This window comes from Pyramidobacter porci (genome assembly GCF_009695745.1).
Lineage (GTDB): Bacteria > Synergistota > Synergistia > Synergistales > Dethiosulfovibrionaceae > Pyramidobacter > Pyramidobacter porci.
In genome coordinates, this window is sequence record NZ_VUNH01000006.1 from 1 (window position 1) to 172301 (window position 172301).

At 57.2% G+C, this 172301-nt stretch carries 150 protein-coding genes, 3 tRNA genes, 2 pseudogenes and 1 riboswitch; of the genes and pseudogenes, 77 read left to right on the forward strand and 78 right to left on the reverse strand.

The annotated features are described in order from the left end of the window. Positions 1-307, reverse strand: a pseudogene (locus FYJ74_RS06265) (hypothetical protein); the annotation flags it as partial. A 311-nt stretch (positions 308-618) separates the two neighbouring features. Here FYJ74_RS06265 and FYJ74_RS06270 point away from each other — a divergent pair. Next, positions 619-810: a hypothetical protein gene (locus tag FYJ74_RS06270; protein WP_229769384.1), complete on the forward strand. Its 192-nt coding sequence runs from the start codon at positions 619-621 to the stop codon at positions 808-810. A gap of 345 nt (positions 811-1155) precedes the next feature. Then, positions 1156-1965 (forward strand): putative hydro-lyase, encoded by an 810-nt coding sequence (locus FYJ74_RS06275; protein WP_154528734.1) that lies wholly within the window; start codon positions 1156-1158, stop codon positions 1963-1965. Between the two features lie 186 nt (positions 1966-2151). Here the strand turns inward: FYJ74_RS06275 and FYJ74_RS06280 are convergent, their stop codons facing one another. The 13 genes from FYJ74_RS06280 to FYJ74_RS06340 form a co-directional block, all read right to left on the reverse strand. After that, positions 2152-3573: a YfcC family protein gene (locus FYJ74_RS06280; RefSeq protein WP_154528735.1), complete on the reverse strand. Its 1422-nt coding sequence runs from the start codon at positions 3571-3573 to the stop codon at positions 2152-2154. 76 nt (positions 3574-3649) lie between these two features. Next, positions 3650-4834: a trans-sulfuration enzyme family protein gene (locus tag FYJ74_RS06285; protein ID WP_154528736.1), complete on the reverse strand. Its 1185-nt coding sequence runs from the start codon at positions 4832-4834 to the stop codon at positions 3650-3652. 124 nt (positions 4835-4958) lie between these two features. Beyond that, positions 4959-5798, reverse strand: a complete 840-nt coding sequence (locus FYJ74_RS06290; RefSeq protein ID WP_195838828.1) for an MBL fold metallo-hydrolase — start codon at positions 5796-5798, stop codon at positions 4959-4961. 176 nt (positions 5799-5974) lie between these two features. After that, complete coding sequence (locus tag FYJ74_RS06295; protein ID WP_154528738.1) at positions 5975-7708, reverse strand: NADH-dependent [FeFe] hydrogenase, group A6; 1734 nt, start codon at positions 7706-7708, stop codon at positions 5975-5977. Continuing rightward, positions 7702-9534 carry an NAD(P)-binding protein gene (locus FYJ74_RS06300; RefSeq protein WP_326830893.1) on the reverse strand — a complete coding sequence of 611 codons (1833 nt, stop codon included), beginning with the start codon at positions 9532-9534 and terminating at the stop codon, positions 7702-7704. The genes FYJ74_RS06295 and FYJ74_RS06300 overlap by 7 nt, the downstream gene beginning before the upstream one ends. Before the next feature lie 409 nt (positions 9535-9943). Beyond that, positions 9944-10663, reverse strand: a complete 720-nt coding sequence (locus FYJ74_RS06305; protein WP_154528739.1) for an ABC transporter ATP-binding protein — start codon at positions 10661-10663, stop codon at positions 9944-9946. A 2-nt stretch (positions 10664-10665) separates the two neighbouring features. Beyond that, positions 10666-11499 (reverse strand): ABC transporter ATP-binding protein, encoded by an 834-nt coding sequence (locus FYJ74_RS06310; protein WP_154528740.1) that lies wholly within the window; start codon positions 11497-11499, stop codon positions 10666-10668. Beyond that, positions 11489-12559 carry a branched-chain amino acid ABC transporter permease gene (locus FYJ74_RS06315; protein WP_154528741.1) on the reverse strand — a complete coding sequence of 357 codons (1071 nt, stop codon included), beginning with the start codon at positions 12557-12559 and terminating at the stop codon, positions 11489-11491. The genes FYJ74_RS06310 and FYJ74_RS06315 overlap by 11 nt, the downstream gene beginning before the upstream one ends. Before the next feature lie 2 nt (positions 12560-12561). After that, a complete protein-coding gene (locus FYJ74_RS06320; RefSeq protein ID WP_154528742.1) occupies positions 12562-13443 on the reverse strand; it encodes a branched-chain amino acid ABC transporter permease in 882 nt (293 codons plus the stop codon). Positions 13444-13614: 171 nt separating this feature from the next. Beyond that, the gene (locus tag FYJ74_RS06325) at positions 13615-14739 is read right to left on the reverse strand and encodes an ABC transporter substrate-binding protein (protein WP_154528743.1); all 1125 of its coding nucleotides are present in this window, start codon (positions 14737-14739) and stop codon (positions 13615-13617) included. Positions 14740-15109: 370 nt separating this feature from the next. Further along, a complete protein-coding gene (gene nudC, locus FYJ74_RS06330; RefSeq protein ID WP_154528744.1) occupies positions 15110-15901 on the reverse strand; it encodes an NAD(+) diphosphatase in 792 nt (263 codons plus the stop codon). Positions 15902-16016: 115 nt separating this feature from the next. Beyond that, on the reverse strand, positions 16017-17396 hold the full coding sequence (locus FYJ74_RS06335; protein WP_154528745.1) for an NAD(P)/FAD-dependent oxidoreductase: 1380 nt from the start codon (positions 17394-17396) through the stop codon (positions 16017-16019). 209 nt (positions 17397-17605) lie between these two features. Next, positions 17606-19324, reverse strand: a complete 1719-nt coding sequence (locus FYJ74_RS06340) for a phosphodiester glycosidase family protein (RefSeq protein ID WP_154528746.1) — start codon at positions 19322-19324, stop codon at positions 17606-17608. A 373-nt stretch (positions 19325-19697) separates the two neighbouring features. Here FYJ74_RS06340 and FYJ74_RS06345 point away from each other — a divergent pair, with 373 nt between their 5' ends. From FYJ74_RS06345 to thiC, 26 genes and pseudogenes are all read left to right on the forward strand, one after another. Beyond that, positions 19698-20648, forward strand: a complete 951-nt coding sequence (locus FYJ74_RS06345) for an alpha/beta fold hydrolase (RefSeq protein ID WP_229769385.1) — start codon at positions 19698-19700, stop codon at positions 20646-20648. A gap of 282 nt (positions 20649-20930) precedes the next feature. Further along, positions 20931-21245 (forward strand): DUF4236 domain-containing protein, encoded by a 315-nt coding sequence (locus tag FYJ74_RS06350; RefSeq protein ID WP_154528747.1) that lies wholly within the window; start codon positions 20931-20933, stop codon positions 21243-21245. A gap of 202 nt (positions 21246-21447) precedes the next feature. Continuing rightward, positions 21448-21657, forward strand: a complete 210-nt coding sequence (locus FYJ74_RS06355; protein ID WP_154528748.1) for a TOBE domain-containing protein — start codon at positions 21448-21450, stop codon at positions 21655-21657. Positions 21658-22089: 432 nt separating this feature from the next. Continuing rightward, a pseudogene (locus FYJ74_RS11950) lies at positions 22090-22596 on the forward strand (M20/M25/M40 family metallo-hydrolase); the annotation flags it as partial. Between the two features lie 94 nt (positions 22597-22690). Further along, positions 22691-23854 carry an AbgT family transporter gene (locus tag FYJ74_RS06360; protein ID WP_195838829.1) on the forward strand — a complete coding sequence of 388 codons (1164 nt, stop codon included), beginning with the start codon at positions 22691-22693 and terminating at the stop codon, positions 23852-23854. 160 nt (positions 23855-24014) lie between these two features. Then, complete coding sequence (locus tag FYJ74_RS06365; RefSeq protein WP_154528750.1) at positions 24015-25226, forward strand: DUF3798 domain-containing protein; 1212 nt, start codon at positions 24015-24017, stop codon at positions 25224-25226. Positions 25227-25341: 115 nt separating this feature from the next. Next, positions 25342-25417 (forward strand) — tRNA-Ala (locus tag FYJ74_RS06370). Between the two features lie 394 nt (positions 25418-25811). Beyond that, positions 25812-26192 carry a DUF6876 family protein gene (locus FYJ74_RS06375; protein WP_326830894.1) on the forward strand — a complete coding sequence of 127 codons (381 nt, stop codon included), beginning with the start codon at positions 25812-25814 and terminating at the stop codon, positions 26190-26192. 175 nt (positions 26193-26367) lie between these two features. Next, the gene (locus FYJ74_RS06380; RefSeq protein WP_154528752.1) at positions 26368-26739 is read left to right on the forward strand and encodes a DUF6876 family protein; all 372 of its coding nucleotides are present in this window, start codon (positions 26368-26370) and stop codon (positions 26737-26739) included. Positions 26740-26791: 52 nt separating this feature from the next. Next, complete coding sequence (locus FYJ74_RS06385; protein WP_154528753.1) at positions 26792-27484, forward strand: DUF1643 domain-containing protein; 693 nt, start codon at positions 26792-26794, stop codon at positions 27482-27484. Further along, on the forward strand, positions 27481-27831 hold the full coding sequence (locus FYJ74_RS06390) for a hypothetical protein (RefSeq protein WP_154528754.1): 351 nt from the start codon (positions 27481-27483) through the stop codon (positions 27829-27831). The genes FYJ74_RS06385 and FYJ74_RS06390 overlap by 4 nt, the downstream gene beginning before the upstream one ends. 75 nt (positions 27832-27906) lie before the next feature. Then, a complete protein-coding gene (locus FYJ74_RS06395) occupies positions 27907-28053 on the forward strand; it encodes a hypothetical protein (protein WP_154528755.1) in 147 nt (48 codons plus the stop codon). Positions 28054-29035: 982 nt separating this feature from the next. Further along, complete coding sequence (locus FYJ74_RS06400) at positions 29036-31156, forward strand: DNA primase family protein (RefSeq protein WP_154528756.1); 2121 nt, start codon at positions 29036-29038, stop codon at positions 31154-31156. Positions 31157-31237: 81 nt separating this feature from the next. Continuing rightward, positions 31238-31444, forward strand: coding sequence for a hypothetical protein (locus FYJ74_RS06405; RefSeq protein WP_154528757.1), 207 nt, complete (start codon positions 31238-31240; stop codon positions 31442-31444). Between the two features lie 4 nt (positions 31445-31448). Continuing rightward, on the forward strand, positions 31449-32975 hold the full coding sequence (locus tag FYJ74_RS06410) for a recombinase family protein (RefSeq protein ID WP_154528758.1): 1527 nt from the start codon (positions 31449-31451) through the stop codon (positions 32973-32975). A 610-nt stretch (positions 32976-33585) separates the two neighbouring features. Further along, on the forward strand, positions 33586-35196 hold the full coding sequence (locus FYJ74_RS06415; protein WP_195838830.1) for a DNA cytosine methyltransferase: 1611 nt from the start codon (positions 33586-33588) through the stop codon (positions 35194-35196). Positions 35197-35254: 58 nt separating this feature from the next. Next, positions 35255-36568 carry a hypothetical protein gene (locus tag FYJ74_RS06420; RefSeq protein WP_154528760.1) on the forward strand — a complete coding sequence of 438 codons (1314 nt, stop codon included), beginning with the start codon at positions 35255-35257 and terminating at the stop codon, positions 36566-36568. Positions 36569-36577: 9 nt separating this feature from the next. After that, complete coding sequence (locus tag FYJ74_RS06425; protein WP_154528761.1) at positions 36578-38521, forward strand: DEAD/DEAH box helicase; 1944 nt, start codon at positions 36578-36580, stop codon at positions 38519-38521. Next, positions 38496-39395: a DUF3883 domain-containing protein gene (locus FYJ74_RS06430; protein WP_195838831.1), complete on the forward strand. Its 900-nt coding sequence runs from the start codon at positions 38496-38498 to the stop codon at positions 39393-39395. Before FYJ74_RS06425 ends, FYJ74_RS06430 begins: the two co-directional genes overlap by 26 nt. A 20-nt stretch (positions 39396-39415) precedes the next feature. Beyond that, entirely contained in the window at positions 39416-39835 is a 420-nt protein-coding gene (locus FYJ74_RS06435; protein WP_154528763.1) for a very short patch repair endonuclease, read from the forward strand. Between the two features lie 70 nt (positions 39836-39905). Further along, positions 39906-40229 (forward strand): hypothetical protein, encoded by a 324-nt coding sequence (locus FYJ74_RS06440; protein ID WP_154528764.1) that lies wholly within the window; start codon positions 39906-39908, stop codon positions 40227-40229. A 622-nt stretch (positions 40230-40851) separates the two neighbouring features. Beyond that, a complete protein-coding gene (locus FYJ74_RS06445; RefSeq protein WP_154528765.1) occupies positions 40852-42465 on the forward strand; it encodes a recombinase family protein in 1614 nt (537 codons plus the stop codon). A gap of 360 nt (positions 42466-42825) precedes the next feature. Continuing rightward, on the forward strand, positions 42826-43059 hold the full coding sequence (locus FYJ74_RS11630; RefSeq protein WP_195838832.1) for a hypothetical protein: 234 nt from the start codon (positions 42826-42828) through the stop codon (positions 43057-43059). 324 nt (positions 43060-43383) lie between these two features. Then, positions 43384-44550 (forward strand): hypothetical protein, encoded by a 1167-nt coding sequence (locus FYJ74_RS06455; RefSeq protein WP_154528767.1) that lies wholly within the window; start codon positions 43384-43386, stop codon positions 44548-44550. 71 nt (positions 44551-44621) lie between these two features. Then, positions 44622-45803: a M20 metallopeptidase family protein gene (locus FYJ74_RS06460; RefSeq protein ID WP_154528768.1), complete on the forward strand. Its 1182-nt coding sequence runs from the start codon at positions 44622-44624 to the stop codon at positions 45801-45803. A 292-nt stretch (positions 45804-46095) separates the two neighbouring features. After that, positions 46096-47409, forward strand: a complete 1314-nt coding sequence (gene thiC / locus FYJ74_RS06465) for a phosphomethylpyrimidine synthase ThiC (RefSeq protein WP_154528769.1) — start codon at positions 46096-46098, stop codon at positions 47407-47409. A gap of 457 nt (positions 47410-47866) precedes the next feature. On the opposite strand, the gene FYJ74_RS06470 is transcribed toward thiC, so the two are convergent. Further along, the gene (locus tag FYJ74_RS06470) at positions 47867-48481 is read right to left on the reverse strand and encodes a cytidylate kinase-like family protein (protein ID WP_154528770.1); all 615 of its coding nucleotides are present in this window, start codon (positions 48479-48481) and stop codon (positions 47867-47869) included. Positions 48482-49188: 707 nt separating this feature from the next. On the opposite strand from FYJ74_RS06470, the gene lysA reads away from it, so the two are divergent. The 13 genes from lysA to FYJ74_RS06530 all read left to right on the forward strand — a co-directional run bounded on the left by lysA (position 49189) and on the right by FYJ74_RS06530 (position 63293). Continuing rightward, positions 49189-50442, forward strand: a complete 1254-nt coding sequence (lysA, locus tag FYJ74_RS06475; RefSeq protein ID WP_154528869.1) for a diaminopimelate decarboxylase — start codon at positions 49189-49191, stop codon at positions 50440-50442. 82 nt (positions 50443-50524) lie between these two features. After that, positions 50525-52198 carry a Na+/H+ antiporter NhaC family protein gene (locus FYJ74_RS06480; protein ID WP_229769386.1) on the forward strand — a complete coding sequence of 558 codons (1674 nt, stop codon included), beginning with the start codon at positions 50525-50527 and terminating at the stop codon, positions 52196-52198. Positions 52199-52465: 267 nt separating this feature from the next. Continuing rightward, on the forward strand, positions 52466-53215 hold the full coding sequence (locus FYJ74_RS06485; protein ID WP_154528772.1) for an acyl-[acyl-carrier-protein] thioesterase: 750 nt from the start codon (positions 52466-52468) through the stop codon (positions 53213-53215). Continuing rightward, entirely contained in the window at positions 53212-54084 is an 873-nt protein-coding gene (locus FYJ74_RS06490; RefSeq protein ID WP_154528773.1) for an ROK family protein, read from the forward strand. The genes FYJ74_RS06485 and FYJ74_RS06490 overlap by 4 nt, the downstream gene beginning before the upstream one ends. 96 nt (positions 54085-54180) lie before the next feature. Beyond that, positions 54181-54990 (forward strand): vWA domain-containing protein, encoded by an 810-nt coding sequence (locus FYJ74_RS06495; protein ID WP_154528774.1) that lies wholly within the window; start codon positions 54181-54183, stop codon positions 54988-54990. A gap of 80 nt (positions 54991-55070) precedes the next feature. Further along, positions 55071-55559, forward strand: coding sequence for a CreA family protein (locus FYJ74_RS06500; RefSeq protein WP_154528775.1), 489 nt, complete (start codon positions 55071-55073; stop codon positions 55557-55559). 97 nt (positions 55560-55656) lie between these two features. Next, entirely contained in the window at positions 55657-55962 is a 306-nt protein-coding gene (locus tag FYJ74_RS06505) for a metal-sensing transcriptional repressor (RefSeq protein WP_154528776.1), read from the forward strand. A gap of 34 nt (positions 55963-55996) precedes the next feature. Then, positions 55997-58330, forward strand: a complete 2334-nt coding sequence (locus tag FYJ74_RS06510) for a heavy metal translocating P-type ATPase (RefSeq protein ID WP_229769387.1) — start codon at positions 55997-55999, stop codon at positions 58328-58330. After that, positions 58327-58536, forward strand: a complete 210-nt coding sequence (locus FYJ74_RS11955) for a heavy-metal-associated domain-containing protein (protein ID WP_326830895.1) — start codon at positions 58327-58329, stop codon at positions 58534-58536. The genes FYJ74_RS06510 and FYJ74_RS11955 overlap by 4 nt, the downstream gene beginning before the upstream one ends. Before the next feature lie 762 nt (positions 58537-59298). After that, positions 59299-60117: a glutamate racemase gene (gene murI / locus FYJ74_RS06515; protein WP_154528777.1), complete on the forward strand. Its 819-nt coding sequence runs from the start codon at positions 59299-59301 to the stop codon at positions 60115-60117. An 87-nt stretch (positions 60118-60204) separates the two neighbouring features. Continuing rightward, positions 60205-61185, forward strand: coding sequence for a Bug family tripartite tricarboxylate transporter substrate binding protein (locus FYJ74_RS06520; RefSeq protein WP_195838833.1), 981 nt, complete (start codon positions 60205-60207; stop codon positions 61183-61185). Between the two features lie 74 nt (positions 61186-61259). Next, a complete protein-coding gene (locus tag FYJ74_RS06525) occupies positions 61260-61736 on the forward strand; it encodes a tripartite tricarboxylate transporter TctB family protein (RefSeq protein ID WP_154528779.1) in 477 nt (158 codons plus the stop codon). Between the two features lie 12 nt (positions 61737-61748). Then, positions 61749-63293 carry a tripartite tricarboxylate transporter permease gene (locus FYJ74_RS06530; protein ID WP_154528780.1) on the forward strand — a complete coding sequence of 515 codons (1545 nt, stop codon included), beginning with the start codon at positions 61749-61751 and terminating at the stop codon, positions 63291-63293. Between the two features lie 32 nt (positions 63294-63325). Here the strand turns inward: FYJ74_RS06530 and FYJ74_RS06535 are convergent, their stop codons facing one another. Beyond that, positions 63326-64228 carry a LysR family transcriptional regulator gene (locus tag FYJ74_RS06535; protein WP_154528781.1) on the reverse strand — a complete coding sequence of 301 codons (903 nt, stop codon included), beginning with the start codon at positions 64226-64228 and terminating at the stop codon, positions 63326-63328. Between the two features lie 164 nt (positions 64229-64392). Here FYJ74_RS06535 and FYJ74_RS06540 point away from each other — a divergent pair, with 164 nt between their 5' ends. Then, positions 64393-65937, forward strand: a complete 1545-nt coding sequence (locus FYJ74_RS06540; protein WP_154528782.1) for an N-acyl-D-amino-acid deacylase family protein — start codon at positions 64393-64395, stop codon at positions 65935-65937. Positions 65938-66045: 108 nt separating this feature from the next. Here the strand turns inward: FYJ74_RS06540 and FYJ74_RS06545 are convergent, their stop codons facing one another. Beyond that, complete coding sequence (locus tag FYJ74_RS06545) at positions 66046-66900, reverse strand: MurR/RpiR family transcriptional regulator (protein WP_195838834.1); 855 nt, start codon at positions 66898-66900, stop codon at positions 66046-66048. Between the two features lie 249 nt (positions 66901-67149). On the opposite strand from FYJ74_RS06545, the gene FYJ74_RS06550 reads away from it, so the two are divergent. From FYJ74_RS06550 to FYJ74_RS06560, 3 genes are all read left to right on the forward strand, one after another. After that, complete coding sequence (locus FYJ74_RS06550) at positions 67150-68178, forward strand: ornithine cyclodeaminase family protein (protein ID WP_154528784.1); 1029 nt, start codon at positions 67150-67152, stop codon at positions 68176-68178. Between the two features lie 238 nt (positions 68179-68416). After that, the gene (locus FYJ74_RS06555; RefSeq protein ID WP_154528785.1) at positions 68417-69799 is read left to right on the forward strand and encodes a sodium/glutamate symporter; all 1383 of its coding nucleotides are present in this window, start codon (positions 68417-68419) and stop codon (positions 69797-69799) included. Between the two features lie 29 nt (positions 69800-69828). Continuing rightward, the gene (locus FYJ74_RS06560; protein WP_154528786.1) at positions 69829-70944 is read left to right on the forward strand and encodes an NAD/NADP-dependent octopine/nopaline dehydrogenase family protein; all 1116 of its coding nucleotides are present in this window, start codon (positions 69829-69831) and stop codon (positions 70942-70944) included. A 618-nt stretch (positions 70945-71562) separates the two neighbouring features. Here the strand turns inward: FYJ74_RS06560 and FYJ74_RS06565 are convergent. The 4 genes from FYJ74_RS06565 to FYJ74_RS06580 form a co-directional block, all read right to left on the reverse strand. Further along, positions 71563-71832, reverse strand: a complete 270-nt coding sequence (locus FYJ74_RS06565) for a hypothetical protein (RefSeq protein WP_154528787.1) — start codon at positions 71830-71832, stop codon at positions 71563-71565. Between the two features lie 99 nt (positions 71833-71931). Then, positions 71932-72816, reverse strand: a complete 885-nt coding sequence (locus FYJ74_RS06570; RefSeq protein WP_154528788.1) for a YitT family protein — start codon at positions 72814-72816, stop codon at positions 71932-71934. Positions 72817-73010: 194 nt separating this feature from the next. Beyond that, a tRNA-Gly gene (locus FYJ74_RS06575) sits at positions 73011-73085 on the reverse strand. Positions 73086-73093: 8 nt separating this feature from the next. After that, positions 73094-73170 (reverse strand) — tRNA-Asp (locus FYJ74_RS06580). A 204-nt stretch (positions 73171-73374) separates the two neighbouring features. Between FYJ74_RS06580 and FYJ74_RS06585 the strand changes: the two genes are divergently transcribed. The 8 genes from FYJ74_RS06585 (at position 73375) to FYJ74_RS06620 (ending at position 81049) form a co-directional block, all read left to right on the forward strand. Continuing rightward, positions 73375-73641: a hypothetical protein gene (locus FYJ74_RS06585; RefSeq protein WP_154528789.1), complete on the forward strand. Its 267-nt coding sequence runs from the start codon at positions 73375-73377 to the stop codon at positions 73639-73641. 63 nt (positions 73642-73704) lie between these two features. Further along, the gene (locus FYJ74_RS06590; protein ID WP_154528790.1) at positions 73705-74559 is read left to right on the forward strand and encodes a hypothetical protein; all 855 of its coding nucleotides are present in this window, start codon (positions 73705-73707) and stop codon (positions 74557-74559) included. A 10-nt stretch (positions 74560-74569) separates the two neighbouring features. After that, a complete protein-coding gene (locus tag FYJ74_RS06595) occupies positions 74570-75682 on the forward strand; it encodes a PucR family transcriptional regulator (protein WP_154528791.1) in 1113 nt (370 codons plus the stop codon). Positions 75683-75912: 230 nt separating this feature from the next. Beyond that, entirely contained in the window at positions 75913-77544 is a 1632-nt protein-coding gene (locus tag FYJ74_RS06600) for an OPT/YSL family transporter (RefSeq protein WP_154528792.1), read from the forward strand. A 44-nt stretch (positions 77545-77588) separates the two neighbouring features. Continuing rightward, entirely contained in the window at positions 77589-78239 is a 651-nt protein-coding gene (locus FYJ74_RS06605; RefSeq protein WP_154528793.1) for an aspartate/glutamate racemase family protein, read from the forward strand. Positions 78240-78252: 13 nt separating this feature from the next. Continuing rightward, on the forward strand, positions 78253-79332 hold the full coding sequence (locus FYJ74_RS06610; protein ID WP_154528794.1) for a DUF917 domain-containing protein: 1080 nt from the start codon (positions 78253-78255) through the stop codon (positions 79330-79332). 67 nt (positions 79333-79399) lie between these two features. Beyond that, positions 79400-80362 (forward strand): DUF1177 domain-containing protein, encoded by a 963-nt coding sequence (locus tag FYJ74_RS06615; RefSeq protein WP_154528795.1) that lies wholly within the window; start codon positions 79400-79402, stop codon positions 80360-80362. Positions 80363-80374: 12 nt separating this feature from the next. Next, complete coding sequence (locus FYJ74_RS06620; RefSeq protein WP_154528796.1) at positions 80375-81049, forward strand: AroM family protein; 675 nt, start codon at positions 80375-80377, stop codon at positions 81047-81049. Positions 81050-81362: 313 nt separating this feature from the next. On the opposite strand, the gene FYJ74_RS06625 is transcribed toward FYJ74_RS06620, so the two are convergent. From FYJ74_RS06625 to FYJ74_RS06645, 5 genes are all read right to left on the reverse strand, one after another. Then, a complete protein-coding gene (locus FYJ74_RS06625) occupies positions 81363-82847 on the reverse strand; it encodes an efflux transporter outer membrane subunit (protein ID WP_154528797.1) in 1485 nt (494 codons plus the stop codon). Next, positions 82844-85996 carry an efflux RND transporter permease subunit gene (locus tag FYJ74_RS06630; protein WP_154528798.1) on the reverse strand — a complete coding sequence of 1051 codons (3153 nt, stop codon included), beginning with the start codon at positions 85994-85996 and terminating at the stop codon, positions 82844-82846. Before FYJ74_RS06630 ends, FYJ74_RS06625 begins: the two co-directional genes overlap by 4 nt. A gap of 7 nt (positions 85997-86003) precedes the next feature. Continuing rightward, complete coding sequence (locus FYJ74_RS06635) at positions 86004-87176, reverse strand: efflux RND transporter periplasmic adaptor subunit (RefSeq protein ID WP_154528799.1); 1173 nt, start codon at positions 87174-87176, stop codon at positions 86004-86006. A gap of 194 nt (positions 87177-87370) precedes the next feature. Further along, a complete protein-coding gene (locus FYJ74_RS06640) occupies positions 87371-87766 on the reverse strand; it encodes a MarR family winged helix-turn-helix transcriptional regulator (protein WP_229769388.1) in 396 nt (131 codons plus the stop codon). A 321-nt stretch (positions 87767-88087) separates the two neighbouring features. After that, positions 88088-88999 carry a LysR family transcriptional regulator gene (locus tag FYJ74_RS06645; protein ID WP_154528801.1) on the reverse strand — a complete coding sequence of 304 codons (912 nt, stop codon included), beginning with the start codon at positions 88997-88999 and terminating at the stop codon, positions 88088-88090. Between the two features lie 396 nt (positions 89000-89395). On the opposite strand from FYJ74_RS06645, the gene speB reads away from it, so the two are divergent. Then, positions 89396-90349, forward strand: coding sequence for an agmatinase (gene speB, locus FYJ74_RS06650; RefSeq protein ID WP_154528802.1), 954 nt, complete (start codon positions 89396-89398; stop codon positions 90347-90349). Positions 90350-90367: 18 nt separating this feature from the next. After that, positions 90368-91831: a YjiH family protein gene (locus tag FYJ74_RS06655; protein WP_154528803.1), complete on the forward strand. Its 1464-nt coding sequence runs from the start codon at positions 90368-90370 to the stop codon at positions 91829-91831. A 707-nt stretch (positions 91832-92538) separates the two neighbouring features. On the opposite strand, the gene FYJ74_RS06660 is transcribed toward FYJ74_RS06655, so the two are convergent. From FYJ74_RS06660 to FYJ74_RS06700, 9 genes are all read right to left on the reverse strand, one after another. Beyond that, positions 92539-93891, reverse strand: coding sequence for an APC family permease (locus FYJ74_RS06660; RefSeq protein WP_154528804.1), 1353 nt, complete (start codon positions 93889-93891; stop codon positions 92539-92541). A 75-nt stretch (positions 93892-93966) separates the two neighbouring features. Beyond that, on the reverse strand, positions 93967-95190 hold the full coding sequence (locus FYJ74_RS06665) for an amidohydrolase (RefSeq protein ID WP_154528805.1): 1224 nt from the start codon (positions 95188-95190) through the stop codon (positions 93967-93969). A gap of 199 nt (positions 95191-95389) precedes the next feature. After that, positions 95390-97318, reverse strand: a complete 1929-nt coding sequence (locus FYJ74_RS06670; RefSeq protein ID WP_154528806.1) for an AAA family ATPase — start codon at positions 97316-97318, stop codon at positions 95390-95392. A gap of 974 nt (positions 97319-98292) precedes the next feature. Beyond that, entirely contained in the window at positions 98293-101160 is a 2868-nt protein-coding gene (locus FYJ74_RS06675) for a UPF0182 family membrane protein (protein ID WP_154528807.1), read from the reverse strand. Between the two features lie 28 nt (positions 101161-101188). Next, complete coding sequence (locus FYJ74_RS06680; RefSeq protein ID WP_154528808.1) at positions 101189-101995, reverse strand: LmeA family phospholipid-binding protein; 807 nt, start codon at positions 101993-101995, stop codon at positions 101189-101191. Between the two features lie 30 nt (positions 101996-102025). Further along, positions 102026-103105: a transaldolase gene (tal, locus tag FYJ74_RS06685; protein ID WP_154528809.1), complete on the reverse strand. Its 1080-nt coding sequence runs from the start codon at positions 103103-103105 to the stop codon at positions 102026-102028. A 32-nt stretch (positions 103106-103137) separates the two neighbouring features. Beyond that, positions 103138-103854 carry a sulfite exporter TauE/SafE family protein gene (locus FYJ74_RS06690; protein ID WP_154528810.1) on the reverse strand — a complete coding sequence of 239 codons (717 nt, stop codon included), beginning with the start codon at positions 103852-103854 and terminating at the stop codon, positions 103138-103140. Between the two features lie 9 nt (positions 103855-103863). Further along, the gene (locus tag FYJ74_RS06695; protein ID WP_154528811.1) at positions 103864-104355 is read right to left on the reverse strand and encodes a hypothetical protein; all 492 of its coding nucleotides are present in this window, start codon (positions 104353-104355) and stop codon (positions 103864-103866) included. Between the two features lie 605 nt (positions 104356-104960). Further along, positions 104961-106145 carry a MalY/PatB family protein gene (locus FYJ74_RS06700; protein WP_154528812.1) on the reverse strand — a complete coding sequence of 395 codons (1185 nt, stop codon included), beginning with the start codon at positions 106143-106145 and terminating at the stop codon, positions 104961-104963. A gap of 920 nt (positions 106146-107065) precedes the next feature. Here FYJ74_RS06700 and FYJ74_RS06705 point away from each other — a divergent pair. The 6 genes from FYJ74_RS06705 (at position 107066) to FYJ74_RS06730 (ending at position 114753) form a co-directional block, all read left to right on the forward strand. After that, a complete protein-coding gene (locus FYJ74_RS06705; RefSeq protein WP_154528813.1) occupies positions 107066-108409 on the forward strand; it encodes an APC family permease in 1344 nt (447 codons plus the stop codon). Positions 108410-108564: 155 nt separating this feature from the next. After that, the gene (locus FYJ74_RS06710) at positions 108565-109782 is read left to right on the forward strand and encodes a DUF401 family protein (RefSeq protein ID WP_154528814.1); all 1218 of its coding nucleotides are present in this window, start codon (positions 108565-108567) and stop codon (positions 109780-109782) included. Positions 109783-109870: 88 nt separating this feature from the next. Beyond that, positions 109871-111070, forward strand: coding sequence for a MalY/PatB family protein (locus tag FYJ74_RS06715; RefSeq protein ID WP_244388688.1), 1200 nt, complete (start codon positions 109871-109873; stop codon positions 111068-111070). 290 nt (positions 111071-111360) lie between these two features. After that, complete coding sequence (locus tag FYJ74_RS06720) at positions 111361-112617, forward strand: amidohydrolase (RefSeq protein ID WP_195838835.1); 1257 nt, start codon at positions 111361-111363, stop codon at positions 112615-112617. A 67-nt stretch (positions 112618-112684) separates the two neighbouring features. Then, positions 112685-114061 (forward strand): AbgT family transporter, encoded by a 1377-nt coding sequence (locus FYJ74_RS06725; RefSeq protein ID WP_229769389.1) that lies wholly within the window; start codon positions 112685-112687, stop codon positions 114059-114061. 35 nt (positions 114062-114096) lie between these two features. Next, entirely contained in the window at positions 114097-114753 is a 657-nt protein-coding gene (locus FYJ74_RS06730; protein ID WP_229769390.1) for a redoxin domain-containing protein, read from the forward strand. A 298-nt stretch (positions 114754-115051) separates the two neighbouring features. Here FYJ74_RS06730 and FYJ74_RS06735 read toward each other — a convergent pair whose 3' ends face one another. Then, complete coding sequence (locus FYJ74_RS06735; protein ID WP_154528817.1) at positions 115052-115600, reverse strand: MarR family winged helix-turn-helix transcriptional regulator; 549 nt, start codon at positions 115598-115600, stop codon at positions 115052-115054. 493 nt (positions 115601-116093) lie between these two features. On the opposite strand from FYJ74_RS06735, the gene FYJ74_RS06740 reads away from it, so the two are divergent. Further along, positions 116094-116735, forward strand: coding sequence for an HAD family hydrolase (locus FYJ74_RS06740; protein ID WP_195838836.1), 642 nt, complete (start codon positions 116094-116096; stop codon positions 116733-116735). A 54-nt stretch (positions 116736-116789) separates the two neighbouring features. Here FYJ74_RS06740 and FYJ74_RS06745 read toward each other — a convergent pair whose 3' ends face one another. The 12 genes from FYJ74_RS06745 to FYJ74_RS06800 all read right to left on the reverse strand — a co-directional run bounded on the left by FYJ74_RS06745 (position 116790) and on the right by FYJ74_RS06800 (position 130262). Further along, positions 116790-117923 carry an MmcQ/YjbR family DNA-binding protein gene (locus tag FYJ74_RS06745; protein ID WP_154528819.1) on the reverse strand — a complete coding sequence of 378 codons (1134 nt, stop codon included), beginning with the start codon at positions 117921-117923 and terminating at the stop codon, positions 116790-116792. A gap of 13 nt (positions 117924-117936) precedes the next feature. Further along, positions 117937-118482, reverse strand: a complete 546-nt coding sequence (locus tag FYJ74_RS06750; RefSeq protein ID WP_154528820.1) for a GNAT family N-acetyltransferase — start codon at positions 118480-118482, stop codon at positions 117937-117939. 77 nt (positions 118483-118559) lie between these two features. After that, positions 118560-119702, reverse strand: coding sequence for a M20 family metallopeptidase (locus FYJ74_RS06755; RefSeq protein ID WP_229769391.1), 1143 nt, complete (start codon positions 119700-119702; stop codon positions 118560-118562). A gap of 70 nt (positions 119703-119772) precedes the next feature. Beyond that, positions 119773-120666, reverse strand: coding sequence for a DMT family transporter (locus FYJ74_RS06760; protein WP_320633647.1), 894 nt, complete (start codon positions 120664-120666; stop codon positions 119773-119775). A gap of 280 nt (positions 120667-120946) precedes the next feature. Beyond that, on the reverse strand, positions 120947-122881 hold the full coding sequence (locus tag FYJ74_RS06765; protein WP_154528821.1) for an alpha/beta hydrolase family protein: 1935 nt from the start codon (positions 122879-122881) through the stop codon (positions 120947-120949). Between the two features lie 58 nt (positions 122882-122939). Further along, positions 122940-123974, reverse strand: coding sequence for a dipeptidase (locus tag FYJ74_RS06770; protein WP_154528822.1), 1035 nt, complete (start codon positions 123972-123974; stop codon positions 122940-122942). Between the two features lie 257 nt (positions 123975-124231). Beyond that, complete coding sequence (citF, locus tag FYJ74_RS06775) at positions 124232-125785, reverse strand: citrate lyase subunit alpha (RefSeq protein WP_154528823.1); 1554 nt, start codon at positions 125783-125785, stop codon at positions 124232-124234. A 1-nt stretch (position 125786) separates the two neighbouring features. Beyond that, entirely contained in the window at positions 125787-126698 is a 912-nt protein-coding gene (locus FYJ74_RS06780; protein WP_154528824.1) for an aldolase/citrate lyase family protein, read from the reverse strand. After that, the gene (gene citD / locus FYJ74_RS06785) at positions 126695-127000 is read right to left on the reverse strand and encodes a citrate lyase acyl carrier protein (RefSeq protein WP_154528825.1); all 306 of its coding nucleotides are present in this window, start codon (positions 126998-127000) and stop codon (positions 126695-126697) included. Before citD ends, FYJ74_RS06780 begins: the two co-directional genes overlap by 4 nt. A gap of 82 nt (positions 127001-127082) precedes the next feature. Then, complete coding sequence (locus tag FYJ74_RS06790; protein ID WP_154528826.1) at positions 127083-128594, reverse strand: tripartite tricarboxylate transporter permease; 1512 nt, start codon at positions 128592-128594, stop codon at positions 127083-127085. Between the two features lie 12 nt (positions 128595-128606). Then, complete coding sequence (locus FYJ74_RS06795; protein WP_195838837.1) at positions 128607-129149, reverse strand: tripartite tricarboxylate transporter TctB family protein; 543 nt, start codon at positions 129147-129149, stop codon at positions 128607-128609. 120 nt (positions 129150-129269) lie between these two features. Next, entirely contained in the window at positions 129270-130262 is a 993-nt protein-coding gene (locus FYJ74_RS06800; RefSeq protein WP_154528828.1) for a Bug family tripartite tricarboxylate transporter substrate binding protein, read from the reverse strand. A 160-nt stretch (positions 130263-130422) separates the two neighbouring features. Here FYJ74_RS06800 and FYJ74_RS06805 point away from each other — a divergent pair, with 160 nt between their 5' ends. Next, positions 130423-131334 carry a LysR family transcriptional regulator gene (locus tag FYJ74_RS06805; protein WP_154528829.1) on the forward strand — a complete coding sequence of 304 codons (912 nt, stop codon included), beginning with the start codon at positions 130423-130425 and terminating at the stop codon, positions 131332-131334. A 96-nt stretch (positions 131335-131430) separates the two neighbouring features. On the opposite strand, the gene FYJ74_RS12005 is transcribed toward FYJ74_RS06805, so the two are convergent. Both FYJ74_RS12005 and FYJ74_RS06815 read right to left on the reverse strand, forming a co-directional pair. Continuing rightward, positions 131431-131622 carry an IS3 family transposase gene (locus tag FYJ74_RS12005; protein ID WP_154528830.1) on the reverse strand — a complete coding sequence of 64 codons (192 nt, stop codon included), beginning with the start codon at positions 131620-131622 and terminating at the stop codon, positions 131431-131433. After that, on the reverse strand, positions 131537-132178 hold the full coding sequence (locus FYJ74_RS06815) for an IS3 family transposase (RefSeq protein ID WP_326830900.1): 642 nt from the start codon (positions 132176-132178) through the stop codon (positions 131537-131539). Before FYJ74_RS06815 ends, FYJ74_RS12005 begins: the two co-directional genes overlap by 86 nt. On the opposite strand from FYJ74_RS06815, the gene FYJ74_RS11790 reads away from it, so the two are divergent. Continuing rightward, entirely contained in the window at positions 132065-132424 is a 360-nt protein-coding gene (locus FYJ74_RS11790) for a hypothetical protein (protein ID WP_229769392.1), read from the forward strand. The two genes, FYJ74_RS06815 and FYJ74_RS11790, sit on opposite strands and share 114 nt — an antisense overlap. Here FYJ74_RS11790 and FYJ74_RS11795 read toward each other — a convergent pair. Continuing rightward, the gene (locus tag FYJ74_RS11795) at positions 132378-132872 is read right to left on the reverse strand and encodes a helix-turn-helix domain-containing protein (protein ID WP_229769393.1); all 495 of its coding nucleotides are present in this window, start codon (positions 132870-132872) and stop codon (positions 132378-132380) included. The two genes, FYJ74_RS11790 and FYJ74_RS11795, sit on opposite strands and share 47 nt — an antisense overlap. A 632-nt stretch (positions 132873-133504) precedes the next feature. Between FYJ74_RS11795 and FYJ74_RS06825 the strand changes: the two genes are divergently transcribed. From FYJ74_RS06825 to FYJ74_RS06835, 3 genes are read left to right on the forward strand one after another with little or no spacing between them, the layout of a single operon-like run. Further along, positions 133505-134209, forward strand: coding sequence for a DUF5058 family protein (locus FYJ74_RS06825; RefSeq protein ID WP_154528831.1), 705 nt, complete (start codon positions 133505-133507; stop codon positions 134207-134209). A gap of 16 nt (positions 134210-134225) precedes the next feature. After that, entirely contained in the window at positions 134226-134909 is a 684-nt protein-coding gene (locus tag FYJ74_RS06830) for a hypothetical protein (RefSeq protein ID WP_154528832.1), read from the forward strand. A gap of 30 nt (positions 134910-134939) precedes the next feature. After that, the gene (locus FYJ74_RS06835) at positions 134940-136562 is read left to right on the forward strand and encodes an N-acyl-D-amino-acid deacylase family protein (RefSeq protein WP_154528833.1); all 1623 of its coding nucleotides are present in this window, start codon (positions 134940-134942) and stop codon (positions 136560-136562) included. Between the two features lie 107 nt (positions 136563-136669). On the opposite strand, the gene FYJ74_RS06840 is transcribed toward FYJ74_RS06835, so the two are convergent. Together FYJ74_RS06840 and FYJ74_RS06845 are read right to left on the reverse strand one after the other, a co-directional pair. Further along, positions 136670-137269 (reverse strand): TetR/AcrR family transcriptional regulator, encoded by a 600-nt coding sequence (locus FYJ74_RS06840; protein ID WP_154528834.1) that lies wholly within the window; start codon positions 137267-137269, stop codon positions 136670-136672. Positions 137270-137500: 231 nt separating this feature from the next. Beyond that, positions 137501-138775, reverse strand: a complete 1275-nt coding sequence (locus FYJ74_RS06845) for a DNA recombination protein RmuC (RefSeq protein WP_154528835.1) — start codon at positions 138773-138775, stop codon at positions 137501-137503. Positions 138776-139196: 421 nt separating this feature from the next. Here FYJ74_RS06845 and FYJ74_RS06850 point away from each other — a divergent pair, with 421 nt between their 5' ends. Then, entirely contained in the window at positions 139197-140225 is a 1029-nt protein-coding gene (locus FYJ74_RS06850; RefSeq protein WP_195838839.1) for an aminotransferase class I/II-fold pyridoxal phosphate-dependent enzyme, read from the forward strand. A gap of 94 nt (positions 140226-140319) precedes the next feature. Here FYJ74_RS06850 and FYJ74_RS06855 read toward each other — a convergent pair whose 3' ends face one another. From FYJ74_RS06855 to FYJ74_RS06900, 10 genes are all read right to left on the reverse strand, one after another. Continuing rightward, the gene (locus FYJ74_RS06855) at positions 140320-140688 is read right to left on the reverse strand and encodes a nuclear transport factor 2 family protein (RefSeq protein ID WP_326830896.1); all 369 of its coding nucleotides are present in this window, start codon (positions 140686-140688) and stop codon (positions 140320-140322) included. Positions 140689-140806: 118 nt separating this feature from the next. Beyond that, a complete protein-coding gene (locus FYJ74_RS06860; protein WP_229769394.1) occupies positions 140807-141058 on the reverse strand; it encodes a nucleotide pyrophosphohydrolase in 252 nt (83 codons plus the stop codon). Positions 141059-141200: 142 nt separating this feature from the next. Next, complete coding sequence (locus tag FYJ74_RS06865; RefSeq protein ID WP_154528837.1) at positions 141201-141347, reverse strand: hypothetical protein; 147 nt, start codon at positions 141345-141347, stop codon at positions 141201-141203. 255 nt (positions 141348-141602) lie between these two features. Then, the gene (locus FYJ74_RS06870; RefSeq protein ID WP_154528838.1) at positions 141603-142883 is read right to left on the reverse strand and encodes a TRAP transporter large permease; all 1281 of its coding nucleotides are present in this window, start codon (positions 142881-142883) and stop codon (positions 141603-141605) included. Continuing rightward, positions 142884-143378, reverse strand: coding sequence for a TRAP transporter small permease (locus FYJ74_RS06875; protein WP_154528839.1), 495 nt, complete (start codon positions 143376-143378; stop codon positions 142884-142886). It lies immediately after the preceding gene. Positions 143379-143470: 92 nt separating this feature from the next. Further along, on the reverse strand, positions 143471-144463 hold the full coding sequence (locus FYJ74_RS06880; protein ID WP_154528840.1) for a TRAP transporter substrate-binding protein: 993 nt from the start codon (positions 144461-144463) through the stop codon (positions 143471-143473). Between the two features lie 78 nt (positions 144464-144541). Then, a complete protein-coding gene (locus FYJ74_RS06885) occupies positions 144542-145369 on the reverse strand; it encodes a carbon-nitrogen hydrolase family protein (protein WP_154528841.1) in 828 nt (275 codons plus the stop codon). Positions 145370-145383: 14 nt separating this feature from the next. Further along, positions 145384-146055, reverse strand: a complete 672-nt coding sequence (locus FYJ74_RS06890) for an RraA family protein (RefSeq protein ID WP_195838840.1) — start codon at positions 146053-146055, stop codon at positions 145384-145386. A 222-nt stretch (positions 146056-146277) separates the two neighbouring features. Beyond that, the gene (locus FYJ74_RS06895; protein WP_154528843.1) at positions 146278-147030 is read right to left on the reverse strand and encodes a transporter substrate-binding domain-containing protein; all 753 of its coding nucleotides are present in this window, start codon (positions 147028-147030) and stop codon (positions 146278-146280) included. Between the two features lie 216 nt (positions 147031-147246). Beyond that, positions 147247-148644, reverse strand: a complete 1398-nt coding sequence (locus FYJ74_RS06900; RefSeq protein ID WP_154528844.1) for an aminotransferase-like domain-containing protein — start codon at positions 148642-148644, stop codon at positions 147247-147249. Positions 148645-148954: 310 nt separating this feature from the next. Between FYJ74_RS06900 and FYJ74_RS06905 the strand changes: the two genes are divergently transcribed. The 5 genes from FYJ74_RS06905 to FYJ74_RS06925 all read left to right on the forward strand — a co-directional run bounded on the left by FYJ74_RS06905 (position 148955) and on the right by FYJ74_RS06925 (position 152584). Beyond that, positions 148955-149251, forward strand: coding sequence for a hypothetical protein (locus FYJ74_RS06905; RefSeq protein WP_154528845.1), 297 nt, complete (start codon positions 148955-148957; stop codon positions 149249-149251). A gap of 74 nt (positions 149252-149325) precedes the next feature. Beyond that, on the forward strand, positions 149326-150369 hold the full coding sequence (locus FYJ74_RS06910) for a metal ABC transporter substrate-binding protein (RefSeq protein WP_154528846.1): 1044 nt from the start codon (positions 149326-149328) through the stop codon (positions 150367-150369). A 1-nt stretch (position 150370) separates the two neighbouring features. Next, positions 150371-151126 (forward strand): metal ABC transporter ATP-binding protein, encoded by a 756-nt coding sequence (locus FYJ74_RS06915; protein ID WP_154528847.1) that lies wholly within the window; start codon positions 150371-150373, stop codon positions 151124-151126. Next, positions 151120-151950, forward strand: coding sequence for a metal ABC transporter permease (locus FYJ74_RS06920; protein WP_154528848.1), 831 nt, complete (start codon positions 151120-151122; stop codon positions 151948-151950). The genes FYJ74_RS06915 and FYJ74_RS06920 overlap by 7 nt, the downstream gene beginning before the upstream one ends. 31 nt (positions 151951-151981) lie before the next feature. Further along, complete coding sequence (locus FYJ74_RS06925; protein WP_154528849.1) at positions 151982-152584, forward strand: energy transducer TonB; 603 nt, start codon at positions 151982-151984, stop codon at positions 152582-152584. Positions 152585-152675: 91 nt separating this feature from the next. On the opposite strand, the gene FYJ74_RS06930 is transcribed toward FYJ74_RS06925, so the two are convergent. From FYJ74_RS06930 to FYJ74_RS06985, 12 genes are all read right to left on the reverse strand, one after another. Continuing rightward, positions 152676-153521, reverse strand: a complete 846-nt coding sequence (locus FYJ74_RS06930) for a DUF6282 family protein (protein ID WP_154528850.1) — start codon at positions 153519-153521, stop codon at positions 152676-152678. A gap of 92 nt (positions 153522-153613) precedes the next feature. Beyond that, positions 153614-154867 carry an SLC13 family permease gene (locus tag FYJ74_RS06935; protein ID WP_154528851.1) on the reverse strand — a complete coding sequence of 418 codons (1254 nt, stop codon included), beginning with the start codon at positions 154865-154867 and terminating at the stop codon, positions 153614-153616. Between the two features lie 32 nt (positions 154868-154899). Then, on the reverse strand, positions 154900-155598 hold the full coding sequence (locus tag FYJ74_RS06940; protein WP_154528852.1) for an RraA family protein: 699 nt from the start codon (positions 155596-155598) through the stop codon (positions 154900-154902). Between the two features lie 65 nt (positions 155599-155663). Next, positions 155664-157184, reverse strand: a complete 1521-nt coding sequence (locus FYJ74_RS06945) for a tripartite tricarboxylate transporter permease (RefSeq protein ID WP_154528853.1) — start codon at positions 157182-157184, stop codon at positions 155664-155666. 15 nt (positions 157185-157199) lie between these two features. Further along, complete coding sequence (locus FYJ74_RS06950; protein WP_154528854.1) at positions 157200-157634, reverse strand: tripartite tricarboxylate transporter TctB family protein; 435 nt, start codon at positions 157632-157634, stop codon at positions 157200-157202. 72 nt (positions 157635-157706) lie between these two features. Beyond that, on the reverse strand, positions 157707-158675 hold the full coding sequence (locus tag FYJ74_RS06955) for a Bug family tripartite tricarboxylate transporter substrate binding protein (RefSeq protein WP_154528855.1): 969 nt from the start codon (positions 158673-158675) through the stop codon (positions 157707-157709). 75 nt (positions 158676-158750) lie between these two features. Next, complete coding sequence (locus FYJ74_RS06960) at positions 158751-159650, reverse strand: NAD(P)-binding domain-containing protein (protein WP_154528856.1); 900 nt, start codon at positions 159648-159650, stop codon at positions 158751-158753. Between the two features lie 253 nt (positions 159651-159903). Beyond that, positions 159904-160197 (reverse strand): DUF4491 family protein, encoded by a 294-nt coding sequence (locus FYJ74_RS06965; RefSeq protein ID WP_326830897.1) that lies wholly within the window; start codon positions 160195-160197, stop codon positions 159904-159906. After that, positions 160194-160889 carry a DUF4405 domain-containing protein gene (locus tag FYJ74_RS06970; RefSeq protein ID WP_154528857.1) on the reverse strand — a complete coding sequence of 232 codons (696 nt, stop codon included), beginning with the start codon at positions 160887-160889 and terminating at the stop codon, positions 160194-160196. The genes FYJ74_RS06965 and FYJ74_RS06970 overlap by 4 nt, the downstream gene beginning before the upstream one ends. A 37-nt stretch (positions 160890-160926) precedes the next feature. Next, the gene (locus tag FYJ74_RS06975) at positions 160927-161457 is read right to left on the reverse strand and encodes a Gx transporter family protein (RefSeq protein WP_154528858.1); all 531 of its coding nucleotides are present in this window, start codon (positions 161455-161457) and stop codon (positions 160927-160929) included. Positions 161458-161466: 9 nt separating this feature from the next. After that, the gene (locus FYJ74_RS06980; RefSeq protein WP_154528859.1) at positions 161467-161826 is read right to left on the reverse strand and encodes a NusG domain II-containing protein; all 360 of its coding nucleotides are present in this window, start codon (positions 161824-161826) and stop codon (positions 161467-161469) included. Then, on the reverse strand, positions 161823-162851 hold the full coding sequence (locus tag FYJ74_RS06985) for an FAD:protein FMN transferase (protein ID WP_154528860.1): 1029 nt from the start codon (positions 162849-162851) through the stop codon (positions 161823-161825). Before FYJ74_RS06985 ends, FYJ74_RS06980 begins: the two co-directional genes overlap by 4 nt. A 144-nt stretch (positions 162852-162995) precedes the next feature. Continuing rightward, positions 162996-163097: riboswitch (THF riboswitch) on the forward strand. Between the two features lie 66 nt (positions 163098-163163). On the opposite strand from FYJ74_RS06985, the gene FYJ74_RS06990 reads away from it, so the two are divergent. Together FYJ74_RS06990 and FYJ74_RS06995 are read left to right on the forward strand one after the other, a co-directional pair. Further along, positions 163164-163760 carry a folate family ECF transporter S component gene (locus tag FYJ74_RS06990; RefSeq protein ID WP_154528861.1) on the forward strand — a complete coding sequence of 199 codons (597 nt, stop codon included), beginning with the start codon at positions 163164-163166 and terminating at the stop codon, positions 163758-163760. A 373-nt stretch (positions 163761-164133) separates the two neighbouring features. After that, positions 164134-165597, forward strand: a complete 1464-nt coding sequence (locus FYJ74_RS06995) for a sodium-dependent transporter (RefSeq protein ID WP_229769395.1) — start codon at positions 164134-164136, stop codon at positions 165595-165597. Positions 165598-165691: 94 nt separating this feature from the next. Here the strand turns inward: FYJ74_RS06995 and FYJ74_RS07000 are convergent, their stop codons facing one another. After that, positions 165692-165991: a DUF4491 family protein gene (locus FYJ74_RS07000; protein ID WP_154528863.1), complete on the reverse strand. Its 300-nt coding sequence runs from the start codon at positions 165989-165991 to the stop codon at positions 165692-165694. 102 nt (positions 165992-166093) lie between these two features. Here FYJ74_RS07000 and FYJ74_RS07005 point away from each other — a divergent pair, with 102 nt between their 5' ends. Further along, entirely contained in the window at positions 166094-167203 is a 1110-nt protein-coding gene (locus tag FYJ74_RS07005; RefSeq protein WP_326830898.1) for an alanine racemase, read from the forward strand. Between the two features lie 536 nt (positions 167204-167739). Here FYJ74_RS07005 and FYJ74_RS07010 read toward each other — a convergent pair. Together FYJ74_RS07010 and feoB are read right to left on the reverse strand one after the other, a co-directional pair. Further along, entirely contained in the window at positions 167740-168366 is a 627-nt protein-coding gene (locus FYJ74_RS07010) for an SHOCT domain-containing protein (protein WP_195838841.1), read from the reverse strand. A 292-nt stretch (positions 168367-168658) separates the two neighbouring features. Next, positions 168659-171016 carry a ferrous iron transport protein B gene (gene feoB, locus FYJ74_RS07015; protein ID WP_154528865.1) on the reverse strand — a complete coding sequence of 786 codons (2358 nt, stop codon included), beginning with the start codon at positions 171014-171016 and terminating at the stop codon, positions 168659-168661. Between the two features lie 316 nt (positions 171017-171332). On the opposite strand from feoB, the gene FYJ74_RS07020 reads away from it, so the two are divergent. Then, positions 171333-172124 carry a M15 family metallopeptidase gene (locus FYJ74_RS07020; protein WP_326830899.1) on the forward strand — a complete coding sequence of 264 codons (792 nt, stop codon included), beginning with the start codon at positions 171333-171335 and terminating at the stop codon, positions 172122-172124. Positions 172125-172301: the final 177 nt, after the last annotated feature.

Genomic DNA, 172301 nt, shown 5'->3' on the forward strand with positions numbered 1-172301 from the left:
TGTCCCATAAAGCGATGTCAATTGCCGAAATACCAGCAAAAACTACGGGGCCTCCGTTTTGTCCCCAGAATGTGCACTTATAGAGCTTGTCCCAGATGACTTCATTATCCAGAGGGTTCATGCCAATAATCAATGTAGCCAAGTCTTTGATCATGCCAAAAGCAGCAGGCGCTGCTATACCATAGCAGAGGGCTGCCTCGCCATCGCCGTAAACGCCCTCATCTGTATGAATACGGCAAAACACTGGGCGCCATGAAGCTCTGTCAGGATTCTGCTGTTGATAGACATCTACCTTTGTGATCTTCATCGTAGAAATTCCTCCTAAAATAGCTCTATATTTAACCTGTCATGTGTTTCACTACTTACTGCTCCATCCTGCTATCCCGTAGATAAATGGATATGTAAAGTGAGAATCCTTTTTGTTCACCTCCTTTTTATATTCAAACATTTCGTTTGGGCAACGTGAATATTAAGCTACTTAGCAACTTGTATAACAACCTATTAGGTAGTATATTATATTGACTGCAAAAAGTCAAGGTTGCTTGAGCGACCTGACTCAATTTTGTAAAAATTAAATTTACCTAGTTTAAAATAATAAAAAAGTATCTGTGTCTAGCATTGGGCATCGCCACGTCGGTGTATCCGCTGGCGGCCGACACGCTGACGGTGATGGGCGTGATCACGCACAACTATTTCGCCTGGGTCGCCGTGGTCTCGATGCTGGTTCTGACGATCACCGGCTGGGATCGTTTCATCCCGCTGTTCAGCATCCCCCGCGAGCCGGAGGTCAGTCTGAAGAAGGAGGCTTAACGCGAGATGCTTCATGCGAGCCGTCCGAAAAAAATGAGCGGAACGGCGATGTTCCACGTGGAACATCGCCGCTGAAAAATGCCCGGCAGCTGCTGAGCTGCCGGGCGTTGCGTTAGGTCCGAAAGGGACTCGCCCCAAATGGAGTGGTGATGCCGTTTCTTTGTTGTCAGCGCACCGGACCGGCGTCTCCGCATTTCAGCCAGCGCCGTCGAGTGGCGCTTGTCCCGTTTTCTTGATATAATCCAAACGGAAACGCGCGGTCAATCCCCTACGGAAAATGGAACGACTCAAGGAGCTGGATATCTTGGGTTGTTATAATAACCATCAAAGGAGGTTTGTTGCCGAATGACGTTGCCGTTTGATGTCGCGCCCTTTCGTTCCGCGCATCCGCGGGAAATGCGCCGGCTGATCCGCGAGGAAAAATGGATCTATCCCACGTCGGGGCTCTGCCATTGTCACGTGCAGGCGAACCTGATCGTTTTGCCCAAGGAGTGGGCCTACGATTTCCTCGTGTTTGCCCAGCGCAATCCCAAGCCCTGTCCGATCCTCGACGTCACCGAACCCGGAGATGGCGAGGCAAAGCTCATCGCTCCCGGATCGGACGTTCGCACCGACATCCCCAGATACCGGGTCTGGAAAGACGGCGAGCTGATCGACGAACCGACGAGCGTCGCAAAATACTGGCGGGAGGATTTGGTCGCCTTCCTGCTCGGCTGTTCCTTCAGCTTCGAGGGGGCGCTGCTGGAAGCGGGGATCCCCATCCGTCATATCGACATGAACTGCAACGTGCCTATGTACGTCACCAACATTCAGAACAGGCCGGCGGGACGTCTCTCGGGGCCGATGGTGGTCAGCATGCGCCCGGTAAAGCACAAGCAGGTGCCCAAAGCGGTGCTGGCGACGGGAAGGTTTCCGGCTGTTCATGGCGCGCCCGTTCACATCGGAGACCCTGCTGCCATCGGCATCAAGAACATCGACAAACCTGAATTCGGCGATCCGGTGGAGATCCGCGAGGGCGAAACGCCGGTCTTCTGGGCCTGCGGCGTCACGCCGCAGGCGGTGCTGATGAAGAGCAAGCCGCCCTTCGCCATCACTCACGCCCCCGGACATATGTTCATCGGCGACCCGAAGGACGTGGATTACGCCGTTTTCTAGGAACGAAGCGCTGAAAGCAGAGCTCCTCGTGAAAATCGGTATGAAAAAATGTTTCAGCGGCGGTGTTCCACGTGGAACATCGCCGCTGAAAAACGCCCGGCAGCTGTTAAGCTGCCGGGCGTTGCGTTATGTCAGAGGTATGATGTTTTTTTCGCTTTTCGGCGTTTTGCCGCGGCGGCGTTTGCGTTACCAGCCCATCAGCACGGCGATCTCGATCATGATCATCTGCGCGAGAAAGAGCATGGCGAAGAGCTTGGCGAACCATTTCAGCCACAGGTCGTAACGGATGTCGGCGAGGCCGCAGATGACGACGATGCCGCAGGTCGGCCAGAGGATGTTGGAGAGCCCGTCGCCGAACTGATAGGCCAGGCAGGCTACCTGGCGGCTGACGCCCAGCGCGTCGGCCAGCGGCGCCATGATCGGCATGGTCACGGCCGCCTGTCCGGAGGCTGACGGCACGAGGAAGTTGATGATCGTCTGCGTGACGAACATCAGCTGCGCGGAGATGGCCGAGGGCGCGTTTTTGAGCAGATCGGCGAGCGCGTTGATGATCGTGTCCATGATCATGGCGTCCTTCATGATCACGACGATGCTTTTGGCCAGTCCGGTAAGGATGCAGCCCCAGAGTACGCTTTTTGCCCCCGCCAGCATTTCGGCGCAGTACCTGTTGGGATTCCATCCGGAGATCAGCGCGGCCGCGGCCGACATGACGATGAACAGGCCGCAGAGCTCTTTGTAGCCCCAGCTCCATCGCGTCAGGCCGACCATCAGCGCGGCCAGCGTGACGAGCACGTCGAGCAGGATCAGCCCGTGCCGCCAGGTGAAGTCGTATTGGTCGAGTTCGCCGCGGTCGAAGGAATGGAGGCAGGGTTCGCCGTACATCACCGAGGACTGGGGCGATCTTTTCACTTTCGCGGCGTAGCGCATCACGTAGGCGATGCAGATCCCCATGAACACGGCGAAGCAGACGGCGCGGTAGACGACGCCGGAGTAGAGCGGCACGCCGGCGATGGACTGGGCGACGGCGACCGAGTAGGGATTCAGCGTCGCGGCCATGAAACCCACGTATTCGCCGAGGGCGAGGATGGCAAATCCCGTCATCGCGTCGTAGCCGATGGCAACGCCTAGGCCGACGATCAGCGGGTAGAAGCCGTAAAACTCGCTGAGCATGCCGAAGACCGAGCCGCCCAGGCCGAAGAGGACCATGAGAATGGGGATGAGCAGCTTTTCGCGGCGGCCGACCTTTTTCATGACCTTGCCGATGCCGGCGTGGAACGCGCCGGTCTTGACCATGACGCCGAACGTGGCCGCGCAGGCGAGGATGACGAAGATGATGTCGGCGGCCTCGTAGCAGCCCTGATAGAGCGAGGCGAAAAGGCCGATGAAGCCGGTGGGCTTCGTCTGCGCCTTGGGGATGGCGTGGTACGATCCGGCGACGGCGACGTTGCGCATCGTGCCGTTGACGTCGACCTTCTGGTAGTCGAAGCTGCCCGACGGAATCACCCAGGACAGCGCGGCCATGACCGCGACGATGGCGAAGACGACCAGCCAGGTGTCGGGCATGTGCAGTTTCCTTTTTGCCGCCGCTTGGGCGGTTGGTTCGCTCATGATGAAAGCCTCCTCGAAAACGTTTTTGAAGGCGCGCTTTTGCCGCGGCCTGTCAGTCCTTTTCGTCCCGCGCCAACTACGCTTTCAGCGCGCCGCTGGCCTCGAGGGCCTGCTGCAGGTCGGCGATCAGGTCGGCGGGGTCTTCAAGCCCGACGCTGAAGCGGAAGAAGCCCTCGCGGTAGACGGGCGGATAGTGGGGCAGCTTGTCGCTGTTCTTGTCGTAGTAGACGATCAGGCTTTCGATATCGCCGAGCGACACGGCGTGCGTGATCAGGCGCAGGCTGTCGAGGAACTTTTGATGGACCCTCTCGTCGCCCTTGATGTCGAACGAGATCATGCCCGAGTACTGGCCGCCCATGAGGCGCTTGGCCAGTTCGTGCTGAGGATGGCTCGCCAGTCCCGGGTACCAGATGAAGCGCACGGCCGGACTCCGTTCGAGGAATTCCGCCACCGCCTGCGCGGCGCGGCAGTGCTGAGCCATGCGCAGCGGCGCCGTCGCCAGCCCGCGCGCCACCAGCCAGGCGTTGAACGGGCTGAGGATGCCGCCATAGTTGACCATGGCCTCTTCCTTGATCTTCGTCAGCAGCTCGCGGCGCCCCAGCACGCAGCCGCCGAGCGAATCACCGTGGCCGTTGATGTACTTGGTCATGCTGTGGATCTCGAGGTCGGTCCCATGCTCGAGCGGGCGCAGGCAGAGCGGCCCGGCGAACGTAGCGTCGACGGAAAGCAGCGCCCCCGCTTCGTGAGCGGTCCGCGCCAGCGCGTCGAGGTCGGCGATGCCCGTGGTCGGGTTGCCGGGCGTTTCGGCGTGGATCAGCTTCGTGTTGGGGCGCACGGCGCGGCGCACCGCCTCCGCATCGGTAATGTCGACGAAGGTCACCTGGATGCCGTACTTTTTCGGCAAAAACTCGCGGAACTGCAGGTTCGTGGCGCTGTAGCAGACCTCGGAAATGACGGCGTGATCGCCCGAGTTGAGAAACGTGGTGAACACGCTCATCAGCGCCGCCACGCCGCTGGCGAACACCGCGCCGTCCTCCGCGCCGGTGAGGGCACAGAGCCGGTCCTGCAGCACCATCTGGTTGACGTTGCGGTTGCGCTGGTAGATGTTGCTGTTGATGCCGCTCCAGTCGACGGGCGTGCCGTCGGTGGGAATGCGGTAGTTGGACGTCATGTAGACCGGCGTGTTGATCGCGCCGAAAGCATCGTCCCTGCGCGCGCCGGCGTGAACCGCCAGCGTGTTGACGCTCAGTTTCCGTTCCATGAAAAAACGCCCCTTTTCTGTCGCTGAGATTGTGGTCGCGAAACTGCCGGAGTGCAGCTTGATTTTATGCCGGAATTCCGAATTTGTAAAATTGTTCTTCACAAGCGGCTGCCCTGCGAGGTTTTCAGCGCAGGCGGCGGAGCGAGACAATCAGGTTGCCGAAGCCGCCGTCCAGCCTTTTCCACGTGGCATCGACAGGGTAGACGAAGCGGTAGTCGTCGTTGCCGCGAAAGGCGGGGCCGTTCGCGTTGCCGGCGAGCGCGTCCCGACAGCCCCGGATCAGATCGTCGAGGATCGAGGCCGGCATTTCCGTGTAGTTGTGAAAGTTATACCATTGGCTGATCTGGCACTCGCGCATGCGTTTGAGACGCAGCAGCCCGCTCAAGCAGGCCGCTGCCGTGGCGGAACAGTCGAGAAACAGGAAGGTGCTGCGGCTGCCCGCGTCGCCGGAGAAGAAAACACCCGTTTTGGAGTCGAGAAAGCCCATGGAGCCGCGCGTGTGCCCGGGGACGTCGACGGCGGTGACAATGCGGCGGCCAAGATCGAAACGTCCGCCATCGTACAGCGGCCGCCATTTGATGGGATGGGGCGGCGTGAAATCGTCCCGCGTGAACTGCAGGGGAACTCTGCGCAGCGAGCAAAGACGGCTTTCGAACTGGAATTTGCGTTCCACGGCGTTCTGCTCGGCGATCATGCCGGCGTCGCGCGCCGGAATCCAGACTTCTTCGAAGTCGAGCGCGCCGCCGATGTGGTCGAAGTGGCCGTGCGTGCATACGACGGTGAGAGGCAGGCGGGTCAGTTTTTTCACGAAGGCGCGCAGGTTGCCGAGGCCGGTCATCGTGTCGATCAGCAACGCACCCTGGCGCCCCTCGACAAGATAACAATAAACGCTGCCGCTGCCCTCGAGGCGCAGGATGCCGTCGCCGAAGTCGACAACTTTGAAAAAATCGCTCCGTTCGTTCACGTTCACCGCTCCTCTCGCGCCGCGAAAAATGTCATATCGCCAAAGATACAACAAAGGCGCCGCCCTGTCCACTGGAAAGAGCGGCGCCTTTCGGTCTTTGCGGGGCGCGCAAAAAAAAACTCCGCCCCGGGCGAACGGGGCGGAACTCCACGTCTGCCGCGGCGGGAAACGGCCCGCTACTTTTCGCCGGGCATCTTCCAGCCGTGGTATGTCGTGTGAAGCAGATGGTGCGCTTTTTCCGACAGCGGCGCGCCGAGGAACTGTTTGTAGCACGCGAGGATGGACGGGTTCTCGTGCGAAAAGCGCAGCTCCATGCCGCGGTCGATGTCGTAGAGCGTAGGGGCGCGTTGAGGCGCCATCTCCACGCGGTCGTGGATCGGCTGCCCGCCGCCGCCGACGCAGCCGCCGGGGCAGGCCATGACTTCGACGAAATCGTAACGCACGTCGCCGCGGTCGAGCGCGGCCAGCAGCTTGTCGGCGTTGCCGAGGCCGTTGACGACGGCCACTTTGAGCGCGGTCCCGGCGATGTCGAACGTGGCTTCCTTCCAACCGTCCATGCCGCGCACCGACTTGAAGGCGTCGGGCTCGGGATTTTTGCCGGTGACGAGGAAGAACGCGCTGCGCAGCGCCGCTTCCATGACGCCGCCAGTGGCGCCGAAGATCGCGCCCGCGCCGCTGCCGACGCCGAGCGGCATGTCGAGCTCTTCGTCTTCGAGGTCCTGCGGCTGGATCTGCAGCGAACGGATCAGACGCGATACTTCGCGCGTGGTCAGAGCAACGTCCACGTCCTGCCCCGCGCCGGCTCCGTCCATGCCGGGCAGCGCGCACTCGGCCTTTTTGGCCAGGCAGGGCATGATGGAGACGGAAAAGATCCTGGACGGATCGACGCCGAGCGTCTGCGCGTACCAGCTCTTGGCGACGGCGCCGAACATCTGCTGCGGCGACTTGGCCGACGACAGCTGGCCGACGAACTGCGGCCAGTGGCTCTTGACGAAGCGAATCCAGCCGGGGCAGCAGGAGGTGAACATCGGGAATTTCTCGTGGTCGCGGTGCTTGAGACGCTCCACGAACTCGCTGCCTTCCTCCATGATCGTGAGGTCGGCGGAGAAGTTGGTATCGAACACGTAGTCGAAGCCGACGAGGCGCAGCGCCGCGGCCAGACGTGTGACGGTGGCCTCCCCGGGCTTCATGCCGAACTCTTCGCCCCAGGCGGTGCGGATGGCCGGCGCGATCTGGACGAGCACGATCTTTTCGGGATCGTCGATGGCGTCGAGCACTTTCTGCGTGTCGTCGCGTTCGTGCAGCGCGCCCACGGGGCAGTGAGTGATGCACTGGCCGCACAGAGCACAGTCGGCGTCTTCGAGGCGGTAGACGCGGGCCACGTCGACGGTGGTTTTGGCCCCGGTGTTGACCACGTCCCAGACGTTGGCGTGCTGAATCTTGTCGCAGACCTGCACGCAGCGCATGCACTTGATGCAGAGCGAAAAGTCTCGGATGAGCGGAAAATCGGGACTGGTTCGCCGGTTGACGTAATGCTTTTCAAACGGAGTGTCGTGGATGTTGAGCTCGTTGGCGATGCGCTGCAGCTCGCAGTTGCCGCTGCGCACGCACGTCGGACAGTGGTTGTCGTGCTCGGAGAGGATCATGCGCACGTTGGCGCGGCGGGCCTCGCGGGCCTTCTTGCTGTTGGTGCGGATGACCATGCCCTCTTCAACGGGATTGTTGCAGGCCGTGAAGAGCCGCTCGTACCCTTCCACTTCGACGACGCAGACGCGGCAGGCGCCGATCTCGTTGACGCCGGCGAGGAAGCAGAGCGTGGGGATCCTGATCCCCGCGGCCTTGGCGGCGTCGAGGATCGTCGTTCTTTCCTGAACCTGAATGTGTTTCCCATCGATGACGACATTTACCATTTTTCCACACGCCCCCCCTTGAACACGCCATAGCCGAAGTGATCGCAGCGCAGGCAGCGTCCGGATTCCTGGCACGCTTCCTGGTCGCTCATCGGCAGTTCCATCAGATCGAAATCGCGGATCCGCTCCGCAGCGGGGCGTTCCACCATGTTCACGCGACCGCAGGACGTGTGGTCGTCGAAGCGCACCTGCGGCACTTCGATGCCGCTCGTGATCACGTGGTCGAAGCCCAGATACTCGTCGATATTGGCCGCCGCGACCTTGCCGCCGGCGATGGCGCGGATGACCGTGGCGGGGCCGGTGACGCAGTCGCCGCCGGCGAAGATGCCGTCGGCATTCCTGATGCCGGTGGTGTCCATGCTCTCGATCGCGCCGCGCTTGACGGGGATGCCGTACTGTTCGAACTTGCGCGACTCGATGCCCTGGCCGATGGCCACCAGTACGCGGTCGCAGCGGAAGCAGATCTCCGGCGCGTCCGCGTCGACCGGCGCCGGCCGGCCGTTTTTGAACTCGCCGATGATCTGCGGCTGCGTGCAGAGCGAAACGACCTTGTTGTTTTCGTCCCTGATGACGCGGAGCGGCGCGTGCAGCTCGACGATCTCCACGCCGTCGGCGATGGCGCCTTCCACCTCCTCGGGCAGGGCGGTCATGTCCTCTTTGCGGCGGCGGTAGACGAGGCGCACCGACTTGGCGTGGCACCTTACCGCCGAGCGGGCCACGTCCATGGCGACGTTGCCGCCGCCGACGACGATCACGTCGAGCCCGGTGAAGTCGGGATAATGGCCGTCGCCGATGGCGCGCAGCATCTCCACGGCGGAGATGACGCCCTCGGCCTCTTCGCCTTCGATGCCCAGCTTCTTGTCGATGTGGGCGCCGATGGAGAGGTACAGCGCGTCGTACCGGTCGTACAATTCCTTGACGGAGACGTCGTTGCCGACGCTGATTCCGGTTTTGACGTGGATCCCTGCCGAAAGGAGGCCGGCAATCTCGCGGTCGAGCACTTCGCGGGGCAGGCGGTAGGCGGGGATGCCGTAGCGAAGCATTCCGCCCAGCTGCTGACGCTGCTCGTAAACGGTCACGTCGTGCCCCATGATGGACAGATAATAGGCGGCGCTCAATCCGCCGGGGCCGCCGCCGACGACGGCGATTTTTTTGCCCGTGGCGGGGGCGCGCTTCGGCACGGGGATTGTCTCCTCGTGCTCCACGGCGTAGCGCTTGAGCCCGCGGATGTTGATGGGATTGTCCACCAGCGTGCGGCGGCAGCGGGTCTCGCACGGATGCTCGCAGATCATGCCGCACACGGCGGGCAGCGGATTGTCCTTGCGGATCAGCTGCACGGCGTCGCCGTAACGGCCGGCGTGGATCAGGGCGATGTAGCCGGGAATGTCCACGTGCGCCGGGCACAGCGAGACGCAGGGCACGGGCTGGTTCTGCAGGCACATGCAGCGGCCGTGCTGAATGTGTTCGACAAAGTCGTCGCGGAAGCCGCGCACGCCTTTGAGCACCATGCGGGCGGCTTCCTGCCCGATGGCGCAGTCCGAGGTGAGGTAGACGCTCTCGGCCGTTCGCTCGATGGTGTCGATGGTGCTCATGTCGGCGCGGCCGTCCAGCACGGAATTGAGAAGTTCTTCCAGACGGCTGAGGCCGACGCGGCAGGGCACGCACTTGCCGCACGACTGCGAGTGGCAGATGTGCAGGAACGAAACGGCCAGATCGACCGGACACAGTTCGGGAGGACTGGCCTGAATGCGGCGCTCCATGTCCTTGTACAGGCCTTCGACGGTCGTCTGCGCCTGATTTTTTGTGACGATGCTGAGTCTGCTCACGATTCTTCCCCCTATTTTGAAAAATATACCTTTCCGCCGGCCCCCTTCGAATCTCCGGTTCAAGGCATGCTGTTTTTGCGAAAATTCCATTTTTCTCCGTCTCTGTAAAAGACAGTAATATAAGCTTATTCTAGACAATATGGGGAAAAGTTTCAATAGGGAATTATTTTTCTCAAATTGATTTGATAGGACTAACTTGATCTGGGCTTATAAAACGCAAACGGCATTTTACATCATAATAATGTAAAATGTCGTTTGTTTTTTTGGCTTTCGGGCCGGTTCGATTTCATGCAAATCCTCAATAGAACGGCTTCGCGGTGAGTGCCTCGCGCCCCGAGGAAATTCAGCAGATCGGAACTATCTTGCCTGTGCGGTCTGCGCAATTCGTTTTGCGAATCTCACCCGCTTGTCAGCCGCCCAGGTAGGCTTTTTTGATGGCGGGGGAGTCGAGCAGCTCACGCCCGGTGCCGGTGGCGACGATGCGGCCGGTTTCCAGCACGTAGCCGCGGTCAGCGATGGACAGCGCCATGCGCGCGTTCTGCTCGACGAGCAGGATCGTGGCGCCGTTCGCGTGCAGATTGCCGATGATGTCGAAAATGGCTTCGACGAGCAGCGGCGCCAACCCCATGGACGGCTCGTCCAGCATGAGCAGCTTGGGACGGCTCATCAGCGCGCGTCCCATGGCGAGCATCTGCTGCTCGCCGCCGGAGAGCGTGCCGGCGATTTGACGGCGGCGTTCCTTTAGGCGCGGAAAAAGCGCGAAGACCGTTTCCAGATCGGCGGCGAGGCTCTGTGCGCCGGCGGCATGGCGCGTGTAGGCCCCCATTTCCAGATTTTCCTGCACCGACATGTGCAGAAAGATGCGTCGGCCTTCGGGCACCTGGGCAAGCCCGAGTTCAACCACTTTGTAGGGCGGCACTTTCGCCAGCTTCCGGCCGAAAAAAGAGACGCCGCCCGTGCGCGGCAGCAGGCCGGAGATGGCGTTCAGCGTCGTGGACTTGCCGGCGCCGTTGGCGCCGATCAGCGTGACGGTCTCGCCCTGAAAGACTTCGAAGGAAATGCCCTTGACGGCGTGGATGCTGCCGTAAAAGACGTGGACGTCGTCGACTTTGAGAATCGCTTCGGCCATGGTTAGCCCTCCTTCTGCCGGCCGAGGTAGGCCTCGATGACGGCGGGATCGCTCTGGATGTCCGCCGGCGCGCCCTTGGCGATGACGCGCCCGAAGTTGAGCACGCAGATGCCCTCGCACAGGTTCATGACCAGATTCATGTCGTGTTCGATGAGCATGATGGCGATCGGGAACATCTCGTGCACGCGGCGGATGCTGTCGGCCAGCTCGCGCGTCTCCGAGGGGTTCATGCCGGCGGCCGGCTCGTCGAGCAGCAGCAGCGATGGATAGGTGGCCAGCGCGCGCACGATCTCGAGGCGGCGCTGCGCGCCGTAGGGCAGCGAGCCGGCCTTGACGTCGGCCAGACCCTGCATGTCGAAAATGGACAACAGTTTCAGGGCGCGATGATGCGCGGCCAGTTCCTGGCGTCGGTAGCGCGGCAGGCGCAGGATGGCGCCGAACAGGCCGTAGTGGATGTCGTTGGTCATGGCGGCCTTGACGTTGTCGGCGACGCTGAGGTTCTTGAAAAGCCGAACGTTCTGGAACGTGCGGGCGATGCCGAGGCGGTTGGCCTGCGCCGGCGTCATGCCGGCGGTGTCCTGGCCGTCGAGCAGCACGGTGCCCGTGGTGGGGTGGTAGACCTTGGTGAGCAGATTGAAGACCGTCGTCTTGCCGGCGCCGTTGGGGCCGATCAGCCCGGCGATCTCCGTGCGGCCGATGGTGAGGTTGAAGTTCTCGACGATCTTCAGACCGCCGATCGTCAGCCCAAGGTTGACGCACTCCAGGATCGGGGCGCGCCCGGCGTCGCGCTCGGGAACCAACGCGCGCGAAGGGACGGGAACGAGCTTAGTGGCCATGGGGCATTTCCTCCTTCGCTTTTCTGCCGAAGCGCTTCAGCCGCGCGAAGAAATTCCTCACGGAGGCGCTGTTGGAGCCCAGCATGATGGCGATCAGCAGCACCGCGTAGATCAGCATGCGGTAGTCGCGGAACTCGCGCAGTTTTTCCGGCAGGATCGTCAGCGCCGCGGCGGCGGCGATCGAGCCGAGCATGTTGCCCTGTCCGCCCAGCACCACGAAAACGAGGATCAGGATCGAAGTGTTGAAGTCGAACTTGTTGGCGACGATGGTGGAGTAGTTCATGGCGAACAGGCAGCCGGCCGCGCCTGCCAGCGCCGCGGAAACGACGAAGGCGGTCATCTTGTAGCGGGCGACGTCGATGCCGACGCTCTCGGCGGCGATACGGTCGTCGCGGACGGCCTGGAAAGCGCGCCCCAGACGGCTGTTGATGAGGTTGTAGACGACGACCAGCGCGATCATCACCAGCGCGAAGCCGGCGCCGAACGTGGCGATCTTGCGGATGCCGCCGATGCCCATCGGGCCGCCGACGATCAGACGGCCGCCGGGCAGCAGCCCCGTTGTGTCGGCCAGCATGCTGAAGTGCAGCCCCGCCCTGTCGACGCCCATGTAAAAGTTGTTCAGCACGCTTTTGATGATCTCGCCGAAGGCCAGCGTGACGATGGCCAGGTAGTCGCCCTTGAGCCGCAGCACGGGAATGCCGATCAAAAAACCGGCCAGCGCCGCGAACGCCGCCCCTGCCGCCATGGAAACGGACAGGCGCAGCGGCACGAAAGGCACGAGATCTTGCAGCAGGATGGCGCAGGCGACGCCCGAGAACGCGCCCACAGACATAAAACCGGCGTGTCCCAGCGACAGCTCGCCGAGCACGCCGACCACCAGATTCAACGCCACGGCCATGACCATGTAGGCGCAGATCGGCACCAGCATCCCCTTCATGGACGAACTGAGCGTCCGCGTCGAGATCATCACTTGCAGGACGGCGTACGCCAGCGTCACGAGAGCGTAAGTGCCGTAAACGCGGCGCGCTTCCGCCCGTTTGAGGTTGATCAGCCGCTTCATGGCTACACCTTCTCCTGCGCCTGACGGCCCAGCAGTCCCGCTGGCTTGACCAGCAGCACTACGATCAGCACGGCGAAGACCACGGCGTCGGAGAGCTGCGTGGAAATGTACGCCTTGGCGAAAATCTCGATCACGCCCAGCAGCAGCCCACCCAAAAAGGCGCCGGGAATGGAGCCGATGCCGCCGAACACCGCAGCCGTGAACGCCTTGATGCCCGGCAGCGAGCCCGTCGTCGGCATCAGCGTCGGATAGGCCGAGCACAGCAGCACGCCGGCCACGGCCGCCAGCCCGGAACCGATGGCGAACGTCAGGGAAATGGCGGCGTTGACGTTGATGCCCATCAGCAGCGCCGCGCCCTTGTCCTCCGAGCAGGCGCGCATCGCTTTGCCCATGCGCGTGCGGCCGACGAACCACGACAGCGCCGTCATGATGACGAGGCAGGAAGCGATCGTCACGATCGTCACGTGCGAGATGGAAAGCCGGCCGCCGAACAGCTTGACCGCGCCGTGTCCGACCACCGAGGGGAATACCTTGGGATTCGACGTCCACAGCAGCAGGGCCGTGTTCTGCAAAAAGTAACTGACGCCGATGGCCGTGATCAGCACCGCCAGCGACGGCGCCTGACGCAGCGGCTTGTAGGCCAGCTTTTCCACGACGACGCCCAGCAGCGTGCAGACTCCCATGGCCAAAGCGACGCCGGCGAGCGCCGGCAGATGGAAACGGAACACGGCGTAAAAGCACACGTAGGCACCGACCATGATCACGTCGCCGTGGGCGAAGTTGAGCATCTTGGCGATGCCGTAGACCATGGTGTAGCCCAGCGCGATGATCGCGTAAATGCTGCCCAGGCTGATGCCGCTGATGAAGAAGTTCAAAAAGGTCATGAGTTCACCTCGAAAGATCTCGCAAAAAAAATGGAAAAACGGCGAACGGCAGGATAGAGCCGTTCGGAAGAGAAAAGCGAGAGCGCCGCCGAAAGGACCGGTCAGGCCGGCCTTCCGGCGACGCTCTCAGGCAAGGCGGAACGGCGCGCCGTCCGCTTGCGCCCGTGAAGTTTAATCGAGCCCGACGTAAGCGCCGTTTCTGATGATCATGGCCTTGGGATCCTTGGAGATCTCGCCGTTGGGCTTCCACGTCATGTTGCCGCCCGTCAGTCCGTTGAACGTCATCGTCGTGAACTGCCCGATCATCAGTTCGCAGAGCTTCTCGGCATCCATGTCGGGCGCGGCCTTGGCGTTTTCGAGCGCCTGCTTGTAAGCGTAAACGCAGTCGTACGCGTCGGCGGCAAACTGATTGGGCACTTCGCCGAAGCGTTTCCGGTACTCGGCCACGAAAGCGGCCGTGCGCTCATCCGTGGAGTCGGCGTTGAACGGCGTCAGAAGCATGACGCCTTCGGCCAGATCCTTGTTGAAACCTTCCATGGTCAGGATGCCGTCCATGCCGTCCACGCCGAACCACTTGGGCGCGAAGTTCATGGCCGCCGCCTGAGCGAGGATCAGCGAGGCGTGCTGGTAGTACATGGGGAGGAACACCAGCTCCGCGCCGCTCTTCTTGGCGTCGGCCAGCTGCACCGAGAAGTCGGTGTCGTTGCCGTCGGCAAACGTGGTGTCGCTGACCACTTCCAGACCGGCTTCGGCCGCCTTGGTCGCGAACGTGTCATGAATGCCCTTGGAGTACACGTCGTCGTTCTTCCAGATCACGGCGACTTTCTTGGCCAAAGCTTTGCCGGCGATGTACTGCGCGGAGGCGGAGCCCTGATTGGGATCGACGAAGCACATCTGGAACACGTTGTCCTTGCCGGCGGTCACGGCGACGGCCGAAGCGGAAGGCGTGAGCGCGAAGATACGGTCGGCAAAATTCTCCGCGGCCGTCGCCTCGCAGGGTTTGGACGTGACCGATCCGAGCGAGAGCTGCATGCCCCAGTCCTTGAGGGCGTTGTAGGCGTTGACGGCCTTTTCGGCGTCGTGCGTGTCGTCCTCGTAATTCAGCTCGAATTTGATGCCGCCGGCCGCGTTGATCTCGTCGACGGCGATCTGCGCGCCGTTCTTGGCGGCGTTGCCGTAAATGGCGGCGCCTCCCGTCAGAGGAGCCGTGCCGCCCAGCTTGAAGGCCCCGGCGCCGAAGGCGCAGCCGGCCGTCATGGAGACGGCGAAAACGAATGCGAATACGTTCTTTTTCATCGTGCAAAACATCCTTTCAGCGAGAATTTGCAGAGCATGCGCTTTCAGGCAGGTCTGCCAACGCGAAAGAAGCATGAGCTTTCCCCGACGGTTTGGGGGAGAGGCGCAGCGCCTTTCCCGTCGATATGAAAATGAATTATATGAGCGGCTCAGCGAAAAGTAAACTGTCGACGCCGTTAAAATAAGTAATATTGCAATTATTCCGTTAATTCAAGTCTAAAAATTAGACGGCAAATAATAAAATAATCAGAACATTCATTTTCGTTTCGTTGAACGACGGCGGGCAGAAAAAACGGGGGCTGACCGATTGTTTTCGGTCAGCCCCCGTTTTTTCGAATGAATTTCGCGCGGCAAAGCGCGGCAAAAAACGTCAGCGGCGTTCCGCCGCGCCGCCGTGGCGCGCGAGAAAATCGCGGATCAGCCAGCCGGCCACGGTGATCGAGCCGGGAATGTTGGCGGGGATCTCGTCGGGGGCGAACCAGTGCGCCTCGCCGATCTCCACGCCGTCGGGGCGAAGTTCGCCGCTCTTCCAGCGGGCGCGGCAGGCCAGCATCAGCGAGCGGGGAAACGGCCAGTACTGGCTGTACAGGTACTGAATGCTGTTCCGGTCCACTTCGACGTTCACTTCCTCGCGCACTTCGCGGACAACGGCGTCCTCGATCGACTCGCCGACTTCGAGGAATCCCGCCAGCACGCTGAAGCGGTTGAGTCGGTTCCGCCGGTTCATGGCCAGCAGCAGCTTGCCGTCGCGCTCGACGGCCACGATCATGGCCGGGCAGATGACGGGAAAGAGCGTGTGTCCGCAGTTGGGGCACTTCATGGCGTGCTGCTCGCCGGGCGCGGGCTCCATCTTCGCGCCGCAGCAGCCGCAGTAGCGGGCTTGACGATGCCAGTCGGCCAAGCCCCAGGCGGCGCTCATGGCCTGAAAATCTTCTCTGCCGAACTGCTCGCCGAAGGCGCGGCGGCTGACGGCGCTCCAGCCCGCGGGGAGCTTGGCGCCCTCTTCGACGCGCCCCCAGACGCAGCCGGCCGGGCCGAGACTGCCGAAGGGCCCCGAGTCGCTCAACGGCAATTGCCCCGCCTCGGCGGCGTCGGGCAGGCGCCCCTGAAAGAGCAGGACCGAATCGCCCTGAAAAAGTACGGCCGTGTTTTCGTCAAGCATTCAGCGCGCCCCCGGCTTTCACGGCCCGAATGGGCATGACGCGGGACGCGCTGAGCGTAACGCGTTTTTCTTCCATGAAGAATCAGCCTCCTGCGAAAGAAAATTTGAAATGCTCTCAGGCGCCGAGAACGGCCCTTCCGGCCACAAGGCCGCTGGCCGCCGCCTGGATGATGCCGCGGCTGACGCCGGCTCCGTCGCCGGCCATGTACAGATGTTTGACGTTCGGCACGGCGAGGTTGTTTCTCAGCTCGAGACGCAGCGAATAAAGCTTGATCTCCACGCCGTAAAGCAGCGTGTCGTTCTGGTTGACGCCGGGCATGATTGCGTTCAGCGCGTCGAGGAACTCGACGATGTCGGTCATGTGGCGATGGGGCAGCACGAGGCTGAGATCGCCGGGGACGGCTGGGCCCGTCTGCTCGATCATGCCGCGGGCGATGCGGTCGGGCGTGGAGCGGCGGCCGTCGCGCAGGTCGCCGAGACGCTGCACCAGCAGCCCGCCGCCGGCCAGCATGTTGGCGAGGCGGGCAATGTGCGTGGCGTAACCGATCGGGTCGGTGAACGGGCGCGTAAAATTCTTGGTGACGAGCACGGCGAAGTTCGTGTTGTGCGACTTGGTGTTCTTGAGGCTGTGCCCGTTGACGGTGACGAGGCCGTGCGTGCGGTTGAACTCGGAAACGACGAAGCCCGACGGGTTCATGCAGAAGGTGCGCACGCGGTCGTCGAACGTGGGCGTGTTGTAGAGACACTTGACCTCGTAAAAGTCGCGGGTCAGCTCCTCGCAGGCGCTGTCGGGCACTTCGACGCGCACGCCGATGTCCACCGGCATCGAGGCGATCGGCAGCTTCAGGCGCCTGACGATTCCCTCCAGCCACGAAGCGCCGTCGCGCCCCGGCGCGGCGATGACGTCGGCGGCGCGGTATTCCGTGCCGTCGCTCGTGACCACGCCGACGGCGGCGCCGTTTTCGACGAGGATGTCCTGAACGAACGTGTTCATGAGGATGTCGCATTTGTCGCGCAGGGAGCGGTACATGGCGTCGAGCACTTCGCGCGAGGCGTCGGTGCCGATGTGGCGGATCCTGGCCGGCAGCACCTTGATGCCCTTCGCGGCGGCGCGGCGGATCGTGTCGTGCACGTTCTGCCCGCTTGGCTCGTACAGATGGGGATCCGCTCCGTCGGCGACGAAGCGGTCGTCCACGGCTTTCATCAAGCGTTCCAGCTCCGCCGTGCCAATGTACTCTTCGAGGTTGCCGCCGTAGCCGGTCGTGATCGTCAGCTTGCCGTCGGAAGCCGACCCCGCGCCGCCCCAGCCGGACACCACGGCACAGGACGGGCAGTTGACGCACTGATCGGCCTTGCCCGCCATGATCGGACAGATTCGCTCCCTGATCAGCTGCCCCTTGTCGACGATCAGCACTTTTTTGCCCGCGCCGGTCAGTTCCAGCGCCGCGAAAATCCCCGCCGGCCCCGCGCCGACGATGATCGCATCGTAGTTCATGGAAATTTCCCCCTGCGTTCCCAGCAGGAACGTTCGTTTTCATCGTTTGAGACACGGCTGAATTATAGCATGACGCCAAAATAAAAACGCAGCGCGAAGATGTTCCACATAGAGTAGCTTCGCTGAACGAAAAAATCCGGCGGTCGGAGGACCGCCGGACGTTGGGGGATTTTCATTTTTAGTAAGGAGTGAACAGCGAATGCCCGTCCTTACTTTTTCAGCACCATCAGGCCGTAGGGCATTCGGCGTTCGCGACCGTCGCTGACGGCGTTGACGACATGACCGTCCCACCACATTTCCGACGAGCCGCCGCCGTCGAGATTGAGCAGGGCGGTCAGCCCCAGCTGACGGCCGAGCTGTTCGGCCTCGTTCAGGAACAGGCCGCGGCTGTGCCACGACGAGCGGCCGTCCGCCACGATCCAGACCATGCGCTTGCCGTCCCAGCCAAGCAGCGTGCGCGGATGGCGCAGGGCGAGGATGCTCAGGCTCAGCATTTCGTCCCAGAACTGGTGCCCGGGCGCGTACAGCAGCGGCCCCGCCTGCACGGCGCTGGCGACGTCGATGGGCGGAGTTTCGCGCCACTGCGTTTCAAGCGCGACGCGGTCGCCTTTTTGCAGCGCGAACGCGGGATCGCGGCTGACGATCAGCCACTCGTCGGGATTCATATCGCGGCTGAATTGGAGCGCCGGCACCGCCTCCTGCACCAGTCCGTCGTGCACGCGGGCCACGAAGCCGTTGTTGCCGGCGCGGGCTTCGGACGCGCCCAGCGCGGGCGTGAGGATCGCCGTCGAGCCGTAATCGACTTTGGAATTGAGCAGCACGGGCACAAACGGCCCGCCGTTGACCGACAGGCGCATGCGGAATTCGCCGCCGCCGAAGTACATCGTGCCCCGTTTGTCCCATGCCGCCATGGAGCGGTTGTAATAGGGCAGCGTCACCGGCAGTCCGCCGGCGAACAGCGTGCCGATAGGGCCGTTGCCGCCGAAATAGCCGCCGTTCATGGCCGCGAGCGCCTTGTGGGCGGCGGCGATCTCCGACAGCTTGGCGAGCGTTTGAGAACTGACGGCGCGGTTCATGCCGATCACGGCGTCGGCCGGATCGGCCGGCGTGAAAGACGTCCAGAACAGGGCGCTGCTGTCGCCGGACTCCGGCAGGATCACGGCGCCGAATCCCTTGCCGAGGCGAGTTGCCCATTCGTGGGCCTGGCTGCGGTCGGCCACCAGCGGCGTGAAAACGCCGTAGCTGAAATCGACTTCCTGCACGCTCAGCGGACAAGCTTCGCTCGTCTTCTTCCGCGCGAAAGCGCTGGCCTGCGCCTCCGTGTCGAAAATGCCCAGCTGCACGCGCCAGCCCTGCGGCGGGCGGCCGACGTTTTCGCGGTGGATGCGCAGCGCGCCTTCGGGGCGTTTGATCTCATAGTCCCAGACCAAACCGGCGCGGCAGCGCCCGGCCCATTCCAAAACTTCGCTCAGCTGTGTTTCGGTGATGCTGTCCCACGGTTTGGAGAACACGCTCCGCGGCGCCGCCGGCTGAACCGACTTGGCCAGAGCCACGTAGCCGGAAATGTAGGCCGGCAGACTTTTGTCCTCCGGCGGCAGCGCCCAGGCCGCCGTTTCCGCCTCGTGGCGGAACCCCATGGCCTGAAACGCAAACATCAGCGCTTCGGCGTTCGTGCAGGCGATCTCCGGCGAGAAGTCATCGGCCGGGTAGAGGATCCCCAGCGAAAGTGCCGACAGCAGCGCCGGCCCGTAAGGCGTCGTCTCGTCCACGTCGCCGAACGTCTTGCCCGTCTTCAGCGGCAGGTCGAGGACCTGCATCAGCTCGCCCAACACCTTCCCGCGCGGCACTTCCGCGCCGGCCGTTCCCGCGGCCGCAACCAGCAAAGCCAGAGCCAAAACGGCGATTTTTTTCAACGACATGAATGACATGTTCTCAGTCTCCTTTTTCCAAAACAGATGACGCCTTATTTTATCACCTTCCGTATTTTCCGTCAGGATTCGCGCGTTGACGGCGCGGCGGTCCGCCACTCTAAGGCAACACATCCCCGCGAAGCCCCCGGCATCGCGGCGGTACAGGCCGGCTGGGAGAGCGCTTGCATGGCATGCGAGAGGTCAGGAGGCGAATCCCTTTACATCCTCCATAAGATCGGGAAAATCTAAACCTTTCGCCAGTCAGCGATGGAGTCGGGTTTATTTTTTAGGTAAGGCGCCTTTGAAATATTTGTGATTGAATCGTTGACATCGTCATTTTGCAGTTATAATATATTTGCATTGTATATTTAATATTTAAGGAGGCGTTTTTATGAAGAAGCGGGTTACGCGTATTCTTGCATTATTCGGCGCAGTTTCCCTTGCCATGGGGACGATGATCTGTCAGGGGACGGCGGCGGAGCTTGCGAGGGAGATTGTGCCGCTGGAGCGCGCGGGGGTAAAACTTTATCTGGAGTCTTTCCGGACACGGGACGCCCAGGAAAAGGATCCCATCCTGCTGGTGCATGGCCTGACGTATTCTTCTCACGAGTTCGACGTGAACTATGGGGACTATAGTCTGCTCCGCTTCCTCGTCGCCAACGGCTACGAGGTCTGGCTGCTCGACATCGCCGGTTATGGCAACTCGCAGCCGGTGGCGGACGGCTTCACGCCGAATTCGGACTACGCCGCCGAAGACATCGCCGCCGCTGTCAGGCTTATTCTTGCCAGATGCGGCAGGAAAGAGATGGATGTCCTCGGCTGGAGCTGGGGAACCGTTACCAGTGGACGCTTTGCCGCCAAGTATCCGGGACTGGTGCGCAGGCTGGTACTTTACGCTCCGATCGTGGCGGGGCTGGCTGACGTCAACGTCACGTCGCCTTTCAATGAAAACACGTGGGTTCATGCTGCCGGAGATTTTCAGGTGAAGGCGGACAAGACCATCGATTATGACATCGTTGAGCCGGCTGTGGCCGACACGTTCCTGTCGAACTGCTGGCGCTACGACAAGAACAGCAGCCCGAACGGCGGCCGTCGGGACCTGCTGGTCGCTCCGGACAAGCGTTTGATTCCTACGGCGGACATCAAAGCGCCGGTGCTGATTATCGCCGGTTCGAAAGACGACTATGTCTCGCCGGCGCTCTGCAAAGAGGCGTTTGCCACTTTGTCCAACAAGGATTCACGAATCGAGATCATTGTCGGCGCGGCGCATGCGATGATGATGGAGAAACCGTACTACAAAGTTTTCCGCGCCAAGGTTTTGGAATTCCTGAAGGCCAAATAAAACCTGTAGCGACCAAGCATGAGAGGGCAGTCCGCTTACCGCGGGGAGCGAGGCGGCCCTTTTGCTGCGGGGCGACGGGAAAAGCGGAACAGTTTTTATGGTCGTTTGCCTTTGGGATCTACATGATTTTTCTTGTCACCAACAAGCAGACCTTCGCAGAATTTATTTGACAGAACCTGCCTCCAAGCTATAATTTACGTATAATGATAGGAATGGAGATGAACTGTTTCGTGACGGCGTGTTTTTGCGTCGGTGCGGATCTTTTAAAGGAGGCTGGACAATATGGGGTTGCGCTTTAAAAAGAGCATCAAAATTCTGCCCGGCGTCAGCATCAACATCAGCAAAACCGGCGTGAGCGCCACGATCGGCCCGAAGGGGAAGAGCGTCAACGTCGGCACGAACGGCATCTTCGGCAATCTCGGCCTGGGCAAGGGCGTTTCCTATCGCAAGAAGCTGGGCGACGTGATGCCCAAGAACGCGGGCACGGCCGGCTTTAAAAGGATCCTCAAGATCGTCATGCTGGTCGTGATCGCGGTCTATCTGATCTGGCAGTACGCTGGGCCGTTTATCGGCGGATTTTTGGGCGGCGCGAAATGATTTTTTCGGAGAGACGGGTTCCGGTTCGAAAGAGCCGGAACTTTTTTGTCCGGAGGCGGCCGGTTGAACTGCAAGAATGTTTGTCGGCGTTTGGATATCTCTTCAAAGAATAATATTTATAGTGGATTCATTGACAATCGGGCGAGGCGATGATAGTTTAATATCGATTCATGGTCAAAATAAAATTGAAGGAGGTCTTTTTATGAAATACGGCGTTCGCAACGATCTGATGGCGACGGTCCAGGCGGTGAAAAAGGGCGAGATCATGTCGCAGATCGAATGCACTCTTGATGCCGCAGGCAAACTCAGCTCCGTGCTGACGACAGATTCCGTGGCCGAGCTGGATCTTAAGCCCGGCGACAAAGTGCATCTGTTGATCAAGGCGATTCACGTGATTCCCGCCAAGGACTGATTCCCGTATTCGCTGCAACGAGGCGGCCGAGCTTACGGAGGGCTTGTTTCCCGGAACACGGGGGCGTTTTGCGCCGATCGGGGCTAAGGGGCCGGCCTGATAGCCTCGAGTAGGATACGGTTCTCCCCGCAAGGACGGAGCTTCCGTTCCGCAAGACAGGACGGGAGTCTTTATTGTTTTCTCAATCGGAGGAGTTCGGCTTGAGAGCCGGGCTCCTTCTTTTTCTTTGTGACCGGCACGGCGTCGATTCGAGATTCCCGGGACGAGTCGGTTTGCAAAACAAGCGTCATTTCGTTCGAAGAGAAAAATTTCTTTGATAAAGAGCGATCGTTGACTTTGGAAAGATGAGGATTTATATTCTATGCACTGGCCTCGCTTTTCTGTGTGCGAGGCGCTGTTTGAGGCGGCGTTTTTCATGAGGAGGGAACGGCGATGGACGAGCGGCTGAAGGCGATTCTCAAATCGCACGAGAAGGAATTCGAGGCGGTCAGCGACCAGATCTGGGATTTTGCGGAATGTCGTTTTCAAGAGGTGAAGTCGGCCGAGCTGCAGGCAAAGTTTCTCGAAGCGCGCGACTTCAAGGTGACTCGCGGCATCGGCGGCATTCCCACGGCTTTCAGGGCCGAGTGGGGAGACGGCGGCCCGGTGATCGGATTTCTCGGCGAATACGACGCGCTGCCCGGTCTGAGCCAGAAGGCCGACTGCACCGAAGAGTCGCCGCTGATCCCGGGAGCTTGCGGGCACGGCTGCGGCCATCATCTGCTCGGCAGCGGCAATATGGAAGCGGCTTGCGCGCTGGCCGAATATCTGCGGGAGAGCGGCGAACCGGGAACCGTCGTTTACTTCGGCTGTCCCGCCGAAGAAAGCGGCGCCGGCAAGGCCTTCATGGTGCGCGAGGGGTGTTTCGACGGCGTCGATTTCTGCCTGACGTGGCATCCCAACGTTTACAACGGCCTGATGTACCGTTCGCTGGCCAACGCGCGCGTGATCTTCAAGTTCAGCGGGCGGCGTCAACGGCGCGATCCTGCCCTACGTGATCGCCCTGATCGGCACCTGCGGCAATCTTGCCTCCGATACGTGCTCGGTGCTTGTGCCGCCGCTGGGAGCGCTGGCTTTTATGGGCGCCGGGCGCAGCCCGATTGTCGGCATGTTCTGCGGCTGGCTGAGCGCCAACCTCGGCTTCTCGGCCAACCTTTTCATCGCCGGCACCGACTCGCTGCTGGCGGGCATCACCAACACTTCGATCAAGGTCCTGCTCGGGCCGGACGCCACGTTCGAGGTCGACAGCGCCTGCAACTGGTATTTCATGTTCTGTTCCACGATCCTGATCACGCTGATCGTGGGCTGGTGCACGAACCATCTGATCGAAAAGCGCGTCGGCCCTTATAAAGGGGAAACGATGCTCGACACGACCAAGCCGCTGACCGATCTCGAGCGCAAGGGACTGCGCAAAGCCGGCGTCGCCCTGCTCGTTTACGCTGTCGTGATTGTGGCGGGCATTTACGCCGGGCCGCTGGCCAACCCTCAGACGGGCGGCGTTATCGGCAGTTTGTTCCTGAAAGGCTTGATTCCGCTGATCCTGTTCATGTTCCTGATCTGCGGCATCGTTTACGGCAAGACCGTGGGCGTCATCAAGAGCGAACGCGATCTCTCCAAGATTTTCACCAAGGCCATGGCCAGCATGGCTTCCTTTGTGGCGTTCTGCTTTACGGCCGGCCAGTTCACGGCGCTGTTCGGCTGGACGAACTTGGGCGTGCTGCTGGCGATCGCCGGGGCCGATTTCCTCAAGGCCGTCAACTTTACCGGCATTCCCATGTTCGTAGCCCTTGTGATCCTGGTGATCTTCATCAACCTGTTCATGACCTCGGGGTCGGCCAAGTGGACGTTTCTCGGGCCCGTGTTCGTGCCCATGCTCATGCTGATGAACTATCACCCCGCATGGATCCAGCTGCTGTACCGCATCGGCGACTCGCCCACCAACGCGCTCTCGCCGGTCAGCCCGTATCTGTACATGTGCTTGGCGGTGGTCAACGAGAAGTATGACAAGGACATGAAACTGGGCACTTTCATCGCCAACTGCATCCCGACGATCTTCATCGCCCAGGTGGCGTGGATCGTCTTCGCCATCGCCTGGTTCCTCGCCGGACTGCCGGTGGGGCCCGGCGCGCCTCTGCACCTGCCCGCCGGGATTCTGTAATTCGGGCGGCGAAAGTTCGGCCCCGGCGTCTCAAGCGCAGGGCCCGTTTCTATGGAAGAACGTGCGGATCTTTACTTCTTGACTGCTGATTTAAAATATAATAAAATTCAGCGTGGTTTGTTACACACATCGAATCAATTGATAAAAGGAGGCAGAAAGTATGAAAAAGTACCATCTGGCGGCGTTGTTTTTGGGCGCGGCGTTGTTCGCGGGGGCGGCCTGCGCGGCGGAGCCGGCGAAGTTCCACATCGGCATCTGCACGGGCACGGTCTCGCAGTCGGAGGACGACCTTCGCGGCGCCGAAGCGCTGATCCAGAAATACGGCGACGTGACGAACGGCGGCATGATCAAGCACGTGACGTATCCCGACAGTTTCATGACCGAGCAGGAGACGACGATCTCCCAGATCGCGTCGTTTGCCGACGATCCGCTGATGAAGGCGGTCATCGTCAACCAGGGCATCCCCGGCACGACCGAGGCGTTCCGCCGCATCCGCGAGAAGCGTCCCGAGATGCTGCTCTTCGTCGGCGAAGCTCATGAGGATCCCAGCGTCATCGACAGCATCTCCGACCTCACCGTCGGCAACGACAACCTGTCGCGCGGCTATCTGAACATCGTCCTGGCCAAGCGCCTGGGCTGCAAGAACTTCGTGCACATCTCCTTCCCCCGCCACATGAGCTACGAGCTTCTTTCCCGCCGCCGCATGATCATGGAGCAGACCTGCAAGGACATCGGCCTCGGCTTCCACTTCGAGACCGCTCCCGATCCCACCAGCGACGTGGGCGTGGCCGGCGCGCAGCAGTTCATCCTCGAAAAGATGCCCACCTGGATCGACAAGTACGGCAAGGATACGGCCTTCTTCTGCACCAACGACGCGCAGACCGAACCGATGCTGAAGAGCATCGTCGAGCACGGCGGCTACTTCATCGAAGCCGACCTGCCCTCGCCGCTGATGGGCTATCCCGGAGCGCTGGGGCTTGACCTGGCCGACGTGAGCGGCAACTTCGAAGCGATCCTCAAGCGCGTCGAAGACACCGTGGTCGCGCGCGGCGCCGGCGGACGCATGGGCGTCTGGGCCTACTCTCTGGGCTTCACCACCTCCAAGGCGCTGGGCGAGTTCGCCGTCGACTGCATCAATCAGGGCGTCACGCACCAGAAGTTCCGCCGTTACTTCGAGATCCCCAAAGTCATCAAATTCTTCGACGCCGAGTCGCCGAACTCCTCCTGGAAGGGACGTTACTACGCCGACGCGCAGACCGACGTGGAGTCGAAGAACCATATCCTCATCCTTCAGGACACCTACATGCTCGGCGCCGGCCCGCAGCACATGACCGACATCGAAGTGCCCGAAAAGTACCTGAAGATCCACTAGGGAGCGTCGGGGCGATCCCGCCTGCGGGACGGGAAATAAAAAACCGTGGCTCTTGCAATTTTGATGAAGTCGTGCTAATATGCACGAGTCGTCCGGGAACATGGGCGGCGCATCTGGGGGTATAGCTCAGCTGGGAGAGCGTTTGAATGGCATTCAAAAGGTCAGGGGTTCGAATCCCCTTACCTCCACCATGTGATACCTAGACCGAAAGGTCTAACAAATAGAAGGCCTTCCTGAAGAGGAAGGCCTTTTTTGTATCTCGATGCAAACAGGCGGGACGCGGTGGATACCTCGGAGCATCCAGAGCCGTGAGTGTCATGTACAGGAGAAAAAATCTATTTCGTCTCGGCTCAGTGGCGTGTCATGAGAAAAAAGAACTCAAAAAAGGTTACCCTAGTGCCCCTCGCAAGTCTGTGACAGCATTTGCGAAGGGTGGCCGGGGTGACCTTTTTGTAAACGCGCACGGATGCGATAGGCGGGACGCGGGGGATACGCGGATACATTCAGAACCGTCCAGGTAATGTATAATAGACACGACAGTCATGCCAGCATATCGACGCGGGACACTGGGACACTCAGAAAGGAATGAACACAGTGAAACACCAGCCTGCTTATATAAGAACGATACTGAGCTTCAGAACAGGAAGCAGCCAGTGCTATAAAGTGAGTTTGCTCGATAAAGCGCCCGTGATAACCGAGGGTGTCAAGGACATGGCCGAGCTTTGCGAGGCATTTTGGCTCGTGGACAAGATCTGCACGGTACAGCAAACGGAACCTTACAGCAAAGAGTATTTCCAGGTGTGGCGTCTCATCATGAAAGAAAACCATCATGCAACGCTTATCTGCGACGACGGCAACGGCAAGATCATCTCGCAGGAAGAAATAAACTACACCGATTTCCCGCTGTCCGAGGGAATCACGCTTTACATGACGAACGACGTTATCATGCTGCCGACAGAATACTAGTGCAATCGCAGTCAGCAATCAGTCCATGGAAGTTCGCGGCATGAGCATCACAGGAAACTGCCGCGCACGGCAAAACCTATCGTAACAAGCAGCCGAACAGCAAAACAACAAACAGAGAGCGAGCTATCCCGAAATGGGATAGCTCGCTTTTTCTATTCAAAAAGGAGGAATAACCATGAAGCACAGCGCAGAAGACATCAAATCAGCATTAGCCATGCAGACAGGGACCTCTCATTATTGGAAAGTCTGCCCGTTCAAAAACGCTCCGGTCATCACCGACGGAGTGAAAGTCATGATCGACATGTGCGAAGCCTATTGGCTCGTCAATCATATCGCATCCTATCAAATGGAAGAGAAAATCCGCAACGAAGAATTTCAGGTCTGGACACTGGAACGCCGTCAGGACGACACGGCGACGCTGACCTGCGACGACGGCAACGGGCATGTGCTGTTGAGCGACGCGATCAGCTATACCGATTTCCCGCTGCCCGAGGGAATCAAACTCTATCTGGACAACGGCGTCCTGCTGCTGCCCAGTGAATACTAGATAAATGCAGTCACAGTCAAACCCAGCTTAAACTATCAAGGAGGAAAATACCATGCAGACCGAGAAAATGCTTGTAAGAACAGAAGCAGTCTATTCAGACGACAGGACGCGCAGATATCTTCTGCACCGCGAGTGGGATGTGAAAAAGCCCAAGGCCCTCATCATCATGACCAATCCAAGCACAGCCGGAACCATTGCCCTCGATTTTACGACCATGTACATCCTCAACAATATCACGGCGCTCGGCTACGGTTCCGTAACCACAGCAAACCTTGTCTCGAAAATCACGCTGAGACTCAGCGTCAAAGACGATATCGAAGCTGAGGACGAGAACTTCGACCAGATCGTCAAAGCCGCGCAGAAAGCCGACAAAGTCATCATTGCGTGGGGACGAATCGGCGAGACCAGCGTCAAAGTCAGAGCCGTGCAGGACAAACTGCTTGCCAGACTGGAACCGTTTAAGGAAAAGCTGTGCGAAATCGGCAACGAGAGCGGAGAGTCAGGATTCCATCCACTTGCGCCTCAGATTCGCTCGCACTGGATATTGAACCCGTATGAAATTCCAGAGCCGATCGCATCCAAGGAAGAAAAGCAGCCTAAGCCCAAAGTAAAACGCAAGTCGAAATCACAGGAAGCTAAAGCCGCAGATACCGACGATCCCTGCAAGAGCGAACAGGACCGCAGTATCCCAAGTGTCCCTGATAACATTACCGATCAGCAACCGCAGAAGGAGGCGGCAAAGTGATTGTCATCAGCAAAACAGCAGATATCGAACAGCAAAATCTCAAAGCCAAGCTGCCTTATGAAGTCTATGATGAAATCGAAAGACTCAGTAATCAAATTGACGAATTATATGGGGAATCGAGGGGCACTAACAGCGATGGAGGAATCATCATCGTAGCCGAGCGAAAATCCGACTTGAAAACTATCAAATCGCGATATGCCAGCCTGAATGAATCCGACTGTGAGGGTGAGGACACTATAACGACACCGAAAGGCGACTACGTGAATCAGCTCTATCTCAACAACAACGAGTTCGGAGTGAACGTTATCATGCCGGTGCGTTTTATAAGGAAGGCGACGAAGGAATGATCTACCTCATGGCGGGATTAGCGGCAAGCCTTGGCGTGCTCATCGCCATGGAAGACGAAAAGGAAGAGAACGACGATGATTAGCGCATTGACAGCGGCAGCCACGGGAGCGGCAGTGAAACTCTTTACCAAAGGCGTCATGCTCGGAATCGCCATTTACACGGCGCATAAGACGAACGGCAAAGGCGGCAAGGAGGGGCGGGACCGTCCCAGGCGCAAATAGATTGGATTACAGCTATAGCGTCCGGCAGAAATGTCGGGCGCTATTTTTTTCTATGAATGAATCTGAAAAATATAAAATTGTCGTTCGGACGATAAAATGCATTTTGAGTCATGTTGATTTGTTGTCTTTTTGTTGCATTGATAATCAAATATAAAATATACTGACTGGAAAAGAAGGCGGCTTTTTGAAAAAGAGATGAAATGCCATTGAAAAAAGATAACAAAAAGTAGTCATATGTAAACAGCGTTAATTTTATCGCGTTGTGGATAAGTTTTGCCATTAGCGATATTATCAAGAAGAAAAGATTGACAGGAAAGGTCAGACATGTTATCATTCGCTCATTCAAAACGCAGACGGCCGCCTCCACAGGAGGTGTGAAAAGGCCAACTACGTATTGATTAAATTTTTTAAAGGGCAACCCGCCGAGATTAGTTCCGCTCTTGAACGCAGCACTGCAATGCATGAGTCGGACCTAAGACCGAAAGTGATTTCAGCGGAGACCCGTATTATATGAACAGGGCAACCCGCCGAGATTCGTCCCGCTTTCGGACGCAGCAGAGCGTAAGACGGACCTAATGCCGGAATTGATTTCAGCGGGGACCCACATTATATGAGCAGGGCACCCCTGGCAATCCCTTTCAACGCTTGAACGCTGTGTAACCGGTTGCGCAGGCAGAACTCAATAACCGACAAGGCGTCAGGCTGCGGTGCTCAGGAAATTGACAAGGACCACTTGCTAAAGCCGTTTCTTAGACGTCCGCCGCGTTGCAGCGCGTAAGCCGATCACACTGATACAGGTCATAAGAACCTGGACGGCTTTCAGCGGTCCGTATAATAATAGCAGTCTATGGAGTGACGGAACCTCGCTAGTCGAGACCGCGCTAAAGAACCACGCACCATAGAGAAAATGAAAGACATATTATATATAATCTACGGCCTCCGTCTGCGTTTTGAGTAATTTTATAGATGGAGGAGTACAAATATGTACCACGATTCCGATTTTTCAGCTGACGAAAGAAACCGCTTGTGCAATCGCTGCCCGAAGTTCAAAGAGCTCTGCGAGCAGCAAAAGCAGGGTGAGCTCGACAAGAAACTGGCCAAGCTTGTTATAATGATGCTGGTCAGCGCCGGGAGATACCCGCTGGCTATCGAGTTCGCCAAAAAGGCTCACGACAAGAAGCTGGCGCCTAAGTACTACAGATACTACCAAGGCCTGATCTTCAACAAAGAGTCGGCCCTTGTCGATGGTTTCGACTGCACGGACTTTGGCTGTACGGCAGAGGAGATCAAAAAATGCTTCTCACGTCAAGAGCTCGAAAGGCTGTACCCAAACGAGGACTTCTCGTTTCGAAAGGACAAAGAGACGGACGAACCTTTGAACTCGCCTCTGGAAATGCTCAGGTTCTTCAGGAGCGAACTGCCCGAGATCGGCATTTTCACCCGCTGGAACAAGGCCAACAACGTCTGGTGTCCTGACACGGGGAACTTCAACCCTAATCTTTATCTGGATTATGTGATGAGTTCTCTCCCGATCGTCTTGACTGAAGACAATCCGCCGCAGCTCAGTGTGTACTGCAACGGAATTTGGAAGCAGCAGGATCTGCATTTGCGTGAAATCAATCAACTGCTCAGGATACACTACAATCGTGCCGCTCCCCACATGTGGAAGGGGTTCCCAAAGGAACTATGGCAAATGCTTCCGCAGGAATCCCCTTCATGCACGACCCTGAAGAGCGGTAAAAAATACGTGAATGTACAGAACGGCCTTGTCTATTTCATGGACGGCGAACTGTATAAACGCTCTCATACTGACGAGGTGTACACGACCCGTCAGGTTCCAGTGCCGATCAAGGAGGACTGCGAATGTCCGAACTTCGAATACTACCTTCAAAGCACGTTCCGTAACGACGAGGACCTCATCAAGGTCGTACAGGAAATGTGCGGCTATCTCTTGCTTGACACCTGCAAGGCTGAAAAGATATTTTATCTCATAGGCCCGGGCGGCAACGGTAAGTCAGTGCTTTTGGGTGTTTTGGAAGCGCTTTTGGGGCACGCACAAGGCACTATCGGCTTGTCGCTGGAGGAAATCAACACCAATAAATTTGCCCGCTTCAAGTTGATTGGAAAGTTCGCCAACCTCAGCAATGAGAGCGAGGCCAGCGGCAAAGACGCTGTGAACCTCAAAGTTTCCAGGGCTCTTGCAAGCGGAAACTCCGTTTGGGTTGAGGATAAAGGGAAGCCAGGCTTCATGGCAAAGCTGACTGCGAAGCAAGTTTATTGCATGAACGAGATTATGCCCGTCAAAAACGGCACCTCTCAAGGAAACCTGCGCAGAGCGCTAATCATACCTTTTGAGCAGGTATTCTCGTCGAATCCGGCAGAAGGCGAGCTGGCCAAGGACGTCAACCTTCTGGACAAGCTCCTTGGTGAGCTGCCCGCAATCCTCAGATGGGCGCTCGAAGGAGCCATGCGCCTGATTGAGAACAACTTCGAATTCTCGCATTCGGACAAGGTCGAGGAGTATTTCAAAATCTATGCGAACGCGGTCGATGAGCTGCAGATGAAGCGATTCGTCGAGGAGAAGATGATCCGCACCACCGGCAAGCCGACTAGCACAACTGAAATTTATAATGCGCATAGGCTCTGGTGCGAACAAAACGGCATAGAACTGCCGGACAAGGTTTCCGGAAACAAGTACTGGGATGCTCTTAAAAGCGCACTAAAAAGCCTCGGCGAGAAGAAAATCGAGAAGGTCGGCTGTAACGGAAACAGGGTCCATCTGAAAGGCTGGCGCTTGCGCACCGAAGACGATATCGACATCGATATCGAAATCGGCGAGGATACCAAGGAGGCTTCGACTCTCGACCAGATCATGGCTGAGATGCAGAAGTTGAGCCCCGAGAGGCAGCAAAGATACCTTGACAAACTGCGTACCCGCAATGCCGAAAAGGCCGCCAAAAAGGCGCAGTCGGACGAGGAAGTCGCCGAGGCCGAATCCAAGCCTAAAAAGGCCCAAAAGGCCGCCAAAAAGGCGCAGTCTGACGAGGAAGTCGATGAGGCCGAATCCCAGTCCAAGTCCAAGAAGGCCAAAAAGGTAAAGTAGCCGCGGGATAATATATAGGAGGGCATGGGGCGTGACTCCATGCCCTCCTATTTCCAGTGATACGGATTGAGGTGCCCGTGCATGAAGATTGAGCCAGTGAAGACCAAAAAAATAAAAAGGAGCTCTTTGGAAGATTACGAAAGCATTAAAATCAAAGATCTCCGACAGATGATGCGAGAAAACGACGGTTCAGAAAGTGCCAGAACTTTGAACGATCTGACACCTGCAATCAACCTGCTGTACTTCATTCATCAGCGTCTGATGGACGAGAACGAGGAAGAGGATTAGGGCGATGGACCGTCAAGAGAAGAAAAAGCTCCTTGCCAAGTTTGGAAAAATACCGCTCGACAAGAGAGCCGTCATCTACGCCAGATATTCGACGGATGTTCAAACCCCTGAAAGTATCGAACGCCAGGTTCAGCTCTGCAGCGATTACGCGCAGGAAAACGGCCTGACGGTTCCCAAGGCTTATTGCGACAAAGCGAAAAGCGGCACTCAGACAACTACCCGCTACAACTATAACCAAATGCTGGAAGACAGCGCCGAAGGACTGTTCTCGAAGATCATCGTATTCAAACTCGACCGTTTTTCTCGGAATCTAAGAGATTTCTTAAACGATCAGTACACATTAAATGAAAACGGCGTACAAATTCTATCGACACTGGAAATTTTGCCCGACGGCATATCAGGAAAGCTCGTCAAGTATAGCCTCATAATTGGCGCGGAACTGTACTCGGATTCGGTAGCGGATCATACGTCCTCGGAAATGTACCGCAATGCCAGGCAGGGCAACTATAACGGCGGAAAAATCCCACTCGGCTACAGAGCAGTAGAGGCTGAAGGCCGCAAGAAGTATGTCATAGATGACAAGGAGTCCGAGATTGCCGCCTTCATCTTTGAGCAGTATGCCCAGGGAAAATCCTACAGCGACCTTGTGAAACTGCTTGACCAGCGGGGCTGGAGGACGAAAAACGGCGACCGGTTCAGTACCGGCAGTTTCAACAGCATCTTCAATAACCGTATTTATATCGGCGAGTATGGCTACGGCAAAGGCACAAGCAAGGCCGTCGTTACTAAGATACCAGAGCTGCAGATCGTGCCTGACAAGATTTTTGAGAAAGTCCAGAAAAGAATGGCCCAGAACAAGGTCCTCGCCGGACGCCGGAGGGCCAAACGCGGATACATCCTCTCAGGATTTGTCAAATGTGGCGTATGCGACAGTAATATGCACCACGAGCCGATCAGGTCAAAGGGTAAAGCAGCGTATGATTGCTACCGTTGCCCGAATACAAAGAAAAATGACGAGCACGGGGAAAAGCTGTGCGACAATCTCAGAATCAGAAGGAAGTATCTGGAACGGTATGTCATGGACAAGATCTTCCGTGATCTGTTCGGCAACGCTTCGCTTCAGGACGTGACCGAGAGACTGAATGCGCTCATACTCGAACAGGCTCAGGACAGTGAACGTGAGCTTGCGGAAAAGGAAAAGCTGCTGAAAAAGAACCAGCAGGCCTTAAAGCGTCTGAAGACACAGAAAGCTGACGGAAAGCACGGCCTTGACTGGGATGATGAGGTCGAAAAAACTAATGCGAATATCAGGGAGCTCAGGGAGGCAATAAGTAAGCTCGAAAACAAACGCGACAGCATGACCTGCAAGCCGAACGATGTTATGAGGCTGATTGGACTTATCCGAAGCGCGGAAATCAAGAAACTTCAAGCGCCTGAGATTTACGAGTTTATGGAAGCCTATCTCGATTCAGTGACAGTCGATAAGGAACATGTGCGAGTCAAGCTGAATCTCAACAAGATCGTGGAGTAGGGGCGCGTCTGTATCGAGAGGGGCCTCCTAGGTCTCACAGGGCTCGTTCCTGAGCTGCATACTAACACAGCCGGATATGTCCGATATGGGCATATCCGGCTGTCGTGTATGAAAGAGTGATACGGGGGACACCTTGTGATATGAGCGCAGAGTGAACGTAATGAGTGCAGGTATTTCTATCTTGAGATCAATATATATTCAAAAATAATCAATTACAACCCGATTTTCGCCCTGCGGTCGAAAATCAGGACCCGCTTGACGCTGTTAGATTATGGCGGGCGTAACAGGAAGCATGGGGAAGAAGATGTTGGTGATAAATTATCCTCCCAGTACACCCAGTACTGATTTGTGAGTAAGCCGAATCACATAGCTAGAATACACACATTAGAATATAGCGGCGAATGTGTTTTTAGTGTATTTAGTAAGTGTGGGAATATAACTAAAGAGTTTTTGTCTAGAAAATGAGGTGGCATAATAATATGAGAAAAGAATATCAGGGGAAGTGAAAATATATTGGGTGACTGTATGTAATGAGAGCATAAGTCAATGCCAGAGGCATAATTGTTGAAACTGAAAGATTTATAGAAGTGAGGGCGGGAAGGCAATGAGGGTGGCTGATTTTTTCTGCGGTGGGGGAGGTTTTTCAGAAGGCTTCCGCCAAGCGGGATTTGAAATCGTATTTGCCGTCGACAAATGGGAGCCGGCAGTCAAAACATATAGAGGTAATAAGCCGGGAGTAAATGTGATTCAGGATGATGTTATCCGTATCGCCAATCTTCCGGATGAAGAATTTGAAGCATTGGTGCCAGATTCTGAAGTCATCATTGGTTCACCCCCATGTCAGTCCTTTTCGCACTCGAACAAGTCAGGAACTGCGGACAAGTCGATTGGCATCCAGTTGATTGAAGCATACCTGAAAATTGTCGCTCGAAAGAAGTTTAAACAAGGATCATGCTTAAAATACTGGGTGTTGGAGAATGTTCCGGCAGTCAAGGATTACATCAAAGAGGAATACACTGCTGCAGACTTTGAACTAGACGGTGATTTCGTTTTACGGCCTCATGATGGGGCATCAGGAAAATACAATGCGAAATACTACGGTGCTCCAACAAATAGGGAGCGTTATCTATGTGGGGAGTTCCCTGAACCAATAAAAACGAAAAGTAATCAAGACGTAACGACTTTGCGGCAAGTCCTTGATTCACTAGGTGACCCATTGAGGATGGATGATGCCCCAATAACAGACATCAATTATCCGAACCTTACTTTGGAATCAAATCAAGTTACCGACCAGCATTACATTTATGAACTGGCAGAGTTTGAGTACAAAACTGCAAAGCGTCTGAAACAAGACAAAGGCTATATGGGAAAGATGTCTTTCCCAGAAAACCTTGATAAACCTGCGCGAACCGTCATGGCGACTATGACTGCAAGTGCTAGAGAAGCCATGATCTTGGGATATGGTGTTGGGCGATATCGATTGCCAACAGTCAGAGAAACGGCATGTATGATGAGCTTCCCAATAGATTTTTGGTTCTATGGGGAATCAAAGGGCGTTAAGCACACCCTTGTCGGAAATGCTGTTCCGCCAAAACTCTCATATGCAGTCGCAGTAGCAATTGCAGCAGCAGAAAATGAGCCTGTTCCCAAAGAGTACATCCCGATCCAGCACGAACAGAATAATGAACAGCTTCAATTTTTTAATTTGAACGGTGCCAAATTTGAAATCCGGAAAGAACAACCCAAAAAGAAAACGGCAAAATTCAAATATCATATTCCATACTTGATTTATTCAGCATACCGGGTCGAATTAACAAATTACCATTCGAGCTTTGAGTCTGGTGCGTTTAAGTGGAATTCAGAAATTCACTATAGTCAAGGAAAAGATAAAGCGAAAGTACTAACGCCCCGTATAACAAAAAGAGATATTCCAAGTGTACTCTTTGTAAAAATCGAGTCATTTATTCATGAAATATCTCGCAGTTTGCCAACAACAAATCGAAGATTTCAGAAGCTATATTGCATGACAACAGAGGATCGAAAAGCCGCAGAGAGACTTGGCCCATATGAACTGCTAGAGAGTATCAGGCAATTCATAGATGACACTATTCCAAAAGAGGACCAGAGCAAGGAAGTTGAAGTGATCCACGGTACTAATCTGCCGTTTGCCATCCTGGTTGGATACTACACCATGTCAAGGATAGTAAACAAAATGCAGTAGCAGAAAAACGAAATGAACGATTTGCAGTCGACAATAGTCCAGGAAAGGAATGAAAACAATGCCTGTAATTAACAGAGATTTCCCGCTTTCTGCTGAGGCAAGAAAGGCGCATCTCAAAGCGATATTGGAAGATAGTAAACCTATCAGTTCAGTTAAAGTCCCTGGCCATGGTTCTCAAAACGTATATAGAATACCACTTCAGTTTTTGTCATATAACCCATATAACACTCGGTTTTTGTCACAGGCGAAAACGTGGCAGAAACGGCTTGGCCGTCGACTTAGCAACGAAAATCCTCGGGATGTGGAGAAAATAGAGGAGTTCTTATGGTCATATAAAAAAGACAAGAATGAAAACACGATCAATTCACTGATCAAGGAAGGACAGCTTCAACCAGGAGTTGTAACCATTGATGGCTTGATTCTTGCGGGTAACCGTAGATTTAGATTGCTGAATGAAATCGATAGGAATCCGGATAAGTACAATACACAGCATGCAAATATCGAAGGGTTAAAGTGCTTTGAGGCGGCAATACTTGGCACAGTACTTACGGAAAAAGAGATTGTTAGATATGAGTCGTTTTACCAATACGGGGCAGAAGATAAAGTCGATTACGACCCTATTCAAAAGTATATTGCTGCACATGACCAGAAAGACTATGGATTTGAATTGAGCGAGATAGCTGCTAATTTCGCTGCATTAACAAACGGTGATATAAAAATCGTTCAAAGATGGTTAGATGTTTATGCATTGATGGCGGAGTACTTGGAATATATTGGTGAGCCAGAAATCTATACTGCATTATTTGGGAATGAGGAGTCTTTCCTAAACTTACTAGACACAAAAAAGAGTCTGGAACGAGGAAGGACAAAGAATGAAAGTTGGGACTATGACGATATGGATATTGCCGATTTACAGCTGAGGTATTTTGACTATATCCGGGTGGGAAAGAGTACTCATGATTTTAGAATTTTCAAAAAAATATTCTTGAACAAGAGTAGGTGGAAAGATTTCAACAAAAGCGTCGATGAAACTGTTGGGAAAGCATCGGAAGAAATATTTAGTATTGATGAATACCGCAGCAAGTATCCTGATGAAACCGAAGATACTATTTCGGAGATACGAAATAATGATTTTCGTGAAAAAGCCGAAAAGCCGTTGAATCAGCTTTATGGCACTGAAAACGCGTATTTAGTGAGCAAAGCAGACGAAGAAACGCCATATAAAACTGCACAACAGGCTTATCAGAAACTCGAAAAACTTTCAACTTTTCTAGATCTTGGTTTAGACAGGATATCTGATCTTGATAAATTGTTAGATAAGGTCAGAGAAATCCAGAAGTTGGTTGGAAAAATCAAAATGAAAATTGATTAGGGACATGAGATGAGAATAAAAATCGGTATTCTTGGAGATAACGAATCGTTTGTAATAACCCCTATTGATTTTAACGTGACGGATATAAGAGGGATTAAAGTCTATTTGAAGAATTTGAACGGTGGGCATGTGGATAATGACAAAATAATCATTCCCATCGTCAATGTCGATGTCCTAGACCTATATCATAAGACCGTTGAATTGTTTGAAGGAAGGTTTAAATGTCATATTGAGAAAGATGCCGATGCTGGTTCATTGCTAGGCAATGCAGTAAACGAGGAAGAACGATTCCGGGCTTTTTCAGCTAAAGCATATGCTATTAGGAATAATAATATTGATAGCAGCGAATTGACTGCTTTTTTGGACTGTGTTAAACAGGATAGCTTTATTCGAACCCTGAAGCCGTTTCAAATCTTATCTGCGTATCATCTTGCGTTTTCTCACAACGCTTGCAATTTCTCAGTCCCTGGTGCGGGAAAAACATCCACAGTATTAGCGGCTTATGCTTATTTAGCTAGCTGCAATGAAATCGAAAAACTATTGGTAGTTGGACCACTTGCTTCATTTTTAGCATGGAAAAAAGAGTATTTCTACTGTTTCGGAACCGCCCCAAAAGTGCTTGAAATCATGGGGAATACCCCTGACAAGCGTATTGAAAAAGAACTAATGCGTTCAAGCATTGATTTAGATCTGATTCTGGTTAGCTATGGGAGTGTTAGCCGTCAACTTGATAAATTATTGTTCTTCCTCAGAAACAACAGGACCATGGTAGTTCTCGATGAAGCCCATAGAATAAAAAACGTCGAAGACGGGGTTCAGAGCAATGCAACACTTCAGCTATCTCCTTTTGCGAGGTCAAGAGCGGTTTTGACGGGGACTCCTGCACCGAACAGTTATGTTGATTTGTTTAACCTCTATAAGTTCATCTGGCCATCACATAATATAATCGGGTTTTCAGTTCCTCAACTTGCAAACATGAGCAAGCGTGAAGGCGATCCTAGGATTAGTGAATTGATTTCTAGGATTTCTCCTTTCTATATTCGAATTAGGAAAAGCGACTTGGGGCTACCTGAACCGTGGTTTCTTCCCCCAAAGAGTGTTCAAATGTCTCCTATTCAAGATAGGATTTACGATGCTATTTCCAGAATGGCTGTTGGAAGACTAGAAGATGGAGTATCGTCTCCCACAAATAGACTATCGGCGATCATTAGGTTGAGACAAGCTGCTTCGAACCCAGCTTTACTAAATCGCGGGCTTGATGATTATTATGATGGATTAGATGAATCTGTTCCAAGAGTGGCACTTGATAGTAATCTCAATGTAAGTGATGAGATCATGGATCTTATAAGGACTTACAAAGAGACAGAAATCCCCAGCAAATTCATTGAGGCCGGAGAACTGGCTAAGAGAGTTATAGCAGAAGGCGGCAAGCTAGTGATTTGGTGTGAGTTTGTTGGCACGTGTGATGACCTAAGCGATTACCTAAGTAAGTCTGGCGTCGAGAATAGGATCCTTTATGGAAAAACTGATTACCTAGACCGCGAAAGAATAATAAATGAATTTACTGACAAAGAGAAGCCGTCCGCCTTCAATGTCGTTATAGCAAATCCTCACGCAGTTGGTGAATCGATTTCACTCCATGTAACTTGTCACAATGCTTTATATCTTGAGCAGAGCTTCAACGCTGGAACCTATATGCAGTCAAAGGATAGAATTCATCGTGTTGGCTTACTGCAGAGTGATATAACACGGTATTATTACATTCATTCTGCAAATACTATCGATGGTGTTGTGTTTGAACGTGTCAACACAAAAGAGAAAAGAATGCTTGAGCTAATCGAGAGTCAGGATATACCGCTGATTGCGAATAATCAAGACTTCCTTGAAGACAATGAAGACGATATCAAGGCAATTATACGAGGGTATTATGAGTACCGATCTAAACATATTTGATTGTCTGCTAGATCCTTCAGAAATGTTCACCTTTTTTCAAAAAATCGGAACAGTTTTGAAGAATGATCGAGATATTGCTTCTGAACAGGTACGCGGACAGGCATTACACAACACATTATTGCTGCTGCAGAATACTGCAATGATTCAGCGGCATGATGATGAGTATATAAAGCTCTCAGATTGCCAAACGTATGAATCTTTTTATTCTGCTCTGATGGCGAGCCTAAAGGATACATATGCCAATGAAGTCGCTACGATCATAAACTGTGATAAACACTATGATGAAGCAAAGAACCAGTTTTTCATTTATGTAAATGACATTCCCCTGAGATATATGGGGCTAGCAATGCTGTTAGAACAGTCAGGCGAATTTGAAAGAATCAGGAATAGAGAATACTTCATCGGAATCGATAACTACCGGAAGGTAATAAAGAAAAAGCCGTTAGTCACAATTGAAGAGTTGCAAAAAAAGCTTCGTCGTGACATTGAGTATGGAGAGCAAGCGGAACAGTTTGCATGGAAGTATGAGGTAACCAGGCTAAGGCAAGCAGGAATCAACAAGGAACCATTAAGTATTTCTAGTGTTGATGTTATGGCTGGTTATGATATGATTTCTTATGAAAGCAAATCATCCAATGGTTATGACAGATTTATTGAAGTGAAAGCGATTTCACATTCCGGTTTTTATTGGTCAAGAAATGAATATGAGACCGCAAAACTCAAAGCTGAACAGTATTATTTGTATCTTGTGGATTTGAAAAGAATCAGCGATTCTGGATATACGCCAGAAATAATACAGAACCCAGCAATAATTATAATGGAAAATGGTGGATGGTTTGTAGAAGCAGAATCGTATCACATCAAGCAAGTGTGATTTGTATAGGAGGCTCTCCTATGAAACACCGGAAGCTATCAACGACACCAGAAATTTCTAAGCGTATGTCAAATGTCCATCTGAAGGAGAGCAAGGCAGAAATCACGCTGGCTAAGGAACTCTGGAAAAGAGGATTTCGATATCGTAAGAATTATAGAAAACTTCCTGGTTCTCCAGACATCGCCATCCTTAAACACAATATCGCAGTCTTTGTTGACGGGGAATTCTGGCATGGAAAAGACTGGGAAGACAAAAAGAATCGATTAAAAAACAATAGGTTATACTGGATAGAGAAAATTGAAGAAAATATGGCAAGAGATAGAAAAAACGATGTCTTGCTTATGGGAAAGGGGTGGCTCCCTATCCATTTTTGGGAAATGGAAGTCATTACAGATTTATCTTCTTGCATTGATATAATTGTTAATTTAGTAAGTGAGTAGATTTGTCATAATGAATATGTCAGTTATGGTAAGTCTTCGATGTGGTAATTAAAGTACGAGGAGGGGTAGGATGAATATCCCAAAGTTGAATAAAAGCGAAAGGGATCGAGAGTATAATCTTTACAATACGGTCCAGCGCGAGGCTGTTGTTAAAGCATTTCTGTTTGAAGGTATGCATCATAGACAGATAGATTCTAAGATCTTAGGGCTTGACAGCGATTATACTCACGGGTTCCAGTCGATGGGGATCCTACATTATCTGGGGCTGGACAGGCATTTTAAAGGTCTTTTCAGAGATATGTCAGTTAGCGATGCAATCAATGAGTTAAAATCGACCAAAGACTCGTCTTATTTCGATTTGATAACGATTTTAGAGGGGCATGTCATTCGCTAATATTTATTATGGAACGATTATTGAATTTAACCTCCCAAGCCACCCTAAATAGTCGATTCTATACAGAGATTTAGCTAGGGTAGCTAGGGTGACCTTTTTGTATTTGATGATAAGCTGATGACAGGCTCAGACTAGACTCTATAGGTATCATACCTATCAACTAATAATAAAAATAAATATTCAAATTGTTTGGTATCCCAACTTAGTCCTTCGGGACTAAGTTGGGGCCCACTGTAAGAACCTGATTTTCTCCCGACGGTTGAAAATCAGGTCTTTTTTATATTGATGGATACCATTGGAATAAAGTCGTTTTCTGTGTCCCAGAGCTCCCAGAGATCATAGATACAGTAAGAGTGAGGCATTGGGATTCAATCAATAAATACAAAAAATCAAAATACAACTCACAACCCCAGTTTTTTCCTACGGAAAAATACTGTGGCCCCTTACGCTGAAAGCAGATTTGCTTTCAGCGTTGTTTTTATTGGATTGATGATGATGATTTCAGATTCTGTGTCCCGCGCCTCCCATCTCCAAATCCGTAAAGTCAAAAAATGGACTGGATCTTATTATTATGATCAAAATATGATCGACCATATTTTCTTATAGAATCGGGAGGAATTTCATGTCAGCAAGGAGAGCCAGGATAATCAGCAACACGGCAGTCATCTATGCGAGATATTCAAGTACCAATCAGCGAGAGGAATCCATTGAGGCACAGGTCAGAGCATGCCAGGAATACGCAAAGAGAAACGGACTTGTCATCGTCGATATCTATGCGGATTCAGCCAAGACAGGAACCAATGCGGAGCGTGAAGAATTTCAGCGCATGATCGCCGACAGCGCTACAGGAAAGTTCGAGTTCGTCATCGTCCATAAACTCGACAGATTCAGCAGAGACCGATACGACAGCATAGCCTATAAGCGCAAGCTCAAACTCAACGGCGTAACACTGCGTTCCGTACTGGAAAACCTCGACGGATCGCCCGAGAGCCTGATACTCGAATCATTGCTTGAAGGCATGGCAGCCTATTACTCACAGAACCTTGCGAGAGAGGCATTGAAAGGAATGAAGGAAAACGGTTACCGCTGTATGCACAACGGGGGAATACCGCCGTATGGATATGACGTTGACAAAGAAACAAGAAAGTACGTCATCAACGAAGAGGAGGCGATGGTAGTACGGTACATATTCAGCAGTTACGCCGACGGAGTGGGGTACAACCAGATCATCAGATATCTGAACGCCAACGGCTACCGCTCAAAACGGGGAAATCCCTTCGGCAAGAACAGCATCCATGACCTGCTGAAAAACATCCGCTATACAGGAATCTATACATTCAATCTCAGAAAGGAGAAAGATGCAGTCGGAAACAGAAACCACAGACCAAAATCCGAAGAAGAGCGCATCATGATCGAAGGAGGAATGCCGGCGATAATAGACAAAGATACCTTTGACAGAGTCCAAATGCAGATACGCAGGAACAAACGACTCGCTGCCTGTGAAAAAGCCCATGAACCTTACCTGTTGTCTGGACTGATATACTGCGGTGAATGCAAAGGGACAATGTGGGGCAGCAGGATCAAAGACCGTCACGGCAACATCACACGTTTCTATGTATGTAGTACCAGAGACTACAAGAAACACTGCGACAATAGAAGCATAAGGAAGGAAGTGATCGAAGGATTCGTCCTGGCGCAGCTGGAGCGTGATATATTCAGTCATCAGGGAATAGAAAAATTACGCGTCAGCCTTATCCTGTACAGACAGAGAAGACAGGCAACAATCGTCGAAGAGAAAGAAAGACTGATATCGGAAGGAGAAGAGATCAAGCATAAGATCCAGAAGATCGTCGAACTCGTCTCGCAGAGCGGAATAACAATCGGAACAGTAAGCGATGAGATAAAGCTATTGGAAGAAAAACGCCGTCAAATCGCAGATCAGATCGATAAGCTCAATAAAGAGGCAAGATTGCTGATTCTATCGCAACGACAGCTCGAAGGCATGAAAGAACACGGGAAGGAAGTGAAGGAAAGGAAAAATCTCAAGAAACTGCGCCAGATAATATCGTACTATGTCGAAAGCGTTGCAGTCTATCATGACAGGATCGAGATAACATACAAATTCGCCCTGCCTGATAAGCAAGCCGACGGAATCATACCTATGACAGTCGTAAGAGACCTTGCGCAAGTCAAAGAGGAGTTCAAAGCGCCTCGCAAGTCCAGGAAAGTAGTATGATCGAAAATAGTTCCCGATGCTCCCTAGCGCATAGATACAATTTTGACGAATCGATTAAACGTTGACGTGCGCAAAATAAACTCGTATCGAGCCTCCCTCGGCTCCCGCTAAAGATTCCCATCAAGCAGTTGCAGGCAAGGCTGCCCTGATCCGCCTGAGATACTAGACCGACAGATAACTATTTGGTCTAGGGAGCACATAGGGATGGGTTACCTCCACCAGACGAGTGTACGGCGTCCGAAGCGATTCGGGCGCCGTTTTTTGTCGTTTCATTGCGGTCTTGAAATCGGGGCCGGCTGCCCCATAATGAAGTTCGAGCTGTTTTTCTTCATAAAATCGGTGCTGAAAGGAGCGATATCGATGCGACTTTTGCAGGAACCTGTGACGATCAAAAACGTGACGCTGAAAAACCGTCTGGTGATGCCGCCCATGGCGGCGGAAAAGGCCGACGGCGGCGCGGTGACGGCAGCGACGCTGGCCCGGTACGACGAGAAGACCCGCGGCGGGTTCATCGGCCGGGTCGAAACGGAGCACTGCTACGTCGCGGGAGAAAAAAGTAAAAATGCGGGAAGCTTTGCCTTGTTCAGGTATTGACTTTTTAGTGTCCGGGTGTAAAAATATTTTCGTCGCAATGCGCGGCGATAACCGAGAAAGAAAGGAGCGTTCCTACGCCATGAAAAGAATGAGCTCGCAGCAGTTCTACTTTAGCTTCTATTACGGCGTCCATTGCGTGGGAATCTCCTTGAGGTCCGACGTTTAACGCGTCGTGGCGCAAAGATCAAGGACCGGTCCCCATGCGGGGGCCGGTCTTTTTTTATTCTCCCGTTTTTACCGAGACGTCTTTTCCGGAGAGGCGTCTTACGTAAAAAGAGCGCTTGAAAAATTTTTCGTTGCCAATTTCCGAAAGGTGGGGTATTTATGGATCAGTTAAGCGCGTTGACGATCATCGCTCTCGTTTACGCCGCGGCGAACCTTCTGGCGATGAAGACCCGTGCCCGCGTGAGCATGATGTTCATCTGCTCGGTGATTTTCCTGGCTTTGTTCTGGAGCGGGGTGCCGACGACTCTTTTCGAGGACAGCAAGATGGTGCCGCTGGCCACGTCGTTCATCGCCCTGCTGATGGTGCAGATGGGCAGCATGATGGATGCCCGCAAACTGCGCGAGGAGTGGAGGACGGTGGCGGTGTCGTTCCTCGGCATGTGCGCCGGCGCCGGCGCGATCCTGCTGATCGCGTCGCCCTTCATCAGCTGGAACTACGCCGTGGCGGCGACCGGCCCGGTATCGGGCGGCGTCGTGGCCGGGCTGATCATGACCGAGGCGGCCGACGCCAAAGGGCTGACGGCGATCGGCGTGTTCGTGACGATGCTGCTGACGGTGCAGGGTTTCTTCGGCATTCCTATCGCTTCCAACTGTCTGCTGCACGAGGGCAGAAAGCTCAAAGCCCGTTTCGCCGCCGGCGAGCGCGCGCTGACGGCGGGGCAGACCGGCACGTCCAAGTGGGAGAAAGTGATCCCGCCGATGCCTCAGCGCTGGCAGACCAGCTACGTTTACATCGCCAAGGCTTTCGCCGTCGCCTGGCTCAGCTTCAAGGCCGCGTCTCTGCTGGGCAACGCCGTGCATCCCTTTGTGATGGCGCTGCTTTTCGGCATCGTCTTTCACGAGCTGGGCTTCATCGAGACGAACATCATGACGCTGGGCAACGCGAACGGCATGGTCATGTTCGCGATCATGATCCCCATTTACATCAGGCTGGCCAAGGCCACGCCGCGCATGATCCTCGATCTGCTCGGGCCGCTGTTCATCGTTTTCGGCGCCACGGTCGCCGGCATCTTTATCGCTTCCATCTTTTTGAGTAAAATATTCAAGTACAGCTGGTGCCTTTCCGCGGCGCTGAGCGCCACGTGCATGATCGGCTTTCCCGGCACGCTGATCATCTCCGAGGAAGTCGCCGCTCAACTGAGCGGCAGCGACGAAGAGCGGGAGTTCGTGCTCTCGCACGTGCTTCCCAAGATGCTCATCGCCGGGTTCACTACGGTCACGATCGCCTCCGTGTTCCTAGCGGCGTTCCTCGTCAAGTTTTTCTAGTTTTTTGCGGCTGAAAGCGGCTCCGCGGCGCGGGGCCGATAATTCAAACGATTCGAAAGGGGTCTTTTCACATGGCAGACAGGCAGGACAGCGTCGCACGCGCTTCCGAAGCGGCCGTGGCCTTGCGCCGCGAGCTTCACCGTCACCCGGAACTTTCCTGGCGCGAGGTGGAGACGACGAAAAAAATCGCCGCCCGAATGGCGGAACTCGGTGTTTCCGTGGTCAAAAAAGGATTCAAGGGCACTCAGTGCGGCCTCGTCGCCGAGATCAAGGGGGCCAAGCCCGGCCCGACGCTGATGATCCGCGCCGACATCGACGCGCTGCCCGTCGCCGAGGATCCGTCCCACGACGTCGCCTCCGAATGCGCGGGCGTCATGCACGCCTGCGGGCACGACGCCCACGCGGCCATCCTCGCCGGCGTCGTTCAGGTGGTGCAGGAGCACCGGGACGAACTGTGCGGCGCGGTGAGGTTCCTGTTTCAGCCCGCCGAGGAAGCCGGCCCCGGCTCCGGCGCGCCGGCGGTGATCGCCGACGGCGCGCTCGAAGGCGTCGACGCGATCATCGGCGAGCACGTGCAGAGTCAGATGCCGGCCGGCAAAATCGGCTGGAAGAAGGGGCCGATGATGGCCTCCGCCGACATCTGGGACATCGTCATCCACGGCAAGGGCGGTCACGGCGCCAGCCCCCACCGCGCCGTCAATCCGATGCTCTGCGCCGCGGCCCTGGTGCCGGCGCTGACGGCCATCGCGCCGCAGGAAGTGAGCGCCCTCGAACCGGTCGTGGTCGGCATCGGCGCCATCAAAGCGGGCGAGGCCCGCAACGTCATTCCCGATACCTGCACGATGTGCGGCACCGTGCGCTGCTCCGACATGGAAACGCGCGAAGCCATGCCCGAACGCTTCCGCCGCATCGTCGACGGCATCGCCGCGGCGTGGAACTGCACGGCCGAGCTGAAGTACGAGAAAGTCTACCCGGTCACCGTCAACAATCCCGACGTCACCGACTGGATCCTGGACGTGGCGAAAGCTGAAGGGCTTGAGGATCGCCTTGTGGAACGCGAGTTTGCCATGGGATCCGAGGATTTCAGCTACTACGGCGAAAAAATCCCGGCCGCGTACTTCAACCTCGGCATGGGCACCGACGCGCCGCATCACAGCGCCGAGTTCCGCGTCGACGACGCCGTCGTGCCGCTGGGCGTGAAGCTGCTGTCGGCGCTGGCGCTTGATTACGGCAAAAGCCGCGGGAAGAAATAGAAGTTTTGCGCCTTTTGCCGCCGCGGCGCGCTTGTCAAATCGGCCGCGGCCTGCTAGACTGTTCCTGCATCAAACGAAAAGCGAACCGGGGAGCTTGCGTCACGCAGGCTGAGAGGGAACTGGCGTTCCGACCCGTGAACCTGTTGGGATAATGCCCGCGGAGGAAGACGCAGAAAAATGTATGGAGCGGGCTCCGCACGGGGAGTCCGCTCCATTTTTTGTGCTGGAGGAAAACGCCGGTTCCACAGGAATTTTCGCTATCCACAGCGAAAGCAGGAAGGGAGTCCGCCACATGGAACGAAACTACCACACGCAGATGGAAGCGGCGCGACGCGGCGTCGTCACGCCGGAAATGGAGATCGTCGCGAAGAAAGAACGCTGCGGCGTCGAGGAACTGATGGGCTGGATGGCCGAGGGCACAGCCGTGATCCCCGCCAACCACGGGCATCGGGGCCTCGATCCCAACGGCATCGGCAGCATGCTCAAGACCAAGATCAACGTCAATCTCGGCGTCAGCCGCGACTGCACGGACTACGACGTGGAAATGCAAAAGGTGATGAGCGCCGTCGCTCTGGGCGCGGAGGCGATCATGGACCTGTCCAGCCACGGCGACACGCGGCCTTTCCGCCGCAAGCTGTGCGGCGAGTGCCCCGCCATGATCGGCACCGTGCCCGTGTACGACGCGGTCATCCATTACCGGCGCGACCTTTCCACGCTCAGCGCTCAGGATTTCGTCGACGTGGTGCGCCTGCACGCGGAAGACGGCGTTGATTTCGTCACGCTCCACTGCGGCATCACGCGCAAGACCATCGAGCAGATCAGAAGCTGCGGACGGGCGATGAACATCGTCAGCCGCGGCGGCAGCCTTGTCTTCGCCTGGATGTGCATGACCGGCGAGGAAAACCCGTTTTATTCCCATTTCGACGAGATCCTCGACATCTGCCGCGAGCACGACGTCACCATCAGCCTCGGCGACGCCTGCCGCCCCGGCTGTCTTGCCGACGCCACCGACGTCTGTCAGATCGAGGAGCTCGTCCGCCTCGGCGAATTGACCCGCCGCGCCTGGGACAAGGACGTTCAGGTCATGGTCGAAGGCCCGGGGCACGTGCCGCTGGACCAGATCGCCGCCAACATGAAAGTGCAGCAGACTATCTGCCGGGGCGCGCCGTTCTACGTGCTCGGCCCCCTCGTTACCGACATCGCTCCCGGCTACGACCACATCACCGCCGCCATCGGCGGCGCGGTGGCGGCGGCCAACGGCGCGGCCTTCCTGTGCTACGTCACGCCCGCCGAACATCTGGCCCTGCCCAACGTGGACGACGTCAAACAGGGCATCATCGCCAGCCGCATCGCCGCCCACGCCGCCGACATCGCCAAGGGCATTCCCGGCGCGCGCGAGCAGGACGACCGCATGGCCGCGGCGCGCCGCAAACTGGACTGGGACGCGCAGTGGCTGGAAGCCGTCGATCCGGAAACCGCCAAAGCCATCCGCGCAAGCCGCGCGCCCGAGGACGACCACAGCGAAACCTGCAGCATGTGCGGCAAATTCTGCGCCGTGCGCAGCATGAACAAGGCTCTGGCCGGCGAGTACATCGACATTTTGTAAAAACGAGCCGCCGCGGGGACGCAAAAGGATCCTCCGCGGCGGTTCGTCTGTTGCCGAAAGACGGCGACTCATTTTCGGTCGATAGTTTGCAAAGAAGCGTCATTCGTCATTTCAAGCCAAATGTTCCACGTGGAACACTCGGGAACATCCGATTCAAATCGTTTCGCGAACGAGCGCGACGAAAACGGTCTGACCGTGTTGATGAGTGCCGTCCAATTCAATCCGCATATTTGCGTCATCAACGCCCTGATTAAAAACGGCGCCAGAGTGAACGGTCACGACCGTCACGGCGCTGATGCACGCGGCCGGGAGCAGCGAATATCCCGCGCCCTTTTCAACGAAAGCGAGAATGAACGCCGGTGCTCTGGGCGCGCCGGAAAACGAAAAAACGGAACCTGCTTTTTCAGGCTCCGTTTTTTGTGGCTCCTTGACAATGGGCGTCGCGATCGAGTCACCTTTAGCCGAACTTCCGTGCGGTCTCGACGATCAGGGCCGCGGCGGCTTCGCAGCCGAAGGCGCTGCTGTTGAGCGTAAGGTGGTAACGGTGGATATGGCCCCACTTGCTGCCGGCGTAATACTGGTAGTGTTTGGAACGGATCTTGTCGTTGCGCTGCACGGTTTTCTCGGCGCCCTCCGCGGGCAGGCCGTATTCGCCGACGGCGCGGGCGACGCGGTCGGCCAGCGGCGCGTGGATGAACACGTTCAGGCAGTCGGTGCGGTCGCGCAGAATGTAATCGGCGCAGCGCCCGACGATGACGCAGGGGCCTTTCTCGGCCAGCTCGCGGATGATCTTGCTCTGCAGGATAAAGAGATTGTCCGAAGCGGGCAGCCCGTCGTTGATGAACATCGAATTAGCGTAATAGCCGTTAGCGGCCAGGTTGAACAGATAATTGGGCGTGACCTGCTCTTCGGTGTTTCTGATGTAATCGATGGCAAAACCACTCTTCTTGGCGGCGAGGTCGATCAGGACCTTGTCGTAGAATCCGTATCCCAGCATTTTGGCAGCTTGTTCGCCGATGCTGCGTCCGCCGCTGCCGTACTCGCGACCAATGGTGATGATGCGTGCTGTCATGTGAATCAGTCCCTCCTGCCTCTTGAGAATGGATTTTATGCAGATTGTTCGGGAAGAATGGTGCGGCCGGGAATAAAGGCCCCACTGCTTATAATAAAATACCACAAATACCGCCTTTTTTCCAGCATCGGACTGAAGCGACGGCGATCTCTCCGAAGCCCGCGGGGGAAAAAGGAGCTCGCGAGGAATGGTTGTCGGAATTGCCGTAACAGTGAAAATTTATTTCAATTCCGCTCTTGACAGACGGGAAACTACGGTTATAATTTTCACCAACAGATGAATATGGATAAAGGCGATGAACCGGATCCCGTCGATTCGTCATTTTCACGGCGCCAGAGAGGAGATTCCACAGGCTGGAAGAATTTCCGCGTGAAAGAATCTGACGGGCAAGGCCCGGGGAGCTGGAATTGAAAAAGCGCGCCTGGCGCCGGAGTAAATTTCCCGGATTGACCCTCGTGATCGGGTCCGAGCGGGATGCAGCGATGCGTCCAAGCAGGGTGGTACCGCGAGACTGATCTCAGACTCGTCCCTACAGCGTGGGGGCGAGTCTTTTTGCTTCCCGCGCTGTCACGGTCCTCCCGGCGGGACGGCTGCGTTCAAGCAGGGTGGTACCGCGTGCCGAAAATGTGAAGCGCGTCCCTGTGTATTTGCGAAGAATACACGGGGACGCGCTTTTTTGTGAACTTTTCCGAAGGGATGGGATGGCAATGAATCATCTGATCTGGGGTGGCTGCGACACAGTGACGCTGGCAAAACAATACGGCACGCCGCTGTACGTGATGGACGAAGCGATGCTGCGCGACCGTTGCAGAAGGCTGCGCGCCGCGGTGGCGGGACGGAACGCGCGCGTCTGCTACGCCGGCAAAGCTTTTTTGAACGTCGCCATGGCGCGTCTGGTCGACGAAGAGGGGCTGTGCCTCGACACGGTGTCGTTGGGCGAGTTCCACGTCGCCTGCGCGGCGGGCTTCCCGATGGAGCGCGTGACGCTGCACGGCAACGCCAAGACGGAGGCGTTCCTCGCCGCCGGGCTGGAAAAGCGCGTCGGCACGGTGGCGGTTGACAGCGAGGACGAGCTGGCATTGCTGGCGAGCCTCTGCGCGAAACGCGGCCTCCGGCAGAAGATCCTGCTCCGCCTCAGCCCCGGCATCGAGGCGCATACGCACCGTTTCATCCAGACGGCGCAGAAGGACTGCAAGTTCGGCGTGCCTCTGGCGCATCTGGAACGCGCCGTGCGCTTCGCCCTCGGCGCGCCGGGGCTCGACCTGGCGGGGCTGCACGTCCACGTCGGCAGCCAGATCCGCGACGTCGAGACCTACCTGCTGACGGCGGACCGCATGACGGAGATCATGCGCAGCCTGCGCGAGGCGACGGGCTTTGCGGCGCGCGAGCTCGACCTCGGCGGCGGCTTCGGCATTCCCGAGCGTCCCGGCGCGGCCGGGGCGCCGGCGGAACGTTTTGTCGCCGCCATCCTCGACCGCGTCGACGCGCGCTGCGCCGAACTGGGGCTGCCCCGTCCCGAAGTCGCTTTCGAACCCGGGAGATGGGTGGCGGGTGAAGCGGGAATTACGCTCTACACGGTGCAGGGCGTCAAGGAGATCCCCGGCGTGCGCACCTACGTGGCGGTGGACGGCGGCATGACGGACAATCCGCGCCCGCAGCTTTACCAGGCGGAGTACGGAGTGCGCCTGGCCAACGACACGGATCGCCCCGCGGGCCGCCGCGCCGCGATCGCCGGGCCGTGCTGCGAGACGGGCGACGTGTTGACGCTCGACACGCCGGTGCCGGAACTGCGCCGCGGAGACCTGCTGGCCGTGCCGCTGACGGGCGCCTACAATTATTCCATGTTCAGCACCTATAACTGCGCCCTGCGCCCCGCCGTGATCTTCGTCCGCGACGGACAGGCCCGCGTGGCGGTGCGCCGCCAGACGTTCGACGAGCTGCTGTGCGGTCAGCTGGAGTGAGCGGGGAATTCGCGGCGGAACGCCGCCGCTGGATCCGATAAAACGGTATGAGCCGATTTCGATTTTCGAGGAGGTCTTTGTGATGTCTCACCGTCGAATTTCTTGTGTACTTTTCGTCGCGGCCGCTCTCTTTGCGGCGCTTTGCGGAACGGCGTTTGCCGCCGACGAAGCGGCCTCGCCTCAATTCGGGGTTCTGTCGCTGCTGCCGCCCGTGGTCGCCATCGTGCTCTGTCTGACCACGCACGAGGTCATTCCCTCGCTGTTCGTCGGCAGCTGGATCGCCGGCACCATGATCAGCGACTGGAATCCGATTTACGGTTTTGGCGCGGCCATCGAGAACATCTGGAACTCGCTCGGTGATCCGTGGGGCGCCCGCATCTTCATGACGTGCATCGTCATGAGCGGCATGGTCGGCGTCATGCAGGCGGGCGGCGGCGTGCGAGCCGCCGTCAACGCCCTGTCGCGCAGGATCAGAAGCAGCCGCAGCGCCATGCTTTTCACCGAGCTGGCCGGGATCGTGATTTTTTTTGAGGACTATGTGACCGCCGCCGTGGTCGGCACGACGATGCGTCCTATTTCCGACAGCTACCGGGTGTCGAAAGAAAAGCTGTCCTACCTCGTGGACAGCACGGCCGCTCCGGTGGCGGCCATCGCCGGCGTCTCGTCCTGGGTGGCCTATATGGTCGGCCAGATCGGCAAACAGTACGGCGAGCTCGGCATTCAGGGCAGCGCTTACAACACGTATCTTCAGTCTATCCCGTTCGTGTTCTACAATCTGATCGCTCTTCTGCTGGTGACGCTGGTGGTCCTGAGCAGCCGCGATTTTGGGCCGATGCTGGCCGCCGAGCGCCGCGCCCGCAGCTCCGGCAAAGTCCTTCGCGACGGCGCCATGCCGTTGACGAGTGCGGCCGGCGATCCCGACCTCGAACCGGCCGAAAACGTGCCCGACCGCGTCGTCAACTTCGTGCTGCCGGTCGTGTTTCTCGTGGTTTTCATCGTCGGCATGCTGCTGGTCACGGGAGGTTTCCCAAAAGTGGGGCTGAGCGAAGCCATGGCCAACTCCGACAGCTCGCTGGCGCTGATCTACGGTTCTTACGCCGCGGCGGTGATGACGCTGGCGCTGTTCCGTCTTCAGCGCGCGGCCAGCCTGAGCCGCCTGTTCCGCGGCTTTCTCAAGGGCGGCCAGGCGGTCTTCGTCGGTTCGATGATCCTCATCTACGCCTGGGGCATCAGCGCTTCGATCAAATCCGTCGGCACGGCGGCATATCTCGTCTCGGTCACGAAGGACTTTCTCTCGCCCGCTTGGATCCCGCTGCTGACCTTCCTGACGGGCATGGTCATCTCCTTCTGCACGGGCACGTCCTACGGCACGATGGGAATCCTGATGCCTATCGTCGTGCCGCTGCTGGCCAAAGTTTCGGCCGCGGCCGGCATCGACGTGACGACCTACATGCTGCCCACCGTCGGCGCCGTGTTCGCCGGCGCCGTCTTCGGAGATCACTGCAGTCCCATCAGCGATACGACGATCATGTCGTCCATGTTCTGCGGCGCCGATCACATCGACCACGTCAAGACGCAGCTTCCTTACGCGCTTCTGGCGGGCGTGGGGGCGGCGGCAGGCTATCTCTGCATTGCCCTCGGCCTGAATCACTGGCTGTCGCTGGCAGTCGGAGCGGCGCTGGTCGCGGCGGCCTTCTTCGCCGTGTCCGGCCGCGTCGATGACTACGTTTCCGCCGGCGGCGAAACGCAGGATTGAAATGCGCGGCCCCCCAGGCGGACCGTAGAGATGCAGGAAACTGAATCTGACGAACGAACGATGATGTTCCACGTGGAACATTTTGCGCGTCCCCCGATGACGGTTGAGCCATCGGGGGACGCGCTGTCGTCGGAATCTGCTCGGCATCCGTCTTTGGAACCGGCGCGGCGGGCGCGCCGGGATCGCGGCGTGGTAAAATTGTCGGAAAGGACAATGTCCGTTTGCCGCCGCTTATTTAGAATCGCCCCAGAGAGAGGAAGATAGCCCATGGCCCTGATGTTCACGAAAAAATTTTCGGTCCCCCGGTCGGAGGTGACGCCCTGCAGCGCGCTGAAACCGTTTCACCTGCTGAACATGTTTCAGGACGCGGCGGACGGCGCCGTCGACGCCATGGATCCGCCGCCCGACTACTGGCGTTGCGGCTGTGCCTGGATGCTGCACCAGTATTCGATCCGCCTCGACCGGCCGCTGATGAGCGGCGATGCGGGCGCGATCAACACGGGGCACATGCCGCTGCGCGATCTCTATTCGGTGCGCCGCTTCCGGCTGCTCGACGGGCGGGGAAAGCAGACCGGGCTCGCCGACAGCATGTGGATCTTCGTCGATCTGGCCTCGCGGCGTCCCGTGCGGTTGAGCCGCCATCTGCCGAGGGTGTTCATGGAAAAGGCCGAGGAGACGCCGTTCGAACCGGTCTTCGTGGCGCCGAAAAGGCTGGAGCGCGCCGATCGGTCCGTGCGGCTGCACGTGCGCCTCGGCGAGCTGGACGCAAACGGCCACGTCAACAACGCCTATTACCTGAGCTGGGCTGCCGAGGCCGTGCCGCGCGAGGTCTACATGAGCTGCGGTCTCGTCGGGGCCGACATTCTCTACAAGCATGAAGCCGTCTACGGCATGGACCTGACGGTGACGACGCAGCAGGACGGCCTGGACTTCCGTCACGAGATCCGAAGCGACGGCGGCGAGCTGATCGCCCAGTTCTCGACGCGCTGGGCCGAAGTGGGGAGCGCGCGGCCATGATCGCCGCGGCGGATCTTGGCGGTCACACGCTGACGGCCGGGTTGGTCGAAAGCGGGCGCGTGTTGCGCAAAAAGACCGTGCCGACGCCGCCGCAGCGCACGCCGGCAGCCGTCTGCGCGGCGCTGGCGGCGCTGCTGGCGGAGCTGGGGGCCGGTGACGCGCCGCTGGTCATGGGCGTGCCGGGCATGGTGCTCGACGGCCGGAGCATCGGTTGCTGCCCGAACCTGAACGGCTGGGATGGGCTGACGGACTATGCCCTTGGCGAACTGACCGGGCGCGAAACGTCCCTCGCCAACGACTGCGACTGCGCGGCGCTGGGCGAGATGCGCGGCGGCGCGGCGCGGGGACTGAAAGACTTCGTCTTCTGCGCGCTGGGCACCGGCGTGGGCGGTGCCGTGATCGTCGGCGGCCGGCTCGTGCGCGGCCGGCGCGGCCGCACCGGCGAGATCGGTCACTTTCCGCTGCTGGAGGACCGCGGCTGCGGCTGCGGCGGACGCGGGCACGTGGAAAGCTTCTTTTCCGCCGACGTTCTGGAACGCGCCGGCGAGAAATACGGCTACGGCCGCGACATGAAAAAACTCTGGGAACAGCGCGAGAACGCCTGGCTGGCCCGTCCTTTCGCCGAGGGACTGCGCGCGCTGGCCTGCGCCTTTACGACGCTGACCCATCTGCTCGACCCCGAGGCGATCGTCGTCGGCGGCGGCCTGTCGCGTCTCGACGGGCTGCTTGACGATCTGCGCGACTACATGCAGCCGCTGCTGTCGCCCGTGTACCGCCCCGGGCCGGAGATGCGGCTGGCGCGCCTCGGCGAGGACGCGCCGCTGCTCGGCGCCGAAGCTCTGTGGGCGGAAGTTCACCCCAACGGGTGATGCGTTTCGATAAAGTCGGCTTTATGATCGGTTCAGATTGAGGTTCCGCGCCCCGATCCGGAGAAAATGAAACGATCCAAAAGGAGAGATTGATCCATGAAAAAACTCTGTGCTCTGTGTCTTTCCCTGTGTTCCGTCCTGACGGCCGCGGCCGCCCTTGCCGCCGTGCCGCCCATGCCCCAGCAGGTTCAGCAGCGGTCGGACGGGGTCCTGCCGCGCGACGGGAAGCTGCCCGAACTGTCCCACGATCACACCGACAAATGTCCGCCGCTTGACAAGGACAAGGTGCACCTCGTCTGCATCCTCGACCGTTCCGGTTCGATGCAGCACCTCACCGGCGACACCATCGGCGGCTACAACAGCTTCATCGACAAGCAGCGTCAGGAAGCCGCTTCGGCCATGGTCACCACGGTGCTGTTCGACCACCAGTACGAGATTCTTTACAGCGACAAGCCGATCAAGGACGTGGCGGCGCTCACCGAGAAGGAGTACTTCGCCCGCGGCAGCACGGCGCTGCTCGACGCGGTGGGGCGCACGGTCCTGCAGGTGGACGGCGACTTCAAGAAAAACGGGACCTGCCCCAAGTCGGAGCTGGTGATCTTCATGATCATGACCGACGGGCTGGAAAACTCCAGCCGCGAGTTCAGCCGCGCCGCCGTCAGGAAGCTCGTCTCCGACGCGCAGGAAAAGTACGGCTGGCAGTTCATCTTCATGGGCGCCAACATCGATTCCGTGGCCGAGGCCGGCTCGCTGGGCATCCGCAAAGAAGCCGCCATGGACTACGCCGCCGATTCCAAGGGCGTGGGGGCCGTCTACGAGAGCGCCGGCGAAGCGGTGAAGATGCTTCGCGAGAAAGGGCAGCTCGACGGCAGCTGGAAAAAAGCTCCGGCTCCCGAAAAGAAATAACGTCGTGTAGAATAAGTGCCGGAGAACTCTCTCGCGAAGAGTTCTCCGGCACGTTTCATTCGAATCGGAGGTGGCCGAAAATGAAAAAGAAAATGATCGTCGCTGTCATCCTGTGCCTGGCTTTCGCCCTGCCGGGAAGAGGCGCGCCGAAAGAGCGCTGGGAAGTCGGCGAAGTGGACACGGCTTTCAAACTGGTGGGGCCCAATCACAAAGTCGTCGTCGAAGCGTTCCGCGATCCCGATTTCCCCTCGATCGTGTGCTATGTCTCCTACGCCAAGGCCGGCGGTGTCTCCGGCGCTCTGGGGCTGGCCGAGGATCCGGCGCGGTTCTCGCTGTCGATCGTGCGGACCGGGCGCGAGCCCATCGTTCCCGATAAACGCCAGAAAAAAGAGACGCAGGTGTTCAAATCCCGCTCGGCCATTTTCCGAAAGATGAAGGTTGTGCGCTTTTACGACGGCGAGACCGACTGTTTCGTTTATCTCGCCACCTCCACGCTGTTGCTCGACGGCAGCCCCTTCAACGCCATCGCCGTGATCCCGCTGGCGGGAGAACCGGGAAGCGGAAAGTGACGAATCTCCGCCGCTTCGCGACGTGTTTTTCGCTTGCTTGACAAATACCTAATAGGGGTATATTATGCACTCATAACGAGTCGGGGGGAAAGAATACATGGACGAAAAATGCTGCGCGCGCGTTCAGCGTACCAAGGAGCGCTCGCCCGAAGAGTACCGCAAGCTGATCAACCGCCTCAGCCGCATCGAGGGACAGATCCGCGGCATCAAGGGCATGGTGGAAAAGAGCGCCTATTGTCCGGAGATCCTGATCCAGTGTTCGGCCGTCACGGCGGCGATGAACGCCTTCAACCGCGAGCTGCTGGCGAACCACATCCGTTCCTGTGTGCTCGACGACATCCGGGCAGGGCGGGAGGGAACGATCGACGAGCTGCTGGCGACGCTGCAGAAGCTGATGAAGTGACGGCGATTTTTTTGCAGGAAAAGAGGTTTTCGCGATGGAGCAATACAACGTTACGGGCATGAGCTGCGCGGCCTGCAGCGCCCGCGTGGAAAAGGCCGTGTCGAAGGTCCCCGGCGTCAGCGCCGTTTCCGTCAGCCTGCTGACCAATTCCATGGGCGTGGAGGGAACGGCGTCCGAAGCGGCGATCGTCAAAGCCGTGGAACAGGCGGGCTACGGCGCCTCGCTCAAGGGCGCGGGGACAAAGCCCTCCGCCGCGGCGAAGCTGGCCGAAGACGAGGAGGCGCTGAAGGACCGCGAAACGCCGGCGCTCAAACGCCGCCTTTTCGCGTCGCTGGGCTTCCTGGGGGCGCTGATGTACCTTTCCATGGGACATTCGATGTGGGGCTGGCCGCTGCCGCGGTTCTTCGACGGCAATCCCGTCGCCGCGGGGCTGGCGCAGATGATCCTGGCAGCCGTCGTCATACTGATCAACAAAAAGTTTTTCACGAGCGGCTTCAAAGGGCTGATGCACGGCGCGCCCAACATGGACACGCTGGTGGCGCTTGGCTCGGCAGCGTCGTTCGCTTACAGCGTCGCGGCCCTGTTCCTGATGACCGGCGCGCAGGCGCGGGGCGACGCGGCCGCGGCGGCGCATTATCTGCACGAGTTCTACTTCGAGTCGGCGGCCATGATCCTGACGCTGATCACCGTCGGCAAAATGCTCGAGGCCCGCTCCAAAGGGCGCACCACCGACGCCCTCAAAGGGCTGATGAAACTGGCGCCTCAAACCGCCACGCTGCTTCGAGACGGCGCCGAGACCGTTGTCCCCATCGACCGCGTGCAGGTCGGCGACGAGTTTGCCGTCCATCCCGGCGAGAACGTGCCCGTCGACGGCGTGATCCTCGACGGCCATTCCGCCGTCAACGAAGCGGCGCTGACCGGTGAGAGCGTTCCAGTCGACAAGGCCCCCGGCGACAAAGTCAGCGCCGCCACGGTCAACCAGTCCGGCTACCTCCGCTGCCGCGCTACCCGCGTCGGCGAGGACACCACGCTGTCGCAGATCATCCGCATGGTCAGCGACGCCGCGGCCACCAAAGCCCCGATTGCCAAAGTCGCCGACAAGGTGTCGGGCGTCTTCGTCCCCGCCGTGATCGCCGTCGCCCTTGCGACCACCGCTGTGTGGTGGCTGCTGGGCGAAGAGTTCGGCTTCGCGCTCGCCCGCGGCATTTCCGTGCTGGTCATCTCCTGTCCCTGCGCGCTGGGCCTGGCCACGCCCGTGGCGATCATGGTCGGCAACGGCATGGGCGCGCGTCACGGCATCCTCTTCAAGACCGCCGCCTCGCTCGAGGCTGCCGGCCGCGTGCAGATCGTCGCCCTCGACAAGACCGGCACCATCACCAGCGGCGAGCCGAAAGTGACCGACCTTTTGCCCGCCGATGGCGTGAGTGAACGGGAACTGCTCGAGCTGGCCTGCGCGCTGGAAAGCAAGAGCGAGCACCCGCTGGCCCGCGCCGTGATGCAGAAAAGCCGCGACGAAGGCCTGGCCGCGGCGGAAGTGAGCGGTTTCCGCGCCCTGCCCGGCAACGGCCTGACCGCCGCGCAGAACGGGGAAGAACTGCTCGGAGGCAGCCTCAAGTTCGTCGCCGGCCGCGCCGCCGTGCCCAAGGACATGAACGCCAAGGCCGAAGCGCTGGCGGAACAGGGCAAGACGCCGCTGCTTTTCACGCGCGGCGGAAAGTTCATGGGCGTCATCGCCGTGGCCGACACCATCAAGGAAGACAGCCCGCAGGCCGTGAAGGAACTTCAGGACATGGGCATCCGCGTCGTCATGCTCACCGGCGACAACGAACGCACCGCCCGCGCCATCGGCGCGCAGGCCGGCGTCGATCAGGTCGTGGCCGGCGTACTGCCCGACGGCAAGGAAGCCGTGATCCGCGAGCTGCAGAAGCGCGGCAGAACCGCCATGGTCGGCGACGGCATCAACGACGCCCCCGCCCTCACCCGCGCCGACACCGGCATCGCCATCGGCGCCGGCACCGACGTCGCCATCGACGCCGCCGATGTCGTGCTCATGAACAGCCGCCTCAGCGACGTTCCCGCTGCCGTGCGCCTCAGCCGCGCCACGCTGCGCAACATCCACGAGAACCTGTTCTGGGCCTTCTTCTACAACGTCGTCGGCATTCCGCTGGCGGCCGGCGCCTGGATCTCCCTGCTGGGCTGGAAGATGAGCCCCATGTTCGGCGCCGCGGCCATGAGCCTGTCGAGCTTCTGCGTCGTATCCAACGCGCTGCGGTTGAACTTCTTCGACCTGCGCAGCGCGAAAAAGGATAAAAAGATCCGGCCCGTGGGGCTGGACAGATTGAATCGGAAAAGGAGAACGGAACAATGACCAAGACACTGAACGTTGAAGGCATGATGTGCGGCCACTGCGAAGCCCGCGTCAAAAAAGCCCTGGAAGCCGTGGAAGGCGTCGCCTCCGCCGAAGTCAGCCACGAAAAAGGCACCGCCGTCGTCACGCTGAGCAAAGACGTCCCCGACGCCGTGTTGAAAAAAGCCGTCGAGGACCAGGATTACGCCGTTGCCGCGATCGAATAAGACTTTTCACCGCCACAAGTTGCATCAAGCTCAGGTCGGAACGTTCCGGCCTGGGCTTGATGCATGTCATAGTGTGACAGAAGCCTGGTGTGCTGAAGTTCAAAAGTATCGATGATTATACTACTTTTTAATTAAAATGCTGAACACAAGGGCGTTGCGAAGGAGATTCACAAAGCCCTTGTGTTCAGCATTTTAATTGAGAAATAGTATCATTTGCTGAAATGTTCACACTCATGTGGCTGTTCTGATGGTATGAAGAAATATTTTGTAATTGTATTTCGTACTTTTGCTGATTTCTTTTAGGTTTCCCCTTCGATGCACAACCAAGAACTTTCAGTTTCCATTCGATTCTCTTGTGCTGGCTCTTCTTGCGCGTTTGTTCAATTTCTGCTTGTTGTCCTTAGAAGGTCGTATATTTGGATATTGCTCAGTATATTTTAAACACGTCATAGACTGTGATACTTAACTTTAATCATGCTATTAAAATAATATTACGTCTTACCCTCTGATGTCCAGTCTACTTCCATAATAGGTCAAAAAATAATAATAGCTAATATTATTTTATTATAATTCTTGCAAATTGATCTTTATCGGACAGAAATTGTGAAATCTTATTTATATATCACCATTATAACAGCATAATTCTTTCGTTCTTTACAAATAAATTTCATTAATATATAATGCCTATATCGGTTTCGTACTTAAAAATCGAGCCGGTCAAAGTATTCCACATCCATTTTCGTATATGGAGGGAGTGTTTTCATGCTAAACGCGTTATCTCCTATCGGCGTAATGGACGCCGGACTGGGCGGCTATACCGTCGTCAGGGAACTGCAAAAAATTTTGCCGTGCGAAGACATCATCTATCTTGGCGAAGGCAAATACCAGCCCTACGGCAACCGCAGCAGGGAAGAGATTCTCCATCTGACGCGCCAGAGCCTTTCCTTTCTCAGAGATCAGAGTGTTAAAGTTGTCGCCGTGGCGTGCAACACTATCTCAACGTTGATCGACGCCTACCAGCCGGATTTTGACTTCAGAATCTTCAGCATCGTCCAGGCTGGGGCCGACGACGTGATCGCACTTAAACTTTCCGAAGTTGGCGTACTTTCCACCATGTTCACGGCCAAGACAGGGCAATATGTACAGCTGATCCGGGCTGGGCTGCCGGAAACAAAAGTCTATTCCAAGGGATGCCCGTGGCTGGCGCGTATCATCGAAGATGGCGATCTCGATCAGAAACGCATCAACGCGGAGCTGAAAGATACGCTTGGCGTCCTCGTTGCTGCGCACCCCCACCTTGAATCGCTCGTTCTCGGCTGTACGCACTTCCCGCTCATCATCGACAACATTAAAAAACTGTATCCGCAGTTTACGCGCTTCATAAACCCTGCCGCGTCGCAGGCTCGAATGGTCAAAGCATATTTGAAGCGCGAAAACGCCCTTCGCCCAAACGGGCAGGGAACGCTGAGCATCTGCACTACAAGCGACACGAAAGTCTACCGCCGTATGGCGTCGTTCGTCGGCCTGAAAAACATTGAAAGCATCCGTCTCGTTCCGGCTCCGACGCCTCTGGAAAAATAACGTTTTGCATTCAACCTGTAATAAAAAGGTAAAGAGTTTTCAAGGCTGTAATTGTACCAGAACCATACATTCTTAGGGGGGAGCATGATGAAAAAGTTTTTCGCGTTTGTAATGCTGACGGCTCTGATAGCCGTGTCTGGCGAGGCTCTGGCGGCTTCGTGGCCGAAAGGGCGAACCGTGCAGATTTACGTTCCGTTCGCAGCAGGTGGCAACTCTGACTTGTGTGCACGCATCTTTGCCAAAGCGCTAAACAAGAAAACGGGGCACAACTTTGTTGTCGTCAACCAGACCGAAGGCAATGGCGCAGTATGTTACAACACGGTTGCCAACGCCCGCAAGGATGGCAGCGTAATCGGCTGGGTCACGCCGAGCTGGTTTACCAGCTACTTCGCGGGCAACCACGACCTTAACCCCACTGAAAAGTTCAGCACGGTTGCCGTGACCGAAGCAAAAACGTCGCAGTATCTGATCGTTCCGAAGAATTCCCCGTTCAACACGGTGCAGGATCTGGTCGCATACTGTAAAGCCAATCCTGGAAAACTCCTGTTTGGCATGCAACTCGGCTCGGCTTCTCACTACTATGCTGAAAATGCCCGACAGAATCTGGGCGTCGAATGGAATTATGTCGAAACTGGCTCTGGCGACGCAAAACGCGTGACGGCTATCATGGGCAATATCATCGAAGCGACTACGGTCGCGGTTACGCTGGCTCAACAGTATCTGGAAGCCGGCGAGGTCAAAGTGCTTGCCGCGCTTTACGTACCCGAAAGCACGCCAGAATCGTTGAGAAACGTTCCGACGCTCAAAGACGCCGGTTTTGCCGATATCACCGTGAAAAACTGTAATTTTCTCTACACCGCCAGACTTGACGACTCACTCTGTGAGGAAATTTACAGGACATTTGCCGAAGTATTCAACGACGCTGAGGTTCAGAAACAGCTTGCCGACATGAATCAGGAGCAGGTACTCTGTCCCTCGTATGTTGATGCCGTAAAGATGGTTGAAGGCCTATATGACAGCTACCGCAATGTCGCGGCTTCGCTTGGCATCCTTGCGCCCGGCATGTAACGCAATCTGAAAAAGCCGGCGCCTTTTGCGCCGGCTTTTTTGCCAAGTTTCATTTCATAGGAGGTGATTTTCGCATGAGATTCAATAAGACTATTGCGTTCAGCATCGGGTTGATTACGTTTGCTTGCTTCGTGATTGCTCAGTCGCTAATGCTCAAGTCGCTGTTTCTCTCTCAGTCGGGCGATATCGGACCTAAAGCTTTTCCCATCGGCGCGGCTGTGGCTCTGATCCTCTGCGCGGTCGGCAAGATGGGCACGGAAGGACGGAGACCGGCCGTCCCGCTTTTTACTCGCAAGGGCTGGAAACGTGTCGCACTGATGTTCTCCATTCTTATCAGCTACGTAGCTGCGATACACTGGCTGGGGTACATTATATCTACGCTTGCGGCTGTGCCTTTGATGGTGCTGTCCATGAGCGAAAAGAGCAGGCTCACCCCGCTTGTCCTGGCTGTCTTTGCGATTGCCGTGACAGCAGTGCTGTGGTTCATCTTTGAGTACATCATTATGGTACCACTGCCCTTTGGTAAACTGATCGAAGCTCTTGTCTATTAGGAGAAATCTGTCATGGATATGCTGCTCACAGTTCTTTCAGCGCTTCTCGATCCTTCTAATTTGCTTGTCATCTTTGGCGGAACTGTCATTGGTATCATTTTCGGGGCCGTTCCTGGCCTTTCAGCCACGACGGGGATCGCATTGATGCTGCCGGTATCTTTTTCGATGACACCCGTCACGGGCATTCTCTTTTTGGGTTCTGTTTACGTTGGCGGTATTTCCGGCGGTCTTATCAGCGCTGTTCTAATCGGCGTGCCCGGAACGCCCGCGTCAGTAGCGACATGCTTTGACGGCTACCCGATGGCGAAAAACGGCCGCGCGTCCCGCGCGCTTGGCATCGGTATTCTCGCCTCGTTCATAGGCACATTTGTTAGTGTTCTCATTTCCATGATCTTTTGTCCGATTCTAGCGCGCTATGCGGTGAAAATGGGGCCGTGGGAGTTTTTCTCACTGTGCTCCTGCGCGATCATTCTCGTTGTGACGATGTCCAAAGGCAACATATTCAACGGTCTTATCGCCGGGCTGCTTGGCGTAATTATCTCCACGATCGGCATTGCCCCGATCGACGGCGCGAAACGTTTCACGTTTGACATCGTCAACTTGTATAGTGGCGTCAACCAGATAGGTCTGATCCTCGGCGTGTTTGCCGTCGCCACACTGGTGAAGAATTTCGCCAAAGGCGATACCAAAACACCCGACATCGATACCAAAAGCGTCACCGGTTTCGGCATACCGTTTGGCGAGTTTTTCTCATACTGGTTCCTGATTGTAAAATCATTCTTTATCGGTCTGTGGATTGGTTTTCTGCCGGGGCTTGGAGCGGGGCTTGCCAATCTAGTTGCCTATGCTCAGGCAAAAGCGTCGTCCAAGACGCCTGAGAAATTCGGCACGGGCTGCGACGAAGGCATCATCGCCTCTGAAACGTCAAATAACGCGGCAATCGGCGGCGCAATAATTCCGATGGTGGCTCTAGGAATTCCCGGCGATACGCCGACAGCCATGCTCATCGGAGGACTGATGATCCACGGCATCGATGCCGGCCCACTTCTTATGGTCAACAACAGGGAACTTGTGTACTGCTTCTTCGGCGTGCTGCTGTTCTCCGCCGTGTTGGTACTGGTTCTGCAATTTTTCGGCATGCGCACATTCCCGTACATTCTACGCACGCCGGTGTGCTATCTTTACGCGGCGATCCTCGCGATCTGCGTCGTCGGGGCGTATGCTGACTCGAACACGATATTCAACTGCGGTCTGATGATCGTCATGGGCGGCGTGGCTATTCTGATGGCAGCTGGCAATCTCCCCACTTCGCCGTTCATCCTTGGTTACATTCTCGGGCCGATGCTTGAATCAAACCTGCGTCAAGGGCTAACATACAGTCAAAATGGTTTTGTAACGTTCGTCACGCGACCGGTCAGTCTGACGCTGCTGTTGATCGCTTTCGGCTCACTGGTCTGGCCATTCGTCCGCGACAGGCGCAAAGCTGAACGACACCTTTCCGGTACAGAAACTGAAATGGAAAAGATGTCGAAAGTTTTCGACGTCAAGGAAGATTGATTAAAAAACACGTTTTCTGCTGGGGAAAGTTCTTACTGTTGTTGTTCCAGCCTTTTGAAGAACTCTGTTAGCGCAGAGATCAGGGCTTCTTTCTCCGTAGCTTTGTACGTTCTCGACTGCCTGTTCGTGACGATTGAGCAGGTGCGGCGCTCCGGTTCCTGCGCAAGCAAGTAGTAATCCAGATTGTACTGTTGGGCGAAGGAGCGCGCGATTGACAGCGGCAGAATAGACCAGTAGGGCGAATTGCTCAACATTGGCGGTAAAATCTGGGCAAAACTAGTCTGTACGAACGGACGTTTTTCCTCCCACCAGCTCTTGCGCCACTGAGTAAATGAAGGAGTAATATCGAAAAAAAGTTCGCGCGAGACATCCAAATCTTTGGGATGCACGATCTTTCGGGAGTATTCAGCGCGATTGGCTTTCGACGTAAGAAGCACATACGATTCACGATATACCGGAACGATCTGGAGCTGCTCGTGAAACAGACTGGTTTCGCGATTGGTCAGTCCGATATCGCTCGATCCGCTTTCGAGAGAGTCGAAAATCTCCCAAGAGTGACTGTTGTGGATTGACAGAGCCAGATTTTTGTGACTCTGTGCATAATCGAAAAAAAACTTAGGCAGCAGATACGAACCAATGCTTTCAGTACAGGCGATTTTCACGGACGTGCGGGCCGTTTCGTTACGCAAGGCGTATGCCGACTCATACAGATCAGCCCACTGCTGGATGATAGGCAGCAGACGCACGCCCTGTGCAGTTAGTTCGATCGTCTTCTGCCCACGTTCACGCAAAACGAGCTGAAAGCCGAACTCGCGTTCGAGATTCTGAAGGCGCTGCGTTACAGCGGACTGGGTAAGCCCAACAACGCGGGCCGTCTGAGTGATGTTGCGCGAATTACACAGTTCCAGATAGATTTTAGCGTCTTTGAAATCCATCGCTGTGTTCCTCTCATCATTTCAAAAGATTCTGTTTCGGAGAGAAAGCATTGTATTTTACGGAGCCGCGCCCCGTTGCAAAACGATGAAACAGCTTTGACCATTTTGAATGAAGGTCATCTAACGCGTCTATTTTATCAAAAAGTAAGGAGCTACGATCACATATGAACGAAGCAACGCTGATCAAAAACGTGACGATTTACGATGGCACGGGCGGACGCCCCTTTGGGAGCGATGTGCTCATCAGGGATGGTCTGATCCATAAGGTGGCGCGCTTCATCAGTACTGTGGATTGCAAAACGATCGATGGTGCCGGAAAGATCCTCACCCCTGGTTTTATTAACTGTCATAGTCACTGCGAGCTTTACCCATTTAACAACCCACAGATGCTCCAGTCGGTCGGCCAGGGTATCACAACGGAGCTGGTCGGGCAGGATGGTCTGTCGGTCGCGCCGATTGACGACTTTCACGCCGCCGAACTAACGGAAAATATGATCTGCCTGTGCGGCAAAGCTGAAAAAACGTTTTGGTGGCGCAGTCACGCTGATTTCATGCGCCTCGTCGAAGAGCAGAATCCTGCCTGTCGTTTCGTGGGCCTGCTCGGCTCCGGTACGATACGAATGAACATTATGGGTAGCGAAAATCGCCCTGCCACGACAAGTGAGATCCGAGCTATGCAGGACTTGATCGAACAAGGTATGGAAGAAGGTGCTCGCGGCCTCTCATTCGGTCTGATCTACCCGCCTAGCAGTTACGCTTCAACCGAGGAGATGGTTGAGGTGTGTAAGGCCGTCGCAAAACATGATGGCATCATCATGGTACACATGCGCAGCGAGATGGATCTGTTGCTGGAGTCGTTCGAGGAAATGGTCCACATCATGAAGGCAAGTGGCGTGCGGCTTGAGATCTCCCATCTCAAATCGCTCGGTCCCCGCAATTGGGGCAGCGTGAGGATGATCCTCGACCGCATGGACGAACTTCAGGCACAAGGATATGATATCGGTTTCGATCAGTACCCATGGGACGCCGGCAGCACCGGTCTGAAAGCAACCGTTCCCGACTGGGCGTATTCCGGCGGCGAGGACGCCTTTGAGGCACGCCTTGCTGATTCCGCCGAATACAAAAGAATCTACAATGAAACCGCGCGCATCCTCCACAACCGCGGTGATGGGGAACGCGTCCAGATTGCTTCCATTCCCGAGAGCACGGAAGATTTCTCCTGGATGCCCGGTCTTCGCATTGACGAAATCGCCCACCGCCTCGGCATGGACGAAGTGACCGCCGTGCTGTATATCTTGTCTAAGACACGCTCGTCCGTACTGTGCGTGTATCACTCCATCAGCGAAGATGACGTTCAGGCCGTCATGCGTAGCCCATGGCATGTCGTCTGTACCGACGGCATCATCGGCGCCGTGCCGCATCCGCGAGTTTATTCCAGTTATCCCCGCTTCCTCGGTCACTATGTACGTGATATGAAGATCATGCCGCTCGAGACGGCTGTCAATCATATCGCCGGTGAACCGGCACGGAGACTACGGCTATGGGACCGCGGCATAATTCGGGAAGGCATGTCAGCCGACCTTGTACTACTTGACTATGAACGAATCAACGCCACAAACAGCTATGTTAATCCCATAAAGCTCCCAGAAGGTATCTGCAAAGTTTGGGTAAAGGGCATTCTCCGCTACGAAGAAGGCATGAAACTGTAACACAATTGCCCCACTCGCCAGCACTTGCTGCTAGCGCGCGGGGTAATTTTTCTTTCGGTATTTCATATTCATCCAATACTCTTGAATACTCGTATCAAAATCTTGATCTTATGGCTCGTAAAAAGTTTCGTAGTCAGAATAAAACTGTTCAAGTTGACTTAAAGATTTCACGTAGTTTTTGTAATGTGAAATACCATAAGCAAAAATTGAATTGAGGAGCGACATGCAACCTACATAGGACGCTACGTAATTCTGCGTTCGTGTCGAACATGTAAAAACCAAATCTGCATAAACATATGACGGTGAAAGCTTGTCATCTGTCACTAAAACGATAGGGATTTTTCTGTCATGCAGCGTTTTGAGCATCTTGACCACATCTTTTGAATAGCGATTGAATGAAAAGGCCATAACTAAATCGTCAGAATGAACCGTAAGCATTTTGTCGATGTAATCACCAATTCCGGGCGTAATCGGAAAAACCGTAAGTCCTTGCATACGCAACAACAAACTTGTATAGGTTGCAAAGATTGCCGAGGTTCGGAATCCCATCGTATAGATAATATGAGCTTTTTCAGCTAGCTGAAAAAATTTTTTTATGTTTTCCTGATTAATCGGGTTACCCATTGTCCTGTGAATATTCTCGATATCTAATCTTGTTACTTCATCCAAAACGCTCTGTTGGTGTGCCTCGGTGAAATTATTGTCGTTGATATTGTAGTGACTGATCAAAGTTTGCTGAATATGATCCTGCATCGCCTGCTTGAACTCCGAAAATGCGGAATACTGCATTTCAGTACAAAATTTTATCACTGATGTCACGCTTACGCCGGCAGCTGTCGCTACATCAGTAATCGTACAAAAAGGAATGTCGCTGTAATGCTCCATGATGTAGGTCGCAACTTTTCTCACTGCGGGAGAAAAAACAGATTGTCGCTTTTGAATTTTTTCCAGGAAATTTTGCATTGCAGCTCCACCTCGATTTATATCCATCATAACAAATTTCCGCTTGAATCACATCATGAATATCTCAGAAGATGAAGATCTCAAGGGTTTAATAAAGTTTTTCTCATTCATTCAAAAAAATTTGTCCATGTATACAAAATAATTTTATTTTTTTGTTGAAAGAAAAAAATTTTATGCTAGCATTAAATTACATCATACGATGTTACAAAAACAGTTCGGCGAATTTTATTCCAAAAGGAGCGCGACGCAATGAGTACTTCACATCTCGAAATTTTATTTTTGAACAACGAGGAGGTCAATTCTCTAGCGGGCAATTCTATGCCGGATGTTATTCACGATATCGAACGAGTTCTCTCGATGCTTGACAAGGGAGAAGCAATCAATGCCGGTAAAATCGTTCTTCATTGGGGAAAAACCATCGAAGAAGAGAACATTTATGGGCGCATCAATGCCATGCCAGGTTTTGTCGGCGGCGAATACAACATGGCTGGCATTAAATGGATTGGCAGCAATCCCAACAACTACAAACAAGGACTGCCGCGTGCAACCGTAACCGTGATTCTGAACGATCCAATATCTAAAGTGCCGGTATGTATTTCTGACGCGACCACGGTCAGCGCCAAGCGTACTGGCGCCGTTGCCGGATTGGCGATGAAGTACCTCGCGGTGCAAAACGCACAAACAATGACGATATTCGGTGCGGGGGCACAGTCGCGTACGCAGCTCGAAGCCGCCATGGTCGTTCGTCCGTCCATCAAGGAAGTTTATATTACTGACATCGTATTTGAACGCGCCGAAAGCTACGCCGCGGAAATGACCGCAAAGTATCCCGGTCTCAAAGTTACGGCAGTTCAAGACGCCTCTGATGCCTGCAGAAAGAGCGACATTATCAGCACTGTAACCATTGCGACAGAGCCTGTTGTGCAGGCGGAATGGATTAAAAAGGGCGCTCTCATGATCAATAATGCTGATTATGAATACACATATGACTGCGTAAAGTTGGCCGACAAGATTTTCGTTGATACATGGGAAACTATCAAACATCGTATGATTAGCACTGTAGCTCTGATGTGGCGAGATGGTCTGTTTAAGGACGAACAGATCACGGCTGAGCTTGGTGAGATTATCAACGGCAAAAAGAAAGGGCGTGAGAATGACGAAGAAACAATTTACTTTAACGCCGTCGGTATGGGCATCGAAGATATCGCTGTCGTGACCAGGGCTTATCATAAGGCCGTGAAACAGGGCGTAGGTACTAAAGTTCCGTACTGGGTATAACCCTCCGCCTCGCTCTATTCTGATACTACTTCTCAATTAAAAGGTCGAACGCAAGGGCGCTGCAAGGGAGATTCACAAAGCGAGCTACACAGACTGCGCAGCAGTCGAGTATGTTCGATCGACTGAACTTCCTCGCAGTGCCCCGTAAACTATGTTAATGTGTTTTATCAAGAAGAAGTATAAGATTCTCAGACAAATATTATGATGGGTCTATATTTTTGAGAAAGGAGTCCCCACTATGTTCCCTCTGGAAAAAATCACAGGCGGTACGCTCAATAATCTGCTGTTTTATATCAGCATCGTCGGTTTATTGCTTGTCGTCGCAAGCCTTATCCGGCTTAAAGTCCGTTTTTTGCGCAAGGCGTTTATCCCCGCTTCCTTGCTGGGAGGTCTCATCGGGTTAGCTTTAGGGCCACATGCGTTGAAAATTATTCCTGCGACGATGATGACATCTATCGGTTCTTTGCCGGGAACAATGATTACGATCGTCTTCTCATGCATGCTGTTGGGAGTCAAAAAAGAAGAAACGGGGGCGCATGCTCTTCATGACAGCGTGACGGGGCTTCTGTGGCTCTGGTCAAATAGTTTCATGCAGGTAGGCGCTACCTCGTTGCTGTGCGCTGTCGCGCTGATCCCAATTTTCAATATTAACCCGCTGTTCGGCTCTCTCTTCGAAATTGGTTTTGCCGGAGGCCATGGAACGGCGGGCGGCATGGCATCGCTCTTCGAAGATCCGACATTGCTTAATTGGAGCGACGGCGCATCGCTGGCGCCTACCGTCGCTACCATTGGTCTCCTGGTCGGCATTTTTGGCGGAATGGTAGCCATTAACTACGGCGTTCGCAAAAGATACACAAAAATTTTAGCGGAACCCGCGCAGGGCAACGATGTACTTGAAATTTATCCCGAAGGCAACCGCTCGGCAAGCTCTAACATGACTGTCAGCCAAGATGTTGTCGAACCTTTTGCCCTTCATTTAGGCGTCATTGGTATCGCTGTTATTATAGGTCGCTTGATCGTCTGGGGGGTTGGCATTGTCTTCAAGTACAAGGGTTTGCCGCTCTTCCCCTTCGCCATGATCGGCGGTTGGATGATCAACTTCGTTATTCAGCACAGCTCGCTCCGCGATTTGTTCGACCGCGCTACGTTTCAGCGCATTCAGGGCATGGCCCTTGAAATTTTGATTGTCGCAGCGATGGCTTCTATTAAGATTCCAGTTGTGGTCGAATATTGGATGCCGCTGCTGATTGCCACTGTCATTATTACAGTCTTCATGTATTTCTGGCTGTTCTGGCTGAGCCCGCGCGTTTTTTCCCATTGTTGGTTTGAGCAGGGCATCATTCGATTCGGTGCATTTACTGGTGTAGCCGCTGTTGGCTATATGCTGCTTCGTACGTCAGATCCTAAGATGGAAACGGATGCTGGAACCATTTATGCTCTTGGGTGTCCTCTCATGAGCCCTTTTATCGGCGGTGGGCTAGTGACGACAATGTATCCGTACTTTATCAAAAACTTTGGCGCACTGGCGGCAGGGTTGACTCTCTGTACGGCTTCAATTGCCCTGATCGTTGTGATGCGTTTGTTCTTCTGGAATAGGACTATTCAGAAACAACAGCGATAAGTCTATTCTATGCGAGAGGAAGCTTTTTTATGGAAGCGAGTGTTACAGTTATTGGTGCAGGGAATGGCGGAACGGCGATCGCCGCATACCTTTCCAGCCAAGGCGTAAAAGTAAATCTATGTGACCTTTTTCCACAGTACATTACAGGCATTCAACAAGCAAGTGGCATTAATCTAACTGTGAACGGGCGAACATCACACTGTCAGTTGAATTTAGTGACGACTGATATTCCTCTTGCCATTCAGGATATTCATTTGATCATGGTTGTCACACCTTCTTTTACTCATCGGTTGATTGCAAAAGCTTGTTGCAATGCGTTGGAAGAGGGACAGACTGTTATCTTGAATCCTGGACGTACTGGAGGAGCTTTGGATTTTCTTAATGTAATCCGTAGTCGGGGCTGCAAGGCTGACGTTACTATTGCGGAGGCACAGACACTGATCTATGCTTGTCGTAAGACGGGGCCCTCGTCTGTGGAAATCAGTGGTATAAAGAAAAAGATCCTTCTGGGAGCTCTTCCGGCAAACCGTACGGAACAGGTATTGGTAATGCTCAAGCCTTTTTATCCACAGTTCGTAGCAGCGAAGAACTGTCTGGAGACAAGTCTTTCTAACATTGGTGCGCTTTTCCATCCAACTCCGCTGTTGCTGAATATCGGCAGGGTTGAGAGTGAAACTGGTGGTTTTCGTTATTACCTTGATGGGATTTCCCCTTCCGTGGCTGTTCTGGTCAAGGAGATTGACAATGAACGTATGGCCGTTGCCGCTGCTTATGGTGTGAGCGTCCTCAGTGCAGAAGAATGGCTGGTTGAATCGTATGATACTCATGGAGAGGATTTGTATCATTTGATTCAGAATAATGCCGCCTACAGCACAATCAAGGCACCAAAGACAATTGATGCCCGTTATATTACTGAGGATGTTCCAATGAGCCTTGTGCCAATCTCCGAGCTGGGGCGTAAAGCGGGCATTGCCACGCCTAATATCGACGCTGTTATCCAGCTGACAAGCGCAATCTATAAACGAGATTTCCGAGCGAGCGGCCGCTGTTTAAAGAATCTTGGTCTTGACAGTATGGAGAGGGAACAAATTATTCATTATTTTGAGACTGGCAGCCTGGCAACAGTTGATCCAAATTGGCATTAATAACTATTTCTTAATTAAAACACTGAATAGCAATGGCGTCTCGAGGGAGATCCACAGAGCGAGTTACGCAGACTGCGCAGCCGGTGAGATAGTTCCGAGCAACTGAACTTTTCTTGAGGTGCTTCAGGACCGTCGTTAAACTATTCTATTAAAAATTAGTATTAGAATCCATGCCTGTTCCAATCACTGGCATGAGGATACTACCCTTTCTCCATCGTACATGTCCCCATTATGGCCAACATGGAGATATCCCCCCTTGGATCTGGAGGCGTTTGAGCTGGGTTCAACGCTCGTTGAAGTAGAAAGCAAAATCCACTGGATTAGGTGTCCCGAGCATGGAGTCTCTGTCACTGCTGTCTCGTGGGCATATCCGGGGAGTCATCTCACCAAGGATTTTGACCTCACGATCGGTCGTTTTGCCGTTTATCTTCCCCGTGGTAACGTCTCGAAGTCCATGCAGATTGACGGGCCGTTGGTAGCAGTGTCCACCGTATGCCCCATATCATTGAGCCGAAGCGTTCCAGACGTCTTGAGCACTTTATGAATCTCGGTATCGATTCTTTCCACACTGTCGAATGAGCCATGGACATCTTGGATCAGGTTTGAGGATTTTACTTCTTAATCACAAATTAGAAGGGCCTGGTCCTTATAAACACTGAAATGAGGAGCGATTTTACCCCACCCTTCCTCCCTAAGATTCTGAAGATCACGAAAAATCTGCTCTATGATGTCGATTCGTTTGCCGGTCAGCGATACAAAAACCTGCATGAACCCGAAACCAAGCAGGGAAATGAAGATCAGCAGCAAGTCAATGCCTCGCCGCCGCGTGTTGATATATGTTTTGATCACGTTAAACCCCCTTTCATTTTGGGGGAAGATGCTGGCCATTAGAGTGTTGTCCTTTGTCTCTTGTATGCAAATAAATGTAACATAAAAGAGACAGCGGAGTCCTCAGGAACTTCACGGTCTCTTTTTGTTGATAAAATGTTATTCTTCCCACTTCTGGAACCCCTTGCCCAGCACTTCCGAGGCGACGGAGAGGCGCAGGAAGGCGTTGGGGTCGTGTTCTTTGAGGAACAGCTTGAGCTGGATCTCCTGGCGCGGAGCGAGCAGGGTGATCAGCACGTGACGGGGATCGGAGTTGAAGCCGCCGCGGGCGTCGAAAATCGTCACGCCGCGGTGCAGCGTGTAGACGATGTAATTGCGCACCAGCTCCGCTTCGCTGGTGATGATCATGGCTTCCTTGCGCGAGGAGAAGGCCCGCAGGTCTCCGTTCATGACCAGCGACGTGATGTAGGACAGCAGCAGTCCGTAGACGACGTTCTCGACCGACACGACCCAGAAAAACAGCAGGATCACGGCGAAGTTCAGCAGCATCGAAATGTTGCCCAGCTCCACGCCCGTTTTGCGCCGCACCGCGACGCACACGATGTCGATGCCGCCGGTCGAACCGCCGCCGGAAAACACCGTCGCCAGCGCGATGCCGTGCAGCACGGCCGCGACGACGACCAGCAGCATACGGTCGGCGATGACCGGCGCGGGGAAGCGCGCGAAAAATTCCATGCCCAGCGACATCAGGACGGTGGAGTAGAGCGTCCAGTAGAAAAAGCGCTTGGGAAGCATCTTATAAGCGAAAAGGAAAAGCGCGAAGTTGAACACGGCGTTGCTGAGCCCCAGAGGAATGCCGCTGAGGTAGTTGAGGAACAGGCAGACGCCCATGACGCCCGTGTTGGGCAGCATCGCCGGCTTGATGAAAAAGACGGTGCCGACGCAGTAAAGCAGGGTGCCGACGGTGGTGACGAAAAAAGTCCGCAGTTCCTCTTTCAGCGCTTCGGGCGTGACGCGCAGACGCGCTGCGATGTTTTCAAGCATGGATTGATCCGCTCCTTACCATGATGTTCATTGTACCGCGATCCTGTTTATCATACCTGATAAAACCTCAAAAGAGAATTCCCAGCGTCGGAAAGCCGAGCGAGACATATAGTTTCCTTACGGAACAAACGGCCGTTCCCGACGAAAAGTACGAAAAAGCCCCGCCGTGCAGACGGCAGGGCTTTCATTCTTCATGGAGCGGAAGACGGGATTTGAACCCGCGACCCCAACCTTGGCAAGGTTGTGCTCTACCCCTGAGCTACTTCCGCGTGGAGAATGGCGGGGCTGAAGAGACTCGAACTCTCGACCTCCGGCGTGACAGGCCGGCGCTCTAACCGACTGAGCTACAACCCCATCCACGAACGCGACACGTAATATACCAAACTTGGATTCCTTTGTCAAAGGGCAATTTAAAGCTTCGATCTTTGTCAAGCGTTCTTCCTGTGACCGCACGCCTGAGTCTTATAGATTTTGTGATTGAGGCATTTTAAACAGTGAAAGAACACTATATAATGAAAAACGCCGCACAGAATGGCGCAGCCCACAAAGAGGCATGGATTGGGGATGGTCGCCGCGCGCCCCGACGCCATCGGGCCGAGCGGCGGCAGCGGCGGTTGCCAGCCCCGCGTGGAGAAGCGCATCTTCCTCGCCGACCGCGCCGGGTGTCTGATCCCCGTCGGCAGTCAAACGCTGAAGGCGCAGACGCCGCACCGCGTTTTCTTTTTCCGGGACGAAAAATGCGCCGTCAGGCTTGCTGCCCCCGTCCGGCATCCCGCCGACGACGAAGCGGCCGAAAAGGAGCGCCTGAGACGGCAGCTGGTGTGATTTCGGACTGGCCGTCGTTCGTTTTCAAGAAAAAATCCGATTTTCGAGAACGGGGGAAATCTCATGAAAGTGCAGATTTCGTTGACTGTGGAGGCGGGCAAGCGTCTGATCGTCAAGGCGATCCTTTCGCTGCCCGCCGTTCGGAGAGCGCTGGCGGAAGGGCAGCTGCTCCTCAAGGGCGGCACGACCGTTTCGCTGCTCTCCGAGGCGGCGTGCGGCGTTCCGCTGAAAATCTGCGGCCGCATCGACCGCCGGGGCGCGGGGAGCTGCGCCGGAAGCTGCGCGGCCCCTCACAGCCTTTTGCTGCGCCGGGGCGTTCCCGTGCCGCTGGACGTCGGGATTTGGTCTTCCGGGAAATTGAAATTCTCGCCGGGCGACGTCTGCGTGATCGGCGCCAATCTCGTGGACCGTCACGGACGCGCGGCGATGCTGGCCGGAAGCCCTTTCGGAGGCGCGCTGCATTTCTTCACGGCGCTTCCCGCCGAAGGCGTGGAGACGATCGTCGCCGCCGGGTTCGAAAAATACGCGCCCTGTTCGCTGGACGACGCCATGGCCGTCGCGTCGCGCGCCGCCCCCGATCTGTCCATGGGCATGGCGGCAGGTCTGATTCCCATCCCCGGCCGCGTGATCAACGAAGCGGAAGCCTGCAGGATCCTCGGCGCCGCGGAAGCGCAGATCGTCGCGCGGGGCGGCATCCAGGGAGCGGAAGGCGGCTGCACGCTGCTGGCGAGCTTTGACGAACGCCCCCAAGGCGAGGCGTTCTTCAACGAAATTCTGGCGTTGGCCGGCACGGTTTTTCAAAAAAGCGCGGGCGACGCAAAGTCGCTGAAAAGCTGTCTTGACAACGCCTGCGGCCCGGCCGGCGCGGAGCACCGCGGCTGCTGGTACCGAAGCCGCCGCGGAGAACTTCCGGTCTAGGACGGACGCCATGTTTACCGTTGCCGACATGCTCAGGCTGCCCGTTTTCGCCGGCCATGAGATCGCGGCGGGCAAAAACGGGACGGGGCGCCGCGTCCGTTTCGTCGATTTCATCGAGATCCCCGATCCTTCCGGCTGGTGCCGTCCCGACACGTTTTCCTTCACGACCGGCTATGCCTTCCGCAACAACCCCGAGCAGATCTGCCGCATCGTCCGCGTTCTGAGCGCAGGAAGAGCCGCCGGTCTGGGCGTCAAACTGGGCCGCTTTATCAGTTCGATCCCGCCGGAAGCGTTCCGCCTCGCCGACGCGCTGGATTTCCCATTGGTCATTCTGCCCAAGAGACTGGCCTACGCCGTCGTCTCGCGCGTCGTCATGCGGGAAATATTCCGCAGCGAGCGGAGCTGCCGCGACGACGGCGGGCCGCTCGGCCTTTTTCAGCTCGAGCAGGATCCCGTCGGTCTGCTCGAGGCGCTGAGACGGCAGGGTTGGGAAAGCTCCCGCAACGTGTGGAGCCTGCAGTGGGAAAAACTGCCGCCGCAACGTCCGTCGCTGCCGCCGCAGCGCGCTTCCCAGTACAGCGCCAACGGCTCCCTGCGCATGCTTGTCGCCCAGCTGCCCGGCGAGCGGACAGAACACTTCGTCGAATTTTTGAAATGCCATCTGCCGCTCCAGCTGGAAGGCCAAAGCCTCGGGATCTCCGGCCCCGCGCCGCTGGAAAATATCGCCCGGAATTTCGCGGAAGCGAAAACGGCCCTGCAGCTTGGCGCGCAGCTCGGCTTCGACGAAGGCGTTTTCGTCTACTCGGAGCTGGAGCTTCTGGACCTTCTCAAAAAGAACCGGCCGCTGCCCGAACTTCGCGAAGCCGCCTCGCGTTGCCTGCGTCCTCTCTTCGACGAAGACGCGAAAAAGCATTCCAGCCTCGCGCAGACCCTTCGCGTCTGGTTCGCCTGCGACGGCTCCTCCGAAAAAGCCGCCCAGCGGCTCCACATCCACCGCAACACCCTGCTCTACCGCCACAAACGGATCATGGAACTCCTCCCGCTGAACCGATACGGCTCAACGATTTTCCGTCTGGCGTTGTTTCTGGAACACAAAAAAGACAGCGAAGAATGTCCATGCTGAAAGCCGCCAAAGGAACGCGTCGTCGCGCGACGCTTTCCCCGGCGGCTTTTTATTGTGCATCGGCACAACTAAATACTGTGTTTTTATGCAATAATATATTTATTGTATTATTTCGAATGATAAAATTAAATACAATCTCGAACGGGAACTTTATAATCAGAGAATTTATTTATAGTGATTCCTTTCGAGAAATTTTCATGATTTCCAACGAAGATCAGGAGGTCAGTCACATGCCAGAAGAGAAGAGAATTCCGCACGTCAAGGCTTTCGAAGGGCAAACGTTCGTCATCAGCGTCATGGTTTCCGTCTTTTCGGCGGTCATCTGTATGCAGATCATCTCCCGCATCGGCACGACGCCGAACACCTCCGTCATCGGCGCGCTGTTCGCCATGGCGCTCGCCAGGATCCCCTTCGCCAGTCTGGGGCGGTTCCGCAGCCTGGACCGCCAGAATCTGGTGCAGACGATGGCCTCGGCCGCCGGATTCGGCGCGGCGAACTGCTGTCTGCTTGCCGTGGGGATCATCTACGTTTTCGGCGATTCTTCCCTGATTCTGCCGATGCTCGTCGGCTCCGGCATGGCGACGCTGATCGGCATGCATTTGGTCTATTCGTTGTTCGATTCGGAAATGTTCCCCGCCCGGGAATCGTGGGCGCCTGGCATCGCCACCGCAGAGGCGCTGATCGCCGGGGACGAGGGCGGCAAAAAAGGGCGCACGCTTCTAAGCGGCATCGTTCTGGGCGCGCTCGGCGCCGGATGCCGGATCAAGCCGTTCCTCGCCGGCGGCATCCCGATGGCCGGCGTGGGCATCGCGTTTATCGCCAACCCGTGGGCCATGTCGGCGCTGGCGGCGGGTCTTCTGATCCGCGGCTACTATCCGAGCCTTGTCCCGTGGCTCGGTTCTCTTGGGCTGACGAATCTCCCGGCGGATCTCGGGAAAACGTACATCCCGCACGGCTTCATGATCGGCGCCGGGTTGATCTCGCTGGTCCAGGCGCTCGTCATGATCTTCAAAAAATCCGTCCGCGAGTTTTCGTCCGAAAGCGCGCCTACGGTGACTCACGCAGCGGCGAAAAAGGCCATCGCCGCCCATATTGGATATTTTGCCGCCGCGGCCGTCGTTCTGGCGTTCATCACCGGCTTTATGACGTCCATGGCAACGCCTCGGCTGCTTCTTTGGATTTTCTGGTGCACGTTCTCGTCCATCGCGGCGGCGATCCTGGTCGGGCTGTGCGCCATGTTCTCCGGCTGGTTCCCGGGTTTTGCCGTGACGGTGATTTTCGTCAGCCTCGGCCTGTTCATGGACTTTCCGCCGGCGGCGCTGGCGGTGCTGGCCGGTTTTGTCTCCAGCACGGGGCCGTGCTTCGCCGACATGGGCTATGACCTGAAGACGGGCTGGATCATCAGGGGCAGCGGCAAAAACCGCGAATACGAACTGGACGGGCGCTGTCAGCAGATGTTCTCCGAGCTCTTCGGCGGCCTGATCGCCGCCGTGGTCGTCGGACTTTTGATGAGGATGCACTTCAATCTCAATCTGCTCCCGCCCGTCAGCCGGGTCTTCGCGGCCACAGTCCAGGCGGGCTCCGATTATGCGATCCTGCTTGAAATGCTGTGCTGGGCCGTCCCCGGCGCGCTCCTGCAGGTCGTCGGCGGGTCGAAAAAGGCGCTGGGGATCCTCTGCGCCACGGGGCTGCTGATACGCAACCCCATCTACGGCGTCGGTCTGGTGGTCGCTCTGATTCTGCGGGCGCTCTTCATCAAAAACCACGAAGAAGCGATGCAGCTTTACGGCGCGGGCTTCGTGGCCGGCGACGGGCTTTTCGGCTTCTTCAACGCTATCGGGCGTTCCTTCGGTTGGTGGTAAGCGCATTCCATCTTCGCGCCGCCGTGAAAGGATGTGAAAATTCGATGTCGGAAAAGAAAAAAATCGGTCTGATCCGCGTCCTGACGACGCAGGATCAGGAACTGCTCCAGCTTCACGGGCGTATGATCGAATCGTGTTTTCCCAGCCTGTCCGTCGAATCGCGGTGCATCGCCGATCAGGATGAAGGGATCCATGACGAGGCAAGTCATGCGAAGGCGCTGCCCAAGGTGCTGGCGCTGGGGCGCGTTTTCGCGGACGAAAACGTCGACGCCGTCTATATCAGCTGCGCCGGCGATCCCGGCGTCAGGATCCTGCAGCGGGAACTCGCCGTTCCGGTCATCGGCGCCGGCACGGCGACGGCGCACGCGGCCGGCGCTTACGGGGTTCCCGTAGGGGTATTGGGGATCACGGACGACGTGCCGGAAGAGATCGCAAAAGTTTTAGGAGAACGGATCGTCGGCTCTCTGCGCCCGCCGCAGCTCCATACGACGCTGGATCTGTTCCGCCCCGACGCGATGGACGCGCTCGCGGAAGCCGGCCGTGCGCTGAAAAGCAAAGGCGCCAAGCTGCTTCTTCTGGCCTGCACAGGGTTGGCGACGATCAACGCCGCTCCGGAGCTGCGCCGCCGCGTCGGACTGCCGGTGCTGGATCCGCTGCGCTGCGCGGCCGCCTGCCTGTGGTCGGCTTTGTGTTGAAGGAGGCGCTTGCATGTCTCGGTTGAAACTGACTCAGGAACACGTGGAAGCCGCGCTGCTGGGCGGCTGTTTTCTCGGCGGGGGCGGCGGCGGTTCAATGGCCAAGGGACGCGCGCTCGGCGAAGCCGCGCTTGCGGCCGGCCCGCTCGAGCTCGTCTCTCTGGACGAAATCGATCCCGAAGCGATCGTCGTCACCTGCTCGGCCGTCGGCGCTCCGGCCGCCAAGGAAGCGCTGGCCACGCCCGAAGCGGCCGTGCGCGTTATCGAACTTCTGGCAAAGCTGGACGCCCCGCCTCCGGCGGGGCTGATCACCAACGAAAACGGCGGCGGCTCGACGTTCAACGGTTGGCTGCCGGCGGCCATGAGCGGGCTGCCGCTGATCGACGCGCCGTGCAACGGGCGCGCGCATCCCACCGGTGCCATGGGATCCATGGCGCTGCACCGCGACAATCGTTACGTCTCGAAACAGACCGCCGCGGGAGGCAATCCCGAAACGGGGCGTTACCTCGAAGCGGCTTTCAGCGGCCCCATGGAGTCCGTAGCGGCGCTCGTGCGGCAATGCGCCGTTCAGGCCGGCGGACTGGTCGCGGTCGCCCGCAACCCGGTCAAAGCCCATTATTTGAAAGAACATGCCGCGCCGGGAGCCGTAACGCTGGCCATCGAGACGGGGACGAAGATGCTTGAAGCCCGTTCCCGCGGAGCCGAAGCCGCCGTTCGGGCCGCGGTCGATTTTCTCGGCGGCCGCGTTGTCACGGCGGGCACGGTGGATACCATCGACCTGACAACCGAAGGCGGCTTCGATCACGGCGTCGTTTCCGCAGGCGGGTGTGAACTGACGTTCTGGAACGAGTTCATGACGCTGGACCGCGGCGGCGAACGGCTGGGGACTTTCCCCGATCTGATCATGACCACGGACGCAGAAACCGGACTTCCCATCACCACGGCGGAGCTCGCAAAGGGGCGGCGCGTTTTCGTGACACTGATCCCTGCGGACAAGATCCCTCTTGGTGCAGGCATGTCCTGCCGGGAACTTTTGGAACCTATCGAGAAGGTCGTCGGCAGGGCCGTGTTGCCCTACATCACGCTGAAGTAGCGCGATCGCCGCGTTCCCAATTGTCGAAGATCAAAAATGGACGCAAAAAATCGAGGAGGTACCGCACATGTCACTTTTTCATACGATGAACGCTCTTGAACTGCTCGACTCGCCGTCCGCAAGCGGCGAGAGCGTCAAAAAGGCGCTGACGGCCGCCGGCGTGCCGGAAAGTCAGATCTCCGTCAAAACCGTTCACGGCCCCAAAGGCAGCACCAATTTCGTCAAAACGTGGTTCTACGGTTCCGAAGGCAAACACAACGGCGGCACGGCGCCGACCATCGGCATCGTCGGCCGTCTCGGCGGTGTCGGCGCGCGTCCCGAACGGATCGGTCTCGTTTCCGACGGCGACGGCGCCGTGTCGGCCGTAGCCGTCGCCATGAAGCTGGGCGATATGGCCCAAAAAGGCGACGTCCTCAAAGGCGACGTGTTCGTCTCCACTCACATCTGCCCCAATTCTCCCACCCGCCCTCACGATCCCGTGCCTTTCATGGGTTCTCCCATCAACATGACCATCGCCAACCGCGAGGAAATGGGCGAGGAGCTGGACGCCGTTCTCTCTATCGACACGACGCGCGGCAACCGGATCGTCAATACCCGCGGCTTCGCCATCTCGCCGACGGTCAAGGAGGGCTGGATCCTGCGCGTCAGCGAAGATCTGCTCGAGATCATGAGCTCCGTCACAGGGGAGCTGCCCAAGGTCTTCGCCCTCAGCATGACCGACATCACGCCTTACGGCAACGGGCTCTACCATTTGAACAGCATCCTCCAGCCCTGCACGGCCACCAGGGCGCCGGTCGTCGGCGTGGCGCTGACGTCGCAGACGACAGTCCCCGGCTGCGCCACGGGCAGCTCCCAGCCTGCGGACATCGAGGCGGCCGTGCGCTTCGCCGTCGAAACGGCGAAAGCGTTCGGCGAGGGCAAGTGCAAGTTTTACGACGAAGAAGAGTTTGCGCTCACCCTCAAGCGCTACGGAGCCATGAACAAACTTCAGGGCATGGGCGCTCTGCCGCCGGCGGATCCTCAGGCGTAAGGGGCCCCGGCCATGACTTTGCGCGTAGGGGCCGTTACCATTGGGCAAACGCCAAGAGTGGATGTTACGCCCGATCTCATGAAAATTTTGGGTCCGGAAGTCGAACTCGTCGAATCGGGAGCGCTGGACGGCTTGGGCGCAGAACAGATCGCCGCCATGGCGCCGCGCCCGGGCGATTATGTGTTGGTCACGAGGATGGCCGACGGCACGTCTGTGAAAATCTGCGAACGTGCAGTGACACCTCTGGTGCGTCAGAAGATCGCCGCTCACTTCACCGCGGGGATCCCCGCCGTCCTGCTGCTCTGCACGGGCGAGTTCCCCGACTTTCCCACCGGCGGGCTGCTGCTGAGGCCGCAGAAAATTCTGTTCAACATGGTCCAGGCCGTCGTTCCGGCCGGCGCGAAACTCGGCGTCTTCATGCCGTCGCCGGACCAGCTGGAACAGTCGTCGCAACGCTGGTCGCAGGTCACGCCGCAAAATCGTTCGATCGGCGCGTCGCCTTACGTCCGTCCCGAAGAGACGATCCCCGCCGCGGCTGAAGAACTTGCCCGCTGGGGCGCCGACGTGTTCGTCATGGACTGCATGGGCTACACGCTGGCGATGAAGGAACAGGTTCGCCGAATTACCGGCAAGCCCGTGGTCCTCGCCCGCTCCATCGCCGCGCGGGCGCTGCGCGAGCTTGTTTAGACGGCGGAATTGGAACGGCGTCGGCACATTTCATTCCCAACGCCCGATTGGAATGTTCCACGTGGAACATTTTTCGCAAACCAAGTCATTGCAATGAGTCAACTTACATGATGTAAAAGAAATAGACATTCGGCCCGTTCCGGTTTCGCGCCAAACCGGAACGGGCCGAGCGTCGTCTGACGGCTTTCGTCGACAGGAGGACACGTTTTTCGGCATGGACAGGGACTGCGGTCAAGGGAGCTGCCGCGGTCCACAAATATCGCCGTATGAGAAACGCGCGAAATGAAGTTTGCGCTTCGCAAGCGCGAAAAAGCTACCGTCCGCGCTTGACGGCGCCGGAGATCGGTTGAAGTCTTCCTTCCGGGGACAAAGGCGCCCAGCCTCCTCCGAGGGCCTTGTAAAGCCTGATCAGAGCGCCGGTCATGCTGCCGGCGTTCGCCGCCAGGCCGTCCTCCAGAGACAGGAGCGCGCCCTGGGCCCCCAGCACGTCGCTGAAATCGGACAGTCCGTGACGATAGCGGTCTTCGGCAAGTTCAAGCGTGCGCCGGGCCGCCGAACGCCCGGCTTCCAGGGACTGCCGGCGCAGATTTTCCTGACCGTAAGCCGCAAGGGCGTCGCGTACTTCGGCGGCAGCCTTCAGCACGGTCTTTTCATAGGCGGCCAGCAGCGCCTTTTCACGCGCGCCCTGCGCTCGGACGTTGCGGCGCAGGGCGCCCGCGTTGAAGAGCGGCCAGCTGAGGATCAGGGGGCCGATCGAAAATCCCTGCGACCGGGGCGAGAAAAGGTTTCCTGAATTCAGTGATTCGAAACCGACGGAACCCGACAGGCGCAGTTGAGGGGCAAGCTCGGCGGCGGCCCCTTTTTTCCGCGCCGTCTGCGCGGCCAGACGGCGCTCGGCCATGCGGATATCCGGGCGTTGGCGCAGCGTCTCGGCGGGGATCCCCGTCACAAGAACGTCTTTCGCTCGGGGGACCGGAGCAGGGGAAGCCAGCGCGTCGTTCAGAGAACCGGGGATCTCTCCGATCAAAATGGAAAGGGCGTTGCTCTTCGCTTCCAGAGCCGACCTCAGCGGCGGAATACCGGCCCGGGCCGACTCCAGGCCGTACCGCGCCTGCTGTTCCGCCAGTTCGTCGCTCAGGCCGGCTGCCCGGCGCGAGGCGACGAGACGAAGCATGTCCTCCTGACGCAGGACGTTCCGTTCCATTACGTCGATCCTGGCTTGGAGCGAACGATAATCGGCATAGTTCAGCGCCACCTCGGCGGCGACCGAGACCCAGACGTTCTGCAGCCCGGCGACCTCGGCTTCCAGGTCGGCGCGTCGCGCCGAAGCGCCCCGGCGCAGCCGGCCGAACAGGTCGATCTCCCACGAAGCGTCGAACCCCAAACGGTGTCCGCTGCGTTCTCCCGTTCCTCCCGCGTTGTCGGAAATCCGGCTTCTATGGGTTTTTCCGCCCAGGCTGACGGCCGGCGAGAGACCGGCCTCGGCAATGCCCAGCGCTGCCCGCGCTTCGTAGACCCGCGCCAGAGCGGCGTCCATGTCCTTATTATGCTTCAGGGCGCGAACGATCAGTTCCGGCAGAAGCTCATCGTCCAGCGCGTCCCACCATCTGGCCAGAATCGATGCGGAAAGCCGCTCTCCGTTTGCCGAAGAAGCCGTCAAAGGATATCGTTCCGCCAGATGCAGCCAGCCGCCTTCATTTGCCTTTTCCGTCTTCCGCGCGGCGCGTCCCTGCGGACAAAACAGTGCCGTCAGCGCCGTTATCGCCAGCGCGGCAAGCGCGAATTTTTTGCCGTTCATAGCGTCGGTCTCACCTCGTCTTCTTCGGCGCGGCGGCGGGAGCGCCGCCGTTTCGCAAGCCTTTCAAACAGGACGAACAGCCCGGGGATCAGGAAAACTCCCAATGCCGTGGCGATCGCCATCCCGAACACCATGACGCTGCCGACCGCCCTTCGGCTGGCCGACGAGGCGCCTGCGGCAAAAAGCATGGGCAGGATGCCGAACACACAGGTCAGCCCCGTCATCAGCACGGCGCGATATCGTTCATGGGCGGCCTGCGAGGCCGCGTCGAGGATCGACAGTCCGTTCCGTTCCCGCAGCGCTTTGGCGAACTCGACGATGAGGATGGCGTTCTTCGAGGCCAGTCCCACAAGCAGAAGAATCCCCAGCTGGGCGTAGACGCTCAGCGACACCTTCATGATCCACACTCCGGCCAGAGCGCCGCCAAAAGCCGTCGCCAGCGACAGGAGCACCGACAGGGGCAGCGTCCAACTCTCGTATTGAGCCACCAGGAAAAGATAGCTGAAGAGCAGCGCCAGCAACAGCACGCGGCTCAGTTCGCCGGATTCGCCGGTGCGCTTTTCCTGAAAGCTCATGCCGGACCACTCGTAGCCATAGCCTTCGGGCAGTTCTTTTGCCAGCTCTTCAAGGAGATCCATTCCCCGCCCGGTGCTGACGTCAGGCTTGAGCCTTACGGTAACGGCGGCTGCGGGATAGAGGTTGTAGCGGTCCACTTCACTCGGCCCCAAGCTTTTTTCCGTCGTCGCCAGAGCGCTCAAGGGCACCTGCCGTCCGGTCCTGGCGCGGACATGGATCTGCGCCATCCCGTCGACGTCCTGCCGAAACGGCGCGTCCGCTCCCAGAAGGACCTTGTTGGTCTGGTTCCCGAGATTGACGTCGTTCACGTAGTAAGTGCCGAAATAGCACTGAAGCGTCGAAAAAACCGACGAGATCGGCACGTTCAGGTCTTCCGCCTTGGCGCGGTCGACGTTGAGACGCACATGAGGCACGTCGGCGGTGTAAGGGCTGTAACTGAACAGCACCTCCGGACATCGGGCGAGACGTCCCTGAAAATCCAAGAGCACCCGATGCAGTTCGGCGGGATCGAATCCTCGGCGCGACTGGAGACGGAAGTCGATCCCCCCGCTCAGACTGACGCCGAGAACGGGCGGCAGCGTGAACACCATCACCCGCGCTTCCGCGACCGAAGCAGCGATGCCGCGAAGTTTCGCCATGACGGAGTCCAGATCCTGCCCCTCGCGCGCGTAGCGTTCCGACCAGTCTTTGAGAGTCACCCAGACAGAGCCCACGCTCTCGTCAGCTCCGAATCCGCCGATGAAGTTGTTGCCGGGAAAGCCCAGGACCCATTCGACTCCCGGCACGTCTTCTACCCGGCGGCACAGCTTTTCGATCAAAGGGACCGCCCGGCTCCTGGTAGCCCCTTCGGGCAGATGGGCGACGAGAAAAGCGCAGCCCTGATCTTCGTCGGGCAGAAACGACGTGGGGGTCTTCCTCTGCATGAACCATCCCGCGCCGCCGATCAGAAGAAACAGCAGCAGCGTCACGACGGAACGGCGGGCGATCCATAACGATCCCTTTACATAGCTGGAACGGGCCCGTTCCAGCAGACGGTTGAACCATGCGAGCGGACCTTTCGCCGCCGGCGCAGCGGTGGAAAGCAGGGACGCGCACATCACGGGGCTGAGCGTCAGCGCGACGACCAGTGAAGACAAAACGGCGAGGGCGATGGTGACCGCAAACTGCCGGTAGATGATGCCGGTCATCCCCTTCATGAAAGCCACGGGGACGAAGATCGCCAGGAACACCAGCGTCGTGGCGACCATAGGCGCGGTGATGTCCTTCATGGCGCGGAGCGTTGCCGAGCGGGCGTCGGCACCGTCCCGTTCCATGACGAACTGCACCCGCTCCACCACGAGAATGGCGTCGTCCACCACCGTGCCGATCACCAGGATGAACCCGAACAGCGTCAGGATGTTGAGACTGTATCCCAGGGCGAGCAGCCCGGCGAGCGCGAACAGCAGGGATACAGGGATAGCCGCCACGGGCACCAGAGTCGTTCTCCAGCTCTGCAGGAACAGGTAACACACGACGACAACCAGCAGACAGGTGAGCCCCAGCGTCGCGAGGATCTCCACGAAAGACGCTCTGACGAAAGCCGTCGCGTCGTAGACGATCGCCATTTCCATGTCGTTCGGGAAATCCTGCTCCAGACGGGCTATCTGAGCCCTGATCGCCGCCATGACCTCCAAGGCGTTGGAGCCCGGCGACTGGCTGATCTTCAGGCTGGACGAGGGCGCCCCGTTGACAAACCCTTCGAAGCCGTAACTCTCGGCTCCGATCTCGACGCGGGCGATTTGGCCGAGAGTGACGCGACTGCCGTCGGCCCCCGTGCGCACGATCACGTTTCTAAAATCCTCCGTGTCGTTCAGACGTCCTTTCGTTTCGAGAGAATAAGCTATCGGAGTCCCTTCGTTGCCCGGGGCCATCCCCACGGCTCCGATAGCCGCCTGCCGGTTCTGGCTCCGTATCGCCGCCACCATGTCGTCGACGGAAAGCCCCAGGTTGGCGATGCGCTCCGGATCCAGCCAGACTCTGAGACTTCGCCCCGAACCGATGAGGAACGAGTCTCCCACGCCGTCGATGCGGTCGATGGCGTCTTTGACGTTGTTTTTCATGTAATCGTTCAACGCCAGCAGGTCGTGGGTCCCGCCGGGAGAGACCAAACTCAGCTGAGCGATGGGCGACATGAATACCGGCAACGCCGAGAGTCCGCGGGCGACTACTTCGGCGGGCAACTGAGGCAAGGCGAGCTGCATTCGATTCTGCACCCGGACCAGCGCCATATCCGGATCGGTGCCGAGCTCGAAAGTCACGCTCATGACGTACGCTCCGGAATCCGAAGCCGACGACGACAGATACATCATGCCTTCGACGCCGTTGACGGCTTTTTCCAGCGGCGCTCCTACCGTGTCGGACACGACCTGAGCCGACGCACCGGGATAAACGGTCGAGACGCGTATCGTCGGCGGCACGATCTCGGGGTACTGGGCGATGGGAAGCAGAAAGAGCGCCAGCACTCCGACGACGGACATGAGAAGAGAAAGAACGACAGCGAAACGCGGACGATCGATGAAGAACTTCGAGATCATGACGCCGTCACCGTTCCTCAGCGGGCGCTGTTGCCGTTACGGCGCTGCCGTGCCGCACGCGCTGCATCCCCCGGCGCACGATGCGGTCGCCGGGCGCCAGACCTTCGACGATCTCGGCAAGCCCGTCCGCGGTCTGACCGACGACGACGGAACGGCGAGAGACGATCCCGCCGTCGTCGACGAACCAGACGAAATCGCCCTGCCGGTCGGAAACGACCGTTTCTTGCGGCACAATCAGGACCGGTCCCGCAGAACGGAGCACCCGGAGCGTCACCACTTCTCCCGGCACCAACAATCCGTCCGGATTGTCGAAGCGGCAGCGCGCGAGGATGGCCCCTGTTCCGGGATTCATGCGATTATCGATAAAATCCGGACGCCCCTGGCCGGAGAGCTCCGCGCCGCCAGGCAGGACGGCGCGAACCGAGAATGTACCGGCGCCCTTCGCGCCGCCGGCGAAAAACGCCCGGCCGGCGAGATACTCGCGATCGGACAGAGCGAATGAGACGCGTATAGGGTCGGTCTGCACCACCCGTGCGAGCGGGGTGGCCGAAGTCACGTAATTGCCGCGGGTGACCAGAGCCGCCCCGATGCGGCCGTCGATCGGCGAACAGATTTTCGTTCGTTCCAGGTCGATCTCGGCCATGCTCAGGGCCGCCGTCGCCCTCCGTACTTTGGCCCGGGCGTCGAGCACGGCGCAGCGAGCGTCGTCAAGGGCCGACGCCGTGACCGAGCGTTTATCGGCAGCCTCCATGCGTTTGAGGAGGCGCTGCGCTCTGTCCCTGTCGGCCTGGGCCTGAGCGAGTTCCGCCCTGCGCAGTTCCGCCGCCGCGGAGAAAGATTTCCGATCCAAACTGAAAAGCAGTTGTCCCTCTTTCACTTCGCTGCCTTCCAGGAATTCGACCTTTTCGATGACGGCCGACACCTGCGGACGAAGTTCGACCGCCTGAACAGCTTCCACGTGCCCGATATATTCTTGGGTCAGCGTCATGTCTTTTTCCTTCGCTACGAAGAGCTCCACAGGGACGGGGCGGTTCGGAGACGGAGCCGCTTTCGCCGCAGGCAGGTTTGCCGAAACGATATGGACAAACAGGACGGCGAAAAGGGAAAGCCGCGTCGCCCTCCGCCCCTGCAGACAAGAGGGCCGCGCCGCGCACAGATATGATTTCCTTGTACTGCTCATCTGAACTTACTCCTTCCTTCAGAGTCTTTCGGCGTTTCGAGGCCGACTTCGATCGCGAGACGGGACAAAGCTTTGCCTGCCGAAAAAGTCTCTTTAAAAATGGGGCGAAAGAGTATAGCAGCTATACTCTTTACCTAAAAAAATTCCTTCCCGTTCTCCGGAAAGCTTTTCGAAATTCGGAAACTTCCGCTTCTTCATTCCATAAACTTGTCAAGTTTTTCCTCGAGCATGCTGAAAAAGCTCCACAAAAAAGCTTTGTTCGCCTCCGAATAATCCGCAAGGATATCGCTGAACACTTTCTCGTATTTCCGATGGAGCTCTTCGTGACTCAGGTAAGCCGTCTCTCCTTTCGGCGTCAATTTGAGTGTCAGCCGCGACAGATTGGCGGGGTCCGTTTCCTTGACGACCATCCCTTTGCGCTGCAACTTCATCAGAGTCTGGGAAACGGCGCCCTTGGTGACGCCCAGTATATCGGCCAGCCCCGTGACATGGATCCCCTCGTTTTCCTTAATTGCCTTCAGCATGTGGATCTCGGCTTCATAGAGGGGCTGATCGGTCCTGAAATATCGGGCTTTCTTGTCGATATCCATGGTTTTGCTCACAATCCGCAGAAAAGCATAACTGGGTCTTGACTTGTTTTTTAATTTCATGTCCATCATGGTAAAAGTATATAGCCACTATACGCCTATGTCAACTTTCTATCCTGCGTCTCGGGAGGACATGTTCCGCACACTAAAAAACTCTTTTTGCCGCCAAGTTTTGCACATGGATCGTCTGATGCGGAACGATCTGCGCGGACGAAGTTGCCGCAGGCAATCCAAACGCTTATCGGCAAGAGTAAACGATCCGCCCCTCTCGATTTCGCGCGAAACCGGGAGGGGCGGCGTTTTTGTTCTCCGTCGAGAGGGTTCCTACCGTGCCCGGCTGCCGTAGATGGAGTCCAAGCGGGCCTGAAAGCGGGCGATGAATTTTTTCTCGCGCGGGTTCAACGGATAGGAGATCTGGTGCAGCATGTAAACGCTGGACATGGGGCCGTCGGAGATGCGGCGCATGACGATGTTGGGGATGCTCTGTTCCAGATCGGGATCCATGGGCAGGATGGCGACGTAGTTATGGCGGATGGCGTCCTGCAGGGCGCCGCGGTCGAAGATGTTGAGTATCTCGCAGCTGCTGTCCAGTCCGAAAGCGCCGAGCCAGTCATCGCTGTTGAAGGTGTCGTAAGCGACGATAGGGCAGGTCTTGAGCTGAGCGGTGGTGACGGCGCGGAAACGGCTCAGGTAATGGTTCATGGAAACGACGGCTACGGGAGGCACATTGACGGCCAGAGGCGTCATCTTGATATGATACTTCTGCATTTCCAAGTGATAGAGGTTGCGGCGGCTGTCGAGGCAGGAGACGATGGAGAGGCGATAGGTCTGGTCCATCACGTCGCGAATGGCCTGGCGGATGCCGGTCTCTTTGATGTTGTCCTGCAGAGAGGCTTCGGGGAATTCGTTGCGAAACTGCATGAAGCTGCACATGAGCAGCGACGACCACGTGCCGCAGATGGAGAGATTCTTCTGGCTGTCGAAAAGAAGGGGAATGCGTCGGATGCGCTCTGCCTCGGAGATGATGAGTTTGGCCGACAACAGCAGCATTTTGCCTTCGGAGGTGAGCTCTATGCCGGAGTTTTTGCGCCGAAAGACGTTGAAATTCAGTTCCTGTTCCAGCTGCTTGATAGCGGTGCTTAGCGACGGCTGCGCCACGTAGAGGTTTTGGGCGGCCTTGTTGATGGAACCGCACTTGCTGATTTCAATCACGTATTCCAGCTGTTTCAAGTTCATTCTGTCACCTCCTTTTGCGTTTGGGCTGCGTCACACCGTCGGTGAACACGTTTTCTTTCATGGAGACCTGTCATGCGGAAACGATTTTTTTCTCTCATAAAAACAGTTTATCATTTTATAAGAAGAAAGGGACATATGAATTACCTGATAATTTATAATATTTTCAGGATAAATCGTTCGTCACTTTGTCTATCGAGGCGCATCCTTTTTCGATAATATGAAGCAGATCTATAAATATTGTTTTGTAAATGTTTTTAAGAGTCGTGAATGATATAGGTCATTATTTTTTCAGTATAAGTACAAAAACAAAGCCCCGTGATATCGTCAAGGCGCAGAGAGACCGGTACTCTGAGCGTCAATGAAATTCATCCAAAAAAATCATAGGGGGAATATTTGATGTCCAATCAGCCTGCAAGCGCGCTCTCTTCGCCTCGTTTCTGCAACATGGGAACTTTTATGCGCATGGCCCGCGTCCAGAACGCCAAGGGACTTGACTTCGCCGTCGCCGGCGCGCCTTTCGACACCGCCAGCTCCTTCCGCTCGGGCTCCCGCTTCGGTCCTTCGGCGATCCGCAACATCTCCTGCATGATGAAGCCCAACAATGTGATACAGCAAGTGAACATCATGGATTCTCTGACCGGCGGCGATCTGGGGGATTTCCCCATCGTGCCCGGCTACATCCATCCTTCTTACGCTGCGATCGAGGCGGGAGTCGCCGGGATCCTGAACGACGGCGCTCTGCCGATCGTGCTCGGAGGCGATCACTCCATCACGCTGGCCGAGCTTCGCGCCGTCGCCAAGAAATACGGCCCCGTAGGACTGATCCATTTCGACTCGCATTCGGACCTTTGCGACGAAGTTTTCGGTGAAAAGTACAACCACGGCACGCCCTTCCGCCGCGCTCTTGAAGAAGGGCTGATCGAGCCTTCGCGCTGCATCCAGGTCGGCATGCGCGGTTCGCTTTACGATCCCAACGAGCACAGGATGGCCGCCGATCTGGGCATGAAGCTGATTCCCGCCCACAAGATCCGCGAGATGGGACTGGACGCGCTGATCGACGCTATCAAGGAACGCGTCGGCGACAAGCCCACGTTTCTCACTTTCGACATCGACTTCGTCGATCCCGCTTACGCACCGGGGACGGGGACGCCGGAAGTGGGCGGGTTCACGTCGCTGGAAGCCCTGACGCTGATGCGGGCGCTGACGACGGTCAACTTCGCGGGCTTCGACATCGTCGAGGTGCTTCCCGCCTACGATCACGGCGAGATCACAGCCTACCTGGCGGCCAACATCGTGTTCGAGTTCCTCTCCATCCTCGCGCTTCAGAAAAATCGGAAAGAAGGCAAATAAGTCGGGAGGGAGGAATCCATGAACTCTGACAAGATCCTCTACGACAAACTCTCCGCGGAAGAACGCGCGTCGCTGAACCTCAACGACATCTTGCTGGTGGACCGGCTGGAACTTTCCTTGCGGAGCAAAGCGGTCGGCGCGCTGAAAGCCGTTCTTTTTTCGGCGGTCGCCATTTTCGTCTTCTTCGTCAACATCACCGTCAACGGCAAGAGTGACGTGCCCTTCGGCCATATCTACAACTACTTCATCAACGCCTTGGGCAACGCGGGACTCTGGGGCATCACGATCATTATCGCGCTCAACGGTATCCTCAGCGTTTACGGCAAGTTCTTCGCGCCCGAAGGCTCGCGGCTGCGCAGGTATTACGGCGGCGAATCCTTTATTTATCCCGTGTTTTATCTGATGGGCGGCGTCTTTACGCTGATCTATACGATGGACGCCACGATCCCCGGCTTCGCGGGGCCTCAGTTCATCGTCAGCTCCGCCACCGGCGGGACCGCCGTGCCCGCCATCGTCGTCGGCGTGGCGTGGATCATTCCGGTGAGCTGCGTGTTTCTGCCGTTCCTGCTGAACTACGGTCTGGTGGACATGGTGGGGACGCTCATGGAGCCTTTGATGCGCCCCCTGTTCAAAGTGCCCGGATACGCCGCGGTGAACTGCATCGCCTCCTTCGTCAGTTCCTCGTCGGTGGGCGTGCTCATCACCAACCGGCAGTACCGCAAAGGACTGTACACAGAGAAAGAGGCCGACCTGATCGCCACCGGATTTTCCGCCGTGAGCGTGGGGTTCGCCTACATGGTCATCAAAACCGCCGGGCTGGGCGACTACTTTCTGCGCGTCTATTTCTGCTCGCTGGTCATCACGCTGATGATCAGCGCCGTCATCTGCCGCCTGCCGCCGCTGCGGAACAAACGCGGCGTTTACGTCGACGGGCGCGCCCAGACCGAGGAGGAGATCCTGGCCCAGCGCGGCACGGGCAACCTGCTCGTCAAAGGCTTCGAACGCGCCGAGAAAAAAGCCTATACGGCCGGAAAACTTTTGCCGGAAATCAGGGACAGCGTCCTCGACGCCATGACAGTATACCCCAAGGTCCTGACGCTTTTGGCCGGAGTGGGCATCCTCGGGCTGATCGTCGCCACCTACACGCCGGTGTTCCAGTGGATCGGCAAAATCTTCGTTCCCGTTCTCAAGCTGTGCGCCGTCCCCGACGCCGAAGCCATCGCGCCTTCGCTGCCCGTGGGCATCGCCGAGATGTTCCTGCCCGTCATGCTCATCGCAGACAAGGTGAGCGAGCTCTCCATCAAGGCGCGCTATATGGTCACCACGGTCTCCATCTGCCAGATTATCTTCTTCTCGGAGACCATCGTGGTTATGCTGGCTTCCAAACTGCCTCTCAAGCTGAGCGATCTCGTAATCTGCTTCTTCGAGCGCACCTTCATCGCCATCCCCATCACGGCGGCGTTCATGCACCTGATGTTCTGATCCGGGGCGCAGCACGTTTTACGGAAGAGCGGATCATCGGCAACAAACGGCGCCGCCGGAAAAGTTCAAGAAACTTTCCGGCGGCGCCGGTCCTTGCGGACGCTTCATCCTCACTCGAGATCCTATGCTCCTTTTATCTTCTGCTGCATTTGAATTGTATATCTTATAAAACAAAAGACCTTCTGCAGCAGAATAAAATCTACCGCAGAAAGTCTTTTGAAGGTTTTATGAAACGACAGAAATAGAGGGATGATATAGCGCCCGTCATTGATTTTTGCGACGAGCTGGGTTAGGGGACAGGATCAGCACGGATATGGCGGCTTCTCTTGAGAACAATACGATCTGCGAAGCCTTAAAAAATCGAAAAGATCACTAATGGACTCGTTCTCCACAGAACCAAAGAACGCAATATACTTTGCAAGCATATTACAACCTGAGCCAAGAATACCACTGTCAGCCGTTGATGTCCGATAAAGACTGTTTCTAGAATAATTCATCGATGGAAATTTTCTTTGGGACACTTAAAGCCGAGTACCTGAACTGAATGATTTTTATGAAGCAAATGCATATAGAAGGAAATATGGTTTTTACATTTTTTACCAGAAAGTCCTTCGTTCACTAATTCCGGCAGGCGCTTGCATTGCGTCTGCCGGAGTGTGCAACCGACAGTCTTTGGGGTATGAAATGCAGCGCCGAATCAAAATACGTCAGGATAACTCATAGCTGTCTTCCACTTTGACCTTGCCGCTCTTGTAGCGGACACTGCCAAAGAGAAAGGCGAAGGCGACCATGCCCATGTTACCCAACAACAGAGGCAAGGGCAGCTTAAAGGATGAGGTGACACCGGAGACAACAATAACCAGCAGGTCTACGATGCATAGCGTTTTCAATGCGCCGTCACTGATGTGGAAATCTGACTTTTTCCAGACTTCCGGAAGCACCTTGGGCATTCTCCACAGACACAGCACAATCATGGACTTGGTAATGGCGCCTACAGCAATGGTGATATTGCTGATGACGCCAATGTTAATGTTGAAAGCGATGGGCACAAAGCCGACAACATAATAAAAGACCAGCAGAATCAGGGGAGTCCGATACCTGGGATGCAGACGGGCTAGAGAGCGGGGATACCATCCGTCGTTGCAGGCCTGCATCAGAGGCTTGGTGCAGGTAGCGATGGAGCTGTTTAAGGTAGTCAACAGAGCCATCCAACCGCCGCCAATGCAAAACAAGTAGTACAGGGGTTTGGACAGAATCGCAGAAGCTACGACGCTTAGAGGCTTACCAGCTACCTCAGCGACAGGCAGCACACCGGCAGCCACAATACCAATCAAACCGTAGAAAACAGAAACACCCAAAGTGGAGAACAGCATAACCCGAGGAATGTCGCGAGTGGGATTCTTGGCCTCCCCGCTCATCTGGGTGACGAACTGGGCGCCGTCACAGGTATAGCTCATGAGGACAGATGCTTGCCACAGGCCCACAAAGCCATGAGTCATAAAGTTGGCGGGGTCGAAGTAGTTGCCGTCAAGTTTGGTAAGACCGACAGCCGTGAAGATAGTCAAAGAAATGACCAAAAATATTACGGCCAGATTCTGGACTTTAGCAAATGCATTGATGCCGAAAGTGTTGGTGATAAAAAGCAGTGTCAGTATGCCCAGTGCAATGCTTTTTCGGGTAAAAGCAGGCAGGAAAGGCATAGCATAGTCCGCGAAGGAAAGGGCATACATGGACAGCGTGACACTGGTCAGTAAAGCAATCATAGAGTAGGTACCGGTCCAGCGGGGGCCCAGGAAGGTACCGACCATAGAGTAGTCACCGCCTCTATAACGGGCCACAGAGTTCAGAAAGATCTGAGGAGAGCGGGCCAGAATAGCGATAAGACCGCCGATGACGAAAGCGATGCAGATGCTTCGGCCAGTGTCATCGATACCCCACCCGGTCAAGGACATGATACCTGAACCGATAATGGAACCGATACCGACAGCCATCAGATCCCAAAAGCCAAGAACACGTTTCAGGTCTTTTGTGGATGACAAGTTATTTGTACTGTTCGACATATATTGTCTCTCCTTTCATATTTTAGCGTTTACTTCAGACAGGAGGTTCCGGCGTTCTGTCTGTCTGGAATAGGATCACTCGCGGTAATTTTTAGCGAACTCAGATTTCAGCTGCGCCAGTTTCTCTGGATCGCCCGCCACTCGCAGGCCTGTCAGGGCCATCAGCTTACCGGCCAGCATGCACTGATCAATAGGATACTCATTGCAGGTCAGAAGAGCCGTATCGTCAGCATGTCCCACTGGGGTAGGTTCACCGTCATGCACAATGGGGAAGGTAATTTCCACCGTAGGGATCTTGTAGGCCACACATCCCAAGTCAGAGGAAGCCTTGGGTAGATTACCGAACGCAAAGCGCGAGGAATCAATCCCCAGATCGGCAGCGTACTCCGCCGCATAATGGTACAGAGAAGGAACGGGAGTAGCGCAGTACCATGGGGCGTCCCACTTGTAAACGGCGGTGGTATCCGTCATCAGTTCGGCACCCTTGATAATATTGTCTACCCGCCGCATCAGGGAGTTCAATTCGGCGGAGTCGTTACTCCGCAGTTCCACATTCAGCGTGGCTAGATCGGGAACAGAGTTGGCTGCCGTGCCGCCCTTGGAGATGATATAGTGAATGCGATTGGTTTCCAACATGTGCTCCCGCAAGAATTCCAAGCCCATAGTGGTCAGAATCACTGCATCCAGTGCGCTACGGCCCTTTTCGGGCGCAGAGGAAGCGTGAGCAGCGCGCCCTTTAAAGGTAAGCCAGTTATCATGGGTAGGCCAAACGATGGCCTTGCCGGTCACCTCAGAATTCCAGTCAGAGCCATAGTGATTGGCCAGCATCAGATCCACCTCGTCCATGTAGCCAGCTTCCAGAATATAATGCTTAGACCCCTCCAATTCCTCGGCGGGGGTGCCATAGACGATGACAGATCCAATGGAGGAAAATGCCTCTTTTAGGCCCAGAGCGGCGGAAAAACCGGCGGCGGCGATCAGGTTATGACCGCAGGCATGGCCGTTAGGCAGGGCGTCGTACTCTAACATCAGACCAATGACGGGGCCACCATCCTTCCCTTTAAACACAGCCTTGAAAGCGGTGGGCATGTCCACGTCCTGATTGAATTTTGGGTGCTTTCCAGTGAGGCCCCGCTGAACTTCAAAACCCTCTTTTTCCAACGCGTTCATCAACAGAGTGGAGGATTGGAACTCTTCCCAGCCGACTTCCTTGAATTCCCAAATCTTTTTAGCAATCTTGTGAATTTTATCTCTGTTTTCATCAATAACTTCCATCATCCGTCTTTCTTCAGGGGTCATTTTGCTTCCTCCTTTTCGAGAATTTATGAATATTAGCGCTAAACTTGTTTTTCAGTATAGTCAGGGAACGTTAAAATTATGTTAATTTCTGAAACAGGTTTCTGAAAATGATAAAAACAGTTCACAGGTTTTTATAGTGAAAAAGCCTGTGAACTGTTCATTCAGAGACGATACTTTGTCATGGATAGGTTCAGGAAACTCACGATTTCCGCTCATTTTGGAGTTTTTGCAGATTTTCTGCCCGCTTCGGATTCCCGCCGTACTCATAGTGCCGAATGGTATAAGGAAGCAGAATCCACCAACGGTCACCAGCTTTCTGCGTGTCATAGAATCCTGCTACAGCGCCGTGCCATAGCCGGCGTTTCCCCATGGAGAGATTTTGGTAAACATAATCTTTGTAAAACTGGTGCTTGAATTTATAAACAATACCATCACCCCAAGGTTGCTCCACGATGAACCCGCCAATCAACAACTGGTCCAGCAGTTCGATCTGCTCCATAGAGGAAATACCGGTCAGAAGTTCGAGGTCTTCCAGATTTGCATGCTCAAAATGAATGGACAGAGCGTCTAGAACCCGGCGCTGCTGGGTATTGAGACGGTCCAGCCGCAGTTGGATCAGCATGTCAAGCCGGGGCAGGGGGCAGTTCTTTTTCCACCCTTCCTGGCGGATGACATTCAGAGTCTCCATCAGCACCAGAGGATTTCCTTCTGAGCGAAGAAATAGTTCATGAGCATCAGGGATATTAGCCGTCGAGTTCTGCAGAACCTCACAGAAGACAGCGGCAGTTTCTTCCTCCGTGAAGGGGGAAAGAGACAGAGTTGTGATGATATTCCGCTCCCGCAAGGCCAACAACAGCCCGCGAATGTTCTTCTGCTCGTCTGTGCGGCAGGTGGCGATAAGAAGCACTTGATCGTTGCCAAATTCGATCATAATGCGCTGCAAAAGCTGCTGACTGACAGAATCCATCCACTGCAGACTGTCAAAATACAGAATGATCTTCTGTTGACTTACCAACTCCTTGAACAGCCCCAATACGCCGTTGATTAGTGCAGCGGAGTTCCAGGCGCCGTCGCCGTCTTCTTCAGTGATCCGCCCGGAGAGCAGAAGCGGCAGCAACTGAAGACTGCGCTCGGATAATTGAAGTGTTTCGGCAGTGCACAGGTTCTCCAGCTGAACAAACAGATTCCTCCAGGCGCTCAGGGAAATTTCCTTCTCCACGCTATAACAGTGAGAAGACAGCTGCAGTACGTCGAAACCGTGGTTCATCTCTAAAATCTGCCGCATCAGTGCAGTTTTGCCTACGCCGACTTCGCCTTCAATAACAACGGAGACGGTGGATTCCTCGTTTAAAAACCAGAAGATCCGTTCGTCAATGTACTGCAGTTCTGCCAAACGGCCGAAAAAATTATCACGGGCGCGAGGCCTGCGGAGAAAGGAAACTTTCTTCCGGTGGAGCAGCGTCCGGTGCAACAGTTCTACCGCATGGGAGGGAGATTCAGACAGATCGTCCCGAAGACACTTGACATACTCCTGATACAGCTGAAGTCCCAGATCGTATTTTTCTGCCTGAGCAAAACACTTCATGCCGGTGGAAACCATTTCCTCATCCCAGGGCTTCCAAAACTGCCAGGTACTGATCAGCTGTTGCAACCGGTCAGCATCTTGGCAGATGGCGGGGTTCTTCAATTGATTTCCAATATAGGAGAGACTGCGGGAGATTTGCAGCTCCCGTTTGCGTTCTACCCAAGCCTCAAATTCCGGACAGCCTTTCAGGTAGAAGAAATCCAGAAATCGCTGCTGGCACAGAGCAAATTCCGGATCCGGCGCGTCCCAGTCCGTCCGGACGCCGCACCGCTGGTTCAACTTTAGCCCATTACGTCCCTGAAGAACAATAACATCCTCCCCCAGACAACGGCGGATCTGGAACAGAGCCTGACGCAGATTCTTCCGGCCGGAGTCCTCGCCGCAGGATCCCCAGAAGAAAGAAACCAATTCATCGCGGCTGGCGTGTTTCTCTACGCAGAGATAGTAGAAGATACCCTCTGCTTTCCGGTAGGGAAAGCAGACTAACTCCCCGTTCTGACAAACACCGGGAGTACCCAAAAGCGTTACTTGATAATCTGACAAGCCAATCCCTCCTTTGAACAAAAAGCCGCCCTTCTGGCGCCCCATCTTGAAAAAGCTGAAAAAGGACAGACCGTCTCCATATTTGGAAATAACCGTCGTTTATCAGAATATCGCCGACCATCAAATCAGCCGTCCCAGATTTATACCAGGCTGAAACGTCACGGCAGGAGAAAAATCATACCGCGCAGCCGCAGTTCATCAGAGCCTTAAAAGAATTAACGCTCGAATTCAGGAACTGGAAGAGTTATCTACAACATCAGGGAAATTCAAACTGATGTTTCAGGACAAAACTGACCAACAAACCCCAATACCGCTGGTATATGAAAGAGATCTTTCCGTCCCAATGTTCCCTGCTATCACATCCGAAAGTACCGATATACCTGCGATGGGCGCGGTCGAACCGCTTGCCGGAGAAATACCCTTTTCCGCTCTGCTGTGGCCGGGCGCCTAGCATAAGTCCAGAAGCAGTGCAAATTCCTGCCTAAGTCACCATGCTCCATATTCCCCTTATACTCCCCAAATGAATCGAATCCCATTGGGCAGATTTGGAAAGAACTGCACCGCCAAGGCTTTCGGAGAGAATTCTTCAATGTTGGGGAAGGTTGTTGAACGTTTGTGTGTGACGATTAGAAATCTTCGTGTGCAGACTATAAAAAGCATTACAGTAAGGGAGATGGATCACTAAATGCTTTAATCAAGAAATAGCAAGAACTCCCTTGGCATGTTAAGCGCACTTTGTTAATGAGTTCCATTAAGAATCAATAGATGTTCGTGGGATAGATTTTCTAAATCTGTAATTATGCTTACCTTTAGTAGCTTTATTATAATATTCCATGAATATTTTATCCAGAGATGCCGGCGCTGCGTTCTATGTCTAGATTACGCGGCAAATGTTTCCGCCCGTCCCGATTCGTACGAAATCGGGACGGGCGGAGCGTTGTGCGTTTCCCTTTTTTGATACGGCAGATACGGCGCTACTGGATCCCTTGGGGGAACATGGCGTTGAGGCTTTTTTCCAGGTCGCCCATGGCCTGGCCGTAGGCGTTCCAGTCGGCGCTTTTCAGGGCCTGCTGGGAGCGGTCCCAGGCGTTTTTCGCCTGACGCCCCAGGGCCTGGATTTCGCTGTCCCCGGCAGCGGGAAGCGCGGGCTGGAAGCCCGATGGCGGAGTCTGACCGGACGGGAGCGAGATTGAAGCGTCCTGCTCGCCGGGCCGGTAGTTGAGCAGCTTTTCCAGCGCGCCTTCGAACGTCTCGTCCCAGACGACGTGTCCGCCGCTGGAGAGGATGACGCGCTTGAGCTCGGGCAGATCGCTCTGGCTGGCCTTGAGGTACAGCGGGCGCACGTAGAGCAGCGAGTTGTTGACGGGCACCACGAGCAGATGGCCGAGAATCACGTCGCTGCCGCGCTGCGACCACAGCGAGAGCTGGGCGCTGATCTCCGGCGTCTGGTTGATGAGGGCGCTGATCTGATTGGGGCCGTAGATCAGCGTCTGCTTGGGGAAGCGGTAGAGCACGAGCTTGCCGTAATTGGCGCCGTCACAGCGGCCGGCCATCCAGGAGATCATGTTGTCGCGCCCCACGGGCGTGTACGGCGTCATCATCAGGAACTCGGGCTTGCTCTCGCCGATCAGTTTGTTCATCACGTAGTACGACGACAGAGTGCCCTCGTTCGCCTCGCCCTGCAGCGTGTTCCACACGTCTTCCTTGTTGTAGAAGGTGTTGGGATCGGCCATGTGGTAGGTGCGGTAAATGTTGGCCTGCACGGAGAAGAGGTCGCGCGGGTAGCGCAGATGGGCGCGCAGCTCGGAACTCATCTCGCTGCCGGGCGAGAACAGGCTGGGGAAGATGCGCCGCCAGCAGGCGATGATGGGGTCCTGCTCGTCGATGACGTAGAACTTCATGTGGCCGTCGTAGGCGTCGACGGTACACTTGACGCTGTTGCGGATGTAGTTGATGCCGCCGGTGAGCCGTCCGCGGCGGTAGCGCTGGCCGACCGGTTCCGAGTAGGGATAGAGGCTCGACGTGGTGTAAGCGTCGACGATCCAGACGATGCGGCCGCCGATCACGGCGATGTAGGGATCGGAATCGTAGGCCAAAAACGGCGCGGCGCGGCTGAGTCGGGCGCGGACGTTGCGCTCGTAGATGACGCGGCTCTCGGGCGTGAACACGTCGGAGAAGAGGATCTTCGAGTCGCCGAACGCCAGCGTGTAGACGAGACGCCGCCACAGCGAACCGATGGGCACGCCGCCGTCGCCCTCGTACGTGCTGCGCGCGTTGGATTCGCCCATGGGATAGTCGAACTCCTTCACCGACGTTTTGACGAAGGCGTAGCTCATCGGATTCTCGCCGAAGTAGATCTGCGGCCGGCTGACGGGCAGATCCACGGTGCTGACCGGCGGCAGGTCCTTGATCCAGAGGTTGGGCTGCCCGTTCTGACCCACTTCGCGCGCGCCGTTCATGACGATGCCGTAGCCGTGCGTGAACTCGAGGTGCTGGTTGACCCAGGTGCGGTTCTGCATGCCGCTCAAGTCCAGCTCGCGCGGCGCCAGCATCACCTGGCGCATTTTGCCGCCGATGGTGTAGCGGTCGATGTCGATGGCCGAGAAATCGTAATAGCTGCGGATCTCCTGGAGTTGCTTGTAGCTGCGCAGCAGCGCGCGGTAATCCCACAGACGCATGTTCTCCAGCGTCTCCGGATCGGCCGCCGCGTCTTCGACGGTCAGCCCCGCGTCGGGCGTGATCTCGCTGGTCTCGATCTTGTCCATGCCGTAGGCGTAGAGCGTGGCCTTGATGTTGTTGCTGATGTATTCCTTTTCCTTCTCGAACTCGTTGGGCACGACGATATAGCGCTGCACCAGCTCGGGATAGAGACCGCGCAGCGCCACGTTGCAGACGACGAAGACGCCGACGACGATGCCGATGAATTTCCAGCTGCGGTTGCTTCTGATTGCGAAAAGCAGCAGCCCGGCTGCGGCGAAAGCCAGCGCGGCCAGCGCCGACAGCGCCAGCAGCGTGGCGTGGATGTCGGTGTAGCCGGGGCCGAAGACGACGCCGTTGGGGTTATAGAGCAGCAGATAGCGTTGCAGCACATACGACAGTCCCCAGAGCGCGGTCAGCGCGGCGCCGAGCGTCAACGCATGGGCGCGCACGGGGCGGGCAATCTCGACGCTGCCGAGGCGCGCGCCGCTGAAAAGACGGAAGGCGTACAGCGCGCCGCAGACGACCAGCACGTTGAACAGCAGATCCGTGAACCAGTTTTGCAAAAAATTCCAGAACGGCAGCGAGAACACATAGAATCCCACGTCGTTGCCGAAGATGGCATCCTTCACGCCGAAAGCGCCGCCGTGCGCGAACTGCAGGATCATCTGCCACTGCCCCATGGAGTCGGAACCGGCGCTGACGGCCATGAAGCACCCGACGGCCAGCGGCAGCCAGCGGCTCCATTTGTGGTTCAGGATCAGCGAAAGCGCGTCGTTCGCGCCGGGGATGCCGCGGGCGATGCGCAGCGCCGCGCGCAGATTGGGATAGACGATCACGAAGGCGACGGCCGAAAAGACGCCCAGCAGCGCCCACTGCGGCAGCAGCCGCGTCCAGAAGACCGACGTGAGATGTTCGGCCTCGTACCAGTAATAATCGGCGAGGAACGAAGCGATCATCGGCAGCCCGACGGCGACGATCAGCAGCAGCGCCAGCAAAAACAGCGTGCGCCTGCTGAAGGGCAGCGATACTTTGGGGAAAGAGGGGCGCTGTTCGCGGCGTTGCGAACCTCCGGTGCCGAAGGGGAACCCGCCGAAAGGAAAGCCGCCGAAAGGGCCGTTTCCGTCCTGATTGTTCCAGTTCATGGGTTTAAACCTCCCTGCTCGATGTTTTTCAGCGGCGCGCGCCCGCGCCGTTCCAAGAAGCCCGCTTTTCCGCCGCGCTCTTTTCGGGCTGCGAAGCGGCATAGTCCCACCGCAGGCCGCCGGGCAGCGGCTTGGGGAGGATGCGGCTGTGCACCGAGCATTGGCCGTTGCGGAACTCGACCTTGCTCAGGTACAGCGGCAGATTGTACTTTTTCATGTCGATAAAGGGCTGGATCTTTTGCAGAGCTTTCTCGACCATTCCCGTCGAAACGTCCTGACGGTTGACCTTGAGCTGAATGTCGTCGAGCCACAGCGCCGTGCCGCGGGGAACGATGCGGCAGGAAAGGTCGAGGCGGATCTTGAGGCGCATCAGGCGCAGGTCGGCCCGGTAATAGGCCGTGGCGTTGATGCGGCCGTCGCTCATCTTCACCTGCACGTTCTGCCACTCTTTCTCGTGGCCGAAAACGTGGCGGCGCAGAAAATCGTTCACGTCGTCCTCGGTGAAGGTCGCCTCGGCGTGGCAGGCCAGCATGGATTCCACGCGCGGGTGCTCCATGCCCGCCCACTGCGCCGGCGGCGTCACCTGCGCGTCGAAACAGTCCATTTTCAGCGAACGGATGCGCATGCCGCGTACGTCGGCGTTGACGCATTCAAGATAGCCCCAGGGGATGTAACCGTTTTCGCGCGGCGCCGAGCTGAGCTGGAAATAGGCTTTTTCCGGCGCCAGATTGCGCAGGAACACGCCGAACAGTTCCTGCCCGCGGTCGGGCGCTCCCCAGGCGGCCGAAGCGCCGAGAAGAAGCAGCACGGCAAGGCATGATTTCAGATATTTCAAAGGAGCGGCTCCTTTCGGGGAAGTCGTGGCTCAGGGCAGCGCCGCGCGCTTGGCGGCAATGATGCCCATCATGTCGCGGAAGGACTGAGCGAACGAAGCCAGCCCGTCGGCCAGCAGCTTTTCGGTGACGGCGGCCAGCTTGACGCCGAGCGCCGGCAGCGCCGCCAGTTCGTCGGCGAAGCCGGGAGTGCGCGCGGTGTCGGCGGGCGTCCCCTGCTTCATGAACGCCTCGAGAGCCGCCGGCGGCAGCGTGTTCACCGTGTCCCTGCCGATCAGGGAATCGACGTAAAGCGTGGGCGAATAGGCTTTATTCTTCACGCCCGTACTGGCCCAGAGCGGACGCTGCACGCGCGCGCCCTTGGCGGCCAGCGCCTGCCAGCGCGGCGACGAGAACAGTTCCGCGAACCTGGCGTAAACGGCGCGGGCGTTGGCGACGGCGATGCGCCCGGCCAGCGCCGGAGCTTTTTCCGCCAGCACGGGATCGAGCGCCGCGTCGATGCGGCTGACGAAGACCGAAGCGACCGAAGCCTGATCCAGCGGCAGCCCCCTGGCGGCGCGCCGCTCCAGACCGCCGATGTACGCCTCGGCGACAGCCTCATACTGTTCGAGCGAGAAGATCAGCGTGGCGTTGACGTTCACGCCCGCGGCGACGACTTCTTCCAGCGCGGCGGCGCCTGCGGGCGTGGCGGGGATCTTGATCATGGCGTTGGGGCAGTTCAGCGCCTTCCACAGGCGCAGCGCTTCCGACACCGTGGTGTCGCGCTCGCCGGCGATGAGCGGATTGACCTCGAGGCTGACGAAGCCGTCGCCGCCGCGCGATTCGTCCCACAGCGGGCGGAAGAGCGCGCAGGCCTCGCGCACCTCGCTCAGCGTCAGCGCGTCGTAGATTTCCGCGTCGCTTTTGCCGGCGGCGATCAGCGCTTTGACATCGGCGTCGTAATCGGCGGAGCCGGCCAGCGCCTTCTGGAAGATGGCGGGATTGGTGGTGACGCCGCGCACGCCGGCTTCCAACAGCTTTTTCAGCTCGCCGCTGCGGATCGCCCCGCGGCTGATGGAATCGTACCAGACGCTCTGTCCGAGCGCGTAAGTTTTTTGCAGTATATCGTTCATGAAGAACGCTCCTTTTTGAGAAATTGGCGCCGTCACAGAAGCAGCGACAGGCCCGAGACGACGATCATCGTCATCACGAAAACGCGAAAGAGCTTTTCCGACACGCGCTGTGCCAGTTTTAACCCCGCCAACGCGCCGGCCAGCACGGCCGGCACGAGCAGCAGCGCCTCTTTCAACAGCGAGGGGGCAAGCAGCCGCTGCTGCGCCAGCCCGATCAGCGTGAACAGATTCAGCATCAGGAAAAAGGCCGAGATCGAGACGCGGAACACGTCTTTCCTGACGTCGCCGGCGGCGAGGAAGATCGCAATCGGCGGCCCCGAGACCGCCAGAGCGCCGTTCAGCACGCCGCAGGCAAAGCCGACGCCCAGCTGCAGCGGCCGTTTTTCCACGGGGCATTTCCAGCCCAGCCACAGCAACACGCCCGCCAGCGCGATGAAAAGCCCCGCCGTTGTCTTGAACGGCCCTTCCGGCACCGTTTTCAGCGCCCAGATCCCCGGCATCACTCCCAGCGCCGCGCCCGCCAGAACTGGCAGGATCAGTTTCAGCTGGATACTGTGCCGCAGGTTCCAGAGGAAAAAAGAGTTCATGAACGTCGCCGCGATCAGCGACAGCGGTGTCACCGCTGCCGGCGGCAGAAAGCGCAGCAGTACCGGCACGCTGATCATGCCCATGCCGAATCCGGCCACGCCCTGCACGGCGCCGCCGAAAAAGACGATGCCCGCCGCCGCGAGAAGATGCGCCCCGTCCATTGCGGCCGCTTAGCCCTGCAGGGGCTCCGGCGCGGCGCCCTCGGAACGGAACAGCGTCAGATTGGCCAGCGTGTCGTCAAAACTGTCGAACGGTCCCTTGCGCACTTCGACCGAGCCCATCATCGGGCCGCTGAGCCCCCAACGTTCGCCCGTGTCAGCGCGCCATTTCACCCACCACCAGCCGCCGCCTTCGAGCTTGTAGGCCGCGTAGCCGTCGCGCCAGCGCACCAAATCTTCGGTGACGCTGTCGGGATCGACGACGCCGAAATTGAAATCCTGCTGTTCCGGCACGTTTTCGGCAGTTTCCCGCTTTTCAGCCGCGCCGTCTCGTGCCAGCGCCGCCGCGAGACGGGCGAGGATGCGGGCGCCCTCGGCGCGCGAAACGCCCGAATCGAATTTCACGGTCACGCCGCCGTGCCCCGTGCGGAAGATCATCACGCAGTCGTTTTCGTAAGGCAGGTCTTCTCCGGCCGCCAGGTTTCTGGTCACATCGTAAATCATGAAGATCGCTCCCCCTGTCGCAAGGCAAACGCAATGCAACGGTCCCATTATATCCTGTCGCGCCGCTTTTGGCATCGAAGAAGCGGAAAAAAAGGAACGCGGTAAAGGAATTTATATATGAGAAGAGAAATGGAAAATGGGCAGTGCTCAAAGAGTTGGTTATGCAAACGCTGCATGTGAAAAGAGCACGTTTTCTCTATGGATATTTGGGGTTCTCCATGCTTCTGCTCATTGTTTTTTCCCATGACAGGCTGTCCCAATAAAAAATACTCCTCTAACTCAATCGACACGCGACCTTTCCTCGTGCGTCTGCTTTAGGGGAGTGTGTTCAGCTTTTAAAATAGCCTTTGTGTAGCAAGTCACAGCGCAAATTTTTTTAATAAATTCGGGAAAGACTTTGTCGCCGGGAAACGCAAAGGATGGTTGCCGATCGACGTGAGGAAGACGCCTCCAGCTCGCCTTCCGGCGGCACCCACAATCAGACGATACATCTTAACGTCGAAAAGGTAAGGATATGAAGGAACCGTAGGCGCGCGTTAACGATGTTTCCACGTTATTCCCCATTTCAAGAGCGCTTAATTTCACGATATATCTTTTTCATTGAGTTAAATAAGTCCTCGCGCATCCGCCGCTCTTTTGATTCGGGTGACAGATTCACCAATCACGCTCCGTGGACATCCCAGATTGAAACGCTGGAAGCCACTGCCTTCTGGCCCAAACATGATGCCATCGTCAAGTCGGACATGCGCGTCGTAAATCATAAACTCATATAATTGCTTGTCTGACAGTCCTAAGACACTAAAATCGACCCACGCCAAATAAGTGCCTTGCAATTCAGACACGACCATCATGGGGAGCTCTCGAGCCATTGACTCCCTGAAAAAGTCCGAGTTCCTCTTCAGATATTTCAGCACCCCGTCAAACCATGAAGCTCCTCGTGTATAGGCGGCTTTACACGCAATATAACCGAACAGGTTGCAGGTAGTGATCCCACATCGTTCAAGATGGTCTAGCAGTTTTTTCCTTTTCTCTCGTGAAGGAACGAAAATGTTGGAATATTTCAAACCCGGCAAATTAAAAGTTTTACTTGGTGCCGTGCAAACGACAACCTCGTTTTCGAGATGAGGATTGGCGACCAGAAAGGGGACAAAGCGGTGAGGGGCGAAGGTGAAGTCACAATGAATTTCATCGGTGACTATAAGCACATGATGGCGCGCGCAGATTTCCCCCATTCTTCGCAGTTCGTCGGCTGTCCAAACTCGTCCTACCGGATTATGAGGGTTGCAAAGGAGAAACATGGTGACGCCGTTACGGCGGATCTTCTCCTCGAAGTCGTCAAAATCCACATCATAATGAGATCCGTCCCGCAGCAATGGAGAATTCACGATTCGCCGTCCGTTTCCCTCAATGGAACGCATGAAAGGATAATATACAGGTCGCGTAATCAATATGCCGTCATCCGGGCAAGTAAAACATTGAATGATCATTTTCAGTGCGCAGACCACTCCCGGCGTGTTCAAGATCCATTCTGGACGAGGCTCCCAACCGTGTCGTTTCTTCATCCAGTCACAGACGGCTTCGTCGCAGCCTTTGAGTTTGGTACTGTAACCGTAGATCCGGTGGCCGGCCGCGCGACGTGCCAAGGCTTCAGCGACAGCCGAGCAAACTTCAAAATCCATGTCCGCCGTCCCCATGGCCAGCGTATCAGGAGGGCAGGCGTTTTCTTTAATGCTGTCCCATTTGATGCTGTGCGTGTTGTGGCGATCGATTATCATGTCGAAATTGTACATTTCCTGTCATCGCTCCTTTTTCCGGTAAAAATGGTATTCATTCCACGAACTGAAACACTGCCGAAAGCAGATATATTGATTGCAAAAGAGTTTTCTTGTGATTTTTGTTCGCATGTTCTTCTTGTGGTTCTTTGGGCTATGCTGAACGCGATCGTAGATATGTTCTATATAATTTTAGATGAGGCTATTTGTATGCATGAAATAACGTGTTGCATTTCGTCAATTAAAAGCGGTTTTTCTCGAAAATAGTTAATGACATAAACTGTGTGGCTTGATAATAACACCCTCATTGGGAAAGTTCAACAATATGTTTTTTTAAATTTGTATTCTATGACGAATGCGATGAATGGATTTCGCGTATTCATCATCTGCGGGACATCTGTCTTTTCATGATTTTTTGCTTAAATCATTGATATGACAGGATTATACGGATTTTATCGCGTCTTTTGCTTGGCGTATATTGATCCTTGCGACACTGGCGGCAAAGCTAAAGAAACCGCCTTACTGAAGTGCATGAAAGAGGAATTTTATAGGAAAATTTAAAACGAATATTGACGTATGGAAGATTCGATGATAGGATTCTAATAGTTTAGCATATGAACTATTTGGCCGCGGAAGCTTTTCCCATCGTGCGTGTTGAATTCTCATTCTATCATAAGGAAGCGCTCGAATTTTGTCTCCAGATTTTGCAGCACGCTTAGATGCGTGCGGAAGCAAGTGCTTTGGATCTTTTTAGGGGCTTGGCTACGTGACATTCTGAGATGTTTAGGGCCGATATCTTTGGCGGTTCGAATGTAAGCTTGAGGCATTTTTTACATGTTGATTATTGAGATCCGAGTCTGCTGTATATGGGGAAAACTTTTGTAACCGCTATTTTATGCAGGGCTTTCGCTCTGTAAAGACAACAGGAGGTGGAAAGAATGCAACAAGACGGGAACAAGGGCGGCTCTACTACCAAACTGAAAAGATGTTTGGGCTTTTGGGATTTGATGAGCGCTGCTATTGGGCAAATTATCGGCGCAGGCATCATGACCTTGCTCGGGGCGGCGCTAGCCATGACGGGGCGATCGGTCCCGTTTGCGTTTATGATTGCGGCGACAATTACTATTACGCAGTTTTTGCCAATGCTCTTTATCTCAGGTACGGTCCGTCTGCGCGGCGGACGCTATACTATGGCAGCAATGCTGTGCGGCACGAAGCTTGCAGGTGCGTACAGCATAGTTTATATCTTTCAAAATCTGTCAATCTCGATGTATGCGCTCTCTTTTGCCAGTTACTTCATTTCTCTGTTGGGCATCGGAAGCGAAAAAACCGTAGCGTTGGTCGTACTTACGATCTTTTACGTGCTGAATTACTGCGGCATTGACAAATTTGCTTGGGCGCAAAATCTCATTGTTGGTTTTCTGATTGTGGCATTGGCGATGTTCGCTGCTGTCGGCGTGACGAAAATTGCCCCGAATTACTATGCTCAGTCCACTTTCTTTACGGGGGGCTGGATGGGTATGCTTCAGGCCGGTGCGCTGCTGACTTTTGCTACGGGCGGAGCTACTTGTATCATCGACCTTTCGGCGGAGGCAAAAAATCCCGTGCGGGATATTCCAATCATCATCGTGACGTCCACGTTGGGAGTCGCCGTGTTGTATGCAATGATTAGCATTGTTGCTGGCGGAGTCCTTCCCCTGGAGCAGGTAGCGGGGAAAAATTTGGCGCTGGTCGCGCAAACGATCTTCTCCAAACCGTTGTATGTTTTCTTCATGGTATGCGGCGCTGGATTTGCCCTGATTTCAACGCTGAACAGCCAGATGGCCTGGGCTCCGAAGCCCACTATGCAGGCCTGCGACGATGGATGGCTTCCAGCAGGATTGGCGTCGACCAACAGATTCGGCGTGCCTTGGATCATTCTTGGGATCCTTTATATCATCGCTGTTGTTTGTATCGTTTCCGGTTTGAGCGTCGCGACTCTGGGAAGTATGTGTCTTGTCGCCAACAACGTCGCTCTGTTGGTAATCTGTGCCTGCACATTCAGGTTGCCAAAGATCTGCCCTGAAGAATGGGCGGCTTCTAAATTCAAGATCAGTAACGGCATGTTGAAACTTGTTTCTTTGATTGGCACCGCAGGATGTGCTTTCAATATCTGGTTCAATTTCATCAGGTTGAGCTATACTCTCAAGATCATCAACCTTGTCGTCGTAGTCGGCGCTTTGATCTGGGGAGTCGTGCGCAGCAGGAAGGTACACATGATTGTGAGCCACGAGAAAGCCTAAGTTCATTCAGGTGAAACTTCCGCGTTGGGGAGCTGTCTTAAGTATTGGAGATAGATTTTACGATGACGGTGGCATGAAGGAGGATCGAAAACGGCCGTTGCCGCAGCAGTTTTGCCCTTTGTTTTGGGGCCGTATTGAAGGAACGGGGTCGAGCTATGGACATATTAAAACTTCTGGGTGTTTTTGCGATTCTCATTATCGTCATGTGGGCGAAGAAGCCTTTGTCGGTCGCGATGTTTTGTTCGATTATCGGCGCCGCCGCGCTCTATCAGCTTCCATTGAGCTCTGCATGGAGCGCCGTTGTCAAGGGTGGGGCGAGCTGGCCGACGTTGGAGGTTTTGCTGGTCTTTTATTCGATCACGTTCATTCAGAGAATGATGGAGAAACGTAAGAATCTGAGCAACTGCGAGATGGCTCTCAATGGGCTCTTCAATAATCGACGAGTCAACGTTGCCGTTGCGCCGTTTCTGATCGGCTGTTTGCCGGCCGTAAGCGCCGTGCTGCTCTGCAGTCTCATTGTACGTAAGAGCGCGGGCGAAGCGCTCTCCATACCTGAAAAGGCAGCCTGTACGTCTTACTTCCGACATATTTCCGAAAGCTTTCTGCCCACTTACACAACGATCTTTATCGCCGTCACCCTTACCAACGGAGCTGTGACGGTAAGCGATTTCATGACGGCGATGTTGCCTATGGTGGTTGCGCTGTTCATCTCGGGATACGTCGTCTACCTGCGGCGGATTCCCAAGGACACGGGAACTGTCCCCGACAAAACGAGAGGTTATTACTGGGGATTGCTTATGACTAGTGTGTGGCCCATCGTTCTGGCCATTGTCCTCATCCTTGCGTTCAAGATACGCGTAGTTGTTGCTGTGTTCCTTTGCATCGTTCTCAACGTTTTCGTGGCGAAATTCTCGCTCGGGGAACTGCTCCCTTTTTTACGTTCCGCATTTGAAGTCCGTTTAATGGCGAATACGTGGCTAGTGATGATTTTCAAAGAGGTTCTGGCGGCTACCGGCGTGATCTCCAAGCTTCCTGCGTTCTTCGGCATGCTGCCTCTCCCGACCTTCATGATTTTTGCCATGGTGTTTTTCTTTGGCACGATTGTCGCGGGGAGTCAGGGAATCATTGCCCTGGCCATGCCTCTGCTGATATCCGCCCTCGACGGGAAGCCCGTGCTCGCCATGTTTATCTTGGTTATGAGCATGAGCTATGCCGCTATGCAGATGTCGCCGGTACATGTCTGCCTGACGATCTGCGCTGAAGATTACGGTTGTTCTTTAGGAGCGCTGATTTATAAAACGTTGCCGATCGTGCTTGTTTTCGTGGTCCTCTCGTTCGCGTATTACTTCGTATTGTCAGGGCTCGGTTTTTAAGGCGTGGCTGTTCAATTGACTGGTTCCGCAGGGCAGGGATATAGTTATAACTTTTATTGAGACCTATAGGAGAAAGGACGTGTTGTAGGTGAAATATGATTTCACATCCATTATGGAGCGTCATGGCAAGGATTCAATCGCAGTGGATATGATCCCAATCCCGGGAGCGCAAGTGAAAGAAGGCTTCGACAAAATTCCCATGTGGGTGGCCGACATGAATTTCCCGACGGTCCCCACGATTCCCGAAGCCATCATTGCGCGCGCCAAGCACTCTGCATATGGATACTTCAGGCCGACGCAGGAGTATTTCGACGCTATCATTCAGTGGCAGGAAAGGCGGAACGGCGTCAAAGGGCTGACTGCCGAGTGTATCGGTTACGAAAACGGCGTGTTGGGCGGCGTTGTTTCCGCCATGAATATATTTTGTTCCAAGGGTGACAATATCCTAATCCATTCGCCGACCTATATCGGTTTCACCAAGAGTCTTACCAATAACGGCTACTGTATTGTCCACTCCGAACTCAAGAGAGACAGCGCGGGTGTCTGGCGCATGGACTTCGAAGATATGGAAAAGAAGATTGCAGACAACAAAATCCATGCCGCCGTGTTCTGTAACCCTCACAATCCTTGCGGCCGCGTCTGGGAGAGATGGGAAATTGAAAAGGCGATGGATATCTACAAGAGGCACGACGTGTTCGTCGTCTCTGACGAAATATGGTCCGATCTTACGCTTGCCGGCAACAAGCACATCCCTACGCAGTCGGTTTCCGAGGATGCCCGCGATCGCGTCGTCGCCCTTTATGCGCCGTCGAAGACTTTCAATCTCGCCGGCCTCGTCGGCGCCTATCGCATCGTCTATAACAAGTGGATGAGGGAGCGTATGGAAAAGGAGAGCTCGTTATCCCACTACGACTCGATGAACGTTCTTTCCATGCACGCTCTCATCGGTGCCTACAAACCGGAAGGCTACGAGTGGGTAGACGAGCTTAAGCAAGTCCTTAGCGCCAACGTCGATTACGCTTACGATTACATTGTCAAGAATTTTGAAGGCGTTGAGCTTGCCAAACCGCAGGGAACTTACATGCTTTATCTTGACTGTACCAAGTGGTGTGAAGCTCATGGCAAGACAATCGATGAGCTTCAGCAGATGGGTGTCGCGGTGGGCGTCATCTGGCAGGATGGGCGTCCGTTCTTTGCTCCCAATTCGATCCGCATTAATCTTGCCGTACCGCTGAGCCGTGTCAAGGAGGCTTTTGACCGCTTGGATAAATACGTGTTCAACGCCTGATCCTCCGTTTGACAAGGCGACTCTAAAACTTTTCCCATAGGCGAGCGGCGGGGGCTTTCGCCTTGCCCGCAGGAAAAGATTTTGTCTCTTTTTTCGTTCGTTCCATTCCGGCGCGATATATTTGCGGGGGCTCGGAGCCCTGCACGAAGCGCGTTGAATCGCTTCGAATGCGCTCTGTTTGGCACGGGCTTGGAAGGCTCTTCATTTCGGAAAGACGTCACGGCTTGTTGTGAATGGGAAATTCGCTGAAGTCGATATCTCCAAAGCTTTTTAGGCAGGAGAGTTCGAGCGTGGCAAGAGGAGTGATCGACATGATGGATGACATAGAGATCAGAAACGAAGCGGCGGCGCAGCGCGATTATGTGATTGGTTGCCGAAGAGCGATACACCGGTTTGCTGAAACAAGCGGTCGCGAGGTCAGGACCAGCGCGTTCATCAAACAGCAGCTCGACGAGATCGGCATTCCCTATGAATCGCTTGTGAAAACTGGCATAATCGGTATTCTCGACACTGGCAGAGCGGGACCTCACATTGCTCTGAGGGCGGACATCGATGCCTTGCCGCTGCCCGAGAATCCTGACAATCTCAAAAGGGCGCGAGTCGTGATATCGGATACGCCCGATGAAACCTGTCACGCGTGTGGACATGACGCACACACGGCAATGCTTCTGGGAGCAAGCAAAGTCTTGAGAAAACATATCGGCGAACTGACGGGAGTCATTTATCTGTGTTTCGAAGAAGGCGAGGAAAATGGCGGCGGCATCCAGGTCATGTTGGACACACTCGCAACGAAAAAGGTCGACTCCTGCTGGGGAATTCACGTGTATAACGCTCTCGAATCCGGAAAAATCTGCGTTCAGGCCGGGCCGAGAATGGCCGGGGCCATCCGGGTCGAGCTGACGTTCGTCGGACGCGGCGGGCATGGCTCGCGCCCGGATCTGTCGATCAATCCCGTGTTTTGCGCGGCGAATTTCGTCAACAATCTGGCCGTCGCGTTCGTGAATCAAATAGACGCCAACGAGACCGTCACCTGCGGGATCACGGCCATACAGGGCGGCCAGGTGGCAAACGTCATTCCGGACACGGCCACCGTTCTTGGTTCGCTCCGCTTTTTCAGCATGAGCGAGGGCGACAAAGCGGTCAGGATATTGCACGAAGTCGCGGAAAATACGGCTCGTATGCATCGTTGTAGTGTTGAATATAACGAGAAATACAATAAGATTTCCGTTGGGCCGACCATCAACGATCCGTACTATTCCGAGCTCGCGGCTAAAGCCCTGGATGCGGTTTTGCCTTCTGGGACCGTGTCGCCGTGCGCGCCTTGGTACGCTTCGGATTCGTTCAGCCTCTGGCTGAACCGCTATCCCGGCGTATACGCTCATCTGGGAATCAACAACCCCGAATACGGGAGCGGCGCTCCCCATCACAACTCATATTTTGACGTGGATGAGAACGTTTTGGATATCGGTCTGATCGCAACGCTGAAATACGTTAACGCTCTTGGGGAAGAGGCAACGCCGGGGCAAGCTTCCAAAGAAAAAGCGTAGAGACTCGTCGAGGGGAAAAAATATGACGGAGAAGAAGAGACAATCTGAGCAAAAGAAGAAGTTCAAAATGCCCCATTTGCTGTGGCTGATGCTCGGCCTGCTGCTTTTTTCCAGCCTGCTTACCTACGTCATTCCCGCCGGGCAGTTTGGCAAAACGGCCAGCGGCGCCCTCGATGGCACGAAGTTCAGCTATCTCGGTTATCAGACGCCGGTTAACTTGCTGAGGACGCTGCTGTCTATCTTTCCGGGGCTGACGGGCTCCGCTTCCATTATCATGATCGTGATGATTTGCGGCGCGTGCATGCAGGTATTCTTGGACACGAAGACTTTTGACAGGCTGCTCGACTGGACCATCTACAAAACCGAAGGGAAAAGCGATACGCTGCTCATCAGTACCTTGTTCTGTATGATGGTGTATTTAGGCGGTTTCGGTGGTTCCGACGCTCTGATTGCCGTCGTGCCGATCGGTATCGCGTTTGCGCGGAAAATGCGCCTCGATGCGATCAGCGCTATCGGCGTCACGACATTTGCGACGTTGATTGGTTTCGGGACCGGCCCTACGAAGATGTACGTGATCCAGGGGCTGATGGGAACCCGCCTGTACGGCGGCTTCATGACGCGTTTTCTCATTCTGAACGTTTTCATGCTCCTCGGGCTGCTCATGTTGCTGAGGTATGTGCGGCGGATCCGCCGCGATCCGTTGGTCTCGCTGAAATATCAGGAAGAGCCGCTTCCCGGTGCCGACGTCGGCGCCGAAGGGGGCGGGGTACCCGCGGCCGTCATGGATTGGAAAATCGTGATCAACATGTTCCTGTTTATCGGCCAGTTTGTTCTGATCACGGTGTACGGTTTGATGAGCAACGATTACAATATGCGTTTCTCCGTTCAGGCGGCGACGATGATGGTAGTCGCGCTCGTGCAGGGGAAGATCGCGGGCATGTCCGCGGATGAACTCGGCGACTCGTTCGCCAAGGGGCTTGCGTCGATGGCCTTTGTGGTCTTTGTCATCGGCTTGGCCCGGAGCGTATCGATCGTACTGTCCGAGGGTAACGTCCTGCACACCATTGTATATGCGCTGACCAGACCGCTGATGGATCTGCCGCGTTGGGTCGCTTCGATCGGCATGATGCTGATCATTGCGGTGATCAATCCGATTATTCCTTCGGCCACGTCGAAGGGCGCGATTCTCGTGCCGATCATCAAGCCGATCGGGGAAGTCCTGGGTTTGGCTCCGGAACTGGTCGTTCAGGCCTTTCAATTCGGCGACGGATTCACGAACATCATTTCCCCGATTCTTGGCTGGACGGTGGGCAGCCTGGCCATGGTGAAGGTTTCATTCCCGCGTTGGTTTGAGTGGGCGTTTGGCAAAGTTCTGGCGTTTATTGGCGTTGCGGCCCTGCTGATGTTTCTCTTTACGATTTCCGGCTGGACGTTTGCACTCTAGTTGGCACTGCCGCAGCGGGGGTTATAGCGTGAAAAATGGAATTTCATTTGCAAGATATGAGTCGACCGAAGCGCGTTGGAGCGTCGCTCAGTTCGTGGGGCGAACGAAGGAGCGTTTCTTGCGAGGGAGATCTTGTTCAAGGAGGGTCAAGCATGGCAAGGTTGGAAGTTGGCGACATCCTGCCGGATTTTCGCTATGAGACTCCGTTTGAGCGCGGACTTTTCATGAGCAGCACCGCTTGCAAGGCAAACAAGACGGCGTTGGTCTTCTTGAGATATTATGGCTGTACGTTATGCCAGTACGACATGCACGAGATAGCGGATCATTATCAGCGTATATTGGAGGGCGGCTCTCAGCTGCTGGTCGTTCTGCAGTCTGAGCCGAAGAAGCTGGCGCAGCAGCTGACTCCTGACGCGTTTCCTTTTTCCATTGTGTGCGACCCGCAGCAGGAACTGTATCACCGCTTTGAGATTATGCCCGCGCGGTCCAAAGAAAGCATGCTGGATTCGGCGACGCTGAGAAAAATAGAAAAGGCTCGTCAATTGTTTTCCCATGGCGAATATGAGGGCGAAGAACTGCAGCTTCCTGCTGTTTTTGTCTTCGACGGAAGATTGTCGATCTCTTACGTTCATTATGGGAAAACGGCCGGCGACATTCCCGGTACGGACGAGCTGATCGCTCTTTTGACTTGATTCTTTCTTTTACGAGACGCCGCTCTCGTTTTCGTCGAGAGCCGAGCATTATTTGTCGCCGCCCTGTAATTCTGCTGGCTGCGTCGTTTGTTTGCAAGCGTTTTTGTCTGAGGCTCGCGTCCCAAATACCAAAAAGCAGTTCGTTTTGCGCGCGGTGCGCAAAACGAACTGCTTTTCTTTCGGAACGTCTCCGTTGCAATGAAGGGGTATCGCCGTATTGAAACCAAGTGGCGTCCAGATGTTTCTCGAAGCCTTGGAAGCGACATGTCAGAAATTAGAAACGGCGCGAGCGCCTTTTTCAGCAACCCGTATAACGCGCCGACATATACCGCTTTTTCTCTTGAGCGCTGAGTTTTTTGCGAAATGTACTGTTTACGCGTTTGAACCAAAGGATACGGTATCGAAGTACCTTAAAGAATCCATCGATTTCCTTAGGAGTACAATTTTTCAACAGATAATTGATCTGCGCAAGCATTCCCTCGCGATCATAGCTTTGGTGCGCCTCGCAGGTTTTGCGTCCCATTTCGGTGACAAAGATGCGGTACTCGCGCTTGTTATTGAGATTGACCTTGCGGGAGATCATGCCTTGCTTTTCAAGGCGCGAGACGATTTGAGAGATGGAACTTTTGGTACGGTTGGTAATTTCGGCCAGACGCGTCGCCGTCAACCCTTCCTCGGCTTGTATGTAGTTCAGCGTGTGAGCTTCCACTTCGCTTATGGCGATGCCCGTACCGTAGTCGCGCAAGATGAGCGAATAACAGTTCATGACTGACTGATACCGGTACAGAGTCTCCACTTTTTCATCAAGACTTGCCAAAACGTTCTCCGTCTCGTGTAACTGTGCCACCGTCAGTCCTCCATTCGTTTCTTCTTACGCTCTTGGCATGCCGCCAGCGAGTCTCATTGCGGGCGTAAGTGTATTATAGCACGATTGGAGCCAGGAGCGGCAGAGAATTACCGATTCGTCAAATGGGGTATTCGCAAACGGAAGGGTGCGCGATTGGCAAAAATTTTTTCAGGTACTATCCTAGCGAAAGCCTATGTGCCGCAACAACGCTTTCATGCTTGCAAGCTGGCGTCGCTTGGGCTTGCTGTTCAGACAAATACGGTCTTCGTCTCTTCTGGACATGTTTTTCCGTATATGCTATCATCTCTTGTCGGATATAGATTGGATGCAATGCGAGGCGCCGCAGTTTCGGGAGAGACGCGAGGAATCCCGTTGGAGAATGTTCGTGCCGGCGGGCGGCGTTTTGCCGAAGGGGTGTGCTTGGCTTTTCCTGCGGCTTGTGAAAATGCACGAGTCTATCGCAAAGAGATTCATGCCCCGAAGGAGTTTTTTCATGAACGTCAGAGCGGTGCTCTTCGATTTCGACATGACCCTGATCGACACCAGCGGCGCGCTGCTGGCGAACGTCAACAAGATCGCCGATCATTTCGGCCGTCCCCGCTGCACGCGCGAACGTTTGTTGGAAGTGATCGGCTACAATTCGCGCGATTTCTGGCGGGCGCTGCTCGGCGACGAGCGCCCCGAATACGGCGAGTACTACGTCAAAGAGTGCGCGCCTTACGAAGCGGCGATGATGACGCCCGCGGCGGGCGCCGTCGAGTGCGTCGCGGAGCTGCGTGCATTGGGCGTCAAAGTGGGCTGCGCTTCGAACCGCATCGCGCCGCTCCGCGTCATCCGCGTCAAGCACCTCGAACGCCTGATGGACTGCGTGGTCGGCGCCGACGCGGTGGCGCGCCCCAAGCCCGCGCCCGACGTGCTGCTCAAGGGCGCCGAACTGCTGGGCTGCGCGCCCGAAGACGCCCTTTACGTGGGCGACACGCCCATCGACGTGGAGGCCGCCCGCCGCGCCGGCATGCGCAGCGTCGCCGTGCTCGCCAGCAATGCGGCCGAAACGCTGGAACGCGCCGGCGCCTGGCGCATCGTCGAAACGCTTCGCGAATTCGTCCCGCTGCTCAAGCGCGAGGGCTTGCTTTGAGAAACGAAAATCGCCGTCAACGGATCTTTGAGAGAGCCGTCGGCGGCGGTCTTTTCATTTTGTCCGGTGCGTTCCCGATCGTCCGTCCGCCCGTTTTTCCGCGGCGGGCGGCGCTTCCTCCGGATTCTCCGCTTCGAAGCGGTCGATCTCGCGGCGAAGTTCCGTCGGCATGCGGCGGGCGCTGCGCACGGCGCGGACGCCGAATTTCTTCATCAGTGCCATCGGCAGCAGTTCACGGCCGTAGCGTCGCAGCATGGCCAGGCGCATGACCATGTTCATGCGCACGGCGCCGTCGTCATAGTCGCAGGGAATGTCGGTCTCGAGGACGCGGCACTTGCAGTAGATGGCCGACACGGGAGAACCGATGTACAGGTAGACGAGGTCGCCCGGGCGCACGCGGGCAGTCTGCTTCCACGTGTGCACGGGATTTTCGGCGAAGCCCTTTTCCACATCGTAGTATCTGTAGTTGGCGGGCACGATCCAGGCGCCGTCGCTGAGCGCGGCGGAGCTTTTGCCTGCGCCGCGGGCCGCGAAGGCGTGGCTGGCCTCGAGCAATTCCATGACGCGTTCGTCGCCGAGCGAATCGTCGAGCGCGACGGTGACCCAGTATTTTTTGTTCATGTGGTAGCAGCGGAAAATTCCCCGTTCTTTCAGGAGCGCAGGCACGTCCGCGGCGTCGGCCTTGACGTTGAGCACGTCGACTTCGCCGTCTTTCCCGGGTTCGAGCTTGCCGCGGCCTATGCGCATGATCACGCCGTACCATTTGCGCGTGCGCGGCTCGCGGAACACGGCGGATGTTTCGTCCTGCCACGGGAACTCGGGCGGGTCGCCGAAACGCTCGCGGATCAGCGCGGCGACGCGGTTCGACTGGTCGGCGACGAAGTCGTGCGCGGTAAAGCACCGCTGCGCCAGATCGCGCAGCACGTCCGCGTAAGCCTGCCGTACCGAGGCCACGAAAGCTCCCGACTGGCTGGGGATGTGCACGGCCAGGTATTCGTCGCTGGTGTCGAGGTCGTAAACGCGCCCGCGCACCTCGCCTTTGGCGTCGACGCGGATGTCGGCGCGGAACTGGCCGTCCATGAAGACGCGCGAACAGCGCCACTCCCGCCCGTCTTTCTTCAGGCCGGCGGCCTCGAAGCGGGAAAAGTCGGGCCGCCGCCGCTGGAAGATCTCGCTCTCGAGGGTCATTCCGGCGCCTCCGTTAAAGCCCGAGAGCCATCAGATACAGAGACTGGTATCCGCCGCCACGCAAACGGAAAGCTTTCTCGCGCACGCCATACGTAACGAAGCCGAAGCGCTGGTACATCGCGACGGCCCGCCCGTTACCCGTTACTACGTCCAGTTCCAGTTGTTCGAACTGGGCCGCGCGGGCACACTCGAGCAATGATTCCATGAGCAGGGAGCCGATTCCCCACCCCCAGTAGGCGCGAAGCACGCACAACCCCGCGCTGGCGCGATGACGGCATTTTTCGCAGGGAACGGGCGGAGCAAAACCGGCGCTGGCAGTCAGCACGCCGTCGACTTCGGCTATCAGCAGCAATTCCGTGGGACTGGCCTCCGACGCCTCGATAGAACGCCGCTGCGCTTCGGCGTCGACGGCGATCTCATCGGCGTAACGCAACATGAAGTCTGTTTCCACCGCGGCGCACCGGCGTTGCTCCAGCAACACAGCGGCATCTTCAGCGGCCGCGCTGCGCAGGACGCAGAGGCTTCCGTTTCTCAGCGTTATTTTACGAAAATATTTCATCCTTTTACCTTTCTTTACCGTGATTTCGATCGCGGTCCCTTCTTGGCGTCTCCGGGCTGTTCGCCGGAGACGCCTTGTTATACGCGGCTGATGAAGGAGGCCATCATGGCCACGCGAGGCACGAGCTGGTCGAGATAAACCTGTTCCTGCGGGTTGTGCATGAAGTCGCCGACCACGCCCATGCCGTCGATGGTGGGCACGCCGGCGGCGGAAATGTCGTTGCCGTCCGAACAGCCGCCCACCATGGGCGCCGCCTCGAGTTCCATGTCGAGGTCGGCGCCGACCTGCTGAAGCAGAGCGAAGAGCTTTCGGTTGGCCTCACACTCGGCCAGCGGCGGGTGAGACAGTTTGATCTCGAACTCCACGCGCGCGCCGGGCAGCACGGCCCCGCGCCCGGCGAAAACGGCGCGGCCGCGTTCGACTTCCTCGGGCACGCACATGCGCCAGTCCACGACCGCTTCGGCGTAATCGCAGACCACGTTGTCCGCGGTTCCGCCGCGGATCACGTTGGCGCTGAACGTGCTGCCGCCGGGGCCGTAATCCGACTGGCTCTCGGCGAAGAGGATCTGGTGCGCCAGCTCGATGTTGGCGTTGACGCCGCCCCGCGGATCGTTGCCGGAGTGGGCCGCCTTGCCCCAGCATTTGATGAGGATCTGGCCGCCGCCCTTGCGGCTGACTTTGATCAGGCCGCTTTTGGCCACGGCCGGCTCGGCGACGATGCAGGCGCAAGCCTCCTTCGCCTTTTCCAGCAGCAGCGGACGGGAATGGAACGATCCCGTTTCCTCGTCGGAGTTGTTGACGATCAGAACTTTCTTGTCCAGCTTCACGCCCAGCTCCCGAAGCGCTTTCAGCGCCCAGATCACGGAGACGTCGCCGCCCTTCATGTCGACCACGCCGGGGCCGTAGAGGATGTTGCCTTCCCGGCGCACCGGCACCGTTCCCAAAGGGTGGACCGTGTCGTAGTGACCGACGATCAGCAGCGTGCGGTCGCCCGAGCCGATCTCGGTGACGAGGTGATCGCCCACTTCCGTCTGCGGCACGAACTGCGTCGCGGCGCCGAGTCGGTCTTTGTAGAGCGAGGCAAGCCGCCGCGCGCACGCGTCGGCGGCCGCCTTGTCCCCGGTCGGCGATTCGGCGCGGGCGAGCGCGACGAGATCGGCGACGATGTCTTCCCTGTGCGCTTCGAGATAATCGTAAATTTTCTTTTCGAGAGCTCTCATGAAGAAACCTCCTTGCACAAACGCTTCGTTTTTTTTCGTCGGCGCAGGGCCGAAAGACCGCGGGCGCAGCTCACGCGCGCCCCGTCCGTGATTGTCTCTGGGCGGCGAAAAACAGCGCCAGCCCGGCGAGGATGACGGCGATGCCTGCGGCCTGCCGCGCCGAAAGCGTCTCGCCGAGGAACAGCCAGGCGAGGAAGCAGGTGCCGACCGGCTCGCCGAGGATTCCCATGGTGACGGTGGTGGCCGAGATCCATTTGAGCAGCACGTTGAACACCATCTGCCCGCCGATCGTCGAGACCAGCGCCAGACCGAGGAACGCGCCCCAGGTGGAAGCGGGATAGCCGGCGAACGGATAGCCCATGAAAAGCGCGTAGAGCGCGAGGACGGCCGCACTGCTGCCGTAGCTGAGCACCGAATAGGGCACGGCGCCCATGCGGCGGCGCAGGATCTGCCCGCAGAAAAAGTACAGGCTGATGACGCCGCCGGAAACGAGCGCCAGCAGGTCGCCCCATAGCGACTGGCTGCTGACGCTGAAATCGCTCCAGCCCACGACCGCCGAGCCGGCGATGGCGATCGCGCCGCCGGTCAGCGCACGGGCGCTCAGCCTTTCGCCGAGGAACAGCCGCCCCCACATCACCGAAAACAGCGGCTGCAGCGCCGCCAGCACGGTGGAGCTGGCGACCGACGTGTAGCGCAGCGACTCGAACCACATCACGTAATGGACGGCGAGAAAAAAACCGGCCAGCGCGCCTTCCGCATATTGAATCGGAGAGAGCGAGCGCAGCTCGCGCCGGTCGTTTTTGTGGCTCAACAGCCACGGCAGCAGCGCCAGCGTGGCGAAAAAGAGCCGGTAGAAGGCGATGATGCCCGCCGGCGCGCGGGCGACCTTGGCGAAAACGCCCGACGCGGACAACATGAACACGCCGGCTGCCAGCGCCAGATAAATGACGGAACGAGATCTCACGGCGATTCCTCCTTGCCTTCGCAGTCACATCGGCGGATCGCTTTTGACGACGACTGTAAAAGAACGCGGCGGTAAAATCCGGCGCGCCGGCGGCGCGTCCGACCGAACCGCAAGGGCTCCGCCTGTCTTGGTCCAAACGGACTCCGGCGGGCGGAGCGTTCCGTTTTTTCAGATGCGCTGTCAAGGCTTGCGGCAACTTTGTTTGTATGAAATGTTCCACGTGGAACATCAGAAACGGGGGCGGAAAACGCGGAGCGGTCCAGCGCGTTTTCTTCGTCGCTTAACCTTTCAAATGGCCGTCGAACCACGCGGCGATCTCGCGCAGCCGGGCGAGGCGGTTTTTGGGGCGGCCGGAGCGGCTCAGCTCGTGGTTCTCGCCGTTGAACAGGCACATGCGGCATTCCACGCCGAGCACCTTGAGGGCGGTAAACATCTGAAACGACTGGTCGCGCTCGCAGCGGAAGTCCTCCTGCGACTGAATCAGCAGCAGCGGCGTCTTGACGTTGGCGACGTGCTTGAGCGGCGACTCCTGCCAGGCCTGTTCGCACGCGTCCCACGGGCGGCCGCCGTGCTGGTCTTCCACGTAATAGTAGCCGATGTCGCAGCTGCCGAATTTCGACACCCAGTTGCTGATCGGCCGCTGTGCCGCGGCCGCTTTGAAAAAGTCCGTCTGTGTGACGATCCAGTTGGTCATGTAGCCGCCGTAGGAGCCGCCCGTGACGCCGACATTCTTTTCGTCGACGAAGGGCAGATTGGCGACGCACCATTTCGTGAATGCCATGATGTCGCTGTAATCTTTGACGCCGTAAAAGCCGCGGATGTCGTCGAAACCGCCGGGGCGTCCGTCGCCGCCGCGCGGGTTGCAGTAGATCACGGCGTAGCCGCGAGAAGCCCAGCACTGCATCTCGTGGAAGTAGACGCCGCCGAAGGCGCTCTTGGGACCGCCGTGGATGTGCAGGATCGTCGGGTACTTCCTGCCTTCTTCGTAGCCCACGGGCTTCATGTACCAGCCGTCGAGCGTCCAGCCCTCGTTTTCGTAGCTCACGTGTTCGGGCGCGGAAAGCTGGAGCTCCTTGATGACGTCCTCGTTGTGGCGCGTCAGCTGGCGCTCGCGGCCGTTTTCGAGCAGATACAGCTCCTGCAGCTGCAGATCCTTGAAGCCCGCCATGACCGCCGCGCCGTTTTTCCAGTCCCAGTTGTCCACCGTGTCGATCTCGTCGGTGAGAGCGGAGATGGAACCGTCGGCTTCGAGCGCGTAGAGTCGGCTCCGGAAGCCCTCGGTGGCGCAGGAGATCACGCGCCCGTCCTCGACGGCGAAGCTGCCCTCCTGCTCGGCCGTGTTGTAGCGGCAGTCGCTGCCCACGGCGTTGCGCAGGCTGCTGTCGAGATCGGGCGTGACGGCGGCGAGCTTTTTGTCCCTGAGGAAGAAGAATTGAATATTTTGGTTGACGCCGACGGTCTTTTGGTCGCTGCCCGTGACCAGCGCGCCGTCCTTGTACCAACCGGCGTCCTTGAAGCCGAACGATAATCCTTCGCTGAGGCAGGCCAGCGCGCCCGTGCTCAGGTCGAGCTCGTAGACGTGGTTGGTCGTCGGCTTCACGTCCGTATACTCGACGGCGACGAGCAGCGCCTTGCGGCCGTCGTCGCTGAGACGGCAGCGCGCCACTTCCATATGCTCGGGCGTGACGCGCGTGAAGCCGCCGTCGGCGGCGTCGTACACGGCGAGCCCCGTGCGGCGCTGGCAGACGAAGCCCTTGCCGTTGGCGGTGAAGGGCAGCTGCTCGATCACGTAGTAGTCGGCGCCCTCGGGATTGTCGTAGACGGGTTCGAACGTCGCCGTCACCAGCCAGCGTCCGCCGCCGAGGTCGGCAATGGCGCTGGCCGGGCGGTCGATCGTGAACAGTTCGCGCGCCTCGCCGCCGTCCAGCGGCAGCGCGTAAAAGCGCGTGCTCTCCTTGGGCACGTCGCCGCGTCCGGAGGCGAAGATCAGCTCGCGTCCGTCGCGGCTCCAGGCGAAGAACTTCTCGGAGTTCGTGAACGTCAGCTGCCGTCCGCTGTCCGAGGCCAGGTCGTAAAGCCACAGGGCGCTGTCGTAATTGTTCTTGTCGAAGTTGGCCGCGCTGACCACGTAGGCGATCTTGCCGCCGTCGGGCGAAAACGCGGGACGCGAGAGGAATTTGAACTTTAGCAGGTCGTCGTGCTGTACCGGTCTCATGCGAAAAAATCTCCTTTGAGGGAATGTATTGAGAAAAATCAGCCTGCGCCGCCGGGCTTCAGCCGATCGTGCGCTCCAAAAAGTTCAGCAGGTTTTCGCCGAGCACGCCGCGCACCTCGTCCTCGCTGAAGCCGCGGGCCAGAAGCCCGGCCGTCAGCCGCCAGCTCTCGTCGTAGAACGGCACGGCGTCCTTCGGTTCGCGGCCGTTGCCGATACGGAACTCGTCGCAGAAATCGAAACCGAAGCACAGATGTTCCGCGCCGGCGACTTTTTTGACGTGCGCGCCGTGCGCCGCCAGCTCGTCGGGATCCGCGCGCCCGGCGCCGTTCGCGTCGAGCCGGACGAAGTCGCTGCAGGCGTTCATGCCCATGACGCCGCTACGCTGCGCGAGCGCGGCGATCTGCTCGTCGGTCAGGTTGCGCGCCACCGGCGTCAGGGCGCGACAGTTGGAGTGAGAGGCGATGAACGGCCGCTTCGTGAGCGAGCAGAGATCCCAGAAGCCCTCGTCGTTGAGATGCGAGACATCCAGATACATGCCCAGACGTTCCGCCTCGTCGGCCAGCCGCGCGCCGAAGTCCGTCAGGCCGCCTTTGCGCCCTTCGCGCCGCGGCTGGAAAAAGCAGCCGTCGGCGGCGTAGTTGCGGCGGCTCCAGGCGATGCCGATGCCGCGCACGCCCAGCTCGTAAAAGACGCGCAGCAGATTGAGGTCGTTGCCCAGCGGCTCCGCTCCTTCGAACGAGAGGAGCAGGGCGATCTTTCCCGCCGCGCGGGCGGCGCGGATCTCCCCGACGCTGCGGCACAGGACCAAGTCGGGACACTGCGCCAGCTCCTCGTGCATGCAGGCGATCTGGTCGAGCGCGCGGCGCAGCGCCATTTCCGGCACGTGCCGGTCGTCGATGAAGATCGACGAGATCAGCAGGTCGACGCCGCCGGCGCGGATCTTTTCCAGATAATCCGTCCTGAAAACGTCCGTGCGCTCGCCCTCGAGGCGCTTGGCGGCGAGCAGGTTGAGCAGGTCGTAGTGCGCGTCGGCCACAAAGCAGTTGCGGTGCAGCGCCTGCGCCCGCTCCTTCAATTCCGGGGTGATGTCCATAAAGTTCCCTCCTTGGCGAAATACTGCCATGATTATAACGCGAAAGCGGGAACAAATCTTCATGCCGGTATGCCGAAAAACAAAAGGCGGCGCGGAGGTCGTCGTCAGAGCGCGAAAACGCGAATCATTGCCGGGCGTTCGCACTCCGCGCGAAAGGCTGCGAATAAAAAGGGCCCGACGATCAGCCTGACCGTCGGGCCCTTTGCATAGAGCTCTTTTCTTTGCCCCGCCATGTGTTCTGGCGAGGCGGGGTCTTTTTACATTTCGTACGGCTCGATCTCGCACACGACGTCGAGGATCGTGCCGTCGCGGGCCTCGAGGATGGCGACGACTTTGTCGTTCCATTGCAGCGGATCGGGGCGGCCGACGAGCGCGTAGGCCTTTTCCTGAAGCTCTTTGATACTGACGTGCGCGACGCCGGCACGGTCGAGGCAGTCGACGATGTCCTGCCGTCTGGGGTTGACGGCGACGCCGTAATCGGTGACGACGACATCGACGCACTCGCCGGGGGTGGTGACGGTGACGACGCGCTCGCAGACGGTGGCCATGCGGCCGCGGGTCAGCGGCGTGACGATGACGGTGCACTTGGCACCGGCGGCCGTGTCGGGATGGCCGCCGGGCGCGCCGCGCAGCACGCCGTCGGAGCCGGTGATGACGTTGACGTTGAAGTCGACGTCGACTTCCAGCGCGGCGAGGATGACGAAATCGAGCTTGTTGACGAAGGCGCCTTTGTTGGCGGGGTTGGCGTATTCGCCGGCACTGATCTCGTAATGACGGGGGTTGGCACGGATGTCGTCGATGGCGCCGGTGTCGAAATCCTGCGTGTCGACGATGCAGCCGACGAGTCCTTTGCGCTGCAGTTCGCAGATGGGGCCGGCGATGCCGCCGATGGCGAAGCTCATTGTGATGCCGCGCTCGCGCATGAGCGGCTCGATGAAGCGGTTCACGGCCAGCGAAGGGCCGCCTGCGCCGGTCTGGAAGCTGAAGCCGTCCTTGAACCACGGCGTGGCGGCCATGACTTTGGCGGTGGCCTCGGCCATCATCAGGTCGCGGGGATTTTGGGTCATGCGCGCGGCGGCGGAGGCGATCTTTTTCGGATCGCCGATCTCGTCGACTTTCACCACGTAGTCCACGTTGACGCCGTGGATCGACGCGGGAAAGTTGGGGTAGGGCACGAGCGTGTCGGTGATGACGACGACCTTGTCGGCGTACTCGGAATCGACGACGGCGTAGGAGAGCACGCCGCAGTCGCTCTTGCCGCCGACGGCGCGGCAGTTGCCGTATTCGTCGGACGTGGGAGACCCGATGAAGGCCACGTCGATGTGCACGTCGCCCTCCTCGATGGCGCGCACGCGGCCGCCGTGGCTGCGCAGGATCGCGGGCGTCTTCAGCTTGCCGCGGGACACCACTTCGCCCATCCGACCGCGGATGCCGCTGGTCTGAAGGCCGGTGACGACGCCGTCTTCGATGTACTGGGCCACGGGATCGTGCGCCGCGCCCAGGCTGGAGGCGGCGATGGTGATGTCTTTGAGGCCGAGGGCGACGATCTCTTTCATGACCATGTTGACGATGAAGTCGCCGTCGCGGAAGTGGTGATGGAAGGAGACGGTCATGCCGTCCTTGAGCCCGCACGCCGTGATAGCCTCGCGGATGGAGGCGACAATTTTGCTTTCGCGGGGCTTTTCGCAGATGCGCGTGCGCGGGCCCTGTTTCTTGATGTACTGGCCGTCGCGGGCGTGAGCGCCCGCGTAAGGCTTCCAGCCCTGCGCGATCAGTTCTTCGGGAATTTCCCGGCCGACTGCGTTCAGCATTTTAGAGATCCCCCTCGTAAACGCCGCTGGCCTTGGCGAGCTGGATGACGCGCTCGGCGCCGGGCACAAAGGCGATGTCGATCATTTTGCCGTTGATGGTGAACACGCCGATTCCCTTGTCGGCGTTCTCGCGGTAGGCTTTGACGAGCGTCTCGGCGGCGGCGATCTCCTTTGGCGTCGGCGCCAGCATCTCGTGGACGATGCGGATCTGGCGGGGATTGATCAGTGATTTGCCGTCGAAGCCCATGTCCTTGTTCTGCTGCATTTCGGCGCGGAAACCTTCCTCGTCGTCGAGGTCGGTGAAGACGGTGTCGAAGCACTGCACGCCGGCGGCGCGGGCGGCGATCAGCATCTGGCCGCGGGCGGCGAGCATTTCGACGCCGCCGGGCGTAGGTTTGACCTGCATGCACTTGCGATAGTCGCCGCCGGAAAGGGCGATGCCGAACAGGCGAGGCGAGGCGGTGCAGATCTCGTAGGCGTTGAGCACGCCCTTTGGGCTTTCGATGGCGGCCATCAGCAGCGTGCGCCCTTCTTCGACGCCGAACTCGCGCTCGGCTTCAGTGACGGCGGCTTCCACCGTTCGCACGTCGGCGGCGCTCTCGGTCTTGGCGATGCGGATGCCGTCGGCGCCTCCGGCCACGACAACGCGAACGTCTTCGCGCCAGTGCGGCGTGTCGAGGCCGTTGATGCGCACAAGCACTTCCGTGTCGCCGTAGTCGATGGTTTTCAGCGCGTGGTAGAGTGAAAAGCGCGCGGCGTCCTTCTGGTTCTCGGCCACCGCGTCTTCGAGGTCGAGCATGATCGAGTCGGCGCCGTAAATGTAAGCGTCTTTGATCAGGCCGGGCTTCTGCGCGTTCATGAACATCATCGTGCGGCGCAGGCGGAACTTTTCCGGTTTCGGACGGGGAATCATGCGATCTCGCCTCCCCAGGGATACGCGCCGTCGGTATCGTACCGGCAGCCGCGGTAATAGGCGCACTCGACGCGCGCCTTGATGGTGCAGTCCAGCGCGCCGTGGTCGTTGACGGTGACGGCGGCGTTTTTCACGCCGAGGCGCGCCAGCGTGGCGAGCACGGTTTCCCTGATCTGACGGCCGTACTGGTTGATGACGGTGCTTTCAAGGTCCAGGCTGATGCCCGACGGCGCCGGCTCGAGCGTGACCATTACGTCGCTCGATTCGAGCGTGCCGGCCACGCCGGTGGTTTTCAGTTCCATGGCTTTGACCTCCTGACAGTTTTTTACGATAACTCAAAGGAGAAAGCGCGGTCGGGAAGGCGCCGCGCTCGATCGGACAAAATCAGGCGTTCGCCGACGGCTTCTTTTTTCTGAAGAAGGAAGCGACGATGGGGTAGACCAGCAGGGCGATGCTGAGCGCCATCAGGGAGCCGGCGATGGGGCGCGAGAACATGCTTACCAGGTCGGCGCGCGAGATCGTGTAGGCGCGGCTGAAGTTGCTTTCGCAGATCTCGCCCAGCACCAGGCCGAGGATCATGGCGGCGCTGTTGAAGTGGCAGACGGCGAAGATCAGCCCGGCAATGCCGGCGATGGCCATGATCTTCACGTCGGCGATGCTCATGTTGGTGGCGTAGGAGCCGATGATGGCCAGCATTACGATGATCGGGCCGAGATAGCTGTAAGGGATGGCGAGGATCTTTGCGAAGACCTTGGCGATGCCCATGGCGACGATGACCATGAGGATGTTGGTGACGAGCATGGAGGCGAACGTGGCGCTCAGGTACTGGGGCTGGTTGGTGAGGAGCAGCGGCCCGAGCTGTACGCCCTTGAGCACCAGCGCGCTCATCATCACGGCCGCGGCGTTGCCGCCGGGAATGCCGAGCGAGAGCAGGGGCACCATGGCGCCGCCGGTGGCGGCGTTGTTGGCCGATTCGGATGCGGCGATGCCGTCGATGATGCCGGTGCCGAACTTCTCGGGATATTTGGAAAGCTTCGTTTCCGTGGAGTAGCACAAGAACGAGGCGATCGTCGCGCCAGCGCCGGGAAGGATGCCGATGATCGTGCCGATGACGGAGCAGCGAAGCACGAGCCACTTGATCTTGAGCCACTCGGCCAGCGTGGGCATCTTCGTGTCCACACGTCCGCCGCCGACGCCCTCCTTGGCGTCGAGCCGATCGCTCTTGCGCGTCTGCTTGAGCACCTCGGTGACGGCGAAAATGCCGATCAGCACGGGGATCATCTCCAACCCGGCGAGCAGCTCCTTGGAGCCGAACGTCATGCGCTGCACGGCGTACATCCTGTCCTGGCCGACGCAGGCCAGCAGCAGGCCGAGCAGGCCGGAGATGATCGTGCGCAGGATATTGGACGAATCAAGACAGGCGAGAATCGACAGCCCCATAAACGTGATCGCGAACAGGTCGGAGGGGCCGAACGACAGCGCCGCCTGCGTCAACTGCGGCGAAAGCAGCAGCATGCAGAACGCCGAGACCAGACCGCCGATCGCCGAAGCGCCGAGCGCCACGCCCAGCGCCTTGCCGGCTTCGCCGCGCTGCGCCATCGGGTAGCCGTCGAACGTTGTCGGCGCGCTGGACGGCACGCCGGGGATCTTGAACAGGATCGCCGTGATCGAGCCGCCAGTGATGGCCGAGCAGTAGATGGCCACGAGGAAGACGATGGCCGGCACCGGCTCCATGCTGTACGTAAACGGCAGCCCGAGCGCCACGGCCATCGTGGAGCTGACGCCGGGCAGAGCGCCGAAAATCGTCCCCATCACGATGGCCATGACCACCATGAAGAACACGTAAGGCTCCATGAGGACGCTGAAACCGCTCTGTAACAGTGCGAAAGTCGACATTCCGATTCACCCCTAGATAAGAGATTGAGCCTGAGACACCAGGGACTCCAGCCAGAGCGCGAAGTTGCGCGCCTGAGGAAGGGTGCCGCGGGGCAAATTGACCGACAGCAGGACGCTGAAGACCACATAGAGGAGCAGCGTGATCAGCGCTGAGAAGACGAACAGGCGCGCGACCTTCCGTTCGCCCAGCAGCATGCCGTAGAAGAACAGCATCAGGAAGCACGTGCCCATGAAGCCGAGCGGTTCGAGCACAAAGCAGGCCGCCACGACGATGACGATGCCGAGGAACAGGCGGCTGGCGAAAAATCCGCCGATGGAGGCGAAAAAGGCGCCCAGCGAAAACTCCGCTTTGCCCCTGTTTTTCATGATGATGCGCGCGATGTTGATCGCCACGCAGATCAGAAGCAGAATAATGATGACGTTGGGCCACACGTCGGGCTTGAGGGCGTAAGGATTGCGCAGGACCTTGGCGGGGACGGGCGCCTCCAAAACGTGGAACGCGTACGTGTAGGCCAGGCCGAGCCACAGCAGAACGTTGAGAATCAGTTCGAACACTGATCCGCACCACCTTTCAGGGATTGAGGAAGCTTGTGCTACAATAAATGTTGGAGTCGCAAAGAAAAAAGGGGAGCGGAAATTCGGCCCCCCTCTTGTGGTCACTGTGCGCAGGAGGAACTACTTGGCGTAGTAATCCTTCTTCAAAACTTCCTCGGACTTCAGATACTCGGTGAAGGTCTTGTACTCGTTCTCGAACAGCTCGGCGAACTCTTGGGGCGCGGCGAAGCCGGGGCGCTCGTCATACGCGCCGGAAACGAGAAAATCCTGCCATTCCTTGGTCTGAACGGCCTTTTCAATGGCGGCGACCAGAGCGTCGATTGCCGGCTGAGGCGTGCCGGCCTTGGCGAAAATGCCGCGCCACGTGCCGATGAAGGAATCGATGCCCAGCTCGCCCGTGCACTCCATGTCGGGGTAGAGCTTCATGCGCTTCTCGCAGATGGCGCACAACGGCACGATGTCGCCCGCCTGGATCAGGCCGGCGATCTCGTCGGTGCCGGTGATCATCATGTCGATGTGGCCGCCCACCAGCGCGGAGTTCATCTCGGAACCGCCGGAGTAGGGCACCTCGTTGACGTCAAGCCCGGCCAGCGTCTGGCGCAGCGAAGCGCCGTCGGCGCCCGTGGCGGTGAGCATGCCCACGTTGATCTCGAACGGATGCTCCTTGGCGTACTTGATCATCTCGGAAAAGCTGTGATAGCCCTTCTGATCCATGGCTTTCTTGGAGCCGGCGATGATGTTGATGGAGTGGACCAGTTTGGCGACGGGGATGAACTCGGAGCGGAAGTTCATCGAAGTGGCGCCCTGCAGATCCTGCATGATCAGGCTCTGCGTTCCCAACATGAAGGTGTAGCCGTCGGCGGGCTGCTTGTAGGTGTATTCCACGCCGTTGACGCCCGAGCCGCCGGAAACGTTGACGACCTCGACTTCGACTCCGAGAATGTCCTTGAGCAGTTTGGCCATGGGACGGATCGTGCTGTCAGCGCCGCCGCCGACGCCCCAGGGGCAGACTACGTCGATCTTGCGGGTGAACTTCCACTCTTCGGCCCCCGCGGAAACGGCCGCGACGCCGAGCAGGGATACGGCCAGCAGCGCATACACGAACTTTTTCACTTGCAATTCCTCCTCATAAACAAGATTGAGTTTAATGACGCTGATTTTATTATTCAACTTTTTTAGGGAAAATACCAATACTAAAAGTTTTATGCGCCCATAAGGTCACAATTATGGTCAAAGATATTTATACAGTATACATTTCAAGGAGGCGGCACGATTGAATTTGAAACACGCTTCTTACATCATGGCAATTCTCGAGGCGGGCAGCATCACGGCGGCCGCGAAAAAACTCCTCATTTCCCAGCCGTCGCTGTCGCAGACCGTCAAAGCCGTGGAGGACGAACTGGGGCTGCCGATCTTTGACCGCCGCGCCAAGCAGCTGACGCTGACCTACGCCGGCCAACGTTACGTCGAAAGCATGCGCGAGATCATGACGGCCGAGCGGAATTTCCTCAGCGAGATCGCCGAAATGAAAAACGATCACCGCGCCACGCTGCGCATCGGCATTTCGGCGCAGCGCAGCATCTCCCTGCTGCCGCAGATCCTGCCCTCATTTCTCGCTCGCTACCCGCTCGTTACCGTCGAGCTGAAGGAATTGCCTTCCGTCCGCCTCGAGGAGCTGCTCAGCAAGGGCGGCTGCGACGTGGCTTTCATCACCACTGCGTCGAAGCAGAACGACCTGGAATACCGCCTGCTGGAAAACGAACAGATCGTCCTCATGGCCTCCAAGCAAACGGCCATCTCCCGCCGCATCGGCCAGGGGACCGAAATCGAACTGAGCGAGGCCCGGGAGGAAAACTTCGTCAACCTCACCCCCGGTCACAGCGTGCGCACCATCCAGAACCATCTCGCTCAGCTGTGCCAGTTCGAGCCGCGCGTGCTGCTCGAATTGTTCAACATGGAAGCCGCCAAGTTGGTCACCGCGCAGCTCAACGCCGTCATGGTCTGTCCTTACGGCTACATTCAGGGAGACACGCGCGTGGAGACGCTGACCAAATGCTATCCGCTGCGCTGCCACGGCTTCGAGCGGCATTTCTACTTCTGTTATCGGAAAAAACTGCGGCTTTCCAGCTATATGCGCGACCTTTTCGACATCGCCCGCAGCAAGTGTCAGTATCATACGATGTAGTCCGCGCCGAAAACCGTATGAAATCGCGCGTTGAAGACAAAAAGCCTTTCGGACGAGGGGGAGAATGATATGTACCCAGAATCTTGGACACATTGATTACTGCTCGGACGAGCGAGATATGGATGCTATCCTGTATTTTACAGGAGGCATCCATTTTGTTTTGATCTGGATCCGCTCTTTGTTGTAGTAGTGGATGTAATTTTTAATGGCCGTGGATGTAATTTTTAATGGCCTTTGAGAAAGACGTAAAGGATGGATATTCTTTCTCACAGCCATAATACATCTCATTCTTCAGTCTCCCGAAGAACGTCTCCATAATACAGTTATCGTAGCAATTGCCTTTCCTTGACATCGACTGGATAATGCCATGGGCTTTCAATTCATGCTGATACTGTGCATGCTGATATTGCCATCCCTGATCAAAATGCATGATAAGTCCCTCGGTGTGTGGGAACTTTCTGAATGCTCGATGAAGCATGCGCTTTATCTGCGTGAGATTGGGACTCGGCGAGAGATCATAGGAGACGATCTCATTCGTGTGCATATCCAGGATCGGTGAAAGATAACATTTTCCAAATGGGAAGCTGAATTGTGTCACATCGGTAGTCCATTTCTGAAGCGGCGCCGTCGTCTCAAAGTCTCTGTCGATGATGTTGGGCGCGATCTTTCCTACTTTGCCTTGGTAGGAATGATACTTTTCTCTAGGTCGTTTTCCCCGCAGTTCCATACAATGCATCAGTCTCTGGACGCGTTTATGGTTCACGGTGTATCCTTGGTTCAACAACTCACGATGGACTCTTCTGACACCATATCTGCCATGATGATGCTCAAAAATCTTCCGGATTTCACAGCTGAGGTCGGCATTCTTTTCCGCAACTCCATCGGTTCTGCCGATCTCAAAGTAAAAAGTAATAAGTGGACCTTGCCATTCCCATGGCCTTCAAAAGATATTTCAACTGATATCCTTTTGATATCCTTTTCTCTTGAGTTCTTTGATGATCGCTGCTTTTTCGCCTTGAGTCGCGCAGCTTCCTTTTCTTCTCTCAAGGCGATCTCTTTTTTTTTATTACTTCATTCTCCGCTTTGCTAGAGGCATTCTCGGCTCTTAATCGGATCAGTTCTTCACGTTCTGACTCTACAAGAGGTCTGGGACGATCGATGTTCATATTTTTCTTCATGGATTGGTCCTTTTGCTTTCTGGCTTTCTTTTTACCTATCAGTCCATTATAGCCCTCTGTCTTGTATCTGCGTACCCAGTTGTAGAGCATCCCATCACTGATTCCCGCTTTACAGGCAACGGACTTGTTTGATTCACCCGCTAAAACCCGTGAAACCAGTTCGAGTTTTTCTTCCGCAGACCATGCCTTATTATGGGCGGGATGTTGTAAAGCTAAGGTTCCGTGAGCATCTTCAATCCTTGCCCATTTACGGATCGTATTATGAAAGTTCTGCGTTGAAATCCCATCAGGGGGCTTCGCCCATTTACCTTGACGATGTAACTGCACACATTTCCTTTTGTATTCGTAACTGTAGCGCATAAAAATACCCTCCTTACTGAGTGTCCTGTAAAGAGGGTACATATCAAAGAGGAGAACGGGCACTTTTGGGGCGGAGATGATTCTGCGTGACCGCGAACGCCACCCGCAAGCAAAATAACAACAAGTCACAAAAGCGACCGGACTTACGCCGTCACTTCTACGGTCCACTGCAGGCAGTATTATGACACCAAAGCGATTTCCCCGCCAACACAGAACAAAAAAACATCGTAAGGCGTCTCGAAGAAAGACAGTTTTGTGGAAAGCAGGAGAAATTCCGGCATTCATGAATAGACAATATCGTCGATTCATTCTCATTTTAATCGTATTTCTTAAAAACCAATCGACGCAGCATGAATATTATATTTAACCCGTTATTTACTTGCTTTTATCGCTACGCCAAACATTTCCAAATCTCTCGCAGAATTCTTCATTTTGTAATATTGATACAGTAAAAAATGCATTTTATAATTTGCACAATAGACGAATTCGTCGATATACAGCCTCACTTTTATACAGCACAGCAGAGAACTAACGTTAAAGCAAGCCTGTCAAAAAAGTAGGAAGGAGGGAAATAGCGCGACTCATTGTTGGCTGCCGCTCATCCATGATCGAAAAAGAAGGGGGATAGTATCTTGAATAGCAATACTTTCGCAGTTTCAAATTCATTGGGGTTATGGTTGGCATGTTGTCCGATTATTGCCGTCATGCTCGTTCAGGTATTTATATTTATGAAAAAAGCATGGGATATTGGACCAAAAATCGGCGTAAGCAAAGAACAAATGCTTCGTGGTCTACGCAGCGGCGCTATTACCTCGATCGGCCCGGCGTTTGCCATATTGGTGGCCTTAGTAGGATTAATCGCAACGGTAGGTAGCGCGATTGCCTGGATGCGTCTATCAGTCATCGGCGCCATTATGTTTGAAGGCTTAGCGGCTTCCAATGCGATGACAGAGCTCGGAGTAGTTATGGGAGATGGCAAATTTACTCTCACGGTTCTTGCCTGTATCGTGTGGGTCATGGGCTTGGGTTCTTCCGGTTGGCTCATTGTTACAGGACTTTTTACGCATAAGCTCGAAAAAGCCCGTATGGCGCTAGTAGGGGGGAAAGAGAGCTTATTGCCTATTTTTACGATTTGCGCCATCTTGGGAGCTTTTGGCTACAACGTGGCCCGGTATACGGTGGTACTAAGCCGTTCATCGGTCGCTGCACTTGCAGCGGCAATTTGCATGATCGCTCTTTCGCATCTTGCAAAGTCAACAAATAAAAAATGGATTGGCGAATGGTCACTTGGAATCGCCATGGTGACTGGCATGTTTATTGCTGTTATCGGGGCTTAGCCGGGAGGTGTGAACGATGGGGAGCGACAACACAAAAGCGATTTACGAAAACGAATTAATCAATCCGATCATTCGATGGGGCCGTTTCACCAATATTTTAGCCTGTATCCTCGCATTTTCTCCAGCTGTCTACTTGGCGGTGTTTTGGAATGCAATTCCTCCAATAAGTGCGGTCGTACATTCGTCTTTAGCAACCATACTCGGTTTCTCTGCCGTATTTTGGTTCGTCGAACCTATCTCATATTTTCCAATCTTAGGCATTCCTGGAACGTATATGGGGTTTCTTTCAGGAAATATTTCCAACATGCGGGTCCCCTGTTCCATAATGGCCCAATCTGCGGCTGAAGTAGAAGAAGGTACTATGGCTGGTTCCGTGATCTCGGTCCTTGGCGTAGGAATATCAATTATTGTCAATATGATCGTTATGTTTGTCGGAGCGTTTGCCGGAGCACAAATCATTGCAGCTTGCCCGGTATCCGTAAAGAACGCATTTGCTTACATTCTACCTGCGGTCTTTGGCGGCGTCTTCGGGCAGTTTGCCCCTAAGAATTTTAAGATCGCAGCGTTCGCGCTAATCATCGGTTGTGTTTGCGTAAAGAGTTCGTTCCTGCCCGTTTATATAGCAATCCCTTTGTGTATCTTTTTGACAATTTTTGCCGGCATTAAAACGCACAACCGCCAGCCCCCTAGACATGACTGATACCCAAGGCTCTGAAAGGAGAGGCACCAAATGTACGATTATATCTTGAGACATGGCAAAATTATGGACGGCACAAACAATCCATGGTATTACAGCGACGTCGGCATCAAGGATGGTCGTATCGCTGAAATCAGCCGCGACATTACCGAAAGCGCGGCAAAGGTTATCGACGTTTCGGGATTGGCCGTGGCTCCCGGCTTCATCGACATGCATACGCATACAGAATTGACATACCTTGTAAAACCCGATGACAACTGCAAAATCTCACAGGGCGTAACAACAGAAATAGGCGGGCTCTGCGCTTTGTCACCTGCGCCCGTAGATGACATCACACGCGCTCCTATCGAAAACATGAACAACCCGCTGCTTGGCGTCCATGGTTTGAAATATGACTGGAATTCGATGGCTGAATTCCTTGATGTGCTAAAAAAGAGCAAACATGTCACTAATATCGGCACTCTCCAAGGACATAACGCAATCCGCACCATGGCAATGGGCTTTGAGGACAGGCCGCCAACGGAAGCAGAGCTCAAAAAAATGATGGCGTTGCTCCGTGAGAGCCTGGAGGCAGGAGTCTTTGGATTTTCTACAGCAGGCGTCCAATCTCCTTCCAATTTTGCAGATACTCCTGAATTGCTCGCTCTGTGCAGTGTTGTCGCGGAATACGGCGGCATATACGAGACCCATCTTCGCAGCGAAAGCAATGCCATGCTCGACGCCGTGGCAGAGACGTTGCTTATTGCTAAAAAGACTGGCGTACGCGCTCAAGTTGCTCACCATAAAGCGAGCGGCAAGATCAACTGGGGAAAGTTGACAGCTTCTCTGCGAATGATCGACGAATCTCGGCAAATGGGATGCGACACAGGAGTTGATATGTATCCGTACACTTACGCCAGCTTCAATCTGGAGGCTCTTCTTCCGCCGTGGGTTCGCGGTAACAGCACGTCTCAAGCGATCGAAATCCTGGCTGACAAATCGCAGCGTCCGCGTATTCTCAACGACATGCAAAACGGCATTCTTGGTTCTGGCTGGGAAAGCGTATATCAGTGGTGCGGCTTTGAGGGGATCCATATCGGCGCCGTTGCCAAACAGAAAAACATGTCCTTACAGGGCAAAAGCATTGCGCAGATAGCAAGAGATCGAGGCTGCGGCAGTATCGATGTTGTATGTGACATTCTTTGCGACGAAGGTTTTGGAGTGTTGATGTTGTTGGACTTTGGCTGTGAAGAAGATATCGAGACAGCTCTGCGCTATCCTTTTATGGCGCCTGTAACTGATGCGCTGACAACTCATCTACATGGCGGCGGCAACCATCCGCGTATATTTGGCACTTTCCCCAAAGTTCTTGGGCATTATGCACGTGACCGCAAGTTGATGAGCATGGAAGAGGCTGTACGCCGTATGACTTCGCTTCCCGCCTGTCGACTCGGGCTCAAAGACCGCGGCTTGCTTTTCCCCGGGTACGCAGCTGATATCACGGTCTTCAATCCTGATACGGTCATCGATACGGCGACTTTGGAAAAACCCAAGGAACTGGCTGCCGGCATTGAATATGTTTTTGTTAACGGCGTGTTGGGATATAAAGATAAACAGATCGTTGACTTAGGAGGCGCCCTACTACTGCGTAAGGGCAAAGCCCACCGAAAGGATTGATTCTTCTATAACTGCCGCACTTCGCGCCGCCGCTTACCGCTGATTTTTCTTGAGAAAAAACGAGAGGCATCCCGCTTGAATGCAGGATGCCTCTAAGTAAATATCGTTTAAACGATCAACTTCTTGAACATCTCATAATATAGATCAAAAAGCAAGTTAGCGCTGACATTCCAACCTTCTTTCTGCACGTAAAGATTGCTTACGAAATGCAGCGTATTATTGACGCGGTATAACAACATCAGCTCGCTCATTTTCTTGTCTTCATCAAAATGAGGGGCAACCAACTTGATTGCGCTAACGATCAATTGAATTGCTTCGTCTTCTACCTCGTAATACAAGTCATAAAATGCCTGAGTATCGTTTGCCAGCTCCATCGCCATCATCAGAAAAAGCTTGCTTTGTGATGTTTGATCCATCATTCTATCGACAAAAACGCGGGCTAATTGACGGCAAACTTCGTCCTTTGTCGCACGGGGACGGACTTTGAGTTTCCCGTATAAATAGTTAAAATTTTTCATACGAATCAGATCAATGAGGATATTCTCTTTATTTTTATAATAATGGTAAAAGCCGCCCTTGGAAAGAGATGTATTTTTTATGATATCCTCCATCGTTGTATCGCGATATCCTTTTTGCAAAAACACTTCCAGCGCCCCAAGCAGGATCTCGTTTCGGCGTTCCTCTCGGGTATGACGTTCATATGGCATTTTTGCTTGCCCCTTTACATTTATTTGATGAATTTCACGCCAACAGTCGTTTATTTTAGCACATTATCTTCTGTCCATAGAGGTCAATGAGGCGGTTCTCATCTTCATAGACCAAGGGGAGCCGGCTCTTGCTTTTACGGGGATTCTGAAATTATCTTTTTTTTCAATTTAGAGGACACGTCCAACAATCGACCGCCAGCTGTTTTTGAAGAATGTTCCTCTGCAACGCTCTCATGCTTCTTCGTCGACACCGTCGTTTTCCGGCGGCGCGAGTTCTACGAGGTGTTCCACGGCGTCGAGGCGGCGGCGCAGGACGCGGGTGCGGCGGCCGGTCTCTTCGATGGACGAGGCGGCGGCGTTGAGCTGGCGCCTCGCTTTGTCGAGGGCTTCGCCGAATTTGCCGAACTCGCCGCGCACGGAGGCGAGGAGTTCCCACACTTCGCCGCTGCGCTGCTGGATCGCCAGCGTACGGAAGCCCATGCGCAGGCTGCTGAGCAGGGCCGCCAGCGTGGCGGGGCCGGCGACGACGACGCGGTACTTGCGCTGCAGGCGTTCGGCCGCGGCGGGATCGCGCAGTACTTCGGCGTACAGCCCTTCGATGGGCAGGAAGATCAGGGCGAAGTCGGTGCTGTGCGGCGGCGCGATATACTTCTCGCAGACGTCTTTCGCCTCGCTTTCGAGCACTTTGAGCAGGCCTGCGCGCGCCGTGCCAGCGGCCTGTTCGTCGCCGCACTGCGAGGCGTCGCAGAGGCGGTGATAATCTTCCAGCGGGAATTTGCTGTCGATCGGCAGCCACACGGGCGGCGCGCCGTCCTCGCCGCCGGGCAGGCGCACGGCGTACTCGACGCGCTCCTGCGAATCGGGGCGGATCGCCACGTTGGCGGCGTACTGCTCGGGCGAGAGGATCTGTTCGAGGATGGCGCGCAGCTGCACCTCGCCCCAGGAACCGCGCACCTTGACGTTGGTGAGCACGCGCTTGAGGTCGCCGACGCTGCCGGCCAGGCTGCGCATCTCGCCCAGCCCTTTTTGCACGGCTTCGAGCTGGCGCTGCACGAGCGCGAAGGAGCTGCCCAGGCGCTTGTCGATGGTTTCCTGCAGGCGTTCTTCCACGCCGGCGCGGATTTTTTCCAGCTGCGTCTGATTTTCCTGACGCAGGCCCAGCAGGTCGGTCCGCAGCGATTCGAGGCGCTTGTCCACGGCGGCGTTGAGGTCGCCGCTGCGCTTTTCCAGCCGCTCGATGCGGTCGGCCTGTAGGTCGCCGATGGCGCGCACCGACTCGGTGAGGCTCATCGAGCTGGCGCGCAGCGTTTCGTTCAGCTCGCGGCGCATTTCCGAATTTCGCCGCAGCGCCTCCTCGCTCTGGTCGGACAGTTCCTGCTGGAGCAGTTCCATGAGCAGGTCTTCCGTGGCGATGCGGCCGCGTTTCTGGATGAAGATAAAGGCGACGCAGGCGGCCGCCGCTCCCAGCGAGCAGACCGCCGTGATCCAGGGCAGATAGTTTTCCATGCGTTCTCCCGATTTCGTAAAGATGACGTTCTTTTCCTCATTGTAACACAGAAATAAAATATCAGTTTCCATAGACTGTTGTTTGTTGACATATTTGTCCAGCCGTCGAGGGCGCCATTGGCGACGGGATGAGAAAAACAAGAAGCCGCCTCGGAAAAACGACCGAAGCGGCCTCTTATAAATTCTCGATAGAAAGTATTAACATAGTTTTCTGGGCGTTGCGGGGGGCAGTCGCTCGGGACTGCCTCGACTGCCGCGCAGTCCGCCCGGCCCGCTGTGTGGATCTCTCTCTCCGCGTCAGGCAGGCGGTGATCACTGCCGCGAGAAGGAACTCCGCCTGCGTTTTGTTCCGCAGCGTCGATTTTCATCCGCCGGATTTTGAGGTATACTGAACAAAATTCGCTGGCAGAGGAGGTGCGTCGTGGTCAAAATTCTCGATTTCAGCGTGCGGGCCAATCCGCTCGGCACGCCGGAAGCCATCAAAACGGCGCTGACGGCCGCCATTCGCGAACAGTGCGCCGCGCCCGTCGACCCGGACTTCACCGCGCTGCGCCAGACCATCGCGCTGCGCCACGGCGTGCAGAGCGGACAGATCGCCGTCTCGCAGCGCGAAGAAGAGCTGATCGCGCTGCTCGCCGCCAGCGCCGGCGGAGCGCGCCGCGCGCTGCTGCCCGTGCCGTGTCCGCGTTCGTACGAGCGCGTCCTGAAACGCTGCGGCCTGGACGTGAAAAGTTTCGCGCTGCCGCTCAAGCACAATTACCGCATTCCCCGCGGCGCGCTGGCCGAAGCGCTGGACGGCTGCGACCTGCTCGTCCTCGGCAATCCCGCCTTCCCGTCCGCCGCGCTCATGCCGCCCGCCGAGCTGCTGTCGGAACTCGACCGCTGGCTGGGGCGCGGCGGCTGGCTGATTCTCGACGAACGGGCCGTCGACTTCACCTACGGCAGCATCACCAACTCGCTGTGGTCGGGCGTGCGCCGCGAACCGCGCGCCGCGCTGATCCGCTCCTTCACCGATTCGCTGGCGCTCGCCCTCTGCCCGCTCTGCTACGCCGTCGGCGGCGAAGGCTGGATCTCCGCCCTGCGCGCCCGCCAGTTCGCGCCCGCGCTCAGCCCGCTTGCCCATTACCTCGCGCCGGCGCTCGAACGCATCATGCCCTTCCGTTCCAGCACGGTCGACGTGGTCACGCGCCTGATGCCGCGCCTGATCGGGCGCCTGCGCCGCATCTCCGGCCTGCGGCCGCTGCCCAGCGACGCCAACTGGGTGCTCTGCCGCCTCGAACGCGACGACATCACCGCCCCCGAGCTGGCCGCTCAGCTGCGCCGACGTTCCATCCTCATCCCCCCCTGCATCGACGAGCGGCACTTCACGCTCGGGCTGCGCGTCCCCATCGAGACCGACCGTTTCATCAAAGCCGCGCGCGAGATCCTGATGCCGAGAACGAAAGCGTGATTCGAGAAAAAGCGCGGCCGCCTGCCGGAAGAAATTTCCGGCAGGCGGCCGCGCCGTATTTTATGGCCCGCACGAGTTCAAGGCGGAACGGGAATCATTTTATGGCTCTGCCGATTTTTTTGTCCAGCCGCCACTGCGGCACCGCGCCGTCGTCGCCCCAGTACTCGTCGAGGGAGACGATTTTGCCGTCCCGCACGTGGAAGAAGGAGACGACGTGAAAGGACGGGCCGCCTCCCGCGGCGAAGACGCGGACTGCCGTGACGATCAGCTCGCCGCTCCTCTCGACCCGTTCCACTTCGCCGTCCCACGCGCCGGGATATTCGCAGTTGACCTCGACGAACTCTTCGGCGCTGAAGGCTTCGTTCGTGTTGTGCCAGCGCACGCGGGCGCCGGGCGCGAAGAACCTCCGCATGGCGGCGGCGTCCTGCCTCAGCGTCGCCTTCCAGAAATCGCGTATTTCCACGTGGACCGCCTCGCTTTCACCGTTTGCGGTTGTCGCCGCGGCACTGGTCCGCCGGGTATTTGCGCGCGTTTTTCGCCATTTTGCGTTCCAGCGCGCGGCCGAGGTCGATGCCGTTCATCTACGCGAAGCGCAGCACGAAGAAGAACACGTCGGCCAGCTCGTCCTCGATGTGCTCGCGCGTTTCGCCTCCGGCCAGCAGCGCCGCCTGCTGCTTTGCGCTCATGAAGCGGAAGATCTCCAGCAGCTCGCCGGCCTCAGTGGCGATGCCGATGGCCAGGTCTTTGGGACTGTGAAACTGGTCCCAGTCGCGTTCTGCGCAGAAACTGCGCAGCCAGTCGCTCAAAGCGCGCAGGCTGTCGTTGTCCGTCATGTTTTCACCTCCGTGACGCTTTATTTTTATACGAGAGACGCCGTTTTGACAAGACGGTCTTTTGCTCCATAAAAAACGCCCCGATCCCGAGGGATCGAGGCGCTGAAAGGTCGCAGAGCCTTTTCCCCACGCGGGGGAAAGGTTACTCGCCGAGCAGGGCGGTTCTGACGTAACCGGTGGCGTTGCGGACGAGCAGAATCTTCTTCTCGCCGCAGCCGGCGATCACTCGGTAGCTGCCGTTGCTCTTGCAATACTTTGACGCTTTTCTCAGTCTTTCATTGTACGACATATTTCTGTTGCTAACCTCCATATTTCCGTTACCTGTTACGGTACTGCTGTGCCGCCGCCCGAAATATCTGCGTTCCCGTAGCCGAACGCTTTCGACCGGGGGCGGTTCTTCAATGCTCATAGCATTATCATAGTATTCTACCACAGATTTGTTTTTCCGCAAGAGGCACTATCGTGTTCAGCGATAATGTCACTCGTAACCGTTCAAAGAAAGTGCCACGTTGAGAAAACGGGCTTTCGATCGAGCAATATAATACTAGGGCATCAGCAGATTGGGCAACCAAGTGGAAATCTGCGGCACCAGCGTCAGCACGATGAGCATGACGACCAGCGCGGGGAAGAAAGGCATGAAGCCTTCGAAAACCTCTTCGATCTTCTGATGCGTAATGTCTGCGAGAATATACAACCCCATGCCGACAGGCGGAGTGGCGATGCCGATAGTGAGAGCGAAGCACATCAGTACTCCCAGCTGGATCGTGCTGACGCCGAGTTTTTCCATCAGCGGCAGAAGGATGGGCGTGAGCAGGATCATGGCGCTGGAAGCGGACATGAAACAGCCCAAAACGAGAAGCAGCAGATCGATCAAGATAAGCACAAGGTACTTGTTCTGCGTCAGGCTGAGAATCAGCGTCGCCAACTTGGTGGGCAGCATCTCCATGGTGAGGATGTAGGACATGGTGGAGGCGAAGCCGAACAGAATCAGGCTCGAAGCAGCCATGATCATCGAATCTCTGACGGCGTTCCACAGCGCATTCCAGTTCAGCGTACGGTAAACGACGCCCAGCAGCAGCGAGTAAAGCACGGCCACGACGCCGGCTTCGGTGGGGCTGACGGAACCGGATGTCATGCCGATAACGATAATGACGGGAGCCAGCAGCGACCAGACCGACTTCTTGAAGATATGCCAGCGTTCTTTCATAGAGGTGTAGCTGCCGCGCGGAAAAATATCGGGCCGTTTGATGGAGATGCGCACGCAGACAAGCATCAGCGCCAGGCTGATGACGACGCCGGGAACAATGCCGGCGATGAACAGCTTGGCGATGGACGTGTTGGTAACGACGCCGAACATGATGAAGAACACGCTGGGCGGGATGATCGGGCCGACCATGGACGACGCCAGCGTGATGCCCGTGCTGTATCTCAAGTTATATCCCTTGTCGGTCATGGACTTGATCTCGATCGGCCCGAGCGCGGCGCAGTCAGCGGCGGCTGCGCCGGAAATCCCGGCGAAGACCATGGAACACAGGCAGTTGACGTGCGCCAAGCCGCCCGGCCAGTGCCCCACGCAGGCATTGGCGAAATTGAAGATCTGATCGGCGACGCCGCAGACGCCCATGATGTTGCCGGCCATCATGAAGAAGAAAATGGACAGAAGGCTCCAGGACATGGAGCCGTCGATGATTCCCTGCGCGATTAAGTACAGCGGCAGATCCCCCAGCCAACAGCCCACGGCGACCGACGTACCCATGGCGACAATGACCGGCGCTTTGAGGAACAGCATGATGATCAGCGTTGAAATAAGACCGGCGGATACCATTTACCGCCCTCCTCCTTCGGGCGCAGAACCGGATTTTTCGATTTTACCGACGGCGATGCGGTGCAGGTTGTACAGGCCGTTCCAAATGACGGCGAAACTCAGCAGATAGACGGGCAGCAGGTTGGTCTCGGGCGGGAAAGGAAGGTACTGTTCGGGCGTCCCCATACCGACCAGACCGGTATAGTCGTATGTGGCGTACAGCAGGATAAAGCCGAAAACGACGCAGACGGCGTTAATGGCAAATTCGGTAAGATGCCGCAGCGTACGGGGAAGATAATCCACGATAATGCCGACACGGGTCTCGGTGTTCTTGAGGAAATGCGAGGCGACGCCGGGAATGATGGAGAACAAACCCAAAAACGTCAGCAGTTCCACCGTCCACGCGACAGGACGCCCCATCATGCGTGAAACGATCTGGAGCGTGGCCGTTGCGATCATGAGGCAGCCGTTCAGGGCGAGAATCCAGTCGATGATTCTTGCGATCTTTTTAGCCACAGGGATCTCCCTCTCTCAAAAGATTCTCTTTAAAATGCGGAGCAGTGTGTCAGGGACACTCCGCTCCGCATCGGGCAGACGGGAACGCGAACTTACCGGATGGCGCGGATACGTTCGGCAAATCCTTTGGGGATGTAATTGCTGTTCTCGAGTTCTTCGAGGAAGCTGTCCATCTTCGCTCTCCATGGGGCGAGATCGACTTCGATGATCTCGACGTTGTATTCTTTCTTCATGAGCTCGATGATTTCGGCGCTACGTTTGTTGGCCTGTTCGGTCACGTAATCGCCGGCTTTGTCGATTTCGTCGAGAAGGATTTCCTGCTGTTCCGCTGTCAGTCGCTGGAATTTACGGTCGTTCATGACCACGGCGACCTGCTGAGGGTATTCGTTCGTGACGGTCAGGTAAGGCGCGACTTCGCAGAACTTTTGAAAATAGGCGTCGACGACCGGGCACGTGACGGCGTCCACTGTGCCCTGTTTGAGGGCGAGATACGTCTCTGAATAAGGGATGACGGTGACGGCGCAGCCAAGGGCTTCCCAGGCCTTGACGCTGGTGGGGTTGGAGTTCATGCGCAGTTTCAGTCCCTGAAGGTCTTCCAGCGAGCGGATCGGTTTGCGCGAGGCGATGACCCTGAAAGGACCGCGCAGCCAGTTGCGCTTTCTGTCGACGACGCGAAGTCCCGCTTTCTTGAGCAGCGGCTCCTCGATTTCTTTCTCGACGTCGCTGAGCAGAAAACGCCGGTAGTGCTCGTTGTCGCGAAACAAGTAGGGCAGCGAGGACACGCGCACGAGGGGCGAGTACATATCGTAGTAGCCGTAGCCGTCGGCGTAGAAATCCTGTACGCCGCGGACCATGTTCTCGATCTGTTTCTTGTTGTCGCCGAGAACTTCGCCGAAGTAGCATTGAATCTCCACTTCGCCGCCGGTACGAGTCTTTACGTTCTCGGCCATCGTTTTCAAAGCCTGGCTTTCGTAGTGATCCTCGATCATCTTGTTGCCGAGGCGAAGTTTCGTCACGGCTTCGGAAGGAACGGAGTTCATGGCGGCACAGACGCAAAGCAGGAACAGGGCGATACGTTTCAACATCAGAATACTCTCCTTGTTCGAAATTCACCGCGAATGGTTCGCTGTGTTCAGTGACAGAGAAAGGACCTTCGGTGGAAATCACTCAGCCGGCCATACGTAAGCGCCCGGCTGCCGGTTTTTGAGGCTGGGCAGCTGTTCGCGGATCTGATTTACATAATCGGGGTCGATCTCGGCGTAGATGATCGTCTCGCGATCTTCGGCGCAGGCGACCGTGACGCCCCAGGGATTGATGATCATGGAACGGCCGTAAGCCTGGAACGCCGGCTTCTTGCCGATCTGAGCGGGAGCGACCACATAGCATTGATTCTCGATGGCGCGGGTTTTGAGGATGCATTCCCAGTGGTCCTTGCCCGTGAACAGCGTGTAGTTGGCTGGCACGAACATCACCTTCGCGCCTTGAAGGGCCATGATGCGGTACATTTCGGGGAAGCGCATGTCGTAGCAGATCGACAGCCCTACTTTGCAGAACTCGGTGTCGGCGACGACGATCTTATGCCCCGGTTTTTTCGTGTCCGACTCGCGCGTGGAAGGTCCGTTCTTGATCTCCACGTCGTACATGTGGATCTTCTCATAACGGGCGGCCAGCTCGCCCCGAGGATTGTAAAGCAGCGTCGTGTTGTAGAGCTTGCTCTCGCCGGGAATGACTTCGCCGATACTGCCGCAGTGCAGCCAGATCCTGTGCTGCTTGGCCTTGGCGGCGAAGAATGCGCTCATCGCCCCGGGAATCGGTTCGGCGCTGGCAAAAACGCCGTCTTTGGGTCCGCAGTAGTGAATATTCTCCGCCATGGCGACGAACTGCGCGCCATGAGACGCCGCCTCGTCGACCAAACAGCCGACCTTGTCAAGATTGGCTTTCTTGTCGGCCTGCGAGTCGATCTGCAGCACGCCCATTAAAAATTTGCTCATGGTCGGTCCTCTCCTTATTTGGCGTTTTTCTCGAAATATTCTTTGATCAGAGCGCCGGCGCGGGTTACGTCAGCCATATGTTCGCCCTTGGCAATGCGATTCTTTTTGCCGGGCTCGGCGTTCTGAATCTCGATGGCTTTCTTGCAAACAGCCGCGGCCTCGTCGGCGGGAAGCGCCACGAAACCGTTTTCGTCGGCCACGATGATGTCGCCTGGATTGATCGTCACGCCGCAGCAACTGACAGTCGTATTGATCTCGCCGTCAAGACCGAACAGGCGCGTGGTGATGGCTGACAGGCGGCGATATAATACGGCCAGTCCCATCTCGCGGATCTCTTCGATGTCTGTGGCGGCTCCGTCGACGATGACTCCTTCTACACCGCTGACGTGCAGCGCCCAGGAAACCACTCCGCCCAAAGCGGCGTACTGCTGATCTCCGGCGCGGTCGATCACAAGCACGTCGCCGGGGCCGACCATTTCGGTGACTTTGTGCAGCAGGGTGGAATCATTGGACGCCAGCCTGACGGTCACGGCGCGCCCGGTGAACCTTTTGCCCGGAAGGGAGATAAAAAGCGGCGCATTGTTAAAACCGAAATTACGGAAGTGCCCGATTGTCGCCGGCTCGGCCTCCTCGATGGCGGCAAGTTCCTCATTGGACAGCGTGACAACGTTGGGATTGATGATCATTGACGATACGTCTCCTTTTATTGAGAATAAACAGAACGCGAACAGAAAAACCAGCCTTGCGCTAATATAGATAACATTGTAAACAATACTCATGTGATGTCAATATTGTTGATTGATTCCGGATTTTGAATTGATAATGATTACTCCAATAAAAATCGAGTCCCCCGAACTTCGATCGGTTCGGGGGACTCGGTCTTTATAAAGCGGATTGTGGCGCGCGAATTACTTTTTCCCCAGCTTCCACTTCCCGCGCAGGGCGGGGAGGGTGCCGTCGGCTTCCAGGGCGGCGATGGCGCGGTCGAGTTTGTTTTTCAGCTCTGTGTTGCCGAGGTTGACGGCCAGCGCTTTGCCGGCGCCGGTGAGCTGGAAGGTGTAGCCGCGCACGGCCTTGCCCTGGAAGCTGGGCAGTTCGAGGATCTTGTCGGCCACGGGCACGTCCATGAGGGTGAAATCGCTGCGGCCGGTGACGATGTCCCATAGGCACTCTTCGATTTTGGCGAAGTTCTTGATCTGAAAGCCGAGTTCGCCCGCCAGCGGCGTGAGGAAAACGTCCTGCGTGGTGCCGACGGGGACGCAGCCGCGCAGGCCGCGCAGGTCCTCGAGCTTTTTCACGGCGACGCCGGGCGCGGTGACGAAGGAGGCCATAGTGGGCACGTAGGGAGTGGAGAAGAGCACGCGCTTGGCGCGGATGGGCGTGGCACTCATGCCGGCGGCGATGACGTCGGCGCGGTCGGTGACCAGCGAGGGGATGACCATATCGTAATGGCCCGTGTCGAGCCAGACGATCTTTTCGCCGAGGCGGCGGCCGATCTCTTCCATCAAATCTTTGTCGAAGCCGTCCAGTTCGCCTTTTTCGTTGAGGAACTCATAGGGCGGGTAGGTGCTGGCGGTGGCCACGCGCAGGTCGGCGCGGGCCGCCAGCGGTGCGGTCACGAGCGCCACGAGCGCGGCGACAGTTTTTCCGAAAAATTTCATTCTTAATTGCCTCCTTGAAAATGGCCGGCACTGGCGATCCTTCCGTAGCAGAATGTTCCACGTGGAACATTTTCATCCCGCGACAGTCGGCAGCCGGATTCCGTTCGCCGCACCGCCGGCGCGGAAACGGTCTTTCATTGCAAACCGTATTATAGAGCAAAAAAAATCGCCATGCAATAATAAAATTGTATGGCGAACAAATTCGTTTTTGACCGATCAATCGGCGATCAGTTCGGCGAGGACGCTCAGCCCTTTTTCGAGTTGGTCGCGCGGCGGCGTGCAGAAGGCGACGCGCACGGCACGGGCAGGCAATGTTTTGCCGACGGCGAAGCGTTCGGCGGCGGCAACGCGGACGCCCCGCGCCAGAGCCGCCTGTTCGAACTGGACGCTCGTGAACCGTTCGGGCAGCGTCAGCCAGCGGAAAATGTCGGCATCGCCGCCGCGGCATATTTCGTCGGGGAGGAACGCGCGTACGAGGCGGCTGCGCTCGCCGGTGTGCCGCCGGTGCGCGGCGACGATACGCTCGAACTGGCCGGAGGCGATGACGCGGGCCGCCAGTTCGGCCATCATCGGCACGACGCCGACGTTCAGGCTGTACAGCGCACCGGCGACGGCTTCTTTACAGGCGTCGGGCACGGCCGCGCAGGCGGCGCGCAAGCCCGGCGCGATCACTTTCGACATCGTGGCGATGTAGATACTGCGTTCCGGCGCGAAGCTCGACACGGAGGGCACGCCGCGCTGCATGAGCTGGTTGGTACCGTCCTCGATCAGCAGCGCGCCGTAGGCGCGCAAAACGGCGGCGATCTCGCGGCGGCGGTCTTCCGGCAGCGTGGCGGTGGTGGGGTTGTGGCAGGCGGAGATCAGATAGACTCCGTGGATCTTTTCGCTGCGGCAGAGACGTTCGAGGTCAGCCGGTTCCATGCCCTGTTCGCCGCTTCTGACAGGGACGAGTTTGACGCCGAACATGGCGGCGGCCGACTTGACGCCGGGATACGTGTGGTCGTCCACGGCGATCTTTTCGCCGCGGCGGAACAGTGAGGCGAAGACGGCCGAGATCGCGTTCTGGGCGCCGTTGGCGAACAGGATCTGTTCGCGGTGCGCCTCGTGTCCGCACAGGCGCATGAACGTGACGGCGGCGTCCTTCTGCCACTCGTCCTCGCCCTGGGCGTGGAAGCTGAACAGCGCAGCGGCCTCGTCGCTGCGGAAGAGCGAGCGGGCCATGTCCAGCAGCGCGGCGTTGGCCGAGTCCTCCGGCTGGACGCTGCCCATGTCGATGACGTGCGTTCCTTCGGCACGCTCGAGAAACCGTTTGTCGGTGAGCGCGCTGTACGCCACGAACGTGCCGCTGCCGACGGTGGCGGAGAGCAGCCCCTTGAGCTCGCAGAGCTTGAACGCCTTGGCCACGGTGCTGACGTTGACGTCGAGAAAGTCGGCCAGCTCGCGCTGCGGCGGCAGACGCGTGCCGGGCTTGAGGGCGCCGGAGGCGATATCGTCCTCGAGCGTGCGCGCCAGCGTCAGATAGAGCGCACGTTCGCTGCGGTCCAGCTTCGGCCGCCAGCTCATCGGATAGTCGTCGAAGGAATTGTAGGGCATGATCGTCACCTCGCCGTTCAATTATAGACGAGAGCCTCCGCCATTTCGCGTTTTGTTTTTGTTGTTTTCGCGGAAAGCGGGTTGACCGCGGTGTTATAATTTATCCGACGCACGATGAAGAGCCGCGTATTTCGCGCTTTCGCCGCGCGTTTTTTATCGGCCGGCGCCGTGCCGAAGGCAGCGTGCGGGGAGGCCTGCCGTTTCATGTAAAACAAGCGAGTTTGACAGAGCTAATCCGGCTTTGTATAATGAAAAGATAAGGGCTGGACGAACGCCCGGAGCCGCCGGCGGCAAACGTCGGCGATTTTTTCGGACTGGAGGAGAGGCAGGCATGAAGAAAAAAAGAATATTGAACCTCGCGGTCTGTCTTTTCCTGGCCCTTTCGGTGCTCTGCTCGGTGGCGTATCTGTTCATCGAGGCCGTTCACGACTGCCACGGGCACGGCTGCCCCGTCTGCGCGCAGATGGACGAGTGCGTCAAGGCGCTGGCGGGCTTCGCCGTCGGCGCGGCGGCCGCGTACTTTTACGCCGCGCGGTATGCCGGCGCGGCCTGCGCTTCCGTGCAGAGGAAGAGTCTCCGGCGCGAAAATGTGACGCTGGTGGCTCTGAAGGTCAAGCTCTCCAATTAGACGGCGCGCGTTTCTTCATGCGTGTGTCGGTTTGCAAGTTAAATTTTTGAATGAAATTGGAGAGATCCCTTATTATGAAGAAAAAAATTTTCGCTCTGTGCGCCGCGATGATCTTCGCCGGCGGCGCCGCTTTTGCCGCTCCGGCGGCGAACGCTGAAAAACTCAGCGTCATTTGTTCCAACTTCGCCGAGTACGATTTTGTCCGCCAGATCACGGGCGACGCGGCCAACGTGAAGATGCTGCTGCGCCCGGGCATGGAAAGCCACAGCTTCGACCCGACGGTAAAAGACATTCTCGACCTGCAGAACTGCGGGCTGTTCGTTTACGTCGGCGGCGACTCCGACGCCTGGGTCGACAAGGTGCTCGCCTCTTTCGACAAGGACAAAGGCCCCCATGTCGTGAAGCTGATGGACTTGGTGGAGACTGTGCCTGAAGAGATCGTCGAGGGCATGCAGCACGACCACGATCACGACCACGATGGCGACAATGATCACGAGCATGCTCATCATGACCACGGTCCCGACTGTGACCATGGGAACGATCATGACGCCGGGGAAGAGGCCCATCATCACCACGACGGCGAGGAGCCGGAGCTGGACGAGCACGTGTGGACGGCGCCCGAAAACGCGATCCAGATCGTGAAGAAACTCAGCGAAGTGATTGCTGGGCTGGATCCCGAGAACAAGGCCCGGTACGCCAGCCGCGCCGCCGCGTATCTTGAGCAGCTGCGCCGTCTGGACAAAGACTTCCGCGAGCTGATCGACGGCTCGAAGCGCCGCGAGATCATCGTCGGCGACCGATTCCCCTTCCTGTATTTCTGCCGCGAATTCGGCCTGAAGTACTACGCCGCGTTCCCCGGCTGCTCGACCGAGACGGAGCCGAATCCCGAGACGGTCGCTTTCCTGATCGACAAGGTGAAGCGGGACGGGATCCCCGTCGTGTTCCACATCGAGCTGTCGAACGGCCAGATGGCCCGCGCCATCGCCGACGCCACGGGGGCCCAGGTACGGCTGCTGAACGCGGTGCACAACGTCAGCGCCGAGGATTTCGAAAAGGGAATCACCTACCTTGATCTGATGCGCCACAATCTGAACGTCCTCAAAGAGGCGCTGAACTAAAATGAGCCTCCTCGCGTGCCGTAATGCGAGCTTCGCCTACGACGGCAGAAAGGTTCTGGAGGACGTCAGCTTTGAGGTTGCCGTCGGCGGCTACCTCTGCATTGTCGGCGAGAACGGCGCCGGCAAGAGCACGCTGATGCAGGGACTGCTGGGGCTCGTCAAGCCGGTCGGCGGTTCGGTGGAAGTGGGCGCAGAAGCGCGCGCGGGAGGCATCGGATATCTTCCCCAACAGACGGCGGTGCAGAAAGATTTTCCCGCCAGCGTCGAGGAAGTGGTGTTGTCGGGCCAGCTGCGGCGCTGCGGCCTGCGTCCCTTTTTCGGCAGGGGCGACCGTCGGGAAGCCGAGGCGAAGCTGCGGTTGGTGCGGATGCAGGATTTCAGAAAGAAATGTTTCCGCGATCTTTCCGGCGGGCAGCAGCGCCGGGTGCTGCTGGCCCGAGCCCTGTGCGCCACGCGTTCGCTCCTGCTGCTGGACGAACCGGCGGCGGGGCTGGATCCCCGCATGCAGGACGAAATGTACCAGATCCTGAACGAGCTGAACCGCGAGCAGGGCATGACGATCGTCATGATCACTCACGACGTGCAGAGCGCTCTGCGCTGCGCCCGGCAGATCCTTCACCTCAACGGCCGCCAGTTGTTCTTCGGCTCCGTCGAGGAATACTCGCAAAGCGCGGCCGGCCGCCGTTTTATCGACGGCGGCCCGTTCCGCGTCTTGAGCGGTGCGGCTGCGAAAGAGGGCGGGGCGAAGTTATGCTGAGCGAACTTTTGCAGATGTTGTCCTATCCTTTCGTGATCAACGCGCTGATCGTCGGCTGCCTGGTCTCGCTCTGCGCTTCGCTGCTGGGGACCAGCCTGGTTCTGAAGCGCTATTCGATGATCGGCGACGGGCTGGCCCACGTGGCCTTCGCGGCGCTGGCTCTGGCGAAAGCGCTTGACCTCGCGCCGCTGAGCCTGGCGATCCCGGCCTGCATCGTGGCGGCCTTTCTGCTGCTGCAGATCAAGAGCAGCTCGCGCATCCGCGGCGATTCGGCGACGGCCGTGCTGTGCAGCGGCGCGTTGGCGGTCGGGGTGGCGGCGGTCTCGCTTTCGACGGGAATGAACGTGGACGTGTGCAATTACATGTTCGGCAGCATTCTCGCCATGAGCCGTTCCGACGTGATCCTTTCGTCGGCGCTGAGCGCGGCGGTGCTGCTGCTCTACGTTCTGTTTTACAACCGCATCTTCGCCGTCACCTTCGACGAGACGTTCGCGCAGGCGGCGGGGATCCGCACGGGGCGCTACAACATGATCATCGCCCTGCTCACGTCCGTGACGGTCGTTTTGGGAATGCGCATGATGGGAACGCTGCTGATCTCCAGCCTGATCGTTTTCCCGTCGCTGACGGCGATGCGGATCTGCCGCCGTTTCAGGAGCACGGTGCTGCTGTCGGCGGCGATCTCGGTCGGCTGCTTTTTCACGGGCATGTTCCTTTCCTATCTGTATTCGATTCCTACCGGATCGTGCATCGTGATCGTCAACATGGCGCTTTTCGCCGCCGCCGTCGCCGGCTCGCACTTTCACGGGTTCCGGCGGCCGCAGTGACGCAGGCGGGCTGAAAAGGACGATGAAAGAAATGATGAAATTCGGAGGAAAAAGCGCGCTTGGGGCGTTTCTGTTGGCGCTGCTCGCGTCGGCCCTTTTCGCCGCCGCGCCTCTGCCGGAAGAGGAAGCGGAGAAACTGGAAGACTATCTGGCAGAGATCGACGCCCAGGCGGGGATGCTGATCCTCGAGGGACCGGACATCTCGCTTTACAATTATCCGCACGACATCGAGAAGGACCGCGCCGCCTTCGACGCGCGCAAAATCGATATCGTCGTCGGCAACCGCCTCTACATGACCCAGATCAACGACTGGTTCCTGAACTTCGACAAATACGCGGGCAAGTCGGTGGAGATCGAGGGCTTTTACATGGACTTCGACGGCTTCACCTACGTGGGGCGCAAAGGGCCGATCTGCCCGTTCTGCACGGGCGGCTACGTGAACTTCGAGTTCAAGTACGACCGCGACCTGTCGCAGCTCCAGTCCGAAAAGTCGTGGGTCAAAGTTCGCGGCATCCTGCGCGAGGGCAGCGTGCCCTCCGTCTTCGAAAAGGGCACGATGGAGCCTTTTTACTACATCGAGGCCATCACCGTCGAAAAGATGCCCAAAGTCGGCAAAGCGACCGTGCGCGACTGAGCGACGCTGTAAAAGAACGGGAGCCTGTCCCTTGCTCTTTGAGCAAGGGACAGGCTTCCGTTTTTCGTGGCGCGCCGCGTTTTTTTACGGCTCAGCGCTCAAAGCCGAGCAGACGAGCCGGCGTGTCGCGGAACATCATGCCCAGTTCGGCGTTGCTGAAGCCCTGCGCCGCGAGCAGATCCGCATATTGTGAAAGTCCCTCGTCGGAATAGGGCGATTGCGGTTGTCCGAAATCGGTGGAAAGGATCACCCGTTCCACGCCGACGGCCCAGATCTGCGCGGCGATCGTTTCGATGGGCGTGCGTTTGTAATAGGTCGTGAAGTAGCAGTGTTCGACGATCGCCCCCAACGCCGCGGCCTCGCGCTGCTGGTCCGTCGTGTAAACGTCGGCAGGATTGTCGGCGTGCGTCAGGATCACCTGACAGCCCACCTTTGCGCCGGCACGTACCAGCGCCAGTCCTTCCGCGGCGCTGACATGCCCCGTGCCGACCAGCATTTTATATCGCTTGGCCGTTTCCAGCACCGCGAGCGCTTCGGGAATCAAGTTTCCCCGACCGTCAAGGACGTCAATGCACCCGCTCGAATCCACGCCGGACGTTCCGTTTTGCTTGCGGAATTCCTGATAGCTGCGTGAGTCCATCGTCGGGAACCAGACAATTCGGCCGCCCATCTTGCCGCTGGCGGCGACTGCTTCGGGATTGAGCCCGCCGACTGAGTTGTTCAGCGTCACGCCGCCGGCGAAATGCAGTTGTGCGAATTGCTCGTTCAGCAACGCTGCGCGAGCCGCCGTGTCGGCGTAGTGGCATTTGATCAGAGCCCCCGCCAGCCCGGCGCCGCGAAAGCGCCGCGCCAGTTCGAGGTCGCCGCATTTGCGCGCCGTGACGTCGGGCGAAGTGTGGACGTGCATCTCGTAAGCGCCGCGAAGACAGTCTCTCATGTGATGTGCCTCCAGTTCGTCGCGAAAAAGCGCGCTCTCACAGCCCGCAGCGGGCGTGCCGAGGGCGCGCTTTTTTTTCGGAAATTCAGTTTTTAATAGGGCAGATAGAAAGGGATCACGGCGACAATGACCAGATAGGTTACCAGCAGCATCGGCAGTCCTACTTTGAGGTAGTCCACGAACCGGTACTGCGTCCAGCCGACGGTCATCATGTTCTGCGGGGCGGCGAAAGGCGTGGCGTAAGACGCGGCGCCGGCCAGCGTGATGATCATGCAGATGGGATAAGGACTGACGTTGATCGCTTTGGCGATGGAAACGCCGATGGGCATAAACAGCATGATCGTGGGAATATTGGACATCACCTGAGTGAGAAGTGCGGCGGCGATGAAGAGCACCGTCGTGATCATGAACGTGCTGGGATGTTCGCCGAGGATCTGCAGGATCAGTTCAGCCATGGCGGCGCCGGCGCCGCTTTTCTGCACTCCTGTGGAAATGGCGGTCAACGAACCGACCAGCAGCATGCAGTTCCAGTCGATGGCGGCAATAGCTTCCCGAACGGTCATGCACTTGGTGCCCATGATAACCAGCGAGCCGATCACCGCCGCCACGTGCATGGGCATCTTCTTGGGGCTCAGCGCGATGACCACCAACAAGGCCCCCATGGTGATGCAGGCAATGGCGGCCTTGTTTTTGTCGAAGGGCTTCTTCTCGACCTTGGCGAACTCGGGAACATATCCCGTGTCGGGCAGGAACTTCATGCCCACGAAAGTGAAGTACAGCGTGCCGAGAACGCAAATGCCGAGGCCAAAGGGCGTGATGCCGAAGAACCCGAACGGCGTCAGAGCGAGGTCGGCCATGGCGTTGGCCGCGGAAGCGTTGGAACCGACGCCGACCAGCGTCACGAAGCCGCCGAATTGAGCGCCGAAAAGCAGCGCCATCAGCGTGCGCGAAGAGCCGCAGCCGGCGGAGAAACACATGGCCGTGACCAGCGGGGCCATGGCCGTCATAACGCCGATGTTGCTGCACACCGAACTGAGGGCGCAGGAGACGATCAGCGTGGCGAGGACGATGTTGCGCTCGCTTTTTCCCGTGATCTTCACCATCTTTTCGCCGATGATGTCAGTCAGGCCGGTGTGGAACAGCGACGATCCGACGATCATCATGCCGGCCAGCAGCACGATGGTGTTGCTGTTGTAGCCCTTGAAGATATCGCCGACGGGAATAATGCCCGCGTAGGCGTAAGCGATCGAAGCGCCGATGGCGGTGACGAGAATGGGCACCGGCTCCCAGATGAACAGAACGATCGTAGCGGCGAGAATGATCAGTGCGATTGCCATTTGGCTCATGATGGAGTCTCCTGTGGCGTTATTTGGCGAATTTACGCGGGATACACGTCGTCGATGATCTCGCAGCCCTTTTCTTCCAGCTTCTCGTCGACCCAGTCGCGCTTGGCGTGTCCCTCCTGAGCCGCTTTCAGCTTGTTTTGATCCTGTTCCATGAACTTTCGCGCCGCTTCCAGCACCCTTTCGGCATCCTGACGGGGAATGACGATCACGCCGTCGGGATCGCCGACGATGATGTCACCGGGGTTGACCATGATGCCGCCGCAGGCGATGGGAACGTTGATCTCGCCGGGGCCCTCCTTGAAGGGCCCGCCGGGCGTGGTGCCCGTCGCGTAGAACGGCACGCCGCCGTCATAAAGGCTGTCGATGTCGCGCATCGGCCCGTCGAAGACGAAACCGGCCACGCCGCGCGATTTGGCGTAGGCGGCCATGACCTCGCCCATCAGGGACTGGCTGCGGTCGCCCTCGTTGGAAACGACGACCACGTCGCCGGGTTCGATCATGTTCAGCGCCTTGTGCAGCATCAGATTGTCGCCGGGGCGGCCCTTGACGGTCAGCGCCACGCCGACCATGTTGCCGTCGCCGGGTTTTGTCATCAGACGAATGTCGGAGTGGATGGCGCAGAGGCGGTTCATCGTATCGGCGATGTTGGAGGCGGGGATGTGACGAAACGCCTCGACGAGCTCTTGGGGCGGCAGGTTCCTTTTGGTGTACACGCGAAATCCTACGGACATGTGAAAAACTTCCTTTCTCAATAAGAGACAGATTTTTTAAGTGGGAAAACGCTGTCGAAAAATGTTTACAGTTCCTCTTCCTCGGTACGGCTCTCTTCTTCGACCAGGGCGGAGACACTACGGATTTTGCGCCAGCGGAAGATAAAGGGCGTCGTGAAGGAAACGGCGGCGAGGATCAGAAAAACGCAGGAAATCGGCTTGCCGAAAAAGAACGACCATTTGCCGTCGCCGATCAGCATGGCTTGTTCGAAGTTGGCTTCGATCATCGGTCCGAGGATGAAGCCCAGCACGACTGGTGCCGTAGGCGTCTTGATCGTTTTCAGGAAATACCCCAGCAGGCCGAACGCCAGCACGACCCAGATGTCGAAAGGCTCGTTGCGCAGCGCGTACGCTCCCACCGTGCCGAGAATGAGGATGCCGCCGGAGAGCACCGTGGGCGAAATCTTCAGGATCCTGGGAAAAATTCTCACGCCGCCGAGGCCGATGGCGAGGAAGAAAAAGTGGGCGATGCCGAGGCTGAGGAACAAGCTGTAAATCAGCGGCGCCTGTTCTTGGAACAGGAACGGTCCGGGCTTCAGCCCCTGGATCGTCAGAGCGCCCAGAAAGATGGCCGACACCGCGTTGCCGGGGATTCCCAGCGTCAGCAGCGGCACCAGCGAACCGCCGACGACGGCGTTGTTCGAAGTTTCCGTGGCGACGACGCCGTCCATGCAGCCCGTGCCGAACTCCTCCTTATGCTTGGAAAAGCGCATCGCTTCGTTGTAGGAGATGAACGTGGCGATGCTCGTCCCGGCGCCGGGAAGGATGCCGACGAACGTGCCGATCACCGACGAACGCAGCAGATTTCCCCAGCGTTTGGCAAACTCGCGCAGCGGCGGCACCTTGCCCGTCAGTGCGTTCATGCTCGACTCTTTGACCTTTTTGACCACCATGTCGATCGCCTGCGGGAACGAGAACAGACCGATCAGGCAGGGTACGATCTCGATGCCGCCGTACAGGCCGGGAATGCCGTCGGCGAAACGCGGATAGCCCGTCAGCGGATCAGTGCCGAAGGTGCCGAGGAACATCCCCAGCAGCCCGGCGAAAAGCCCGCGCGACATGGACTTGCCCGAGATGCTGGAGATGATCGTGATGCCGAAAACCATCACCGCGAAGTACTCGGCCGGACCGAAGGACAGCGCCACCTTGGCCAGCGCCGGCGCGCAGAAGCTCAGCACCACGACGCTGAACAGACCGCCGATGAACGAACTGATCACCGCGATGCCAAGAGCCTCCACGGCGCGCCCCTTCTGCGCCATCGGATAGCCGTCCAGCGTCGTCGCCGCTCCGGCGGGCGTGCCCGGCGTGTTGATGAGGATGGCCGTGATGGCGCCGCCGTAGACGGAGCCGCAGTAAATGCCGCAGAGCATGGCGAATCCCGAGGCGGGCGCCATGCCGTAAGTGAGAGGCACCGCCAGCGCCACGCCCATCGTCGAGGTCAGGCCGGGCAGCGCGCCGATCACGATGCCGACCGCCGTGCCGATAAAGTTCGAGAGCAGCACGCTGGGGACCAGGGCGAGTTTCAAAGCTTCGAGCCAATCTAACATGTGCGTCGCTCCTTCCTAATCGGGCAGAACGTTTGCCAGCAGTCCGGCCGGCAGCAGGACCCCGAGAACGTTGTGGAACACGTAGTACAGCAATCCGGCAAAGACCGCCGCGATGAGGACGTGGCCGATCCTCAGTCTGCGGTCGATCACCGCCATCCAGATGCTATAGAAAAGAAACGTCGCCGCGATGAAGCCGAGAGCGTGGAACGACAACAGATAGCAGAAGAACGAACCGATGGAAAAGTACTTGTTGAAACGGATCTCGTCGGCGGAGCCCTGCGACGTGTTACGGATCTTCCAGGCGTAATACAGCGAGGTCAAGGCGCACAGCCCCATCAGGATCAGCAGCGCCTGAGGGTAAGCGCGCACCTCGACGGGTTCGTACAAAGAACGCCACAGGAAGAACACGACGAAGACGACCTCGAGGGAAAGAGTTTTGACAAGAAACACGGGATTTTCCTCCTTCGTTGTGAAAAAAGAGGGCCCTGCGGAAACGAGGAACCCTCTTCATCGGTCGAAAAGCTACTTGTTCGTCTTCACGCCGGTCTCGGCGATCACTTCGGCGATATCCACCTTCTGCTGATCGACCAGCGCCGTGAAGTCGGCGCGGTTCATCCACATGCTGGCGGGCAGGCCGGCCTTGCCGTAGGCTTCGACGAATTCAGGATCGGCAAACGCTTTCAGGAAAGCCGCTTCGATCGCGGCCACCACTTCTTCGGGCGTTCCCTTGGGAGCGACAAGACCGCGCCAGGGGCCGTCCACCACGTCGATGCCCTTTTCGGCGGCGATGGGCAGTTCGGGATACTCCTCGAGACGCTTGGGAGCCAGCGTCAGCAGATAGGCGACCTGACCGCTGCGCACCTGCTCGGAAAGCTCGGAAGGCGAGACGATCGTCAGGTCGACGTGGCCGCCCAACATGGCCGTAATAGCCTGGGAACTGCCGTTGGTGGGCACGCAGATCCACTTCAGTCCGCTCTTCTTGAGTACGCGGAGCACGGCGAGGTGGTCGCTGGCCATGGCGCCGGAGACGCTGATCTTGACGCCGCCGGGGTTGGCCTGCGAGAAGGCGACAAGCTCTTCCCAGGTTTTGAAGCGCTCGCTCAGGCAGGCGATCGTCTCCGGTTCGTACACCATGTTGACGATGGGCGTAAAGGAATCGATCGTGAAATTGGTCTTCTTGGTCAGGGGCGCGATGACGACGCTGGGCCCTACTTCGCTGAGCGTATAACCGTCGGGCCGGGATTTGGCGACTTCGGCGTAACCGGTGACGCCGCCGCCTCCGGGACGGTTTTCGACCGCCATGGGCTGGCCGAGGTATTTTTCGGCGACCTTCGCCGCCAGACGGGTGGTCATGTCGGCGGCGCCGCCGGCGGCAAAGGGAACGATGATCTTGACGGGCTTGTTGGGATAGTCGGCGGCGAAACCGCACGCGGGGAGCAGAAATGCTGCTGTTGCGACAAGTAAAGCCAAAATGCGACGATTCATTTTCATTACGTGAGCCTTCCTTTCGGTTTCAGATTTTAAAGCGGATCGGGATTATAGCCCGCGTCCGCCCAAAGCCGGAAATTATTTGTAGCTCTTCTTCTCCCAAATGGAATAGATCGCTTCCATGGTTTGAGGCGCTACGCCGCTCAGTTCCGTGTTCATGCCAAGCGCTGCCGAACGGGCCAGGCGTTCCTTGGCGCCGGCGGCGACCAAGGGCTCGACGCCGACTTCTTTCATCAGTTCCATGGACTCGCCCACTTCAAAGGAACGGCGTTCCGAGTGAATCAGGTCGGCGCCGGCCATCCGCCGGGCAATGTCCTTGAACGACTCTTTGTCCATCGTGCCGGCGACGGAGTCCATGATGCGCTCCTCGACGCCGCATTTGCGGGCGAACAGGAACGTTTCTACAACCAGCGCTTCGAGGCCTTTCATGAAAACGCTGCGCACCAGTTTGATGCGCGAGGCTTCGCCGGCTTTCGAGCCGGCGCCGACCAACGCGATCTTCATGCCGTAGGGCGTCATCGCCTCTTTCCAGCGTTCCGCGCCGTCGCCGGAGGCGAGCATCGGCACCTTGTGAGCGGAGACGACCAGCGAGCCGAGCATGGCCGAGTCCACGTACTGCGCTTTTTTCTCGGCGAACAGAGCCGCTTCCTTTTCTTTGACGTGGGGCAGCGCCGTGGTCACGTCGACGAACAGCTGGCCTTCCTTCGCGAAAGGCAGCAGCCCCTCGGCCGTGGAAGCGGTGAAGCGCGCCGGCACGCAGATGACGACGATGTCGCAACTCTTCACGACCTCTGCGGCCGACGCCGCCACCGCGACGCCGGCGTCGGCGCAGCGCTTGAGCACCGTGTCCTTGTACGCGCCGCCCATGTCGAGCGCCACGTCAAAGGCGCGAATATCCCCGACCCCTTCGCTTTTCAGCCCCTTGCCCATGTGGTAGGCTGCTTCGCCGAAACCGATGTAGCCAAGTTTTACGCTCATCACGTCGTCCTTCTTTCCTATATTTGAAAAGATAATATTTAACAACTGAAATTATATTATCAGCGGATTATAGTCTTGTCAATCAAAAGAATGCTCTCTCATCGATTAATATACAGTATACATTCGAAGCCGCCGTTACCCGTACCGCCAGGCGGAATAAAATTAAAAGAGCATCAAAAAAGAGAAGCGGAACGACGCGCTGGAGACGATCTCAGCGTGCCGTCCCGCTTTTTTCGTGCGAGAGTCATGTTTTTCATTCGTATTTCCGCCGCGGATTTTGGGGGAACCAGCCTTTTCTGACGCGCTTGGCCTGAGCTTGCAACTCGACGACGCTCCACAAGTTGGTGGCGCCGAGAAAGGCGAGGATGGGCGAAGCGACGCCGCGCAGGCAGGCGGAAACGAACAGGCAGATTAGCCCGGCGGCGGCGAATAACGGCCAGACGCGCGTCCCGAACCAATATTCCGCCTTGATCACGAGCGGATGATAGACGGCGATGATCAGCAGAGAAGCGGCGGCGAGAACGATTCCCTCATAGTTCAGATTCACCGCGCGGCATCCTTTCGCGACGTTGGAAACGCCTGCAGCCCCTTGCCCGCGTAATGGGAAAGGAAAATGAACAGCGCCATGATGGAGAAATAGCTGAACAGTACCGCGAGATCGCTCTGCGTTTCGTCGAAGAAGGCGAACTGGCTGCGCAGCGTCAGAAATCCCCACGCGTCCACGCGCCCGAAGGCGCGCGCCCCGCAGACGGCCAGCGCCGCCGCCGTGAGCCGAGACAGCCAGGCGGCCGCGCCGCGGTGCCCCTTGACCCCGAAGACGGCGCGCGTCATGCCCATGACCATGCTCCAGTGCAGGCCGATGTGGACGCTCATGAGCACCATGCCCCAGTAGGACGCGGCCAGATGCAGCGAGCGGGCGACGCCGACGCCGCGGGTGATGTCGAGAAAGGCGAAAACCGTGCCCGAAATCATCACGCCCGTCACCATGATCGTCACGGCGTCGAGCAGCACCAGCAAGATCACGAAGTTTTGCAGCACGCGCATCGATGTGGCGCGTCCGCTGAAAAAATGCGCGAACCAGTGCCGATTCAGGACCGCGTGAACGATGAAGAGCACGCCGACAAGGGTGCCGAGAATCTCGTGAGCGACGCCGCCGACGACTTGATAGGCCATCAGCGCGACCATCAGCGCCGTCATTGCGAAATCCACGGCGAGGCGCGTAAGCGCGTTGGCGTTCATGAAATTTTCTCCTCCTTATGGATCAGAAGACCTGCGGTCAAAGATTCTGCGCCGGCAGATCGTCGCGGTCGCGCGTGCGGTAATAGCGCAGCCGCGCAGAGGTCTGCTGGGCGATCTGCCCCGTCAGCGAACCGCAGACGATGCCGCTGACCAACAGAAACGGCAGGTAAGAGAGCAGCCCCGCGGTTTTCGTCACGGCAATAGCGGCCGCCAGCTGCCCGACGTTGTGCAGCGCCCCGCCGGCAGCGCTGCACAGCCACAGGCGGCGTTCCGGGATGACGCGTCGCAGCGGCAGCGTGCCGGCCAAACAGAGCAGCCCGCCCGACAGGCTGAAGATCAGCGCACCGGCGTTGCCGCTGAGCAGCGCGCCGAGCAGAATGCGGGCCAGCAGCACCAGCAGCGTTTCTTTGGCGGTGCAGTGGTAGAGCGCCCAGACGGTGACGACGTTGGCCAGCCCCAGTTTTGCTCCGGGCACGGGAATGGGCGCAGGCAGGGCCATTTCGGCCGCGAAGAGGATCAGCGACAGCGCCGTGAGCAGCGCCAGACGGGTGAAGTTTTTCGTGTTCATATTTCCCTCCTATTGCGACAGGCTGTCCAGGTCGCCCTCGCTGCGCGGCGCGTAGCGCACCGTCAGGCCGTGCGGCAGGCAGATCAGCGGCAGCGAGGCCGAGCGCAGCCAGCCCATTCTCACGCAGTCCTGCCCCGGACAGTTGGCGCTCAGGACTCTGACACGCCCCCGTTCGACGAGCAGGCGGTTGTAGCCGCCGCCGGGGGAGCGGATGTCGATGGTGCGCGAGCCCGTTTCGCGGCTCAGATCGAGACGGGCGATCACTCTGCTGCGCTGGACGATCTCGACGATCTGCCCGTGCGGCGCGAACCAGCGCCACAGGCACCAGCCGATCAAAAGCAGCAGGGCGGCGAGGACGAATTTTTTCATCGCCGTACTACCGTCACTTTCGCGCCGGCGTAAGCGGGGTCGGCTTCGAAGCGCGCGGCCAGGTCTTCGCTGATCCACAGTTCGCCGTTCTCGGTGAGCAGAACGAAGCCGGGGCTGCCGTGTTCCTTCCAGAACGCGGCGGTTTTTTCCGCACCCATGACGAAGAACGCCGTGGACATCGCGTCGCAGACTTTTCCTTCGGGGCCGACGGCCGTGGCGGAGATCACGCCGCTGCGCGCCGGAGCGCCTGTGCGTGGATCGAGGATGTGCCAGTAGATGCGGCCGTCGGGGCCGGTGAAGAAGCGTTCGTAGCCGCCTGAGGTGACGACGGCTTCCGCTTCAACGCGCAGCACGCCGATCAGACCGCCGTCGGGCGACTTGACGCCGATGCGCCATCTTTGGCCGTCGGGGCGGAGTCCCAGCGTCTGCACGTTGCCGCCCAAGTTGACCAGCGCCGATTCAACGCCCGCGGCGGCCATGGCGGCGAGCGCTTCGTCGCCGGCGAATCCTTTGCCGACGGCGCCGAGGTCGAGCATGCTGCCTTCGTCGAGGCGCAGCGTTCGTCCGAAGAGGCGGACGCGATCCGCGCCGGCGAGCTTGAGCAGTTCCGCCAATTCGGCGGCTTCGGGCACGCGGCGTTCTTCCGTCGTGAAGCCCCAGGCGCGCAGCGCGGGGTAGAGCGTGGGGTCGAACGCGCCGTCCGTCAGAGCGTTCACGCGCAGCGCGAAGGCCGTCAGCGCGGCTGTGTCTTCGCCGACTTCAACCGGCGCGCCGCCGGCGGCGTTGAGGCGGCCGACGTCGCTGCGCGGGTCGGTGACGGACAGCTCGCTTTCGATCTGCTTGATGCGCGAGCGGGCGCGGTCCAGCGCTTCTTCGGCGCGAGACCCGTACGCCGTCAGCGTGACCGGCGTGTCCATGGCGTAGAAGCTCACGCTGTGTTTTCGAGTCTTTGCGAATTGATTCCAGCCGTACCAGCCCCCCAGCGCCAGCAGGGCGACGGCCGCAAAACTGAGAACTTTTTTCATGACGTTTCCGCCTTTTTCCGCCAGTTCTCGCCCGTGAAAGGCCGGAACTGACGATTTTCTCCCGTGGATATGGTAGCACGCCGGCCGTTTCCCGAAAAGGGGCTTGCATTGCCCGAAACGGCGATTATAATAGAAGCATCTCAAAGCAGAGTAAAAACCGATGCGTCAAGTGCCGGCTGAACGGGGAGTTGACAGCCGGACGAAAAGCCTCCGGGCTTGCGGTGTCGGGTTTTGCATCCCGCTGCTGCATATCGGGCGAGTCCCGCCTCCTTATGTAGTAAGAGGAAATTACTGCGAAGGAGGCGTTTTTGTATGATGACATCAGGCAATCCGCGTTCGTTGGGCGCGGGCGAAAACCGTTGGCTCGGTTCGCTGCGCGAGTTCCGCTCCATCCGCGTGGTGGCGTTCTGCGGCGTCATGTGCGCGCTGGCCATGATCCTCAGCGCCGTGGCGACGGTCAACCTGGGGCCTTATGTGAAGATCGGCCTGTCCGGCATACCCAACCAAGTGGTGGATTATCTTTTCGGCCCTGCCGCAGGAGCGCTGTTCTCCGGCGCGCTCGAAGTGATCAAGTTCATGCTTCGGCCCGACGGCGTGTATTTCCCCGGCTTCACGCTCAGCGCCGTGCTGGCCGGCGTGATCTACGGCACGGTGCTGTACCGCCGTCCGCTCTCGGTGGCGCGCGTGTTCGTCGCCCATCTGCTCGTCAAGCTGATCGTCAACCTCGGCTGCAACACGCTGTGGCTCGTGATCCTCTACAAAAAAGCCGTGTGGGCCATTTTCCCCGCGCGCGCCATGACCAACCTAATCCGCCTGCCCGGCGACGTGCTGGTCACCTATCTGCTGCTGAAAACCGTCGAGCGCACGATCCTGCCGCTTTTCGGCGGCCGCTTCTCGGAGCGCAAATAAGAAATCAGGCCGACCCTGCGGGGCCGGCCTGATTTTTTGGGGGAGCTTATCATATTGATTCTTGGTAGAGAGCATCAGCATAGTCTGCTGGGGGCCGCGAGGGAGATTCATAAACAGCTGTTTTAATTCAAAATATGAATTTGAGGTAGAGCAATCTGATGTTTGGCCTCGCTTCCCGGTTTACTCTTAGGGAGAGAATCGTTTTTGTTTTACGTGGAGATACTATTGATGTAAAATATAATTAATTAAAGTATTTTATTCTGAATACAATTAAAAGGAGATGGTTGGCCTTTTTATGTTCAGTTTGTATAATATGATAGGATTTGTCCGTTAAAAAGGGCATCCATAATTTCTTAAAAGGGAGATGAGAAAAATGACACGTGAAAAGGATGTTGCAAGAGGGCAGTGGAGGTCCAAGTTCGGCTTCTTGATGGCGGCGATCGGTTCTGCCGTAGGCTTGGGCAATCTCTGGGGATTCCCCTATAAGATGGGAAAAAGCGGCGGCGGGGCGTTCCTGGTCGTGTACCTGGCGGTGGTTCTGTTGGTCGGCGTTGTCATTATGCTTGGAGAGTTGGCCCTGGGGCGCAAGACCGGTAAGGGCGCCGTGGAAGCCTATCAGGCTGTCTCGAAGAAGTTCGCCTGGGTGGGATATCTGGGCGTGGCTTCGCCGTTTATCATTCTCGCTTTTTACAACGTCTTGGGCGGCATGGTCTTGAAGTACATGGTCGCTTTCGTCGAATCGATGTTCTCGGGGGGCGCAAATTTCGCGAACATCAAGAGCGGCGCTTACTTTGGAGAGTTCATCTGCAACGGCTCCGACATGCTCCTCTATCTGGCGATCTTCGAGCTTCTCAACATCGTGATCGTCATGAGCGGCGTTGAAAGCGGCATCGAGCGCTTCAACAAGTACGCCATCCCCGCCCTTGCCATCATCCTCGCCGGGCTGGCCGTTTACGTCTACACTTTCCCAGGCGCCGAGAAGGGCCTGGATTTCATGTTCAAGCCGAACTTCGCGGTATTCTCCGATCCTGAGATCGGCTTTTTCAAGGTCCTGAAAACAGCGGCGGGGCAGATGTTCTTCTCGCTGTCGCTTGGCATGGGAGTCATGATCACCTACGGTTCCTACCTGTCGAAGGAGCAGGATCTCTCCCGGGAGATGTACATCATCCCGCTGGCCGACACCATCATCGCGGTCCTGGCCGGCATGGTCGTTATGCCGGCGTGCTTTGCCTTCGGCCTTGCCCCTGCCGGCGGCCCCTCGCTGCTCTTCGTGTCTCTGCACGAGGTCTTCGTGACCGGTATGGGCGGCTTCAGCGGTTCCTTTGTGGGATTCCTCTTTTATTTCCTGGTGTTCCTGGCCGCCATCTCCTCCTCGATGTCCTTGCTTGAGGTCTGCGTGGCCTGCTTGCTTGACCGTCAGATCCGCAAGGGGAAGGCTCCCACGCGTGCCGCAACGACCATTGTCCTCGCGTTGGTGCTCTTCGTCGTGAGCCTTCCCGTCGCGCTGGACGGACTGGGCAGCAACGTAGCCGGCGGCGCGGCGATGAACAGCCCTGGCGTGATGATGGGACTCAAGAAGATCCCGGTGGCCTTCGACTGCTGGCTTGACTTCTACGACATGCTCTCCGAAGGCGTGATGATGCCTCTCGGCTCTCTGCTCATGAGCGTCATGTTCGGCTGGGTTCTGGGCACGAAGGTCATCGCCGACGAAGTGGCTCTTACGCCGGGGAAGAAGCTCCGCTTTGAGTGGTTGGTGGATCTCTGCTTCAAGTTCATCGTGCCCGTCATCCTCGTCGTGGTGCTTCTGGCTCAGCTGCAGGACTTCGGGCTCATCTAGAGGCTCTTCCGGAAAACATCGGAGCCACACTGGGCCGGCATCGCGCGTGGAGTGCGCGATGCCGGCCTTTTCAATGATGCTTTTGAATTGAAAATCAGTATCGGTCATAGCGGCGGCGAGGATTGCGCGGATATTTGCCGTCGCGGACGCGCCGCGTCTGTTCCTTGATCTCGGCGATGGCCCAGAGGTTGACCGCGCCCGTAAAAGCGGTCAGATAACAGGCCGTGCCGCTGAGAAACAGCGAGGTCCCGATCAGCGCCGCGCCGGCGAGCAGAAACAGCGGCCAGATGCGCTCGGAAAACCAGTATTCGCCCCAAATCACCACGGGATAATAGACTCCCATGATGAACAGCGAAGCGACGCCCAGCACCGGGCCGGTCAAGTTCAGTTCCATGTCGCGCACCTCCGTGGATTTTCGGCGCTTGAAAAACGCCGGAATTTTTGTAGATTACGTGCGAAAACGTCATTATTGTATCACCCCAAGGAGGAGAAAAACGTGAAAATCACCGCACTCGATACGCCGTCGCTGCTGATCGATCGCGAGATCATGCGGGACAACATGCAGTTCATGCTCGACTACGCCGCCCGCCACGGCGTCAGGCTGCGACCGCACGCCAAGACGCACAAGATGCCCGCCGTGGCGCGCCTGCAGGTGGAAATGGGCGCGCGCGGCATCGCCGTGGCCAAAGTCGGCGAAGCCGAAGCCATGGCCGCCGCAGGGCTGGACGACATCTTCATCGCCAACGAAATCGTCGGCGTGCAGAAATGGGAGCGCATCCGCGCCCTGGCGCAGCGCGGCGTGAAGGTCGGCTTCGGCGTCGACAGCCTCGAGGCGCTGCCCGGCATCCAAAAAGTTTTTTCCGGCGCCGACCGTCCCGCCGAAGTGCTGATCGAGATCGAAGTGGGCGAGCGGCGCTCGGGCGTCATCGAGGAAAACGATTTCACCGCTTTGCTGGCGGCGATCCGCCGGTGTTCCGCGATGCGGTTCAAAGGGATCTTTTCGCACGACGGCAACAGCTATAGCGCCAAAGACCGCGAGGATCTGATCCGCATCGCCGTCGGCGCGCAGGAACGCACGCTGCGCTTCGCCCGCCTCGCCGCGGCGGCCGGCATGCCCTGCGAGATCGTCAGTTACGGGGCCACGCCGACCTTCATGAACGAAGTGCCGATCCTCGGCGGCATCACCGAGCTGCGTCCCGGCACGTTCATCTTCATGGACGCCTCGCAAGGACACGCCATCGGCACGCTGGCGCGCTGCGCCGCCACCGTACTGGCGACGGTGATCAGCCGCCCTACGGCGGAACGCGTCATCCTCGACGTCGGTGCCAAAGGGCTGACCATGCAGCGCCGCAGCGAAGGCGTCTGTGCCACGCCGGGACACGGCACGCTGCTCGAACATCCCGGCGTGCACATCGACAAAGTCTTCGACGAGCACGCCATCATCAACAACGCGGCGTTCCGCGAGAAAGTGCGCGTCGGCGACCGTGTGCGCGTCGTCCCCGTGCACATTTGTCCCGTCTGCAATCTGTATGAATATGCCTATCTGGTCAGCGGCGGCGAGGTGATCGACCATTTCCCCGTGAGCGCGCGCGGCAAACTGCAATAGAAGCGGAGCGGCGAAGGAGTTTTTCGGCAAAAGTCTTTTGGAGACGGCAAAAATGAAGAGGCGTTGAAGTTCGATAGACGCTGGATCGAAGACCATTTCTTGGAAACAATGTTCCACGTGGAACATTGAAAGCGTTCGCCGGTTGGTGAAATTCAACTCATCAACCGGCGAACGCTTTTTCGTCTTTTGCGGAAGGTATTCGTTTATTTGCTCCAGCGGATCAGCAGGCCGTCGCAGGGGAGTTTCTGCACGTTCTTGAGGCGGTAGTATTGAGGGAATCCCGTCAGGTTGTCCGTGCCGGCCACGGCGGAGCGCGGCGAGGCTGCCGCGAACGATCACATTTCCCCAAGAGGAATGTTATGGAGATACCTGGCGAAAACATCCAGACGTATGCCAGCCGATTAAAAAACTCGACATCATGAATGCCTTCAATGAAGGTCTCCTCATGAGATTTTTTGCCTAGCTGCGTTCACTCTGCCTGGATATTGTCGGACAAAAAGGCCCCTTTCAACCGTAATGGCTGAGAGGGAGCTTTCTCATATTTCAAGAATCGTCCGTTTCTTTATATCGAACTCTTCCTGAGTAATAATTCCTTCATCAAGAAGCTTTTTCAAATTTCGTAACTCGACGGTATAATCTGACGCCATTGCGCAGGAGTTTCCTGCTCTTTCATCGAATTTTTCCGCATGAGTTATCGCATCTTTTATTTTCTCAACCCATTCCTTGCCGTGATGCACGACGAACTTATACGACGAGTTAGAGGTAGATACAATAATATGCTGTGAAATCAAAAAATTAGCGCTCATACGTACATCCGTTATATCGCGCAAGTCGATTTTTGCTTCTTTCCTGCCGATATTTAATCCATGGGCGCTGAAAGACAAACTCTTATTCGTAAGAAGCAGCTTTCCCCCCGCCGAGACAATGCCGGTCAAATAATTGGCAGACCCTAAAAGAATGGGTTTCTCTCCCTTGCCCAGCAGTCTGCCGAACACATAAATTCCAGGATATTTATTCTCGATCTTTGATTCCAGGTCAAACGGTATCTCGCTTAGGTCCACATAGTTTTCTTTTGACAGGATAACATAGCTGCCGCAGTAATCGCATCTATATTTTGCAGGATTATATGCTCCGCCGCAGTTGGGACAATTGAGCGTCTTCAAAATCGTTTCCTCCTTCATAATAAATTTTTGTCCGTATCCAAGTTTCGTTAAGATATATACTATTTATGTCTCTTTGTCAAACGTCGGGTAAATCTTTGGCGTTCTCATTCTTCGCGTGAATTTCTGCCGGGATCATGGCGTCTCCATCCTTGTTTTTTCTGGCTTTTGCTGCGGCAAGCTTCGCAATGGGGAGCGCAAAATGAGCAGCCGCCGCAGCTGCGCCGCGAGGCGTGCAAGGCGAAATAAACGCTTGCGGCGAGCGCGCCGAGCGTCAGCCAGCTGGCGGCGTTCATCACGCCCACCCCAGCAGCAGGCCGGTCAGCCTGACGGCGCCCGCGCATAGCCAGGCCACGACGCACTGGCCGACGACGATGCCGAACGCCCAGCGTCCGCCCAGTTCGCGCTTGATCGCAGCGACGGCGGCCACGCAAGGCGTGTAGAGCAGGCAAAACGCCAGCAGTGCCGCGGCCGAGAGCGGCGAGATCAGCGCCAGCAGACGCTCCGTGCTGCCGAGCGTGACCGTCAGCGTGGCGACGACGCTTTCTTTGGCGATGAAGCCCGTCACCAGCGCCGCGGACACGCGCCAGTCGCCGAAGCCCAGCGGCGCGAACAGCGGCGAAACGAAGCCGGAGACGGTGGCGAGCATGCTGTCCTTCGAATCGGCGACCGCGTTCAGATGGAAGTCGAACGTTTGCAGGAACCAGATAACGATCGTGGCCATGAAAATGATCGTGAAGGCGCGCTGCAAAAAGTCCTTCGCTTTGTCCCACATCAGCCGCATCACGTTTTTCAGCCCCGGCAGGCGGTAGTTGGGAAGCTCCAGCACGAAGGGCACCGCCTCGCCCTTGAAGACGGTGTTCTTGCCCAGCAGGGAGACGAGAACGGCGATGACGATGCCGAGCGCGTACAGTCCGGTCGTGATCAGGCCGCTGTACCGGGGAAAGAACGCCGCCGTGAAGAAGCCGTAGATCGGCAGCTTGGCCGAGCAGCTCATGAACGGCGTCAGCATGATCGTCATGCGCCGGTCGCGCTCCGACGGCAGCGTGCGGCAGGCCATGACGGCCGGCACGGTGCAGCCGAAGCCGATCAGCATCGGCACGATGCTGCGCCCCGACAGGCCGATGCGCCGCAGCAGCCGATCCATCACGAACGCCACGCGTGCCATGTAGCCGCTGTCCTCCAGCATGGACAGGAAGAAAAACAGCACGACGATGACCGGCACGAAGCTGACGACGCTGCCCACGCCGCTGAAGACGCCGTCGATCACCAGCGAATGCACGGCCGGGTTGACGCTCATCGACGTCAGCAGCGCGGAGACCGCTTCCGTCAGCGTGCCGACGCCGCGGTCGAGCGCGTCCTGCAGCCAGGCGCCGACGACGTTGAACGTCAGCCAGAACACGACGCCCATAATGGCGGCGAAAGCGGGGATTGCCGTGAAGCGCCCGGTCAAAAGGCGGTCGATGCGGCGGCTGCGCTCGCGCTCTTTGCTCTGCCGCGGCTTCACGACCGTGCGTCGGCAGAGCTTGCGGATAAAGTCAAAGCGCATGTCGGCGATGGCGGCGGCGCGGTCGAGCCCGCGCTCTCGTTCCATCTGCACGATAATGTGTTCGAGCATCTCCTTCTCGTTCTCCGTCAGATGCAGCGCTTCCAGCACGAGCCGGTCGCCTTCGACCAGCTTGCTGGCGGCGAAACGCACGGGGAGGCCCGCATCGCGGGCGTGATCTTCGATCAGATGCATGATGCCGTGGATGCAGCGGTGCACGGCGCCGCCGTCCTCGTCGCGGGCGCAGAAATCCCGGCGGCCGGGGCGCTCCCGATATTTTGCCACGTGGATCGCGTGGCTGATCAGCTCGCCGATGCCTTCGCCTTTGGACGCCGAGATCGGCACAACGGGGATCGCCAGCTCTTCTTCAAGTTCGTTGATGCGGATCGAACCGCCGTTGCCACGCACCTCGTCCATCATGTTCAGCGCCAGCACCATGGGCACGTCCAGTTCCAGCAGCTGCATGGTCAGATACAGGCTGCGCTCGATGCTGGTGGCGTCGACGATGTTGATGATGCCGGCGGGATGTTCGTCAAGGATAAAGCGGCGCGAGACGATCTCCTCGCTGGAATAGGGGGAAAGCGAGTAAATGCCCGGCAGGTCCGTGACCTGCGTGCCGGGATGCCCTTTGATCACGCCGTCCTTGCGGTCGACCGTGACGCCGGGAAAATTGCCCACGTGCTGGTTGGCCCCCGTGAGCCGGTTGAACAGCGTCGTCTTGCCGCTGTTCTGGTTGCCGGCCAGCGCAAACGTCAACGTCGCGCCCTCGGGCAGCGGCTGTTCGCCGGACGCGGTGTGATAGCGTCCGCCCTCGCCGAGGCCGGGATGTTCCGGTTCTTTGCGGCTGAGCGCGGGCGCTCCGCCGCCGTTCCGTTCCGCTTCGGTCAGCTCGCGGATCCGGATCCGCGCCGCGTCGGCAAGGCGGAGCGTGAGCTCGTAGCCGTGGATCGTCAGTTCCATCGGGTCGCCCATGGGCGCGAACTGGGCGACGCTCACCCGCGCGCCGGGAATGACCCCCATGTCGAGAAAATGCTGGCGCAGCGCCCCTGCGCCGCCCACGGAAACGATGACCGCCGACTGACCGACGGTCAGTTCGTCCAAGGTCATGAAAATCCCTCCTGATCCTGATGAAAGAAAAATCCCCTCATGGCAAATCTTTTTGAGAATTGAACGTGAAGTTCATTATATTTATGTCGGAGGCGATTTACAAGGGAACCGACGCCGGTTTTCAACCGAAAGAAAAGGAAATTTTTTTTTCACTGGGGAAATTTTTACCCCCTCGGCGTAGAAAGTCAAAGATAATCAATTTCTTCGCTCTCTTTTTTCGATGAGATCGCGTGTGACTGGCGTCGGTTCCGGACAGGAGTATAATAAAATCCCGCGCCGCGACGGCGCGTTCACCAAAGAAAAGAAGGCGATCACTGTGAACGTAAAAAGACGCGTTGCCGCGGCGCTTTTTGCCGCGCTGCTGGCGTTCGCCCCGCAACGTCCGGCCGCCGCCGGACCGTCGTTGGACGCCTCCGGCTTCGTGCTGGTGGGCGAAGCTGCGCCCGACGTGATTCAAGAGATCCGTTACGCCACGACGTTCAATTTCGTGGGGTGCCGCGTCGACGGCTACGAGCAGCCCTGCGCGCTGCTCACCCGCGAGGCCGCCGCGGCGCTGAAAAACGTCAGCGACGATCTGATCCGCCAGGGGTACCGGCTCAAGATCTACGACGCTTACCGCCCCCAGCGCGCCGTCGATCACTTCGTGCGCTGGGCGCGGGACGCCGGAGACTGTTCCATGAAAAAGTGGTTCTATCCGGCGTTGGACAAGAGCCAGATCTTCAAAAAAGGCTACGTCAGCGCCCGCTCCGCGCACTGCCGCGGCAGCACCGTCGACGTGACGCTGTTCGAGATGAGCTCCGGCCGCGACGCCGACATGGGCAGCCCGTTCGACTTCTTCGACGAGATCTCGCGCTTCGACGGCACGCCGGCGCTGACGAAACGGCAGCGAGCCAATCGCCGCCTGCTGCGCGACGCCATGACGAAGCGCGGCTTCCGCGCCATTTCCGGCGAGTGGTGGCACTTCACGCTGAAAGACGAGCCCTATCCGACGGCTGCCTTCGACTTCCCCGTCAGCGCCGAGAGCCTGCGCGGCAGAGCGGCGGCTGGCGCACCGGCGGAAGAGCGTGATGAAAACATGAAGGTGCCGGAGGAAATCCCCGAAAAATGAAAACGGGCCGCCGTGCGGGAATTTTTGAAATTCCTACCGACGGCCCGTCATTTGGCCTGTTCCCCAGTAAATAGACAAAGAAAAAAGCACCTGTCGTAGAAAAGCTTCGAATTACTTGGCTTTGCTCCGAATTTCAAACGGAGTAAGGCCATTTTTCATGTTGATCCGTTCGTAGTT

Excerpts from the sequence above, each read along its gene's own strand:
- FYJ74_RS06655 (WP_154528803.1), top strand. The coding sequence starts at position 90,368 with ATGAACTCTGACAAGATCCTCTACGACAAACTCTCCGCGGAAGAACGC.
- FYJ74_RS06365 (WP_154528750.1), top strand. The coding sequence starts at position 24,015 with ATGAAAAAGTACCATCTGGCGGCGTTGTTTTTGGGCGCGGCGTTGTTC.
- FYJ74_RS06435 (WP_154528763.1), top strand. The coding sequence starts at position 39,416 with ATGAAACACCGGAAGCTATCAACGACACCAGAAATTTCTAAGCGTATG.
- feoB (WP_154528865.1), bottom strand. The coding sequence starts at position 171,016 with ATGACCTTGGACGAACTGACCGTCGGTCAGTCGGCGGTCATCGTTTCC.
- FYJ74_RS06780 (WP_154528824.1), bottom strand. The coding sequence starts at position 126,698 with ATGATTCCCCGTCCGAAACCGGAAAAGTTCCGCCTGCGCCGCACGATG.
- FYJ74_RS06640 (WP_229769388.1), bottom strand. The coding sequence starts at position 87,766 with ATGGATATCGACAAGAAAGCCCGATATTTCAGGACCGATCAGCCCCTC.
- FYJ74_RS06690 (WP_154528810.1), bottom strand. The coding sequence starts at position 103,854 with ATGGACGGGGCGCATCTTCTCGCGGCGGCGGGCATCGTCTTTTTCGGC.
- FYJ74_RS06835 (WP_154528833.1), top strand. The coding sequence starts at position 134,940 with ATGTACGATTATATCTTGAGACATGGCAAAATTATGGACGGCACAAAC.
- FYJ74_RS06960 (WP_154528856.1), bottom strand. The coding sequence starts at position 159,650 with ATGAGCGTAAAACTTGGCTACATCGGTTTCGGCGAAGCAGCCTACCAC.
- FYJ74_RS06295 (WP_154528738.1), bottom strand. The coding sequence starts at position 7,708 with ATGGTAAATGTCGTCATCGATGGGAAACACATTCAGGTTCAGGAAAGA.
- FYJ74_RS06545 (WP_195838834.1), bottom strand. The coding sequence starts at position 66,900 with ATGCAAAATTTCCTGGAAAAAATTCAAAAGCGACAATCTGTTTTTTCT.
- FYJ74_RS07000 (WP_154528863.1), bottom strand. The coding sequence starts at position 165,991 with ATGGAACTGAACTTGACCGGCCCGGTGCTGGGCGTCGCTTCGCTGTTC.
- FYJ74_RS06525 (WP_154528779.1), top strand. The coding sequence starts at position 61,260 with ATGAGATTCAATAAGACTATTGCGTTCAGCATCGGGTTGATTACGTTT.
- FYJ74_RS06635 (WP_154528799.1), bottom strand. The coding sequence starts at position 87,176 with ATGAGCAGTACAAGGAAATCATATCTGTGCGCGGCGCGGCCCTCTTGT.
- FYJ74_RS06455 (WP_154528767.1), top strand. The coding sequence starts at position 43,384 with ATGGATCAGTTAAGCGCGTTGACGATCATCGCTCTCGTTTACGCCGCG.
- FYJ74_RS06605 (WP_154528793.1), top strand. The coding sequence starts at position 77,589 with ATGTCGGAAAAGAAAAAAATCGGTCTGATCCGCGTCCTGACGACGCAG.
- FYJ74_RS06745 (WP_154528819.1), bottom strand. The coding sequence starts at position 117,923 with ATGACCCTCGAGAGCGAGATCTTCCAGCGGCGGCGGCCCGACTTTTCC.
- FYJ74_RS06695 (WP_154528811.1), bottom strand. The coding sequence starts at position 104,355 with ATGATTTACGATGTGACCAGAAACCTGGCGGCCGGAGAAGACCTGCCT.
- FYJ74_RS06910 (WP_154528846.1), top strand. The coding sequence starts at position 149,326 with ATGAAGAAAAAAATTTTCGCTCTGTGCGCCGCGATGATCTTCGCCGGC.
- FYJ74_RS06305 (WP_154528739.1), bottom strand. The coding sequence starts at position 10,663 with ATGGCCGAAGCGATTCTCAAAGTCGACGACGTCCACGTCTTTTACGGC.
- nudC (WP_154528744.1), bottom strand. The coding sequence starts at position 15,901 with ATGCTTGACGAAAACACGGCCGTACTTTTTCAGGGCGATTCGGTCCTG.
- FYJ74_RS06790 (WP_154528826.1), bottom strand. The coding sequence starts at position 128,594 with ATGTCGACTTTCGCACTGTTACAGAGCGGTTTCAGCGTCCTCATGGAG.
- FYJ74_RS06600 (WP_154528792.1), top strand. The coding sequence starts at position 75,913 with ATGCCAGAAGAGAAGAGAATTCCGCACGTCAAGGCTTTCGAAGGGCAA.
- FYJ74_RS06340 (WP_154528746.1), bottom strand. The coding sequence starts at position 19,324 with ATGTCATTCATGTCGTTGAAAAAAATCGCCGTTTTGGCTCTGGCTTTG.
- tal (WP_154528809.1), bottom strand. The coding sequence starts at position 103,105 with ATGAACGATATACTGCAAAAAACTTACGCGCTCGGACAGAGCGTCTGG.
- FYJ74_RS06755 (WP_229769391.1), bottom strand. The coding sequence starts at position 119,702 with ATGAGAGCTCTCGAAAAGAAAATTTACGATTATCTCGAAGCGCACAGG.
- FYJ74_RS06990 (WP_154528861.1), top strand. The coding sequence starts at position 163,164 with ATGATGACATCAGGCAATCCGCGTTCGTTGGGCGCGGGCGAAAACCGT.
- FYJ74_RS06880 (WP_154528840.1), bottom strand. The coding sequence starts at position 144,463 with ATGTTGAAACGTATCGCCCTGTTCCTGCTTTGCGTCTGTGCCGCCATG.
- FYJ74_RS06550 (WP_154528784.1), top strand. The coding sequence starts at position 67,150 with ATGAGTACTTCACATCTCGAAATTTTATTTTTGAACAACGAGGAGGTC.
- FYJ74_RS06440 (WP_154528764.1), top strand. The coding sequence starts at position 39,906 with ATGAATATCCCAAAGTTGAATAAAAGCGAAAGGGATCGAGAGTATAAT.
- FYJ74_RS06510 (WP_229769387.1), top strand. The coding sequence starts at position 55,997 with ATGGAGCAATACAACGTTACGGGCATGAGCTGCGCGGCCTGCAGCGCC.
- FYJ74_RS06660 (WP_154528804.1), bottom strand. The coding sequence starts at position 93,891 with ATGTCGAACAGTACAAATAACTTGTCATCCACAAAAGACCTGAAACGT.
- FYJ74_RS06565 (WP_154528787.1), bottom strand. The coding sequence starts at position 71,832 with ATGGCCAGCATCTTCCCCCAAAATGAAAGGGGGTTTAACGTGATCAAA.
- FYJ74_RS06740 (WP_195838836.1), top strand. The coding sequence starts at position 116,094 with ATGAACGTCAGAGCGGTGCTCTTCGATTTCGACATGACCCTGATCGAC.
- FYJ74_RS06320 (WP_154528742.1), bottom strand. The coding sequence starts at position 13,443 with ATGACCTTTTTGAACTTCTTCATCAGCGGCATCAGCCTGGGCAGCATT.
- FYJ74_RS06470 (WP_154528770.1), bottom strand. The coding sequence starts at position 48,481 with ATGACAGCACGCATCATCACCATTGGTCGCGAGTACGGCAGCGGCGGA.
- FYJ74_RS06345 (WP_229769385.1), top strand. The coding sequence starts at position 19,698 with ATGAAGAAGCGGGTTACGCGTATTCTTGCATTATTCGGCGCAGTTTCC.
- FYJ74_RS06770 (WP_154528822.1), bottom strand. The coding sequence starts at position 123,974 with ATGGACATCACCCCGGAATTGAAGGAGCGGGCGCAGGCGCTGCACCGC.
- FYJ74_RS06620 (WP_154528796.1), top strand. The coding sequence starts at position 80,375 with ATGACTTTGCGCGTAGGGGCCGTTACCATTGGGCAAACGCCAAGAGTG.
- FYJ74_RS06540 (WP_154528782.1), top strand. The coding sequence starts at position 64,393 with ATGAACGAAGCAACGCTGATCAAAAACGTGACGATTTACGATGGCACG.
- FYJ74_RS12005 (WP_154528830.1), bottom strand. The coding sequence starts at position 131,622 with ATGAGATGTATTATGGCTGTGAGAAAGAATATCCATCCTTTACGTCTT.
- FYJ74_RS06935 (WP_154528851.1), bottom strand. The coding sequence starts at position 154,867 with ATGAGCCAAATGGCAATCGCACTGATCATTCTCGCCGCTACGATCGTT.
- FYJ74_RS06905 (WP_154528845.1), top strand. The coding sequence starts at position 148,955 with ATGAAGAAAAAAAGAATATTGAACCTCGCGGTCTGTCTTTTCCTGGCC.
- FYJ74_RS06375 (WP_326830894.1), top strand. The coding sequence starts at position 25,812 with ATGAACACAGTGAAACACCAGCCTGCTTATATAAGAACGATACTGAGC.
- FYJ74_RS06865 (WP_154528837.1), bottom strand. The coding sequence starts at position 141,347 with ATGTCGTACAATGAAAGACTGAGAAAAGCGTCAAAGTATTGCAAGAGC.
- FYJ74_RS06930 (WP_154528850.1), bottom strand. The coding sequence starts at position 153,521 with ATGAGAGACTGTCTTCGCGGCGCTTACGAGATGCACGTCCACACTTCG.
- FYJ74_RS06970 (WP_154528857.1), bottom strand. The coding sequence starts at position 160,889 with ATGAACGCCAACGCGCTTACGCGCCTCGCCGTGGATTTCGCAATGACG.
- FYJ74_RS06925 (WP_154528849.1), top strand. The coding sequence starts at position 151,982 with ATGATGAAATTCGGAGGAAAAAGCGCGCTTGGGGCGTTTCTGTTGGCG.
- FYJ74_RS06615 (WP_154528795.1), top strand. The coding sequence starts at position 79,400 with ATGTCACTTTTTCATACGATGAACGCTCTTGAACTGCTCGACTCGCCG.
- FYJ74_RS06625 (WP_154528797.1), bottom strand. The coding sequence starts at position 82,847 with ATGAACGGCAAAAAATTCGCGCTTGCCGCGCTGGCGATAACGGCGCTG.
- FYJ74_RS06535 (WP_154528781.1), bottom strand. The coding sequence starts at position 64,228 with ATGGATTTCAAAGACGCTAAAATCTATCTGGAACTGTGTAATTCGCGC.
- FYJ74_RS06915 (WP_154528847.1), top strand. The coding sequence starts at position 150,371 with ATGAGCCTCCTCGCGTGCCGTAATGCGAGCTTCGCCTACGACGGCAGA.
- FYJ74_RS06490 (WP_154528773.1), top strand. The coding sequence starts at position 53,212 with ATGATCGCCGCGGCGGATCTTGGCGGTCACACGCTGACGGCCGGGTTG.
- FYJ74_RS06885 (WP_154528841.1), bottom strand. The coding sequence starts at position 145,369 with ATGAGCAAATTTTTAATGGGCGTGCTGCAGATCGACTCGCAGGCCGAC.
- FYJ74_RS06705 (WP_154528813.1), top strand. The coding sequence starts at position 107,066 with ATGCAACAAGACGGGAACAAGGGCGGCTCTACTACCAAACTGAAAAGA.
- FYJ74_RS06380 (WP_154528752.1), top strand. The coding sequence starts at position 26,368 with ATGAAGCACAGCGCAGAAGACATCAAATCAGCATTAGCCATGCAGACA.
- FYJ74_RS06890 (WP_195838840.1), bottom strand. The coding sequence starts at position 146,055 with ATGATCATCAATCCCAACGTTGTCACGCTGTCCAATGAGGAACTTGCC.
- FYJ74_RS06595 (WP_154528791.1), top strand. The coding sequence starts at position 74,570 with ATGTTTACCGTTGCCGACATGCTCAGGCTGCCCGTTTTCGCCGGCCAT.
- FYJ74_RS06675 (WP_154528807.1), bottom strand. The coding sequence starts at position 101,160 with ATGAACTGGAACAATCAGGACGGAAACGGCCCTTTCGGCGGCTTTCCT.
- FYJ74_RS06860 (WP_229769394.1), bottom strand. The coding sequence starts at position 141,058 with ATGACGGACAACGACAGCCTGCGCGCTTTGAGCGACTGGCTGCGCAGT.
- FYJ74_RS06730 (WP_229769390.1), top strand. The coding sequence starts at position 114,097 with ATGGAATTTCATTTGCAAGATATGAGTCGACCGAAGCGCGTTGGAGCG.
- FYJ74_RS06335 (WP_154528745.1), bottom strand. The coding sequence starts at position 17,396 with ATGAACTACGATGCGATCATCGTCGGCGCGGGGCCGGCGGGGATTTTC.
- FYJ74_RS06355 (WP_154528748.1), top strand. The coding sequence starts at position 21,448 with ATGAAATACGGCGTTCGCAACGATCTGATGGCGACGGTCCAGGCGGTG.
- FYJ74_RS06995 (WP_229769395.1), top strand. The coding sequence starts at position 164,134 with ATGACACGTGAAAAGGATGTTGCAAGAGGGCAGTGGAGGTCCAAGTTC.
- FYJ74_RS06940 (WP_154528852.1), bottom strand. The coding sequence starts at position 155,598 with ATGTCCGTAGGATTTCGCGTGTACACCAAAAGGAACCTGCCGCCCCAA.
- FYJ74_RS06590 (WP_154528790.1), top strand. The coding sequence starts at position 73,705 with ATGAAAGTGCAGATTTCGTTGACTGTGGAGGCGGGCAAGCGTCTGATC.
- FYJ74_RS06500 (WP_154528775.1), top strand. The coding sequence starts at position 55,071 with ATGAAAAAGAAAATGATCGTCGCTGTCATCCTGTGCCTGGCTTTCGCC.
- FYJ74_RS06665 (WP_154528805.1), bottom strand. The coding sequence starts at position 95,190 with ATGACCCCTGAAGAAAGACGGATGATGGAAGTTATTGATGAAAACAGA.
- FYJ74_RS06385 (WP_154528753.1), top strand. The coding sequence starts at position 26,792 with ATGCAGACCGAGAAAATGCTTGTAAGAACAGAAGCAGTCTATTCAGAC.
- FYJ74_RS06830 (WP_154528832.1), top strand. The coding sequence starts at position 134,226 with ATGGGGAGCGACAACACAAAAGCGATTTACGAAAACGAATTAATCAAT.
- FYJ74_RS06630 (WP_154528798.1), bottom strand. The coding sequence starts at position 85,996 with ATGATCTCGAAGTTCTTCATCGATCGTCCGCGTTTCGCTGTCGTTCTT.
- FYJ74_RS06520 (WP_195838833.1), top strand. The coding sequence starts at position 60,205 with ATGAAAAAGTTTTTCGCGTTTGTAATGCTGACGGCTCTGATAGCCGTG.
- FYJ74_RS06310 (WP_154528740.1), bottom strand. The coding sequence starts at position 11,499 with ATGGCCACTAAGCTCGTTCCCGTCCCTTCGCGCGCGTTGGTTCCCGAG.
- FYJ74_RS06980 (WP_154528859.1), bottom strand. The coding sequence starts at position 161,826 with ATGAAAAAATTCGTCCTCGCCGCCCTGCTGCTTTTGATCGGCTGGTGC.
- FYJ74_RS06645 (WP_154528801.1), bottom strand. The coding sequence starts at position 88,999 with ATGAACTTGAAACAGCTGGAATACGTGATTGAAATCAGCAAGTGCGGT.
- FYJ74_RS06975 (WP_154528858.1), bottom strand. The coding sequence starts at position 161,457 with ATGAACACGAAAAACTTCACCCGTCTGGCGCTGCTCACGGCGCTGTCG.
- FYJ74_RS06480 (WP_229769386.1), top strand. The coding sequence starts at position 50,525 with ATGTCTCACCGTCGAATTTCTTGTGTACTTTTCGTCGCGGCCGCTCTC.
- lysA (WP_154528869.1), top strand. The coding sequence starts at position 49,189 with ATGAATCATCTGATCTGGGGTGGCTGCGACACAGTGACGCTGGCAAAA.
- FYJ74_RS06530 (WP_154528780.1), top strand. The coding sequence starts at position 61,749 with ATGGATATGCTGCTCACAGTTCTTTCAGCGCTTCTCGATCCTTCTAAT.
- FYJ74_RS06285 (WP_154528736.1), bottom strand. The coding sequence starts at position 4,834 with ATGGAACGGAAACTGAGCGTCAACACGCTGGCGGTTCACGCCGGCGCG.
- FYJ74_RS06410 (WP_154528758.1), top strand. The coding sequence starts at position 31,449 with ATGGACCGTCAAGAGAAGAAAAAGCTCCTTGCCAAGTTTGGAAAAATA.
- FYJ74_RS06275 (WP_154528734.1), top strand. The coding sequence starts at position 1,156 with ATGACGTTGCCGTTTGATGTCGCGCCCTTTCGTTCCGCGCATCCGCGG.
- FYJ74_RS06945 (WP_154528853.1), bottom strand. The coding sequence starts at position 157,184 with ATGTTAGATTGGCTCGAAGCTTTGAAACTCGCCCTGGTCCCCAGCGTG.
- FYJ74_RS06505 (WP_154528776.1), top strand. The coding sequence starts at position 55,657 with ATGGACGAAAAATGCTGCGCGCGCGTTCAGCGTACCAAGGAGCGCTCG.
- FYJ74_RS06955 (WP_154528855.1), bottom strand. The coding sequence starts at position 158,675 with ATGAAAATGAATCGTCGCATTTTGGCTTTACTTGTCGCAACAGCAGCA.
- FYJ74_RS06845 (WP_154528835.1), bottom strand. The coding sequence starts at position 138,775 with ATGGAAAACTATCTGCCCTGGATCACGGCGGTCTGCTCGCTGGGAGCG.
- FYJ74_RS11955 (WP_326830895.1), top strand. The coding sequence starts at position 58,327 with ATGACCAAGACACTGAACGTTGAAGGCATGATGTGCGGCCACTGCGAA.
- FYJ74_RS06750 (WP_154528820.1), bottom strand. The coding sequence starts at position 118,482 with ATGAAATATTTTCGTAAAATAACGCTGAGAAACGGAAGCCTCTGCGTC.
- FYJ74_RS06460 (WP_154528768.1), top strand. The coding sequence starts at position 44,622 with ATGGCAGACAGGCAGGACAGCGTCGCACGCGCTTCCGAAGCGGCCGTG.
- FYJ74_RS06445 (WP_154528765.1), top strand. The coding sequence starts at position 40,852 with ATGTCAGCAAGGAGAGCCAGGATAATCAGCAACACGGCAGTCATCTAT.
- FYJ74_RS11790 (WP_229769392.1), top strand. The coding sequence starts at position 132,065 with ATGCATCAGTCTCTGGACGCGTTTATGGTTCACGGTGTATCCTTGGTT.
- FYJ74_RS06325 (WP_154528743.1), bottom strand. The coding sequence starts at position 14,739 with ATGAAAAAGAACGTATTCGCATTCGTTTTCGCCGTCTCCATGACGGCC.
- citD (WP_154528825.1), bottom strand. The coding sequence starts at position 127,000 with ATGGAACTGAAAACCACCGGCGTGGCCGGCACGCTCGAATCGAGCGAC.
- FYJ74_RS06485 (WP_154528772.1), top strand. The coding sequence starts at position 52,466 with ATGGCCCTGATGTTCACGAAAAAATTTTCGGTCCCCCGGTCGGAGGTG.
- thiC (WP_154528769.1), top strand. The coding sequence starts at position 46,096 with ATGGAACGAAACTACCACACGCAGATGGAAGCGGCGCGACGCGGCGTC.
- FYJ74_RS06430 (WP_195838831.1), top strand. The coding sequence starts at position 38,496 with ATGAGTACCGATCTAAACATATTTGATTGTCTGCTAGATCCTTCAGAA.
- FYJ74_RS06610 (WP_154528794.1), top strand. The coding sequence starts at position 78,253 with ATGTCTCGGTTGAAACTGACTCAGGAACACGTGGAAGCCGCGCTGCTG.
- speB (WP_154528802.1), top strand. The coding sequence starts at position 89,396 with ATGTCCAATCAGCCTGCAAGCGCGCTCTCTTCGCCTCGTTTCTGCAAC.
- citF (WP_154528823.1), bottom strand. The coding sequence starts at position 125,785 with ATGCTGAACGCAGTCGGCCGGGAAATTCCCGAAGAACTGATCGCGCAG.
- FYJ74_RS11630 (WP_195838832.1), top strand. The coding sequence starts at position 42,826 with ATGCGACTTTTGCAGGAACCTGTGACGATCAAAAACGTGACGCTGAAA.
- FYJ74_RS06560 (WP_154528786.1), top strand. The coding sequence starts at position 69,829 with ATGGAAGCGAGTGTTACAGTTATTGGTGCAGGGAATGGCGGAACGGCG.
- FYJ74_RS06395 (WP_154528755.1), top strand. The coding sequence starts at position 27,907 with ATGATTAGCGCATTGACAGCGGCAGCCACGGGAGCGGCAGTGAAACTC.
- FYJ74_RS06315 (WP_154528741.1), bottom strand. The coding sequence starts at position 12,559 with ATGAAGCGGCTGATCAACCTCAAACGGGCGGAAGCGCGCCGCGTTTAC.
- FYJ74_RS06350 (WP_154528747.1), top strand. The coding sequence starts at position 20,931 with ATGGGGTTGCGCTTTAAAAAGAGCATCAAAATTCTGCCCGGCGTCAGC.
- FYJ74_RS06570 (WP_154528788.1), bottom strand. The coding sequence starts at position 72,816 with ATGCTTGAAAACATCGCAGCGCGTCTGCGCGTCACGCCCGAAGCGCTG.
- FYJ74_RS06870 (WP_154528838.1), bottom strand. The coding sequence starts at position 142,883 with ATGGTATCCGCCGGTCTTATTTCAACGCTGATCATCATGCTGTTCCTC.
- FYJ74_RS06725 (WP_229769389.1), top strand. The coding sequence starts at position 112,685 with ATGCCCCATTTGCTGTGGCTGATGCTCGGCCTGCTGCTTTTTTCCAGC.
- FYJ74_RS06895 (WP_154528843.1), bottom strand. The coding sequence starts at position 147,030 with ATGAAATTTTTCGGAAAAACTGTCGCCGCGCTCGTGGCGCTCGTGACC.
- FYJ74_RS06420 (WP_154528760.1), top strand. The coding sequence starts at position 35,255 with ATGCCTGTAATTAACAGAGATTTCCCGCTTTCTGCTGAGGCAAGAAAG.
- FYJ74_RS06425 (WP_154528761.1), top strand. The coding sequence starts at position 36,578 with ATGAGAATAAAAATCGGTATTCTTGGAGATAACGAATCGTTTGTAATA.
- FYJ74_RS06710 (WP_154528814.1), top strand. The coding sequence starts at position 108,565 with ATGGACATATTAAAACTTCTGGGTGTTTTTGCGATTCTCATTATCGTC.
- FYJ74_RS06920 (WP_154528848.1), top strand. The coding sequence starts at position 151,120 with ATGCTGAGCGAACTTTTGCAGATGTTGTCCTATCCTTTCGTGATCAAC.
- murI (WP_154528777.1), top strand. The coding sequence starts at position 59,299 with ATGCTAAACGCGTTATCTCCTATCGGCGTAATGGACGCCGGACTGGGC.
- FYJ74_RS06280 (WP_154528735.1), bottom strand. The coding sequence starts at position 3,573 with ATGAGCGAACCAACCGCCCAAGCGGCGGCAAAAAGGAAACTGCACATG.
- FYJ74_RS06400 (WP_154528756.1), top strand. The coding sequence starts at position 29,036 with ATGTACCACGATTCCGATTTTTCAGCTGACGAAAGAAACCGCTTGTGC.
- FYJ74_RS11795 (WP_229769393.1), bottom strand. The coding sequence starts at position 132,872 with ATGCGCTACAGTTACGAATACAAAAGGAAATGTGTGCAGTTACATCGT.
- FYJ74_RS06405 (WP_154528757.1), top strand. The coding sequence starts at position 31,238 with ATGAAGATTGAGCCAGTGAAGACCAAAAAAATAAAAAGGAGCTCTTTG.
- FYJ74_RS06840 (WP_154528834.1), bottom strand. The coding sequence starts at position 137,269 with ATGCCATATGAACGTCATACCCGAGAGGAACGCCGAAACGAGATCCTG.
- FYJ74_RS06555 (WP_154528785.1), top strand. The coding sequence starts at position 68,417 with ATGTTCCCTCTGGAAAAAATCACAGGCGGTACGCTCAATAATCTGCTG.
- FYJ74_RS06765 (WP_154528821.1), bottom strand. The coding sequence starts at position 122,881 with ATGAGACCGGTACAGCACGACGACCTGCTAAAGTTCAAATTCCTCTCG.
- FYJ74_RS06700 (WP_154528812.1), bottom strand. The coding sequence starts at position 106,145 with ATGTACAATTTCGACATGATAATCGATCGCCACAACACGCACAGCATC.
- FYJ74_RS06495 (WP_154528774.1), top strand. The coding sequence starts at position 54,181 with ATGAAAAAACTCTGTGCTCTGTGTCTTTCCCTGTGTTCCGTCCTGACG.
- FYJ74_RS06985 (WP_154528860.1), bottom strand. The coding sequence starts at position 162,851 with ATGAAAAAAGTTCTCAGTTTTGCGGCCGTCGCCCTGCTGGCGCTGGGG.